This is a genomic window from Arenibacter antarcticus (assembly GCF_041320605.1).
GTDB classification, from domain to species: domain Bacteria; phylum Bacteroidota; class Bacteroidia; order Flavobacteriales; family Flavobacteriaceae; genus Arenibacter; species Arenibacter antarcticus.
In genome coordinates this window covers 2741372-2972057 of the sequence record NZ_CP166679.1, presented here as the reverse complement: position 1 = coordinate 2972057, position 230686 = coordinate 2741372, and the positions used below count along the sequence as shown (strand labels likewise).

198 protein-coding genes, 1 tRNA gene and 1 pseudogene (2 of these 200 cut by a window edge) are annotated in these 230686 nt (G+C 39.1%); 96 read left to right on the top strand and 104 right to left on the bottom strand.

Annotation, left to right across the window (positions count from 1 at the left end; all coding sequences use genetic code 11):
- On the top strand, positions 1–59 hold the 3' end of the coding sequence (locus tag KCTC52924_RS12295; protein WP_251808421.1) for a pyridoxamine 5'-phosphate oxidase family protein. The gene continues 487 nt to the left of window position 1, outside the view; 59 of the gene's 546 nt are visible here — the last part of the coding sequence; its start codon lies beyond the left edge, outside the window; its stop codon occupies positions 57–59.
- Positions 60–87: 28 nt separating this feature from the next.
- Here the strand turns inward: KCTC52924_RS12295 and KCTC52924_RS12290 are convergent, their stop codons facing one another.
- Entirely contained in the window at positions 88–1458 is a 1371-nt protein-coding gene (locus tag KCTC52924_RS12290; protein WP_251808541.1) for a pyridoxal-dependent decarboxylase, read from the bottom strand.
- A gap of 79 nt (positions 1459–1537) precedes the next feature.
- On the bottom strand, positions 1538–3139 hold the full coding sequence (gene bshC / locus KCTC52924_RS12285) for a bacillithiol biosynthesis cysteine-adding enzyme BshC (protein ID WP_251808420.1): 1602 nt from the start codon (positions 3137–3139) through the stop codon (positions 1538–1540).
- Positions 3140–3349: 210 nt separating this feature from the next.
- Here bshC and KCTC52924_RS12280 point away from each other — a divergent pair, with 210 nt between their 5' ends.
- The 10 genes from KCTC52924_RS12280 (at position 3350) to KCTC52924_RS12235 (ending at position 16546) form a co-directional block, all read left to right on the top strand.
- Positions 3350–5806 carry a M14 family zinc carboxypeptidase gene (locus tag KCTC52924_RS12280; protein ID WP_251808419.1) on the top strand — a complete coding sequence of 819 codons (2457 nt, stop codon included), beginning with the start codon at positions 3350–3352 and terminating at the stop codon, positions 5804–5806.
- Between the two features lie 30 nt (positions 5807–5836).
- Positions 5837–7204 carry an aldehyde dehydrogenase gene (locus KCTC52924_RS12275; protein WP_251808418.1) on the top strand — a complete coding sequence of 456 codons (1368 nt, stop codon included), beginning with the start codon at positions 5837–5839 and terminating at the stop codon, positions 7202–7204.
- A complete protein-coding gene (locus tag KCTC52924_RS12270; RefSeq protein WP_251808417.1) occupies positions 7180–8328 on the top strand; it encodes a Gfo/Idh/MocA family protein in 1149 nt (382 codons plus the stop codon). The genes KCTC52924_RS12275 and KCTC52924_RS12270 overlap by 25 nt, the downstream gene beginning before the upstream one ends.
- Positions 8329–8420: 92 nt before the next feature.
- Positions 8421–8873 (top strand): DUF1569 domain-containing protein, encoded by a 453-nt coding sequence (locus tag KCTC52924_RS12265; RefSeq protein WP_251808416.1) that lies wholly within the window; start codon positions 8421–8423, stop codon positions 8871–8873.
- Positions 8874–9041: 168 nt separating this feature from the next.
- The gene (locus KCTC52924_RS12260) at positions 9042–11147 is read left to right on the top strand and encodes a family 20 glycosylhydrolase (RefSeq protein WP_251808415.1); all 2106 of its coding nucleotides are present in this window, start codon (positions 9042–9044) and stop codon (positions 11145–11147) included.
- 131 nt (positions 11148–11278) lie between these two features.
- Entirely contained in the window at positions 11279–12013 is a 735-nt protein-coding gene (gene rluF, locus KCTC52924_RS12255) for a 23S rRNA pseudouridine(2604) synthase RluF (RefSeq protein ID WP_251808414.1), read from the top strand.
- A gap of 28 nt (positions 12014–12041) precedes the next feature.
- Entirely contained in the window at positions 12042–13586 is a 1545-nt protein-coding gene (locus KCTC52924_RS12250; RefSeq protein ID WP_251808413.1) for a bifunctional GNAT family N-acetyltransferase/carbon-nitrogen hydrolase family protein, read from the top strand.
- A 426-nt stretch (positions 13587–14012) separates the two neighbouring features.
- Positions 14013–15011 (top strand): carboxypeptidase-like regulatory domain-containing protein, encoded by a 999-nt coding sequence (locus KCTC52924_RS12245; RefSeq protein ID WP_370671467.1) that lies wholly within the window; start codon positions 14013–14015, stop codon positions 15009–15011.
- Positions 14989–15390: a hypothetical protein gene (locus tag KCTC52924_RS12240; protein WP_370671466.1), complete on the top strand. Its 402-nt coding sequence runs from the start codon at positions 14989–14991 to the stop codon at positions 15388–15390. Before KCTC52924_RS12245 ends, KCTC52924_RS12240 begins: the two co-directional genes overlap by 23 nt.
- A 100-nt stretch (positions 15391–15490) precedes the next feature.
- Positions 15491–16546, top strand: a complete 1056-nt coding sequence (locus KCTC52924_RS12235) for an LD-carboxypeptidase (RefSeq protein ID WP_251808411.1) — start codon at positions 15491–15493, stop codon at positions 16544–16546.
- Positions 16547–16703: 157 nt separating this feature from the next.
- Here KCTC52924_RS12235 and recQ read toward each other — a convergent pair whose 3' ends face one another.
- Positions 16704–18905, bottom strand: a complete 2202-nt coding sequence (recQ, locus tag KCTC52924_RS12230; protein ID WP_251808540.1) for a DNA helicase RecQ — start codon at positions 18903–18905, stop codon at positions 16704–16706.
- Positions 18906–19113: 208 nt separating this feature from the next.
- Here recQ and KCTC52924_RS12225 point away from each other — a divergent pair, with 208 nt between their 5' ends.
- The 4 genes from KCTC52924_RS12225 (at position 19114) to lptB (ending at position 22062) form a co-directional block, all read left to right on the top strand.
- Positions 19114–20079 (top strand): SIS domain-containing protein, encoded by a 966-nt coding sequence (locus KCTC52924_RS12225; protein ID WP_251808410.1) that lies wholly within the window; start codon positions 19114–19116, stop codon positions 20077–20079.
- Entirely contained in the window at positions 20079–20921 is an 843-nt protein-coding gene (gene tatC / locus KCTC52924_RS12220; RefSeq protein ID WP_251808409.1) for a twin-arginine translocase subunit TatC, read from the top strand. Before KCTC52924_RS12225 ends, tatC begins: the two co-directional genes overlap by 1 nt.
- Positions 20905–21255: a carboxymuconolactone decarboxylase family protein gene (locus tag KCTC52924_RS12215; RefSeq protein ID WP_251808408.1), complete on the top strand. Its 351-nt coding sequence runs from the start codon at positions 20905–20907 to the stop codon at positions 21253–21255. The genes tatC and KCTC52924_RS12215 overlap by 17 nt, the downstream gene beginning before the upstream one ends.
- 66 nt (positions 21256–21321) lie before the next feature.
- A complete protein-coding gene (gene lptB, locus KCTC52924_RS12210; protein ID WP_251808407.1) occupies positions 21322–22062 on the top strand; it encodes an LPS export ABC transporter ATP-binding protein in 741 nt (246 codons plus the stop codon).
- Positions 22063–22173: 111 nt separating this feature from the next.
- Here the strand turns inward: lptB and KCTC52924_RS12205 are convergent, their stop codons facing one another.
- Complete coding sequence (locus KCTC52924_RS12205; RefSeq protein WP_251808406.1) at positions 22174–22938, bottom strand: phosphatidylcholine/phosphatidylserine synthase; 765 nt, start codon at positions 22936–22938, stop codon at positions 22174–22176.
- 313 nt (positions 22939–23251) lie between these two features.
- Between KCTC52924_RS12205 and KCTC52924_RS12200 the strand changes: the two genes are divergently transcribed.
- The 8 genes from KCTC52924_RS12200 to KCTC52924_RS12165 all read left to right on the top strand — a co-directional run bounded on the left by KCTC52924_RS12200 (position 23252) and on the right by KCTC52924_RS12165 (position 33281).
- Positions 23252–24460, top strand: coding sequence for a DUF4105 domain-containing protein (locus KCTC52924_RS12200; RefSeq protein ID WP_251808405.1), 1209 nt, complete (start codon positions 23252–23254; stop codon positions 24458–24460).
- Positions 24461–24468: 8 nt separating this feature from the next.
- Positions 24469–26349 (top strand): ABC-F family ATP-binding cassette domain-containing protein, encoded by a 1881-nt coding sequence (locus tag KCTC52924_RS12195; RefSeq protein WP_251808404.1) that lies wholly within the window; start codon positions 24469–24471, stop codon positions 26347–26349.
- A 42-nt stretch (positions 26350–26391) separates the two neighbouring features.
- On the top strand, positions 26392–26898 hold the full coding sequence (locus KCTC52924_RS12190; RefSeq protein WP_251808403.1) for a hypothetical protein: 507 nt from the start codon (positions 26392–26394) through the stop codon (positions 26896–26898).
- Positions 26899–26943: 45 nt separating this feature from the next.
- Positions 26944–27096 (top strand): hypothetical protein, encoded by a 153-nt coding sequence (locus KCTC52924_RS12185; protein WP_251808402.1) that lies wholly within the window; start codon positions 26944–26946, stop codon positions 27094–27096.
- 158 nt (positions 27097–27254) lie between these two features.
- Positions 27255–27833, top strand: a complete 579-nt coding sequence (locus KCTC52924_RS12180) for a cob(I)yrinic acid a,c-diamide adenosyltransferase (RefSeq protein WP_251808401.1) — start codon at positions 27255–27257, stop codon at positions 27831–27833.
- A gap of 131 nt (positions 27834–27964) precedes the next feature.
- Positions 27965–28189: a DUF2795 domain-containing protein gene (locus tag KCTC52924_RS12175; protein ID WP_013994285.1), complete on the top strand. Its 225-nt coding sequence runs from the start codon at positions 27965–27967 to the stop codon at positions 28187–28189.
- A 172-nt stretch (positions 28190–28361) separates the two neighbouring features.
- Entirely contained in the window at positions 28362–31721 is a 3360-nt protein-coding gene (gene secA / locus KCTC52924_RS12170; protein ID WP_251808400.1) for a preprotein translocase subunit SecA, read from the top strand.
- A gap of 345 nt (positions 31722–32066) precedes the next feature.
- A complete protein-coding gene (locus KCTC52924_RS12165) occupies positions 32067–33281 on the top strand; it encodes a sensor histidine kinase (protein ID WP_251808399.1) in 1215 nt (404 codons plus the stop codon).
- A 68-nt stretch (positions 33282–33349) separates the two neighbouring features.
- Here KCTC52924_RS12165 and KCTC52924_RS12160 read toward each other — a convergent pair whose 3' ends face one another.
- Positions 33350–33586, bottom strand: a complete 237-nt coding sequence (locus KCTC52924_RS12160) for a hypothetical protein (protein WP_251808398.1) — start codon at positions 33584–33586, stop codon at positions 33350–33352.
- A gap of 549 nt (positions 33587–34135) precedes the next feature.
- Here KCTC52924_RS12160 and msrA point away from each other — a divergent pair.
- From msrA to KCTC52924_RS12145, 3 genes are all read left to right on the top strand, one after another.
- Entirely contained in the window at positions 34136–34822 is a 687-nt protein-coding gene (msrA, locus tag KCTC52924_RS12155) for a peptide-methionine (S)-S-oxide reductase MsrA (protein ID WP_251808397.1), read from the top strand.
- 121 nt (positions 34823–34943) lie between these two features.
- On the top strand, positions 34944–36335 hold the full coding sequence (locus tag KCTC52924_RS12150) for a DUF1080 domain-containing protein (RefSeq protein WP_251808396.1): 1392 nt from the start codon (positions 34944–34946) through the stop codon (positions 36333–36335).
- A complete protein-coding gene (locus KCTC52924_RS12145) occupies positions 36336–37664 on the top strand; it encodes a Gfo/Idh/MocA family oxidoreductase (protein WP_251808395.1) in 1329 nt (442 codons plus the stop codon).
- 41 nt (positions 37665–37705) lie between these two features.
- Here KCTC52924_RS12145 and KCTC52924_RS12140 read toward each other — a convergent pair whose 3' ends face one another.
- Genes KCTC52924_RS12140 through KCTC52924_RS12130 form a run of 3 tightly spaced genes read right to left on the bottom strand, consistent with a single transcriptional unit; the run spans position 37706 to position 40357 of the window.
- Positions 37706–39211, bottom strand: coding sequence for a trichohyalin-plectin-homology domain domain-containing protein (locus KCTC52924_RS12140; protein WP_251808394.1), 1506 nt, complete (start codon positions 39209–39211; stop codon positions 37706–37708).
- 23 nt (positions 39212–39234) lie between these two features.
- Positions 39235–39831: a hypothetical protein gene (locus tag KCTC52924_RS12135; RefSeq protein WP_251808393.1), complete on the bottom strand. Its 597-nt coding sequence runs from the start codon at positions 39829–39831 to the stop codon at positions 39235–39237.
- Between the two features lie 10 nt (positions 39832–39841).
- Positions 39842–40357: an RNA polymerase sigma factor gene (locus tag KCTC52924_RS12130; protein WP_251808392.1), complete on the bottom strand. Its 516-nt coding sequence runs from the start codon at positions 40355–40357 to the stop codon at positions 39842–39844.
- Positions 40358–40509: 152 nt separating this feature from the next.
- Between KCTC52924_RS12130 and KCTC52924_RS12125 the strand changes: the two genes are divergently transcribed.
- From KCTC52924_RS12125 to KCTC52924_RS12095, 7 genes are all read left to right on the top strand, one after another.
- Complete coding sequence (locus KCTC52924_RS12125; protein ID WP_251808391.1) at positions 40510–41418, top strand: aldose epimerase family protein; 909 nt, start codon at positions 40510–40512, stop codon at positions 41416–41418.
- Positions 41419–41447: 29 nt separating this feature from the next.
- A complete protein-coding gene (locus KCTC52924_RS12120) occupies positions 41448–42008 on the top strand; it encodes a DUF2911 domain-containing protein (RefSeq protein WP_251808390.1) in 561 nt (186 codons plus the stop codon).
- On the top strand, positions 41998–43050 hold the full coding sequence (gene meaB, locus KCTC52924_RS12115) for a methylmalonyl Co-A mutase-associated GTPase MeaB (protein WP_251808389.1): 1053 nt from the start codon (positions 41998–42000) through the stop codon (positions 43048–43050). The genes KCTC52924_RS12120 and meaB overlap by 11 nt, the downstream gene beginning before the upstream one ends.
- Before the next feature lie 112 nt (positions 43051–43162).
- On the top strand, positions 43163–43876 hold the full coding sequence (locus KCTC52924_RS12110; protein WP_251808388.1) for a glycosyltransferase family 2 protein: 714 nt from the start codon (positions 43163–43165) through the stop codon (positions 43874–43876).
- Positions 43877–44515 (top strand): lipid-A-disaccharide synthase N-terminal domain-containing protein, encoded by a 639-nt coding sequence (locus tag KCTC52924_RS12105; protein ID WP_251808387.1) that lies wholly within the window; start codon positions 43877–43879, stop codon positions 44513–44515.
- A complete protein-coding gene (locus KCTC52924_RS12100) occupies positions 44487–46139 on the top strand; it encodes a glycosyltransferase family 39 protein (protein WP_251808386.1) in 1653 nt (550 codons plus the stop codon). Before KCTC52924_RS12105 ends, KCTC52924_RS12100 begins: the two co-directional genes overlap by 29 nt.
- A complete protein-coding gene (locus tag KCTC52924_RS12095) occupies positions 46136–46825 on the top strand; it encodes a hypothetical protein (protein WP_251808385.1) in 690 nt (229 codons plus the stop codon). Before KCTC52924_RS12100 ends, KCTC52924_RS12095 begins: the two co-directional genes overlap by 4 nt.
- 105 nt (positions 46826–46930) lie before the next feature.
- Here the strand turns inward: KCTC52924_RS12095 and KCTC52924_RS12090 are convergent, their stop codons facing one another.
- The 4 genes from KCTC52924_RS12090 to mazG all read right to left on the bottom strand — a co-directional run bounded on the left by KCTC52924_RS12090 (position 46931) and on the right by mazG (position 50152).
- Positions 46931–47500 carry a phosphatase PAP2 family protein gene (locus KCTC52924_RS12090; RefSeq protein ID WP_251808384.1) on the bottom strand — a complete coding sequence of 190 codons (570 nt, stop codon included), beginning with the start codon at positions 47498–47500 and terminating at the stop codon, positions 46931–46933.
- Between the two features lie 6 nt (positions 47501–47506).
- Positions 47507–47734 (bottom strand): hypothetical protein, encoded by a 228-nt coding sequence (locus tag KCTC52924_RS12085; RefSeq protein ID WP_251808383.1) that lies wholly within the window; start codon positions 47732–47734, stop codon positions 47507–47509.
- Between the two features lie 82 nt (positions 47735–47816).
- The gene (locus KCTC52924_RS12080) at positions 47817–49199 is read right to left on the bottom strand and encodes an MATE family efflux transporter (protein ID WP_251808382.1); all 1383 of its coding nucleotides are present in this window, start codon (positions 49197–49199) and stop codon (positions 47817–47819) included.
- A gap of 179 nt (positions 49200–49378) precedes the next feature.
- Positions 49379–50152, bottom strand: coding sequence for a nucleoside triphosphate pyrophosphohydrolase (gene mazG, locus KCTC52924_RS12075; protein WP_251808381.1), 774 nt, complete (start codon positions 50150–50152; stop codon positions 49379–49381).
- 285 nt (positions 50153–50437) lie between these two features.
- Between mazG and KCTC52924_RS12070 the strand changes: the two genes are divergently transcribed.
- Positions 50438–51358 carry an SMP-30/gluconolactonase/LRE family protein gene (locus KCTC52924_RS12070; protein WP_251808380.1) on the top strand — a complete coding sequence of 307 codons (921 nt, stop codon included), beginning with the start codon at positions 50438–50440 and terminating at the stop codon, positions 51356–51358.
- A 64-nt stretch (positions 51359–51422) separates the two neighbouring features.
- Here KCTC52924_RS12070 and KCTC52924_RS12065 read toward each other — a convergent pair whose 3' ends face one another.
- The gene (locus KCTC52924_RS12065; RefSeq protein ID WP_251808379.1) at positions 51423–53648 is read right to left on the bottom strand and encodes a DUF5916 domain-containing protein; all 2226 of its coding nucleotides are present in this window, start codon (positions 53646–53648) and stop codon (positions 51423–51425) included.
- Positions 53649–53747: 99 nt separating this feature from the next.
- Between KCTC52924_RS12065 and KCTC52924_RS12060 the strand changes: the two genes are divergently transcribed.
- The 3 genes from KCTC52924_RS12060 (at position 53748) to KCTC52924_RS12050 (ending at position 57568) form a co-directional block, all read left to right on the top strand.
- Complete coding sequence (locus KCTC52924_RS12060; protein ID WP_251808378.1) at positions 53748–54995, top strand: serine hydrolase; 1248 nt, start codon at positions 53748–53750, stop codon at positions 54993–54995.
- Between the two features lie 256 nt (positions 54996–55251).
- Positions 55252–55920 (top strand): GDSL-type esterase/lipase family protein, encoded by a 669-nt coding sequence (locus tag KCTC52924_RS12055; protein WP_251808377.1) that lies wholly within the window; start codon positions 55252–55254, stop codon positions 55918–55920.
- A 25-nt stretch (positions 55921–55945) separates the two neighbouring features.
- A complete protein-coding gene (locus KCTC52924_RS12050; RefSeq protein WP_251808376.1) occupies positions 55946–57568 on the top strand; it encodes a family 20 glycosylhydrolase in 1623 nt (540 codons plus the stop codon).
- Between the two features lie 117 nt (positions 57569–57685).
- Here KCTC52924_RS12050 and KCTC52924_RS12045 read toward each other — a convergent pair whose 3' ends face one another.
- Genes KCTC52924_RS12045 through ruvX form a run of 3 tightly spaced genes read right to left on the bottom strand, consistent with a single transcriptional unit; the run spans position 57686 to position 59178 of the window.
- Complete coding sequence (locus KCTC52924_RS12045; protein ID WP_251808375.1) at positions 57686–58114, bottom strand: DUF5606 domain-containing protein; 429 nt, start codon at positions 58112–58114, stop codon at positions 57686–57688.
- A 58-nt stretch (positions 58115–58172) separates the two neighbouring features.
- Positions 58173–58763, bottom strand: coding sequence for a peptide deformylase (gene def / locus KCTC52924_RS12040; protein ID WP_251808374.1), 591 nt, complete (start codon positions 58761–58763; stop codon positions 58173–58175).
- Between the two features lie 4 nt (positions 58764–58767).
- A complete protein-coding gene (gene ruvX / locus KCTC52924_RS12035) occupies positions 58768–59178 on the bottom strand; it encodes a Holliday junction resolvase RuvX (RefSeq protein WP_251808373.1) in 411 nt (136 codons plus the stop codon).
- Positions 59179–59282: 104 nt separating this feature from the next.
- On the opposite strand from ruvX, the gene KCTC52924_RS12030 reads away from it, so the two are divergent.
- Together KCTC52924_RS12030 and KCTC52924_RS12025 are read left to right on the top strand one after the other, a co-directional pair.
- Positions 59283–60098 carry a 2,3,4,5-tetrahydropyridine-2,6-dicarboxylate N-succinyltransferase gene (locus KCTC52924_RS12030; RefSeq protein ID WP_251808372.1) on the top strand — a complete coding sequence of 272 codons (816 nt, stop codon included), beginning with the start codon at positions 59283–59285 and terminating at the stop codon, positions 60096–60098.
- A gap of 15 nt (positions 60099–60113) precedes the next feature.
- Complete coding sequence (locus tag KCTC52924_RS12025) at positions 60114–61190, top strand: glycosyltransferase family 9 protein (RefSeq protein ID WP_251808371.1); 1077 nt, start codon at positions 60114–60116, stop codon at positions 61188–61190.
- On the opposite strand, the gene KCTC52924_RS12020 is transcribed toward KCTC52924_RS12025, so the two are convergent.
- Positions 61161–61823: a class I SAM-dependent methyltransferase gene (locus tag KCTC52924_RS12020; RefSeq protein ID WP_251808370.1), complete on the bottom strand. Its 663-nt coding sequence runs from the start codon at positions 61821–61823 to the stop codon at positions 61161–61163. The genes KCTC52924_RS12025 and KCTC52924_RS12020 overlap by 30 nt on opposite strands.
- Positions 61824–62046: 223 nt before the next feature.
- Between KCTC52924_RS12020 and KCTC52924_RS12015 the strand changes: the two genes are divergently transcribed.
- From KCTC52924_RS12015 to KCTC52924_RS11985, 7 genes are all read left to right on the top strand, one after another.
- On the top strand, positions 62047–62733 hold the full coding sequence (locus KCTC52924_RS12015; RefSeq protein WP_251808369.1) for an NTP transferase domain-containing protein: 687 nt from the start codon (positions 62047–62049) through the stop codon (positions 62731–62733).
- Positions 62730–64550, top strand: coding sequence for a CDP-glycerol glycerophosphotransferase family protein (locus KCTC52924_RS12010; protein WP_353057507.1), 1821 nt, complete (start codon positions 62730–62732; stop codon positions 64548–64550). The genes KCTC52924_RS12015 and KCTC52924_RS12010 overlap by 4 nt, the downstream gene beginning before the upstream one ends.
- A gap of 9 nt (positions 64551–64559) precedes the next feature.
- Positions 64560–65129 carry an L-threonylcarbamoyladenylate synthase gene (locus tag KCTC52924_RS12005; RefSeq protein WP_251808368.1) on the top strand — a complete coding sequence of 190 codons (570 nt, stop codon included), beginning with the start codon at positions 64560–64562 and terminating at the stop codon, positions 65127–65129.
- 2 nt (positions 65130–65131) lie between these two features.
- Positions 65132–66556 (top strand): CCA tRNA nucleotidyltransferase, encoded by a 1425-nt coding sequence (locus KCTC52924_RS12000; protein WP_251808367.1) that lies wholly within the window; start codon positions 65132–65134, stop codon positions 66554–66556.
- Between the two features lie 118 nt (positions 66557–66674).
- Positions 66675–67709 carry a heme A synthase gene (locus KCTC52924_RS11995; protein WP_251808366.1) on the top strand — a complete coding sequence of 345 codons (1035 nt, stop codon included), beginning with the start codon at positions 66675–66677 and terminating at the stop codon, positions 67707–67709.
- Between the two features lie 27 nt (positions 67710–67736).
- Positions 67737–68234 carry a plasmid pRiA4b ORF-3 family protein gene (locus KCTC52924_RS11990; protein ID WP_251808365.1) on the top strand — a complete coding sequence of 166 codons (498 nt, stop codon included), beginning with the start codon at positions 67737–67739 and terminating at the stop codon, positions 68232–68234.
- Between the two features lie 115 nt (positions 68235–68349).
- Entirely contained in the window at positions 68350–69408 is a 1059-nt protein-coding gene (locus KCTC52924_RS11985; protein ID WP_251808364.1) for a nucleoid-associated protein, read from the top strand.
- Between the two features lie 86 nt (positions 69409–69494).
- On the opposite strand, the gene KCTC52924_RS11980 is transcribed toward KCTC52924_RS11985, so the two are convergent.
- Positions 69495–70574 (bottom strand): hypothetical protein, encoded by a 1080-nt coding sequence (locus tag KCTC52924_RS11980; protein ID WP_251808363.1) that lies wholly within the window; start codon positions 70572–70574, stop codon positions 69495–69497.
- Between the two features lie 511 nt (positions 70575–71085).
- On the opposite strand from KCTC52924_RS11980, the gene KCTC52924_RS11975 reads away from it, so the two are divergent.
- From KCTC52924_RS11975 to uvrB, 3 genes are all read left to right on the top strand, one after another.
- On the top strand, positions 71086–71994 hold the full coding sequence (locus KCTC52924_RS11975) for an ABC transporter ATP-binding protein (RefSeq protein WP_251808362.1): 909 nt from the start codon (positions 71086–71088) through the stop codon (positions 71992–71994).
- A gap of 21 nt (positions 71995–72015) precedes the next feature.
- Positions 72016–72849: an ABC transporter permease gene (locus KCTC52924_RS11970; protein ID WP_251808361.1), complete on the top strand. Its 834-nt coding sequence runs from the start codon at positions 72016–72018 to the stop codon at positions 72847–72849.
- A 162-nt stretch (positions 72850–73011) separates the two neighbouring features.
- Positions 73012–75000, top strand: coding sequence for an excinuclease ABC subunit UvrB (gene uvrB, locus KCTC52924_RS11965; RefSeq protein WP_251808360.1), 1989 nt, complete (start codon positions 73012–73014; stop codon positions 74998–75000).
- Between the two features lie 324 nt (positions 75001–75324).
- Here uvrB and KCTC52924_RS11960 read toward each other — a convergent pair whose 3' ends face one another.
- Together KCTC52924_RS11960 and KCTC52924_RS11955 are read right to left on the bottom strand one after the other, a co-directional pair.
- Complete coding sequence (locus KCTC52924_RS11960) at positions 75325–75750, bottom strand: Hsp20/alpha crystallin family protein (protein ID WP_251808359.1); 426 nt, start codon at positions 75748–75750, stop codon at positions 75325–75327.
- Positions 75751–75929: 179 nt separating this feature from the next.
- On the bottom strand, positions 75930–76331 hold the full coding sequence (locus KCTC52924_RS11955; RefSeq protein ID WP_251808358.1) for a TerB family tellurite resistance protein: 402 nt from the start codon (positions 76329–76331) through the stop codon (positions 75930–75932).
- Between the two features lie 124 nt (positions 76332–76455).
- Here KCTC52924_RS11955 and KCTC52924_RS11950 point away from each other — a divergent pair, with 124 nt between their 5' ends.
- Positions 76456–76824 (top strand): DUF1456 family protein, encoded by a 369-nt coding sequence (locus tag KCTC52924_RS11950; protein WP_251808357.1) that lies wholly within the window; start codon positions 76456–76458, stop codon positions 76822–76824.
- 35 nt (positions 76825–76859) lie between these two features.
- On the opposite strand, the gene KCTC52924_RS11945 is transcribed toward KCTC52924_RS11950, so the two are convergent.
- Positions 76860–77198 carry a hypothetical protein gene (locus KCTC52924_RS11945; protein WP_251808356.1) on the bottom strand — a complete coding sequence of 113 codons (339 nt, stop codon included), beginning with the start codon at positions 77196–77198 and terminating at the stop codon, positions 76860–76862.
- A gap of 187 nt (positions 77199–77385) precedes the next feature.
- Positions 77386–78579 (bottom strand): ADP-forming succinate--CoA ligase subunit beta, encoded by a 1194-nt coding sequence (gene sucC / locus KCTC52924_RS11940; RefSeq protein WP_251808355.1) that lies wholly within the window; start codon positions 78577–78579, stop codon positions 77386–77388.
- Between the two features lie 389 nt (positions 78580–78968).
- Here sucC and lysA point away from each other — a divergent pair, with 389 nt between their 5' ends.
- Together lysA and KCTC52924_RS11930 are read left to right on the top strand one after the other, a co-directional pair.
- A complete protein-coding gene (gene lysA, locus KCTC52924_RS11935; RefSeq protein ID WP_251808354.1) occupies positions 78969–80210 on the top strand; it encodes a diaminopimelate decarboxylase in 1242 nt (413 codons plus the stop codon).
- A 66-nt stretch (positions 80211–80276) separates the two neighbouring features.
- A complete protein-coding gene (locus KCTC52924_RS11930; protein ID WP_370671465.1) occupies positions 80277–80804 on the top strand; it encodes a thioredoxin family protein in 528 nt (175 codons plus the stop codon).
- A gap of 87 nt (positions 80805–80891) precedes the next feature.
- Here KCTC52924_RS11930 and guaB read toward each other — a convergent pair whose 3' ends face one another.
- From guaB to KCTC52924_RS11900, 6 genes are all read right to left on the bottom strand, one after another.
- Entirely contained in the window at positions 80892–82364 is a 1473-nt protein-coding gene (guaB, locus tag KCTC52924_RS11925) for an IMP dehydrogenase (protein ID WP_251808352.1), read from the bottom strand.
- 62 nt (positions 82365–82426) lie between these two features.
- Positions 82427–82930, bottom strand: a complete 504-nt coding sequence (locus KCTC52924_RS11920) for a hypothetical protein (RefSeq protein WP_251808351.1) — start codon at positions 82928–82930, stop codon at positions 82427–82429.
- A complete protein-coding gene (locus KCTC52924_RS11915) occupies positions 82930–83439 on the bottom strand; it encodes an FMN-binding protein (RefSeq protein WP_251808350.1) in 510 nt (169 codons plus the stop codon). The genes KCTC52924_RS11920 and KCTC52924_RS11915 overlap by 1 nt, the downstream gene beginning before the upstream one ends.
- Before the next feature lie 227 nt (positions 83440–83666).
- Entirely contained in the window at positions 83667–84845 is a 1179-nt protein-coding gene (locus KCTC52924_RS11910) for an OprO/OprP family phosphate-selective porin (RefSeq protein ID WP_251808349.1), read from the bottom strand.
- Positions 84846–84995: 150 nt separating this feature from the next.
- Entirely contained in the window at positions 84996–85862 is an 867-nt protein-coding gene (locus tag KCTC52924_RS11905; RefSeq protein ID WP_251808348.1) for a hydroxymethylglutaryl-CoA lyase, read from the bottom strand.
- Positions 85863–85893: 31 nt separating this feature from the next.
- The gene (locus KCTC52924_RS11900; RefSeq protein WP_251808347.1) at positions 85894–86520 is read right to left on the bottom strand and encodes a LysE family translocator; all 627 of its coding nucleotides are present in this window, start codon (positions 86518–86520) and stop codon (positions 85894–85896) included.
- Between the two features lie 118 nt (positions 86521–86638).
- On the opposite strand from KCTC52924_RS11900, the gene KCTC52924_RS11895 reads away from it, so the two are divergent.
- Positions 86639–87061, top strand: a complete 423-nt coding sequence (locus KCTC52924_RS11895; RefSeq protein ID WP_251808346.1) for a Dabb family protein — start codon at positions 86639–86641, stop codon at positions 87059–87061.
- 88 nt (positions 87062–87149) lie between these two features.
- Here the strand turns inward: KCTC52924_RS11895 and KCTC52924_RS11890 are convergent, their stop codons facing one another.
- Together KCTC52924_RS11890 and KCTC52924_RS11885 are read right to left on the bottom strand one after the other, a co-directional pair.
- The gene (locus KCTC52924_RS11890; protein ID WP_251808345.1) at positions 87150–88199 is read right to left on the bottom strand and encodes a quinone-dependent dihydroorotate dehydrogenase; all 1050 of its coding nucleotides are present in this window, start codon (positions 88197–88199) and stop codon (positions 87150–87152) included.
- A gap of 83 nt (positions 88200–88282) precedes the next feature.
- On the bottom strand, positions 88283–88675 hold the full coding sequence (locus KCTC52924_RS11885) for a hypothetical protein (RefSeq protein WP_251808344.1): 393 nt from the start codon (positions 88673–88675) through the stop codon (positions 88283–88285).
- 260 nt (positions 88676–88935) lie between these two features.
- On the opposite strand from KCTC52924_RS11885, the gene pepT reads away from it, so the two are divergent.
- Positions 88936–90183, top strand: a complete 1248-nt coding sequence (gene pepT / locus KCTC52924_RS11880; protein ID WP_251808343.1) for a peptidase T — start codon at positions 88936–88938, stop codon at positions 90181–90183.
- A 36-nt stretch (positions 90184–90219) separates the two neighbouring features.
- On the top strand, positions 90220–90816 hold the full coding sequence (locus KCTC52924_RS11875) for a YdeI family protein (RefSeq protein WP_251808342.1): 597 nt from the start codon (positions 90220–90222) through the stop codon (positions 90814–90816).
- 88 nt (positions 90817–90904) lie between these two features.
- Here KCTC52924_RS11875 and KCTC52924_RS11870 read toward each other — a convergent pair whose 3' ends face one another.
- The 4 genes from KCTC52924_RS11870 to nusB all read right to left on the bottom strand — a co-directional run bounded on the left by KCTC52924_RS11870 (position 90905) and on the right by nusB (position 94083).
- Positions 90905–92248, bottom strand: a complete 1344-nt coding sequence (locus tag KCTC52924_RS11870) for a Gfo/Idh/MocA family protein (RefSeq protein WP_251808341.1) — start codon at positions 92246–92248, stop codon at positions 90905–90907.
- A gap of 71 nt (positions 92249–92319) precedes the next feature.
- Positions 92320–92607, bottom strand: coding sequence for a preprotein translocase subunit YajC (gene yajC / locus KCTC52924_RS11865; protein WP_251808340.1), 288 nt, complete (start codon positions 92605–92607; stop codon positions 92320–92322).
- A gap of 13 nt (positions 92608–92620) precedes the next feature.
- On the bottom strand, positions 92621–93094 hold the full coding sequence (locus KCTC52924_RS11860; RefSeq protein WP_251808339.1) for a DUF1573 domain-containing protein: 474 nt from the start codon (positions 93092–93094) through the stop codon (positions 92621–92623).
- A gap of 41 nt (positions 93095–93135) precedes the next feature.
- The gene (nusB, locus tag KCTC52924_RS11855; RefSeq protein WP_251808338.1) at positions 93136–94083 is read right to left on the bottom strand and encodes a transcription antitermination factor NusB; all 948 of its coding nucleotides are present in this window, start codon (positions 94081–94083) and stop codon (positions 93136–93138) included.
- A gap of 178 nt (positions 94084–94261) precedes the next feature.
- Between nusB and KCTC52924_RS11850 the strand changes: the two genes are divergently transcribed.
- Together KCTC52924_RS11850 and KCTC52924_RS11845 are read left to right on the top strand one after the other, a co-directional pair.
- Positions 94262–96016, top strand: a complete 1755-nt coding sequence (locus KCTC52924_RS11850) for an ABC transporter ATP-binding protein (RefSeq protein ID WP_251808337.1) — start codon at positions 94262–94264, stop codon at positions 96014–96016.
- A gap of 77 nt (positions 96017–96093) precedes the next feature.
- Positions 96094–96465 (top strand): PUR family DNA/RNA-binding protein, encoded by a 372-nt coding sequence (locus KCTC52924_RS11845; RefSeq protein WP_251808336.1) that lies wholly within the window; start codon positions 96094–96096, stop codon positions 96463–96465.
- A 370-nt stretch (positions 96466–96835) separates the two neighbouring features.
- On the opposite strand, the gene KCTC52924_RS11840 is transcribed toward KCTC52924_RS11845, so the two are convergent.
- From KCTC52924_RS11840 to KCTC52924_RS11825, 4 genes are read right to left on the bottom strand one after another with little or no spacing between them, the layout of a single operon-like run.
- Complete coding sequence (locus KCTC52924_RS11840; RefSeq protein WP_251808335.1) at positions 96836–97903, bottom strand: lysophospholipid acyltransferase family protein; 1068 nt, start codon at positions 97901–97903, stop codon at positions 96836–96838.
- Positions 97900–98820 (bottom strand): bile acid:sodium symporter family protein, encoded by a 921-nt coding sequence (locus KCTC52924_RS11835; RefSeq protein ID WP_251808334.1) that lies wholly within the window; start codon positions 98818–98820, stop codon positions 97900–97902. The genes KCTC52924_RS11840 and KCTC52924_RS11835 overlap by 4 nt, the downstream gene beginning before the upstream one ends.
- A 3-nt stretch (positions 98821–98823) precedes the next feature.
- Positions 98824–99162 (bottom strand): tRNA-binding protein, encoded by a 339-nt coding sequence (locus KCTC52924_RS11830; protein ID WP_251808333.1) that lies wholly within the window; start codon positions 99160–99162, stop codon positions 98824–98826.
- A complete protein-coding gene (locus KCTC52924_RS11825; protein ID WP_251808332.1) occupies positions 99159–99464 on the bottom strand; it encodes a phosphoribosylpyrophosphate synthetase in 306 nt (101 codons plus the stop codon). Before KCTC52924_RS11825 ends, KCTC52924_RS11830 begins: the two co-directional genes overlap by 4 nt.
- 116 nt (positions 99465–99580) lie before the next feature.
- Here KCTC52924_RS11825 and KCTC52924_RS11820 point away from each other — a divergent pair, with 116 nt between their 5' ends.
- Entirely contained in the window at positions 99581–100141 is a 561-nt protein-coding gene (locus KCTC52924_RS11820) for a thioredoxin family protein (RefSeq protein ID WP_251808331.1), read from the top strand.
- A gap of 166 nt (positions 100142–100307) precedes the next feature.
- Here KCTC52924_RS11820 and KCTC52924_RS11815 read toward each other — a convergent pair whose 3' ends face one another.
- Positions 100308–100850, bottom strand: coding sequence for a YfiT family bacillithiol transferase (locus KCTC52924_RS11815; protein WP_251808330.1), 543 nt, complete (start codon positions 100848–100850; stop codon positions 100308–100310).
- A 245-nt stretch (positions 100851–101095) separates the two neighbouring features.
- Here KCTC52924_RS11815 and KCTC52924_RS11810 point away from each other — a divergent pair, with 245 nt between their 5' ends.
- Complete coding sequence (locus KCTC52924_RS11810; protein WP_251808329.1) at positions 101096–101734, top strand: peroxiredoxin; 639 nt, start codon at positions 101096–101098, stop codon at positions 101732–101734.
- A gap of 298 nt (positions 101735–102032) precedes the next feature.
- Complete coding sequence (locus KCTC52924_RS11805) at positions 102033–102224, top strand: cold-shock protein (protein WP_103442091.1); 192 nt, start codon at positions 102033–102035, stop codon at positions 102222–102224.
- Between the two features lie 568 nt (positions 102225–102792).
- Here the strand turns inward: KCTC52924_RS11805 and KCTC52924_RS11800 are convergent.
- The 4 genes from KCTC52924_RS11800 to KCTC52924_RS11785 form a co-directional block, all read right to left on the bottom strand.
- On the bottom strand, positions 102793–103725 hold the full coding sequence (locus KCTC52924_RS11800; protein WP_251808328.1) for a peptidylprolyl isomerase: 933 nt from the start codon (positions 103723–103725) through the stop codon (positions 102793–102795).
- 139 nt (positions 103726–103864) lie between these two features.
- Positions 103865–105913 carry a M13 family metallopeptidase gene (locus tag KCTC52924_RS11795; RefSeq protein WP_251808327.1) on the bottom strand — a complete coding sequence of 683 codons (2049 nt, stop codon included), beginning with the start codon at positions 105911–105913 and terminating at the stop codon, positions 103865–103867.
- 59 nt (positions 105914–105972) lie between these two features.
- The gene (locus KCTC52924_RS11790; protein ID WP_251808326.1) at positions 105973–107358 is read right to left on the bottom strand and encodes a M28 family peptidase; all 1386 of its coding nucleotides are present in this window, start codon (positions 107356–107358) and stop codon (positions 105973–105975) included.
- Positions 107355–108233 carry a PPK2 family polyphosphate kinase gene (locus KCTC52924_RS11785; protein ID WP_251808325.1) on the bottom strand — a complete coding sequence of 293 codons (879 nt, stop codon included), beginning with the start codon at positions 108231–108233 and terminating at the stop codon, positions 107355–107357. The genes KCTC52924_RS11790 and KCTC52924_RS11785 overlap by 4 nt, the downstream gene beginning before the upstream one ends.
- Positions 108234–108548: 315 nt before the next feature.
- On the opposite strand from KCTC52924_RS11785, the gene KCTC52924_RS11780 reads away from it, so the two are divergent.
- Complete coding sequence (locus KCTC52924_RS11780) at positions 108549–109238, top strand: hypothetical protein (protein ID WP_251808324.1); 690 nt, start codon at positions 108549–108551, stop codon at positions 109236–109238.
- Between the two features lie 78 nt (positions 109239–109316).
- On the opposite strand, the gene KCTC52924_RS11775 is transcribed toward KCTC52924_RS11780, so the two are convergent.
- The 10 genes from KCTC52924_RS11775 to KCTC52924_RS11730 all read right to left on the bottom strand — a co-directional run bounded on the left by KCTC52924_RS11775 (position 109317) and on the right by KCTC52924_RS11730 (position 118688).
- Complete coding sequence (locus KCTC52924_RS11775) at positions 109317–110480, bottom strand: sigma-54 dependent transcriptional regulator (protein ID WP_251808323.1); 1164 nt, start codon at positions 110478–110480, stop codon at positions 109317–109319.
- A gap of 9 nt (positions 110481–110489) precedes the next feature.
- Entirely contained in the window at positions 110490–111377 is an 888-nt protein-coding gene (locus tag KCTC52924_RS11770; RefSeq protein ID WP_251808322.1) for a DUF6268 family outer membrane beta-barrel protein, read from the bottom strand.
- 13 nt (positions 111378–111390) lie between these two features.
- A complete protein-coding gene (locus KCTC52924_RS11765) occupies positions 111391–111651 on the bottom strand; it encodes a hypothetical protein (protein ID WP_251808321.1) in 261 nt (86 codons plus the stop codon).
- A 1-nt stretch (position 111652) separates the two neighbouring features.
- Positions 111653–112990, bottom strand: coding sequence for an ABC transporter permease (locus tag KCTC52924_RS11760; RefSeq protein ID WP_251808320.1), 1338 nt, complete (start codon positions 112988–112990; stop codon positions 111653–111655).
- Positions 112987–113919, bottom strand: a complete 933-nt coding sequence (locus KCTC52924_RS11755) for an ABC transporter ATP-binding protein (RefSeq protein WP_251808319.1) — start codon at positions 113917–113919, stop codon at positions 112987–112989. The genes KCTC52924_RS11760 and KCTC52924_RS11755 overlap by 4 nt, the downstream gene beginning before the upstream one ends.
- A 659-nt stretch (positions 113920–114578) precedes the next feature.
- The gene (gene dnaJ / locus KCTC52924_RS11750; protein ID WP_251808318.1) at positions 114579–115700 is read right to left on the bottom strand and encodes a molecular chaperone DnaJ; all 1122 of its coding nucleotides are present in this window, start codon (positions 115698–115700) and stop codon (positions 114579–114581) included.
- Positions 115701–115709: 9 nt separating this feature from the next.
- Complete coding sequence (locus tag KCTC52924_RS11745; RefSeq protein ID WP_251808317.1) at positions 115710–116282, bottom strand: nucleotide exchange factor GrpE; 573 nt, start codon at positions 116280–116282, stop codon at positions 115710–115712.
- Positions 116283–116437: 155 nt separating this feature from the next.
- Positions 116438–117397 carry a TIGR01777 family oxidoreductase gene (locus KCTC52924_RS11740; protein ID WP_251808316.1) on the bottom strand — a complete coding sequence of 320 codons (960 nt, stop codon included), beginning with the start codon at positions 117395–117397 and terminating at the stop codon, positions 116438–116440.
- Between the two features lie 120 nt (positions 117398–117517).
- A complete protein-coding gene (mnmD, locus tag KCTC52924_RS11735; protein WP_251808315.1) occupies positions 117518–118183 on the bottom strand; it encodes a tRNA (5-methylaminomethyl-2-thiouridine)(34)-methyltransferase MnmD in 666 nt (221 codons plus the stop codon).
- A gap of 1 nt (position 118184) precedes the next feature.
- Entirely contained in the window at positions 118185–118688 is a 504-nt protein-coding gene (locus tag KCTC52924_RS11730) for a DUF4920 domain-containing protein (RefSeq protein WP_251808314.1), read from the bottom strand.
- Positions 118689–118794: 106 nt separating this feature from the next.
- On the opposite strand from KCTC52924_RS11730, the gene KCTC52924_RS11725 reads away from it, so the two are divergent.
- Positions 118795–119865: a branched-chain amino acid aminotransferase gene (locus tag KCTC52924_RS11725; RefSeq protein ID WP_251808313.1), complete on the top strand. Its 1071-nt coding sequence runs from the start codon at positions 118795–118797 to the stop codon at positions 119863–119865.
- Positions 119866–120018: 153 nt separating this feature from the next.
- Here the strand turns inward: KCTC52924_RS11725 and KCTC52924_RS11720 are convergent, their stop codons facing one another.
- Positions 120019–120405: a nucleoside triphosphate pyrophosphohydrolase family protein gene (locus KCTC52924_RS11720; RefSeq protein WP_251808312.1), complete on the bottom strand. Its 387-nt coding sequence runs from the start codon at positions 120403–120405 to the stop codon at positions 120019–120021.
- Between the two features lie 556 nt (positions 120406–120961).
- Between KCTC52924_RS11720 and KCTC52924_RS11715 the strand changes: the two genes are divergently transcribed.
- The 5 genes from KCTC52924_RS11715 (at position 120962) to KCTC52924_RS11695 (ending at position 124838) form a co-directional block, all read left to right on the top strand.
- Entirely contained in the window at positions 120962–121126 is a 165-nt protein-coding gene (locus KCTC52924_RS11715) for a hypothetical protein (protein WP_251808310.1), read from the top strand.
- Complete coding sequence (gene crcB, locus KCTC52924_RS11710; protein ID WP_251808309.1) at positions 121123–121494, top strand: fluoride efflux transporter CrcB; 372 nt, start codon at positions 121123–121125, stop codon at positions 121492–121494. Before KCTC52924_RS11715 ends, crcB begins: the two co-directional genes overlap by 4 nt.
- A gap of 541 nt (positions 121495–122035) precedes the next feature.
- Entirely contained in the window at positions 122036–122374 is a 339-nt protein-coding gene (locus KCTC52924_RS11705) for a P-II family nitrogen regulator (RefSeq protein ID WP_251808308.1), read from the top strand.
- Positions 122375–122404: 30 nt separating this feature from the next.
- The gene (locus tag KCTC52924_RS11700; RefSeq protein ID WP_251808307.1) at positions 122405–123655 is read left to right on the top strand and encodes an ammonium transporter; all 1251 of its coding nucleotides are present in this window, start codon (positions 122405–122407) and stop codon (positions 123653–123655) included.
- Positions 123656–123770: 115 nt separating this feature from the next.
- Entirely contained in the window at positions 123771–124838 is a 1068-nt protein-coding gene (locus KCTC52924_RS11695; RefSeq protein WP_251808306.1) for an outer membrane beta-barrel protein, read from the top strand.
- A 62-nt stretch (positions 124839–124900) separates the two neighbouring features.
- On the opposite strand, the gene KCTC52924_RS11690 is transcribed toward KCTC52924_RS11695, so the two are convergent.
- From KCTC52924_RS11690 to KCTC52924_RS11665, 6 genes are all read right to left on the bottom strand, one after another.
- Positions 124901–125542 (bottom strand): DUF1684 domain-containing protein, encoded by a 642-nt coding sequence (locus KCTC52924_RS11690; protein ID WP_251808305.1) that lies wholly within the window; start codon positions 125540–125542, stop codon positions 124901–124903.
- Positions 125543–125770: 228 nt separating this feature from the next.
- Entirely contained in the window at positions 125771–127183 is a 1413-nt protein-coding gene (locus KCTC52924_RS11685) for an alpha/beta hydrolase (protein ID WP_251808304.1), read from the bottom strand.
- Between the two features lie 454 nt (positions 127184–127637).
- Complete coding sequence (locus KCTC52924_RS11680) at positions 127638–128495, bottom strand: universal stress protein (RefSeq protein ID WP_251808303.1); 858 nt, start codon at positions 128493–128495, stop codon at positions 127638–127640.
- Between the two features lie 8 nt (positions 128496–128503).
- A complete protein-coding gene (locus tag KCTC52924_RS11675) occupies positions 128504–130129 on the bottom strand; it encodes a BCCT family transporter (RefSeq protein WP_251808302.1) in 1626 nt (541 codons plus the stop codon).
- A 69-nt stretch (positions 130130–130198) separates the two neighbouring features.
- On the bottom strand, positions 130199–131350 hold the full coding sequence (locus tag KCTC52924_RS11670) for a hypothetical protein (protein ID WP_251808301.1): 1152 nt from the start codon (positions 131348–131350) through the stop codon (positions 130199–130201).
- A 272-nt stretch (positions 131351–131622) separates the two neighbouring features.
- The gene (locus tag KCTC52924_RS11665; protein WP_251808300.1) at positions 131623–132075 is read right to left on the bottom strand and encodes an Lrp/AsnC family transcriptional regulator; all 453 of its coding nucleotides are present in this window, start codon (positions 132073–132075) and stop codon (positions 131623–131625) included.
- A 179-nt stretch (positions 132076–132254) separates the two neighbouring features.
- Between KCTC52924_RS11665 and KCTC52924_RS11660 the strand changes: the two genes are divergently transcribed.
- Positions 132255–132587, top strand: a complete 333-nt coding sequence (locus KCTC52924_RS11660) for a hypothetical protein (RefSeq protein WP_251808299.1) — start codon at positions 132255–132257, stop codon at positions 132585–132587.
- 242 nt (positions 132588–132829) lie between these two features.
- Here the strand turns inward: KCTC52924_RS11660 and KCTC52924_RS11655 are convergent, their stop codons facing one another.
- Positions 132830–136288 (bottom strand): methylmalonyl-CoA mutase family protein, encoded by a 3459-nt coding sequence (locus KCTC52924_RS11655; protein WP_251808298.1) that lies wholly within the window; start codon positions 136286–136288, stop codon positions 132830–132832.
- A gap of 345 nt (positions 136289–136633) precedes the next feature.
- Here KCTC52924_RS11655 and purU point away from each other — a divergent pair, with 345 nt between their 5' ends.
- The 5 genes from purU (at position 136634) to KCTC52924_RS11630 (ending at position 146414) form a co-directional block, all read left to right on the top strand.
- Positions 136634–137485 (top strand): formyltetrahydrofolate deformylase, encoded by an 852-nt coding sequence (gene purU, locus KCTC52924_RS11650; protein WP_251808297.1) that lies wholly within the window; start codon positions 136634–136636, stop codon positions 137483–137485.
- Between the two features lie 121 nt (positions 137486–137606).
- Positions 137607–138311, top strand: a complete 705-nt coding sequence (locus tag KCTC52924_RS11645; protein ID WP_251808296.1) for a DUF4197 domain-containing protein — start codon at positions 137607–137609, stop codon at positions 138309–138311.
- A gap of 1222 nt (positions 138312–139533) precedes the next feature.
- Positions 139534–141039 (top strand): AraC family transcriptional regulator, encoded by a 1506-nt coding sequence (locus KCTC52924_RS11640; protein WP_251808295.1) that lies wholly within the window; start codon positions 139534–139536, stop codon positions 141037–141039.
- 614 nt (positions 141040–141653) lie between these two features.
- On the top strand, positions 141654–144860 hold the full coding sequence (locus tag KCTC52924_RS11635; protein ID WP_251808294.1) for a SusC/RagA family TonB-linked outer membrane protein: 3207 nt from the start codon (positions 141654–141656) through the stop codon (positions 144858–144860).
- A gap of 21 nt (positions 144861–144881) precedes the next feature.
- Positions 144882–146414 (top strand): RagB/SusD family nutrient uptake outer membrane protein, encoded by a 1533-nt coding sequence (locus tag KCTC52924_RS11630; protein WP_251808293.1) that lies wholly within the window; start codon positions 144882–144884, stop codon positions 146412–146414.
- 403 nt (positions 146415–146817) lie between these two features.
- Here the strand turns inward: KCTC52924_RS11630 and KCTC52924_RS11625 are convergent, their stop codons facing one another.
- Positions 146818–147600, bottom strand: coding sequence for an alpha/beta fold hydrolase (locus tag KCTC52924_RS11625; RefSeq protein ID WP_251808292.1), 783 nt, complete (start codon positions 147598–147600; stop codon positions 146818–146820).
- 203 nt (positions 147601–147803) lie between these two features.
- Between KCTC52924_RS11625 and KCTC52924_RS11620 the strand changes: the two genes are divergently transcribed.
- The gene (locus KCTC52924_RS11620) at positions 147804–148001 is read left to right on the top strand and encodes a hypothetical protein (RefSeq protein ID WP_251808291.1); all 198 of its coding nucleotides are present in this window, start codon (positions 147804–147806) and stop codon (positions 147999–148001) included.
- 5 nt (positions 148002–148006) lie between these two features.
- Here the strand turns inward: KCTC52924_RS11620 and pyrF are convergent, their stop codons facing one another.
- From pyrF to KCTC52924_RS11590, 6 genes are all read right to left on the bottom strand, one after another.
- Complete coding sequence (gene pyrF, locus KCTC52924_RS11615) at positions 148007–148825, bottom strand: orotidine-5'-phosphate decarboxylase (protein ID WP_251808290.1); 819 nt, start codon at positions 148823–148825, stop codon at positions 148007–148009.
- 5 nt (positions 148826–148830) lie between these two features.
- A complete protein-coding gene (prfA, locus tag KCTC52924_RS11610) occupies positions 148831–149907 on the bottom strand; it encodes a peptide chain release factor 1 (protein WP_251808289.1) in 1077 nt (358 codons plus the stop codon).
- 316 nt (positions 149908–150223) lie between these two features.
- Positions 150224–151210, bottom strand: coding sequence for an FAD:protein FMN transferase (locus KCTC52924_RS11605; RefSeq protein WP_251808288.1), 987 nt, complete (start codon positions 151208–151210; stop codon positions 150224–150226).
- 155 nt (positions 151211–151365) lie between these two features.
- On the bottom strand, positions 151366–151824 hold the full coding sequence (locus tag KCTC52924_RS11600; RefSeq protein ID WP_251808287.1) for a ubiquinol-cytochrome c reductase iron-sulfur subunit: 459 nt from the start codon (positions 151822–151824) through the stop codon (positions 151366–151368).
- 49 nt (positions 151825–151873) lie between these two features.
- Positions 151874–153052: an AIR synthase related protein gene (locus tag KCTC52924_RS11595; RefSeq protein WP_251808286.1), complete on the bottom strand. Its 1179-nt coding sequence runs from the start codon at positions 153050–153052 to the stop codon at positions 151874–151876.
- 88 nt (positions 153053–153140) lie between these two features.
- The gene (locus KCTC52924_RS11590) at positions 153141–155327 is read right to left on the bottom strand and encodes a glutamine synthetase III (protein ID WP_251808285.1); all 2187 of its coding nucleotides are present in this window, start codon (positions 155325–155327) and stop codon (positions 153141–153143) included.
- Between the two features lie 192 nt (positions 155328–155519).
- On the opposite strand from KCTC52924_RS11590, the gene KCTC52924_RS11585 reads away from it, so the two are divergent.
- Complete coding sequence (locus KCTC52924_RS11585; RefSeq protein WP_251808284.1) at positions 155520–156548, top strand: glutamine synthetase beta-grasp domain-containing protein; 1029 nt, start codon at positions 155520–155522, stop codon at positions 156546–156548.
- Positions 156549–156672: 124 nt separating this feature from the next.
- Here the strand turns inward: KCTC52924_RS11585 and KCTC52924_RS11580 are convergent, their stop codons facing one another.
- Positions 156673–157611, bottom strand: coding sequence for a calcium/sodium antiporter (locus KCTC52924_RS11580; protein ID WP_251808283.1), 939 nt, complete (start codon positions 157609–157611; stop codon positions 156673–156675).
- Between the two features lie 318 nt (positions 157612–157929).
- Between KCTC52924_RS11580 and KCTC52924_RS11575 the strand changes: the two genes are divergently transcribed.
- Positions 157930–158082, top strand: a complete 153-nt coding sequence (locus KCTC52924_RS11575) for an SsrA-binding protein (protein WP_251808282.1) — start codon at positions 157930–157932, stop codon at positions 158080–158082.
- An 18-nt stretch (positions 158083–158100) separates the two neighbouring features.
- On the opposite strand, the gene KCTC52924_RS11570 is transcribed toward KCTC52924_RS11575, so the two are convergent.
- Positions 158101–158613, bottom strand: a complete 513-nt coding sequence (locus KCTC52924_RS11570) for an adenine phosphoribosyltransferase (RefSeq protein WP_251808281.1) — start codon at positions 158611–158613, stop codon at positions 158101–158103.
- An 85-nt stretch (positions 158614–158698) separates the two neighbouring features.
- Here KCTC52924_RS11570 and KCTC52924_RS11565 point away from each other — a divergent pair.
- The 5 genes from KCTC52924_RS11565 (at position 158699) to KCTC52924_RS11545 (ending at position 163239) form a co-directional block, all read left to right on the top strand.
- Positions 158699–158772: transfer RNA gene (locus KCTC52924_RS11565), tRNA-Arg, on the top strand.
- Between the two features lie 763 nt (positions 158773–159535).
- On the top strand, positions 159536–160447 hold the full coding sequence (locus KCTC52924_RS11560) for a MerR family transcriptional regulator (protein WP_251808280.1): 912 nt from the start codon (positions 159536–159538) through the stop codon (positions 160445–160447).
- Positions 160448–160472: 25 nt separating this feature from the next.
- Positions 160473–161939 carry an NAD(P)/FAD-dependent oxidoreductase gene (locus tag KCTC52924_RS11555; protein ID WP_251808279.1) on the top strand — a complete coding sequence of 489 codons (1467 nt, stop codon included), beginning with the start codon at positions 160473–160475 and terminating at the stop codon, positions 161937–161939.
- A 3-nt stretch (positions 161940–161942) separates the two neighbouring features.
- Positions 161943–162782: a phytoene/squalene synthase family protein gene (locus KCTC52924_RS11550; RefSeq protein WP_251808278.1), complete on the top strand. Its 840-nt coding sequence runs from the start codon at positions 161943–161945 to the stop codon at positions 162780–162782.
- Between the two features lies 1 nt (position 162783).
- Positions 162784–163239, top strand: a complete 456-nt coding sequence (locus tag KCTC52924_RS11545) for a sterol desaturase family protein (RefSeq protein WP_251808277.1) — start codon at positions 162784–162786, stop codon at positions 163237–163239.
- Positions 163240–163329: 90 nt separating this feature from the next.
- On the opposite strand, the gene KCTC52924_RS11540 is transcribed toward KCTC52924_RS11545, so the two are convergent.
- The 6 genes from KCTC52924_RS11540 to KCTC52924_RS11515 form a co-directional block, all read right to left on the bottom strand.
- On the bottom strand, positions 163330–163899 hold the full coding sequence (locus tag KCTC52924_RS11540; RefSeq protein ID WP_251808276.1) for a TlpA disulfide reductase family protein: 570 nt from the start codon (positions 163897–163899) through the stop codon (positions 163330–163332).
- Positions 163896–164450 (bottom strand): TlpA disulfide reductase family protein, encoded by a 555-nt coding sequence (locus KCTC52924_RS11535; RefSeq protein ID WP_353057506.1) that lies wholly within the window; start codon positions 164448–164450, stop codon positions 163896–163898. The genes KCTC52924_RS11540 and KCTC52924_RS11535 overlap by 4 nt, the downstream gene beginning before the upstream one ends.
- Positions 164451–164533: 83 nt before the next feature.
- Positions 164534–166801 (bottom strand): aconitate hydratase, encoded by a 2268-nt coding sequence (locus KCTC52924_RS11530; RefSeq protein ID WP_251808274.1) that lies wholly within the window; start codon positions 166799–166801, stop codon positions 164534–164536.
- Positions 166802–166984: 183 nt separating this feature from the next.
- Positions 166985–167938, bottom strand: a complete 954-nt coding sequence (locus KCTC52924_RS11525) for a MoxR family ATPase (protein WP_251808273.1) — start codon at positions 167936–167938, stop codon at positions 166985–166987.
- 4 nt (positions 167939–167942) lie between these two features.
- On the bottom strand, positions 167943–169394 hold the full coding sequence (locus tag KCTC52924_RS11520) for a peptidylprolyl isomerase (RefSeq protein WP_251808272.1): 1452 nt from the start codon (positions 169392–169394) through the stop codon (positions 167943–167945).
- Positions 169378–170271 carry a peptidyl-prolyl cis-trans isomerase gene (locus KCTC52924_RS11515; protein WP_251808271.1) on the bottom strand — a complete coding sequence of 298 codons (894 nt, stop codon included), beginning with the start codon at positions 170269–170271 and terminating at the stop codon, positions 169378–169380. The genes KCTC52924_RS11520 and KCTC52924_RS11515 overlap by 17 nt, the downstream gene beginning before the upstream one ends.
- Before the next feature lie 139 nt (positions 170272–170410).
- Here KCTC52924_RS11515 and KCTC52924_RS11510 point away from each other — a divergent pair, with 139 nt between their 5' ends.
- Together KCTC52924_RS11510 and KCTC52924_RS11505 are read left to right on the top strand one after the other, a co-directional pair.
- A complete protein-coding gene (locus tag KCTC52924_RS11510) occupies positions 170411–170659 on the top strand; it encodes a hypothetical protein (RefSeq protein ID WP_251808538.1) in 249 nt (82 codons plus the stop codon).
- Positions 170660–170818: 159 nt separating this feature from the next.
- Positions 170819–171829, top strand: coding sequence for a serine hydrolase (locus KCTC52924_RS11505; RefSeq protein ID WP_251808270.1), 1011 nt, complete (start codon positions 170819–170821; stop codon positions 171827–171829).
- 304 nt (positions 171830–172133) lie between these two features.
- On the opposite strand, the gene rimO is transcribed toward KCTC52924_RS11505, so the two are convergent.
- The 11 genes from rimO to recR all read right to left on the bottom strand — a co-directional run bounded on the left by rimO (position 172134) and on the right by recR (position 180823).
- Entirely contained in the window at positions 172134–173435 is a 1302-nt protein-coding gene (gene rimO / locus KCTC52924_RS11500; RefSeq protein WP_251808269.1) for a 30S ribosomal protein S12 methylthiotransferase RimO, read from the bottom strand.
- A gap of 215 nt (positions 173436–173650) precedes the next feature.
- Positions 173651–174613 carry a signal recognition particle-docking protein FtsY gene (gene ftsY, locus KCTC52924_RS11495; RefSeq protein ID WP_251808268.1) on the bottom strand — a complete coding sequence of 321 codons (963 nt, stop codon included), beginning with the start codon at positions 174611–174613 and terminating at the stop codon, positions 173651–173653.
- Between the two features lie 89 nt (positions 174614–174702).
- Positions 174703–174855, bottom strand: a complete 153-nt coding sequence (locus KCTC52924_RS11490; RefSeq protein ID WP_251808267.1) for a DUF4295 domain-containing protein — start codon at positions 174853–174855, stop codon at positions 174703–174705.
- A 6-nt stretch (positions 174856–174861) separates the two neighbouring features.
- Positions 174862–175044 carry a 50S ribosomal protein L33 gene (gene rpmG, locus KCTC52924_RS11485; protein WP_251808266.1) on the bottom strand — a complete coding sequence of 61 codons (183 nt, stop codon included), beginning with the start codon at positions 175042–175044 and terminating at the stop codon, positions 174862–174864.
- A 20-nt stretch (positions 175045–175064) separates the two neighbouring features.
- Entirely contained in the window at positions 175065–175301 is a 237-nt protein-coding gene (gene rpmB / locus KCTC52924_RS11480; protein ID WP_251808265.1) for a 50S ribosomal protein L28, read from the bottom strand.
- Positions 175302–175374: 73 nt separating this feature from the next.
- Complete coding sequence (locus KCTC52924_RS11475; RefSeq protein ID WP_251808264.1) at positions 175375–176622, bottom strand: competence/damage-inducible protein A; 1248 nt, start codon at positions 176620–176622, stop codon at positions 175375–175377.
- Positions 176622–176960: an Hpt domain-containing protein gene (locus KCTC52924_RS11470; protein ID WP_251808263.1), complete on the bottom strand. Its 339-nt coding sequence runs from the start codon at positions 176958–176960 to the stop codon at positions 176622–176624. Before KCTC52924_RS11470 ends, KCTC52924_RS11475 begins: the two co-directional genes overlap by 1 nt.
- Positions 176961–177572 (bottom strand): fumarylacetoacetate hydrolase family protein, encoded by a 612-nt coding sequence (locus KCTC52924_RS11465; RefSeq protein ID WP_251808262.1) that lies wholly within the window; start codon positions 177570–177572, stop codon positions 176961–176963. It abuts the gene before it with no gap.
- 195 nt (positions 177573–177767) lie between these two features.
- On the bottom strand, positions 177768–178544 hold the full coding sequence (locus tag KCTC52924_RS11460) for a 3'-5' exonuclease (protein WP_251808261.1): 777 nt from the start codon (positions 178542–178544) through the stop codon (positions 177768–177770).
- Between the two features lie 192 nt (positions 178545–178736).
- Positions 178737–180107, bottom strand: a complete 1371-nt coding sequence (locus KCTC52924_RS11455; RefSeq protein WP_251808260.1) for a dihydrolipoamide acetyltransferase family protein — start codon at positions 180105–180107, stop codon at positions 178737–178739.
- A gap of 98 nt (positions 180108–180205) precedes the next feature.
- Entirely contained in the window at positions 180206–180823 is a 618-nt protein-coding gene (gene recR / locus KCTC52924_RS11450) for a recombination mediator RecR (RefSeq protein WP_251808259.1), read from the bottom strand.
- Between the two features lie 149 nt (positions 180824–180972).
- Between recR and KCTC52924_RS11445 the strand changes: the two genes are divergently transcribed.
- Positions 180973–182433, top strand: coding sequence for a sodium:solute symporter (locus KCTC52924_RS11445; protein WP_251808258.1), 1461 nt, complete (start codon positions 180973–180975; stop codon positions 182431–182433).
- A 418-nt stretch (positions 182434–182851) separates the two neighbouring features.
- On the opposite strand, the gene KCTC52924_RS11440 is transcribed toward KCTC52924_RS11445, so the two are convergent.
- A complete protein-coding gene (locus KCTC52924_RS11440) occupies positions 182852–183862 on the bottom strand; it encodes a 3-oxoacyl-ACP synthase III family protein (protein ID WP_251808257.1) in 1011 nt (336 codons plus the stop codon).
- A gap of 267 nt (positions 183863–184129) precedes the next feature.
- Between KCTC52924_RS11440 and htpG the strand changes: the two genes are divergently transcribed.
- The 4 genes from htpG (at position 184130) to KCTC52924_RS11420 (ending at position 188137) form a co-directional block, all read left to right on the top strand.
- A complete protein-coding gene (htpG, locus tag KCTC52924_RS11435) occupies positions 184130–186019 on the top strand; it encodes a molecular chaperone HtpG (RefSeq protein ID WP_251808256.1) in 1890 nt (629 codons plus the stop codon).
- Positions 186020–186163: 144 nt separating this feature from the next.
- Positions 186164–186526 (top strand): MauE/DoxX family redox-associated membrane protein, encoded by a 363-nt coding sequence (locus KCTC52924_RS11430; RefSeq protein ID WP_251808255.1) that lies wholly within the window; start codon positions 186164–186166, stop codon positions 186524–186526.
- 46 nt (positions 186527–186572) lie between these two features.
- A complete protein-coding gene (locus KCTC52924_RS11425; RefSeq protein WP_251808254.1) occupies positions 186573–187205 on the top strand; it encodes an MOSC domain-containing protein in 633 nt (210 codons plus the stop codon).
- A gap of 329 nt (positions 187206–187534) precedes the next feature.
- Positions 187535–188137 (top strand): alpha-ketoglutarate-dependent dioxygenase AlkB, encoded by a 603-nt coding sequence (locus KCTC52924_RS11420; protein ID WP_251808253.1) that lies wholly within the window; start codon positions 187535–187537, stop codon positions 188135–188137.
- 24 nt (positions 188138–188161) lie between these two features.
- Here KCTC52924_RS11420 and KCTC52924_RS11415 read toward each other — a convergent pair whose 3' ends face one another.
- The gene (locus tag KCTC52924_RS11415; protein ID WP_251808252.1) at positions 188162–188938 is read right to left on the bottom strand and encodes a S1/P1 nuclease; all 777 of its coding nucleotides are present in this window, start codon (positions 188936–188938) and stop codon (positions 188162–188164) included.
- 196 nt (positions 188939–189134) lie between these two features.
- On the opposite strand from KCTC52924_RS11415, the gene KCTC52924_RS11410 reads away from it, so the two are divergent.
- From KCTC52924_RS11410 to KCTC52924_RS11385, 6 genes are all read left to right on the top strand, one after another.
- Positions 189135–191390, top strand: coding sequence for a transglycosylase domain-containing protein (locus KCTC52924_RS11410; protein WP_251808251.1), 2256 nt, complete (start codon positions 189135–189137; stop codon positions 191388–191390).
- Between the two features lie 95 nt (positions 191391–191485).
- The gene (locus tag KCTC52924_RS11405) at positions 191486–192346 is read left to right on the top strand and encodes an SPFH domain-containing protein (protein WP_251808250.1); all 861 of its coding nucleotides are present in this window, start codon (positions 191486–191488) and stop codon (positions 192344–192346) included.
- A gap of 514 nt (positions 192347–192860) precedes the next feature.
- Positions 192861–193025 carry an Arc family DNA-binding protein gene (locus KCTC52924_RS11400; RefSeq protein WP_251808249.1) on the top strand — a complete coding sequence of 55 codons (165 nt, stop codon included), beginning with the start codon at positions 192861–192863 and terminating at the stop codon, positions 193023–193025.
- Positions 193026–193152: 127 nt separating this feature from the next.
- Complete coding sequence (locus KCTC52924_RS11395) at positions 193153–193956, top strand: Cof-type HAD-IIB family hydrolase (RefSeq protein ID WP_251808248.1); 804 nt, start codon at positions 193153–193155, stop codon at positions 193954–193956.
- A 32-nt stretch (positions 193957–193988) separates the two neighbouring features.
- Entirely contained in the window at positions 193989–195248 is a 1260-nt protein-coding gene (locus tag KCTC52924_RS11390; RefSeq protein ID WP_251808247.1) for a DUF819 domain-containing protein, read from the top strand.
- Between the two features lie 44 nt (positions 195249–195292).
- Complete coding sequence (locus tag KCTC52924_RS11385) at positions 195293–196006, top strand: DUF4369 domain-containing protein (RefSeq protein ID WP_251808246.1); 714 nt, start codon at positions 195293–195295, stop codon at positions 196004–196006.
- An 81-nt stretch (positions 196007–196087) separates the two neighbouring features.
- Here the strand turns inward: KCTC52924_RS11385 and KCTC52924_RS11380 are convergent, their stop codons facing one another.
- From KCTC52924_RS11380 to KCTC52924_RS11340, 9 genes are all read right to left on the bottom strand, one after another.
- A complete protein-coding gene (locus tag KCTC52924_RS11380) occupies positions 196088–196357 on the bottom strand; it encodes a hypothetical protein (protein ID WP_251808245.1) in 270 nt (89 codons plus the stop codon).
- A gap of 32 nt (positions 196358–196389) precedes the next feature.
- Positions 196390–197358, bottom strand: coding sequence for a type I phosphomannose isomerase catalytic subunit (locus KCTC52924_RS11375; protein WP_251808244.1), 969 nt, complete (start codon positions 197356–197358; stop codon positions 196390–196392).
- A 108-nt stretch (positions 197359–197466) separates the two neighbouring features.
- A complete protein-coding gene (locus tag KCTC52924_RS11370; protein ID WP_251808243.1) occupies positions 197467–197874 on the bottom strand; it encodes a 6-carboxytetrahydropterin synthase in 408 nt (135 codons plus the stop codon).
- On the bottom strand, positions 197871–198404 hold the full coding sequence (gene idi / locus KCTC52924_RS11365; RefSeq protein WP_251808242.1) for an isopentenyl-diphosphate Delta-isomerase: 534 nt from the start codon (positions 198402–198404) through the stop codon (positions 197871–197873). The genes KCTC52924_RS11370 and idi overlap by 4 nt, the downstream gene beginning before the upstream one ends.
- A 97-nt stretch (positions 198405–198501) precedes the next feature.
- Complete coding sequence (locus KCTC52924_RS11360) at positions 198502–199416, bottom strand: type IX secretion system membrane protein PorP/SprF (protein WP_251808537.1); 915 nt, start codon at positions 199414–199416, stop codon at positions 198502–198504.
- 58 nt (positions 199417–199474) lie between these two features.
- Positions 199475–201499 (bottom strand): gliding motility-associated C-terminal domain-containing protein, encoded by a 2025-nt coding sequence (locus KCTC52924_RS11355; RefSeq protein WP_370671464.1) that lies wholly within the window; start codon positions 201497–201499, stop codon positions 199475–199477.
- A 35-nt stretch (positions 201500–201534) separates the two neighbouring features.
- A complete protein-coding gene (locus tag KCTC52924_RS11350) occupies positions 201535–208323 on the bottom strand; it encodes a hypothetical protein (RefSeq protein ID WP_370671463.1) in 6789 nt (2262 codons plus the stop codon).
- Between the two features lie 501 nt (positions 208324–208824).
- The gene (locus KCTC52924_RS11345) at positions 208825–212727 is read right to left on the bottom strand and encodes an Ig-like domain-containing protein (protein ID WP_251809420.1); all 3903 of its coding nucleotides are present in this window, start codon (positions 212725–212727) and stop codon (positions 208825–208827) included.
- A gap of 416 nt (positions 212728–213143) precedes the next feature.
- Entirely contained in the window at positions 213144–214760 is a 1617-nt protein-coding gene (locus KCTC52924_RS11340) for a hypothetical protein (protein ID WP_251809421.1), read from the bottom strand.
- Positions 214761–215456: 696 nt separating this feature from the next.
- Between KCTC52924_RS11340 and KCTC52924_RS11335 the strand changes: the two are divergent.
- Positions 215457–215725: pseudogene (locus tag KCTC52924_RS11335) on the top strand (transposase); the annotation flags it as partial.
- 289 nt (positions 215726–216014) lie between these two features.
- On the opposite strand, the gene KCTC52924_RS11330 reads toward KCTC52924_RS11335, so the two are convergent.
- Genes KCTC52924_RS11330 through KCTC52924_RS11320 form a run of 3 tightly spaced genes read right to left on the bottom strand, consistent with a single transcriptional unit; the run spans position 216015 to position 222768 of the window.
- Positions 216015–217952, bottom strand: coding sequence for an OmpA family protein (locus KCTC52924_RS11330; RefSeq protein ID WP_251809422.1), 1938 nt, complete (start codon positions 217950–217952; stop codon positions 216015–216017).
- A gap of 10 nt (positions 217953–217962) precedes the next feature.
- Positions 217963–218916 carry a type IX secretion system membrane protein PorP/SprF gene (locus KCTC52924_RS11325; protein WP_285903428.1) on the bottom strand — a complete coding sequence of 318 codons (954 nt, stop codon included), beginning with the start codon at positions 218914–218916 and terminating at the stop codon, positions 217963–217965.
- Positions 218917–218931: 15 nt separating this feature from the next.
- Positions 218932–222768 carry a gliding motility-associated C-terminal domain-containing protein gene (locus KCTC52924_RS11320; protein ID WP_370671462.1) on the bottom strand — a complete coding sequence of 1279 codons (3837 nt, stop codon included), beginning with the start codon at positions 222766–222768 and terminating at the stop codon, positions 218932–218934.
- Positions 222769–223152: 384 nt separating this feature from the next.
- Here KCTC52924_RS11320 and KCTC52924_RS11315 point away from each other — a divergent pair, with 384 nt between their 5' ends.
- Positions 223153–224742 (top strand): peptide chain release factor 3, encoded by a 1590-nt coding sequence (locus KCTC52924_RS11315; RefSeq protein ID WP_251809309.1) that lies wholly within the window; start codon positions 223153–223155, stop codon positions 224740–224742.
- Positions 224743–224909: 167 nt separating this feature from the next.
- Here KCTC52924_RS11315 and KCTC52924_RS11310 read toward each other — a convergent pair whose 3' ends face one another.
- From KCTC52924_RS11310 to rpoB, 3 genes are all read right to left on the bottom strand, one after another.
- Positions 224910–225221, bottom strand: a complete 312-nt coding sequence (locus KCTC52924_RS11310) for a DUF3467 domain-containing protein (protein WP_251809308.1) — start codon at positions 225219–225221, stop codon at positions 224910–224912.
- Between the two features lie 100 nt (positions 225222–225321).
- Positions 225322–229620: a DNA-directed RNA polymerase subunit beta' gene (gene rpoC / locus KCTC52924_RS11305; protein ID WP_251809307.1), complete on the bottom strand. Its 4299-nt coding sequence runs from the start codon at positions 229618–229620 to the stop codon at positions 225322–225324.
- Between the two features lie 62 nt (positions 229621–229682).
- Positions 229683–230686 carry the final stretch of a DNA-directed RNA polymerase subunit beta gene (gene rpoB, locus KCTC52924_RS11300; protein ID WP_251809306.1) on the bottom strand. Its footprint extends 2806 nt past the window's final position, so 1004 of the gene's 3810 nt are visible here — the last part of the coding sequence; its start codon lies beyond the right edge, outside the window — the gene reads right to left on this strand; it ends in the stop codon at positions 229683–229685.

The window sequence follows — 230686 nt, the reverse complement described above, 5'->3', positions numbered from 1 at the left end:
TTCGTGTCCGCTTTTCCAAGTTGGATGACCAATGGGATACCGAATTTTTGGTTCCATGATTCCTATTAATATAAACTGTGGAGCACCCTATTCCATAGTTTCCAAAATCATGGTAATGTCTTTTTCGGTGGTATCTGGATTGATAAAACAAAATCGTGCCACGGTTTCATATTCGCCTAGAACTTTAAACTTGGTGGGAGTTACCAAAGCAAATCCCTCCCTGTGATTTTTATAGGTCCAATTGGTATAATCCTGTGCAGACCATCCTATTCGTCTAAAGAGAACACAAGAAAGACTGGGGTCTCGCACCAATTCTACCAATGGGTCTTTTGTAATTAATTCTCCGGCCAATTTAGCCAATTCTATCCCCCTGTCCACCGCCCAGGAATACTTATCTGTACCGTGCATGGCCAGGGAAAACCAAAGCGGCAACCCCCTTACCCTCCGAGTGAGTTGTATTTGGTAATCCGAAGGATTAAATCCATTCGCACCTTCATCTTTAAATATATCCAAATAGGAACCTTCTTGGGAGTGTGCTTCCTTAGCGAGTTCTGGTTCTTTATACAAAATGGCGCCACAATCATAAGGTGAGAAAAGCCATTTATGGGGATCAATGGTAATACTATCTGCTTTTTCCAATCCTTTGAATAAGGGTCTGGCCGATTTTGATGCAAGGGCACCTCCCCCATAAGCAGCATCTACATGGAACCACAGTTTTTCTTCTTCGCAAAGCTCCCCTATTCCCCATAGGTCATCTATAATCCCTGCATTGGTTGTGCCACCAGTTGCCACAACTGCAAACAACCTTTGTCTTTGTTGACCGTCCAACGACCCTATTTTTTCCTTTAGAGCCTCTGCCTTCATTTCTTCCTCCGTTTCTACCAAAAGCACATCACAATCTATAACCTTGGCCATCGCCTTTACAGAGGAATGCGCACCACTGGAAGTAATTATCAAGCCTTTCTTTCCCCTATTATTAATATCTTTCCGCCAATATTCCCGCGCTGTTACCATAGCAGAAAGATTGGCGGCAGTTCCGCCACTGGTAAAGACCCCAAAGGATCCCTTAGGTAATCCGGTGAGGGACACCAACCATCTGATAGCCTCATTCTCACAAAAAATTCCGCCTGCCCCTTCCATCCAATAGGCACCATGAATGCTAGATGCCGAAGTAACCAAATCAAACATAACCGCCGCCCTGGTAGGGGCCGCGGGCACAAAAGCCAAATGCCTAGGATGGTCAATCGGGACCGTAGCCTTGAGCAATACATCTTTGAACAGATTAAACGCTTTCTCCCCCCCAATTCCCAATGGGGTAATGGTTTCTCCTACCAAAGCCTTAAGTTCTTCCTCCTTTTTTGGCTTCCCCAATTCTGGCGCTGGATGGGTAAGACGACCAATGGCGTATTTCATGACATCCAAAGTCATTTCTACCATTTCAAAATCTACTTTATGCATGGACATAGTCAGCTGTTTTTTTAAAAAATATTATTAAAACAATGTGTAGTTTAGAAGGAGAGGGTATAATAATTGAATATTAATCCATTTTTACAATTGTAAAATCTCCTACCAAAGGATTAAGAGCCTCTATTAGATAGGGAATCAATCGGTCTCCATATTCCAAATAAAGTTCCGAAAAATTAAGATTACGCTCCTGTAGGGACTTATTTGGAAAAAGTTGATTCTGAATCTCTGTCATTCGCACCACCTGATCCTCGAGCTTCCGCTTTTGCGCCTTCAACAAGCGTTTTTCTAGCTGATTTAATCCTTTTAACTGCTTGACTTCCTGCGCCTTTACTGCTCCTAAAAAAGAGGCGTCGGTAGTTTCAGCCAAGTCGTACATGCCTTTAAACTGTTGTATTAAATGATTCTTTTGCGGGGTAAAATCGATGTCTATATTAGAAATTTCTCGAATTTTCTTATTGATAAAACTACTTTGCTTTAAAAACAGATCTGCAATGGAAATATCCATATTATCTAATTTTTCAACTTGCTTTTGGGTGATAACCAAGGCAGAGTTTCGAAGTAAGAGAATGGGAAAGGGCACTTCCATCTCATTGAACATGGCTTTTAATTGTAACCAATAGGCCAGTTCTCCCCCACCGCCAACATAACATAAGTTGGGTAAAATAACCTCTTGGTATAGCGGTCTGGTAATTACATTTGGTGAAAATCTTTCAGGATAATCCTCTAGTTCCTTTAGAATCTCTTCTTTGGAAAATTGAATCTTAGTTTCATTAATATAATATTTCCCTTCCTGTTCCACTATCCGTTCGCGAACCCCATCAACCAAATAAAAGTAGTTGATTTCTCTAGGATTAACCTGAATCCCGTAATTTTCTGTCAACTCCCCTAAGCCAGATATAGTCTTTTCGACCATTTTATAGGATTTTTGCTCCAATAAATCTCTTTTGATATAGGGAATAAAAAGGTTTTTCAATTGAACATCGTTCCCATCCAATATCACTAATCCGTGTTCACCAAACAGCTCATTGGCCAAAAAACGGGTAGCCTCATCCAAGGTATCGTGTTCCAAATAGGCTCTTTTAAACCATTCTTTAAGTTTATTGGCATTTATACTGCTTCCTATTTCATTGGAAAAGGCTTCGCTTATAGCTTGTAGCCCATCTGTATCCAAAGGCCCTACTGCCCCAGAGACACTTTTGTTCCATCGCAATTTTTTCCCCCGGAAATTAAAGTAATTGATCTCTTCAAAATCATGATCCTCGGTCGCCATCCAATAAATGGGCACAAAGTCATTTTCTGGATACTCCCGTTTAAGGGTTTTAGTAAGATTAATCGTGGTAATTATCTTGTATAAAAAGTACAGAGGACCGGTAAACAAATTTAATTGATGCCCCGTCACCACGGTATAGGTCGATTTCTCTTTTAGCAACAGAATATTGGTCTCGGAAGCACTGGAAATCTTGGTGTTTATATATTGTCCCTTTAAGACCCTGGACAATACCTGCCTATGTTCGGGAGAAAAACTAGCCTTCTCCTTAATTTGATCCTTAAATTCCCCCAGCTCGGGTTTTCTATTGTAGAAGGGATCCAAAGCTGGCTTCCCATCCAAATAATCACATATTAAATTAGAAAAATAACCTGTTTTTTTAAAGGGTATGCCTTTGACTTCCATATACTATCGGTAATTGCTGGGTAAAGATAGGGGTAACCCCATTTTTCAAGTCCTAAAAATACGTTAAGAAGTTTAATTAACCATTTTATTAAGGCAATTAGAGTGTTGAGCCATCCCTGATTTTCTATAAAATTGGGTTATCCCTATACCATCCCAATAATATCATCATTATTCCTTAGATTTGATACTAGACAAACTGATCAATTTAACATGAAAAAACTACTATTCTCACTTCTAATATTAGTGGCCACTCTGGGAATTTCTCAAGAAATAAAATCGCCAGCTCAATTTTTGGGATATGAATTGGGAACAGCATTTACAAGGCACCATCGGGTAGTGGATTACTACGAACACCTTGCTACCAACGCCGCGGACCGAGTGCAACTAATAGAATACGGACAAACCAACGAAAAAAGACCCTTGATTCTTGCCTATGTTTCAAATGCAGAAAACATTAAAAACTTGAAACCAATCCGTGAAGCGCATATAAACAATAGCAAGGGAGGGGATACACCTTCAAAGGCAATTGTTTGGTTGAGTTATAATGTACACGGTAATGAAAGTGTAAGCACCGAGGCCTCCATGCAGACCATATATGATTTATTGACCAAAAAATCGGATTATTTGGACGATACCGTTGTTATTATAGATCCATGTTTAAACCCCGATGGACGTGAAAGGTATGTTAACTGGTACTATCAATATAAAAATTCTCCGAACAATGTTGACCCAAATAGCAAGGAACACCACGAAGGATGGTGGAGCGGAAGGTCCAATCACTACATGTTCGATCTTAATCGGGATTGGGCATGGCTTACCCAAGTAGAAAGTCGGCACCGCTTAAAAGTATTTAACCAATGGCTACCACATATACATGTGGATTTCCATGAGCAGGGTGTGGATAATCCCTATTTTTTTGCTCCTGCGGCAGAACCTTTTCATGAAGTAGTCACCGATTTTCAACGCGAATTTCAGGTTATCATCGGAAAAAATAATGCGAAATATTTTGACGCCAACGGATGGTTTTATTTTACCAAAGAAATTTTTGATCTGTTATATCCAAGTTATGGCGACACCTACCCTACCTATAATGGTGGTATAGGCATGACCTATGAACAAGGTGGCAGTGGCCGTGCGGGACTGGGAATAAAGACCAGTATTGGAGACACCCTAACCCTAAAAGATAGGATTGCCCATCATTTAACTACAGGTCTTTCCACAGTAGAGGTGGCTTCCCAAAATACAACCCGATTAAATGAGGAATTTCAAAAGTTTTATCAAAATAAAAATTTCAAATTCAAAAGCTATGTCCTTAGCGGAAATCCCGATAAACTGGAGGCCTTGGGCAACTTACTGCAATCCCACGAAATAACTTATGGCTGGGCAACAAATAGTTCGGTTAAAGGGTATGATTACAATTCAGGAAAAGTAAAAACGATAAAAACAACCTCTGAAAATATGGTGGTCTCTACGGACCAAACCAAGGGAACCTTGGTAAAAGTACTTTTGGAGCCCCATACTAAATTAAGTGATTCCCTTACCTATGATATCACGGCCTGGTCCCTACCCTTTGCCTATGGCTTGGATGCAACTGCGACAGAAACATTGGTAAACATAGCGCCCGAGGAAAGCACGAGTGTTGCAAAAAATACTCCAACAAACTTGTCCAAGGATGCCTACGCCTACATTGCGGATTGGAATAGCATGAAAGATGCCCGATTTTTATCGGAACTATTAAAGAAAAATATTAGGGTTCGTTACGCCAACCAACCGTTTACGGTAGCGGGTAAGGTATTTGATCGCGGCAGTTTGATCATTACCAAGGGCGACAATAGAAACCATAAAAACTTTATTGATTCCTTGGAAAATATTGCTCAAAATCACCAGGTTTTACTGACCGCCTCTCAATCGGGATTTGTGGAAAAAGGCAAGGATTTTGGATCAAGCAATGTACCAATGATCACCGACTCCAAAATAGCTATCTTATCTGGAGAACCTACCAGTACCCTGCAATTTGGGGAGGTTTGGCATTTTTTTGAACAACAACTTCACTATCCGGTTACGATATTGGATGCCAGCTACTACAGCAGGGTAGACTTATCGGAATATGACGTTCTAATCCTCCCCAACGGTTGGTATAGCGATTTTTTTGACAAAAAGAAATTGACCGATTTAAAGCAATTTGTTCACAATGGAGGAAAATTAATAGCCATGGATGGTGCTATTAAGGGTATAAATGGAAAGGAAGGTTTTGCAATCAAAGAAAAGGAAATTAAGAAGGATAGTTTGGCAACACTTCACCCTTATGACGATTCTGAACGCGAATACATAAAAAACAGCATTACTGGAGCCATTTTTAAGGCAAAAGTAGACCCTACACATCCCTTAGCATATGGATATCCTGATCAATATTTCACCTTAAAGCTAGGGGAGGAAGCTTATAGAAAGCTCGAAAACGGTAACGTAGTCTACCTAGAAAAGAATAGTGCTCCAGTTTCCGGCTTCGCAGGAAGCGAGGCACGAAAAAAAATTGACGAAACCCTCATTTTTGGAGTGGAGAATCACGGTAAAGGCCAAGTAATCTATATGGTGGACAATCCTTTGTTCCGCGGATTTTGGGAAAATGGAAAACTATTTTTTGTGAACGCCTTATTTATGGTGCAATAGAAATAACAAAAATAAACCAGCAAAATAATTATGGATAAAATGCAAGAAATAGTAGCACTACAAAAAAAATTCTTCCAAACCAATGCTACAAAAGAGGTGAATTTTAGGATTGCCCAATTAAAAAAATTGGAGTCCTTACTAAGGGAAAATGAAGATTTCCTGCATGAAGCTATTTATAAGGATTTTAAAAAATCGGCCTTTGAAAATTACACCACGGAGATAAGTCTACTTTACCACGACATAAAGGAAGCGGTTAAAAAGATTTCAAAATGGTCAAAGAAAAAACGAGTTCGAACAAATTTGGTCAATTTGCCTGCAAAATCGTACATTATTCCAGAGCCTCTAGGAGTAAGTTTAATTATTGGCGCATGGAATTACCCGTATCAATTGTCGATTGCCCCTGCCATTGCAGCTATTGCTGCCGGAAACACCGTTATCCTTAAACCCAGTGAGCTCCCCATCAATACCAGTAAGGCCATGGCTAAACTGATCAATGAAAACTTTGATCCCAATTTCTTTAGGGTAGTAGAAGGAGGCGTTCCCGAAACCACGGCACTTCTAAATCAAGATTTCGATAAAATATTTTTCACCGGCAGTGTATCCGTGGGGAAAATTGTCTACCAAGCAGCAGCCAAAAATCTAATCCCCGTAACCTTGGAATTGGGAGGTAAGAGTCCCGCTATAATTACAGAAAATTGTGATCTTAAGATTACGGTCAAAAGATTAATTTGGGGCAAATTTTTAAATGCTGGTCAGACTTGTATTGCCCCCGATTATGTAGTGGTACATAAATCCGTAAAAAATAAGTTTTTAGAACTGGCAAAAAAAGAAATAGAAGAATCCAAGTTTTTAGTGGAAGAGGACAATTACGTCCAAATTATAAACGATGCTAATGTAGCGCGACTAATTGCGTTGATCGATGCCGATAAAGTATACACCGGTGGGAAATACAATACGGATACCCGAATTATTGAACCTACTATTTTAACGGATGTCACTTTTGAGGACAACGTAATGAAAGACGAAATATTTGGACCCATCCTTCCTGTAATCGAATATGAGGATCTAGATGCCATAATTGCCAAGATAAAGGAAATGCCCAAACCATTGTCCTGTTATGTTTTCACCAAGGATAAAGAGTACAAGCAAAAAGTACTTAACCAAATTTCTTTCGGCGGGGGTGCAGTTAACGATACTGTTATGCATATTTCCAACAGCAATATGGGGTTTGGTGGTGTTGGAGATAGTGGCATAGGTGCGTATCATGGGGAATACGGTTTTAAGGCATTTTCTCATTATAAGGGAATATTAGACAAACCCACCTGGATAGAACCTAATTTAAAATATTATCCGCACACTAAAAGTAAATTAAAATGGATAAAACGATTGATAGGATGAAGAAGCAGATAAAGAACTCCTCAAAAATTCTAAGTTTTCCTTCGCTAATACTGATGCTTTTACTAACTCCCTTAAACCTAAGTAGCCAGCTAAACAACGAGCCCATTAGACTTGGTGTAGCCGGACTTTCCCATGACCATGTGCATTGGATTTTGGGACGACAGGACCAAACCGATCTGAAAATTGTGGGGATTGTGGAACCCAATAAGGAATTAGTGGCAAGACATGCAAAACACTATGGGTTTTCTATGGATCTGGTATTTGACACCTTAGAGGAAATGATCGCAGAAACCCAGCCTCAAGCGGTGGCTGCTTTTGGAAGTATATACGAGCATTTGGCGGTAGTAGAAGCTTGTGCCCCAAAAGGCGTACATGTAATGGTAGAAAAGCCATTGGCGGTGAGCATGGATCATGCCTTTAAAATGAAGTCCCTTGCCGAAAAATACAATATCCATCTACTGACTAACTATGAGACCAGCTGGTACGCAACCAATCACAAGGCCAATGAGATAGTGCAAGCCGGAAAAATAGGGGATTTACGAAAAATTGTGGTCCATGACGGACATAAAGGCCCCAAAGAAATTGGGGTCAGTAAGGAATTTTTAGAATGGTTGACCGATCCAAAATTGAACGGCGCAGGCGCTTTGACAGATTTTGGCTGCTACGGTGCCAATTTAATTACATGGCTTACAAAGGGTCAAAAACCGGAAGCTGTTATGGCCTTGGCCCAGACTTTTAAACCTGATACCTATCCCAACGTAGATGATGAGGCAACTATAATATTGCAATTTCCAAAAATGCAGGGAATTATCCAAGCTTCCTGGAATTGGCCATTTTCCAGAAAAGATATGGAGGTTTACGGCAGCACAGGATACGTCATTAGTGAAAATGCGACCGAAATGACATCGAAATTTAAGGCTGACAAAAACAAACAAAAAGATACGCTAAACCCTCTTACAAACCCCTATAGAGATCCTTTTGCTTTATTAGCGGCGGTTATCAATAATGAAATCACCCTACAAGACTATGATTTGCCAGCACTTGCAAACAATATGATTGTTGTGGAAATCTTGGAAGCCGCAAAAGAAAGTGTACGAACAGGGAAATGGATTAGTTTGAAATAATATATTAATCGATATTTTATTTCAAGTAATATAAGGACATTAGTATGAATAAACATTACATCCAACATACCAACATTTAACACTCCTATAAAATGAAAAATATATTTGACCTTAAAGTAACTGAGGAAGTCATTGCCAGAATTAATAAGCTAACCCCAACTACTGTCCCTCATTGGGGGAAAATGAATGTAGCACAAATGCTGGCCCATTGCAACGTGCCTTATGAAATGGTATATACTAACAAACATCCCAAACCGAACAGTTTAATGAAGTTTATGCTAAAGCTAATTGTAAAGCAAGCTGTAGTTAACGAAAAACCTTATAAGAAAAATAGCAGGACTGCCCCAGCATTTTTAATAGTGGATGAAAGGAATTTTGACGTTGAAAAAGACCGTTTAATTGAACATCTTTTAAAAACCCAAAAGCTAGGAGAGGAATATTTTCATGAAAAAGAGTCACATTCCTTTGGAAAGCTGACCAAAACAGAATGGAATAACCTTTTTTACAAGCACTTAAACCATCATTTAGAGCAATTTGGTGTTTAACGATCCTAGAGTACAAATTTGTTATACCTATAACATCTGCCCATTTTATTCCTCGATACCACAAAACCACTAGAAAAACACCTTACATTTAAGGTTTCTAATATTGTATCACTTTCTAAAATTGGATAATACGATTAAATCATACAACTATTATCTCCCTAAAAACTTATGAAAAAAATTTCTATTATCTATTTTTTAGTTTGCACCATACTATTAGCCTCCTGTTCCCCCAAAGAGCAAAAAATGGGCGATTTTAAATTATTACCACAAGCACAGGAATTCAACATAACAGGAGTAAGCTCATTTTCATATGATACCCCTATAGGTTACAAGGCTAACGGTCAGGAAAAACTACCTATCCTTACCAGAGAGTTAATTGGATTAAAAGAAGTTACCGATAAGAGCATATCGCAACTTGTATATCAAATAGATACTGAAATGGATATTCCTTCAGAAGGTTATACACTAACTATTGAAGATAACATCATCAACATAAAGGCTAAGGATGAAGCCGGACTTTTTTATGCCTTTACTACGTTAGAGCAATTATATGAAGATGCCAAGGATCAAAAAGTAAACCTGCCTTTGTGCCATATTACAGATTTCCCTGAACTCTCGTACAGGGCAATACACTTGGATGTAAAACATCATTTGGAAAAACCAGAATACTACTACGGCTTAATGAATAAACTGGCAAGTTTTAAGGTTAATGGGATAATCTTGGAAATAGAAGATAAATTAAAGTTTAAACGACAGCCAACCATAGCCTCCGAAGATGCATTGAGTATTGAGGAATGGAGAAAAATAAGTGATTACGCCAAGGAACGACACATAGAGATCAGTCCGTTGGTACAAGGTCTTGGCCATGCATCCTTTATATTAAAACATCCAGAGTATTTTGATCTAAGGGACGATGTTAGTCGGGATTGGGCATTTAATCCCCTAGACCCTAAAACCTACGAAGTACAGTTTGATTTATATTTGGATGCCATGGAAGCCTTTCCCCACGGAAAATACCTTCATGTAGGGGGAGACGAGGTACATACCACCGGAAGGGGAAGTAAAGAACCCGCCCTAAAATTACAATTAATGTGGCTAGACAAGGTATCAAAGTTTGCGGAAGAACACGGCAGAACACCTATTTTCTGGGATGATATGCCATTGCAACAGGCAGATGTCTACGCACCGATGTTTAAGCCGGAAATGACCGAGGAGGAAGTAAATAAGATCTGGGAAGAAAACGAACATAAATTGCTGGCATTTTTGGATGATTTTCCGAAAAACTGTATATATATGCGTTGGAATTATGAAACCCCTCAGGCTTATGGAAACATAAAGGCTATGCAATGGTTTACGGACCATGGCATGGAGGTTATGGGCGCTACCGCCGGACAGACACGATGGGTATTAATGCCCCAAAACGACAGTAACATGGATAATATAAGGGCGTTTGCTGTCAATTCCATAGAAAGTGGATCAAAGGGATTACTACTAACCCTATGGGATGATGACTCTCCGCATTTTGAATTGTACATGCGTGGCATTTTGGCCTTTGCTGAATATTCATGGGTGGGAGACAAACGCACTAACGAAGAGCTGAAAATGGCTTTTAGACAACGGGAATACGGTTACCCCATGGCGACCGCAGAAAATGCGTTTATAACGAATTTGGAAGGACCAGTAGCATTTTGGAAAAATGCGTTGTTAAAAGGAAACAAGCGCAATTATCTGAGTACCATGAAACAGCCTTTGGAAGATGGAGTGATGGACTTTCCCGATATAAACGACAAAGGCACTTGGAGTATTACCCATAAGGAGCGTCTAGAAAAGGCGGCACAAATTCTGGAACTTACGGACAGCATTGCCCTAAAAATTAAGTCGGCCCGATCCACTGCCCTTAGAAACGACTACAACCTTCAGGTGTATGAGCAGGTGAATAAATTGGCACAATACAGTCCCAAGATTTTATTGGCACTCAAGGAATATGATACCGCTAAAGATCAGAACGCTATAAAAGCTTCGGCAACAAAATTAAAGGAGTTGGAATTGGGCTTCAATTCCCTCAGAAAAGAATTGGAAGAGGTGTACAGCAAAACGCGGATCCTTACAAAACCAGAGAATTATATCTTGGATCAGGATCACCATGTACATTTGGCCAACCAATCCATAAACTTCGATTGGCAATTTTATGCCGAAATGATGTTCTTTCAAAAACTAGATCGAGAACTGGAGAAAGAAATCTATATGGAAACTACAGACCCTTTAAAAAAATAAGGCCTTTAGCACCTTGGGATCAGTAAAGATTCCTCATAAATATCTTGCACTTAACGTACTGCATATAAAAGTTTATTTCTGTATATTTCCGCTCTAAAACCCGATACTAAAATTGGGCTTAAAGAGCAGTTATGAAAGAGAGGGAAGGCACTCGGATAAACAAGTTTTTAAGCGAAATGGGATACTGCTCCAGAAGGGCAGCAGATAAGCTTATAGACCAAGGTAGGGTCACCATTAATGGTACGGTTCCAGAAATGGGGACCAAAATCACGGAAAAGGACGAAATACGCGTAGACGGAACACTTATTTCGGAACCACAGGATAAACCTGTTTACATTGCGTTTAACAAGCCTATTGGCATTGTCTGTACAACAGACACAAAACGGGAAAAAGATAATATAATAGACTACATCAACTATCCCAGTAGAATATTCCCAATAGGTAGGTTGGACAAACCCAGTGAAGGACTTATACTTCTTACCAATGACGGAGATATTGTAAACAAAATATTACGTGCCCGGAATAATCACGAGAAAGATTATATAGTTACCGTAGACCGTCCTATTACCCAAGAATTCTTGGAGAGAATGAGCAATGGGGTACCTATTCTGGACCGCGTAACCCGAAAATGTTACTTGGAACAACTAGATAAGTTTGTGTTTAAAATAACCTTAACGCAAGGTTTAAATAGACAAATCCGACGGATGTGTGAGTATTTAGATTACAATGTAACCGCATTGAAACGGATACGGATCATGAATATCGAATTGGACGTACCTGTGGGAAAATGGCGGAATTTAACCGAAAAAGAACTACAAGACATCAACGAATCGGTTTCCGACTCCTCCAAAACACCAAAATCTTAATACTAATAGTGTTGAAAATCAATGTACAATGGACGATAAAATAAACATGGAGGACATAGAGAATATTGAACTGACTTATTTAAGTCTGGACGACTATCAGGAGCTAAAGACGGCCATGATAGCTTCTTACACCACCATGCCCAATGCGTACTGGAAGGAGCACCAAATAGAAACGCTTATTCAGCAATTCCAGGAGGGACAGGTGGTGATCAAGGTAAACAATCACATTGCAGGATGTGCCTTGTCCATTATCATTAATTACGATGATTTTGATGACCAACACACTTACCAACAGATTACCGGAGAATATACTTTTAACACCCATGCCAAAAATGGGGATGTGCTTTACGGCATAGACGTATTTATAAAACCAGAATTTAGGGGAATGCGTTTGGGACGTCGACTTTACGATTACAGGAAAGATCTTTGCGAACGTCTAAATCTTAAAGGAGTCGCTTTTGGGGGGAGAATCCCCAATTACCACAAATATATGGATACCCTTACCCCTAAGGCCTATATTGATAAGGTAAAACGTAAGGAAATTCACGACCCAGTACTCAATTTTCAAATTTCAAATGATTTTCATCCCACTAGGATCTTAAAGAATTATTTGGAGGGCGACGCGGCCTCCAACGATTATGCAGTGCTATTGGAATGGGACAATATATATTACGAAAAAGTAAATAAAAAACCCAGCACTTCCAAAAGAGTTGTCCGATTAGGCTTGATACAATGGCAAATGAGGTCCTATAAAAATCTGGATGATGTATTGCAACAAGCAGAATTTTTTATTGATTCTGTTTCTGGCTATCGTTCGGATTTCGCCCTTTTTCCTGAGTTTTTCAATGCCCCATTAATGGCTGAGGACAATCACTTATCGGAGCCCGAGGCCATACGTAAATTGGCCATGCATACGGCAACCATAGTAAAGAAATTCTCTGAACTTGCAATCTCCTATAATATTAATATTATTACAGGCAGCATGCCCGAAATGCAGGATGGCAAATTATACAATGTAGGTTATTTATGCAAGCGAGACGGAACCAAGGAAAGGTATGAAAAATTGCACATCACTCCGGATGAAGCTAGGGTGTGGGGCATGCAGGGCGGTAATCAATTAAAAACCTTTGATACGGATTGCGGTAAAATTGGTGTCTTAATCTGCTACGACTCCGAATTTCCGGAACTTAGTAGACTTCTGGCCGATGAAGGAATGGATATTTTATTTATCCCTTTCCTTACCGATACCCAGAACGGATATTCTAGGGTAAGGTACTGCGCACAGGCTAGAGCCATAGAAAATGAATGTTATGTGGCTATTGCAGGTAGTGTTGGTAATTTGCCTAAAGTTCATAATATGGACATTCAATATGCACAATCAATGGTTTTTACACCTTGCGATTTTGCATTTCCTGCCAACGGAATAAAAGCAGAAGCCACTCCCAATACCGAGATGATCTTGATCGTGGACTTAGATTTAGACCTCCTAACAGAATTGAATCAATTTGGTAGTGTTAGAAACCTCAAGGACCGAAGAAAAGATCTCTTCGATTTAAAAAAATTAAATCCATAGCGATCTATACGATCGTCTTCACTTTAAAATTTCAATCTCCCTTCCAGATTTAGGTTGTTTAATGGCCTAAAACCTGGGAGGAGATATTAACATGTCCAATACCCTGGTAATATAATAAAAAATAATCTACAATTTCTCTCCACTGCCCTCTCAAGTTTCGCACTAATTACGTAGGATATCTCACTTAAAATCACTACCTTAGAAATAGGGCTTTTCCACATTAGGGTTATCTAATAGGGGAATGATGTCATCACTACTGAAAAAGGATTTTGATGAATTGCATTAGTCCATCTTCTAAGGCTAACAAGGCAATTTCGATCACCAACCCTACACTACCTTTTCAGTATTGATATACTATATTGATGAAAATGGATTTATAAGGAATCAATATAGCGGAAAAGGCGTAATTGATTTAAAAAATAGAGCATGGACCTTGATATTAATATTCAACCATCATTAAAGCGACATCCCATGAGCAGAAAAAATATACTTTTAAAGAAGAGAATCTTGACAGCAGTACTCCAGGTGTTGTTGTTGATCGGGACTTCGGGACCACTTTGGGCCTCAACATTGTTTCAGGACATGCAGGACCAAGAGGCAACTTTTAATCTGTATCAAGGAAAAATAATAGATGAAGAATCCAAAAAATCTTTGGTATTTGCCAATATTTCCCTAGAAAACACCAACATAAGCACCGTGAGCAATGCTGAGGGCGACTTTTCACTTAAAATACCGAAAACTATTAGAGAGGGCAATGTAGTAGTTTCATTCCTTGGATACCACACTACAAAAATACCGCTTGCCCAGTTGAAAGATAACAAAAATATTATCGCTTTGCGAACATCGGTCATTGAGTTAACAGAAGTTAGCTTGGAAGTTCCCAAAAATGCTGAGGCTTTGGTGCGAGAAACGCTTAAAAGAAGAGGTGAAAATTACTTTGACCATCCTACCATTATGACCGCCTTTTACAGAGAGACCATAAAAAAGAGAAGAAGAAATGTATCGCTGTCCGAAGCGGTAGTAAACATTTTTAAATCCCCCTATAACACAGACCGAAAAGACGCTGTAGAGCTCTACAAATCTAGAAAAAGTACAGATTACAATAAGCTAGACACCTTAGTATTAAAATTACAGGGTGGCCCCTTTAACACCTTGTTTGTGGATGTGATTAAATATCCCCAGTATATTTTCACCGAGGAGTCCATGGAGGAATATAACTTTAGTTTTGAAAATTCCACCAGAATTAATAACAGGCTGATCTATGTTGTAAATTTTAAACAAAAAGATTTTATAACTGCTCCCCTTTACCAAGGGAAGCTTTATATAGATGGTGAAAATAAAATTTTAACCAGTGCCATTTTTTCACTAAATATTACTGACAAGGAGGAAGCTGCTAGATTGTTTGTCCGAAAAAAAACCCGCTAAGGCCAACGTATGGCCTACAGATATTGCCTATAGGGTAGATTATAGAGAAAAGAACGGAAGATGGTATTACGGATATAGCAATGTACTATTGGAATTCAAAATTAATTGGGACGACAGGCTCTTCAATTCCGTCTATAGTATGACCTGTGAAATGGCGGTCACGGATTGGGAAAAGAACATAACGGGAGAGATCCCCAAGTTTAAAAACCGGTTAAAGTCTACGGTAATCTTAAGTGATGAGGCCATGGGATTTTCAGACCCAGATTTTTGGGGAGAATACAACATCATAGAACCAGAAAAATCGATAGAATCCGCTATCAAAAAAATTCAACGACAATTGAGAAAGTCAAAGTCCAACAATGGGCAAGCCGCAAGATAATCACACAATTTACATCTACTAATTAGGGAGGGGCATTAGCCAGTATGGCCCCTCCCTTTTTCTATGGATTTTTGTTATTTTAGCCCATATACCTAATTTCATGAAAAAGAGAAGACAATTCTTAAAAAATGCCGCAGGAATGGGAGCTATTTGTATAGCTCCCTCCCTGTTAATAGGGCAGACACCCCCTTATATACCAGCAATTTCCCCAGTAAAAGCAAAAGCACTAAAAATGGGGGACACCATTGGATTAATTGCTCCTGGTTTTGCCATAACAGATGAGGTTTTAGAAAAAGCAAAGGAAACGTTGCGATCCATGGGCTTTATCCCATACCATACCGATAGAATTCATGGAAATCACGGGTATTTTAGTAATACAGACGAGGAAAGGGCCGCAGATCTAAATGACATATTTGCAAATCCAAAGGTAGATGGCATCCTGTGTGCTAGGGGAGGCTATGGGTGTACCCGTATTATGCACATGATCGATTATGACCTTATTAGAAATAATCCCAAAGTACTGGTGGGCTTTAGCGATATAACAGCACTTCTAAATGGAATCTATCAAAAAACTGGGCTAATCACCTTCCATGGCCCAGTAGGGAGTACTATTACAGACGATTATAGCATTGCCCAATTGAAAAAAGTGGTAATGCATACCAAGACCAAACAATTGTTGGAAAATAAAGAATTTACGGCTAGCGAAGAATATAGTAAGCCTGAATATCGCAGATACAATATTTGCCCTGGAAAAGCGACTGGGAAACTGGTTGGAGGTAGCCTCACCTTGGTTACCGCTATGTTAGGTACTCCCGATGAAATAGATTTCACAGACACCATAGTTTGTCTAGAGGAAATTGAGGAAGCTCCATACCGGATTGATAGAATGCTGACCCAATTGATTCACAGTAAAACCTTCCATAAGGCGGCAGGAATCGCATTAGGTGTTTTTAAAGGTTGTGATCGTATTCCTGATCCAAATACCTTTACCCTCAAACAAGTTATTCAAGATAGGATAGCTGCTTTGAATATCCCTGCTGTTTACGGACTTTCATTTGGGCATATAGACCATAATTTCACCTTCCCCATCGGCGTAAAAGGCTCTCTAGACGCCGATAAAATGCAACTTTCAATACTGGAAAGTGCAGTGCACTAGACTTAAATTTTCACCTAAATCCTAGTGATTGCTATGGAACTAGGGTTCAAAAGTTAAGAAAGCTGAATAGAATAATCTAAAAGTCAAAAAAAAGATAAAAAAATAATCCCCATGTTAGAAAAACATGGGGATTATTTAATACATTAATCATCAAAGCCTAATTGGCCACCTCACTAATAAATTTAAGTCGATACAACCTAAGCTCCTCATCTTCATAGTCTCCTTCAAACTCTTTTAAAGCTACCTCAAGGTCATCGGTATCTGCCTCCAAAAAATATTCGTGTATTTCCTCCTGCTGATCTTCATCCAAAATTTCATCGATCCAATATCCTAGGTTCAATTTTGTTCCACTATAGACAATCTGCTCCATTTCCTTTATCAACTCCACCAACTCCAATCCTTTGGCAGAGGCAATATCATCTAGCGGTAATTTTCGGTCTACATTCTGTATAATATATAATTTTAAGGCCGAATTGGCTCCCGTACTCTTCACTACCAGATCATCTGGTCTTAAAATATCGTTTTCCTCTACATAAGAAGCGATTAGTTCCAAAAATGGTTTTCCATATTTCTTAGCCTTCCCTTCACCTACTCCATTAATATTAATAAGTTCTTCTAAGTTAATTGGATATTTTAAAGCCATATCCTCTAAAGAGGGATCTTGAAATACCACAAATGGAGGCACTCCTAGTTTTTGGGCCTGCCTCTTTCTAAGGTCCTTTAACATTTTTAATAACCTATCATCAGCCACTCCCCCTGCTGTTTTTGCTGCACTTACAATGGCATCATCGGACTCCTTGTTATACACATGGTCCATGGTCATCAGAAATGAGGTAGGCTTTATTAAAAACTCCTTTCCCAAAGGGGTTACATGAAGAATTCCATATTGTTCTATCTCCTTTTTCATCAAGCCTGCAACCAGCATTTGACGGATCAATGCCATCCAATATCCCTTATCCCTATCCTTTCCGATTCCAAAGAAATTCTTTTCCTCTGTTCTGTGAGAAGAAATCAAGGCATTAATCTTACCTGTCAAGGCCTTTACGACCTCCTTAGACTTAAATTTTTCACTGGTTCCTACAACCACCTGAATAACTTTGAGAACATCGTCCATGGCTTCCTGTTTCTCCTTGGGATTACGGATATTATCATCCATTTCCGCACCATCTCCGTTTACCTCGTCAAATTCCTCTCCAAAATAATGGAGTATAAATTTTCTTCGGGACATGGAAGTTTCTGCATAGGCTACAATTTCTTGAAGCAAGGCGTTTCCTATCTCCTGTTCAGCAACGGGTTTCCCGGACATGAATTTCTCCAATTTTTCTATATCCTTATAGGAGTAAAAAGCTAGGCAATGCCCTTCCCCTCCATCTCTACCGGCCCTTCCAGTTTCCTGATAATAACTTTCTATACTTTTAGGGATATCGTGGTGGATAACAAAACGTACATCTGGCTTATCTATTCCCATCCCAAAGGCAATTGTAGCCACTACAACATCTACATCCTCCATTAAAAACATATCCTGATGCTTGGACCTAGTCTTCCCATCGAACCCCGCGTGATAGGGTACCGCACTTACCCCATTTACCTGTAATACCTGAGCTAGCTCTTCAACTCTTTTGCGACTTAAGCAATATATAATACCGGATTTGCCCGAATTCTGTTTTACAAAACGGATGATATCCGCGTCCACATTTTGAGTTTTTGGGCGTACCTCGTAATAAAGATTAGGACGGTTAAAACTTGCCTTAAACACTTTAGCATCCCCGATACCCAAGTTTTTAATGATATCTTCCTGTACCTTTGGTGTAGCGGTAGCAGTAAGTGCTATTAAGGGAATACCATCACCAAGTCTTTGGACAATAGATTTTAGATTGCGGTATTCGGGTCTGAAATCGTGTCCCCATTCAGAAATACAATGCGCCTCATCTACGGCAACAAAGGATATTTTTTCACCCTGTAAGAAATCTACATACTCCTCTTTGGTCAAGGATTCTGGGGCAACGTACAGCAGTTTTGTTACGCCGTCGCTCACATCCTTCTTAACCTGTTTAATTTCCGTTTTGGTCAAGGAAGAGTTAAGAACGTGGGCTATACCTATTTCTGAAGAAATCCCCCTTATGGCATCTACCTGATTTTTCATCAGGGCGATCAAGGGGGAGACTACAATAGCAGTTCCCTCTTGCATCAACGCTGGAAGCTGATAGCATAGGGATTTACCACCACCTGTAGGCATAATAACAAAGGAATTTTTCCCTTGAACTATATTTTCAATAACACCTTCTTGTAGTCCTTTAAATTGGGAGAATCCAAAATACTTCTTTAGAGAGGCTCCTAAATCGATCTCATCCAAATTCATACCGTACTTTACCATTTTGTTCATATTTTTTGGGGGCAACATCAAAAGTAAGTTGATTAAGTTAAGTAATTTTCTGTTTAAAAATACCTATTTTGCAGAAATAAATTTCTTGAAATATAAAATATCCTATATACTTTAGTTTATGTAATTTTGCAGAATAAATATAAGACTTTCTTTTAGGAAATTCATCACATAATTTAATATTACTTTGAGCAACCATAAAGCTATACTGGCCATAGCAAAGAAAACTATTGAAATTGAGGCCGAGGCAATATATCACTTATCCTCTCTCTTAAACGATGATTTCTCCAAAGCCGTAGAATGTATTCGAACTTGCAAAGGTAGGGTTATTATTTCTGGTATCGGAAAAAGTGCCCTGATAGCCTCAAAAATCGTCGCAACCTTAAATTCAACTGGCACTCCTTCCATATTTATGCATGCGGGAGATGCCATACACGGTGATCTTGGTACAGTACAAGAAGATGATGTGGTAATCTGTATTTCTAAAAGCGGCAATACCCCTGAAATTAAAATGTTGGTCCCCCTAATTAAAAGCGGCAACAACAAATTGATCGGAATGACAGGGAATATTGACTCCTTTTTGGCTACCCAAGCAGATTATATATTGAACACCTATGTAGAAAAAGAAGCCTGCCCCAATAATTTGGCCCCAACTACCAGTACTACGGCACAATTGGTTATAGGGGATGCCCTGGCAATATGCCTATTGGAACTCAAGGGATTTAGCAGTAAGGATTTTGCAAAATATCACCCAGGTGGTGCCTTGGGCAAAAAACTCTATCTAAGAGTTGGCGATATTGCGAGTAAAAACCAAGTTCCAAAGGTTGACATAAAGAGTGATGTGAAATCAGTAATTGTGGAAATTTCCGAAAAAATGCTGGGCGCTACCGCTGTTATGGAAAACAACAAAATAGTGGGCATTGTGACCGATGGAGATATTAGACGGATGCTGAACAAATTTGATAATATTTACGGTTTAACGGCCAAAGATATAATGAGTAGCACTCCTAAAACAATAGCCGTAGACCATCTTGCCGTAAAGGCCCTTGAGCTGATGCAGGCTAAAGGAATTTCGCAATTATTAGCCGTAGATGGCGACAACTATAAAGGAATAGTACACTTACATAATTTAATTAACGAAGGAATAATATAATGGCGAAAAACAAAAAGACCCCAAATGAAATGTCGTTCTTGGACCACTTGGAAGAGTTAAGGTGGCATTTAATCCGCTCTACATTAGCCATTGTAAGTATTGGTAGTATCGCCTTTTTGATGAAGGACTTTGTTTTCGGTACTGTGATTTTTGGGCCTATGATGCCCAGTTTCCCGACCTATGAAGTTTTTTGCAATATGTCGAAATTGCTGGGTTTTAGTGAAGCATTTTGCAGCGCCGAACCACTATTTACTGTTCAGAGTAGGCAAATGTCCGAGCAGTTTTCCGCTCATATCTGGACCTCTATCTGGGCAGGTTTCATAGTAGGCTTCCCTTACCTATTATATGAATTGTGGAAATTTATCGCCCCTGGACTTTATGATAACGAAAGGCAAAATGCCAGAGGATTTATCTTTATTGCCTCTTCTCTTTTTTTTACGGGTGTCCTGTTCGGATATTATGTAGTAGCACCATTGTCCATTAACTTTTTAGGAGGTTATTCTATTAGCGATACCGTTATACGAGAAATAGATTTAAGCTCTTATATCTCTACGGTTAGAGCAGCGGTAATTGCATGTGGATTAATTTTCGAATTGCCGATAATTATTTATTTCTTAACCAAAATTGGTTTAGTTACTCCAGAAATACTAAGGAAATATCGAAAAATAGCCCTTGTAGCCGTATTGATCGTTTCTGCTGTAATTACCCCCCCAGATGTGGCAAGTCAAATTATTGTAGCTGTTCCCATTTTGATCTTATACCAAGTAAGTATTTATATTTCAAAAGTTGTTTTAAGAAGACAAGCCAAAAAAGAGAAAAAACGCAATGTCAAATCAAGTTAAGGAGTTTAACGAGTACCGAACCAAAATGAACGAAAAGATTTTGGGCGACAACAATAAACTAATAAAACGGATATTCAACCTAGACACCAATGCGTATGCCGCAGGTGCCTTGGATGTTAAAACCAAGGAACTTTTGGGTTTGGTGGCCTCTGCTGTGCTACGTTGTGACGACTGCGTTAAATACCACTTGGAAAACTCCCATAAAGAAGGAGTAAGCAAGGAAGAAGTTATGGAAACCCTAGGAATAGCCACCCTGGTTGGCGGTACAATTGTTGTACCCCATCTAAGAAGAGCCTATGAATATTGGGAGGAACTGGAAGATCAGCAAGGTTAAAAAAACAACAATTTCTTTTCCCTGAACAAGATAAGGGTTAGTTTTGGGGAATTGCACCAAAAAAATATGAAGCTAAGAGCAGAGAATATAATGAAGTCCTATCGGGGGCGACAAGTAGTTAAAGGAATTTCTTTGGAGGTAAACCAAGGCGAAATTGTAGGTCTACTGGGCCCAAATGGTGCCGGAAAAACCACTTCTTTCTATATGATAGTCGGCTTGATAAAACCCAACGGCGGAAAAATTTTTCTGGACAAAATGGAAATTACCAACTATCCAATGTACAAAAGAGCACAAAACGGTATTGGGTATCTGGCTCAGGAAGCTTCGGTCTTTAGAAAACTGAGTATTGAAAACAATATCTTAAGCGTGCTACAACTCACCAAATTGAGCAAAAAAGAGCAATTGATGAAGATGGAGTCGCTTCTCGAGGAATTTGGACTTGGACATATACGGAAAAGTAGGGGCGATCTATTATCGGGAGGCGAAAGAAGACGTACCGAAATTGCTAGGGCTCTTGCAACCGACCCGAAATTCATCTTATTGGACGAACCCTTTGCAGGCGTTGACCCTGTGGCTGTAGAAGATATTCAAAGGATTGTAGCCCAACTCAAGGATAAGAATATTGGCATCCTAATAACCGACCACAACGTACAAGAAACCTTGGCCATTACAGAGCGTTCTTATTTAATGTTTGAAGGAGGTATTTTAAAATCGGGAATCCCCGAAGATTTGGCTGCAGACGAAATGGTACGTAAAGTATACCTTGGACAAAACTTTGAACTTCGGAAAAAGAAATTAGATTTTTAGATCGGACTACACTTCCTATCAAATTCCTATTGAACCTACCCTACTATAATCACCCACTATTTTAAAGGGGGCCTTTGTATTCAATTTCCACATAAAATCCCTACCCACTATCTATTCGGGAAGTTTCTTGTTTGCCGTATTAGCAATAATCGAGCTAATGATATAAAAGGCAATTATTGCCGGGATGGCTATAAACCTCATAGTTAAAATAAGTACTAGACTTATTACGATAAATATATAACGCAAGGAGTTGTCCCTAAAACTCCAGTTTTTAAACTTTAACGCGAATAATTCTATAGGCGCATTCAATAAAAAGGTACTAAGTAGTGTGGTAACAATTAAAAAGCCTTCGCTCAAGATAATATCATTTAGCAGATCATTATTGTGATATATAAGAATTAAGGGAAAAGACAAGATTAACAAGGCATTAGCAGGTGTGGGTAGGCCTACAAAAGAAGACTCCTGATTCTCATCTACATTGAATTTTGCCAAGCGATATGCAGAACCTAAGGTGATTAAGAATCCAAGAAAGGGCAACCATGGCATATCCCAAGCACTTTCACCATTAGCCACAGAGACTTCTGAAGTTAATCCAATATTCCATCCCCCATGATGCGACATGTTTAACAATTGATACATTACAATTCCTGGCACCAATCCACTAGTAATCATATCCGCTAGGGAATCCAATTGCAGCCCCAGTTCGCTTTTTACATCTAAAACACGTGCGGCCAAACCATCAAAAAAATCGAAAAAAATACCTAAAAACACAAAGGCAGCTGCGATTTCCAATTGATTTTTTACCGCGAATACTGTAGCTATACAACCACACAATACGTTTAACAAAGTAATACTATTTGGAATATGCCTTTTCATATGTAGCTATTTATTGATTATTACCGGTCATATGCAAACTTGCCTGACGGCAGTCAGGTTCGCATACCTTCATTCATATTTGCGACCAATTTCCGGTTTTGCTCATTTCATAAGTTTAATTTTCAATATCTAATTTATTATGCCTGTCACACTAAATAGACCTTCATCGTCCGTCAGGACCAAGATAGAAAAACCGCTGTAAAAATACCATTTATTAAAAAATGCTGTTAAAATACATCCTCTTTTTTATAATACGATCGCCCAGTGTTCTTTAATCCCTTTATTTATTCGATATTTGTCCTAATTATTACCAATGACAGTGGTCTCGCTTTACAATATGCGGTTAAAAAATCAAATATTTTTATTCTTTTTCAGTATTTCCATATTTTGCTGGGCACAACAGGGTCATCTTTCCCCCAATGCCCAAATAAGCGTGCTTACTTGCGGATCTGGTGATGACCTATATACCACTTTTGGCCATAGTGCCTTTAGAGTACAGGATCCAGTCCAAGGTTTAGATGTGGTATACAATTATGGCACCTTTGATTTTGATCCCCCGATGTTCTACGTAGATTTTGCCATGGGGGATATGTATTACTCCTTGAGCAAACAAGATATGCCCTATTTCTTATACGCCTATGAACTAGAAAACCGATGGGTAAAAGAGCAACTATTAAAGCTTGGGGAATCTGAAAAAGACATCTTGTACCAGTTTTTAGAAACCAATCATCTGCCACAGAATCGGGATTATAAATACGACTTTTTTTACAATAATTGCGCGACAAAAATTGGAGATGTCCTTAAAGAAACTTTGGGCGACCAATTGTTATTTCATGAAGAACACCTTCAAGAAAAATACACTTTTAGGGAACTAATCCACCAAAACTTGACACTTAATTCTTGGTCCAGCTTTGGAATAGATTTGGCATTGGGCTCTGTAATCGACAAATCAGCGAATGCTAGAGAACATATGTTCCTTCCCCTTTATGTAATGAATCAGCTAAGCAACACCACCTTAGATGGGGCTGATCTAGTGAGTAGGGAACGGACTATTTTAAGCAGTAAGGAAAAAAAATCAGAGCAAACCTTCTTTACCACTCCCCTATTTTGGATTTTGGCGCTTATGTTATTTGTGTTGGCCATTACCTATTTGGACTATAAAAATAATGTACGTAGCCGGATCTTGGATTTTGGTTTGTTTAGTATTACTGGGCTAGCGGGTATATTGTTACTCTTTTTATGGTTTTTCACCGACCATACAGCTACTGCCAATAATTTTAATGTCTTATGGGTATTTCCGTTAAATACTATTGTAGCCTTTATTATCCTTAAAAAAAATATAAAGAATTCATGGTTGCCAAACTATCTATTACTACTCTTGGTAATGGTACTATTGACCGCAATTTTATGGATCTTTAATATTCAGTCTTTTTCCCCACTAATTATTCCCTTACTGTTAATGTTTGGAATAAGATATTTTTTTCTGTGGAACTATTTTCAGCAACAAATCCGTTTAAAATAAAATTACAAATGAATCTTCTCACTGTAGAAAACCTATCCAAATCTTTTGGCGAACTGACTCTTTTTTCCAATCTTTCCTTTGGAATCAACAAGGATCAAAAAATTGCCTTTATCGCTAAAAATGGGAGTGGAAAAACCTCCATATTAAATATATTATCGGGTAAGGATTCCTCGGATACCGGCCAAGTGAACATACGCAAGGGCATTCGGATTTCATTTTTGGAACAAGAACCAGACCTAAATCCCGACCTGACTATTGAAGAGACTATTTTTGCTTCGGACAACGAGGTCTTAAGGGTCATTCAAAGATATGAGCACGCTTTAATTAACCCCGAGGATGCAGATGCGTACCAAAAGGCATTCGAGGCAATGGAACGCTATGACGCATGGGATTTTGAAACCCAATACAAACAAATTCTATTTAAATTAAAATTAGAGGATCTCTCCATAAAGGTCAGCCTATTGTCTGGGGGACAAAAGAAGCGTTTAGCATTGGCAAATGCATTGATCAACCGTCCAGACCTACTTATCTTGGACGAACCTACCAACCATTTGGACCTAGAGATGATCGAATGGCTAGAGCAGTATTTTGCCAAGGAAAACCTAACCTTATTTATGGTGACCCACGACAGGTATTTTCTAGAACGGGTATGTACCGAAATCATAGAACTAGACAACGGGCAATTATACTCTTACAAGGGGAATTACTCCTATTATCTAGAAAAAAAAGAGGCCAGAGTAGAACAAGAGGTGGTGGAACAGCATAAATCAAAACTCCTATTTAAGAAGGAGTTGGACTGGATGCGTAGACAGCCAAAGGCCCGTACTACCAAATCTAAATCTAGGATCGATGATTTTAAGGATATAAAAGAGAAGGCCAATATGCGCAGAAACGATCATGAGATCCAATTGGAAATCAGTATGGAGCGTATGGGTAGCAAAATTGTTGAGCTCCACAAGATCTCAAAATCATATCCCAATAAACCTATTTTAGATAATTTTGAATACAATTTCCTAAAGGGCGAACGTATAGGGATCATCGGAAAAAATGGTACTGGAAAATCGACTTTCCTAAATATATTGACTGGCAGGGATCAACCCGATCATGGGAAGGTCATTATTGGGGAGACCATTAAATTTGGGTATTACACCCAAAATGGTATTACTATAAAAGAGGGACAGAAAGTAATTGATGTCATCAGGGAATACGGGGACTACATCCCACTTTTAAAGGGAAGGCAAATATCTGCCCAACAATTGTTGGAGCGCTTTCTGTTTGATCGAAAAAAACAATACGATTTTGTTGATAAACTAAGCGGTGGAGAACGAAAACGCCTCTACCTATGTACGGTTCTTATCCAAAATCCTAATTTCCTGATTTTGGATGAACCTACCAACGATCTGGATATTGTGACTCTAAATGTGTTGGAAAGTTTCCTATTGGATTTCCCTGGTTGTCTCTTGGTGGTCTCCCACGACCGTTATTTCATGGATAAGATTGTAGACCATTTATTTGTATTCAGAGGCGATGCAGAAATAGAAGATTTCCCAGGAAACTATTCCGATTTCAGGGCCTACGAGGATAGTAATGAACAAGACAATAGGGCGGCCAAACAAAAGGAAAATGAATTAAAAAACTCCAAAAGCAGCTGGAAGGAGCCAGATAACGCCAAGAAACTCACCTTTTTAGAACAGAAGGAATACAAGCAATTAGAAAAAGATATTAAAAAGCTGGAAGCTGAAAAAGTAGCTCTCCAGAATAAATTTACGGATGGTAGCCTTTCCGGTGATAAAATTGCGGAACTATCCATCCAACTAAAGGAAATGACAGAAAACATAAACAAAAAAACAGAACGATGGTTCGAGCTTTCAATGTTCGATAACGCTTAAGAATCCAAACCAAAGGATACATTTTAGATCAAAACGGGGATAATGGGAATGTTCTACAGTCTTTTATCACATATAAAATTTTGGCTCACTGCCACCAATCAACACGGTGTGCATTCCCCGTTTGTCTATAGATTTGTAACCAAATGTTTATATCATCCACGTCATTACAAGACGTCAAAATCCATTGGAATTCCACTTAGGACCCTAGCCTACTTCACTGTCAAGAAAGTGCAATTGATTACTGATAACAGGGAAATTGAAAATCAATTATCCATAAATGGAATTTCTATATCAGATACCCCCACAACCTTCATTTATCTAGATTCCCTAAACGAAACCACTATTGAAAAATACGTGACAGGAAATTTAAGGGCCACTAACGATACCATCATTTATATACCGCAAATTTATAGGGATGTAAAAAGGAACAAATTGTGGCAAACTCTAGTGGAATTGGAAGTTGTACAAGTAAGTCTGGATATGTATTACGGTGGGTTACTCTTTTTTAAAAGGGAGCAAGCAAAGGAGCACTTTAAAATTAGAGTTTAATCCCGTAAATTTATTGCGCGATAAGAAATTGCTAAATTTGGTTTTATGGACTACACTATATATATTGTCTTGGCCGTACTTGGATTGGTTTTCTTTATGTCCCAAGGGTTGACCAGAAAAAAAAAGAAGAATCGAAAATCTAAAAGCTTTATGGAAGGCTATTCCAAAGAGGACCGTAAGAATGACAAGGAATCCTGAGCGCTGTGTTTAAATATGAGCAACTAGCATCCATTGCTTTACACACCAACGGCTCCATCATGATAGATGCAATCCTTATTTTAGACATGCATCAATAGTTAACATTGCCTTTGCTTTTTAAGGACATTTTCAATCTACTCAATATCAAAAATGAAAAAATGAAAATATACACCAAAACTGGGGACGATGGTACTACAGGACTATTTGGGGGTACCCGTGTTCCCAAGCATCATATCCGAATAGAGAGCTACGGTACCATTGACGAATTAAATTCATGGATAGGCTTAATCAAGGACCAAAAGATAGATCCCTTCTCCGAGAAAGTCTTGGAGACTATTCAAGATAAACTCTTTACCATAGGCGCTTTGTTGGCTGTAGATCCAAAAAAAGAAAAACTAAAAAACGGAAAAGACCGCTTAAACATTCCTAAAATAGACCCCAGCGATCTGGAATTATTAGAAAAAGAAATTGATCGAATGGAGCAAAACTTGGCACCCATGACCAATTTTATACTTCCAGGTGGACATCCAACCGTGTCTTATTGTCACATTTCTAGGACTATTTGCCGAAGGGCAGAACGTCTGGTGTCTCAACTCAACCAATCATCCTCCGTAGACCCAAATATATTGGCCTATATTAACCGACTTTCAGATTATTTATTTGTATTGGCACGAAATTTATCACAATTCCTTAAGGTAGAGGAGGTTAAGTGGATTCCCAACAAAAATGATCGTTAAAACGCATCAAATTTTTAAAAAAAAAGAGTGAAAATAACTTAATGTTAATAAAATAATTATATTTTACGGAAAATCATTTGGCTATTACATTTTAAAAATTACTTTTGCAAAAATTATAACACACAATTGCGATGTATTGGACATTAGAATTAGCATCCTATTTGAGCGATGCGCCTTGGCCAGCGACCAAAGACGAATTGATAGATTACTCTATTAGAACCGGCGCTCCTTTGGAGGTTGTAGAAAATCTACAATCCATGGAAGAAGAGGGTGGGGAGATATATGAGTCAATTGAAGAAATTTGGCCAGACTACCCTACAGAAGAAGATTATCTTTGGAACGAGGACGAGTATTAAAATATTAACGGAATTACAACACAAAAGTCTCATCAGAGGCTTTTTTTTTACGTAATTTTGAAATTATTTATTCTTACATCCAAACCTAGTAATAAAAACATATTGTGCTTGGTGAATCCAGTGCAAATTCGAAAACCTTCTACAGGGTTTTTCATTAATAACAGTATATATTATGAATTTTTTAAATTCCATTATAAAGGCATTTGTAGGCGATAAGTCCCAGAAAGACGTAAAAAATCTTCAACCTATAGTAGATCAAGTAAAGTCCTTTGAATCAGAATTGGAAAAACTATCGCATGATGAGCTTCGCGAAAAGACCAATTATTTTAGAATCAAAATAAAGGAGGCATCTAAAGTAAACCAAGAGCAGGTAAACAAGCTTATGGACGAGGTTAAAATTTCCACGGACATTGATAAGAACGAGGATCTGTATGGGGAAATCGACAAATTAAAAGAGGAAATATACACCACTTCTGAGGCAATACTCAGTGACATTCTTCCCGAAGCATTTGCCGTAGTCAAAGAAACCGCAAAACGATTTGCAAACAATGAGACCATAACGGTAACTGCATCCGAATATGACAGACAATTGTCAGGTTCCAAGGATTATGTCACCCTAAGCGAGGATCAGGCCATTTGGAGAAACTCTTGGGATGCAGCGGGAAAGGAAGTTACTTGGGACATGGTCCATTATGACGTTCAATTAATTGGAGGGATAGCGCTACATCAGGGCAAGATTGCAGAAATGCATACTGGGGAAGGTAAAACCTTAGTGGCTACTCTACCCCTTTATCTCAACGCCCTTAGTGGGAATGGTGCTCATTTAGTTACCGTAAACGACTATTTAGCAAAAAGGGATAGCGCCTGGATGGCCCCTATATTTGAATTTCATGGGCTTTCCGTAGACTGTATCGATAAGCATCAGCCCAATTCCGACGGTAGAAGATCGGCCTATAATGCGGATATTACCTATGGCACTAACAACGAATTTGGTTTTGATTATTTAAGGGACAATATGGCCCATACTCCATCGGACCTAGTTCAAAGACCGCATAATTATGCCATTGTGGATGAGGTGGATTCCGTTCTTGTGGATGATGCACGTACCCCTTTGATCATTTCTGGTCCTGTTCCCGAGGGAGATCGTCATGAATTTAATGAACTTAAGCCGAAAGTTGGCGATATCGTAAATAAACAAAAGGCATATCTGACCGGAGTTTTGGCAGAAGCCAAGAAATTAATTTTAGAGGGAAATACCAAAGAAGGCGGATTCCTACTGTTAAGAGTATTCAGAGGCTTACCAAAAACCAAGGCCTTGATCAAATTCCTAAGTGAAGAAGGTGTTAAACAGTTACTGCAAAAGACAGAGAACTTTTATATGCAGGACAACAACAGGGAAATGCCTAAGGTAGACGAGGAACTTTGGTTTGTAATCGATGAAAAAAACAATCAGATAGAACTTACTGAAAAAGGAGTTGAATACCTCTCCGGAGACGGTGAAAAAGATTTCTTTGTGATGCCGGACATAGGTAGTGAAATCGCCAAAATAGAAAATCAGGAGCTTGAGATCAATAAGGAAGCGGAACTAAAAGAAGAGTTGTTTAAAGATTTCGCCATTAAGAGCGAAAGGATTCATACAATGAACCAGTTGCTAAAAGCATATACCCTTTTTGAAAAGGATGTGGAATATGTGGTAATGGAAAACAAGGTAATGATCGTAGACGAGCAAACCGGGCGTATCATGGATGGCCGTAGGTATTCAGATGGACTGCACCAAGCTATTGAGGCCAAGGAAAACGTAAAGATCGAGGCAATGACCCAGACCTTTGCTACGGTAACTCTTCAGAACTATTTCAGAATGTACAGTAAACTTTCTGGGATGACGGGAACCGCCATTACCGAAGCAGGTGAATTCTGGGAAATATACAAGTTGGATGTAATGGAAATTCCGACCAACAGACCTATTGCCCGTGATGACAGACAGGATTTAATCTACAAGACCAAACGGGAAAAGTACAACGCCATAATAGACGAGGTTACCAAAATATCACAATCGGGTAGACCGGTATTAATCGGGACCACCTCGGTAGAAATATCGGAATTACTTTCACGAATGTTGACCATAAGAAAGGTGCACCATAATGTCCTTAACGCAAAATTGCACAAGAAAGAGGCAGATATTGTTGCGGAAGCAGGTCATGCAGGAATAGTCACCATTGCCACCAACATGGCAGGACGAGGTACGGATATCAAATTAAGTTCCGAGGTTAAGAAAGCGGGCGGCTTGGCTATCGTAGGTACAGAGCGCCATGATTCCCGTAGGGTAGATAGGCAGTTAAGAGGTAGATCTGGACGACAAGGTGATCCAGGAAGTTCGCAATTTTATGTGTCCTTGGAAGACAACCTAATGCGTTTGTTCGGTTCAGACAGGGTCGCAAAGATGATGGATAAAATGGGATTGGAAGAAGGTGAAGTAATTCAGCACTCCATGATGACCAAGTCTATTGAGCGGGCACAGAAAAAAGTAGAAGAAAACAACTTTGGCGTACGTAAAAGACTGTTGGAGTATGATGATGTAATGAACGCGCAAAGGGAGGTAGTCTATAAGAGAAGGCGACATGCACTACAAGGAGAGCGTTTAAAGGTAGATATTGCCAATATGATCTACGATACTTGTGAGGTAATCGTTGATACCAATAAAGGAGCTAGCGACTACAAAAATTTTGAGTTTGAGCTCATTAAATATTTTTCCATTACCTCCCCTATTAGTGAAGACGACTTCGCAAAGATGGGCGTGATGGATATTGCAAACGTAATATACAAGTCGGCCTACGAGTACTACCAAAACAAAATGGAGCGCAACGCAGCCATTGCATTTCCCGTTATAAAAAACGTATATGAGGACAATGCCAATAAATTTGAAAGAATTGTAGTTCCCTTCACAGATGGAATAAAATCCTTGAACGTGGTTACCAACCTTCAGGAGGCCTATGATTCTAACGGAAAACAATTGGTAACCGATTTTGAGAAGAACATTTCCTTGGCCATCATTGATGATTCCTGGAAGACCCACCTCAGAAAAATGGACGAATTGAAACAATCTGTTCAATTAGCTGTTCACGAACAAAAAGACCCCTTACTAATCTATAAGTTTGAAGCTTTTGAACTCTTTAAAGCAATGATCGAAAAGGTGAACAAGGAAATAGTTTCCTTTTTGTTTAAAGGGGAATTGCCCAATCAAAGTAATGAAATTCAGGAAGCTAAAAACGTTAGCAGACCTAAGGAGAACTTAAAGACCTTAAAGGAAGAAATCCCCAATAGTGATGAAATGGCAGCTCAAAGCAGAGCTGTGGGACAAAATCAGGGTCGTAGAGCACAAGTAACGGAAACAATTATCCGGGAAAAGGCTAAAATTGGAAGAAATGAAAAGATTACTATAAAAAATGTGATGTCTGGTGAAAGTAAAACCGTAAAATACAAGCAGGCTGAACCCCTATTAAACAAGGGAGAATGGGTCATTATAGAGGACTAACCCAATAAGCATTACTGAATTAAACAGTTATAAGCGCGACAATTATAAGATTGTCGCGCTTTTTTTATGGATTTTTAATATATTTATAGATAATAGGTGTTTACTTATGCTACAGGTGGTTTAATGGACAAAGACCAGTCTTAGCATCCGTAGGGCTAGAAATCTCATTTTATAAAGTGCTCAGCACATATACATTGCTTATTTAGTTACAAATTCATACCCAACAGAATTTGACCAAAGTTTAAAATTAGCAAAATTGGATATGAAATATACCATACTCTAATTCAAACGTTTACAATTACTAATATTAACCACCAATAACCATATATAGAGATGCGTCTACCCATGAGCGATCTTTACCGTTTAAAGGATAAAATCCAACTAACCTTACGAGTAAATTATATCTCATCCGTTCTCTGTATTCTTTTTGGGTTGGTATGCTTTTTCATCCTAAAGATTACCGAAGTAATTCCACATGTTTTTTTGGGTTATGGTGTTCTTAACTTACTAAACACTACTCTTTTCTATAGGCATAAATCCCTTACACTTACCTATAATATTACCTCAATAATGGCCTTAGCAACCTCCATAACTGTTACCTTGTATAGTGGAGGAATAAACAGTCCCTTCATTTTTGTATTGGCGTTGATCGTATTTGCGGGGTATATCACTACCCAGACTTATGGTAGGGTTTATTTAAATCTAAACCTCCTAATCATTATATTGATTTACTCCCAGAGTGTGGTGCAATTTAATTTTACCGACAATGTGATTCCAGTTGGGAGCAGAAATCTCTTCAGTCTATTTAGCATCCTTTTTTCGGTTTATATGCTGGGAAGTGTTTTGGGTAAAAACCTGCTTAAGGCCCATCATGAACTTCACAAAATTAAAAAAGAAAATGAAATAAGTATCATAGAAAAAGACACCCTGCTTAAGGAAATCCACCATAGGGTAAAGAATAATCTTCAAACTGTATCGAGCTTACTTAGTCTCCAATCTAGAAGCACTGAAGACATGAAAGTTAAAAGTCTCATAAAAAGTAGCCAAAATCGGGTGATTTCAATGGCCATGGTTCATGAAATGTTGTATATGAGAAAAGACCTTTCTAAAATTGAATACAAGTCCTATGTAAAAGAATTGGGAGATTATTTGGTAAGGTCGTTTAAGGGGACTAATAATAATATCACTTTAAATATTAATATCCCAGAGGTAAAATTAGGAATTGATACGGCCATACCCTTGGGACTACTCATCAATGAGGTGGTCACCAATGCCCTGAAATACGGAATTAAGGATGAAACTCCAGGTGAAATTTATATTGAAATAAAAAAAACAAACCCCAATGATTATCTATTGTACATAGGGGATAACGGTTGCGGTTTTCCCGAGGACACCGACTTCAAGGATTTGCAGTCCCTTGGACTTAAGCTTATCCATAATTTAGCCAGACAACTTAGGGGAAGCATAACTAGAGACACTTCCAAACAAGGGGCCAACTATATTATAGGCTTCTCTGAGGTAAATCATCAATTCGACCCAAATCAAAGCACATCAGTCTAAACCAACCTACTAATAACTACAGCAAACAGATATATTTAAGAATTATAATTTGGCGAAATAATTTTTGACTAAGCCAATCTTGCCTTGTTTAATTTTGTAGAGAAAGACAATGCTCTTTTTATTGTAGAATTCTTGAACTTATACAAACGGGTAACACTATTGTAACTACTCACTACAACCTCTTGGGAGTTGTACTTTTCAATGCCCTCAGTTAAGATTAAAACCTTAACTTCCTCATTTACCTTTTGGCCCTGTGCAGACATTCCAATAAAAAGAACAAAAATTAAGGTTGCGATGGTTTTCATTATATTCGGTTTATTTCATAAATATAACGTCCAACACAGGCAACTACTGGTCAAAAAACGTTTAACCTCCTTATTTTTCGGTGTGTGACAAATAGAACGATAAGGTGTAAAAAAAAGCAGGTAACGGTTAATGGGAGCAAATCCTGTTATCGGATTAAAATCACTTTAATCGATGATTTTTATTGGTTTTAATTGGCACAATTTCAGTCTTTATATAGAGGTGCAAGGAATTTCAGCATTTCTAGTTTTGTGATATGGTATTGAGCCAAATCAAAGACAAGCCTATATTTACACTACTTTAAAACTATTAAAAATAATTTCGTAAGTATTTATGTTCCTTACATACTAATAGGAAAGTCTGCTCGGAATGACTAAAGTTAATTACCTCAGGGTAAACCCATGAGGCATCGGAAGGAAACTACCGATAACATTTAGACGCCCGCATGAACAGAACGGGCAGGCAAGCGTTGAAGCATTCAAATCTCACTCAGTAGGTAAAAGTTACTGTAATTTAATACTATGGTTTCAAAAAATTGAAAATATAAAAACATGAAAAAAAAGATTGAGAAATTTAAATTAGCACGTTTTCTCCTATTATTGGTCGTGGGCTTTGTCACTTTGGGATGTTTGTCTAACACCAAATCGAATAAAAAGTCCACAAACCTGTCCTCTACCCAATCTAAAAACCTACAAGACCTAGAAACCGCCTATTTTGCGAGCGGATGCTTTTGGTGCGTAGAGGCTATTTTTGAGAGTATAAAAGGCGTGCATGAGGTAGTGTCTGGCTACGCTGGCGGTAAGGAGCCTAACCCTACCTATGAAGAAGTAGCCTATGGCAGAACCACCCATGCGGAAGCCGTAGCAGTGTATTACGACCCAAAAGTAATCTCGTATAAAACCTTAGTAAAAGTTTTTTTTGGCTCCCACGATCCCACTACACTAAATAGACAAGGCCCAGACAGGGGTGCCCAATATCGATCTATTGCCTTTTATAAAACCGATTTGGAAAAGAAAATCATAACCGACTATATTTCTAAATTGAAGCACGAAAACGTATATACTTCTCCTATTGCAACAGAGGTAAAACCTTTTACCATTTTTCACGACGCCGAGGACTACCATCAGGATTATGAGAAAAAACACCCCGATAATGCCTATATCAGAAATGTTTCTGTTCCTAGACTAAAAAGATTTCAGCAAAAGTTTCCAGAATTATTGAAAGAAGAAAACCACTGATCACTACATTTAATATAATCATAAGGCGACTTCAACAAGTCGCCTTTTTTATTGGCAAACGGGAATTATTAATCATTTTTATTTATCTTCAGAAATTAAAAGATCAAATAAGCCAACTACAATGAAATCAAAATCAAAAAATTACACCCCCATTTTTGCTATTCTTTTACTTTCCTTACTCATTACTTCCTGTTCAGAATCGAAGAAAGACAACACGCCTTGGACAAGTTTGTTTGATGGTACCACTTTAAACGGTTGGAACCAAAAAGGCGGTGAAGCCAATTACACTGTGAAAGACGGGGCCATAATTGGAACCACAGTCCATGGAACTCCCAATTCCTTTATGGCAACCGATAAGATGTATGACGATTTTATTCTGGAACTGGAGTATAAAGTAGATTCTACTATGAATTCTGGTATTCAGATCAGAAGCAATAGCATTCCCTACTACCAAAACGGGAGGGTACATGGGTATCAAATAGAAATTGACCCATCTAAAAGAGCATGGAGCGCAGGCATCTATGATGAGGGAAGGCGAGGTTGGTTAAATCCGTTAGACAACAACCCAGAAGCACAAAAAGCGTTTAAACAGAACGACTGGAACCATTATAGGATAGAGGCTATTGGCGACACCATTAAGACTTGGATTAACGGAGTAGCTGCTGCTTATTTGATAGATGATAAGACTGCAAGTGGATTTATAGCCCTTCAGGTACACAGTATCGGAAAAAATAAAACCGAAGGCACTCCCATAATATGGAAGAATATTAAAATTCTAACAGAAGACCTAGGAACCTATTCCAGAAAATCACCCTTGAACCCAATAACCACCAAGAATACGCTTAGCGTAGATGAAAAAAAGAACCATTGGAAACTATTATGGGACGGGGAAACCACCCAAGGTTGGCGAGGAGCGCGTTTGGATGCTTTTCCTGAAAAAGGTTGGGAAATTAAGGACGGGGTACTCACCGTATTACCATCGGGAGGAGAAGAGTCTGCTGCAGGTGGCGATATTGTCACTACCGACCTCTACGGTGATTTTGAGTTAAAGGTCGATTTTAAACTTACCGAAGGCGCCAACAGTGGTATAAAATATTATGTAGATACCGACATCAACAAGGGACCGGGTTCCTCTATTGGACTGGAGTATCAAATCTTAGATGATGAACGCCATCCAGATGCCAAAAAAGGCAACCATGAGGGCAGCAGAACCGTTGCCTCCCTCTACGATCTTATTCAGGCAGATCCAAATAAGCCTATTCATCCAATCGGGGAATGGAACACCGCCCACATAAAATCTATCAACAACCATGTAGAACATTGGTTAAATGGCACAAAAGTGTTGGAGTATGAACGCAAAAGCCCTGATTACCGAAAATTGGTAGCCGAAAGCAAGTATGTAAAATGGCCTGTATTTGGGGAAAGCGACGAAGGACATATCCTTCTACAAGATCATGGAGATAAGGTATCCTTCAAAAACATTAAGATCAAACCTATCAATAATCAGGAATAAATGGGCAGTAGAAGAAACTTTATCAAAAAAACTGCGGCAGGGAGTGCAGCGGTTACCATGGGGGGATTAATCCTACCCAATATGAGTTACGCAAATATTTTGGGAGCAAACGACCGATTAAATGTAGCGGTAATTGGGGTTAGAAGTAGGGCCAAGGCCCATATTGTGGCCATACACCAAGATCCCAATGCTAAAATCATATACAATTGTGATGTAGATGACGTTATAATTGCCGAACACAATGAGTGGTGCCAAAAAAATATTGGGTATATCCCAAAGGTAGAAAAGGATTTTCGAAAAATATTGGACGATAAAAAGGTCGATGCTGTCTTTATTGCCACTCCCGAACATTGGCACGCTCCTATGGCCATTATGGCATTACAAGCCGGAAAACATGTATATGTAGAGAAGCCTTGTAGCCACAACCCACATGAAAATGAATTGCTTTTGGCCGCACAAAAAAAATATGGCAAAAAAGTGCAAATGGGCAACCAGCAGCGATCTGCACACAGTTCCATATTGGCTGTAAAAGAAATTAAGGAAGGAATAATTGGAGAAGTCTATAAAGGGGAAGCCTATTATTCCAACAACCGAGGATCTATTGGCACTGGAAATACGATAGACGTCCCCAAAACTTTGGATTGGGATCTCTGGCAGGGACCTGCTCCTAGGGAAAAATACCGGGACAATATTCACCCTTACAATTGGCACTGGTTCCGCAGCTGGGGAACAGGTGAAATACACAACAACGGAACGCATGAGATAGATGTGTGTCGGTGGGCTCTTGGAGTGGACTTACCTGATAGTGTTACTTCCTATGGCGGCAAATACACTTATGAGGACGATTGGGAGTTTGTGGACAACCAACAGGTAACCTTTAAATATGGCGCTGATAAATTCATCAGCTGGACAGGTCATAGTCGCGGCCTAATAAAACCAGATCAACCAGGAAGAGGAGCTACCATATACGGAAGCAAAGGAATGATAACCCTTTCTAGAAACGCCTATGAATTGTACAACTTGGACGGAAGTCTGATCAAAAAAGTGGAAGAGGGTGTTGAAAGCGCCACAACCAATACACAAGGGATGGGAGGATTAGACGTTAACCACGTTCATAACTTCTTTGACGCCATTAGAGAAGACAAGATTCAGAACTCCCCTATTTCTGATGCAAGTATCTCTACCATGCTCTGCCACCTTGGTAATATAGCACAGGACGTTGGCAGGACTATTAATATAGATACGGCGACTGGAAGAATCAATAATGACGCTGAAGCCATGTCCCATTGGAAAAGGGAATATGAACAAGGATGGGAACCTAAAATATAATAAGACTATACAGACTTGCAATACGGGCAGCTTATTTGCCCTTATTGCAATTTAATATCGCTGTATTTAGAATTTATAACAATAGATTTTCCACTATCCTTTTTCCCGTTATACCCCTTGTATGAGGTGCTATAACCATTTTTATTTTTTTGCAGGCCTAGATCCTTGGGGAATTCAACCTTTGAATTGGAGCTGTTAACCACAATATTATAAGCCGTTGTAGGTAAATTACAACGCAGTTCGGCATTTTGGAGCTGAATTTCCAGATCTTCAAAGTCTTTGGAAACGGCGTTGATGCTCAACGGACCAAAATCATTTTTAATAACAGCTTTAGACAATAATGACTCGATCGTAACATCGGAAAAAGTAGCGTTCAACCTTAGGTTGCCCACCTCCTTGATATGAACCCTCTCAGAATAATCGGTCTTCAACTCGCCATAGTTCCATTTCTGAACGCTAACCGGGGAATAAGAGGCGTTAATAGATGTTTTATCGCCGTCTATAGTAGATGCCAATAAGGTTGCATAGGATAAAGTAGCGCTTATATTATTGGTGTTTTCGGCCAACTTAACCTCCCCATGTCTTACATTCATTATTATTTTGGTGGATTTTGGTAATTTTATCTTAATCGTCTTCTTGATCTTATAGTTCCTGTGATCTCCTTTATCCGAGAAGTAAAAAATATTAGGTCCCTGCCGGTGTTTATCGCCCATTTCAAACAATTCTTCTCGCTTCAACTTAAGCGAATCCCGTTCTAAAACCATTTTTTTGTGTTGATTCCTATCTCTTTGCTCACGCCTTTTTAATTCCATTTCCTCCCCGCGTTGACTGCGAGCCTCTTCCATTACTTCTTTTCGTTTTTCCTGTGCCTCCTGCATTTTCCCAATGCGTTCCTGTATTGCTTCTTGCCTTTCTTCAACTCTTTCCTGACGTTTTTCCCTTATTTCCTCCCGCTTGACTTCCATTCGCTTACCCCATTCTTCCAACTTATCTTGATACTCCTTGCTAAAGCTTTTATCAAATTCCTTTTTCCATTCTTTCATATAAGCTTCCCCATCCTTTTTGTAAGCCTCATAATCAAAATGTTGAATATTCATCGGCGGCATTGGAGGTATTTCCATAATTTCCGGAATCATGGGCAAGGCTGAAATCTCTATCTCATGTTCATTCCAATCGAGGTCGTCCAAAATATCGATATCAAGATTCCTAAAACTATCCGCATCAAAAGCAAGTAGTTGGCGATGCTTGGACCCAGTACTTATCTCTATTTTCTTACTGTTTCCAATAATTTTAATGGGAATATTAGTGAAATTAGCCTCCACTTCCTCAGGGGTTGCACCTTCTATTTCTATGACTGCCACAATATCTATTTCATTCCTGTTCCATGTTTCAAATTCTATATCGGCATAACTGGTAATAATTTCCAAAACCGCATCATTGCCAATATTAAAATTCTCATGGATTGTTTTTGTTCTTTTCTGGGCATATGCTCCGCTACTTCCAACTAAGATGTACATGGCCGCAACAGCCATAATTATATTTTTCATTTCGTTTTATTTATGGTATTTCTTTAAATACTAGTCATAGCGTTATCGTTGTCCGACCCGCTATTCTGGGCTTTCAATTCGATTAATTTATCTTTCAATTTGCGCAATAACTGTAACCGCAATTGTAAATTTTTTATAAGTGCCGATATGGTCTGATCATTGGGACCTATTTCATTTAATTCTCCATTTAAAACTTTATATTCATTATTCAGTTCTTCCATGCGCTCCATAAAGCTATCGATCAAAATTTTATTGCGATCGGAGATTTCCAAATGGGACAGCTCCATATTGATATTGGCCATATAATAGTTCTCTAACTTTTTTAGATCTGGGGAGAGGTCTCCTAAAGAAATAGCTGACCCTACCGGCAACACCTTTTCACTATCCACCACCCTTGTATTAAGTGTTCCATTTTGTTGGACATTTAGTAAAAAATAAGTTCCCAAACCCATTAGGAGCACTAATGCCGCCGCAATTTTAACCCATGGAAAAACAGATCTTTTGGCGCTCGGCAATTCCTTTTCCAAGCGTTCCAAGAAACGCTTCTCATGGCCAGCCTTCATGATATATTCCCCTGACTGGTCCAAATCTGTAAACATTTTTCTAAGATCCTGTGACATACTTGTTCGCTTATATTAGTTGCTTTAATTGTCCTTTGCCTCGCAATAATCTAGTCCTACAGGCAGTAGTACTAATGCTCAAAATTTCAGAAATCTCACTGTGATCATACCCCTCTAACAAAAACAATTGCACTACGTTTCTATATTTATCCGGTAATTTAGTTATCGCAATCATTACCTCCTTATATTGTACGCCATCGCTAACCGTCCAATCCTCATCTAGGGTTACTCCCATATACCCTTCCTTCAACTCCACTACTTTTAATTGCTTGGTTTTTAGAAAATCGAGGCTTTTGTTGATTACAATTTTTTTTAACCAGGCACCAAAAGTAACTTCCCCCTTGTATTGATCCATTTTTTGGAATGCCTTTATAAAGGACTCCTGCAAAACATCCTCGGCGTCGTCCGCATTTTTCACATATCTCATGGCAACACAAAACATCCCCTGGCAATATTGCCGGTATAATTTTAATTGCGCTTTACGATCATTGCGCTTGCATTGTTCTACAATATCGATTTGTAACATTAGGCCAGTTTCGTTACTTGGTTAAGGTTGCCGGATAACATTCTTGAAAATTTATAAACTCCAAAACTGTTCTTCTTTTGCTTAAAGGACGAAGGAATAATTCCTGTGTTGCAAAAAAGTGTATTTTTATGTTTAATTAAAAAGGGAACACATTGAATCAAGTTACGATAAAAAACAATTTCATTACCCTTACGGTACTAGATTACGGGGCTATCATACAAAAACTCATCCTTAAGAATAAAGACGGGAATGATATTAATGTAGTAGTTGGTTTTGAGGAACCAGAGCGCTACCTAACAGACAATAAATCCCTTGGCGCCTGTATTGGACGTTATGCTGGGAGAATTTCCAATAGTAGCTTTACCATTGATGGAACCGACTATCCTTTATTTGCCCACAATGGGGTGCATTTACACGGTGGAAAAGAGGGATTTGGAAAAAAAATATGGAAGATTGATAAAGTTCATGACGGAGAAAATCCGTTTGTCACCCTAACTTATAATAGTATGGATATGGAAGAAGGGTATCCTGGCAATCTTGCTGTTACCCTAACCTATAAATTAATGGATTCGTCCTTACATATAATCCACCAAGCAACAACAGACAAGGCAACTCCAGTAAACCTTACCAATCACTCCTATTTTAATTTGGATGGGGAGGTTAAATTGGATCATTACGACTTAAGAATGCCCTGTTCTGAATTTTTAGAACTCGATCCACAACTGATGCCAACGGGGGAAGTAGTCTCCGTTAAAGGTACGAACTATGATTTCCTGGAACGGAAAAAAATTGACCAGACTCGTTTTGACACACCCTTTGTTCTAGATTCCAGTTTACGGTTCAACACCAAATTGTCTTCCAATAAATCGGGCATTTCCATGGAAGTGATTACCGATCAACCTGCGATGGTGGTATATACCCCCCCTGAATTTGCCGCAATTTGTTTTGAAACACAGAATTTCCCAGATGCACCCAATCAACCTAGCTTCCCTAACAGCATTTTAAATCCGGGAGAAACTTATCACAATGGAACGGAATATAGATTTGGTTTCGTAAATTAGGAACACGTATAACCAATAACCCACTTGTTATGAAATTCCTAAAATGGCTCTTAATTTTAATTGTGGTGCTTGTATTAGGCTTTTTCCTTGGGGGAAAATCCTATTTAATTGAACAGACCAAAAAGAACAGTCCAGAGAAAACAGCCACCTATAATAAAAATGGAATGGACCTTATTGTAAATTATTCCAGTCCCTTTAAAAATGACCGTGTAATTTTCGGAGAATTGGTCCCCTATGGTATTGTTTGGAGGACTGGGGCCAATGAGCCCACTACCTTCACTACTGGGACAAAAATCCATATAGAGGGAAAGTCCTTGGCCGCAGGAACCTATTCCCTTTGGACAAGACCAAACAAAACTAGCTGGGATATCCTATTCAATAGTGAAATCCCCGAGTGGGGAGTAACTATTTTAAGCGGAGGCAAAGAAACTACTAGGGATTCGGAATGGGATGTTTTGCAGGTTTCGGTCCCTGTTAAAGAGCTGACAGATCCCATTGAAAGTTTTACGATCCAATTTGATCAGAGTGAAAAAGTATTTCTTAGTCTATTATGGGATACAACTAAAGTAAGCATACCAATTGACCATTAAATTGAATACTGACGAGCACTCCAAACAAAGCAATATTTCTAAAATTAAATCCTTTAGAAAACAAAATAGGCCTACATCAGAATTGGTAGATGGTGTTTTAAAAGGCGATATTTCCGCTTTGGCAATGGCCATAACGATAATTGAAAGCAGAATTGACAAACACCGAGTACCATCTCAGGAAATTATCGCAAAATGTTTGCCTCATAGCGGTAAAAGCATACGTATTGGGATTACCGGAGTCCCCGGAGTAGGCAAAAGCACTTTTATAGAATCGTTCGGGAGCACCCTTACTAGTATGGGGAAAAAGGTTGCTGTTCTCGCAGTAGATCCAACTAGCTCCATTAGCAAAGGAAGTATTTTGGGTGATAAAACCCGTATGCAAGAACTGGTAAGGGATCCAAATGCTTTTATCCGCCCCTCCCCTGCCGGTAGTTCTTTAGGCGGGGTAGCCAGAAAAACCAGGGAAACCATATTATTATGTGAGGCGGCCGGATACAATATCATATTAATCGAAACCGTAGGAGTTGGGCAAAGTGAAACCGCAGTACATGGAATGGTAGACTTTTTTCTATTGCTAAAACTTGCGGGTGCGGGAGATGAACTCCAAGGTATAAAACGCGGTATTGTAGAAATGGCAGATATTATTGTTATCAATAAAGCGGATGGAGAGAACCTAAAACAAGCAAAATTGGCGAAAGTAGAATTTTCAAGGGCGCTTCACCTCTATCCTCCCAAAAAAAATGGGTGGATCCCAAAAGTGTTGAGCTGTTCTGCTTCTGAAAATACCGGTATAGTGGAAATATGGGAAGTTATCCAAGCCTTTGTAGAAGAGAGTAAAAATAATGATCACTTTTTCTCCGCTAGAAAAGAACAGAACAAATATTGGTTGCTTCAAAGTATTGATGACCTCCTAAAACAGGAATTCTATCAGAATGAAAAGGTTAAATCGCTTTTGGTTAGGATGACAAAAGAAGTGGTGGAAGGCAAAATTTCCCCATTTACTGCTGCAGAAGAACTTTTAAAGCTTTCCAAAACACCATAGATCTCTTTAAATTATATTAAATTAGGAATGCGATTAATACCCTATAGGTTTCCAAAGTTATTATCTTTGACCCTTAACATTTTGGACCTTGATAAACCTATCCCAGTAAAAAATGACTTATGAATTCACTATAATCGTACCCGTTTACAACGAAGAGGACAATTTGGAACGTGTAGAAAAAGAGCTTGGCCATTATTTGGCTATCTGCACAAAAAAGGCCAAAGTACTTTTTGTGAACGATGGATCCAAGGACAAAAGTCAGGAAATTATCGAAGCCATATGCCAACGTAATGTCGACTTTCATTTTATAAAATTTGCCCAAAACAGAGGATTAAGTGCGGCTATTAAAGCAGGTTTTGACCACGTGGATACCCCTTTGTTAGGGTATATAGATTCTGATCTACAAACCTCTCCTGAAGATTTCAACCTACTTTTACAACATATAGGTCCCTACGACCTAGTTACCGGATTTCGGGAAAACAGAAAGGATTCCCCAATAAAGAATGCATCGTCCCTTATTGCCAATGGCATTAGACGTGCTTTTACAGATGATGGCATGGATGACACCGGATGCCCCTTAAAGGTAATTAAAACCGACTACGCCAAAAGAATCCCGATGTTTAAAGGCTTACATAGATTTTTACCTGCCATGATTCTTCTACAAAAAGGCACTATCATTCAAATCCCCATTCGTCATTTTCCACGGATGGCTGGAACAGCAAAATTTGGATTGTGGAATCGACTATTAGGTCCACTTATGGATTGTTTTGCTTATTTATGGATGAAGAAAAAATATATTAACTACCAGATAGAGAGAATTGGTTAAATGGCAGACTGGACAGTGTATGCAATTGGCTTTTTAGCCCAGATTCTTTTTTCCAGCAGAATGTTGGTGCAGTGGATCATCTCTGAAAAAAATAAAAAAGTAGTTACGCCTAGGCTTTTTTGGCAACTTAGCCTTCTAGCCTCTTTTTTATTGTTTGTGTACGGATGGCTTCGTGAAGATTTCGCCATAATGCTTGGTCAGGCCATTACCTATTTTGTCTATATCAGAAATATTCAAATGCAAGGCGAGTGGCAAAAATTGCCCAAGTTCCTTCGGATTTTCCTTTATATATTTCCCGTTATCATCATTGTTTATGGTTACAATAACAATACATACGATATAGACAGTTTCTTTAACAACGAAAATATTCCCCTTTGGTTGTTACTCTTGGGAAGTGTTGCCCAACTAATTTTCACCTTTAGGTTTGTGTACCAATGGGTGTACTCGGAAAAAAAGAAAGCCTCTAGCCTTCCTTTTGGATTTTGGCTACTTAGCTTAATTGGAGCTTCGCTGATCCTAACTTATGCGATATTTAGAAGAGATCCCGTTCTCTTTGCTGGACATAGCTTGGGGTTGATTGTCTATTTAAGAAATTTATTTATCCTAAAAAATGAAACCAATGGATTGGATGAAAAATAATCCCGTCATGGTCCTACTCTTAACGGGCTCGGCGATTTTTCTTTTTCATTTAGAAGTTATCCCCGTGAGTATCATGGAGGCAAGGAATTTTATCACAGCAAGGGAAATGGTTATTGATGGCAATTGGCTTTTGACCACTATGAATGAACTTCCCCGGTACGAGAAACCGCCCTTACCCAGTTGGATCACTGCTATTTTTGGATGGCTTTTAGGTGTAGATAATGTTGCCGCACTTCGCTTCCCTACTATGTTAATGGCCATAGTCTTGGGATATACAGCCTATAAACTATCGGTTAAATTATTGAACAATAAACTGGATGCTCTTATTAGTGCTTTGGTACTCCTATCCTCCTTCTATATAATTGGAATAACCATAGAAGCACCTTGGGACATATACACCCACGGTTTTATGTTGATAGGGATCTATTTTCTTTACCTCTTTTTAAATAATACAAATAACCAATGGAGGAATAGTGTCTTAGTGGGAATTTTTATAGGTCTTTCCCTAATGAGTAAAGGGCCCATTTCTTTCTATGGCCTTCTATTGCCGTTCCTTTTAGCTTATGGAATTGTCTATAGATACAAGGGTTTTTCCCAAGACAAAAAGCTACTTCCAACACTTTCTTTGTCCGTAATTGCTATTGTGATAGGAATGTGGTGGTTTTTATATGTACGGCTTGCAGATCCCGAGGCCTTTTTGGCCATCACCAAAAAAGAAACCGCCAACTGGTCTAGTTATAACGTTAGACCCTTTTATTATTATTGGAGCTTTTTTGTGCAAAGTGGATTGTGGACAATTCCTGCCTTTGTTAGTTTGCTTTATCCCTACTTAAAAAATCGGGTGAAATACAAGCAAGTTTATAAGCTAACTTTTTTCTGGACCATTATCTCTGTCATCTTACTTTCTATCATTCCCGAAAAGAAGTCGCGTTACCTAGTTCCTGTTTTAATTCCGCTTGCCCTTAATATAGGGATATACCTAAGCTATCTTTTCGAGAATTTTAAAACCAAATTAAGTACTTTGGAAAAATTTCCAGTTTACCTACATTTTGGGATAGTGGGACTTATTGGTATTGCTTTTCCCATAGTTGCCTATTTTATTTTGGAGGGTAACCTTGAGCACCTTTGGGGATACTATATCGCCTCCTCCATAGCCCTTACATCCATTGGAATATTAGTTGGCATTTACCTTAAAAGACAACAACTATTCCTTTGTTTTCTGTTGTCTATTTCTTTGATTGCCGCTATTAAACTATTTGCCATGCCTTTGGCCGGTGCAATGGAAAAGAATACCGAATATAATTCTATAGCGAATTTAAGGGCCTTTATGTTAGAACAGGGAACAACAACTTATAGTTTTGGGGAAATTGCTCCAGAAATGATCTGGGACTACGGTAGCAGCCTTCCCGACCTAAAAGGAGAAAACACCATAAATATCCCTAAACATGAAAGCTTTGCTGTACTAGTTGCGCAGGTGGAAGAAGTTGAATTTAAGCGTATCTTTGGTCGCGAACATACTTACACGGTAATATCGACCTTCGACTTAAATAGGAATGCAGTTCCAGGTAACAAGAGCCATAAAAACAGAATGGTAAACAATTTATATATAGTTAAAAAACAATGATGAACCTTTTGACAAAATTTGAAAAAGTAGCTTATGTAATCTTACTCTTGGCCATATTATCAGGACTTTACCTAGGCCTTACCGATGAAGTTTATTTCAACAATAAGTTTGCCCAGGAAGACGGTCCCGTGGAATGGGGAACCGCAGTAATGTTATTTGGAATATCTGCACTTTCCCTATACCACCTATTTTCACTTTGGAAGTATAAAAAATCACTTTGGAAAATTGGCACTTTTATTTTTACAATTCTCTTCCTTTTTGGGGCTGGTGAGGAAATTTCTTGGGGACAGCGTATCTTTGAAGTAGCTTCTAGTGATTTTTTCCTAGAGAACAATGCACAAGGTGAAACCAACTTACATAATTTAGTAGTGGGTGAAAAGAAGATCAATAAGCTGATTTTTAGTCAATTGCTCTTCGCTGTTATGTTCCTCTACCTAATTGTATCCCCCATACTCTATCGCAAACAGACCTGGTTTAAAAATTTAGCGGATAGTTTTGCTGTTCCGATAGTAAAATGGCATCATACTATCGCTTTTTTGATAACTACGGTTTTTGTAGCCCTAAACCCTGCCAATAGAACTTGGGAAGTATACGAATTTGCCTTCGGTTTACTGTTTTTAATGATCTTTCTTAACCCCTTAAACCAGTGGATATTTAGGAAAGAGAAAACTGGTAACAAGGTATAGCAGCATTTTTCAGGAAAATTCTGGTGCGACTTTAATTAGGAATGGAACCCTAGTTACACAAACTAAATAACCCACCTTGTACCTTCAATAATCCAGATTTTTGGATTATAGATTGAATCTGGCCCTGACCCTTAAAAACAGGTTAAAGAACAAGCTGGACATGAAAATTCCAACCATGGCCCCTGTGAGAATATCCAAAGGGAAATGCACCCCTATATAGATTCTGCTATAGGCAACCACAGCGGCCCACACTATTAAAAATACGCTTAGAAATTTATATTTTGTTCCGAATAGAAAGGAAAAGAATACGGCTACCGCAAAGGAATTACCGGCATGGGCAGAAAAATAGCCATATTTCCCACCACAAGAATCCTTAACCAAACGCACCAAACCACCAATCTCTAGATCATGGCATGGACGTAGGCGTTGCACCCCATATTTAAAAAAATTAGCCAGTTGATCGGTAGCCAAGATCATAATCGCAATGCTAACCATTACCACTACCAATTGTTTCACACCAAATGTCCTATAAGTGAGGTAGGCAAGAAATACATAGAGTGGAATAGCGCTCCATTTATTGGTTATAAAGAGCCAAAACCCATCCCAATGGGAATTCCCTAAATGATTAAGGAAAAGAAATAATTCCTCGTCATAATGCACCAATTCTTCCATCATTTTTCCCTAATCTTCGTACCTAGAAATTTCCCTATCGTAAAAAGCCGTTGCAGCTTCAATTAAGCTTTCTGCCTCTTCTTCCAGATCCTTTTCATCTGCCGGACTAAAGTCTTCCAACCATTCTACCTCATCATTTTCCAGATTGATAATAAATCGTGGATATTCGGTGTGCACTACAAAAATAGCGGTGGGATAATCAGTATTATCGCCCAATAAAAATTTAGGAAATTCCATAAATAGCCTTTTATTTTATTAAAAGTATTTCTCTTACCTACCGGTCGTGAAATACAATATTATATTTTTATGATACACTTTTTTAGGACAAAGCCTCCTTTGTTCGTATCAATTTTTTTGTTAAATAATTAAATCGAATATACAACATTATAGCCGATGCCGTGAGTCCGGCCAACAATCCGACCCATATCCCCGTGCTGCCCAAAGAGGTATAAATTCCCAGATAAAAACTAATTGGAAAACCAATAAGCCAATAGGCCACAAAGGTAATCATTGTTGGTATCTTTACATCCTGCAGTCCCCGTAATGCCCCTAATACAACCACTTGTACCCCATCCGAAATCTGGAAAAATGCCGCAACAAACAGCAATTGGGCGGCTAGGACAATTACCTCTGTATTATCCTGTAAATTAGCCATATCCCCAACGTCCAAATATATGGTGGGTAACCAATCTTTTAGTAGTATAAATGATATGGCAAAAACGACCTCCAATAAAAAGGTAAGCAGAAATAAGGAGAGGGCGATACGCCTTAACTCCCTAAACGACCCCAGTCCTTTTTGGTTCCCAATCCTTACCATAGCAGCAACTCCGAGCCCCATTCCTACCATAAAGGTCATACTGCTTAAGTTAAGCGCAATTTGGTTGGCCGCTTGTGCATTTTTACCCAAAACGCCACTGATCCATACTGCTGCGGTAAAAATAGCTACTTCAAAAAACATTTGTAGGGCCGAGGGAAAGCCAAGATCTATTATCTTTTTCATCACCGTTTTCTCAATTTTCCTAAAATTGATACCCGTTACATACTCTTGAAATTTCTTTTTACGCTTAATAAGTTCCCATAAAAATAGTACCATGACCACTCGCGAGATCAAGGTACCTATAGCGGCCCCCACAATCCCCCACTTCGGGAATCCTAAAGAACCAAATATAAGCAAGTAATTAAGTACAATATTCACCACATTGGCAATTACGGTGGCATACATGGGGTAGGTAGTTTGTGACAATCCCTCGGAAAATTGTTTTAATGCCTGGAATATAATGAGAGGTACTAGGGAAAAAGCCACCAGATTAAGATAAGGCATTGCCAATTCCACTACCTCTATAGGCTGCTTCATCATATACATTAGTGGTTTGGCCAATAAAATGAGCCCAAACAAACTGAAACCAAGTATGGTACATAGGACGAGCCCATGTTTTAAGGCACTCTTCCCATCCGCTGTATTTCCGGCCCCATCGGCTTCGGCCACTAAAGGGGTAATCGCAGTAGAAAATCCTATACCCAAAGACATGGCTATAAAAATAAAGCTATTGCCTAAAGAAACTGCGGCAAGTTCTGCCGTCCCCAATTGCCCCACCATAATATTGTCGGCAAACTGAACAAAAGTATGCCCCAACATTCCCAAAATAACAGGGAAGGATAGAGTTAAGTTATAACGGAACTCCTTTGTATATTTTCGTAACAAGATATAATTATTAAAAGGGGACAAAGATAAAGTTTCTCCTGCAGATTTCAAGTACTTATTAAGCGCAATACGCTACACAGATCAAATTTTATAGCCCCCCTCGGTTCCAACTCCAAATCGGCATGGAGGTAGTGCTACAAACGAGATAACAGAAAATTCTTTAAAGTATGGTTCCTTTCTTAGATCGTCTTGGCTTCTTCCCAAAAAACATCCATTTCACTTAGGGTCATATCCTTTAAGGACTTCCCTTGCTCCTTGGCCTTACCTTCTAGATATTGAAAGCGCTTTATAAACTTTTTATTTGTGCGTTCCAACGCATTCTCAGGGCTTATGTTCAAAAAACGGGCGTAATTGACCATAGAAAACAGAACATCGCCAAATTCAGCTTCCATGGCATCGGTATTGTCATTCTCTACCTCCACCTTAAATTCCTTCAACTCCTCTTCCACCTTCTCCCATACTTGTTCTGGTTTTTCCCAGTCAAAACCTACCCCGGCCACCTTATCTTGAATACGACTTGCTTTCACCAGTGCTGGAAGTCCTTTTGGCACCCCTTCCAATACACTCTTTTTTCCTTCTTTTAATTTAATATTTTCCCAATTCCGCTTAACCTCTTCCTCGTCTTGCACTACCACATCTCCATAAATATGAGGATGCCTATTAATCAATTTTTCACAAATTTCATTGGCGACATCGGCAATATCAAAATGGTTGGTCTCACTCCCTATTTTAGCATAGAAAACAATATGCAACAGTACATCACCCAACTCTTTTTTAATTTCCTCCAAATCATTATCAAGTATAGCATCTCCCAATTCATAGGTTTCCTCAATGGTCAAATGCCTAAGGCTTTCCATGGTCTGCTTTTTATCCCATGGACATTGCGAGCGTAATTCGTCCATGATAGTCAATAATCGATCAAATGCTTGTAACTGGGATTCCCTAGAATTCATAAAAGTAACTTTTGTACAAAAATACAAAGTCCGCCCATTTCACACTTCCATAATCCCGAGTTTTTAGCTAACTTTAGTCTATTAACAATTAACTGTAATCATTTATGCGCTAGATGAAGTTAGGATACGCCTACAGCTTTCATAAACACCCCTCTTTTTTAATATTAACGAAGAGATAGGCCAATTTATTAATTTCTTTAGTATTGTTAATTTACCCAATTGCGGTTAAGGTGACAATTTAATTCCGAGCCTAAAAAACAGTAAAACAGATAACCACTATAAATCATGATTTCATCTATAAAACCTACCTTCAATCCATTCTTAAAAATTGTTTTAGGGACATCCCTGTTCTTATGGTTTTCCTGTAGCGCACAAGATGCTCCCTTAATAGCGGAAGGAGCCGAGCTACAACAGCTGTCTGCCGAGTATTCGTTTACGGAGGGGCCTGCCATGGCACCCAATGGCGATGTGTTCTTTACCGATCAACCCAACGACCGCATTCTAAAATGGTCGGCGTTGAATAATACGGTTTCCGTTTTCATGGAACCCTCTGGGAGGTCCAATGGTCTATATTTTGACAACGATGGTAATCTTCTGGCATGCGCCGATGAAAAAAACCAGTTATGGCGAATAGACGCCGATAAAGAGGTAACCGTTTTAATCGATGAATACGAGGGTAAAAAACTAAATGGCCCCAATGATCTTTGGGTAGACACTAAAGGGGGAATCTACTTTACAGACCCCTTTTACAAAAGACCCTATTGGACAAGAACCGAAATGGAATTGGAAAGTCAGCAAGTCTACTACTTTTCTCCTGACAAAAATAACATATCAGTGGTTGCCGATGACCTTGTTCAACCAAACGGCATCATAGGTAGTCCAGATGGTAAGACCTTATACGTTGCCGATATCGGTGACAAAAAAACCTATTCCTATAGTGTAAATACAGATGGAAGTTTAAGCAATAAGACTTTATTTACAAATTTGGGATCAGACGGTATGACATTAGATAACAAGGGGAACGTCTATCTCACAGGGAATGGCGTTATCGTATTCAACAAAGAAGGAGAGAAAATTTTACATATTCCAATTGAACAAAAATGGACCGCTAATGTCACTTTTGGAGGAAAGGAGCAAAAAACTCTCTTTATTACAGCGATGAATTCCGTTTACACCCTGGAAATGAATGTAAAAGGAGTTAGATAGCTTTTATTTAACAAGAAGTTATTTTTGTTAAATCGATATTAGGGTGACCAAGAATACTACTGACCTACTTCACCAAATCGAACATACGGCTATATTTAAGAATGAAACTATTATTTAGAGGATCGCCTTCACGTACATTATAATTATAGACTACAAATAGTCCGGTATTAGCACGTTGCAACCATCCCAACCGTAAATTAATTGCCCATAATTCGCGGGCAGAATTGTGTTGCACCAAACTTTGAACATATAGGTTTGGCTTAAAGGAATAGGACATTTGACTTCTAAAAATATTTGCGGTAAAATCCCCCACAGGCAATTGATAGTTGTTGTAGAGATAAGCGAAATCAGAATTAAATTTATCTCCTAGTCGTACACTTAATGTAGCACTTTGTTGATACCGACTTCCCCCAAAAGAACCTCCCATCACCGACCGAAGGTTTACTGAAACCGGTTTACTTTTATTAGTAAAGAAAACAAGCTGGGATTCTACGTGTTTATAGGTGTCGGGGAGTACCGTTACACCATCCGAGATCTCGAATGGCTCCAATACCCCTTCGGTGGTAAGATTCATCCCGGTATGTACTTCCATTCCGCTCTTAAACTCCCAATGATTGTCTATGTGCAAATAACTAGTTTCCTGGAAACCGTCAAAATTCCAAAAACTATTATAAGAAATATGCGGTCGCAATTCCATGATGATTGAGTTTTCATTTTTAGGTCTATAATGATATAGCACCCGGGCTTCCGACTTTCTAAAGGCCGCACGTTGCAGGAATCCAACTTCCGGATTAAAACCTTCCCCTACTTCGGTATATCCACCACTAACTTCCCAACTATTCCATACATAATCTGTCTTTAGTTGAAAGGAATGTTCATTTATAGTATCGTTAGGACCATTAGTACGGGCATAAAATCCGCTCATTCTTGCTTTTCGCCCCAGCCCTAGCTTGCCATCTACGGCTAAGGTGCTGTTAAAATCATCGTCGACGCCAATACCTGCTCTATTAATAAATGTAGCACCCAAAGCAGAACGCCCTTTAAATTCATGATTTACTCGGGCCACAGTATAATTGTTCTTGTGGATACCGGCAGTTTCAACCTCATCGGTAAACATAGTCAGCAAACCAACATTGGTACGGCGTATCTTACCAGACAATCTAGCCCCACCTATGATGGGAACAATATTACCATCATCCCCAATGCCAATACGCCTACTAAAAAATAGATCCACTTCCCCTGGGCTGCCAACACTGAACAAGCCAGCATTTTCTAAAAAAAAGGGTCGCTTTTCTGGGAAAAACAGATTAAATCGGTCTAAATTCACCTGTTGCTCATCTACCTCAACTTGGGCAAAATCAGTATTATAGGTAAGATCCAAAGTAAGACTAGGCGTAATACTGAATTTTATATCGCCACCAATTTCGCCGGTAAACTTTGTTTTTGAATCTATAATCTCAAAATCCTTCGCCATTTTTCCTAGTACATAGGGAATTACCTTTAGATTATTAGGACTTTTTAAGTCCAATCCCATAAGGCTTCCGGCAAGGGAAAGCCTATTTAGATTAAATCCGATAGGCATGGGTGACCAATAGACTATTTCGTTAGATTTCCTAATATTACGTCTGAAATTAATGCCCCAATCCTTTCCTGGCTGAAAGCGTAAAGTTCGTAAAGGAATGGCGAATTCAGCACTCCAACCAATAGCGCTAACGGTAGTTTTAACCTTCCAAGATCCATCCCAATTTAAATTAAATCCGCCTATAGTGCCTCCTTGTTGCCTATTGGCATTAAAGTTTCCCTGTCCCTCGTTATCTACCTGCGCATCATATTCCACACCCAACGAATTGGTGCCAAAAATAAATCCGTTCTGATTGTCCTTATAGGTATCCACTATAAAAATAAAGGCATCCGTATTATCCAAGGAAGCATCCCGTCTGGCATCAGAGACTACCAGCTTATCTGGCTCTGAATCATAACAAATTACAGACAAATAAAAAATATGTTCCGTATAAGCAATTCTTATTTCCGTACGCTCACTAGCAGGCTGACCAAAATTAGGTTGACTCTGAACCAGTCCCCCTAAAGGTGCAATCTTTTGCCAAACTTCATCGTTAAGCACATCTCCATCCATAGTGGGATGGCTTACAATAGGAATTGCTGTAGCTGTAGGTCTTCCATCTGTATTAATTGTTGGCTCGGTTATTTGAGAATACCCATTTCCAAATAAAAAGAATATAAATAAGGTGACAAGCACGCATCTCGGTGAGAACAAATTAAGTGGGTTCATTGGTTTTGGTTTGGTGGTAATTACTAAGATAATAACTTTAAAGCAGTTATAATTTTATTTTTTTAGCCTTATCTTTAAAAACACCTTATATCCAAAACTATGAAAACCACCAAACACCTATTTTCTATCCTAAGTTTTTTATTGATTTTCAGCACTTTGGTTTATGGGCAATCTAACATAGAACTTATTCCAAATACTACCATAGCCGGTGTTGACAAGGAACGATTACACAGATATGACACTTTCTTACAGCAAGAAATAGACAATGGAAAAATTCCGGGAGCCGTATCCTATATTGTTAGAAAAAGGCAGGTAGTTCATAAAGCCACCTATGGTTATAGTAGTATAGCGGATAGATCATCCATCAAACAAGATCAACTCTTCCACATCATGTCCATGACCAAGCCCATAGTAACGGCTGCTTTTATGATGTTGTATGAAGAAGGGTATTTTTCATTAACCGATCCCGTTTCCAAATACTTGCCACAATTTAAAAATATAAGAGTAGCAAAGAATGTAGATGAGGGCGCAAAAGGAGAAACAATTCCGGCAAATAAGGAAATTACCATTACCCACCTATTAACACATACCGCTGGATTTTCACATGGTTTAGGAGGAACAACTTTGGATAACGATTATGCAAAAGCTTTGTACTCAGAGCCGCATAAGAACATTGAAAGCAGGGTAAATACCATGCTTCAATTACCCTTAATAGGGCAACCTGGAGAACAATGGTATTATAGTGCCTCCCCAGATGTACTTTCACTATTAATTGAACATTTCAGCGGTTTAAACACCGCCGAATTTCTGAAAAAACGCCTTTTTGAACCTTTGGAAATGGAAGATACCGGATACAATATATCCAAAGATAAAAGTGAAAGATGGATGCCCGTTCACAATATTGATAAAGGTGGGAAACTTATAAATTCACCCAACCAGTTGCCCATAGAAGGCAATACTATTTATGGTGGTACGCATGGCCTATTTTCAACCGCCGAAGACTATATGAAATTCTGCCAGATGTTGCTCAATAAAGGGGAGTATAATGGCAAACATTTACTAAGTCCTAAAACAGTGGAAATCATGACCATGAATCAAGTAGGCGACCTTTATCAGGCTCCGGGCCAAGGTTTTGGACTTGGCTTTGGAATAACTAACAATCTAGCGGACAGTAAAAGTTTGGGGTCTGTTGGACAGTATTATTGGAGTGGCGCCTATTGCACTTATTTCTTTATCGACCCTAAAGAAGATTTGGTGGTTATTTTAATGAGCCAATTACAACCGTACAATAATTATTATGGTGAAAAAATGAGACAGATGGTATATCAGGCAATTATTCAGGAGTAATCTTAAATTTTTCCTCGGTGATCAATTCTAGACTTTAAATTTAATTCAATAGAAATTGGGCATTGGAAATAAAAATTTGTCTCAAATCACCTAAATTAATCTAGATTTTATTTGGCCACAGCTATTCAGTTCTATTCATCAGTTTAAAAAATTGATCAAGAATAGTGATACCAATGGCGTACTCACTATGTTCCCTGTCGAAATATATTGGCAGATTAGAACAATTATTATAATTTAACCTTTAATTTTTATAAATTTGAAACCACTATTATACCTGCTTTTTTTGTTTTCTACCATTGTCATTGGTCAGCAGAATTCGGCTTTTCAAAATGAAGTCCTAGCACTTCAAATGAAATACGATACTATTTGGGATGTCAAAAAAGAAACCATTGTTTTCACCGGCAGCTCCAGTATTCGTATGTGGAAAAATTTGGAGGCAATGTTTCCCGATCATCAAATTGTAAACACAGGTTTTGGGGGATCCCAGGCATCCGACCTCCTAAAGTATGAGCAGGAGCTGATTTTGAAATTCAAACCTAAAATGGTTTTTATCTATGAAGGAGATAACGACATCGTTTCACATAAAAAACCAAGAGAAATTATAGGGACGACAAAACAAATAATATCCAATATTAAAAAAAGTGGCAATGACGTCCAGATCATCCTAATTGCTGCAAAACCAAGTATATCCCGCTGGGGCTATAAAAGAACGTATAAGAAGCTAAACCGCAAGTTCAAAAAACTTGCCCGCAAGGAATCTGGCGTGGAATATGCGGATGTGTGGAGCGCCATGCTAGACGGGAAAAACGTAAAGCAGGATATTTTTCTTGCAGACAAACTGCATATGAATCAAAAAGGATATGACCTTTGGTTCTCTGTGATAGCCCCATTTATGAATACCAAGAACACTTATAGTTTAAAATAATAACCCCTATCGAAAAATTATTTCAATGAAAAAATGCAATCTTATTAAATCCATTCTGATTTTCACAGCAGTGCTGGCAATTACGGCATGTGAAGAACAAGAAAAAAAGAAGCTCATCAACTTTCCCGAAACCAATTTAGCCATGGAAAACATGATTCCCAAGCCGTTAAAGATAATGGCTTCGAACAGCGCTTTTGGCTTGGATCAAAATACGGTAATACACACTTCATCCAACGCAACCGGATTTAATGAAGTGGGACAATACCTGTCGGAAAAAATAAAATGGCAGACGCAATTGGATATTGCGGTAAACAATACAACAAATACTTCTTCTGGGAGGGTCATTTTCATCCATCAGTTAAATGACAGTACTAATTCTAAAAAGGAGGCGTACGAGCTAACTATCACCCAAGATTCCGTAATTCTAAGTGCAGCCACTGCCGAGGGCGCCTTTAGAGGCGTACAGACCCTTAGACAGCTTATCCCCGAAAGCAGTAACGACACCCTTTCCGAAACTAAAATGTGGTTAATCTCTTCTGGGAAAATAACGGACAACCCCAATTTTGAATACAGGGGGGCTATGTTAGACGTAGCCCGACACTTCTTTAGTGTGGAAGATGTTAAAAAATACATTGATCTGTTAGCCTATTACAAAATTAATGCCCTGCATTTACACCTTACAGATGATCAGGGATGGCGAATAGAAATAAAATCCTGGCCAAAGCTTACTGAAATTGGTGGAAGTTCTGAAGTGGGAGGTGGTCCTGGTGGTTTCTATACTCAAGAAGACTACAAGGATCTGGTAGCTTATGCCGCCAAACAATATATTACCATCATCCCGGAAGTGGATATGCCCGGACATACCAATGCGGCATCCTTGGCCTACCCTTTCCTTAATGGGAACGGTAAGAAGGTAGAACCCTATACTGGGATCGATGTAGGGTTTAGCACCTTTGATACCAGAAAGGATACAGTCTACGCCTTTATAGACGATGTCGTTAGGGAGATTTCCGAAATGACACCTGGTCCCTACTTCCACGCTGGAGGGGACGAGAGCCACGTAACCAAGAAAAAGGACTTTAATTATTTTATTTCCAGAGTAGATAAAATTGTCAAAAAATACGGCAAGCGCATGATAGGGTGGGATGAAATTGTTCATGCGGATATTGATACTACTGCAATAGCTCAATTCTGGAGCAACGAGGAAAATGCCAAAATTGCGGTTGAGAAAGGAATGAAAGTAATCTTGTCGCCTGGCAAGAAAGCCTATCTAGATATGCAATACGACACTCTTTCCAAATATGGGCTGCATTGGGCTGCATATATCCCGGTTGATACAGCTTATGTGTGGACACCAGAACGCTATATAAACGGAATTAACAAAGAACATATATTGGGTGTAGAAGCGCCACTTTGGTCAGAAACCATTTCCACTATGGAAGAATTAGAATATTTGGCCTTCCCAAGAATGATCGGTTATTCAGAACTTAGTTGGAGTACCGAAGAAAACAGAAATTGGGAAGATTACAAGATAAGATTAGGAAATCAGACCCCGTTTTTAGATAGAATGAATGTAAAATACTATCCTTCCAAATTAATAGATTGGAAAAAAGCAACACTTCCTATTAAACCAAGGCTTAAGGATTGATAGCCTCTATGGAACAGCGATGTTCAAATATAGTAGATCCCTAAAAATACCATAATCCAAAGCACAAAAAAGCCTTCGATGTTGAAGGCTTTTTTGTGCTTAATAAGAATATAAAATTTATTCCTTCTCCTCGGAGTTAACTTCCTCCTCCTCTTCATTGGCATATTCTGTTATGCCGTGTTCGTGCAGCAGATTATACCACTGGATAATTTTTTTAATGTCGCTGGGATACACACGGTCTTCATCGTAATTGGGCAACACTTCAAAAAGGTATTCCTCCAATTTTATCTTGTCGTCCTTGTGGCTAACCGCAGTTCTCCCCCCGTTTTCCTTTTCCTTTATTTTTTCAAAAACATCTTTTAAAGGCACTTCTTCCTCCAAGGTGTAGATCGCTATTTCAGACAGGACACTGACGTTGCTCTTAAAACTAACGTTCAATTTCTTACCGTCCAATAAAGATTCTGCTACAAAGCCAGAACGAGTTTGGGTCAATAATTTATAAAGTCCCGGTTTTCCTGCAATAGATAATATTTTATTTAAACTCATTTGATATTTTAAATTTCAAGCGCAAATATTACACTTTTTGTTTATATAAGAAATAGTTTTAACGTGCTTTTTTCTCTAGTGGAAATCGCATGCGGTAATCTACTTTCACTTTTCCTTTGGAAATATTGACCAACCTACTTTTCAACAGTCGCTTTTTTAAGGTCGATAATTTGTCCGTAAACAAGACCCCCTCGATATGGTCGTATTCGTGTTGAATCACCCGTGCCAATAGGCCATCATAGGTTTCGGTACATGGCTTAAAATCGGCATCCAAATAAGAAATGGTTAGCGTATCTTTTCGAGAAACATCCTCCCTAATGTCAGGGATACTTAAACACCCTTCGTTAAAGGCCCATTCTTCTCCAGTTTCCTCCACAATATGGGCGTTAATAAACACTCTTTTAAAGTCTTTCAACGCTTTCTGTTCCTTTTCCTCCAACTCTTCGTCATCTGAAAAAGGAGTTGTATCTACCATAAACAATCTTATGGGAAGACCAATTTGGGGGGCCGCCAAGCCAACGCCATTGGCATTGTACATAGTATCCCACATATTGGAAATTAATCCCTCCAAATTTGGATAATCTTGCGCTATATCTTCTGCTACTTTCCTTAATACGGGATCTCCGTATGCTATTATAGGTAATATCATGCTACTATTTTCTATTTAAATAAGCCTGAAGGATAATGGTTGCACTAATTTCATCTATCAAGGCCTTATTTTTTCTTTTTTGTTTCCCCATTCCACTATCAATCATAGACTGTACGGCCATTTTTGAGGTAAACCGCTCATCTTGACGAACTACCGGGATTTTAGGAAAAACCCCTTCCAAAGTCCGCAGGAAAGGTATGATAAGGGCTTCTGATTCGGAAGGTTGGTTATTCATTTGCTTAGGTTCCCCCACTACAAATTTCTCCACATTTTCCTGTTCCACATAGGTCCTTAGAAAATTCAAAAGTTCCTTGGTATTGATCGTAGTAAGGCCCGAAGCTATTAGCTGCATTTCGTCCGTTACAGCAATTCCCGTTCTCACTTTTCCAAAATCCAAGGCTACTATTCTTCCCAAACTTATTTTTTTTGCAAAAATAAACCATAAATTGTTATAAGTGTAAAAACAAAAGGTTAATTACAAAGTAGCCCTTATATTTGCCTAAATTTGAATATACGACGATGACAGAATTAAGAAAAATAATAGAAAATGCATGGGATAATCGAGAACTTTTAAAAGAGACCTCCACCCAAGATGCCATTAGAAAAGTAATAGACTTATTGGACAGCGGAAAATTGCGATGTGCAGAACCTACCAATGAGGGTTGGCAAATAAATGAATGGGTAAAAAAGGGGGTAGTACTATATTTTCCGATCCAAAAAATGGAAACCTTGGAAGCTGGAATTTTTGAATATCACGATAAAATTCCATTAAAAAGAGGCTATGCGGAAAAAGGAATCAGAGTAGTCCCTGGTGCCATAGCCAGACATGGAGCATATATTTCAGCAGGCACTATATTAATGCCCAGCTATGTTAATATTGGCGCTTATGTAGACGAAGGCACCATGGTTGATACTTGGGCCACTGTAGGAAGTTGTGCACAAATCGGAAAAAATGTACACTTAAGTGGTGGTGTAGGTATTGGAGGAGTTTTGGAGCCATTACAAGCCGCTCCAGTAATTATTGAGGACAATGCTTTTATAGGATCTAGATGTATTGTAGTGGAAGGGGTCCGCGTAGAGAAAGAGGCTGTACTTGGTGCCAATGTAGTACTTACCGCCTCTACAAAGATTATAGATGTTACTGGGGATACCCCTGTGGAACGCAAAGGATTGGTTCCGGCCAGATCCGTAGTTATTCCGGGAAGTTATACCAAAAAATTCCCTGCAGGCGATTTTCAGGTTCCATGTGCATTGATTATCGGTACTAGAAAAGAGAGTACAGATAAGAAAACTTCATTAAATGATGCATTACGCGAATACGATGTTGCCGTATAATGCTAACTTAGCGGCATGAAAATACTGGTTGTACAGCAAAAAATGATCGGGGATGTTCTTACTAGCACTATACTGTGCGAGCAAATTAAAAAGAATATCCCCAACAGCCAGATACATTATTTGATCAATACCAACACCGATGCAGTTGTAGCCAACAACCCCTATATTGATGAAATTGTATACTTTAAGCCAGAATACAAAAAAAACAAACTGGCATTTTATCATTTTTTAAGATCCATTTCCAAGGAACGTTATGAGGTAGTCATAGATGTCTACAGCAAATTGGAAAGCATGCTTATTACATTGTTTTCCGGCGCAGGAATTAGAGTTTCTTACGAAAAATGGTATTCCAAATTCATCTATACCCATACCCATAATTACGTTAGAAAGGGAGATACATCCGTTGGTCTGGCCATAGAAAATAGGCTAGCGCTATTAAAACCGATTATCCCTGAAATACAATTTGAGGTACAGCCACCTAAAATTTATCTCACTCAACAAGAAAAAGACGAAGCAAAAGACTTTTTAGAGGAGAATTCGGTCAACTTTTCAATTCCGATCCTAATGATCAACGTACTTGGAAGCAGTGCTAATAAAACATATCCCCTCTCCTACATGGCTCAAATTTTGGATAGTATTGCGCAGCAAGGGGAGGTTAACATATTGTTTAACTACATCCCTTCCCAATTAAAGGAGGTGAAAAAAGTATACAACCTTTGCGCCAAAGAAACACGGTCTATGATCCTATTGGATGTATTTGCCCCATCTTTACGTTCTTTTTTGGGATTGTTATCGCATTGTGATGCCCTATTGGGAAATGAGGGCGGCGCGGTAAATATGGCTAAAGCATTAAACATCCCCGCCTTTAGCATATTCTCACCATGGATTACAAAAGTTGCTTGGGAAACCTTCCCTAATAACAAGCAAAACGAGGCGGTACACTTAGCTGATTTTCTACCGACTCACCTAGAGGGAAAATCCGTAAAACAACGAAAAGAGGAGGCAGAGCACTTATATTCCTTTTTTGTGCCAAATCTTTTTACTGATCGATTAACGCAATTCCTAGACGCTAAAACTTTTACGCACCAATAATATTTGATACTCGTTCATCACCACTTTCCAATCCTTTTGAAGCATATATGCTACCACCAGTTTACCTTTTCCACCATTGGGTAGGTCACAATCGTCTATTAGAACTATGGAATTATCGTGCAACTTATCTTCAATTGCCATAAATTCCTGCAAATGATGATGCTGACTTTTTATCTGCACCTCCCTATCATCACTATAGTCATAACTGTCCAAATACAAAAAATCTACGGGTTCTGTAAAGTTGCGCAAGAATTCCACAGAGTCTGAAAGATGAATTTGCACTATCTTCCCTAAATCCTGATTTGTAACTTCCTTTTGGGAATTAGCAACCGATTTTTCACTGATGTCTACAGAATGTAGAAATGCATTGTTCTGTTTTGCCCATTTTCCAAAAACAATCGTGGCGGCCCCATTACTCTTAGCTCCGTGCAATCCTTCCCTAGAGGTTCCGGTCTCAATAATTAACCTAGCCTTGGTCTTGTCCAAAAATTCCAATGTTTTTCTAAAGGTATCCCTACGTTTTCTAAAATCATATCGAAAAGGCATAAAAGGATATAGGGACTTATGTTTTATAAACTTTCCTAACAAAAAACCAAAGAGCCCAATAGTGACAACAACTAGAATAACCTTCATATACCTTAATTATAGATAGGTCTAAATATAGGTAAATATTATAAACTCCTTAAAATTTGCCTAAAGGGAACTATTTAATATTCGCTAAAATGGCCTACAATTTCATAAATCAATGAATTAAAATTAACTTTGGCGCGCTAACCAAGGGCTTCTTTTGAAGTTATTGCAGTTACACCTTAAACCCAGGCTACACTTCCAGTATAGACCACTAAAAATAACCGAAATGAAAATTATAATCCTTGCCGCAGGTATTGGTTCCAGACTTGGAAATCCCTTTCCAAAACCTCTTACAACCCTCAATAACGGCAAAAGCATTATGGAAATGCAGGTAAGCAACCTAGCACAAGTCTATAATGTAGATGATATATGTGTAGTGGTCGGATTTAAAAAAAATCTAATCATGGAAAGCTTTCCCGAGCTGACCTTCGTTTATAATCCATTCTTTGATCAGACCAACACTTCAAAAAGCCTTTTAAAAGCCCTTAAAAAAAACAGAGACAAATCTGTGCTATGGCTTAATGGTGATGTGGTTTTCGACGTTAAACTATTGTCGGTTTTAAAGCCATATATTGACGAAAATCAATCATTTGTAGCCGTAAACACCAGTAAAGTAGCAGATGAAGAAGTGAAATATAGTTTAAGGGACAACTATATTCACCAATTGTCTAAGACCGTAAAAAATGGCCTTGGAGAAGCAGTAGGCATTAATTTCATTGCAGCCAAAGATATAAATAAGTTCATAGACAGGCTTGAAGAATGTGACGACAATGATTATTTTGAAAGGGGCCTTGAACTTTCCATTGCAAAAGACGGATTAAAAATCGCCGCGGTTGATATTTCCCAATACAACTGTATGGAGGTAGATTTTAAGGAAGATTTGGAAAATGCCAATAACCTATTCCAAAAATGAAGCTAATCCTATTTTGTCAAAATGCATATGCCTTTGGGATTTTAGCGCCAATCCGCGATGTTTTACGGGAACTGAACCATACTTATCTTTGGTATATCTCCGATAAACTTTTGGACGATTTCCCCTTTAAAGATGAAAATTATACGGTTAGCATAATGGACTTACAATGCTTTAGGAGCGATGTGATTTTTGTCCCAGGCAACGAGGTACCCTACTATTTAAGAGGCCTGAAAGTCCAAATATTTCACGGATTGGCAGGAGAAAAGAAAGGACATTTTAGAATCCGACATTATTTTGACCTGTACTTGACGCAAGGTCCCTATTTTACCAAAAAGTTTAATCAATTAAAAGAAATACACCGAAACTTTGATGTCATCGAAACCGGATGGCCAAAATTAGATGTATACAATACTGAGAAGACCAAATACAATTTTGAAAAAAACGCGATACTGGAACAATACGGAACAGACAAAATAATATTATATGCCCCAACCTTTTCCCCTAGCCTAACTTCAGCACCTTTCTTAATTAAAGAAATAAAAAAATTGGCGGAAGAGACAGGATATGTACTATTTATAAAATTTCACGACCTTATGGACTCCAAATGGATCCAAGAATACACAAAGCTAGCAAACGATATTCCCAATATAGTATTCAAAACGGATAAGAATATCATCAAATTTCTAATTCAGGCCGATATTCTTATAAGCGACACCTCATCGGTAATCTATGAGTTCATTCTCTTAGATAAGCCAGTAATTTCCTACAAAAATATTGCTGATAAGGTGTTATGGGACAATTCTATCACCTACACTAAACTTACCGAAAAAGTTTTAGAAAATTTACAGCAAGATCCATTTGCACCCGAAAGAGGATATATCAATATGCAGTTCCACCCCTATCAAGATGGAGCATCGGCCCAGCGAATGGTAGACACTGTTCAAAATTACATTCAAACCAAAGGTATCCCTGAGAAACGTAGGTTATCGCTCATAAGAAAGTTGAAAATAAACATGAAATTTGGACGTCCCTTTAAAAACATTTTCGAGGGTAAAAAGATTAATAAAATTTCAGCTGTTTTAATTACCTATAACGAGGATATACATATCGACGCAGTTTTAGAAAATTTAAAATTTACAGATGAAATAATTATAGTGGATTCCAATAGCACCGATGGGACCATTGAAAAAATAAAGAAACACCCCAATGTAAAATTAATCATTCGCCCCTTTGTTAATTATACGGATCAAAAGACATTTGCCCTAGAGCAGGCATCAAATGATTGGGTGTTGTTTTTGGATGCGGACGAACGCTTAACCGATGTCCTAAGGAATGAAATATTACATACGGTCAACTCAGACCAACCAACCGCAGACGCTTATTATTTTTATAGAACTTTTATGTTCAAGGATCAGGTACTGAGATTTAGTGGCTGGCAACGCGATAAGAACTATAGACTGTTTAAGAAAAGTAAGGTACACTTTACCCAGGATAGAATAGTACACGAAACATTAGTGGTCGATGGTAAATCTGATGTCCTTAAAAACAAACTGATCCATTACTCTTACAAAGATTATGAGGATTATAAAGGCAAAATGATTAAATACGGGCAAATGAAGGCGATAGAGGAATTGGAAAAGAATTACGACCCCAACATCTATCATTTTGTATTCCGCCCCCTATATAAATTTATAAACCATTATATTTTTAAACTAGGCATCCTTGATGGGAAGAAAGGAATAACAATTTGCTACCTAAATGCTTTAGGGGTATATGCTAGATATAAAGAATTAAGGCAATTGAGAAATAACAAATAGTACTGATTTATGGATGACATTCGCACCGAAGTACACCAATGTTTGGATATCCTGTCCAACGGCGGTCTAATTTTATATCCTACCGATACCGTTTGGGGTATAGGCTGCGACGCCACTAATGAGGCGGCAGTTGCCAAAATATACGCCTTAAAAAAAAGGACCAATACCAAAACCATGATCTGCTTGGTGGGAAACGACTTTATGTTGGAACAACACGTAACCAAAGTTCCCGATCTTGCCTATGACATTATGGACCTGGCCTCCAAACCTACAACCATCGTCTATGAATCCCCAAAGGGAATAGCCAAAAACTTAGTTACCAATGACAATACCCTGGCCATTAGGGTAGCAACGGATACCTTTTGCCAGAACCTTATTAAAAGGTTTAAGAAACCAATCGTCTCTACTTCTGCCAATATTGCAGGAGAGGCTACACCAACTTGTTTTAAAGAAATCTCGAAGGAGATTTTAAAAGGTGTGGACTATATAGTAAATTTGGAGCGTGATAAAATAAAGACCACTCCATCTTCTATTATCCTACTCGGTAATGATGGTACGGTTAAAGTGATCAGAGAATAATAATGACGAAGACAAACCACGAAGTAGCCTTAAACAATCCTATATTCTCCACCATTTCCAGTGCCGCTAAGGAACTTTCCATAGATGCCTATGTTATTGGGGGCTATGTCCGGGATTACCTTTTAAAAAGAGGGACTCCAAAAGACATAGACATCGTTGCAATAGGCAGCGGAATTGAACTTGCCCACAAGGTAGCCTCAAAACTACCAGGAAGTTCAGAGGTTTCCGTATTCAAAAATTTTGGCACTGCCATGGTCAAATATAAAGATATTGAGATCGAATTTGTTGGCGCAAGAAAGGAAAGCTATCACCGAGATAGCAGAAAGCCAGTAGTAGAAAATGGTAGTTTGGATGACGATCAAAAACGCAGGGACTTTACTATAAATGCCTTGGCAATCTCTTTAAACCCGAAAGATTATGGGAATCTATTAGATCCTTTTGATGGAATAGGGGATTTAAAAAGAGAACTAATCAGGACACCCTTGGACCCGAATATCACCTACTCGGACGATCCTTTGCGAATGATGAGGGCCATTAGATTTGCCACGCAATTAAACTTCACCATCCACCCAGATTCCCTAAAAGCGATAGCCGATAATAAAGATCGGATAAAAATTATTTCCAATGAACGTATCGTAGATGAGCTGAATAAAATTCTGGCGAGCAAAAAGCCTTCAATTGGATTTTCACTTCTCCATAAATCGGGGCTCCTGAGCTACATTCTACCAGAATTATTGGCTTTAGAAGGAATAGAGGAGATTGAGGGACAACGACATAAAGACAACTTTTGGCACACCTTGGAGGTAGTGGACAATATCGCTGAAAATACCGAAAATCTTTGGTTGCGATGGGCTGCATTGCTACATGATATTGGTAAGGCTCCTACTAAAAAATTTGATAAAAAAATAGGTTGGACCTTCCACGGACACGAGTTTTTAGGATCCAAAATGGTCTATAAATTATTTAAACGCCTAAGAATGCCCTTGAACGATAAAATGAAATTTGTTCAAAAAATGGTACTTATGAGTTCTAGGCCTATTGTACTTTCCGAAGATTTTGTGACCGATTCTGCAGTAAGGCGACTTATTTTTGATGCAGGGGAAAATGTGGAGGCCCTTATGATCTTGTGTGAAGCGGATATCACTACCAAAAATTCCAAAAAACAGCGGAAATACAGAAACAATTTTAAAATTGTCCGTCAAAAAATTGAAGAAGTAGAGGCTCGCGATCATGTTAGGAATTTTCAACCCCCGGTAAGTGGCGAGGAAATTATGGCCACCTTTAATCTAAAGCCGTCCAAGGAAATCGGAATTATAAAAGAAGTAATTAAAGAGGCTATCTTAGAAGGGGAAATCCCAAATGAATACCATGCGGCCCACGCCCTAATGCTAAAAAAGGGAAAGGAAATGGGATTAATTGCCAAGTAGTAGGCAAACAGATAAACGACCCAGATTAAAATAAATTTCCGTCTACGGAATTGTTTGTAGTCAGAAGAAAAGCTTTTATAAAAGAATAGTATTTCTCACAACGCTATTAATCTTTCAAATGCAAAATAAATTTACAAAAATCACCAAAATCGCTTTAGTCTTGGTCTATTTGGTCATTATAGCGGGGGCAGTAGTACGGATGACAGGAAGTGGCATGGGCTGCCCTGATTGGCCCAAATGTTTCGGTTATTATATTCCTCCAACGGAAATTTCTGAATTGGAATGGCAACCACAAAGGGAGTTTAAAAAAGGTCAGGTAATAATTGTTGAAGAAACCCTGCGCGTAGCTAAGTCAGATTTCATCACTGCCAACACTTATAAGGATGACAATTGGGAACTGTACACCAAACATGACTATGCGGTTTTTAATCCAACGCACACTTGGGTAGAATTTATCAACCGCCTTTTTGGCGCCCTTGCGGGGCTAGGAACCCTAATAATGGGGATAGCATCATTTTGGCTCTGGAAAAAACAAAAAAAGATTACCATACTCTCATGGGTCGTAGTGTTTGCCATGGGCTTCCAAGCGTGGCTAGGTGCTACCGTGGTATACTCCGTACTAGCACCTGCAAAAATCACCATACATATGGTTATGGCATTGATTATAGTGGGCATGATACTGTATATCTTAAATGCAGCAAATGAAAAACCAAGGTCGCACAAAGCGGATAAACCTGTCAAATATTTAATTTTCATCACCCTATTTGCCACTTTAATACAGGTGGTACTAGGAACTCAAGTACGGCAATTTGTAGACGAACAGATAATGGTTTACGGGGACTATGCTCCAGAGTTTTGGTTAAACGCTCCAGATGTCTATTTCTACCTACATCGCTCCTTTTCTATAATAGTAGTGCTTTTAAATCTGTATCTTGCTTATAGGATCACCAAATTGAATTTGGGATATTCGAAGATCAATTGGGTACTTTTAATGTTACTGATAGAAGTGATTACCGGTATGGCCATGTATTATTTAGATTTCCCCTTTTCGACACAAGCCTTACATCTCGTTATAGCTTCCCTCCTATTTGGATTTCAATCCTATTTAGCTTTGGAAGTTATAAATGCATTTAAAACGAGGAAAACTTTGTAACTTTGCCACCACAAAAAAATGGACGAGATGATATACAAAATACGGATAATTCTAGACGCAGAGGAGGATATTTTTAGGGATATGGAAATAGAGGGATCCAATACAATGGAAGAACTTCACGACGCCATAACCCAAGCTTTCGGTTTTTTGGGAAATGAAATGGCCTCCTTCTACACCTGCGACGATGAATGGATCCAGGATGAAGAAATAGCCTTGTTCGACATGAACGAAAATGGTTCTGATCTGCGATTGATGAATCAAGTCATCCTAACCGATATCATAACGGAAGTCTCTCCCAAACTTATCTATGTATATGATTTCTTAAGTATGTGGACCTTTTTTGTGGAGCTAGCGGATATTACTGAAAAAATTGATGGACAATCTTACCCCAATATACTTTTTAGTTTTGGCGAAGTACCGGATTCTCCACCAGAAAAAAAGTTTGAAGCCGACGAAAGCGAATTCGACTTTGACAATACCCTTGACAATTACGAAGACTTGGATTTTGATGAAAATTGGAATTAACCTTCCTAATATCCTTTCACTTGTCACGTTAAACTTATGCCTTATTTAATAGGTAGGGCAACCTAAACCTGACAATACAACTAGTACATTAACCGTTAAATTTCTGAAAAGTCTTATGATCAACTTATATACTACTCAAATTGAAACCATCTCCATTCACCGAGTGGGCAACAAAAACAAGAGTGAAGGCATTTTTTTATCAGAGGAGCCCTTCGCCTTAAATGATGAGACCACAGGTCTCTTAAAGGAATATTTTTTCAAGCCATTTCGAGAGAAGGAAGAAAACTATTTCCATTTTTCCAATGAGGTAGATCTAGAGTTCAATGAACTCTATAAGATTGTGGATAATATTTTCACGGATCCAGACAGCCTTCATGAAAATTCAAAAAAAATTGCCAATCATCTCTTCGAGCAATCTAACCACCCCCATATAAAAAGCGGAGAGGTATATATTGCCTATCTAACTGATCTGATGCTGGACAATGTTAAGGTAAACGCCGTTGGAATTTTTAAGAGTGAACTAAAGCACGATTTTCTCCAATTTCAAGAAAACGGAGGGAATTTAGACATCTTGGTACAACAAGGGATTAACATTAATAAACTGGACAAAGGTTGCTTAATCTTCAATACCGATAAGGAAGAGGGCTACAAAGTATTATCTGTAGATAGCAATCGCTATGATACCAAATATTGGTTAGAAAATTTCCTGGATGTAGAGGCCCTATCCGACGATAATTTTAAAACTAAAAATTATCTTAAATTTTGTCAGAGTTTTGCAAAGGACGTAGTCTTGCCTGCCGAGGACAAACAACAAGAAGTCCTATTTATGAACAGGGCCGTGAACCATTTTGCCAAAAACGATACCTTTGAGGAAACCAACTTCTTGAACGAGGTAATGGAAAATCCAGAGCTTATCCCAGAATTTAAGCACTATAAAGAAGAAAAAGGACCCAAATATAGCATTGAGGACGTTGCTTCCTTTGACATTGCGAACAAAGCAGTATCCGATGCAAGGAAAAAAATAAAAAACGTTATTAATCTAGACACCAATATCCAAATAAAACTGGATTTTATCAATCCGGATTCAGCGCAAAAATTTGTGGAAAAAGGCTGGGACGAAGACCGTCAGATGTATTACTACCTTATTTATTTCAACAAGGAACAGAAGAATTAACAATAATAACTAAAAGGGGAAGCCATAAAGCTTCCCCTTTTAGTTATTATATAAATACGAAACCGCGCTTACCTCCGAGATTATATCTATTGTCTATATTTATTCTCTAAAATTTGTTTCATACTGACATCCTCATAATTTCTTCTTACAAAATCCAGTGCCAATGATAACACCTCTCCCATGGAGGTACAGTTTTTAAAGGAAATATCCCCAGTAAGTTCATGTATATGTTGTGACAGGGCTGCAATATTTTCTGGGTTGGAAATATGGTCTACTCTACTAATAGCCATCAACCTCTTAATCCTGTTCCCGGAACTTAAAATCCGCTTTGCCACTATGGATCGCTCCTCAATCTTATATTGATCAACTGAATTACGTTGTAATTTCTCCTTTACCAACATCACCATGAGGTAATTTTCCTTAAAAAATTGAGGGCGGTATACCTTCAATTTTCCTTCGTAGCACTGTTGATCAAAATCGATTGCCCGTATTTTATAGACCACATGATCAAAATCGTGGGTAGGAACAATCACGTAATTGTAGGACCGCATATCTCCTAAAAGTCGGATCATACAACGTTCATTGAACTTTACAAATTCCTTTGCCAATTGCGATTTTTCAGATTCCGTGCAGTTGGGTAAAATATCCTTAATAAAAACATCTCCGGGAATTCCGGCTATATGCTCCTCGATCAAGGTATCCTTATACACTAAAAAGTTTAGATTATAGGGCGACAACATATGCTCTAGTTCCAAGCCATAGATTCGGGAAGCATCGGTCTTTTTTACATAAAAATAAGTGAAGTTATCATTCAGGATATTCCTAACCTTGATTCTAAAGGGCTGGGAATTCCCAAAGGTACAAAAGTCCACCGCATCTACATTTAAGAACGGGAAGATGCTATCACTCCCATCCGAATGTAGAATAGAATACACCTTTTTTAGACTGATGTCTATTTCGATTCTATCATACTCACTGTAATAGACCCTTACCCAAAGCGTATCCTTATCATCGGAATCATAGACCACAACAGAGCCTGAAAATCTAAGCAGATCTTCATAGAAAATTGGAATTTCAATTTTCCGACTATAATGCTCCAAATAGTCGTCCAATTTTTTGCTGACTGGATAGGCAGGCTTTTTCTTGGACATTAATTTTTCGGACATAGGGTATTATTTTTTTTACACCAATAAAAATTTTAAATGCGGGGTTTTCATAGAAAAGCCGTTTTTTTACAAGATACGCATCCTATAAAATCAATTAAAATCTGAAACCATAAAAAAGGGATATCCAACAACTGATTTTTGCCCCTTCCACAGTTTGATAAGATAGCAATTTTGTAGACCAATCCTAGCCCTATAAATCATAAATTTACCGCGATGACAAAAGTCTGGAGTTTTATCGAAGCTATTGGACTCCAATAAAATTATAAAGATAAACAGATATTTAGAAATGGACCAGTCGACCTCAGCAATTTAGACGCCAACAGCGATGGCGAACCGGACAATTCTACGAGAATCAATTTTCAACACATTAAAAAATAGTATTGCCAAGAGAAGAATCAACTATCGGGTGGAACCATAAAAAGTGGTAAAAGCTATATTATTTCCGTAAAATTGTAACAAAACAACCCGTTGTTCGTCAAGTAGATACAAACAACTGAAAAACGAACCCAATTTGGAATCGATATTAACTGTTACCAATCTAACCAAAAAATTTGGTTACCTCACTGCCGTAAAGAACCTCTCGTTTAACATTGAAAAAGGAAATGTTTACGGAATCTTAGGCCCAAACGGAAGCGGGAAGTCCACCACCCTTGGCATTGTACTGAATGTAGTAAATCGTAGCTCAGGAAGCTTCTCTTGGTTCAATGGAACCACTTCTACCCATCAGGCTTTAAAGAAGGTGGGCGCTATTATAGAGCGCCCCAACTTCTATCCGTATATGACCGCGATTCAAAACCTAAAATTAGTTTGCAAAATCAAGGAAGTTTCTACAGACAAAATTGAGGAGAAACTGGAATTAGTAGGACTATTGGATCGAAAAAATAGTAAGTTTCAGACCTATTCTTTAGGAATGAAGCAGCGGTTGGCGATAGCCTCTGCCTTACTCAATGATCCGGAAATACTTATTCTAGATGAACCCACCAATGGGTTGGACCCCCAAGGCATTCATCAAATTAGGGAAATCATAAAAAAAATTGCTTCCCAGGGCACCACCATTTTATTGGCTTCGCATTTATTGGACGAAGTTGAAAAGGTATGCAGCCATGTCGTAATTCTAAGAAAAGGAGAAAAATTGTATTCAGGGCGTGTAGAGGACATGCTTGCCAGCCACGGCTTTTTCGAATTAAAATCCACGCAATCGGACGCTTTGATCGATTTTCTGGGGAATCATGCCAGTTTTGGCACTGTAAAACAAGAGAATGGGATGATTACCGCCATTCTAAAAGAAGAGATGGATGCTATGACCTTGAACAGGGATTTGTTTGAAAAAGGAATAGTGCTTTCCCATTTGGTTAAACGCAAAGAGAGCCTAGAAGAGCAGTTCTTGACCCTTACCAACAACACTCAAACACCAAATTAACAAGCCTAACCACTCCAGAATATGTTGCGATTATTACAAATAGAATTTATAAAATTATGGAATAATAGGGCTAGTAAAGTTCTAATCATCTCTTATTTCACCCTCATTTTATGTATGGCGCTTATAGCGACTATAAAATTTGATATAGGTCCCATTCAGTTCCATGTAGCCGATCAGGGAATTTTTAATTTCCCTTATATATGGCACTTGAACACATGGATTGCAGCGGGATTAAAACTTTTTTTCGCCATAATAATCGTTTCTATGATGGCCAATGAATACAGCAACAAAACTATAAAGCAGAATTTAATAGACGGCCTTAGCAAGAAAGAATTTATTGCCTCAAAATTTCTTACGGTTATTGCGTTCTCTCTGGTTTCTACCCTATTTGTATTTTTGGTCTCTCTGGTCTTGGGTTTAGTGTACTCCGATTTTACAGAATTTTCTATTGTATTTTCAGATTTACAATACGTATTGGCCTATTTTATAAAGCTTGTAGGGTTCTTTTCTTTCTGTCTTTTCCTGGGAATATTTGTAAAACGTTCGGCGTTTGCATTGGGCTTCTTAATTATTTGGTTTGCCATAGAAAATTTGGCCATTCGATTTTTCGTATGGTGGATTGCTGGAAAAGAAGCTTCCGCAGCCGTAATGAAATTCCTTCCGTTGGAATCCATGTCCAATCTAATTAAAGAACCGGTATCCCGGTTCAAGGCTGTTCAGAGTATGGTAGCACAAATTGGAGAGGAATTTAATAAAGATTACAATGTTCATTTTTATGAAATTTTGATTGTGGGATGCTGGACGGCAATTTTCATTTACCTGTCCTATGCCCTATTGAAAAAACGAGATCTTTAGGTAGCCTGGCATTTTGTGATCACCACCATCTATCCAGAAGAAACATCAGTTTCTTCTAAAGGGTATTATTTCCATTGTAGAAATCGACGCTCAAATCGATTACAGTCTTAAATTCTAGCTAAAGGGCAAAGGGTATTGGGTAGGTTTTAGTATTTTTAAAAAATGAAATTTAAAGTTGTTTCGGAATTTAAACCTACTGGAGACCAACCCTCGGCAATCAAGCAATTACGGGAAGGTCTGGAGACCGACGAACGTTACCAAACCCTTTTGGGGGTAACAGGATCGGGAAAGACATTTACCGTGGCCAATGTTATAGAAGAGGTACAACGGCCCACTTTGGTACTTGCCCACAATAAAACCTTGGCTGCCCAATTATACTCGGAATTCAAGCAGTTTTTTCCTGAGAATGCCGTGGAATATTTTGTATCCTACTACGATTATTATCAGCCAGAAGCCTACATACCTTCCTCGGGCACCTATATAGAAAAAGATCTTTCCATAAATGAAGATATAGAAAAACTGCGATTGAGCACTACCTCATCCCTATTATCGGGCAGAAGGGATGTCTTGGTGGTAGCCTCTGTATCTTGTTTATACGGTATTGGAAATCCCGTGGAATTTAAAAAGAACGTGATCAACATCCATAAGGATCAAGTAATTTCCAGAACAAAATTCTTACATCAATTAGTGCAGAGCCTGTATTCTAGGACTACTGCCGATTTTAAGAACGGTAATTTCAGGGTAAAGGGCGATGTCGTTGACGTTTTCCCTAGTTATGCCGACCACGCATTTAGAATTCATTTCTTTGGTGATGAGATAGAGGAGATAGAGGCTTTTGACCCTTTTAAGAACAAGATTCTTGAAAAATACGAACAGTTGAATATTTATCCCGCCAATATGTTTGTTACCTCCCCAGATATTTTGCAGAACGCCATTCACCTTATTCAGGAGGATATGGTGAAACAGGTAGCCTATTTTAAGGAGATAGGAAAGCATTTGGAAGCGAAACGCTTGGAAGAGCGCACCAATTTTGATCTGGAAATGATACGTGAATTGGGGTATTGTTCCGGAATAGAAAATTACTCCAGATATTTGGACGGCAGACAGCCGGGTACCCGTCCCTTCTGCTTATTGGATTATTTTCCAGACGATTACTTAATGGTGGTTGATGAGAGTCACGTTACCATTCCACAGGTACACGCCATGTATGGAGGTGACCGCTCTAGAAAAGAAAATTTAGTGGAATACGGCTTTAGGCTCCCCGCAGCTATGGATAACCGCCCCTTAAAATTTGAAGAGTTTGAAGCCCTCCAAAATCAGGTTATCTATGTAAGTGCTACTCCTGCGGATTATGAATTACAATTAAGTCAAGGAGTATTTGTGGAGCAGGTGATACGACCCACTGGATTGTTGGACCCCATAATAGAGGTACGCCCCAGTTTGAACCAGATTGACGATCTAATTGAAGAGATCCAACTACGTGTAGAAAAGGACGAACGGACTTTAGTAACGACCTTGACCAAACGGATGGCCGAGGAATTGGCCAAATACCTGACCAGAATAAATATAAGGTGCCGATACATACACAGTGATGTGGATACTTTGGAGCGAGTAGAAATTATGCAAGATTTGCGTAAAGGGGTGTTCGATGTCCTTATTGGTGTTAATTTGCTCAGGGAAGGCTTGGATCTACCCGAGGTTTCGTTAGTAGCCATTTTAGATGCCGACAAGGAAGGATTTTTAAGAAGCTCCCGATCCTTGACCCAAACGGTGGGAAGGGCTGCAAGAAACCTCAATGGCAAGGCGATCATGTATGCGGACAAGGTTACCAATAGCATGCAAAAAACTATTGAGGAGACCAACTACCGAAGGGAAAGGCAGACCGCTTACAATATTGCCAACAACATAACTCCAACTGCCCTGAATAAAAGCTTGGATAATGTTCTCTCGAAAAATTCAGTTTCTACCTATCATTTTGAAAAGGAGGAAATGAGGGCAGCGGAACCCGATCTTCTGTATTTGACGCAGCCACAAAAAGAAAACATGATCCGCAATAAACGTAAGGCCATGGAGAAAGCCGCCAAAGAATTGGATTTTATGCAAGCCGCCAAACTGCGGGATGAGATTAAAGCATTGCAAGAACAGGAGTAAATGGTATTGGCTTTATTAGCAGTTGATTGCATCTACCCCTACAGGCTTGCGTAATGGTTACTTTTGTCAGCCACCGGCGTTTATGCAAATGGTATATCTAATGGCTGTTATTGTTAGTCTTAACCAAGTCCAATTGCCAATTTCTAATCGGCTTTTAACTCAACAGGTATTTATCGACCATGGGATTGAATAAATTTTATAGACTACCTTAAAAATCAATCTTATAAAAAAAAGGAAGGCGCTTTAATTGCTTAAAGCGCCTTCCCCATCTAACCAACCAAACTATCAAATAATTCCCTTTAGACAAGGAAATTCAATCCAAACTTATGCTACTGTAATGGCCCTTTTAGGTTTTGGCAAAGCTTCTTCTTTCTTGGGCAATACAAACTTTAAGATTCCATCCGTATAAGAGGCATCAATCTTATCAATATCCACGGTTTCAGGCAAAGTAAACACACGTTTAAAGGAGCTAAAAGAAAATTCTCTCCTAGTGTAATTATCCTCGCTTTTATTTTCATCTTTTTGTATTTCGGAGGAAATGGTGAGCACTTCTTTATCGATCTCGACCTTAAAATCTTCTTTTTTTCTTCCAGGAATAGCCATTTCCAACTCAAAATCACTATCGGATTCCTTTACGTTTACCGCAGGTACGTTGTGTTTAAAAGTATCCATTCCGCCAAACCAATCTGGTCTTAGGATCTCATTCATTAAAGATGGAAAAACAACATTGTTTCTTTTAACTATACTCATGATTTTTTATTTTAAATTAAACTTATGATTGCATTGTTCATGAGGATAGAGGCAAAACCTGTACCATTGCACAACTAGCGACATTATGTCGCTTAATTCGATTTAAATCATGACGTAATGGCGTGTATTTAAAATAAGCGTGAAGTTTATTAGAAATATCGGAGCAATAGAACCTAGATTTAGTTGTAATGCGCCTTAAAAATATTAATCAGCACTTTAGGCGGAACCACCTTATTGGGATAGTTGTGCATCACTTTCAAGACTTGCTCAATTGCTGCTGGGGGCAATCCAAATCGCAGTCCTATATTATGGAGCCGCACCACTTCCGAGGAAGTTTGCTGTTGATCTATGTTCATCAACAAAACCAACCGATGAAACTGCAGAATACGTTCCCCCTCTGTGTTGGGCAGCAGTTTTTCTACTTTTCTATGAAAGAGGGAATCAAAGGTCTCCTTATCCACCCCTAGCTGCGCAGCTATCTGTATCAAAAAATCATATTCGGAATCTTTAATGGCCCGATTCGCCTTGACAAAGGTGATCATTTCTGATAACAGACTAAATTTCTCCTCTCGACTATTCATTCTTGGGCGTTTTAACCTAAATTACATTAAATATTTTAGTATAAACGTTTAAAGCAATTGGAAAATTAGAAACCTATAGCCATTGGGTTTAATTTTTGTAATATCTTGCCAAAAAAATTACAACATGACCAATAACGATATTCTTAAGAAGTTGCGGGTAGCCTTAAAGCTTAGGAACGACGAAATAGTGGATATTTTAGAACTGGTAGATTTTAAAATAACCAAGAGCGAGTTGGGGGCTTTATTCAGAAAAGAAGACCATCCGAATTACACAGAATGTGGAGATCAAATTTTAAGAAATTTCTTGAACGGAATGGTTATTCACTACAGAGGGACCAAGGAAAATCCTAAAGATCCGGAGAACAGCCTGCCTAAACCTGCAAAAAGCAAACCCTCCTCGACAGGGTCAAGACCTTCATTTAAAGAGTCGCAACAAAAACGAGTTGATCAGGACATCTCACCCGTAAAATACAAGAACAAAAAAAAGTCCTGAAAACAATTCAGGACTTTTTTCAACAACATTTTGTCTTAACCCTTGATCATTACTGGAATCTTATAAGTTACCCCTGTCTCAACATTAGCGTCTTTTACCTTAATGTAATTTAATCTGCTCTTTACATAGGTATCCAAAACTTCTTCATTGGTCATTACAGAAAGGACCACAATTTCATTTTCGGTATTTACCGTAAAATACACTACTGCACTCATTTCTTCACCTTCTGATACTTTAAACACATCGTGAGACAACAATGTGCTTATTTGCTTAGACAAGGTTTTGGAAGGATTATCTTCTATTGCATTAGTAGCAAAGACACTTCCTACACATAATAGCATTGCAGCTACAAGAATTAAATTTAACTTTCTCATGATGATTGTTTTTAGATTGATGAATTATTATTTAACTGTATGGATGAGATACACTTAAAAGACGGGTAACTAAAAAAAATGTTACGCGTATTTTTATTTTTAACATATGTTTAACAAGACGGATCCGCCACAAAAAAAAGCAGCTCCTTATGGAACTGCTCTTTAATTTATGGTGAATTCTATCTCCTTACGCCAAGACCTCCTTAACCTTATCGGCAGCTTCTTGGAATTGGACGGCAGAATGTACAGCCAATCCTGAATTATCTATAATTTCTTTTGCCAACTCGGCATTGGTACCCTGTAATCTAACAATAATAGGAACCTTAATGGCATCCCCCATATTCTTATAGGCATCCACAATTCCTTGCGCCACTCTATCACAACGCACTATTCCTCCAAAAATATTGATGAGGATACATTTTACAGCTGGATCTTTAAGAATAATCCTAAACGCCTCTTCAACTCTTTTGGCATCTGCAGTACCACCTACATCCAAAAAGTTTGCAGGCTCCCCTCCAGCCATTTTAATCAGATCCATAGTAGCCATGGCCAGACCAGCCCCGTTTACCATACATCCAACATTACCATCGAGATCCACATAGTTAAGACCGACTGCTCTTGCCTCTACCTCGATCGCATTTTCCTCTCGTAAATCCCTCATTTCAGCATATTGCTTTCTTCTGTACAAAGCATTATCATCTATGGAGACTTTAGCATCTACTGCCATGATCAGATCGTCTGAAGTCTTAAGAACTGGGTTTATCTCGAACATACTTGCATCACTTTCTATATATGCTTTATACAGGTTGGATACAAATTTGGTCATTTCCTTGAATGCCGTTCCCGATAATCCTAGGTTAAAGGCAATTTTCCTTGCTTGAAAAGGAAGCAAACCTGTTGCCGGGTCTATTTCCTCCGTAAAAATTAGATCCGGGGTATTTTCCGCCACTTCCTCTATATCCATTCCACCTTCGGTAGAATACATAATCATATTTCTTCCACTTGCTCTATTAAGCAAGACAGACATATAAAATTCTTTGGTTTCGCTATCGCCTGGATAATAAACATCTTCCGCCACCAAAACCTTATGAACCCTTTTTCCTTCAGCTGAAGTTTGTGGAGTCACTAGGTTCATTCCAATAATATTTCCTGCGATTTCCTCTACCTCCCGCAAGTTCTTGGCAAGTTTAACACCGCCACCTTTACCACGTCCTCCAGCATGAACCTGAGCCTTTATAACATGCCAGCCGGTTCCTGTTTCCTGTGTCAATTGTTTAGCGGCCTCTACCGCTTCCTTAGCATTATGTGCAACCACTCCGCGTTGGATACGCACGCCAAAGCTTGCTAAAATCTCTTTTCCCTGATATTCGTGAAGGTTCATAAATTATAGGTATCTATTTGTTACGCTACAAAAATAGGAAACCCGTGGGATTTACCCTAATTAAATAAATTTCCTTTTAGCCATGCATAAAACATCCCTTTCTCCATCGGGATATGTTTTGATTATTTTCCACAACGGCATTTTGTCCCAAACTCAATTTTGTATTACACAGCGACTAATATACCCAGGTTTCCAATCCTAACACCACCTCTCTATCCTTATAAATAGTACTTTATAGTGGTATAAGCGAACAGTTTCACTCAGATAAAAATAGGAAGACTTATTTTTATTGTTATAAATACAACATAATGTTACATTATTCAATTATTGCGAACTATTTTTTGCTCAGCGTCAATAAGAAGTCTAAATTTGCATAAAATTAAAATGTAATGCAACGAACTGATCTATTAAAGATAGCTAAAACATATGGTGACCCTGTATATGTTTATGATTCGGAAAAAATTATTTCCCAATTCCATCGATTGACAAATGCATTTAAGGGTGTCAAGAAGTTGAAGTTAAATTATGCCGCCAAAGCCCTTTCAAACATTACCATTTTAAGGTTAATGAACAGTTTAGGCAGTGGTTTGGACACCGTTTCCATTCAGGAAGTCCAACTGGGATTATTAGCTGGATTTGCACCCGATGATATCATTTTCACGCCTAACGGCGTATCCTTGGAAGAGATTGAAGAAGCGTCCAAATTAGGGGTTCGCATCAATATAGACAACCTATCCATTTTGGAGCAGTTTGGCAGCAAGCATCCAGATGTGCCTATCTGTATCAGAATAAACCCCCATGTTATGGCCGGAGGCAACTCTAATATATCTGTGGGTCATATAGATTCTAAATTTGGGATTAGCATTCATCAAATTCCACATTTGCTCCGTATTGTAAAGTTGACCAATATGAACGTTAATGGGATACACATGCATACTGGTAGCGATATACTGGATATAGATGTATTTCTATACGCATCGGAGATTTTATTTGAAACAGCCAAAAATTTTGACAACCTAGAGTTCATCGATTTTGGAAGTGGTTTTAAAGTACCGTACAAAGAGGGTGACATAGAAACCAATATTGAAGAATTGGGGAGTAAATTGTCTAACCGTTTCAATACATTCTGCAAGGAATACGGTAGGGAACTTACGCTTGCCTTTGAACCTGGCAAGTTTTTAGTGAGTGAGGCCGGTGTTTTCTTGGCGAAGGTAAACGTTGTAAAACAGACGACCTCTACGGTGTTTGCCAGTGTAGATTCCGGATTCAATCATTTGATTCGTCCAATGCTTTACGGTGCCACCCATTTCATAGAGAACATTTCCAATCCAAACGGACGTGAGCGCTACTACTCCGTAGTCGGTTATATTTGTGAGACCGATACCTTTGCTAGCAATAAAAGGATCAATCAAATTACTGAGGGGGATATACTTTGCTTTAAAAATGCTGGTGCCTATTGCTTTACCATGGCCAGTAATTACAATTCCAGATACAGGCCAGCAGAAGTGCTTTGGCACGAAGGGAAAGCTATATTGATAAGGGAGCGCGAGACCTTTGAGGACCTAATCAAAAACCAAATAGACGCCAAAAATCTTTTTGCCCCAGCCGTTGAAAAAGCAGTAGCAAAATAAATCATTCTTTTTTACGTTAGGAGTTCAGTACTATTTCGACGAAAGGAAACAAAAAAAAGGATGACTATGGTAAATAAATCCGTTTACACCCTAATAGCAATGTTTGGTCTAGCATTAATACCTTTTAGCGGTATGGCTCAGGCCGTGAAATGGTTGAGTTGGGAAGAAGCTGTACAACTGGCAGAAACCGATAAAAATCCTAAGAAAATTTTTGTGGACGTCTACACCGATTGGTGTGGATGGTGCAAAAAAATGGACAAGGACACTTTTCAGGATCCTAAGGTTGCGGAGTATATGTCCAAAACCTATTATATGGTAAAGTTGGACGGAGAAGGTAAGGACCCTATTGAATTTAAAGGTCGGACTTTTAAATTTGTTCCCTCGGGAAGAAACGGGTACCACGAATTTGCTGCCGCATTAATGCAAGGCAAAATGAGCTATCCTACCACTATTTTTTTAGATGAAAAAGTTAATATGCTTTCCCCCGTTCCTGGGTATCAAAAGCCAGAACCATTTTTAAAAATCGCCAAATATTTTGGTGATGACATTCATAAAGAAAAGGATTGGCAGGCCTACGATAGTGAAAGCAAATAAGAATTTATACAATACCATTTTAATCCATTACGAAACAAAAAAAAAGACCCAATTGGGTCTTTTTTTTTGTTTTATAAATATCAATACCTACCTACTATAGTTAGGGGATTCTTTTGTGATGGTTACATCGTGCGGATGACTTTCGTTAATACCGCTCGCTGTAATCTTAACAAATCTTCCAGTTTCCTGTAGTGTTGCGACATCTTTTGCTCCACAATACCCCATTCCGGCACGTAATCCCCCTATAAACTGATGAATACTTTCATATAAATCTCCTTTATAAGGTACACGTCCCACGATTCCTTCTGGCACCAACTTTTTAATATCGTCTTCCACATCTTGGAAATATCGATCCTTACTTCCTTGCCTCATAGCCTCAACGGAGCCCATTCCCCTATAGGTCTTGTACTTTCGTCCTTCGTAGATTATGGTCTCTCCTGGCGATTCTTTGGTCCCTGCTAATAGTGATCCCAGCATTACAGAGTCGGCACCTGCCGCAATCGCTTTAGGGATATCTCCAGTATATCGGATCCCTCCATCGGCAATAACAGGAACTCCACTACCTTTAATGGCGGCAGCAACTTCCAGAACTGCAGAAAACTGTGGAAAACCAACACCTGCAACCACTCTGGTCGTACAGATAGACCCAGGGCCTATCCCTACTTTAACCGCATCTGCACCGGCTTCCACCAAATATTTGGCAGCCTCAGCAGTAGCAATATTACCTACAATGACTTCTAAATCAGGAAATCTGGCTTTTACTTGTTTCAATACCTCAACTACCCCTTTGGTATGGCCATGGGCCGTATCTATTATAACTGCATCCACACCAGCATTTACAAGCGCCTCTGCCCTATCAACCGCATCGGAAGTAACTCCCAAGGCCGCAGCGACCCGTAATCTTCCATACTGGTCTTTATTTGCAATTGGTTTTTGGGTAAGTTTGGTAATATCCCTAAAGGTAATGAGTCCAACTAAGACATTATTTTTATCCACTACCGGAAGCTTTTCGATCTTATTAACCTGTAAAATATCTTCCGCCTGCTCCAAGGACGTTCCCTCGGCCACGGTAACCAGATTTTTAAAGGTCATTACTTCGCCAATTGGACGTTCGTTATTTTTCTCGAAACGAAGATCTCTATTGGTCACAATTCCGATCAATTTTCCTTTATCATCAACAATTGGTATTCCTCCAATACTGTATTCCTTCATATTGGCCTTGGCATCGCCTACGGTTGAATTTAAGGGAAGGGTAACCGGATCCAAGATCATACCACTTTCCGCCCGTTTTACCCGGCGTACCTTTTGGGCCTGATCCTCTATGGACATGTTCTTGTGCAATACGCCTATTCCACCTTCACGGGCCATAGCAATAGCCATACGCGATTCCGTAACGGTATCCATAGCTGCGGAAACAATAGGCACATTAATAGTAATGTTTCTTGTGAATTTCGTTTGAATGTTGACTTCCCTTGGCAGGACCTCGGAAAAAGCAGGAACTAAAAGTACGTCATCGTAAGTTAGACCTTCTCCAATAATTTTATGTAGGTGAGCTTTCATAGCAATTAAAGATTAATTGCGTGCAAATATACTACATAATGAAATAAAATTAATCAGTTATTTCATTTAATGACAGTTGAGGGCTTCAGAAATAATTGATAAAGCACCAGAATTGCCGAAACACTGAAGGTTAAGGTCATAAAAAAACCTGATAGGATAACCACATATTTCATCCATAGTAGCCCAGACCACATAAGGTAAATACCTCCAAAAGTAAGTACAACCGACAGTAAAGGTTCTATAGTGAGGAACATTTTTAATTTATGTGGGAGTTTAGTAATCCAGACCAAAATACCCAGAAGAAAGAAAATAAAGGACATGGATAAAATATGGGTATGTATAATGGTCAACATCTCCCTATCCCCTTTTTTAAATTTCATTACCTCGGCCTCCACATCATCCTCATTTCCCATGTAGTTCTCTACAAGTCCATTACTGGAAGTGGAACTGGTTTGGGAAACAAACAGCAGTCCTGTATAAAAACCAATGCTAAGCACCAATACAAAAGCCCCTATAAACCATTTAATCCCCGTTGGTAAATTGATCAGCAAACCGTTATAGTTCATTACAACAGATTTTTATTTTTAAGAATTGCAATAGTTTGTAGTAAATTATCCATAGCCATGGTCATAGAGCGAACAGAAATAGTGGCTCCAGAAATGCCATCAATATTGCTATTGTGATCTACCCTATCACTACTGGTTTTCCCAATAAATTGCTGTAACCATCGTTTACTGCCAATTTCACCTCCATATTCCTCCCGATAAATTAAAATTTTGGAATGTATTACGGTCAAATCAGTGTCGAAAACCACCAAATAATCAAAAGTAGCCGTTTTGCTAGGTGCATTTCCAACATAAATGTAACCCAGAAATTCCGTGCCTTTTTCGAGTTTAAAAAAATTATCAGTAGTTATTTTGGTTGGAAGTTCAGCGTTGTCTACAACTGACACCTTAATGGCATTCATAACAATAGTACTGGATCCGAAGACTTTTTCTATTTCCTTCCCTACTTTCTTTTGTAGATGTTCGGGCAGTCCATATCCAAATAACGCCAATGCGATAAATAGTAACAAGCTTATTATTTTAATTCGGTGCATCATAGGGCAAAAATACTAATTTAGAATCATTTTTAATTATAATCTGAACATTGAACGAAATTTTATTCCATGGAAAGCTCGATTGCGAATCCTCATATAAAATGGACAACAAAAAATTCCGATAACCGCCGTTTTAAGGGGAGTGTATCGGAACTTAATGTGCTATTGATTATAGGGTACAAATATCCGTCTGGATGGGCTATTTAAAACCAAACCCCTATACCCAGGTTTAAACGATTCTTAACATCATCTCCGGATAATGCATTATCTCTAAATTGATAGTCGGCCTTCAGAACTACACCTGGAGCAATATGATAGCTTAATCCAGTAGTCAAATCCGTTCTATCATAAGCTTTGTTTTTGGTTAGATTGCCAGCAGTATCGGCATGGGTATTATAGTTTTCATACCGGGCAAAAGCGTATAATTTTTGTTCCTTAGTGGTCGGCAACAGATTAAAGGCTCCTTCTACATAATATCCTTGCAAGGCACTACCTAAATCCCTATTGGCCAACGTATTGTATTTGTCCGTATCCGATAAGGAGGCGTAGACAAACTGTCCTCTTGCTGTAAAGCGCTCGTAGGCATATCGCGCATCCAAACCATACATGGCTATGCCAATGTTGGCCCCCTCCAGAGTCTCAATATCATCTGCCGCCTGGGTCTTGCCGAAATACGTGGCAAATCCAATTTTTAATCCAGGAATACCATAATAATCCAATTTAGTGGATAAGGTTGGACTGTCTACAGTAGATTTTATTCCTTTCTGCCTTCCCCCTCGCAAGCCATTCTCTCCCTTAAGAAATCCTGACACACCACCATCGCCATTAAATTCGGTAGACTTAAATCCGTTAAAAATATAAGCTTGATAACCTAAAGATATAGTATTCAACTTTCCACTGACCCCAACACCAAGTTCCCTCCAAGTGGTAGGAACAATTACATTGTCCATTTCTGGCCGCTCTACCCCATTAAAGGTGGTTGGCTCATGATGCTCATTAATAATCCCCATAGGGACCAACATTAACCCGCCCCTTAGGTATACGTTATTGGCTACATTATAGTTAACAAATGCCTGCTCCACATATATTTCCTCTACATGCTCCAATTCAATTTCAGTAAAGAATTGGGTTTTATCATTAAATCGATATCCCAACAAAAGCACTAATCGCTGTACGTCTAGCTCCCCATTATCACCTTCTGGCTGATTGTACAGCATCTCCCCATAAGCCCCTAAGGTTACCGCAGAACCATTGATGCCAGAAGGTAAGTTATGTGTAGAATTTATTCGGTTCTGTGAATCTAGATCCGATGAATCGGTATGGACCTGCCCTAACATGGTTGCTGTGAAAAATAAAGCTAGAAGATAAATGGACTTTTTCATGAAATATTATGTTTATTTAGACTAGTTGTAAATAATAAAAAACGAGTGCAAATATAAACTCAGAAATCATTCTCACAAATTTTTATTTAAATTAATTCTAAATAAATAGTGATATTTAACATTTATAGATCGAAATAAAGGCGCTAACTACTAGTGATACTCAGTAAAAAGGTCGGTGGCCTTATTAAAAGCCGCCTCAAAAGTCATCCAATTTACATTGGTATCCATTTTCGCTTTAGTGAAATAAGAGAGTAATTTCTCCGTGGGCATATTCCCAGTAAGTTCGTCTTTAGCCATAGGGCAACCCCCAAACCCCTGTACCGCTCCATCAAATCTTCTACAACCTGCATTAAAGGCTGCATCAACCTTTTCGTGCCATTTAGTAGGAATGGTATGTAAATGCGCTCCAAATTCAATTTCGGGGAATTGCGGAATTAAATGCGAAAACAGATAATCGATTACCTCCGGGGTAGAAGACCCCACGGTATCGGAAAGAGACAGTATTTTCACCCCCATTCCTGCTAATTTTTCGGTCCACTCACCAACGACTTCTACACTCCACGGATCCCCGTAAGGGTTGCCAAAACCCATGGAGATATACGTAACCACCTCTTTTCCATTAGCATCAGCTATGGCTAGGATCTCCCTTAAGGTCTCCACAGATTGTGCAATTGTCTTATGGGTATTCCGCATTTGAAAGTTTTCCGAGATGGAAAAAGGATACCCTAAATAGTCAATACTTGCATGTAGGGCAGCATCCTGAGCCCCTCTTATATTGGCAACAATGGCTAATAATTTTGTATTGGTACGCGATAGATCTAGCTGTTGTAAAACATCAGCGGTATCCACCATTTGAGGTATCGCTTTTGGAGAAACAAAACTCCCAAAATCGATCGTATCAAAACCGCAGTTCAGCAAGGCTTGGATATATTTCACCTTGTTTTTGGTAGGAATGAATGTCTTTATACCCTGCATGGCATCCCTTGGACATTCAATTATTTTAACGGTTTTGGACATTCCTAATAAAATAGCTTGCTCAAAATTACTATTATTTATCAGATAATAACAGATAAATACCAATACCGGTAAAAACTAGGATTTGGAGCCATTTTAAGATCTTCCCCAGGTTTCCATTATCTTTAATATAATCTGATATAGCACCAGATAATATAGCAATCCCACTAAAAATAACAAAGGACACCAACATAAAGATAAATGCTAACACATAAAACTGTACCACAACATTTATAAAGTGACTGAATAAAAACCCAGGAAAAAATGCCAGGAAAAAAATCCCGACTTTTGGATTTAGTACGTTCATTATAAAGCCCTGCTTATACAAAGCTCCTAAGCTTTTCTTATCCGAAGATTCTCCAGAAATCTTCAATGCACTGGGACTTCTAAAGACCTTGTAGGCTAAATAAAACATATATAAAGCCCCAAACAATTTGATGGTGAAAAATAAATTGGGATTCTGTTTAATAATTGCCGAAACCCCAAAGGCCAACAAGGTGGCATGCACCAAACAACCAGTCATTAATCCTGCTACGGTGGCAATACCATATTTTTTACCATTGGTAATGCTTTGCACCAAAACAAAGATGTTATCGGGACCGGGTGAAATTGCCAATATCGCGGTAGCAAAAACAAAAGTAACTAATACATCGTAATACAATGGCGATCAATTTTTGGAGTTAAAAAGCTCTTAAGTTATTGTATATTTGATGTTAAAAATAGAGATAATTTTTCATTTATTCTTAACATCAAAGTACATCCTATAACAAAACATCCCTATGAAAGCATTTATAACCCTTAGCACTTTAATCATCTCCATCACTTTAATGAGCTTTAACAGCTCAAAACTTATAAACCAATCAGATATTCCACTTATGAAGACCTTAGTGCATAAAGACAGCTTGTTAAGGCATGTAGTCTTGTTTAAATTTAAGGAAGGCACCTCCAAGAAGGACATCGCCAAGGTTGAAGCCGCATTCTCCGCCTTACCTACCAAAATACCTCAAATTGTGGGTTATGAATGGGGACTAAATAACAGTCCAGAAGGGCTCGACAAGGGCTTTACCCACTGTTTTTTCCTGACTTTCAACAGTGAAAAGGACCGCGCTATATACTTACCCCATCCAGATCACAAAGCGTTTGGCGCTATCCTTTCTCCCCATCTTGATGATGTTACCGTTGTGGATTATTGGACCAAATAACAATGGATTCCCGATTTGAGTGGGTATTATCTAAGCGAATTACACTAAGCTAAATTGCTTTAAAAGTAGCTTCAAAATAAGCAAAACATTATTCAGTAGTGTTTGACTTATTTAAAAGTGCCTTATTGATTTGTTTGATTAACACGGGCCCTTCATAGACAAAACCTGTCCATAATTGTATCAAATCTGCACCAGCCTCTAATTTTTCGAGTGCATCTTCTGGAGAATGAATTCCTCCTACCCCAATAATAGGGAATGCTTTATTGCTCTTTTCCGATAAAAACCGGATCACCTCTGTACTGCGTTTCGATAACGGCTTACCACTAACACCACCATTCTCTTTTTGAAGATTTGTTGCCGACTTAAGATTGTCTCTAGAAATGGTAGTATTGGTGGCAATTACCCCATCTATTGCAGTATCCTTAACTATATCTATAATATCTAACAATTGATCATCCGTTAAATCGGGGGCTATTTTTAATAAGATAGGGCGCTCTTTAGCACTTTTGGCCTTAGCCAATATACTATTCTCTTTCTTTAAGGCTTTTAGCAATGCCGTTAAGGGTTCTTTATCCTGAAGCTCTCTTAATCCAGGAGTATTGGGAGAACTTACATTCACCACAAAATAATCAACATCGTCAAACAATGCCTCCAAGCAAATTAAATAATCCTTAGCCGCTAAATTATTGGGGGTAAGTTTATTTTTCCCAATATTCCCGCCTATTAAAACGCGATGTGGCTTTTTTAAATTCTTTACCGCATTTTCAACACCTCTATTATTAAAGCCCATTCTATTGATAATGGCCTGATCCTTCTTTAGACGGAACAGTCTTTTTTTAGGATTTCCCTCTTGTGGTTTAGGCGTTAGGGTTCCAATTTCTATAAATCCAAATCCAAAATCTGATAATTCGTTGTACAATTTGGCATCTTTATCAAAACCCGCGGCAAGCCCAACTGGATTTTTAAAGGTGAGGCCAAATAATTGGCGTTCCAATCTAGGATCGTTTATGGTATAAATACTTCTAAATAAACCGGAGAGACCGATCTTGGAACAGAAACGTACCATATTAAAGGTTAAATGGTGTACTTTCTCTGGGTCTAATTGAAATAGAAGTGGCCTAATGATCTGCTTGTACATAAAAACGAATTTGCGCAAAAATACAAACTACCATCACCAAAAGTTCCTCTTTAGCCGTAAATTATTAACATAATATGAAGCAGTTATTCCTGCGGCACCCTTAGTGGCTGTCGGGATACTTCCCGGCAAAGGGAAAGGTATCTTTGGTACTGCTTTTCATTAAACAACCCTAATAACTTAAGGTCATACTTTTTAAAAACAGCTTTCATTTTATCCTCCAAAACCTTGTATTTAGATGCCAAGGTCATTAAATCATCGGGCGTACTTTGCGGGTGAGTTTCAAAAAGCTCCTTTCTTTCGTCTTCCAACAATTGCGTCTCCACTCCTACTGCGGCCTGGTACTCTTCGAGTTTTACCTTTTGTTCCGCCCTGAGCTGAAAAACTTGAATGAGGGTATCCATATTGGAAGCTCCAATCCCCAAACTACAGTCCTGTTGCGCATTTATGGTACACAAAAAACCGAAACCTACAAACATCGAAAAAAATATATTTTTAAACATAGACCCAAAATACTGTTCTAGCTAATATACAACACAAATAATCCTAACTATTTAAACTTTCCCCTTTTTTATTTTTCGCGCCTATCCTCTGTAAAATACAATTCTATATTCCTATGCCCCATAACATCATAATACCCTAAAACAGTACACTAAAGTAATAACATTCCAATTTTAACTACTCCACAATGGTGCTTCCAAAAACTAAATAAACCGTATTTTTGGCAAAACTTAAAATTATGCAACACATTATAGACCGATTTATCAGCTATATTACTATTGATACCCAAAGCGACCCCAACTCCAATACTACACCAAGCACAAAAAAACAATGGACTTTGGCCAATATGTTGGTAAAGGAATTAAAGCAGATTGGAATGCAGGATGTGGTGATAGATGAAAATTCCTATATCATGGCCACCCTTCCTAGCAATATAGATAAAGAAGTTCCTACCATTGGGTTTATATCACATTTTGATACTTCCCCAGATTTTTCAGGTACCAATGTGAATCCACAAATCATTAAAAATTACGATGGCGGTGATATTATACTTAACGAGACAGAGAACATAGTGCTTTCTCCCAGTTATTTTGATGATCTGTTACAATATAAAAGCAACACGCTAATTACTACTGATGGCACTACCTTGCTTGGTGCTGACGATAAGGCTGGAATTACAGAGATTGTCACCGCCATGGAATATTTAATTCAACATCCAGAGATAAAACACGGAACTATTAGGGTTGGGTTCACACCAGATGAAGAAATTGGTAGGGGGGCTCATAAATTTGATGTTGCCGCTTTTGGAGCGGCTTGGGCTTACACGATGGACGGCAGCCAAATTGGGGAATTGGAATATGAAAATTTCAATGCTGCTGGGGCCAAAATAACCATAACTGGAAAAAGCGTACACCCCGGTTATGCAAAAGGAAAAATGGTAAATGCAGTGCTTATAGCCAACGAATTTATCGCTATGTTACCCAAAGACGAAGTGCCTCAAAAAACTACTGGTAGGGAAGGATTTTTTCATGTACATCATTTAACTGGGGAAATTGAACTTGCTGAAATTGAGTTGATCGTAAGGGATCATGACATAACAAAATTCAACCAGCGTAAAGTTTTTTTACAAGAGATTACCGACAAACTAAATGCCACCTACGGCCCCTATGTCACTATAGATATAAAGGACCAATACTTTAATATGCGGGAGAAAATAGAACCTGTAATGCATATTGTGGATATCGCCAAAAAGGCCATGGAAACATTGGGAATCACCCCAATTATAAAACCGATAAGAGGCGGTACGGATGGATCGCAATTAAGTTATATGGGCCTACCCTGCCCTAATATATTTGCAGGTGGACATAATTTTCATGGCAAATATGAATATGTACCCGTAGAAAGCATGCAAAAAGCAGTTGACGTTATCGTGAAAATTTGCGAACTTACCAGTGACATGAATCTAAACACCGATCCAAAAAGTTAAAAAGCCTAAATAGTAGTTAGCAATACATCCGTGAAAATGGAGAAATCAGAAAAAATAGAAGCCTATTATTCAAAAGAACAGACATTTAAACCTGGAATTGCCATTTTAAGGAAATTGGCACTAAAAACAGCGTTGGTCGAAGATTTTAAATGGGGATGTCCGGTCTATACCATAGAGCACAAAAATGTCTTAGGTATTTTAGCCTTTAAATCTTATTTTGGTCTATGGTTTTATAACGGAGTGTTTTTATCCGACCCCAAGAAGGTATTAGAGAATGCCCAAGAAGGAAAAACCAAGGCAATGAGGCACTGGAAATTTACTTCCGACAAGGACATGGATGAAGTTGCCATTTTTAGCTATTTTGAAGAAGCTATTGCCAACCAGAAAAAAGGGAAAGTTTTGATTCCAGAAAAAAACAAGGATGTTAAAATACCCTCCCAGTTGGGTGATGCCTTAAACAACGACCCTTTGTTAAAGGCCAATTTTAATAAACTCACACCGTATAAGCAAAAAGAATACAGCGAATATATTAGGGAAGCGAAGCAGGAAAAAACAAAGCAGTCCCGTTTGCAAAAATGCATTCCTTTAATATTGAAGGAAATTGGACTACATGATGGGTATCGCAAGAAATAACTTGCGGCATACAGTGCAGCCTATCCTCAATACCACTACAAGCCAATAATTTAGATTTCTAATAAGCCTATCCCAAATTACATCCGTATTACAATTTTGGTAATTCCCAGCCATTGTGGTAGTGGGCATTGATCAAGGCATTTGCCTTGTCATTGGAAAATTGGCCAGCATTCTGGTCCCAATAAATTCTGTCCCCAGTTTTAAAGGCAACATTTCCCATGTGGCATACCATAGCCGCATCATAACCAATTTTTAGGGGAGCTTTTAATAGGGAGGCATCCCTAGACTTAACCGCATCGATGAAGTTTAGCGTATGTTTATCCAAACCACTTCCTTGATTTTGTTGTAAAGGAAGGCTTTCCATTCTATCTTTTTCCGCAATTACCTCCCAGCCATTCCTGTCAAGCACTAGGGTTCCATTATTCCCAATAAAAGATATACCATGATTGCGACCATAATTTCCGCCATCAATACCAGTGGCGTGTTCCCATAAAATAGAAAAATCATCGTATTCATAAACCGTTTGCAGGGTGTCTGGTGTTTCCGCAGCATCGTCTGGGTACGCAAATTTACCTCCTAGTGCCATAACGGATTTAGGGGTGCTAGCTTTCATCCCATACAGGGCATAATCCATAAGATGTACTCCCCAATCTGTCATTAAACCCCCAGCATAATCCCAATACCATCTAAAGTTAAAATGAAATCTGTTGGCATTAAATGGCCTTTTGGGAGCAGGTCCCAACCACATATTGTAATCTACCGCATCAGGAGCAAGGGTATCCGGTAAAACGGGAATAGATTTCATCCAACCTTGGTAGGCCCATGCCTTTGCCAAACGTATTTGCCCCAATTTCCCGGAATGTACGAATTCTATGGCATCCACAAAATGGGGCTGACTCCGCTGCCATTGTCCAATTTGCACCATACGGTCGCTGGTTTGTGCGGAATGGAGCATTAAATTGCATTCTTCTATAGAATTGGCCAGTGGTTTTTCACAATAGACATCCTTCCCTGCATTTAGGGAGTCTGAAAGCTGTAAGCAATGCCAATGGTCCGGGGTACCGATGATGACCACATCAATATCCTTGTTCTCCAACATTTTCCTATAGTCTTTGTAAAGTGTTGGCTTTTTGAACCCGGCTTTCTGCAGATCGGCTGTTCTTTTATTCAGCACTTCCGTATCCACATCACAAAGTCCCACAATCTGGACTTCGTTTATTTTAAGCATGGAAGTCAGGTCACTAAACCCCATCCCATTACACCCAATTAAACCTACCCCTATTTGATCATTAGGACTTACTTTTTTTCTCATAGCCCCTAACAAGTCCAAAGGAAAAAGGAAGGATGCACCGGCACCCATAGCCATGAGGGAACTGTTTTTTATGAATTTTCTTCTGTTATGAATCATGGTCAATTGGTATTTAGTTACCATGAATATACAAATTAAGAACAAAAAAAGCACCAACTTAAGGTTGGTGCTTATAAAATAGGTATGAAAATGTATTATTTCTTCTCCGGTTCGTTTAATCTTTTGCTCATTTCCATGGAAATAGCAGAACGATCAAATTTAATTTTCCCGGCCATGGTCTCGATTATACATGAAAAATCATTATCGTTCAAGTCGGCTATTTTACCATGCATGCCACTTTTGGTAATTACTCTATCGCCTCTTTTTAATTCGGCGGCAAATTTCTTCTCCTGCTTGTTTTTCTTTCTCTGCGGGGCGATCATAAAAAAATACACCACCACAAACATTAACAAAAGCGGAAGATATGGATATTGTTCTAACATAGGTACTATTTACTTATTTTACTGGGCCTACTGGACCAGCTCCTTTTGGGGTTATAAATGCTTTTATTCTAAGAGTCTCCACACCTGTACCAGTATTGGTTGAAACGGTTATGGTTTTAGTGATCTGATTTTGACCGGCTCCGTTAAACTTAACCAACATCTCACCAGTTTCACCCGGTGCTATTGGTGTATTTTGTGGGTATTCTGGTATAGTACAACCACAACTACTTTTTGCATCGGTAATTATTAATGGGCCATCACCAGTGTTTTTAAATGTAAAAATAGTTTCTTGAGGTGCATTTTGTTCAATTGTCCCAAAATCGTGCTCTACCTTGTCGAATTCCATAACTGGAACTTTTTTGGCAGCCGCATCTCTTTCCGCAGCTACTTCTACATTTGCAACATTGATTTTGCTTGATGCGTTTTCCTTACAAGAGGTAAACACAAGAACAGAAGCAAAACTAAGGGTAAAGAAAAGTCTTTTCATGTTTATTGATTTTAATTTCTTCAAAATTAAGGATTATTTATTTATAAGAGACCTCTGCCCAGTTTATTTAGCTTTCCTTCCTCCTTATATTCCTTCACTAATTTATCTAAGACTCCATTTATAAAAATACTACTCTTTGGAGTGGAGTATTCCTTTGCAATCTCCAAAAACTCATTAATGGTAACCTTTTCAGGGATTGACGGAAAGTTTAGAAGCTCGCAAATTGCCATTTTCAATAATATTGCATCAATATCGGCAATTCGATCTTTATCCCAATTGGGTGTTTTACCCTCAATCTCCTTTTCCCATTGTGCGTTGTTCAACAGGGTCTTTGTCAATAGACGTTTGGCATAGACCATATCTTCTTGATCCTTCAAAAGTTCGGGCAAGAAATAGGACGGGGAACTTTCTATCTTAACCTTTTTAAATAGTTTAAGGAGAAAAGTGTTCACAATTGGAATGTCATCCACCCAAGTTAATTTATCATCCTCAAAATAATCATAGATTTTATCATTGGGGGCTATAATGTCGTTGAAAATAGCTAGAATCAACTTTTTATCCTCCTCATAGGTGTTCTTTGGATTGGACATATATTGGTCATATAGGTCACTTTCCACCACTTCCTTATAAATTATCCTAACATATTCCTCGTTTAGATACCAATTGTTCAATTTCCTCCTATCCAACTCATCCCGCAAGGATAAATTTTCGGAAATCTGTAAAAGAAGCCTATTGTTAAGGAATTTTTCTTTGTTGGGATATTTATCAGACGCGTTTGCCAGATATTTTTTAGAAGATAATTGTACTTGATCCTTCGCCTTCTCATGTACCTCTATAAATAGACTTAACATTAAAAGATAAAGCGTATACATGTTATCTATGCTTACTTTTAAAAATTTTTCTTGTTTATCAAGGGAGTCATCCTTTGACTGGGTCAAAGCATAAATACACTGCATAACTTTAACCCTAATGTGCCTTCTTGTAAGCATTTCTAAAGAACTTTAATGAAATAAATAATTTTTCGGGTACAAAAATAGGATTATATTTTTTAATCATAACTACCTTTTCAAGTATTATCTTATGCCTTTTATAACATTTGGTTTAGATACAAACAACTATCTTTGGCAAATTACAAACACTAAACTTGATATTCCTGTTTCTGGTCGGATGAAAGAACTTAAACATCTAAACAAATATTTTAAAAAATACGGGTCAAAACTACTTGTCGGTATTTTCATCACTGTAATAGCACGGGTATTTCAATTGATTATGCCTTCCTATGTGAAAAAATCCATAGAAGTGGTTGAAGGTTTCATAAAGGAGGACCTCCTAAAGTCGGAAGCCAAGGAAATGCTAATGGAGTATATTCTCATTATTGTGGGGGCGGCATTGTTATCGGGATTCTTCACCTTTCTAATGCGGCAGACCATCATAAATATATCGCGTTATATTGAATACGACCTTAAAAATGAAGTGTTCGACCATTATCAATTGTTAAGTCTCAATTTCTATAAAAAAAACAGGACTGGAGATCTGATGAATAGGATAAGTGAAGACGTTAACCAAGTGCGACTTTATGGTGGGCCTGCAATAATGTATGGTATTCAGACCTTGACCTTATTTGTTTGTTTGGTGCCACTTATGTTTATAAAAGCACCTACCTTGGCCATGTACGCCCTACTGCCACTACCCATTTTATCTATTTTAATCTATCAGATCAGCAAGGTAATCCATAGGCGCAGCACCAAAGTACAGGAGTTCCTATCCACCTTATCTACTTTTTCCCAAGAATCGTTTTCGGGAATTTCCGTTATTAAAGCCTATGCTTTAGAACCTAAAATAAATCTGGAAATGGAGGCCCTTGCCTTAGAAGGAAAGAAAAAAAGCATGGCCCTAGCCAAGGTAAATGCTTGGTTTTTTCCGTTGATGATCTTATTGATAGGGATCAGTAATATTTTTGTGATTTATGTTGGTGGACAACAGTACATTAATGGGGAAATAGAGTCGATCGGAATTATTGCAGAATTTATCCTCTACGTAAATATGCTGACTTGGCCAGTGGCAGTTGTCGGTTGGGTTACCTCTATAGTACAAAGAGCCGAGGCCTCCCAAAAGAGGATCAACCAGTTTCTTCAAGAACGCCCTAGCATTATCAATACGGCAACAGAAGAAAGTGAAATTGGCGGGAAAATAGAATTCAAAAATGTAACCTTCACTTACGAAGACACCAATATTGTAGCATTAAATGATATTTCCTTTACCATTAACAAGGGAGAAACAGTGGCCATAATCGGAAAAACAGGCTCTGGCAAGTCTACCATTCTTGATTTGATCGCTCGGTTATATGACATTGATTCTGGTCAAATCCTAATTGACGATGTTCCGATCAAGGAATTGAACTTAAACAGCCTACGTAAATCAATTGGTGCCGTTCCCCAAGATGCCTTTCTCTTTTCAGATTCCATTAAGAACAATATAAAATTCGGAAAACAGGATTCCACTGATGAAGAAATCATTGCTGTTGCCAAAAAGGCAGTGGTACATCAAAATATTATGGGTTTCACTCATCAATATGAAACCGTGTTAGGCGAAAGAGGCATCACCCTGAGTGGCGGACAGAAACAACGAGTCTCTATTGCCCGCGCTCTATTAAAGGATCCGCAAATTTATTTATTTGACGATTGCTTATCGGCCATAGATACAGAAACAGAGGAGAAAATTTTAAATCAACTTAAAAATGAATCCAAAAATAAAACTACCCTAATCGTTAGCCATCGGGTGTCTTCTGCGAAAAATGCGGATCGAATTCTAGTGATTGAAGATGGTAAATTAATACAGCAAGGTACGCATGAGGAATTGAATTCTACAGATGGTTACTACAAGGCGCTGTATACTAACCAACTTTCTGAGAAAGAAAAATAGAAAAATGTTGTCCAATTAGGTTTTTTTTTTCACATTTGACATATATATGTATGTAAATTAACAATAGACTAGACGAAATGAGCGAAAAAGATTTAATGGATCAAGAAGAGATTTACTCGAAGGTATTGCGAGCTGGAAGAAGAACTTATTTTTTCGATGTTAGGAGCACTAAGGCAGGAGATTATTATTTAACCGTTACAGAAAGTAAAAAATTCACCCATGATGATGGTTCCTTTCATTACAAAAAACACAAGATATACTTATACAAAGAAGATTTTACCGCCTTTAAAGAGAACTTGGACGAAATGATGGATTATATTATCGATGCCAAAGGAGAAGAAGTAATTTCTGAACGTCACCAAAAAGACTTTAAAAAGGAAGAATTTGGGGAAGATTCCTCTACTACCTCCACGGATAGCTTTACTGACGTAAGTTTTGATGATATTTAATTTTAAGTTTCTTAAACAAACTCAAACGGTCCTTACATATAGGGACCGTTTTTAGTCGTATACCCTTCGAAATCCACAATACCATCTTGCCTAATTGCGCTAGCAGTTACAATAATCCTTATCAATATCCCGAATACCAACTTTTTAGTAGCCCTATTTCCAAGAAAATCTAAGGTTTATCAAAAAGAACCCTTACACTCCCCGTACAGCGTTGTGTTATAGGTCCTATAATTGCATTTATGCCAACCTTATTTTAAAGCGATTAGATTTAGCACCCTCTAGCTGCTCTTAAATGCCATATATTTCGGCAAATCCAATAGATACTTCTCAAGAAATTGAAACGGAAGCCTTATGGTGCCTTTCTTAAAACCTAAGGGCGACCGGAAATGCTAGCTCCAAGCAACTTTATCAATAATAAATTAAGTAAAAGATGAATACCTCCTATTGAAAGAGCCAATGCAATACCGGTAAAATACCATAATATTAAGGTTAATAAAAGATAATATCCCGGGAAAAATAATAGAAAAACCATAAATCTCACCGTACTCAAAAATTCTAATTCCTTTACTTTTGGACGTATAACCATAGACCATATTAAGATAATCGGGAAGTTAACAAGGGCAATTAATGCCTTTAAGACCCCATAACCCATAGAGATTTCCCCTTGGGGATAAAGGGTATCACTTAATTGACATTCATGTTTTAAAAACTGGTTTGCTGTCTCGGGACAGGAAAAATCTATCCCTTGCCCCTTCAATTTGGCTACAATTTCATCATGGTCCTTTACATTTTCAATATGCGTGGTAAGTTTGGACAATTTTTGGTGAACTTCCTTTTTTAAACCATTAACCGAATGAACTAGTGCCTCTCTGTCATAGAAATCCAACACCCGGATATCCTTACCATAACATACCGACACTAGATCCGGGAATGCTGCTGCGTCCACATAATTCATTCCTACTGGAACCAAGCGAATATCTAAGAGTGGATTATCTTCCAAGGCAGCGAACAAAAAACGGGTAAACCCTTTACTTAGTGGTCGCACTCTCCGTTTTAAGGAATGGTTTCCTTCTGGAAAGATAAGAATAGCCTCCCCTTTTTGCAACAGCTTACTGCATCGGTCAAAAACAGCGGCGTTTTCTTTTAAAGACTCCTTGCCATCCCTGATCCTATAAATCGGAATCATTTGCAAGAATTCAAAAATCCTCTTAAGTATCGGGTTTTTAAAGACATCAGATCTAGTGAGAAAATATATCTTTCTTGGACCATGTGCAGCCACCAACAACGCATCAAGCAGTGCATTCTGATGATTGGCCAAAAAAAGGAGCGGTTTATCCTTGGGAATATTCCCCAAACCGTTTATAGAAATCTTGGAAAAATAAATCCATAACGACGATCTAATCCATAACCGGATCAAAAAATATCCTAATTTTCTCAAACCAATTCCTTTTTATCAATAGGTTTAACCCCCCAAAAACTAGCCAAAGCCAATCCCGAAATTAAGTGCCATATTCCCCAAAACGCAGCTAAAAGCGCCATACCTCCCATCCCATCAAAGAAAGTGAAGATCAACAGCAATCCAAGACCAGAGTTTTGAATCCCAGTTTCAATAGCTATAGTCCGTTTGTTTATTTGGGAAAGCCCCATAATACTGGCAAAGGAATACCCGGTTACAAATGCTAGGAAATTATGGATGATCACTATCCAAAATACATAAAACACATAATCCATAAAAATATCCCTGTTGTTGTACAATGCCACAAATATTAGGGCAACAAAGAACAGTAGGGATACAACTTTTAAGACTTTGGCCATTTTAGAAGCCCATACGGGCCTTAGCTGATTAAAGTACATTCCAAGAACGAGGGGCAACCCCAACAACAAGCCTACCAATTTCACCATTTCCCAGGGTGATATGGCCACTTCCTTTAAAATAGTCGCAGTAGGGCCATAAAGCGAACCCCAGAATTGAAGGTTAAGCGGGGTCATCACCACTGCCAACATAGTAGCCACTGCCGTTAAACTTACGGATAAGGCGGAATTTCCTTTTGCCGTATGGGTGACAAAATTAGAAATATTACCGCCGGGACATGCCGCCACCATAAACATACCAAGAGCAATACTTGGTATAGGTGTCACAAGCAACACCAAAATATAACTAACAGCTGGCAATAGTACAAACTGACTTAGCATTCCCACAAAAAGCGGTTTCGGTTTGCGCAACAAGCGCCTAAAATCGTTGAGGGAAATATCTAGCGCTATCCCGAACATTACCAATGCAAGGGCTATATTCATTACCCAAAGTGATTCTTCGGTAAAATCTATGTGTAAATTATCTAAAGTATTAATGGTCAAATATTAAGAAATTTTAAGTCCGTTGACGACCTTGATCTCAGGTTGTAACAAAATCACATCGGCCCCATCAACAGCCCCCAATATAAGACATTCACTCATGAAATTTGCAATTTGTTTCTTGGGAAAATTAATGACAGCAATTACCTGTTTCCCCACAAGGTGATCCTTGGAATATCTTGTGGTTATTTGTGCCGACGATTTTCTAACTCCCAGATCGGGGCCAAAATCGACCAGAATCTGATAGGATGGATTTTTGGCTTTTGGAAAATCAGAAACTTCAATAATGGTACCTACCCGCATTTCTATTTTGGTAAAATCTGTCCAGCTAATGGTTTCGCTCATCTAATTATTCTAAGTTTATCAATAATTTCTTTGGATACATTCCCCGAATAGGCTCCATAGGCATCTACCAAAAGGCCCTTATCCCCTGCTTTGGTCTCTATGACATACAACACCACATTGTCATCCGGATTGCTCATTCCTTCGAAGCGGTAATATTTAACCACATTAAACTCTTGTGCCCGGTGCATACGCTTCAGCCTTTTGTCCTCCACTCCTTTTTCACATAGGTTTAAATCTTGAGTATACCCTGCTCCTTTTAGATCTGTAATAGCCTCCGATAATGTTGTATATGAATTTTTCATTTTCCCCTAATTTAATTCGCATATTTAAGATAGTTATTGTCATTTTCAAATACAAATAAATTTAACTACTTTTAGCCTTAATCACAATATTACAGCACAAAGTAAAAACACATCCCATGGCCAATACTCCCAGCAATATGTTGCCTTTAGGTACTATTGCACCAGATTTTAATTTATTAGATACCTCCCTAGAAAAAAATAGTACGCTACACGAGTTAAAGGGATCTGTAGGTACGGTAATTATGTTTATCTGCAACCATTGTCCATTTGTTAAACATATTAATCCCGAACTGTCAAAAACAGCAATTGAATTTCAGGCCTTAGGAATTTCATTTATAGGAATTTCTAGCAACGACGTGGAAAACTATCCGCAGGATGCCCCCCACTTGATGAAGTTGATCAGCAAGGAGAAAAATTACACTTTCCCTTATTTATATGACGAAACACAGGAAGTTGCCAAGGCCTACGATGCCGCATGCACCCCAGATATTTATTTATTTGATGCAGATTTAAAATTGGTATACCGTGGTCAGTTTGATTCTTCCCGGCCAGGAAATGGTTTAGCGGTAACTGGTGCTGATTTAAAAGCAGCGATGAACGATCTGCTCAATGGTTCAAAAATTAATCCCGATCAAAAACCGAGTATCGGCTGTAATATAAAGTGGAAAACTGCTTGATAGGTCACCACATCGCAATCGCCCTTTATTAACCCACCGTTTTTTTTTGGAGGCGTAATAAAAGCCAAGCGTATTTTGTATCTATTAGGATGCACTGATCTAGTTAATATCTACGTTTCAAAAATCCACCTCCTAAAACCGGCTGTTTGTTTTACACGGTATACATTTACCAACCGTTTCGTTCCTTTAGTCCACTGATATGCGCCAAATGATGGTTTCCATGCCATGCATACCGGCCAATATTTTCCATGAGGCTTACCTCAACATTACCCTTTGGATGAATGTACACTCTGGCTAGATCCTCTTTGGTTAAACCTCGTAATAGAAACACCAATTTTACATGAAGTGCTTTTATATAATCCAATGACATATCTATGGGTCCCAATCGGGCGTCAAACAGGTTGCTCCAATCTTTTTCTTGATACGCCTTAATCACCGGTTTGTCCTCGGTAAGCATCCATTTAAATCGAGTATAGCTATTATGGTGGCTGTCTCCTATATGATGGACTACCTGCCTAACTGTCCACCCTCCTGAACGATAGGGGGTGTTTAATTGCGACTCCGTTAATGGGCGTACCAAATCTTCTAAACGAGAGGGTAATGCCTCCAATTCAGAAATCCAGTCCGACACAATAATATCATCTACCGTATGCGTATAAACAAAATGCCCTATCGGGTATCTTAGTTGTTCTAATAATTTTTCTTCCATTCTTTATAATTAATAAAAACGATTCTATTTTAATTTTAAAATTGTAAAACCATACACCAAGAAATGTCAACTTCCGAAAATTGGCATCAACGCAATCAATTTATTTTTACACATTTTCCCTACCCTATCAAAATTAGCATTAAAATACAATACTTTTTAATACTTTTTTAACCTTTTATAAAAGTCAGATCAATTATAATCTACTAATTTTATAGGATATTAATTTTAACTAAAATCACTAGAAAATGGCAACAATACGATTGGGCGATTTGGCCCCTGATTTTACGGCGGACAGCTCCGTTGGAATGATTAATTTTTATGATTATTTAGGTGACGGATGGGGAATCTTATTTTCACATCCTGCAGATTTCACACCTGTATGTACTACAGAATTGGGGGCAGCTGCAAAGTTTAAGGGCGAGTTTGATAAGCGAAATGTAAAAATGATGGCACTTAGCGTAGATGGTGCCGTATCGCATGCAGAATGGATCAAGGATATTAACGAGACACAAAACACAACCGTAAATTTCCCGATTATAGCGGATGAGGATAAAAAAGTATCGACTTTGTACGATATGATACACCCCAACGCGGATAACAATTTAACCGTTCGTTCTGTATATATTGTTGCACCAGACAAAACCGTTAAATTAATCATCACTTATCCTGCCTCTACCGGCCGTAATTTCCACGAGCTTTTAAGAGTTATAGATTCGCTTCAATTAACCGCTTACCATAAGGTGGCCACCCCTGCAGATTGGAAGCAAGGTGAAAAGGTAGTAGTGAGTCCAGCTATCAGTACCGAGGATGCTAAAAAACTATTCCCAAAAGGTGTAGAGGAGATAAAGCCTTATTTACGACTTACTCCACAGCCAAATATTTAATTGTCTTGCGCATAGCGCACCGATTACATAAAGCAAAACCTTCCAATATGGAAGGTTTTGTTTATTTACAACCATTCTTTCTATTATTCAATTTTGTTTAAGATCTCATTATACAAACGAAATGTCACAAAACATATGACAGCCAACTAAGACTAGGTAAAACCCTTATAAAACAGCTATTTAGCAATAAAGTAATGGACGATAATATGAGAAAATTAAATATAACTATCAAAAAATCATGTTGTTAAACAATTATGTCCTATATTTGCATCTAATATAATTTTTTTAATTTTTTATAATGAATAAAGGAACAGTAAAATTCTTCAATGATTCTAAAGGTTTTGGATTTATCACTGAAGATGGCTCAAGCGAAGATCACTTTGTACACATTTCTGGTTTAATCGATGAAATTCGTGAAGGTGATGTTGTAGAATTTGAACTACAACAAGGTAAAAAAGGATTGAACGCGGTAAACGTGAAAGTGATTTAATAATTACGATACAACTTTTTTTTAAAGATAGAAGCCCGTCCAATTGGATGGGCTTTTTTATTTGCCATTGGCTACTTACTGGTGTGCATCTATACATATGTACACCATTTATGCAGGAAACATCTTAATTATAATATTTAATTAATTTTCACGCAACCAATCAGCAAATTTCACATCTACACTAGTATATATATAAATACCCCCTTTTAAATTTTAAAAGAACATATACTATGACTACCTTTTTCACTATCTTATTATCCCTATTGGTAATTAACGTTGCGTTATTGGTACTAAGCCTCAACAGACCTAAACGACAATAAACTAATGTCCATTTTTTATTCCCTAACCTCTTTCTACAATAAGGAACTTTTCCTTTTATTTTTAAGATAGGGTGATGGGCGAAACAGTATTTTACTAAAGACACTTTCGGCAAGCAACCGCTATAGCCAACTATTGGGAGTCCCTCACCAACCTAGGTAAGAACTGCCCCATTCCCACAAAACTATTGAATGCAAAAAGGCCCTAATTTCTTAAGACCTTTTACTTATATTAAAACATTCTTATTGTATTAACTAACTCCCATAAGTTCTACATCAAAGATAAGGGTAGCATCAGGAGGAATAACCCCACCTGCACCAGCACTACCATATGCCAAAGGTGATGGAATCACAAATCTCGCCTTATCACCAACCTTTAAAAGCAGAATGCCTTCATCCCACCCTGGAATTACCTGTCCAACTCCTAATTCAAATTGAATAGGCTCTTTCCTCTTATAGGAAGAATCAAAAACCTGGCCGTTTAACAAGGATCCCTCGTAGTGTACAGATACATTCTCGCCACTTTTAGGAGTAGCACCATTCCCTTTTTGAATAATTTTGTACCTAAGTCCGCTTTTGGTTTCTTCAAATCCGGCTGCCACCTTATCCAATTCCTTAGCCAATTTTTGTTTTTCTTCTACCAATCTTTTTTCCCTAGACCCTTCAAAAGTTCTAAAGGCTTCGATTGCATTCCAATTCTCGGCATCGGCACCTATCCGCGCTATGGTTAAACTTTCAATCTTATCCCCTTGTGCAATACTATCCACTATATCCTGACCTTCCACAACATGTCCAAAAACAGTATGTTTATTATCTAACCACGGAGTAGCAATATGGGTTATAAAGAATTGTGTCCCGTTAGTACCGGGTCCGGCATTTGCCATGGAAAGTACTCCAGGGGCATTATGGGTAAGTTCTGGATGAAATTCATCATCAAATTTGTAACCACCGTCCCCTGTACCTGTTCCTAGTGGACATCCACCTTGGATCATAAAATCTGGAATGACCCTGTGGAATTTTAATCCATCATAATAAGGTTTTCCTTGAGCTTTAACGCTATTTTCCAATGTACCTTCCGCCAAAGCAACAAAGTTACCTACCGTACCAGGTGTTTTATCATGGGTAAGTTTTACCAATATATCTCCTTTCGAAGTATTGAATTTTGCATAAATTCCGTCTTGCATATCGCTGTTTTTTTGTGAGGAACAAAGGTACTATTTTGTTTTGGAGTATAAAATAGTTAACGTTTTCAATAGAAATTATTCTTTAACAAAGAAAAGGGAGCCTTTAGAGCTCCCCTTTACATTCCAATATCCTACAAAATTACCAGATTCGGATCCTATTTTTAGGCTCCAAATACATATCATCTTCGGCTTGTATATCAAAGGCTTCATAAAAAGCATCTATATTCTGTAGCGGCTGTGTAGCTCTGTATCTTCCAGGAGAATGCGGATCTGTCTTTACTTGGGTACGAAGGGCCTCATCTCTGGATAGGGTGCGCCATATGGTTGCCCACGACATAAAAAATCGCTGTTCTGGAGTAAATCCATCAATTTTATCTGGTCTTCCATTTTTTTCAAAATACTGTTGCAGACCATCATAGGCGCCCAACACACCTCCGAGATCTCCAATATTCTCACCCAAGGTAAATTTACCATTTACAAATACGCTATCTAACACCTCAATTTTATCATATTGGTCAGCAAGTGCAGTACTACGGTCCGTAAACCTAGACAAATCTCCTTCGGTCCACCAGTTTACTAGATTTCCATTAGCGTCAAATCTAGAGCCACTATCGTCAAATGCATGTGAAATCTCATGCCCTATGACGGCACCGATTCCACCGTAATTTACCGCATCATCTGCCAGATAATCATAAAATGGAGGCTGTAGAATAGCTGCCGGAAAAACAATCTCGTTATTCATAGGATTAAAATAGGCATTCACCGTTTGTGGAGACATTCCCCATTCCGATTTGTCAACAGGCTCTCCTATTTCGGAAATATTTTTAGCATTCTCCCACTTTTGCACGGCCATCATATTGCTAAAATAACTGTTGTCCTTTGTAACCTCCATGGTAGAATAATCTTCCCACTTATCAGGGTAGCCAATTTTAACGGTGAATTTGTCCAACTTCTCTATCGCTTTTAGCTTAGTAGAATCGCTCATCCAATCCAATTTTTTTATACGGGTCTGAAAAGCAGATATAATATTGGCAATCATGGTTTCAGCTTTTTCCTTGGCTTCAGGAGGAAACATTTCATCCACATATAATTGACCTAAAGCTTCGCCAACCGAACTGTTTACCGCCGCCAATGCTCTTTCATCCGCGGGTCTCTGTTCCTTATCTCCCCTTAAATATTTGCTGTAAAACTCCCAATTGGCATTTTCTATAGGGGTACTAAGTTTTGAGGCGGCACTATTAAACGTATCCCATCGCACCAACGTTTTAATATCTTCCAAAGAGTTACTTTTCAAGAACTTATTTAATGCCTCTAAATATTTAGGCTGAGTCACCAGAAGTGTATCCATTTGCTTTTTTATCTCCATATCGGACATCAATTTTTTAATGTCCCATGCGGGTAAAAGCGCTTGCGTCTCGGCAATTGTTTTTGGATTGTTAAAGTTTCTGGCATCCCTGCTTTCCACCTTATCTAATCTTGGTTCTGCCAACGCAGTTTCCATGGCCAAAATTTTTATAGCCGAAGTCTTTGCTACAGTTTCATTATCTCCCAAGAACTGAAGCATTTTGGTTATGTAGTTTACATATTCTTCCCGGATTTCCTTAGATTTGGAATCCTGGTCTAAATAAAAATCACGATCAGGCAAACCTAATCCGTTAGGAAAAATATAGGCCGCATTCATCTCGCTATTGTTAAGATCCGGAGAAGCACCAAGACTTATAAATGGAGAATTGGCAGCTGGATCCTTGACCAGCAAGGTTTGTAATTCCGTCAAGGATTTAAGATTTGCTATAGCATCCAAGGTTGGTTGTAAGGGAGTAAGCCCCATTACATTGCGAGAAGTGGTATCTAATTTAGAATCGAATACAAAAAGTGCCTTTGCTTGGTCCGTATCATCGGCATATGTACCACTTTCTTTTGCCTTGGCTATAATTTTAAGCACATTGTCATCCGTAGACTTCCTAAGCACACTAAATCCGCCCCAACTGGAACGGTCATCTGGAATTTGGGTATTCTTCATCCAAGTTCCGTTTACATAATCGTAAAAATTTGTTTTTGGACTTACCGTAGTATCCATATTTGCCAAGATGATGCCTCTTGGAGCTTCCTTTTCTGTGTTGGTAGCTCCCTCTTTACAAGAGTTCATCACCGCAATACCAAGTACTGCAATTAATAACTTATTTTTCATTTGAGTTGTTTTTTCTGTCCCCAAAATTAACCAAAATGATTAGATTGGGAATTAGTTATTTAATTACTTGAAGCGACCGTTCCATAGGTATCAAAAAGATAAACCAAACTGGCCATCGCAGCTGCACCAAGTTCCAATTCTCGTTTATTAATGTGCTGAAAGGTATCGTTTTCCGAGTGATGGTGATCAAAATAGCGTTGGGAATCTGGTCGTAAACCAGCGAGTACAATATTGTCATTTTTTAACGGGCCAATATCAGCGCCACTTAAGCCCTGTTCAAAAAGGTGTACCATATAGGGTTCAAACAATTTTTTCCAACCCAGTAACTGTTCAAAATTCCCCTGATTACTTTCAAAAGTAAAACCCCTTGGTGTAAATCCTCCGGAATCACTTTCTAGGGCAAAAATATGATTCTCATTACCCTTTCTCGATTCGGATGCGTAGGTGGCACCACCTCGCAGTCCATTTTCCTCGTTCATAAACAAAACAACACGAATAGTTCGTTTTGGTGTGTAACCAGTAGCTTTCAGCAAACGCAACACCTCCATACTTTGGACGCTCCCAGCGCCATTGTCATGAGAACCATCTCCCAAGTCCCAGGAATCTAAATGCGCACCAACCACTAAAATTTCATCGGGATAAGTGCTCCCCTTAATCTCCCCAATTACATTAAAGGAATCCACATCGGGCAAGGTTTTACAATGTTGCCTAAAAAAGAACTTTATATCGGGGTTCAGTTTTAGGGATGTACTTAGCAATTCTGCTCCATTGGTGCTAATGGCAGCGGCAGGAATCCTTTTTTCAAACGGAGTATCCCCGTAACTCATGGCACCGGTATGAGGAAAGTCATCCAAACGTAAATTCAACGATCGCACGATTACCCCTATAGCGCCATATTTGGACGCCTCCGTTGCCCCCGAATACCTTTGGTCAACTGCAGCTGCATATGCGTCCATAGTATTTAAAATAGTAGGATCCATGGGCTTGTTAAAAAAAACAATCTTCCCTTGAATTTTAGTTGTCCCCAATGCTTTTAGCTCTTCAATGCCCCTTACCTCTATGACATTTGCCTTTATACCACCCATTGGGGTAGCTACAGAGCCTCCAAGGGCACGGACCGGAACATTATTGGTAAATCCAGCGCTACTTTCCAGATAAGCAAATTCGGGAATTCCCCTCACCCATTTAGGCACTTTCACTGGCTGCAACCAAACCTTGTCTAATCCTAAGGAGTCTAAAATAGATTTGGTATAACTCACCGCTTTTTCCGCTTGAATAGACCCAGAGAGTCGGGCTCCTATTTGATTGGAAAGGTAGTTTAGCCAGGTATATCCCTTACCATTGGATAGTGCTTCCTCGTAGATTTCCTGTATTTGTTTTTGGTCTTGTTGTTGCGCCTGGATCGGCATGGCTAAAAATAATGCTACTACCAAAAAATATTTCATTCGCTTTCCAATTGTTTTTTATATGCATCTAAATTAGCCTTTATTTTTTCATCCAGTTCCGGTTCCTTTATATCTTGGTATTTTTTTAACTCTTCCAATAATACGGAAGCTACAATTACCCGGGCCGCCTTTTTATTATCCGCTGGAACCACATACCACGGGGCATGGGATTTTGATGTTTTATTGATAGCTTCTTCATAACAGACCTGATATTTATCCCAGAGAAGACGCTCTTTTAAATCCCCTGGAGAGAATTTCCAATTCTTTTTCTTTAATGCCAATCGACGCAATAATCGCTTACGCTGTTCCTCTTTGGACAAATGGAGGAAGAATTTAAAAATAATGGTCCCATTTTCAGCAATATGACGTTCAAAATTATTGATCTGCTCAAAACGTTTGTCCCAAAATGCTTGATCAATGTCTGGCACCGCGTGTATTTCAGGGATATTTTCACCCAATATATATTCTGGATGCACTCTTGTCACCAATACATTCTCATAGTGGGTACGATTAAAAACACCGAATTTACCTTTGGCAGGCAATGCTATATAGTGCCTCCAAAGATAATCGTGCTTGAGTTCCAAATCCGTGGGTACCTTAAAACTGTGTACTACCACCCCTCTTGCATTAAAGTCTTTGAATACTTCACGTATCAGGCTGTCCTTTCCAGCAGTATCCATCCCCTGTATACAAATGAGAACACTGTATTTGGCATGAGCATAGAGGGTATCCTGAAACTCACCAAGCTCTACCCTAACATTTTTTAATTCCTTTCTCAACTTTTTATTGGATGCTTCGAAATCGTCCCTAGTAGGAATTGAATCCAATTGAACATCCTTGGTAACCAAATAATTCTCTGATGCAATTTTTTTCATGATTTTTGATTAGGGCCCAAAAATTGAGCGATTAGAATCATGAAATATATGAAAATAATAACTTGATAAAAGATACATTGTCAAACTACAGATGATGAATCCCTACTATTAACCTGGTAAAAAACCTTCAACCGCTTAAAAATTATCTCCCAAAATCAAGAAATCCCATATACCACCGACTCCTGAAACGACATTTTATGCAGTATAAACCCTAAAAAACAGGTCTTGGTCGAAAAAACAAGGTCCATCCCAATCTGTAAGAGTATCTTTACAATGTTGATTACCCAAGTCGAACAGATTACAAAAACCTACGTTATGAGAACTACCTTTCTCCTTCTTTGTGGATTGATCCCTTTAGTTTTTGCATCTTTTAAATCCAGCAAAGCATGTCTCTATGCTGGTTCCAATATCGAGTTTATCCAAACACAAACCAAAAAAGCAATTACTACAGAAGATTTAAACCTCGCTAAATATTTTGCGTATAAGGCTATAAATGCCATTGAAAAATCCAGATCCCAATTAGCGGATTGTGGCTGCGAACAAGCTACGGGTCTTATAGATGAAGGGGCTGATAATTTAAAGCTCGCTACAAAAGCAACCACTATAACAAGCTCAAGAATCTTGTTAAAAAAGGCGTTGGACTATACTATTGGGGGTTCAGAAGCATTAGAACAACACGACTCACACAACAGCAGATATAGTAATGACCTCTTGGCATTGAATACCACAGAATCCATTGCAGAGAAAAAGGCTATAAAAAAAATTAACACCAAGGAATTGGAAAAAACGATAGATAAATCCCTAAAACGGTTTAAAGAATCTATGGACCAGGTGGTAATCTCTGTAGATTGCAAGGAAGCGTACAACTATGCCAAAAAGGTTTTCACACTTTGTGAAAAGCAGTTATTACTACCCAATCTAAGCGAGGGGAAAAAATACTATAACTTAAAAACCAAGGAAATTGCGGCCCAAGCCTTACGGGATATTGGCGATTGTGACGAATAACAACCTTTGGTATTTCCCAAAATCACCAGGTATAGTCTTTAAATAGCCTATTTCTCCTCACTATTTAGTAGGGATACCCTATTTACTGGCAAACATTTTCACATCCTCCTCGGTAACCTCATTGTTGCCCAATATAATTAATCGTTCCACTACATTCCTTAATTCACGGATATTCCCGGTCCAATCATACCCCTGCAGAAGCACAATTGCCTTTTTAGAAAATGCTTTTACAGCGCTCCCATGCTCTTCCGCAATTTTTTTCGCGAAATACTCAATAAGCAAAGGAATGTCTTCCCGTCTTTCATTTAAGGCCGGAACCTTTATTATTATAACCGCTAACCTATGGTAAAGATCTTCCCTAAACCTCCCCTCGGAAATTTCTTTTTTAAGGTCCTTGTTTGTTGCTGCCACAACCCTTACATCGACCTTTATATCCTTGTCCGACCCCACACGGGTAATTTTATTTTCTTGCAACGCTCTAAGTACTTTTGCCTGTGCGGATAAACTCATATCGCCAATTTCATCCAAAAATATGGTACCGTTTTGGGCGGCCTCGAACTTACCGGCTCTATCTTTTATAGCTGAAGTAAATGCACCTTTTACATGCCCAAATAATTCGCTTTCGATCAGTTCTGATGGAATGGCTGCGCAATTGACCTCAATCATCGGGAAGGCATTACGGTCACTTTTTTCATGGATCCAATGGGCAACTAATTCCTTTCCAGTACCGTTAGATCCTGTAATAAGTACCCGAGCGTCTGTTGGGGCTACTTTTTCTATAATTTCCTTCACCATAGAAATTTCTGTGCTATCCCCAATCATTTCGTAGTTTTTACTAACTTTCTTCTTAAGGATCTTATTCTCTACAACAAGCTCCTTTCGATCAAGCGCGTTGCGTACTGTAGTCAAAAGTCGATTTAAATCTGGTGGTTTGGAGATATAATCGAAAGCGCCCATACGCATGGTATTCACTGCCGTATCCAGGTCTCCATGTCCAGAAATCATGATAAACGGTATTTCAGGTTTTATTTTTCGAACCGTTTCCAATACTTCCACCCCGTCCATTTTCGGCATTTTGATATCGCATAGCACGAGGTCATAATCGTCCTTTTTAATAGCTTCTAGCCCCTTTTGTCCGTCTTCCGCTTCTTCTACGATATAGCTATCATTTTCCTCAGATAGGATTTTCATCAACACCCTCCTAATCGCAGATTCATCTTCAATTACCAATATTCTAGCCATAGTTCTAATTTAAATTCCTATTCTAAAGCCAGTTCTAAAATAAAAACTGGGTTCGTCATTCAATGTAAAAATATCATTTCTTTCCTGATCTCTTAACACACCATCCTGAAACAAAGTATGTCCAATATATCCATAAAGGAACATATTTTTGGCCAAGGTATGTTGATATCCGAAGGTTACCAAAGCTGCAGAAGTGGATATGGAGGAAGCCAAACCAGAATCTGAACTAATGACGGAGCTTTGAAGGTTTACATAATAACCATCCAAAATAAACTCTGTCTGTAACATATGTTTCTCGTTAAAGTGATACTTAACGCCACTTTTAGGTGCACCTACCACATAGGACCAATTGGGATGGAACCGTTTTTCATAGTAAATTATAGGCAACGGTATTCTTAAGGCCACCGTAGAATTATAGGCAATCCCCAATACCAACCGCGTTGGTTTATCGGCCAGTGGCCGGTCTAAAATGGCCCCCACGGTAGCATTAATAGATACATCCCCTTTTTCTAAGGGATTGTTAAGGGTGGAGGATAAACGGGGAGTAAGCACTCCTACCAAACGCCAATCCGCATTGTATTGGTACACATAAGCCATATTTAGATCCAATACGTGAAAATAATCTTTAATCTCATCATTGAATGGTTCGCCCCTTAATAAATCGAAGGCAATCCTATTGTACTCTGCCCCTATAATGATATTATCCTTTTCCCGAACCTTAATCGGGACATTGACCACCAATTTTACACGGGACAGCTTGGCGTCGGCACTATTCCTAGGCATTAACATATACTCTAACCTAAAAATATCGGGCGTTTGTGCGGATACAAAGCTAAAGGACATAATAAATACTATGGCAATAGCCAGCCTCATCAATTTAATTCTTAGTATCATCATTAATTTCATAGGGTTAGGAAAGATTTTGTGAAAATAAAAAAACATAGCGCTGTGGAAATGGGATGCCGCTATTGTGTTTCCCAAAATCGGCATCTATCTTATGCCGTATTGCACTCTTTAACAGGGGATCCCCATAGTTGTCATTTATAAGTAAATTGAAGGAAACTACAATGGCATTGAGGGTGTCAGCAGCTATGTCTACCGTATCCGTATGCCAAATTTTAAAGGATAGAAATTCCCTGATCTGCATAATTATAGAGGACAATTGATCCATATCAATATTTAAGCCATTTAAACAAATCCTTATAGGAAGGCTTTTTACCGTACATTAATATTCCCACTCTATAAATTTTGGCGGCTAACCATACAATTCCAATAAACGTAATTATCAGAAGGAAAATAGAGGTCGCCACTTCCCAAATAGGCACTCCCCCTTCTCCTATACCACCTGGCAATCGCATAAGCATTACAATTGGTGAGGTTAAGGGAAACAATGAAAATCCTACTGCAATGGGTCCGTGAGGGTTATTAAAGACAGAAAAGAATCCCACATAGATAGCCAGCATCAACGGGAAAATTATAGGTAAGATAAATTGCTGAGTATCAGTCTCATTATCTACTGCAGCACCTATTGCTGCATATATGGAACTATAGATCAAATAGCCCAAAATAAAATAGATGATAAAAAAAGAAATCAGCATTACCCAAGGTATCTTAAATAGCTCATTGGCATACATTTGCATAGTAGTATCTGCGCTGGTCATATACGAAGCCCCTCCAATGAGTCCTGGTGTATTTTCGGAACCTGCGGTAAGCGCAGATGGGTCTATCCCAAAGATTAAAATCAACACTCCGAACAAGATGCTGGCAGAAATAATCCAAATTACAAACTGGGTGATTCCAGCCAGAGAGGTACCTATAATTTTCCCCAGCATCAACTGAAATGGTTTTACCGAGGATATAATAACCTCTATTATCCTGCTTGTTTTTTCCTCAATTACACTTCGCATTACAAACCCACCGTAAATAATGATAAACATCATAATAAGGTATCCAAATCCTCCGCCAATAAAGGCTTTTATTTCATTGATCCCTTTTAGGTTCTGTTCCCCTGAGAATGTGGAAGTATTAATATCAAAACTAACGTCTAACCGTTCAAAATCTGATGCCGAAACGCCTAAGTCTTGCAGTCTTTGCATTCGCAACCTATTTTCAAAAACAGATTCCAGATCAACAACAATGGTAGATCCTGGCGAATCTTTGGTATAGAATGTAGCACCGCCAGCTACCGATTCCAAATCTGATTTATTTGGGATGTACAACAACCCATAAAATCCCATATTAAGGATAGAGTCCTTGGCAGATTGCAACTCTAAATCCTTAAATTTAACAAAGGAGGTGTTATCCGTGGACTGAAAATCCGTTGAAAAATAATTACTTTCGTTCAACACTCCAATGGCCCTAATTTCATTGTCATTCATTTTGGTCAAATAGACAATTAAAGCCACCATTCCTACCATAAGAACAGGACTCAGGAATGTCATTACCACAAACGACTTATTGCGGACCTTGGCTAAATATTCACGTTTAATAATGAGTCCTAGCTTACTCATGAGTGTTGTTTGTTTTGAACTGTTTTAATAAAAATATCATTTGCAGAAGGAATCGTTTCGGTGAAATTATTAACATTGGCTTTTCCTGAAACATGGGACAGAAAAGCCCCTGTGTCACTTGAAGGTAATTTAACTGTAAAATTTAATTGACGACCGTTTTCTGCATACTCCGATGACAATATCTGAAATTTATCTCCTAGATCTTCCAATAATCCATTTTCACTTTGGATACCCAATCCCACTTTAAATATATTGTTTTTGTAAGCATTTTTTATGTCGGCAAGCTTACCGTCCAACAATTTCTCAGATTCGTGGATTAGAGCAATATATTCACAAAGTTCTTCCACGGATTCCATTCTATGGGTAGAGAATATTATGGAAGTACCATTTTCTTTAAGTCGAAGTATTTCGTCTTTGATAAGGCTTGCATTAATAGGATCAAATCCACTAAAAGGCTCATCAAAAATCAAAAGTTTTGGCTCATGTAGCACAGTCACTATGAACTGAATCTTTTGCGCCATTCCTTTGGATAATTCCTGAATTTTTTTATTCCACCAATCCCCTATTTCCAATCTTTCAAACCAATATTTTAGTTTTATTTTCGCCTCAGACTTGGACATCCCCTTAAGCTGTGCAAGATATAGGACCTGTTCCCCGACCTTCATGCTCTTATAGAGACCTCTCTCCTCCGGCAAGTAGCCTATCATAGAAATATGTTTGGGTTCCAGAGGTTTCCCATCAAACAAAATGCTGCCTTGGTCCGGATATATAATTTGATTGATTATACGGATCAGGGTGGTCTTTCCTGCTCCGTTGGGACCAAGTAGACCGTAGATACTGTTTTTGGGAATTTCCAGCGATATTTTTTTGAGAGCTATATGGTTACCATATTGTTTGGTAATCCCGTTAGCGACCAATATATTGTTCATTTCAGCAATTTCCCCAAAGATATATAATTGAAGTAGAAGAGGGAGGTAGGAAAATTATAAAATATTCTTTCCTCTCATTTTTTTACATGTTATAATATCAACTAATCATACGAAACCTAATATGCTTAGAGAAAAAAAACAAGTTCTAGAATATTCTATTAAAAGTTGCACAATAAGAGGATAGCGCATTTTAGCTGGAGCCTTATGGGTTTCACATCATCACAAAACCCACCCGAAAAAACGTTGAGATCCCGCCAAAGGGCGGGATTAGTTAAACCAGCACTACTTCACGCGCTTCTGCGAAGCTTTGAACTATTGGGTTTCACATCATCACAAAACCCACCCGAAAAAACGTTGAGATCCCGCCAAAGGGCGGGATTAGTTAAACCAGCACTACTTCACGCGCTTCTGCGAAGCTTTGAACTATTGGGTTTAACATCAACACAAAACTCACCCGAAAAAACGTTGAGATCCCGCCAAAGGGCGGGATTAGTTAAACCAGCACTACTTCACGCGCTTCTGCGAAGCTTTGAACTATTGGGTTTAACTAAAAAAACCCACCCTTAAAGAATCAAGGATGGGAAAAAAATTGCTATGAAAAAGAAAATATCGGTTTCCCAATATTATCTCAAATATAAGGTTTTAATTTTAAACATATTTTAAGAAAACATATCCTTTACTTTTTCAAAAAAGGACTTATCGGACTTTTCAGGCCTAGGTTCAAAGTTTTCATTATTTTCCATACGCTCAAAGAAATCTCTTTGTTCTTTACTTAATTCTTTAGGAGTCCATACATTTATATGTACCAATAAATCCCCGCTTCCATATCCATTAAGACTTGAAATACCTTTCCCTCTTAATCTAAGAATTTTACCGGACTGAATTCCAGCCTCCAACTTGATCCTTACTTTACCACCAACAGCATCTACCTCCTTGGAGGTTCCCAATACAGCTTCCGAAATACTGATATACAAATCGTAGTGCAAATTGTCTCCTTCCCTCTTCAGGGTTGCATGATCTTCTGTTTCTATGGCTACCAAAAGATCACCAGGCACACCATTTCCTGGGGCATCGTTTCCTTTATTGGGGACCTTTAGCTGCATTCCATCCTCTACTCCGGCCGGAATATTGATACTCACTGTTTCATCAGAAACTTTTAAACCATGTGCATCCGCATCACTTGGCCTAGCATCTATAATCTGTCCACTACCACTACAAGCTGTACACGTTGCAGCAGTCTGCATCCTTCCCAGAATAGTATTGGTAATTTTAGTGACCTGTCCCCTACCTCCACAGGTACCACAGGTTTTATAGGTTACCCCTTCTGCTTGGATTTTTCGTTTTACTTTTATCGTTTTTTCAACACCATTGGCAATTTCTTCTAAAGTAAGCTTAACCCTTATCCTTAAATTACTGCCTTTCACCCTTCTTTGGCCACCTCCGCTAAAACCGGAGAATCCACTAAAGCCTCCTCCGCCAAAGGCACCACCGAAAATATCTCCGAACTGACTAAATATGTCGTCCATATTCATTCCGCCGCCGCCAAATCCGCTGCCACCTTCAAAAGCAGCATGACCGTATTGATCATAGCGTGCCTTCTTATTAGGGTCACTTAGCACCTCATAAGCTTCGGCTGCCTTTTTAAACATTTCCTCAGCCTTGGAATCCCCTGGATTTTTATCCGGATGGTACTCAATAGCTTTTTTACGATATGCCTTTTTTACTTCTGGTGCAGTGGCATTTTTTCCAATGCCTAAAATGTCATAATAATCCTCCTTCATACTCTATATTTAGTTGCCTACGACCACTTTTGGATGACGAATAATTTTATCGCCCAGTTTATAACCTCTCTCAATTACGTCCACAATTTTTCCCTTTAATTTTTTATTGGGAGCGGGAATTTGGGTAATAGCATCATGGATTTCAGCATCAAAATCGTCGCCTTCCTTGACTTCTACATCCAAAAGCCCTTTGCTTTTAAGAGTTTCCTTTAATTTATTGCTTATTAGCGCTATGCCTTGGTACATAGCTTCATCATCAGATTTGGCAATTTCCTTCAAAGCCCTGTCAAAATCATCTATAACCGGCAATAATGACAAAATCACTTCCTGACCAGCCGTTTTAAACAAGTCCATTCTTTCTTTGGAAGTGCGTTTTTTATAGTTTTCGAACTCTGCAAAGAGGCGTAAAAACTTATCTTTTTCCTTGCCTAAATCTTCCTGCAATTTTTCTTCCACACTAAATTCCTCTTCCAATTCCATTTGCTCCTCTACTTCTATTGGAGATGCTGGATCCATTTCCTGTTGATCCTTATTGTTCAAAATCGCATCCTCCATCCCTTCTGTTTTATTTTCCTTGCTCATTTAAAATACATTTATATATATACTTCCGATTTGAAGTGGCAAAAGTACTGCCATTTCTTCTAAAATGTCATAATGTCATTAAAGTTTATAAAAAAAACATCCGCTTGTGGCGGATGAAGTCTTGTGACATATTTTTTGTAAGTTATTTTCACAGGCTAAGACACAAATTTTTCCTGATAGGCTGAGTCTGGGCCACAGTTTTGTTTTTCATTGTAAATTTCCCCCAAGGCCCTACATATATTTGAGTGGATAAAACTATACCCAGTTGCCTCAATTTTCTTACTGCTAACACGCTGACTAGCAAATAACAAATAAGACATTTCCCCTAAAATGAGTTGCATTGCCACTCGTGGAATGTTCGGTAAGAACAAGGGTTTATCCAAAACTTTCGCAATCTCTTTTGTCAACTTGTCATTACTCACTGGGTTGGGGCCAACACCATTGTAGACTCCAGTTAGTCCGGATTCTATTATATGTAAAAATATGTTGGCAAGATCTTGCACATGAATCCAAGATTGCCATTGCTTTCCTGAACCAATAGCTGCTCCAAGATAATATTGTATTGGCTTCGCCATCTTCGGCAAGGCTCCTCCTTCACTGGACATCACCAATCCTATTCTGACTTTGGCCACTCCTATATTCAATTTTTCAAATTTATCCACTTCTTCTTCCCATAGACGGGTGACCTCTCCTAAAAAGCTGTCATCTACCCTCTGCTCATCTTCCCTAAAATAATTGGATGGAGAATCTGGGTAAATACCAATAGCCGAGGCCGATACTATGACATCTATATCATGATCATCCAAATTACCCAAAGCAGTCGCCAACGTCCTCAATGAGTCCAGTCTACTGCTGAGTATTTTCTTTTTGTTATTCTTGGTCCAACGCTGGGCAATACTTGCGCCCGCAAGATTTATGATCGCGCTAACCCCTTTAAAACAATCGGAATCTATTTCGTTTTTAGCTGGATTCCAGTAATACCCTGTATATCCTTCTTTAGATATGATTTTATCTCTTTGGGTGGTTAGATAGTTTACGGAGATCTCTTGGTCCCTGCACAATTTCGCAATTTCTGTCCCCACCAAACCCGTAGCACCTGTAATTAAAATCTTCATAGCCTATTTCTAAACTTTTGATAAAGGTATGGGTTTTAAATCTTGATAGAGTTCTATTTAGTGTAGGTTTAACAATACAACTCCTGTATTTGTTAAGGTTTCCTTAACACGAAACCGACATTACACCTCCTTTACTGCTCGCAGCATCTCTCTTTTTCCAGGAGGACCGGGCAGACGTTCCACTGTAAAACCTACTGTTTGCATGGCTCGTCTTACAGCACCCTTTGCTGCATAGGTAACTAAAACACCCTTTACTTTCAAGGCACGATACATCATGAGAAAGACTTCCTCTGTCCACAGTTCTGGCTGAACTCTGGAACCAAAAGCATCAAAATAGATCAAGTTAAACTTCTCGGAATCAGAGATATCCCTAAAATCCATTTTCCGCTTCAATAAGCTAAAGTTATCCGATATTTTATATGGTGAATTCCAAAGACTTTTGTGCATTTGAAGAAAAATGGATTCAAATTTTTCTACCTTCAATGCTGTACTATAATCTAGTTGAGAATACTCCATCTCGTTAACGGGATATGCCTCTACGCCATCATAATTGACTTCTAAGCCATATTTCTCAGCTTCCAAAAAGGTAATAAAAGCATTAAGACCTGTTCCAAAACCAATTTCCATGATAGCTACCTTCTGATCTTGAAAAAGGGAGAGTCCATTTTTAATAAATACATGATAGGCCTCCTGAATGGCGCCGTGGGTGGAATGATACTGTTCATTCCAGTCCTCTATTTGAATGGTTTTAGAGCCATCCGCAGTTGTTATAATTTTCCTTTTCACCTTAATTTTTTAACAATACCCCATTCGCTACAAATGAATAAGTTTTCTTAGCATCGGTAATTTTGGCAATTTCCTCCTTGGATTTGCCGCCATCCTCCGCGAAGTGAATTTGATCTTCCACACTCACCTTCTCCACAAAAGCCAAACCATGCACCACTACCTCCCTACCCACAATATCCTTAGGCATAAAGAACCCATAATCTTTAAACTTCACCATCACTTCCTGGTCTTCCCCCAATTGTAGTTTCATCCAACACCCTTTAGCTTTACAAACATCAGTGACTTTAGTAGTGAATTTAGTGGAAATGGAATCATTCCCATCAATTTTTTGATATTCCTCAAACATAAATGCGGCGTCCAAAGCACCAGCACTCTCTATCTGGGCACCCAACTGTACAAAATTAACTGTAGTTAGTGTTTCCGATAGTGGCACCATGGATCTTTCTCCTTGCTTACACCCAACAAAGGCCACAATAAATACGATTAAAATGTTAAAATATTTCATTATTATTAGTATTTACAGACACTTCACAAAATTGGTCAATTTTAGTTAAAAAACGAAGTACCACTGCTGTTTATTGCTTAATTTTATTCCGTTAAATTTAATCGCTATGGAAACCATTTCAAATACAATAAAAGTGGAGAAAGTAAAAACCTCCAAAATTGATAAAGTAGATTTTAATAATTTAGCGTTCGGAAAAGTTTTAACGGACCATATGATGGTGTGTGACTTTAAGAATGGGGCCTGGGAAACTCCTAAAATTGTTCCCTATCAACCTATTACCTTAGACCCATCCGCTAAAATTTTTCATTATGGGCAATCTGTATTTGAAGGAATGAAAGCTTATAAGGATGCTGACAAGAATGTTTGGTTGTTCCGTCCACTGGAAAATCAAAAAAGAATTAATATTTCCTCCAAACGCCTTGCCATACCCGAAATTCCAGAAGAACATTTTATGGAGGGATTAAAAGCGCTTTTAAAAGTAGACCATGAGTGGATTCCCACCACGGAAGGAAGCTCCTTATATATAAGGCCTTTTGTTTTTGCTTCTGGCAATGGTTTTCACGCATCTCCAGCAGATGAATACAAATTCATTATCGCTTGCGCCCCTTCTGGATCTTATTTCGCCGGAAAGGTAAAAGTGCTGATTGAAGAAAAATATTCGAGATCCGCCAACGGAGGAGTCGGTTATGCCAAAGCTGGTGGTAATTATGCTGGACAATTTTATCCCACCCAATTGGCAGTGGAAAAAGGATACAATCAAGTAGTTTGGACCGATGATAATACCCATGAATATATAGAGGAGGCTGGTGCCATGAATATTTTCATTCGAATTAACGACACCTTGATTACAAGCCCCACTAGCGATCGAATTTTAGATGGAATTACCAGAAAAAGTCTCCTGGAAATCGCCAAAGACGAAAATATCGCAGTAGCGGTTAGAAAAATAACAGTGAAAGAAGTCGTAGAGGCTTCCAAAAATGGAAGTTTAAAGGAAATGTTTGGTGCAGGTACCGCCGCAGTTATATCTCCTATCTCCACTTTTGGACACCAAGGTCAAGATTACGACCTACCGGAATTGGAAAATAGTTATGCCTCAATCCTCAAGAAAAGAATTACCGACATACAATATAACAAGGCCGAGGATAAATTTGGATGGCGATACCGAGTAAAGGTTTAACACACAGCTTTGCTTTGCCAAGAATTTCTCCTTAAAATAGGAATTTAGTCGAAAAACAAAACCTCAATTTATAAAGTTGATAATGCCACCTCTAATTGAATTAGAAGTGGCTTATTTTTTATTTAAGATTCACACAATACAGGTCATAGTCAATTATTTCTTTAGGATTTCGGAAATTTCTGGCTTAAAGTAATTAGGACCTTTTAGCACTTTTCCATCTTCTCTTAAAATGGGTCTGCCATCCTCCCCTAATTTACTCATATTACTCCTTTGTATCTCTTCAAAAACCTCTTCTATCTTATATTGCATTCCATGCTCCAAAATGGTACCGCATAAAATATAGAGCATATCACCTAGAGCATCTGCCACTTCCACAATATCATTACCATTAGCAGCTTCTAGGTATTCCTTATTCTCTTCATCCATAAGATTGTACCGAAGCTTATTCTTTGCAAGCCCAAGATTTGCCCTAATTTTATCGGAGACACCCAACCCAAATGAGTTATGGAACAATTTTACCGCATCGAGTTTACGTTTCATTTTGTAAATATTTTAGGTTAGATTTGCATAAAAATATAAATATGTTCAGTACGGGACAATTAATTTTTGCCGCTCTTTTTTTTATAACTTTTGTTATTATCACCATATATGCCTATCAAAAAGATAAAAAACTTCACCAAAAGAACTATAAGGGTGTTAAATGGATAGGTCTTTTCTTTATAATCTTCATCCTAATCCTATTTGTCATTAAGTTTAATATAAAAAATTAACAGCTATTCCCCGACCGTGATAAAAATGCAAAATAACACTACAATCTTATCTTTTGTGATACGAGGCATAAGAAAAGTGGTAATTTTGCGTTGTATATCTAAATAGCATGTTTAATGGTCACTTTTTTTAGTATATTTTCGGTTTTGGTTGTAATTAACACGCTTTTATTTTTAGTTAGTTTTAACCACAATTCCAAAAAGAAAGAAAAGTCAGCAAAGCGTATTTCAGAATCCACAACAGTAATCTTCCCCCTAGCATCAATTGAATCGAAATACAAAAAAGCAGTCTAATTCTCTTTTAGAGGAAGCAAACCCTATCTCCATTTATGGACACCTTATATAAGGCATGGTTATTATTGCCTAAAAGTAAAGAATTAATGAGACCAGTTCCTTCCAACATAAACTTCAGAAGAATTTTAGATTTAATGAACAGCCCAGGTACGGCATTTTTTATTTACTTTGACGAGCAAATAAAACAAATGACCGAATGAAACAACTTATTCTTGTGTTTTTAGGTGGCGGTACCGGTAGCATTTTACGTTATTTAATCAGTAAAACCTTCAATAGTTCTATTCACAATTTTTATCTAGGCACTTTTCTAGTTAACGTTATTGGTTGCTTTCTAATCGGTTTTATCATTGGTCTTTCCGCAAAGAACGATCTGCTTACTCAAAATCAGGCATTGTTGTTGACAACAGGGTTTTGTGGGGGCTTCACTACCTTTTCCTCCTTTGCATTGGAACAACAAACCTTTTTAAAAAATGGTGATTTTCTAAATTTCACCGTCTATACCACTACAAGCATCCTTCTAGGTATTATGGCTGTAGTTTTTGGCTTTTGGCTTTCTAAAAGCTTTTAAGACAAAACAACCAGAACTTATCATTAGCCTTATTTAGAAACAGACATTTAAAAATACTCTTTCTACCTCCCAAAGTTTCTCCATTTTATATCCTAGAAACGGCTACCAGCATTATGGTATAATTCTGTCATGTGGACCGTTGACTTTTACACCCTGCACTACAGATGCATGGACTACCATAGCATGTCCTATTCTACGTAAAAGCAAAAGGAAGGCCTCTCTACCTAATGGCAATCAAACTATATTAAATTATCGAAAACCCTATTAATCCCCTACAAACTCTATTTTACATTAAATAAAACCACGCATTGATACAGAATACCTAACAAAACCGAATTAATACTACTATTTCATCAATTTACGAAATAAAACATCTTAATAAACAGATCAACATCTGCAAAATCAGGCTTATTTTTAATCACACCCACATTTAAATAGGGTGTATTTTGATTAAATAACAAAAATATCACAATACACCCCATATTTTCTAGGGGGTGTATTGTTTTAAATTACATTTATCAAAACAAACAACAACTGTTTTATGAAAAAAATAGAAGCAATCATTCGGAAATCAAAATTTGATGATGTGAAAAAAGCCTTGCATCAAATTGAAGTCAATTTTTTTAGTTACTGGGATGTAACTGGAGTGGGAAATGAAAAACAGGGCCATGTTTATCGGGGCATATCTTATAGCACCACGGACATTCAGCGCCGGTATTTATCCATAGTAGTATCGGACGAATTTCTACAAAGAACAATCAATACCATCTTAGAGACCGCATATTCTGGGAATGTAGGCGACGGGAAAATATTCGTTTCTGAAATCCAAGAAGCCTATCGCATCAGAACAAAAGAACGTGGACCAGCAGGTATCAACTAAAAAAATTAGCAACTAATAAACAAACACAATATGGACATAGGACTATTTACAGCAAACAATGTATGGATGATGATCTGTACGGCTCTCGTATTTTTCATGCATTTAGGATTTTCATTATTAGAAATTGGTCTAACAAGACAAAAAAACACTATCAATATACTATTCAAGAACATATTTATCATCTGTACTGGACTAATACTTTACTATTTCATAGGTTTTAACCTCATGTACCCAGGTAGTTTTAACGGGTTTTTTGGTTTTGCAGGATTTGGCCTAGAAGCCCCCTTATTAGCTAACGGCAGTTTAGACCTCAGCTATAATGAAGGGTATACTTATTGGACAGATTTCTTGTTCCAAGGAATGTTTGCTGCCACGGCAGCAACGATTGTCTCCGGGGCGGTTGCAGAAAGAATAAAATTGGGACAGTTTATGTTGTTCACCGTTTTATATATCGCTTTTATATATCCTATAGTAGGATCTTGGCAATGGGGTGGAGGATTTTTATCCACACTTGGCGGTGAGAATGCCGGATTTCACGATTTCGCAGGGTCAACCTTAGTACATTCCGTTGGGGGATGGGCCGCATTAATGGCAATTTATATTTTAGGACCAAGAATAGGTAAATTTGGCGAAGACGGAAAGCCCAATGCCATTCCAGGCCATAATATTCCTTTGGCTACCGCTGGGGTACTTATTCTATGGTTAGGCTGGTTTGGCTTTAATGGAGGTTCTGTATTATCGGCAGATCCAGCCAGTACTTCCATCGTCTTGGTCACCACCTGTCTCGCTGGTGCTGCAGGTGGAATAGGGGCGTTTATACTTTACTATATACGCTACAAAAATTACGACCTTACCATGATGCTAAATGGAATTTTGGGCGGATTGGTAGGTATCACCGCAGGGGCAGATTTAATGTCGCCCTCAGAAGCCATTCTTATTGGGGCAATAGCTGGATGTGTAATTATTCTCGGAGTTGCATTGATCGATCGCCTAAGATTAGATGATCCTGTAGGAGCCGTTGCCGTACACCTTATATGTGGCATATGGGGCACTCTAGCCGTGGGTATTTTTGGCGCCAAGGCCGGAATCACACAGTTTCTATATCAACTTTCAGGAGTTGCCATTGTTGGACTGTTCTGTTCTGTTATGGCGTTTATAATTCTAACGACCATTAAAAAAGCATCGGGAATTAGGGTGTCTACAGAAGAGGAAATGGAAGGCTTGGATATTCACGAACACGGTATGGATGCCTACGCCGATTTTAGAATGAACCAACATTAATAAACCTATACTAAAAAGATAACGGAGCGTTTTGTAGAACGCTCCGTTAATAACCCTTTCCAACAAAAACATCAATTTATTTTAACATCCATACCAGGATACAAACTATTGAATTATGAAAAAGATCATTCACACAAATTACGTAAAATATTTCCTAGTATCCGTATTAACCCTCCTATCTGCCCACATTTTTTCGCAGGATAAGGAGCAAAAAGATACCAAATTCTCCCTAACAGGAAGCGTAGACGCTTATTATCGGGTTAACCTGAACAGGGATAATGGTTTTGACGATTCCTCCAAATTACCCAACGCCGCTCCCGGCAGCTCTTTTGCCAATTTACCTGGATTTGCTTTGGGAATGGCCAATGCCATAATAAGTTACGAAGGAGAGAAAGTAGGTTTTGTCAGCGATTTGGTATTTGGCCCTAGGGGCACCGATGCTATTTTTGCTTCTCCAATTTATTCCGCAACCGGAAATATAGTGAACCAACTATATGTGTATTGGAAGGTACATGAATCGGTGAAATTGACTTTCGGAAATTTTAATACGTTTTTTGGGTACGAGGTAATTTCCCCAATGGGAAATTTCAATTATAGCACCTCCTATTTATTTTCTTATGGACCGTTTTCACATACTGGCCTAAAAGTAGATATCGCCTTGTCCGACACATTTAGTCTTATGTTAGCAGCAATGAACCCCACCGATCAAACGGAATTAAATTCCACAGGAAAATACGCCTTTGGCGCACAATTAGGCTATAACGGGCAGTATTTGAATGTATTGACCGATGATGGAGCTTATGAGATTGACTTTACTGGTGGATTGGATGTATCCGATCAGTTTTATCTGGGAATAAACGCTGCTCTTTATGATCATGACGGCCTAGGGTTTGCTGGAGTTGCGCTTTATCCACAATACGCTACTTCAGATAATTTCTCCCTTGGATTAAGGGGGGAATATTTCACTGAAATGGGCGATTATGGTGCCATTGGCACCGGTGAAGCGGACTCCGATGTTTTCGCCATAACACTAACAGGAAGCGCTAAAATAGGAGATTTGACCATAAAACCGGAAATTAGACTGGACAGTTCATCGGATGAATCCTTTAATTTTTTGGATAAAAATCTACAACCCCAAAAAAGCATGTCCTCCCTGGTAATTGCAGCTATATATGCTTTTTAGCAGAAAGACAAATCTTATAAATAAAAGGTCTGATCAACATGATGATCAGACCTTTTATTTTGTTAGTTGGAAAACGTCTTTACCCCAGCACTAATGTGGGTGTCCAACCTGTTTTGTTTAGGAACAACGGGACAGGAATATTTTGCGTTATAAGCACAATAAGGGTTGTAGGCCTTGTTGAAATCTAACACAATAGTATTCCCTTCGGGAATTCGCAAGTCCAAATATCTTCCGCCCCCATAAGTTTCCTCCCCATTGGTAAGATCGGAAAATGGCAAGAAAAGATAGTCTTTATATTGCGCCTGTTGTATTAATTCGGTGTTTTGATATACTTCCAATTCATGTTCCTTTCCATTCAGTTGAAAATTGATTATTGCATAAACCAGTTCCTCTGTTTTTCCACCAGTGGTTGTAGGCATAAAAAAAGGCAAGGCCTCTGGAGTTCTAGTAAATTTTGCTGTAATCCGATACGTACTATCTGGAACAAAAAAATCTAAACTTGTAAAGTTCTTTCGATATCGATCTGGTAATGGCGAAGTTTCTGGGTTCTTGAATTCCCTGTTCAATTTATCCTGAAATTGAAAAACATCGGTCAACTCACCAGCATTCGCTACCAATTCACTAGTATGCTGGGTATCGTGATACTTCTTGCTCTCCTTACAACCTAATAAACAAATAATTGAAATCAACGTCAATCTCCACATAGCTCCCTTTTTATAGCAAAAATACACATCTTTTTTGCTTAAATAAATCTATTTGGGACATATACCCCACCTCAACTATAAACCCTATACCAAGGGTCAATAACAATATGAAGGCCAAAAAAGTCTTGAAACTAGAATTCCCTGGACAAGTAATAGGAAAATTCTTATCCAAAGCGTTGTTATAAATTACCGGAAAAACCCCTTAAACAGAAAACTGCCTATATCTAACTAATCTTCAATAGGTTCATAGCGCGCTTCCTTAAGGTACTTTTCCACAATTTGATTAAACTCTGGGGTAATTCTCAGGAGGGCAGTATTTTCAAGTTGGTACAATTTTGCCTTATCGGTATATCCGTTCTTCAATAATTCCTCCAAATAGAATAGAGAGGTGCCAAAGTCCTCTACTTCCGCACTCTTGGCAATAATTTTCAAATAATAATCATATTCCTTTGGCTGGGTGATAGTTTTCAGCATCCAAACTAGGCTTAAAGCATCATAATCGATCTCTTTTTCGGCCTCCAACACATCAATATTATCTTCTATCAGGGCATTAATAAATCCTAGGAGTCGCTTCCCCATTTGCCGCTCAGCAAGAATTTTGCTCTTTTCATATTTCTTAAGTTCCTCCATCTGGTAGGTCCACCAACCGAGATTTTTATAGTTATAGGTTGCGATATCCTCCTCCAAATAATAAATATAATCTTCCTTAATAAAAGCTTCTTTTAGCATCGCATTGCTCTCATTACGCTTCATGATTTTAAATACCTTATCCCTTTTTAATTGTCGTTTTATAATTTTTAAAGTATCCACGTCCTTATGTAGTCGAAAAATAGATTGCATTCCCTCTAAAAACTCGAAGGCCTCCAACGATTTATTTGAATTCATCAATCTTGTAAGCTCTGCCAAATTTTGATTATAGGTTTTATCGACATACAGATCATCCGTCTCCAAATGTCCTTTAGCCATTGCCGACAAAGTCAATATTTCCATTGCATTTTTCAGATACTTATTTTCCGGCCATTCATGACCTCCATCAAACACCAATAGATCGTTAGGAATTTTCAATTTATCGAACGCACTCATGGTAACCAACAGATCCGGATATGCAAAATCTTCTTTTCCTATAATTCCGATAAAATAAGACGCATGATTTGCATCCAAAACTTCAAGATTCGGATAAGCAGCTCCAGTAGAGATTACTCCGGTAATTCCCCTTACGAAAAGGGGTAACACACTTGCAAATTGTCCCCCTTCGCCAAATCCAGCAGTATAGGTTCTATTTTTATGAATTGGCAAAAGTTTGATCACCGTATTTAACATTCTCCCGGTGATCATAATATTTTGCGAAGTAGAGAGGGAATCACTTACATTATTGGATGCAGCCAAAATAAAACCTTGATCTTCCGCTGCTTCCCTATACATTCTTAAGGCCTGCCTACCCTTCCCCTCCATATCAAAAATAAATAAGATGGGCCAATTTTTATCCAACTCAAAGGCAGTTGGAAGAAATAGGGAAAAACTCTCGGAAATTGAATCTTTTACCGCGATTGAATCGGTAACCACCCCTTTTTTAAAGGTAAACTGTTGAGCGTTGACGCAAAAGACCGTTCCTAGGAACAGTAGTATAATAAATTTCCTCATAGATCTCATGGCATCAAATATCTAGCCAAATTATTAATTTCCATCAATCAAGGCAAATTAGTTATGTTGTACTTGACGGATATATTCATTAAAAAAAAAGTCGCACCTAAATTAATTGCTTTAATAAAGAAAACAATAATTACTATAGCATCAAAACAATATAGGTCCTTCTTAAAAAAATTATAGAGATCGATACATCGATGAAATTTTATTCCTTTTGATTCACTTATTACGTATCGATCATTTTTATTAGTAGGGTCCTGAATATCGACCTTTTCAATAAAAACGATTCAATATAAAAAAGGAATGGCTGTCATACCTGTTGAACCTGCAATCACCTACCCCCTGTATAAATCGATTTTATCTTGGATTCTGTCTAGGAGATGAAAGTGTGGAAGGCGTGGAATTATCAGTAAAATCCTCAAAGATCCTAAATACCATATTTTTCAGATATTTACTTAACGATCCATAAGGGTACTTCAAGATCCTGATTAAAAAGCTCCTCGGTAACGCTTCCTACGAGCAAGGAAGAGAAGGTGTTTCTGCCTTTGTCACCAACAATGATAAGATCTACCTTGGAAGTATTAGCTTTGGTTCGCAGTTTTTCTGCAACCCCGTTCTCCCTTCCTGGAATAATTTCTGAAGTTAGTTCTCCCTTGTATCCAATCTTTTTTATTAATTTCTCATATTTCACCTTTAAATGATTTTCTATCCTCTTATCGAGATGTTCTTTTGGAATATATGGAGAGAACTGAAGCGGCACGTTGTATACATGCACCGCATTTACTTTAGCCGCTGTGGCGCTCTGTAAGTTTTCAGCCAAATCAAAAACCTTTTTGGAAGCGCTTGAAAAATCTGTTCCCACCCAGATATTGGCAATATCGGGTTTCGAATTATTTGGAATAGACAAAATATGACATTTAAGCAGACGCAATAATTTCCCACTAACGACTCCGGTACCTTTTGATCTGTTCTTATTCCCAATTAAAGCGAGTTGAACCTCATATTTATTGACAATATAATTGATAAGGGACTCGGAATAAGGATCTTCTGAAATAAGAACTTCCCATGCTGTTGAAGAGGTGAATTTTTCCTCTACCTTTTCATTTAACTCATCCCCAATTACTTCGTCAAGGTTAATATCCTTTAACTGTTCCTCAAATAATTCTGAGATCTCATATTTTTTAATATTATGCACAAAGTACACCTTATCAACCTTGAGAGTGTCAGCAAGAAATGATGCATACTCAATTAGGGTGCTATCTATATCTGAAAGGTCTAAGGCGACCAAGATGTTTTTTATTTCAGTCATTAGTAGAATTATTTAATGTTAGTTTGCTGATTAGTATTTCGTTTTTTAACGATTGTAGAAACTATTTCCTCGTAATTTTCGAGTTCTTTTTGAGATTCCCGCTTTTTTAGTTTCCGAAGGTCTTCATTTAAACCTTTGTATAGTGAAAAACACATAATTATTAAAATCACCGCAAAGGGCAATCCCGTAACTATGGTAGCTGTTTGAAGCGCCTGTAATCCCCCCCCGATTAGAAGAACTGCTGCAACACTACCTTCCGCAAGGGCCCAAAAGATTCTTTGCCCTACAGGAGCATCTAATTTGCCTCCGGACGTTAAGTTATCTACCACCAAAGATCCAGAATCTGAAGAAGTGATAAAGAATCCTGCAATTAAAATTACGGCAATAATGTTAAGAATAAATGAAAATGGATAATCTTCCAAAAATACAAATAGGGCGGTGGCAACATTATCATTCACAGCATTTACAATCGTATCATCTCCAAGAAGTGCCTCATGTATCGCTGTACTTCCGAATGCTGAGATCCAAAAAAAAGTAACGATCGAAGGCACTATTAAAACTCCCAGAATAAACTCACGCACGGTACGCCCTTTGGAAATACGGGCAATAAACATCCCTACAAAAGGAGACCAGGCAATCCACCATCCCCAGTAAAAAAGGGTCCATGCATTTTGCCAATTGGAGCCAGTGAAACTTTCTGTCCAGGTTGCAATTTCAAGAAAATTGGATAAATAATTCCCTGTATTTTGCAAGAAGGATTTAAAAATAAAGATTGTTGGTCCTAATATCACTACTACCAGAAGGAATAGCACCGCTATTCTCATATTCCATTCACTCAAAATTCTCACTCCTTTATCTACGCCCAAAACAACTGAGACGGTAGCCACTAACGTGATTCCGACAATTAATATAATTTGAGTCTGCACTCCACTATCTACATCAAAAAGGTGATTTAATCCTGCAGCAATTTGTTGCACCCCCATCCCTAAAGAAGTGGCAAGACCAAATACAGTGGCGAGAACAGCGAAGATATCTATGGCATCTCCAATTCTTCCGTAAATTTTATCCCCTAAAAAAGGATAAAAAACCGACCTAATGGTAAGCGGGAGTCCGCGGGAATAAGTAAAATACGCTAGGGATAATCCTACCAATGCATACACTGCCCAGGCGTGAAAACCCCAGTGCAAAAAGGTGAATTTCATGGCTTCCTTGGCTGCTTCAGCAGTTCCCCCTTCTGCCATTGGTGGACTCAAAAAATGATAAATTGGTTCTGAAATACTCCAAAACAACAATCCAATTCCCATTCCCGCACTAAAAAGCATCGCGAACCATGAAAGGGTTTTAAATTCGGGTTTCGCACTTTGCCCTCCAATTCTTAACTGCCCAAATTTACTGAAGGCCAGATAAATCATAAATATTAGAAAGACATTTATGCTCAATATAAAAAACCAACCGGCCTGCTTTGCAACAAAATCTTGGATAGCGGTAAAATATTCTTCTGCCCCGACTTTAAACATCAGGGTTAATGTTATGATAATGATGATGATAATAGCCGATGTAAAAAATACTGGACCATTCACTTGCAATCCAAAAATGGATTTTTTCTCATCACTTCTTATAATCTTCTTAGCCATAAAGCATGTTGTTTGTTAATGTAATTAATTGCACCAAGGGTTTAAAACCCTTGGTTTTATATATAAACCCTAAAAATAGTAACCAATATTAATATTAAACCGTGCTTCCCATTTGGCATCTGGATCCCCTTTGGAGAAATCGTCCACAAAATTTCCACCTAACCAAGAATGATTGTAGCCCGCGGCATAATCAATATACATATATAAGCTTCCCGCAGAGACTAATACTCCAGTTACATTCATATAAGAATCGGTAAATCCAGAGGCTTTTTTCTGCATAAAACCAAAATCATTGTAAAACTGTAAATTCGAAACAGGCCCCAAATTTACGGGAACATTTCTGGAGATCGCCATAGAGTACATATTAAAATCGGAGGCAACTTCATAAGACGCCCCATAGGCTCCCATTTTAACAACCTCAGTAGCTTCTCCTTCGGCATTGGCTGGGTTATGTGAAGCAGTAATAAATTGTGCTTTTCCACTCCATTTCCCTTTGGTTATTTCGTAATGTGCTGCAAAAGCTTTGTGATCTCCCATTTCTTCGGTATCAAGATTATAGAGGCCACCATATTCCATGGAAATACCCAATCTACTTGCCGAATCTATTCCAAATTTGTAGATAAATTTTCCGTTGAATTGATTTACCTCTTTGTTTCTACCTGTGATATCATAAGAATATCGATTTGGGGAAGTTTCGGAATTATTGCCAAATCTCAATTCTTCCGCATTTTTGAAGAATGCAAGTTGATATTCAAATTTCTCTCCTGCATGTATGTATTTCACACCCATATCATGGTCATCTTCCAATCCCATATAATAGGACAGGTTGAAAAACCAGTTGTGAGAATTGTACTGTTGAATTCCAAAAGGCACCTGGGTTAAACCAATATGAATTTGATCTAATTCATTAAAATAGTAACCTACCCATCCCTGCTTTAAGAATCCGCCTCCAAAATCATTAGAATACAATCTGTATTCGGCGTTCAAAAATATCCCTTTATAGGCAGCTTCGACATTTATCCTGAACATATCATAGCCAAAATCTCCTCCACGTTTTTTCTGACCCTCTTTCCAAGAGGACAAGTTATAATTGAAACGCAATGCCCCGCCAATTTTAAGTTCAGGTTTTTCTTGCGCCATAATAGGGAATGCCAGCAACAAGGCCAAAAGTGCAAAGCACAAAGACTTTCTGAATTGTATATGGGTAACTTTATCTAACATAATGCGATTTAAAAAAATAGAGGCAGTAGTTAACTGCTTATTCCCCCTTTAGATCAACTTTATCCTAGTTGACTATTTTTTAGCTATTGAATATTAGCCTTATGCCCTGGCATCGATTTAATCCATATCAGAATTCGCCGAAACAGCTGTGAAGCAGGTTAGGATTGGATCCACTGACCCATGAATAGGTCGTCCCAATACTCATACTCTCTAAAGATAAGTATTTATTTAGCGGTCTCTAAGTTTTTAATTGCAGTTATCTGGAAATTTCTCTAAATATCCCTTTTTTTGATAGGGGCATTGGAAACTACATCCGAAAGGACAATATGGGTTCTTGTTTCCCCATATTGAATAAGTTTATCAATAAATTTCTCTAGGTGAAATTGATCCTTTAATACGACCATCATTATGATATTCTCATTCCCTGTGATCCGATAGCAATTTATCACCTCCTCAAAAGAATTGACCGCCTCCAAAAACGGCTTTAATTTCCCCATAAAGGCACGCAATGTAATGATTGCCTTAAGTTGATATCCCGTATGAGAATGGGACACGACCGCCTTATATCCAGAGATAATCCCGATGTCTTCCATCTTCTTCACACGCTCACCAACAGCCGGGGCCGTTAAGCCTACTTTCCTTCCGATATTTGCGAAAGATTCACGGGCATTTTCTTGAAGAAATTTTAAAATCTTCCAATTAAGGACGTCTATCTTTGTTTTCAAAGTAAAATTGATTAATAATATTTGTTTCCGATAGCTAAATTACACTTTTACCATACAATCCAAATCCATTTTCGTAAAATTCAATGTAATTTTATATAATTAATGCTGTTATACTAAAAATGCCCTATAAAAACCTTAGTTCGATTCCTATTTATCGCAAATCACTGGACCTCTTACATATGAGTAGGGAGATTGCGTCCTATGTTTCCTATAACAAAGATTTGTTGAAATTATATCAATCCAACAGCTTGCGCGATAATATTGCCGATTCTTTATTGACAGACTCCATTTTAATACCCCAACAAATTGCAGCGGCAGAACAATCAGAATCTTACGATGTAAGAATGAGAAGTGCCACTTTTATCAATATTATTATTAAGAACATCAACTCTTATTGTATTGGATTGGAAAAAGACGGGGTAAAGGAAAAAGAATATTTAAATCTTCTGCGTAGCGAAATCAAAAGTTTTAGGCGGATGTACAAGGTTTGGAGACGATCAATGAGGCGTTAAATTTTTAATTTCAAGACTATCCCAGATTTCAATTTCTGAAAACTTAAATAAACAAAGGGCCATAAAGCGGATCAGGACTAATTGTTGTGTTTAAGCAAAAATTATCGTCAATCCGCAAAAGAAGAAACCCCCGCGAGCACAACTGTAAATTACAATTGTGTCACCCGTTTTTAGCTGCTTTTAGGAAACCGCCACAGATAGGTCTTGAACCAAGCTGAATTCCAATATCCAAGCATTCCATCCTACATATTTCTCCTATATTGTCCGCCCACCTCATACAGGGCTTTGGTAATTTGCCCTAAGGAACAATACTTGGTCACCTCCATTAGGTATTCAAATATATTTTCATTTTTAATGGCCGCATGTTGAAGGGCTTCTAATTTAGTTTGGGAAACCTCTTTGTTCATACTATGTAAATTTTCAAGGGTCTGGATTTGATCTTGTTTCTCCTCCTCGGTGGCCCTTATCACTTCTACAGGTAAAATGGTTGGAGAGCCTTTAGCACTTAGGTAGGTATTCACCCCAATTATAGGATATTTGCCATTGTGTTTCAGAGTTTCGTAATAGAGACTTTCCTCTTGAATTTTGGAGCGTTGGTACATGGTCTCCATTGCCCCCAGAACTCCCCCGCGTTCCGTGATCCGATCAAATTCCATCAACACCGCAGATTCTACCAGATCCGTCAATTCCTCAATTATAAATGACCCTTGTAGAGGATTTTCGTTCTTTGCAAGCCCCAATTCCTTGTTTATGATCAATTGTATAGCCATGGCCCTACGAACAGATTCCTCCGTAGGAGTAGTTATTGCTTCATCATAAGCATTGGTATGCAAGGAGTTACAGTTGTCGTATATTGCATACAGTGCTTGTAATGTTGTTCTAATATCGTTAAAATCTATCTCCTGGGCATGCAGGCTCCTCCCAGAAGTCTGGATATGATATTTTAACATCTGCGCCCTAGCATCTGCCCCGTATTTTAAACGCATTGCCTTAGACCATATCCTTCTGGCCACCCTTCCGATAACCGCATACTCGGGATCTATCCCGTTAGAGAAGAAAAAAGAAAGATTGGGACCAAATTTATTAATGTCCATTCCCCGACTTAAGTAATATTCCACATAGGTAAATCCGTTTGCAAGGGTAAATGCCAATTGGGTAATAGGGTTGGCACCTGCCTCAGCAATATGATATCCAGAAATAGATACCGAATAAAAATTACGCACTTGGTTATCTATAAAATATTCCTGCACATCTCCCATTAACCTTAGGGCAAATTCGGTAGAAAATATACAGGTATTCTGTGCTTGGTCTTCCTTGAGAATATCGGCCTGTACCGTACCCCTCACCTGTTGGATTGTCTTATTTTTTATATCTTGATATACCTTCTCGGGCAAGACCTGATTTCCAGTAACCCCTAATAGCATTAATCCCAGGCCATTGTTCCCTTTCGGCAAGGATCCGTGATAAATGGGCCTCAACTTTTCTCTTCCTTTATAAAACGCCTTTATTTTCTTATCAACTTCTTGTTCCAGTCCATTTTCCTTAATGTACTTCTCACAATTTTGATCAATAGCGGCATTCATAAAATACCCTAGTAGCATTGGAGCCGGACCATTGATTGTCATGCTTACCGAGGTCATAGCATCACTTAAATCGAAACCAGAGTACAGTTTTTTAGCATCATCCAAGCAACAAACCGAAACACCTGCATTTCCGATTTTACCATAGATATCGGGTCTTTTATCCGGATTACTTCCATAAAGGGTAACAGAATCGAAGGCGGTAGACAATCGTTTAGCCGGAAGGCCGAAGCTCACATAATGGAACCTTCTATTGGTACGCTCGGGACTACCTTCCCCTGCAAACATCCTTGTGGGATCTTCCCCTGTACGCTTAAAGGGATATAACCCTGCCGTATAAGGGAATTTGCCAGGCACATTCTCTTGGAGCATCCAAAGAAGGAGGTCTCCCCATGCTTTGTATTTGGGAAGTGCAATTTTTGGAATATCGGATTGGGACAAGGATTTGGTATGGGTAGCCATTTTAATCTCCTTTCCCCTCACCTTAAAGCTATATTCTGGATTTTTATACAATTCAACCGTAGACCCCCAATTTAGAATCATCTTATAATGGTGCGGGTCCAAATTCATCTTCAAACTTTCAAATTCTGCACATAACAAGGTAATTAGCTGCATTTTATCCTTAGGCTCTGTCAATTGCAGTACTTTTTCTGTATTGATTCCGCTATCGGAAAGGATCTCGGAGGAGTCCTCAGGTGCATTGGCTCCTAAAACAGAAATTATTGTTTTAAAAATGCCGTATAATTGTTGGGCCACTTCGGATTGGGCACTGGCATTGAGATCATATTGCCTATTGTTTTCAGCGATTTCCGACAAATATCTAGTCCTGGCAGGGGGAATTACAAAATTCATTTCCTCGTTCCCTTTCGTTATCACAAATTTAGATCGCAACTTCGTTTTCGTTTTCTCCTCTAGGGCAATCATTACAGCACGATACAATCTATTCATTCCTGGATCGTTAAATTGCGAAGCGATGGTTCCAAAAATGGGCAGTTCATCATGCGACACTTCCCACAGTCCATGGTTACGCACGTATTGTTTCTTTACATCCCTGACCGCATCTAAGGCCCCCCTTTTGTCGAACTTATTTATGGCCACCAAATCGGCAAAATCCAACATATCTATTTTTTCCAATTGGGTGGCCGCACCAAACTCCGGTGTCATTACGTAAAGGGACACATCGCTATGTTCTGTTATTTCGGTGTCGGATTGTCCAATTCCCGAAGTTTCCAAGATAACCAGATCAAAGCCCGCCCCCTTTAGAACCCGTACGGCTTCATCTACATGTTTGGACAAGGCAAGGTTAGACTGTCTTGTTGCCAAAGACCGCATATACACCCTTGGATCATTGATAGAATTCATACGGATTCGATCTCCTAATAAGGCCCCGCCTGTCTTCCTTTTAGAGGGATCTACAGATATTATTCCGATGGTTCCCTTTGGAAAATCTATTAAAAAACGCCTTACAAGCTCATCTACCAAACTAGATTTCCCAGCTCCGCCCGTCCCAGTAATACCTAATACAGGAACCATCTTGTCATTAGTATTTAAAATAGTGGAATGCTTCTCAAAGTCTGCATACCTATTCTCCGCAAGGCTAATCAATCTCGCAATGGTCGAGGCATCCTTTTCCAATAGCAATTGCTCTAATTTTTCGTTATCTTGGGTTTTAAGGCAGGGTATTGGAAAATCACTTTGTTTTACCAAATCATTAATCATTCCTTGAAGGCCCATGGTCCGTCCGTCATCAGGAGCATAAATCCTTGTAATGCCATAATCCATTAGCTCCTTGATTTCTTGAGGCAGGATAACACCGCCACCGCCGCCAAAAATCTTAATATGCCCTGCCCCTCTCTCCACTAAAAGATCGCGCATATATTTAAAATATTCATTGTGCCCTCCTTGATAAGAAGTTATCGCAATAGCGTTCACATCCTCCTGGATGGCACAGTCTACCACCTCTAAAACACTTCGATCATGGCCTAAATGGATAACCTCAACCCCTGTAGATTGGATTATTCTTCGCATTATATTTATTGCTGCGTCATGGCCGTCATATAGTGAAGCTGCCGTAACGATACGGACATTATTGATAGGCTTATAGGTAGACTCTTTTTTCATTTGTAGCTATTTATTGTTTTTTAACGGTCATATGTACTTCGCATATCTTCATTCGTATTTTGCGACCAGTTTTCGGTCCTTCCCATTTCATCTTTAATAAACTATTTTACATACTAAGTTCCGACTAATTTTCAATTTTGACCAATCTGTACAGAGAATAAACTTTGACTGGTACACGAAAGCGCTGCTGATTAGTCTATTCGTAAAAAAATCGTTATTATGACGGTGCAATTTAGTGAAAACGCAAAAACAAAGGTGTTAATGTTGGAATATTATAAAAAATTCAGCGTTTGGAATCTTTTCCTTTCCAAATCCCTAATTTTACTATTTTAAAACCGATAATACTTGAAGACAACCATTCTTATTCACTGCCCCGATCAATCGGGAATTATTAGTTACGTAACGGGATTTATCCATAAAAAGGGAGGAAATATTATCTACATTGATCAGCATGTAGATAAAGAAGCCGGTGTATTTTTCATGCGATTGGAAAGCGATTTCGAAAATAACATTCCGGTCGTCAAAAACTTAAAGCAACAATTTGAGGAAGAATTGGCCATACCTTACCAAATGGAATGGAGCTTACATTTGGGATCCACCAAACCAAGGATGGCCCTTTTTGTCTCCAAATACAATCACTGTATCTATGATCTTTTAAGCCGATTTCATTCTGGTGAACTAGCCGTTGAAATTCCCTTTATTTTGAGCAATCATGCCGATTTGGAATATATTGCCACACAATTTGACATTCCTTTTCACCATGTCCCTAATTCAAAGCAAAACAAACTGAATGCTGAAAGTCGACAAATAGCACTATTGGAGGAATATAAGATCGATTTTATAGTTCTTGCACGCTATATGCAAATTATCACCCCAAAAATAATTGAGCTTTTTCCGAATAAAATAATCAATATCCACCATTCGTTTCTCCCTGCCTTTGCAGGTGCCAAACCTTATCATGCTGCATTCCAAAGAGGGGTGAAAATTATTGGGGCTACTAGTCATTATGTTACAGAGGAATTAGATGCTGGGCCAATAATAGAGCAAGATGTAACTAGGGTGACTCATGCACACAGTATAAAAGACTTCATCACCAAAGGGCGCGATTTAGAAAAAATTGTACTTTCGCGTGCGGTAAAGCTTCATATAGATCGGAAAACGATGGTATACAACAATAAAACCGTAATTTTCTCCTAGGGGAAATCACTATGGGGCCTATTATTTTTCCGAAAAAAGAATTATAAATAAAGTAGTTACACCTTTACTTTGGAGCGTAAACGGGAAACCTATAAAGAAAGAATAACTCTTAAACCTAAAAATGAAAAAAATATTAGTATCCGTAATCCTATTTCAACTTCTCGGATGTTCGGAATTACAGCAAGTAGTAAATCAATTGCCACAGGGAGGTGGCGCTCTTAGCAATAGTGAAATTGCTTATGGGCTCCGGGAAGCTTTGGATATGGGAATCCAAAAACAGGTAAGCAAACTCACCCAAACCGACGGTTTTTATAAGAACGAATTGGTAAAGATTATGTTGCCCCAAGAACTACAGAAAGTAGACAAGACCCTTAGGGATATTGGACTTTCCAGTTTAGCGGATGAAGGCCTTAGGATACTTAACAGAGCTGCAGAGGATGCAGTTAGTCAAGCTACACCAATATTTGTAGATGCGGTAAAGGGCATTACTTTTTCCGATGCCAAGAACATATTATTAGGCTCGGACAATGCGGCCACCCAATACCTTACGCAGGCAACTCAAGCCCAACTTTACGACAAATTTAATCCCGTGATAAAGCAATCCTTTGAAAAAGTAGGTGCGGACCAAATTTGGCGTAATCTAATCAACAGATACAATGCGATTCCCCTGACCAGTAATGTAAATCCAGATTTAACGGATTATGTTACTCAAGAAGCACTTCAAGGGGTATATACCATGATCGCGGTAGAGGAAAAAGAAATTAGGACCAAAGTTTCCTCGAGAACCTCTGCAGTACTTAAACGTGTTTTTGCCTTACAGGACTAAAAAATCACATGCCTACCTGATCTTCTAGATTTGGGTATAAACACAAAAGACTATAGCTTTTTTTCAGTGCCAATGGATAGGATCCGATTTTTAGATCGACCTATCCATTGGCATTGGCTTTCATGGACCATGACTACTAGTTGTGTTTATGCAAAAAAAATGCAATTTATTAGTAAGAACAAATTTTACATCTCAAATTCCTTTAACAGTGTTTTTCATTTAGTCGGAAAACCGTATAACTGCATCTAATCTTAGCAGAATTAATTGGAATACAATATTGAATAAAGCAGGGTGAAACCAAAACAATCTAGACGATGGAGTACTTTATAACGAACAACTTATAGAAGTAAAACCAACGGGGAAAAACACTGGGAAAATTGTTTGGGCAACATCATGTGCAGTGGGTTCCTCCCCACAACCCTGATGGTGGAAAATTATTTACTTCAATAATGGCAGTGGTAGACCGGGAGATTATTCATCGGTAGAAATAATAGATCCTCCCAAGTTTTATTCAAAAATACTATCGGGCACACAAAGACTACCGAATGGAAACACGTTGATCTGTGAAGGATTCAACGGAAACATTATTGAAATTGACACGGAAAATAATATCATATAGAACTATATAAGCCCCGAAACTACATTCGTAAAATCTTAAAACAAAACGAAGCCCCTGAAAACAATAGCCTATTCCGAGCTACAAAATACTCCGCCAATTATCCTGCTTTTAAGGGAAGGGACCTTACACCACAGCATCCATTGGAAATTAATTTCAATCTTGGCAATTGTAATAATAAAGATTAAAATAGGATCAGCCCCAGGAGTATGGGTCAGCGCAAAGTAATGGTTAAGCTTTATCGGCATAGTAAATGTTGATAAGCATTTACCCATTTCACACATAAACTCGGTTGTTTTGTAGAACGGTAAGAAAAGTTGTAAGGCAGCTCTGCATTGAACTTCAAAAAAAGATGCTTTAGTCTCATTTTTTAAGTAATTATTTGAATTAGCGTTAAAATAATAACTCAGAGCTGCAACTTACAGCACTCACCGTCTGTTTTAACTAAAGCTTTATTGTCTTCCCCTTTTCAATCAGCTACTTTTTAACTCTTATTTAGGAGAGTTCCATGATCGATGGCATCTTAAATATGTAGTTTTGCGCCCTATTTGCATATTCATTATGGGCCTAAAGAAATCCTTACTGAGTTTTTATGTTTGCACGTGTTTGATATTCGCTCAATTCACATGGGCCAATAGCGCAACCGTATTCCAAAACATAAATTGCAACCCCATTGAAATTGATAAAATATCATTGGAAAGTATAGCATATTTAAGCGCTAAGGAATGCTTTGAGCTTGGCAAATGCGAGTACGACCATAACAATTTCAGCACTGCCTATACTTTTTTTCTTTCTGCCCACTTAAAGGGCCATGAGAACACGGTCATTTTCAATAAATATTTTGCTGCAAGTAAAACCTCCTTAGACTCCTTGCAACAAATTAATGAACAGGGCTTTAATTTTTTAAATAAACTAAATTCCTCTAGCTTTCTCTCCCTTTCCGAACCTTTAAACGCGAATGAAAGAAATGTTTTGGAAACTTCCCACAGGTGGATCCAAAATTACGTAAGGAACTATTTATTCCTTTTAATAGCGATATGCGGCTTTTATCTGGCCATTAAATTATTGATCGAGCATAGAAAGGCAGAAACCCACAATATATATTTGGCAGTATTCTTATTCGGGGTTTCGGTGATGTTGATGGAGCTCGCCATTAACTGGCTGAGCATTTTTAATTACAACCCTAGGGTTTATTTTTTTAAGATTCATTTCTTTCTATGGGCCCCTTCCCTCTATTTGTATATTCGTAAAAAGTTACATATAGGCTCAAAGACCTCTATAAATGAATTCTTGAAGCACTACGGTGTATTTATCCTATTCAGTATGCTTCTGTTAATTGGCGTCAATACAGAAACGCCTGTTGATGGAACAACATTCTTCAACCATACTATCACCATAATTCTAACCAGTTTATTTATCAAAGCGGTTCACATCACTTTGTACGTATTACTATTGATTGTACTTTACAAGAAACACAAGGACACCCTTAACCAATCTAATAAAAAATGGTTGATATTGTCTATTTCATTTCTAGGATTATTAATGTTGATAGTGTTTTCCCGTGCCCTATTTAGTCATTTGGATAGCTTTAATTATATCTCTATTTATTTTACCGCAATAGCACTATCACTATTTATTAGTCTTTATGCCACTATGCATTTCATTCAGCCAGATATCATCACCAAAACTGAGGCCCTGAAAGAAACTGGAAATGATGTAAAGTACAAAAACTCTGGCCTAACAGAGGCAATGACAGATACCCTAAAATCACAATTGGTACGGTTGGTAGAAACCAAAAAGGTATATCTGGACAATGCAATCACTTTAGAAAAATTAGCAAAGGATTTAAACACGGACCGCTATAGCTTATCACAAGTAATAAACCAGGAGTTTGGCAAGAATTTTTATGAATTTATAAACGATTATAGAGTTCAAGAGGTGGTGAACATGATTAAAAATAACGAGGGCAATATTAAGTTGGTTACGGATCTTATATACGAATCTGGCTTTAACAACAAGGTATCTTTTTATAAAGCATTTAAAAAGAGACACAAAATGACACCTACCCAGTTTATCAAATTGCAGAGCAACCATTTATTGATAAAAAATTAATATTACAATAGACCGTTAAACACTTGGTACGAAAATCTAAAAAAACTCCTATATCCAAGTATTTTTGACACCCTAAATACCCTCCAAAATCGTCTTTAAATTAACACTAGGTCTGCTTAGCATATATACAGATATTTCGCACCAATACCCTATTCAAAATGTCTAGGTTAAGCACACACTTAACCGTTAACATCCAATTATCACTCCCCGTACCTTCAACAACACCCCAATCTACCACTCCTTAAGGAAGGGAAGAATAACCATAACTGGAACTATATTCATGACCAAAATCATACAATAGACCAAAACAGTTAATTTTATCCTAATTTTTCATCATTTCACATAAGATTATACAATCATCTTATTTACAGGATCTTACCAAATAGGTAAACGTTAACCCAAATCGGATTACAATTGCTTTAGGTCGGGATTGATGTATAACACTTTCTACTAGCCTTAATTTGTAGCTTGGTTTTAAAATCTGGGCCCTAACAAATTCAATTTTCCACCGGGTTTGTTGCATTTTTTTATTTGGATTAGCTGCCTTAAAAAATTGCCCAGTTTTTTAAAACCATTACTCATTTATAATGTTTAACTATCTCAAATTAATTTCTATGAAAATTAAGTATTTCTTATTCTTAAAACTCTTCATGGTATCATTGGTAATGATGGCCCAAGAGAAAACAATTACAGGTACTGTAATGGACCAAGACGGCCTTCCTTTACCCGGTGTAAACATTCTTGTTGTTGGAACAACAAATGGTACACAAACGGATTTTGACGGTAACTATATTATCCAAGGAACTACTGGAGAAACTTTGTCCTTTAGTTATATTGGCCAAAAAACTTTGAAAATTGTTATTGGGTCTAGCACTACCATCAACGCTACAATGGAGGTTGATGCACAGGCGTTGGAAGAAGTAATCGTTGTTGGTTACGGAACAACAACCAAACAATCTTTCACCGGTTCTATAAAGCAGATCGATTCAGAATTATTGGAGCGCAAAAGTGTTTCCAACATTTCACAAGCCCTAACAGGTGAATCTGCAGGAGTTAGAGTAATAAACACTTCTGGGCAACCAGGTGAGGCAGCTACCATCCGAATTAGAGGTTTTGGATCGGTTAACGGTAATAGAGATCCTTTATACGTTGTAGATGGTGTTCCCTTCTCTGGAAATATTAATGCCTTAAACCCAAGTGACATTGCTTCCACAACCATTTTGAAAGATGCTTCGGCAACTGCTATTTTCGGTGCCCGTGGTGCCAACGGAGTTGTGGTTATCAACACCAAGAAAGGGAGAAACGGAAGCGACTATATAGAAGTAGAGACCAAAACGGGACAAAACTTTAGTTTACTACCACGATATAACAATATCAAATCCCCAGAGCAGTACATAGGATTAAGTTGGGAAGGACTTAGAAATAGAGGCGTAGCTTTTGGCCGCGATGCAGCCAATGCTGCAATTTATGCGAACGACAGGCTTTTTACTAGTTCAGGGGTCGGTGATAATTATAATATGTGGAATGTTGCTAATGGCGCTGAATTAATTGACCCAGCAACCGGATTAGTAAGAGAAGGGGTTACCCGTAAATACAATCCAGAAAATTGGGAAGACCACGCCTTTCAACCCTCCAATAGAATAGAGGCTAACTTAAAAATAAGCGGTGGAAATGAAAGGACCAATTACTTCAGTTCTATTGGTTATTTAGGTGATAAAGGATACTCCATCAATTCAGATTTTGAGCGTTATACGGCTCGTTTAAATGTAAATCATAAAGTTAAAGATTGGTTGGATGGCTCCATGAATTTGGGCTACACTGCTTCAGAAACCAATAATGGAGGACAATCTGAGGACTCTGGTAGTGTTTTCTGGTTTGTAGACAATATCCCATCTATCTATCCATTGTACTTAAGAGATGCCAGCGGTAGCACCATTCCAGATCCCTATTATGGTGGCAATGTTTATGATTATGGTAGAGGCAGAGGTTTTGGTGCATTGACAAACGCAGTCGCCGATGCTCACAACAGTGTTCAGAATAAATTTAATCATGAAATCAACTTTAATACATCTCTAAACATAAAGTTTACGGATTACCTTACGTTAGAGAATAGATTTGGATCACAGTATTATAACAGTTCTTACGATGAACAAAACGGCCCATTCTATGGCCCAAGTGCTAGCAGTGGCGGTTCCATTTACAAAACAAAAACTGAAGTTCTATCTTACAACATGTTAAACTTATTGCGTTTTAAAAAGCAATTTGATAACCATAGTATAGAAGCATTGGTTGCACATGAAAACAATTCATGGGAGAGAAAGTATCTTTCTGCCTACAAAACCAACCTTGTAGATCCCTTTGGCACCGAGCTGAACAATGCGGTTGTATCTTCCCCAGCAAATTCTTACACTAGGAACTACACCTTGGAAAGCTATTTTGGGCAAGTAAATTATGACTATGACAATAAATATTTTGTTTCAGGAACTGTTAGAAGAGACGGTTCATCGAGATTCTTGAACAATAAATGGGGCACCTTTGGATCTGTTGGTCTTGCTTGGGCACTGATCAACGAAGGCTTTATGCAAAACCAAGATGTTTTCAGCAATTTAAAGCTTAAAACAAGTTACGGTCTTATTGGAGAGCAAGGTGGTGTTGGTTATTACCCTGGTTACGATCTTTTTGAAGTTCAAAACCTAAATGATGACATTTCCTTGATTTTCAACACTAAGGGAAATCCAGATTTAACCTGGGAAACTTCCAAAATGTTCCAAACGGGAATTGAGTTCGGAATTGGTAATGTATTGGATGTAGCTGTGGATTATTATATTAAAAATACGGAAGATTTAATCTTTGACAGAAGAAATGGTCCTTCTCTAGGGTATGCGCTAATCAAAGTAAACGATGGTGCTTTACGAAATCAAGGTCTAGAATTTGATGTAGCAGCCCACTTGGTTAAAACAGATGATTTTTATTTGGATTTTACGGTTAACGGAGAATTCTTAGACAATGAATTAACCGAAATGCCACTTGAACCCGCAACTGGTGAGGAAAAGATAATTGACATTGACGTCCTATTTGGAAGATCAAAGGGCCATTCACTTTATGATTTCTATACCCGTGAATATGCAGGAGTTGATGTGAACACTGGAGTAAGCACTTGGAATGTGTACTATTTTGACGAGAACAATGACGGCGCTTTCCAATCTAGTGAAAGGGTAGCCTCCATGGCAGATTATACATCTCAATTTCCGGACAGAGCTAATTCATTGGCAATGACTACCACGGAAACCTATTCCGAAGCAACTCAAAAATATGTAGGCAAGTCAGCAATACCTACTGTAAGGGGAGCCTTTAACCTAAGCACAGGTTACAAAGGTTTCGATCTTAGCACTCAGTTCCTATATAGCGTAGGTGGTTATGCATATGACGCTGCATACGCAAGACTAATGGGCAATGACCAAGTAGGAGGCAACAATTGGCACACAGATATCTTAAATAGATGGCAACAACCTGGCGATGTCACCAATGTACCACGTATTTCCAGTGATTACGATAAAAACGTAACATCCTCTTCTACAAGATTCATCACTAAATCAGATTTCTTGAACTTGAACAATATCAGATTGGGTTATACAATCCCCAAAATGTATGTTGAGAAGATCGGCATGTCCAACTTAAATTTATGGGTATCTGGAGACAACCTTTGGTTATTATCTAAAAGGGATGGTTTTAACCCATCTACAGATGAAGCCGGTACTTCTGATATGTACCGTTATTCTCCTTTATCAACGTTCACATTTGGAATAAGAGCTAAATTTTAATTTTAAAAATTGCAACAACTTATGAAATCTAAATTATATATTTCAATACTTGCTACAGGCCTATTAACTTTGGGCTGTAGCAAAGATTACCTAGAAACAAAACCTACGGAATTTATTTCTTCTGGACAAATTATAGATGCATCTGATCTCAATCCTGATATCTTGGAGGCAAGTTTAAGAGGGATATATGCTACTATGTATCAAACAGGATCTGGTGGAACCGATTTAGACCATGACGATTTTGGGCAGAAAGGGTACGATATCTACGGAGATATGTTGTCTTCGGATATGGCTTTAACCGGAACTACCTACGGCTGGTATAGCGACTTGTCTGACATGACCTCTACAGTAGATTACACCAACATTAATAACTACAAGGTTTGGAGATTCTACTATAGAATTATTCTTTCTGCAAATCTTGTGATTGATGGTATAGGCGGAAATGATGCATCACTTGAAACCGTTGCTGAACAACAGACCATGGGGCAGGCCAAAGCCGCAAGAGCCTATGCCTATTTTTATTTGGCCAACTATTTCTCTGAAGGGTATGAGCCTTCAACACCAATATTGCCAATTCACTTGGATACAGAAGCTCCGAACCAACCACTGAGCACGGCAGAAGAGGTTTATAATGTAATCATAACAGATTTAATCGATGCCGTTGAATTACTTGAAGGATTCTCAAGATCTGCCAAACATGAGATCAACCAAGATGTTGCCAGGGGACTTTTGGCATATGCCTATGCTGCTACAGGAAAAGACCAAGAAGCTGCAGTAGTCGCTAATAAAGTAATTACCAATGGGAAATTCACTCTAATGGATAAAGCTGAGGTAACTGGTGGTTTTAATGATGTAAACACAAACGGATGGATGTGGGGCGTAGACATTACCTTAGACAACAACCTAGACCTAGTATCCTGGTGGGGACAAATTGACCTCTTTACCTATAGCTATTCTTGGGCTGGAGATCCTAAAGTAATTGATGTTGATCTTTATGCAGCAATTGACAGCACTGATATTAGAAAGTTTCAATTTCAGGGCTACTTTGAGGCATTACCAGAAAACAGAGATAAAACAGAAGATGGTACTTTTATAGACGTGCCAGTAGATATCAATGAATTGTATCCTACTGGAAAATTCTATGCTCCAGAACGCGAAGATGGTGGACAAAGAAGCGTTATTACAGACTATGTATATATGAGGGTGGCAGAAATGTACTTATTACACGCTGAGACTGCAGCAAAATCTGGTGACGAGCCTGGAGCTAGAGCTTCGCTTAAGACCTTGCTTAAGGAACGTTTGGACAGTGACTTGGAAACGGCTTATGTAGACCTACTAAGCGGACAAGCGTTGTTGGACGAAATCTACCTTCAAACAAGAATTGAATTTTGGGGTGAAGGGAAAAGCTATTTGGCAATGAAAAGGAACAAGGCCACTATTACCCGTGGCGCCAATCACCTTTCATCTGCAGGAGCATCCATTCCTTATAACGATGACCGTTTAAGCTTTAAAATTCCACAGAGTGAAATTCAAAACAACCCAAACATCAACTAATAAATAGTTAAAGTTTGGTTTACGTATACAAACGCCTGTCAAACTCAGTTTTGACAGGCGTTTTTTATTGGCTTCAATAAAAATTGAACTTGAAATGGCATCATAAGCCTTACCCAACTCTTATCACTTTACCACTTTAGACACCTTAAAACACTATAAGACGCGTTATACATGGCTAAGCAATCTACCCCTACCCTCTCCCAACCCATTTAAAAGGGTTTTAATACCCAGTTAGACCAGAGAGAACATTTTCCCTTAACTACAATTTACGGCGGCTTAACAAGGTTTAAAAAGAACGGTAATTGAATTTCGCAAAGCGTGAACTCCAAAAGCGAAAGCTTTTATTTGTCCATGTTAATTCTCAAAGAAAGATGGGTCTACGGTTTTAAAATAAAAGGAATAACTACTTTTTAGAAAGAAGATACTTAATAACGGTTTCATTAAAGAACAAAGGTTGTTCTACATTAACCACATGCCCGCAATCTTTAACCACTACCAATGAGGAAGAGCGGTGATTCTGCACCATTTGCCTTACCGAGGGCAAAAACAAATAATCTTCTTCCCCCATTAAATAAAGGGTAGGTATTTTTATATCCGCGGATCTAAAAAATCGCAATAAGGGATTTATCTCCGAAGTAAGCCTAAACCATCGGATAAACTCCTTTTGATACAGTTTTTTGGCCTCCCTCACAAATAATAAGCGGGACTCCTTATGATTCTTATTGGGCATGATCACAAATGCGAAGAATTTATACAACCACAGGTAGGGCACTATGGATTTAAAAATGACTCCCAAGCGAATTAGTACTTGTGATCTGAGGTTTAATTTCATAATAGCTCCGCCCATTATCATACTCTCCACTCGCGAAGGATGTTTCTCTGCCAAATTTCGGATTAGGATGGTTCCTAAGGAGATTCCTATAAAATGAGATTTCTCTATCTTCTCGTGATCGATAACCTCAACAATATCGTCTGTTATCGTATCAAAGGTATATTTATCCATAAAGGCATCCTTAAGGTGCAACTTGGAATTTCCGTGTCCCCTAAGATCCAATAGGAGCACATTAAAGTACTTTTTAAATTCCCTTAACTGCTTAAACCATATAGTAGAACTACCTCCAGCTCCATGCACAAAAGTGACCCACTTATCGGAGGTTTTATGAATATGTGTATTATAACTGATCAAATCTTATTATATTATTTAAGGTGTATTATGGGAATTCCCAACCAAAATCTATCAAAAGTAACCAAACCCGACACAACACTTTAATTTAAGGTTAACAAAAGGTCAAATTAACTGATTTTTAACCAAATACATCAAAAAATGTTCGTTTCCAATATTGATTTATACGTATATTTGAGAAGATAACATTAGCATTTTATATAGATATGGAAAATCAAAATTGCAGGATAGGATCTGTGACCCAAATGGACACCGGAACACAAGCCATTAATCTTTTGGAACAACAATATAAAAACTTTATGGAAAAGGCATCGACCATAAAATATACGGATTCCAAACTTGCGGAATTCTTTGAATCAAAAGCGACAAAAATTAATAAAATACTTAAAGATCTAACCGACTAGGGTCTTTATTCTTTATTTAGTTCCATACGCATCTGCAATTGCAATTCTTTTGCTTTTACAGCGGCTGCTTGTGCGAAATCCACGCCATTTGATGCATAGATGATTCCTCTGGAAGAATTCACCAATAGCCCAATATCTTTGGTCATCCCGTATTTGCATACTTCTTTCAGGCTGCCTCCCTGCGCCCCTACTCCAGGTACCAGAAGAAAACTATCTGGAATGATGTTTCGGATCTCTTTTAAGAATTCTGCTTTTGTTGCTCCCACAACGTACATGAGATTTTCTGAATTCTCATAGGTCTGTGAGGTTTCTAACACCTGTTTATACAACTCTTTACCATCGACCATTTTGGTTTGAAAATCGAAGGCTCCCAAATTAGAGGTCAAAGCCAATAAAATGGTATGCTTTTCCTTAAATGCCAAAAAGGGCTCTACAGAATCTTTACCCATATACGGCGCTATAGTAACGGAGTCGAAACCAAGATCCTCAAAAAATGCCTTGGCATATCTTGTAGAGGTATTCCCAATATCGCCTCGTTTGGCATCGGCAATAGTAAATTGTTCCGGATAGTGAGAGTTTAAGTATGTAATGGTCTTCTCCAAGGCTTTCCAGCCTTTAATTCCATATGCCTCATAAAAGGCCATATTAGGTTTGTAAGCTACGCACAAATGATGAGTAGCATCTATAATTGCCTTATTGAAGGCGAAAATGGGATCTTCCTCCTCTAAAAGATGTTCGGGAACCTTATCAAGGTCCGTGTCCAATCCAATACAAAGAAAGGATTCCTTTTTGCGTATTTGTTCAACTAAAAACTGGGTGGTCATAGGTATTAGAATATCTCGGAGGCTTCTCTTAATTTTTCAGTATTTTCCACCATGCTCAGCTCGTCTATGATACGTTGAATATCGCCATTCACTATATTCTGCAAGTCGTACAAGGTTAAACCAATCCTATGGTCGGTAACTCGACCTTGAGAATAGTTATAGGTTCTGATCTTTGCGGATCGGTCTCCACTACTCACCTGAGAACTCCTTTTGGCAGAATCCTCTTCCTGTTTTTTGGCCAGTTCCTGATCGTACAAACGGGAACGCAATACCTTAAACGCTTTTTCCTTGTTTTTATGTTGGGATTTTTGATCTTGACACTGTGCCACTAATCCGGATGGAAGGTGAGTTAAGCGCACTGCAGAATAGGTGGTATTCACCGATTGTCCACCAGGACCTGAGGAACAGAAAAAATCGATTCGTACGTCTTTGGGGTCTATCTGAACATCAAAATCTTCGGCTTCAGGAAGCACCATTACCGTAGCTGCACTGGTATGTACTCTTCCCTGGGTCTCCGTCTGCGGAACCCGTTGCACCCTATGTACTCCTGCCTCAAACTTTAAAGTACCGTATACGTCCTCTCCAGTAACTTCAAACTGTATTTCCTTGTAGCCTCCACTGGTGCCCTCGCTAAGGTCAATAACGTTGGTTTTCCATCCTTTAGATTCACAGTATTTGGTGTACATTCTAAAAAGATCACCAGCAAATATACTGGCCTCGTCCCCACCAGTACCAGCACGAACCTCCACCACAACATTTTTGGAATCCTCAGGATCTTTAGGTATCAATAGCAACTTAATTTCTTCCTCCAATGCGGGGAATTTACCCTTAGCTTCCTCGAGTTGCATTTTTGCCATTTCCGACATCTCCGGATCGCTACCATCTGCCAATATCTCCTCAGCTTCCGCTATATTATCGGTGATTTCAAGATAAAGCGTCCTTTTATCTACTAATTTCTTGAGATCCTTATATTCTTTATTCAACGCAACATACCGCTTCTGATCCGAAATAATTCCCGGTTGAATAATAAGGTCCGAAACCTCATCGAAACGCTGTTTTACTATATTTAATTTATCAATCATACACAATCTTGAATTGTTATGCGAATTTACGACAAATTTGCACATTTCATCATATCCCATTCCAATAGATCACATCATTTTTATGGATTTACTTCAGAATTTTCGATTTTATTAACGTAAAATCCTCTTAACCGATAATCCTTTTAAATCTCGCGAACCTCAATTTAACCCTCCTCCTGATGACCATATCATAGCGAAAACCAATACGTTCCCATTTATAATACAATCGATTTTTATCCACGACAGTTCATAACAGCAACGGAAAAAAATTATGTAGACAAGGTTCTTGTAAAATTACTGTAAAAGAAGCATGACATTAGTCGAATAAAATTCCCGGCGTCTTATGCATTATATTATTACTATCTAAAATAATGACTTCTGTTCCGTTCAATTGGTTTATTAAGGCCATACCACGGCCCACTCCAAGCACAAAAACAGCAGTGGACAAGGCATCACATAGTTCAGCACTCTTGGAAAAGACAGATACACTATTGATCCCGATGGCCGGAATACCTGTTCTTGGATCCATAATATGGGAGTATTTTTTACCGTCAATCATTACAAATCGATCAAAACTCTCCGTAGTTGCTACAGATGATTCCAGAACCGGAAGCCATGAGAATATTTTCCCTTTACTTAAAGGATTGGCTATCCCGATCAACCATTTTTCACCCGTAACCTTAGTTCCCCATGTCGTAAAATCACCAGCCGCATTGATTACTCCAGCACGAACCTGCTTTTCTACCAAATGTTCTTTGGCCTTATCCGCAGCATATCCCTTGCCAATGGCACCAAAACCAATTTTCATTCCTTTAATTTTCAAAAACACGGTGAGCTCCTTGGCATTCAGCTCTATATTTTGATACCCCACTTTAGTCAAAGATGACTTAATTTCCGCTTCCGTAGGTTTATAGTTCATGGCCCCATCAAAAGTCCAAACGCTTCCTAAACCTGCCTGGGTAATATCAAACGCCCCATTGGTGAGCTCCGAAATTTGAATGGCCCTTTCTATTAGCTGAAATAACTCAAAGCTTACCGCTACTGCCTTTATTCCCGCATTAGCATTAATGAGAGAGGTTTCAGAATTCTCATCCCAGGAAGAAATTAGTTTCTCAATTCGCTTTATTTCGGACACCGCTTCCTCTATATTGATATAACCTATCTCTTCATTATCGGCTACAACGGTAATATCAAATTTAGAACCCATCAATTTAATGGTTCGATGCACGGTAATAAAGTTCCTTTCCTGTGAAAATCCCACAAGAAAACAGAAACAAAGCATTAAGAAAATTACATTTCTCACCTAGCAAATTATTAGTTAGCGCTGCATAATTTAACCGAGTTGGCGATGTACTGGACGTAAATTTCTACCGTAATAGCTACAGAAATACAAGTCAACAGGAAACAATTTAGAGTTATAGGCAAATTCATAAGCGGGGGCAAGCTATAGGGTAGCAACTATTCAAAAATGCGCAATATATTTTCGCTGAGTTTGGTCTTAAATATTTTTAAGGGATTATTGGTGATGTCATTAATAGGAATACCGGTTTGATCGAATTCCGATCCATGGACGGAACAAGAAAAAATTCCGCCTTTATCCGCTACAAACCTCACCTGATCATTTTGTTCATGGCTACATATTTGGCTTGCAGCCACATAATTCCCCTCAAGGTTTTTTGCCACCACAATATCGGTATACTTAAGCGCCTGTTTGGATTTAACTAGGATGAAACCGCCTATTTTGACTAGCTTGGATGCTTCATCTGAATTCAAATTTATAGTAAAATCTACCTCCGAAGGCACAGGGTTTTTATCTAAATCATCTGCACTATCGGAAGAACACCCATGCAAACAAGAAAATGTTAACGCAAAGGCAGCCCCTGTCCCCAAGGTCCGTAAAAACTCCTTTCTTTCCATAACAGCCTTCGTTTATAAGAAAACGTTTGAAAAGTAAGATTCGTATACCTTAATATACAAAGGTGCCAAACTCACTCTGAATAGTGAGTTTTTTAACGGAACTAGCTTCTACCCTACCCACAATTTTAGCCTCTACTCCAAAACTCTCGGAAATTGCGATAAGATCCTCAGCAAACTCAGGTTTTACATAGACCTCCAAACGATGACCACAGTTAAAAACTTGATACATCTCTTTCCAATCCGTACCCGATTGCTCCTGAATTAGCTTAAACAATGGAGGAATAGGGAATAAATTATCCTTTATTACATGCAGGCTATCTATAAAATGAAGTATTTTGGTCTGTGCCCCTCCGCTACAATGTACCATTCCATGAATATCTTGGGCGCTGTACTTGCTTAATATCTTTTTTACTATTGGCGCATAGGTACGGGTAGGCGACAATACCAACTTCCCGGCATCCAAAGGTGCATTGGGCACGGAATCTGTAAGTTTTACGTTTCCAGAATACACCAAATCTTCAGGAACGGAAGCATCATAACTTTCGGGATACTTTTCAGCCAAGTACTTTGAAAAAACATCATGCCTTGCAGAGGTGAGTCCATTACTACCCATTCCCCCATTGTATTCATTTTCATAAGTTGCCTGTCCAAAGGAAGCCAAACCTACGATCACATCTCCCGCCTCTATATTGGCGTTATTGATCACCTCACTTCTTTTTATCCTAGCAGTTACAGTAGAATCTACGATTATAGTGCGCACCAAATCCCCTACATCGGCGGTTTCACCTCCTGTAGAACGGATGGTTATACCGTGACTCTCTAGGTCGGCGATCAATTCTTCCGTACCGTTGATAATCGCAGATAGCACTTCGCCGGGAATTAGGTTTTTATTCCTTCCAATAGTGGATGACAACATAATATTGTCTGTGGCTCCCACACAGATAAGATCGTCTATATTCATTATCAAGGCATCCTGGGCAATTCCTTTCCATACAGAAAGGTCACCAGTTTCCTTCCAATACATATAGGCCAAGGAAGATTTTGTTCCGGCGCCATCGGCATGCATCACCAAACAATAGTCATCATCATTGGTGAGATAGTCGGGAACAATTTTACAGAAAGCCTGTGGAAACAGCCCCTTATCAATATTTTTTATCGCATTGTGCACGTCCTCTTTGGAGGCGGAGACCCCTCTTTGACTGTATCGTTTACTATTGGATGAACCCATGATCAAAAGTTTGCGACAAAAATAGTAGAATCCACAAAAAAAGCCCACTAAATGTGGGCTTTTAATTCAATAAGTTACAAACGTCTTTTTATTTTATAAATAGGAGCTCCCTATATTTAGTCAAAGGCCAATATTCATCTCCAACTAAACGCTCCAATTTATCACAATGGTAACGAATCTCTTCAAAGTGAGACCTCACATTATCACAGTAAGCGAATGCTTTTTCATTAACATCAACCATATTATTGGCTTTCTTACGTTCCCCTACCATAGCATCAGTCCTTACTTTTATAACTCCAATATGTTCGGATATACGCGAAACAATATCTAGCTGACTCTCCGCCATTTTCTTATAATCATCGCCATAAAGCGATTTAAGACCGGTAATATTAGTTAATAATTTATTTTGATATTCTACTGCCGCGGGAATGATATAGCTGTATATCAGCTCATTAAATACTCTTCCCTCTATTTGAATATGCATAATATACTCTTCCAGCTCTACCTCCTGACGGACTTTTACTTCGATCTCGCTCATTACGTTCATAGATTTGAACAATGCCAGACTTTCCTTAGAGGTCAACACCTGAAGCGCTTGGGGAGTATTCTTATTATTGCTAAGTCCCCTAGTTTTAGCCTCCTTTTCCCAAGCTTCGCTATACCCATCCCCTTCGAACCTAATTCGTTTGGAAGTTTTAATGTATTCTCGTAATACGTTAAAAATAGCCTCATCCTTCTTAAGACCTTTCTTATCTATTAGAACATCAACTTCTTTTTTAAAGATCTGCAATTGCTTGGCAACGATGGTATTTAGAACCATCATAGGTTTGGCGCAATTGGCCTTAGAACCTACACCTCTCATTTCAAATTTATTGCCGGTAAAGGCGAAGGGCGAAGTACGATTACGATCGGTATTGTCTAACAATATTTCTGGGATCTTCCCTACGACGTTCAGTTTTAGATCCGTTTTCTCCTCGGGCGATAATTTTCCTTTAGTAACCCCTTCCAATTCGTTGAGCACTTCATTCAACTGCTGCCCTATAAAAATGGATAAAATTGCAGGAGGCGCTTCATTAGCCCCTAACCTATGATCATTACTAGCAGAGGCGATAGAAGAACGCAACAATTCCTCATAGGTATCTACAGCCTTAATGGTATTCACGAAAAAGGTTAAAAACTGAAGATTCTTCATTGGAGTAGAACCAGGGCTTAGAAGGTTTACTCCGGTATTGGTAGCCAAGGACCAATTGTTATGTTTCCCCGAACCGTTTACCCCAGCAAATGGCTTTTCGTGAAAAAGTATCTTAAAGTTATGCTTGTCCGATACCTTTTCCATGATATCCATTAGCAACAGGTTGTGATCTACCGCCAAATTGGTCTCTTCAAATATTGGGGCAAGTTCAAACTGATTTGGTGCCACTTCATTATGACGAGTCTTGACCGGAATCCCCAATTTGGTACATTCCTTCTCCAATTCTTTCATAAAGCTTAGGACCCTTTTAGGGATCACCCCAAAATAATGATCGTCCAACTGCTGCCCTTTGGCTGCAGATTGCCCAACCAACGTTCTTCCCGTAAGAGCAATATCTGGTCGGGAATACGCCAAGGCTTTATCTACCAAAAAATATTCTTGCTCCCAGCCTAAGGTGGCATTCACCTTAGTAACATTTTTATCGAAATATTTCGCTACGGCCGTTGCTGCCTCATCAACAGCATTCAAAGCCCTTAACAAAGGTGCCTTATTATCTAATGCCTCTCCAGTATAAGCTACAAAAACGGTAGGAATACAAAGGGTAGCACCGTAAAGGAATGCAGGAGAAGTAGGATCCCATGCCGTATAGCCCCTTGCTTCAAAGGTATTTCTAATACCTCCATTAGGAAAGCTAGATGCATCCGACTCCTGCTGCACCAATTGTCCGCCTCCAAATTTTTCCATCCCTCTACCTTCGGGGGTCAGGTCAAAAAAAGCATCATGTTTTTCAGCTGTCGCATTCGTTAACGGTTGAAACCAGTGCGTATAGTGTGTAGCTCCCATAGAGATGGCCCAAGATTTCATTCCTTCGGCAACCTGATCGGCCACCTTACGATCTATTTTGGTCCCTGAAATAACAGCCCCCTTAATTCGGTCATAGGCTTCCTTAGTTAAGAATTGCAACATTCTTTCCTCATTAAAAACGTTGGCTCCAAAATACTCGGAACGCCTTCCCTTCTCCTTAACTTCTATCCTACTCCGATTATTACTACGCTCAAGGGCACTAAATCTCTGCTTTGACATGTATATTTTTTTTTACAAAAATAACAATTCTTTAAAATAATACAGCAAAAATAAAAAATATAATAAAATACCCTACCAAAATAGGGGGTGTCAAAAAAAATAATGATTTTTAGAACATTAACCCCCATGATTTTAAGGGTGCTTTTATAAAAACACTAAATTTGTTAATCTAATATTAAAATCAACAACATTATGAGCAAGTCTAAATTAGAATACATTTGGTTGGACGGGTACCAACCCACTCAAAACATGAGGAGTAAAACCAAGGTTGTGGATAATTTCAGCGGAAAATTGGAAGATTGTCCAATTTGGTCCTTTGATGGAAGCTCTACCCGGCAGGCAGAAGGAGGTGCATCTGATTGCGTATTAAAACCCGTAGCAATCTATCCTGATCCTGACCGTACCAATGCATGGTTGGTAATGAACGAAGTTATGAATGCAGATGGCACGCCCCATCCTTCAAATGCAAGATTCACAATTGACGACGACAATGATGATTTCTGGTTTGGATTTGAACAAGAGTACTTTATAATGGATGTTAAGACCGAACTTCCATTAGGCTTCCCAAGGGGAGGATATCCAAAACCACAAGGAATGTATTATTGTTCTGTAGGCGGATTAAATACCCACGGTCGTGAGTTGGTGGAAGAACATGCCGATGTATGTATTAAAGCCGGTCTAAATTTCGAAGGCATTAATCAAGAAGTTGCATGTGGACAATGGGAGTTTCAATTGTTCGCCAAAGGGGCCAAGAAAGCAGGTGATGAGATTTGGGTGGCCAGGTATTTATTGGATCGCCTGACTGAAAAACATGATTATTATATTGAATACCACCCCAAACCACTTGGTGACACCGATTGGAACGGCTCTGGAATGCATGCCAACTTTTCCAACACCACCTTAAGAACGTGTGGGTCAAAAGAAGTCTACGAAAAAATATGCGAAGCTTTCCGTCCGCTAGTGAAGGAACATATGGCCGTTTACGGTGCCTATAACGATCAGCGTTTGACCGGGAAACACGAAACCGCTTCCATCCACGATTTCACTTACGGTATTTCTGATCGCGGTGCTTCCCTTAGGATTCCGATCTATACTGTATCAAACGGATGGAAAGGCTATTTGGAAGACCGGAGGCCAGCCTCCAATGGTGACCCGTACAAAATTGCGGGTAGAATCATCAAGACGGTCAAATCTGCTGTCCTAGAGCCTCAGCACTCCTAATCAATAATCATTTATTTTTAGGGCCGCTAACCTAAAAAGGTAGCGGCTTTTTTTATGCCACTAATCGATTTACAACCCGATAAATCACCAGACAATATATTCTCACAAGCTACGAAACCCGATATTAGGTAACGGTTAAATACACAAATGTTATATATCCGCTCAGTAGGATCAAACCGTCTCTCCATCCCAATCGCAAACCTTTTGGAATGAATACCAAAGGCAATATCACAAACGATATTCCCAGCATCCAAAAAATATCATTGGTCAACAATCCTTGATCCATCACTTTAATAGGCTGTATCATAGCTGTTATTCCCAATACTGCCAAAAGATTGAAAATATTGGACCCAATAAGGTTTCCTAATGAAATAGCTTTTTCCTTTTTTAGAACCGCAATTACCGAAGCAGCCAATTCAGGGATACTTGTCCCCACCGAAACTACGGTAACGGCTATAATACGCTCACTTACCCCATAAAGGGTAGCCAAACCAACTGCACCTTGGATCAATAACTCCGATCCTCCCCATAAGGCAGCTCCTCCCAGTCCTAAAAATAATACCGTTTTATAAAGTGGAAGTGGCATATCATCTTCGGGCAATTCATCTACAACAGCCGTTTTTTGAAATCGCAATAGGTATACTAAAAAAATGAAAAGACAGATCAACATCGCGAGGCCTTCGTACCGTTGTATCTCTCCATCAAAATAAATAAATCCGAAGAACAGGAGGGAAGCCAACATCATAACGGGCCAATCTGTCGTATAGAAACTTTTTTTTACGTCTATATTTGAAAGTATTACAGTTATCCCCAGCACCAATCCAAGGTTTGCTATATTGGAACCAACCACGTTACCAAGGGCCAGATCCGGAAATCCATCCATTGCAGCTTTCACACTTACTATTAATTCTGGCGCCGATGTGGCAAATGACACCACTGTCATCCCAATCACTATTTTTGGAATATTTAGCTGCAAGGACATTGCCACTGCCGCTTTTAATAGCCAATTCCCACCAAAAATCAACAATACTAAACCAAAGCCTATAAATAGAATATCCTGCATTAAAAATTTTTTTGGCAAATATAATCAACTCACTATATAAAGGCTCTTTTTATTAGGCGTGAAAATTAAAAACCACCTAAAACCAACCATCCTCTACTTTAATGTCAAACAATATGATTCAATTCGTAAAAATACCACTACTCTAGACAATCTTATTTTTCATCCTTCGGCATGCGTAGAAACATAAAGTCTCGAATATAGCAAAATGGGGTTTCCGTGGATAGCCCATTTTGTTCCCTACTTTGTCATTATATTTGTATTTCAAGATTTCCATGCAATAAAGCAAATGGAACAATAGTATCAAAAAAGCAAGTATAGATGAAAAAATCTCTCTTCAGGTTTCTGGCCAAAATCAATAAAAGTATATTGCCCTCTTTTACAAAAAGGCGCTTGGATCTTTCTAGGGCTAGTAAATTTCAACTGGCAATCATCGGATGGCGCTATTATGTTACCATAAATGCGTTGGATTAAGGTTGATTTACAAATCACCTAAAATTTCATCAACGAGGCAATAGTGTACCCTTTCAACTTTTCATGTCCCTTTAAAAATTGCAGTTCCAACAAAAAGTTACATTGCACTACCTCTCCACCCAAACGCTCTATTAATTTACAAACTGCACTTGCGGTACCACCCGTAGCCAACACATCATCATGCACGAGTACCTTATCTCCTTTGGATATGGCATCTGAATGAATTTCTAGAACGTCTTCCCCATATTCCAAGGTATAAGTTTCACGTATTTTGTCAAAAGGTAATTTTCCCGGTTTCCTTACCGGAACAAATCCGGCACCCAAATCTACCGCAAGCATAGGAGCAAAAAAGAAGCCCCTACTCTCCATTCCCACCACTTTATCAATTTTTTGGTTGCCCAACATCTTCAAGAGCGCCTCTTTTGCTGCAGATAATGCATGAGCATCCTGCAATAATGGAGTTATATCCTTAAAATAAACCCCTTTCTCGGGGAAATCCGGTATGTTTCTTACGTATTCTTTAAAATCCATTTATTTTGCCTCAGTTATTTTGTGGTAAATGTAAAAAGAAATATATTTGCAGCCCGAAACAAAACCATCTTGTTTCGTTTCAAATGGCCTCGTGGCGCAACTGAATAGCGCATCTGATTACGGCTCAGAAGGTTACTGGTTTGAATCCAGTCGAGGTCACGAATAAATCAACAAAAGGGAATAACGAAGCAAGCTAAAAAACATAGCTTGCTTTTGTTTTTTAGAATGTGTAGTTATTTTTTGTTGATTTTCAAAGCGGAGCTTTCTCTGGTTCACGAGCAAAGCGAGTAATCCAGGATATTGACTACTAGTTGTGATTATTCAAAAATTGTCACCAATCAATAAAAGTAGAAGTCTACATTTTTACAGCTCTTAAAACAGGAGCTTTCTCTGGTTCACGAGCAAAGCGAGTAATCCAGGATATTGACTACTAGTTGTGATTATTCAAAAATTGTCACCAATCAATAAAAGTAGAAGTCTACATTTTTACAGCTCTTAAAACAGGAGCTTTCTCTGGTTCACGAGCAAAGCGAGTAATCCGGAATATTGACTACTTGTTGTGATTATGAAAAAATTATCACCAATCTATAAAGGTAGAAGTCTACAGAACTAAAAGAACACCCAAAAACATAGCTTGCTTTTGTTTTTTAGAATGTGAAGTTATTTTTGTTGATTTTCAAAGCGGAGCTTTCTCTGGTTCACGAGCAAAGTGAGTAATCCTGACAACATTCTACAGAACTAAAAGAACACCCAAAACATAGCTTGCTTTTGTTTTTTAGAATGTGTAGTTATTTTTTGTTGATTTTAGTACAAGATATTCATTTCCTCAGCACCTTCCAGTCACAAAATCTAATAATTCCTGCAGCAATTGTCCGACCAATCATTATAAGTCGTATTTTTGTTTAATCTTTTTACTTAAAGAATGAACAACGTTAAGAAAGAATTCAGCATACGCGATTTAGAGAACTTGTCAGGAATAAAAGCCCATACGATCCGTATTTGGGAGAAAAGATACAATTTGCTGGCCCCCGAAAGAACTACCACCAACATTAGGACCTACAGTTTAATCAGTTTGCAGAAACTATTAAATATTACCATGCTGTACAATGCGGGCAATAAGATATCCAAAATAGCAAAACTTTCCGATGAAGAAGTCCCAAAACTAGTAAAAGAACTAGCTGCCAGCAATAATAAAAACAATCATGCAATTGCAAGTCTAAAGTTGGCTATGATTAATTTTGATAAGGAACAGTTCTTTACCATTTATGATCGCATTTCAGAAGAAATGAGCTTTAGGGAAGTTTGGCTAGAGGTATTTCTTCCTTTCCTAGACGAAATTGGCCTACTATGGCAGACCGATACGATCTGCCCATCCCATGAACATTTTATTTCCCATCTTATCAAGCAACTCATTTTTGTAAACACCCAAGGTTTAAAAAACAAAGAGAGTCTTGATGCCAAAAAGACCTTTGTACTTTTTTTACCAGATAATGAAATTCATGAACTAGGATTACTGTACTTAAACTACGAATTGCTTCTAAAAGGACATAAAACAATCTATCTGGGACAGACCATGCCACTGGAGGGCTTGGAAAGTATTAGGCCGTATTTTGACAACCTAATTTTTGTATCCTATTTCACGGTTGCGCCCTCCCCCGACAAGATAATTAAATACATTGCTGATTTCCAGCAAATAGTAAATTCCAAAAACAAGTACCAATTGTGGCTTTTAGGACAACAGGTCCACCAATTAAAGAATACTTCAATACCGGATTGGATCAAAACATTTACAACAATTAACGCAGCTATTAAAGCTTCGTCTACCAATCATTAATTATTATATAAAGACGCTTATACCCATGAAACCCAAAGTAGTTATTATTGGATCCGGATTTTCATCCTTATCAGCCTCCTGTTATTTGGCGAAATATGGGTATGAGGTAGCTATTTATGAAAAAAACAAATCTGTTGGCGGCAGGGCCAGACAGTTTATAAGGGACGGCTTCACCTTCGACATGGGACCTAGCTGGTATTGGATGCCCGATGTTTTTGATAGATTTTTTAAAGATTTCAACAAAACCACCGCCGATTATTATGTTTTGGATAAACTGAATCCAGCGTATAACATTTTCTTCAAGGACGATGTAATAACTATTGGGGACAGCATGGATCTTATCTGTTCGGAATTTGAACGAATAGAAACCGGCAGCTCCAAACCCCTAAGGGATTTTATTGCCAGAGCCCAAAAGAACTATAAAATTGCTATTCACAAAATTGTTTTGCGCCCTGGCATTTCGCCTTTAGAACTGATAAGCAAGGAGACGATAGGGAACTTGAATCAATTTTTCACTTCCATCAGCAAAGAAGTCCGAAAACGCTTTAAGAATCCGAAATTAATTGCCACACTCGAATTTCCAGCACTGTTTTTAGGAGCAAAGCCAAGCAATACCCCCTCCTTCTATAGTTTTATGAATTTTGCAGACTTTGGCTTAGGCACCTGGCATCCGAAGGGAGGAATGCACCAAGTGATTAGAGCTATGGAAACCTTGGCAATAGACTTAGGGGTTAAAATCTATACAGACCAGTCGGTTACTAGAATAAATGTAAACAACAACGGCAAGGCTACTGGAATTCAGCTAAACGGCAATACCATAGCCACAGACATCGTCTTAAGCGGAGCCGATTATCACCATTCAGAGACCCTGTTGGCCCCAAAATTTAGACAGTTTTCCGAAGCCTATTGGAATAAAAAAACTTTCGCTCCTTCCTCCTTATTGTTCTATATGGCGTTTAATACCAAATTAAAGAACGTATCACATCACAATCTATTTTTCGATACCGATTTTGAACAGCATGCCAAAGAGATTTACGACAACCCCAAATGGCCGAAGGCTCCTCTATTTTATGCTAATTTCCCATCCATAACAGACCCGACTATGGCACCAGAAGGATGCGAAAGCGCCTTTTTCCTTATCCCTATTGCGCCCGATCTGGAAGACAGTCCCGAACTCAGAGAAAGGTACTATAACATTATTATGGAACGATTTAAAGAGCTTACAGGCCAAGAAGTGAGCAACAACATACTCTTTAGGGAAGATTTTTGTGTAAACGATTTTAAGGAGCAATACAACTCCTACAAGGGAAATGCTTATGGATTGGCCAATACCCTTACCCAGACTGCCTTTTTAAGACCTAAGCTAAAGAGCAAAAAAGTGGATAACCTCTTTTTTACGGGTCAGCTTACCGTTCCAGGACCAGGGGTTCCTCCTGCGCTAATATCAGGTAAACTGGTATCTGAACTCATCTATAACCAACTAAAACCTTAAAGAATGAAAGCTTTATTCGATACCGTTTCCTATAATTGCAGCAAGTTGGTTACAGAGCATTACAGCACTTCTTTTTCCTTAGCCACAAAAATGCTGGGAAAATCTATAAGGGCTGACATCCACAACATCTATGGCTTTGTGCGCCTTGCAGATGAAATAGTAGATAGCTTTCACGGGTATGATAAGTTATATTTATTCAATAAATTTGAAAAAGATCTTTGGGATGCCCTAGCACACAAAATAAGCCTAAATCCAATCCTAAATTCATTTCAACATACCTTTTTCAAATACGATATACCCTTTCATTTGGTAGAATCGTTTTTAAAAAGCATGCGGATGGATATGGGCGATAAAGTTCAGTTAAACGAAAGGGAGTATAGGGAATACATTTACGGATCAGCGGATGTAGTAGGGTTAATGTGTTTAAAAGTCTTTGTCAATGGAAATCAGCAAGAATACCAAAAATTGCAGCAATCGGCCATGGCCTTGGGCTCTGCTTTTCAAAAAGTAAATTTCTTAAGGGACTTAAAAGTAGATTATGAAACGCTTAACCGGAGTTATTTTCCCAATGTAGATTTAAACGCCTTGGATCAGGGTAATAAAAATAGAATCATTGCGGAAATAGAAGCCGATTTTAGAACGGGATACTCAGGAATAGTACAATTGCCTCCACAAGCCAAATTCGGCGTTTATATGGCCTATAAATACTATTCCAAGTTGCTTCAAAAATTACAAAAGACACCTCCCTTGGAAATTAAAAAGCGAAGGATACGGGTTTCCAACTATCAGAAATTTGGTTTGCTGGCCACTTCCTATGTCAATTATAGATTAAAAATGGTATAATATGAATATGTTTTATTGGGTATTGATTTTCATTTCCACCTTTTGCTTTATGGAATTTATGGCATGGTTTACTCATAAATTCATTATGCACGGTTTTCTATGGAGCCTCCATAAAGACCACCACCAAAAAGACCACGACTCCAAGTTTGAAAGGAACGATACTTTTTTTATATTCTATGCCATGATTAGCATGACTTTCTTTTATTTGGGGTCCCAGACTACTTTTTGGGCCGGATGGGCCATAGGATTTGGGATAATGGCCTATGGGGCTGCCTATTTCGTAGTTCACGACATTTTTATCCACCAGCGCTTTAAGTTATTGAGAAACGTCAATAACTGGTATGCCAAGGGAGTAAGAAGAGCACATAAAATGCACCATAAACATCTTGGGAGAGAGAAAGGGGAATGTTTTGGAATGTTAGTAGTCCCTTTTAAATTTTTTCAAAAAAACAAATAGAATATTCCTCGAAACCGACCATCTCTGAGGCAAGTTCGCGATCAGGGATCTTCCTAGAAATTTTAGATAAAATTCCTTCCTAGGAAAGGATTACTGCATTAATAAGTCGTCCAAAAGCTTTCTAGTCTGAGCACTGTTCCAATCTGCAGCTCCGGTTTCGGCTACTACAATCTTCCCTTCCTTGTTAATGATATAAGTGGTGGGAAGTAGCTTGGAACTAAGCACTTTGGGTTCTGGAGAATTGGAATAATAAACGGGAAGGTATAAATTACGTTTTTCGAGAAAGGCATCAACTTTTTTTCGATCATCATCGGTAACAAACATAAAGGTTACTTTATCCCCATAATCGTCATAAAGCTTTTGAAGGGTAGGCATTTCGGCCACACAAGGCGGGCACCAAGTAGCCCAATAATTAAGAAGTACCACATTTTTCTTTTGTGATTCAAACTGAAGTGTTTCGCCCTTCAAATCTGTCAATTCCCACTCATAGGTATCCAAAGGGGTTTGCATTCCTTCTTTTACCATGGCGGCACTTGTAGCCATTAACTTACTGGCCATTACTTTTACTTTAAAACCAATTGGTGTAAACAACAGGATCAGTATCCCTGCCAAAAAAATAAGGTTAACAACCCAATTCTTCTTTAATTTAACACCTTTCATCTCAATAAGAGCTTATCTATGATCAACTTCACCTTATCATTGTCCCAATCTGCGACTCCCTCCTTTTGGATCACTATCCTTCCGTTCCTATCTAGCAAGTAGGATTGTGGCGGCTTACTGCCATCTACAGGCATGGGATCGCCAACTATGGAATACGTAACCGGGAAGGTAAATCCCTTTTCTTTCATAAATTCCTCAACAGGCTCCCTTTCCTCATTGGTAATGAGATAAAAATCTACCCTCCCTTCATAGTTATCGTACAGCTTTTGGATACTTTCCAACTCTGCTTCACTGGGCAAGATCCAAGACCTCCAGAAATTAATAAAGACCACCTTTCCTTTAGATTGCTTAAAATTGAAAAAATCCCAATTGGCATCCTTTAGTTTCCAGTTGTAGTCGGTTACCTGCTCCCTGTTGTTCTCCTTGGTTACTTGTGGAGAAAATGAAAATATCTTGTTCAACAACACCTTGCTATAATCGCCAAGGGGCGTAACAAAAAAAGATAATACCAATGCCATGATGGCAATATTCAAAACCGTTTTCTTGCGCATTTTCATTTATTTTATAAGGTTGTCAAAACTAAAAAACTCCTGATGATTATCAGGAGTTTTTTGAAAGTATTTACTGTAATGTATTATACGGCATTTTCTCTTTTGATCACGTTAAGAGCTGAGCCTTCATTAAACCATTCAATTTGTTGCTGGTTATAAGTATGATTCAATTTTATAGTATCCTTACTGCCATCTGCATGAACCAGCTCCATAGTAATCTGCTTCTCTGGAGCAAATTCATTTATGTCTACAAAATTGAAGGTATCATCCTCCTGAATAAGATCATAGTCGTTTTCATTGGCAAAAGTAAGGCCTAACATTCCTTGCTTTTTAAGATTGGTTTCGTGGATACGGGCAAAGGATTTTACCAAAACTGCGGCCACCCCTAAATGTCTTGGCTGCATTGCAGCATGCTCCCTAGAAGAGCCTTCCCCGTAATTGTGATCACCAACCACTATGGTCTTGATACCGGCGGCTTTATAGGCCCGCTGTGCATCAGGTACTCCAACATATTCCCCAGTTAATTGATTCTTGACAAAATTGGATTTCTTGTTATAGCTATTAATTGCGCCAATTAAGGTATTGTTTGCTATATTATCTAGATGTCCACGGTATCGCAACCAAGGTCCTGCCATAGAGATATGGTCGGTAGTACATTTTCCATGAACTTTAATGAGGAGCTTTACTCCTTGCAACTCCGATACCTTAAGCGGCTCAAAAGGCTCGAGCAACTGAAGTCTTTCACTATCTAGAGCGACAATTACCTCGACCGAACTTCCATCTTCATTGGGAGCCAAGTATCCATTATCATCCACTTCAAAGCCCAATGGCGGCAGTTCGATCCCTCTTGGAATATCCAATTTAACTTCCTCTCCATCCTCATTGATCAAAGTATCATTCATTGGATCAAAATCTAACCTCCCAGAGATTGCTATTGCAGCGACCATCTCCGGAGAACCAACAAAAGCGTGGGTGTTAGGGTTTCCATCAGCACGTTTAGAAAAATTACGATTAAAAGAGTGCACAATAGTATTTTTTTGATCCCCCAACATATCACTACGGTCCCACTGTCCGATACAAGGACCACAGGCATTGGTGAAGATGGTTGCACCAATACTCTCAAAGGTCTTAAAAAGTCCATCGCGCTCTGCAGTAAATCGTATCTGTTCCGATCCAGGGTTGATCCCCAAATCACTTTTGGGTTTTAATTTCTTATCAATAGCTTGTTGAGCGATAGAGGCGGCACGGGTCAAATCTTCATAAGAAGAGTTTGTACAAGAACCGATCAACCCCCACTCTACTTTTAACGGCCAATCGTTTGCACGGGCCTTTTCTCCTAACTCACCAACTGGAGTAGCAAGATCTGGTGTAAAGGGACCGTTCAAGAGCGGTCTTAAGGTTGAAAGATCAATTTCAATCACTTGGTCGAAATACTGCTCTGGATTTTCATATACCTCATCATCTCCAGTCAAATATTCTTTAATTTTATTTGCTTCGTCTGCAACCTCTTCCCTATCTGTTGCACGTAAAAATCGCTCCATAGAATCATCGTACCCAAAGGTTGATGTAGTAGCTCCGATTTCGGCACCCATATTACATATAGTACCTTTTCCAGTACAGGAGAGGTTTTTGGCACCTGGACCAAAATACTCAACAATAGCCCCAGTTCCTCCTTTAACGGTTAGGATCTCGGCTACTTTTAAAATTACGTCTTTAGAGGCGGTCCAACCATTTAGCTCACCAGTCAATTTTACACCTATAAGCTTTGGAAAACGAAGTTCCCACGCCATACCAGCCATAACATCAACAGCATCTGCACCACCTACTCCAATGGCCACCATTCCCAATCCGCCAGCATTTACAGTATGCGAATCAGTACCGATCATCATTCCACCAGGAAATGCGTAATTCTCCAATACCACTTGATGTATAATTCCCGCTCCCGGTTTCCAAAATCCGATCCCATATTTATTGGAAACAGACTCAAGGAAATTAAAAACTTCATAACTAACCTCATTTGCTCTAAGTAAATCTGGCACAGCACCTTGTTTTGCTTGAATCAAATGGTCACAATGGGTTGTAGTAGGAACAGCAACTTTAGATTTTCCAGCTTGCATGAACTGTAACAATGCCATCTGTGCGGTAGCATCTTGAAGTGCAACTCTATCCGGTGCAAAATCTACATAGTCCTTACCTCTTCCGAAAGCCTTAGTCGGGTTCCCTCCCCATAAATGGGAGTATAAAATTTTCTCTGAAAGGGTCAAAGGTTTGCCAACAATCTCACGAGCTTTATCTACGCGCTCTGCCATGCTAGCATACACCTTTTTAATCATATCGATATCGAATGCCATTATATATAATATTACGAGTTAAATTAATTTTTCAAAATTAAGAAAATACCACAGTTTAATAAAACTTTTAAACCAAGAATAGTCCAATTTTACACGATTGCAAAAAAGATGGCCCTAAACCCATCTTAAACGCAATTATACACGGTGTTTAATACCGACTAATTCTCAATATTTCCTTGCAAACTACAAAAGCTTTTGAATAATATCAGCTTCTGTAATCCCTTCGGCCTCAGCCTTGTAATTTTTTATGATCCTATGTCTTAATATTCCCATTGCTACCGCTTTAACGTCCTCTATATCTGGAGAAAATTTTCCATGGACAGCTGCATTGGCCTTAGCAGCCAAAATTAAATTCTGGGAAGCCCTGGGACCTGCGCCCCAATCTATATACTGCTTCACAAATTCTGATGCTCCTTCTGTATTTGGTCTGGTACTATTCACCAATTTAACAGCGTATTCCACCACCAGATCCGGTACGGGGATCCTCCTTACCAAATGTTGTATTTCCAGAATTTCCGCTGCAGAAAAAAGAGGATTGATCGTAGGTGTAAAATCAGAGGTAGTCGCCTTTACCACCCGTATTTCTTCCTCTATGGTTGGGTATTTCAGCTCTATGGCAAACATAAACCGGTCCAATTGAGCTTCCGGCAAAGGATAGGTCCCTTCTTGTTCAATTGGATTTTGAGTAGCCAACACGAAGTACGGTAAATCCAATTTATAGGAATTACCAGCTATAGTCACCGCCCGTTCCTGCATAGCCTCCAGTAGGGCGGCTTGTGTTTTTGGAGGGGTACGGTTAATCTCATCCGCAAGGATGATATTGGCAAATATAGGTCCTTTAATAAATTTAAAATTTCGATCTTGGTCCAGCACCTCGCTCCCAAGAATATCACTTGGCATTAAATCTGGGGTAAACTGAATTCTCTTGAAATTGAGTCCAAGTGCCAAGGATATAGTATTGACCATTAAGGTTTTTGCCAGTCCAGGAACCCCTATTAACAAGGAATGGCCACCTGTATAAATGGAGAGGAGTACCTGATCTACTACCTCTTCTTGACCTATGATAACCTTGGCTATTTCCTTCTTAAGTTCCTGATTTTTAACTACTAAGTTCTTAATTGCCGTTACATCTGACATGCCATTAATTCTTTATCCAATTATTGGCAAAGTCGCAATCCTTATTCGCTGCGTTAACACTAACGTAGGTATCTTTAATATGATTCTCCATCCATTTCCTAATGGCATTGAATTGTTTTTCCCTTAAGGCCAATTCTTGTATTTTAATGTAATCCTGGGAAAAATTAGCCACATGCTCATCAAAACGATTGGTGATTTTCATGATCTTATATTTTGGACCACCTCCCCTTGGATCGTTTTCCATAATAGGCCTAGAGATTTCATTGTCTTTAATATCCCTTACCTGGTTATACAGGGAAGGTTCCATTTTCGTCAATTCAAAACGGGAACTGAAATCCGACGGATTTCGCAACAGACCACCATCAAATTTTGTTTCTTTCTCATCTGAGAAATTTAGAGCAGCTTGGGCAAATGTAAATTTCTCATCTATTACGCCCTGTCTTATACTGTCCAATTCCTTTCTTGCATTGTTCAATTCCGATTGGGAAATTTCTGGACTTATTAGAATGTGCCTTAAATCTAATTCCCTTCCTCTAATTTTCTCTACAAAAATGATATGGTAGCCAAAATCGGTTTCAAAAGGCTCGGATATCTCACCTTCTCGCATACTAAATGCTACATCCTTAAATTCCTTAACAAAGGGAGTTTCTCGGGTCATACTATAAAACCCTCCCTTAGATTTAGAACCTGGATCTTGGGAATACAAAATAGCCTTTACACTAAAGCTGGCATCGTTTTCTATGATATCTGCCCTAATTTCATTTAATTTATCAATCACCTTTTGCTTTTCCTCTTCGGATGCCTTAGGTTCTTTTACGATTTGGGCAATTTCCAGTTCCGCACCAAATACCGGTCTTTCGTCCTCAGGTATCTTGTTAAAGAATTGCCTAACCTCCTCAGGTGTAATCTCTATTTCGGAAATAATTTTGTTCTGCATTTTTTCGGAGAGCATTCTCAACTTATTAATTTCATACAGGTCCTCACGAAAACTTACCTCATCGTCTTTCTTGTAATAGTTGAGCACCTTTTCCATAGAACCGATCTGAGCGACCAATTGCTGTAATTGGCGATCTCCGGTAGCATTTACCTCGTCATCAGAGACCAAAATACTATCCTGTACCGCTTGATGAGCATACAGCCTATCTTCCATCAGTTTGCCTAAAAGTCCACATCGAGTGATATCGGCAGTGGAAGCACCCTGATTTTTTAGATCGATCAAGGTTTTTTCGATGTCCGATTCCAAAATCACATAATCCCCAACCACAGCAGCAATTCCATCCAATTTTATCTTGGTGAAATTATTGACCGTATCCTTCTTAGAGATTGCAGATTCTTCAACTGTAATTTCTTGGGGCTCTACTTGTGTATCGGGCAACTTTTCAGTTTCTTGAGCACCCATTACTCCCGTAAACAATAAAATAGAAAGGGAAAGACTTGTTTTAATTACCTTGTTCATATACTTCAAATTCTTTATCTTTAATAGCTTCATCTATAATTTCTATCTCCAATTTTTTCATATAACTCAACTTTCTTCTATTTAAAAGGAGTTGTTTTATTGTCGGTTCAACAAATGGAAGTGGAGCAATATCGTTGATATCCAAGACATCATTAATTTTTGCCAAATATACCCCTAAAGAGTCCTGCAATTCAAAAAATTGTGATTTTTTTAAGTACCTCCCCTGATTATCAGTAGTTAAGGGTCTAATCTCTTCCATAACCCTATTTACACCCACCCAAATGGAATCGTTAAAATTCATCTTTTTAAATTGGATACTAATGGAGTCCAGATACACACGATCTGCTTCCTTAAAACTCTTCAACTTACTGGAAATAACTTCTTTATCCATATATTGTATTGGCAACTCAACAAACCTCAACTGCACTATCTGCTCCTTTAGTTTAAAATTTTCCTTCTCACGCTCGTAAAATTCAGCTAGTTGAAAATCGCTAATGATAGTATCTTGGGATTTTAACACCAAAGCTTCCTTATAGGCACCTGTATAAAGGTCCGTTCTGTAATCGGACACCAAGTCCTCGAAAATTTTTAATTTGTCTTGTGTTAAGTTAATTTTGGCCTTTGAAAGCAATAATTGCTTGTAGGCCCAATTATTAATAAAATTAGTGACTACCGAAGCACTGTCCTCCTTAGACATATTTCCGAATTTTAGCGATTTCAGATCTTCCTTATAGAGATAAGCTTCCCCTACCCTGGCGAGTGCCACACCGTCCGATTGCTTCTTAAAATAAGAATCACAAGAAATAAAGGTGCATAACAAAACTGCCCACAATACAATCTCCCGTAATACTTTTAGTTTTGTTCTATAAAAGTGCATGTAGCAAATTTAGCAATTACACATCGTTATGCAAGTTCTCATACCTTTAGATGTAGTACTTTTAAGTAAATAAAACAATCAAAAGTCCAACATTGACTTTACTACAACCATTATTATGTTTTTTTACTAATTTTACATGATGAAGGAAAGAAAAATTAAATTGATTTGGGACTTTAGGGGACAAGCGGCACACAAGACTGCCTTGCATCATAAAGTTCATTTGGAAGAATATAAAATATTAAACAAGCTCGAAAATAGCATCACGGGAAATCTGGACATCAATGAAATGTACGCCATTGCATTCCTCGTGGTCAAGGAATCGGAAATGATTTCGGTCAGGGACGCCTTAAGACCTCACAGAGGGGAGGTTTATACTGCAGAACAATAAATCAGGACTTAAACAAACATCTACATGCAGCTAAAGCCCACTTTTTTAATAACTCCCCTCCTCATTTTAATCTGCTCTTGTATATCTCCCCAAAAAACACACCAAAAAAATATATTGACAACCGCCTTGTCCTCTACCCACCCCAAAATTAAAATGGTAATGGACAGCGTTAAAAAATTCGAGTTACAGATAATCTACACCCAGATTGATCGCGATAAGGATAGCGTAATCCTGACCGAATTCCCGTATCAGGTAAACGATAGTAATTATTTTTATCCTGCAAGTACGGTGAAAATAATTACCGCAGTATTGACCTTGGAAAAATTACAGCAGATGAAATCCATAGACCTCTACTCCCGCTTTTACGTGGAGGGCGATTCTATCGAAACCACCTTTGCCAATGAAATATCCAAGATCTTTACTGTAAGCGATAACGAGGCAAATAACCGATTATTAGAATTTTTGGGACAGGACTACATAAATACCCAATTAAAGAATAAGCACATTAGCCCAGTGCGCATCTCACATCGCCTATCTGCGCCCAATGCATTTGAAATAACCACAACCCCATTAATTGCATACCTAAACGATAGCACCACCACACCATTACGCCCAACTATCAACAAAACCGCCATTCCCCTAGCCCTCAATGGAATTTCAAAGGGAAGCGGTTACTATGACGAGAACCAGCTAATTGTGAAACCTTTCGATTTTAGTTTAAAAAATTACTATCCCCTTAATACTCAGTTCCAAGTGTTGAAGCGTATCATTTTCCCTGAACTCTATAAAAAGGAAGACCAATTTCAACTTGGAGAAGCAGAACGGGATTTTCTAATAAAGGCAATGTGCACCCTTCCCAAGGAAATGGGGTATGACACAAACGAATATTACGATGGGTATGGTAAATTTTTCATGTACGGGGATCATCGGGAAGCGATTCCCACCAATATAAAGATATACAACAAGGCAGGCAGTGCTTATGGCACTTTAACGGATTGCGCGTATATTATTGATAAAGAGAATAATATAGAGTTTATGCTTGCAGCCACGATTCTCGTTAACAAGAATGGTACTTATAATGACAATGAATACGAATATGAAACTATCGGACTTCCGTTTTTAGCACAGTTGGGCAGGGAAATCTATAAGTTGGAACTGCTCAGGAAGTAAGAATTCTGTCGAAAGTCAAAAGCTCGCGCTACCGGACACGTCCGAGTGAGATTAGCTCACCTGATTACCGACTACTGTCTAACCGTCAACTGACTCCATCTAATACTCACATCTACCCTCTAACCAATCACTTAAAACTTTGATTTACAGTAAAATATAATTTTGTGCTTATAATTTTATTTCACTGATCTCCATAAATTTACCCAAACTTATGTTAGACATAGTTCATATCCATGGGCCCGTCCGTGTCTGGGACTCAATACTAAATACGTTGTACCAACTACTTTATACTTAATACTCAACCTTAAACCGGTTCACCGTATAGGTCAAAATCTGCCGCCTCAAAAATGGATAGGTCCACAAACTCACCCACCTTTACATAATGTTTTGATGCATCTACTAACACTTCATTATCCACATCAGGGGAATCGAACTCGGAACGACCAACAAAATATTTGCCTTCCTTCCTGTCAATAATACAACGCAAGGTCTGCCCTACTTTTTCCTGATTTAGTTCCCAAGAGATTTGGGATTGAAGTTCCATTATATCGGACGCCCGTTGTTGTTTCACTTCTTCTGGGACATCGTCTACCAACTTATACGCATGGGTATTCTCCTCATGGCTATAGGTAAAGCACCCCAGCCTCTCAAAACGCATATCCCTAACCCATTCCTTCAAGGTGTTAAAATCGGCCTCCGTTTCTCCTGGATACCCCACGATCAAGGTAGTCCTAATGGTCATACCAGGCACCATTTCCCTAAAATCCTGCAATAATTTTGTAGTTTTTTCTTGAGTGGTTCCCCGGCGCATACTTTTCAGAATAGAATCTGAAATATGCTGCAAAGGGATATCAAGATAGTTACATATTTTCGGTTCGCGCTTCATGACTTCCAGAACATCCATTGGAAATCCTGTTGGAAAAGCGTAATGTAACCTGATCCACTCAATTCCATCGACCTTCACTAATTCTTCTAACAATTCTGCCAAATTCCGCTTCTTATAGAGGTCTAAGCCGTAGTAAGTAAGGTCTTGTGCAATCAAAATTAATTCTTTCACATCTTTAGCAGCCAATTTATTGGCCTCTGTAACCAAGTCCTCTATAGGGGTACTCCTGTGTTTCCCTCGCATAATAGGAATAGCACAAAAGGAGCAAGGTCTATCGCAACCCTCGGCAATTTTCAGATAGGAGTAATTCTTCGGAGTAGTTGTTAAACGCTCCCCTATTAATTCGTGCTTATAATCAGCCCCTAAGGCCTTTAGCAAATTGGGCAATTCGCTGGTCCCAAAATACTCGTCCACATTCGGGATTTCTTTTTGAAGATCTGGTTTGTAGCGCTCACTTAAACAACCGGTAACAAAAACCTTGTCGACCTCACCAGATTCCTTCTTTTGAACGTATTCCAAGATGGTATTTATGCTCTCTTCCTTGGCATTGGCAATAAAGCCACAGGTATTTATAACTACCACATTGCCTTCCCCTTCATGCACTACCTCCTTATTATTGGCCTGCAACTGCCCCATTAATATTTCCGAGTCGTATACATTCTTGGAACACCCCAAGGTAACAACGTTGATCTTATTCTTTTTAAGTGACTTTGTACGCATATTTTCTTAATGAGGTGCAAAAGTACGATTTGCAAAAAGATTGGAGTTCGTTTATGTTTTTATTTAACGTTTGCGCCATAAACCATTAGCGCTTTTAAATTATAAAGCATGCCGTACACCTACTAAATAATTACTTTGGTGATAATTTTAAAATCTCTAAGAGGCTTGATAGAGGGCACTACTAGAACTATTGATAATCTACAAGCTATTCTACGCTATGTTTTGGTACTAAAAAAGGAGTCTACAAATTCTATTTTATTAAAAACCTGAAGATCGTCCAGACCTTCGCCAACACCTATATATTTTACGGGAATTTTAAATTGATCAGAAATACCGATCACCACTCCACCTTTTGCCGTACCATCTAATTTGGTTACTGCCAAAGCTGTCACTTCCGTGGCTTTTGTAAATTGTTTGGCCTGTTCAAATGCATTCTGCCCTGTAGAACCATCCAGCACCAAAAGCACCTCATGAGGCGTATCTGGAACCACCTTTTGCATAACCCGCTTCACCTTGGTTAGCTCATTCATAAGATTCACTTTATTGTGCAACCTACCTGCGGTATCAATGATCACCACATCAGCATTTTGATTAACTGCCGAACTTAGGGTATCAAAGGCAACAGAAGCGGGATCACTTCCCATATTTTGCCTTACTAAGGGGACATCTACCCTATCTGCCCATACTTGGAGTTGATCTATAGCAGCGGCCCTAAAGGTATCTGCAGCACCTAGCACCACCTTTAACCCTTGCTTTTTAAATTGGTATGCCAATTTCCCTATAGTGGTCGTTTTACCTACCCCATTAACTCCCACTACCATGATTACATATGGTTTCTTATCCTTCGGAACAGAATACTCTGTTTCAGTACCAAAATTGGTTTCTGATAACAGGCCAGCTATTTCCTCCCTCAAAATACGGTTGAGTTCATCTGTACCAACGTATTTATCCTTGGACACTCTAGCCTCTATTCTTTTTATTATCCTCAGGGTGGTATCAACACCTACATCTGAGGATACCAAGATTTCCTCTAGACTATCTAGAACATCATCATCTACCTTTGATTTCCCTACTACTGCCTTTCCTAGTTTAGATAGGAAGGTGGACTTAGTTTTTTCTAGACCCTTGTCTAAGGATTCTTTTTTTGGTGTTGAAAATAATTTCTTAAATAAACTCATAATCGCGGCGTATTCCTTTTAACCAAAGATATGAAAATAAAAAAGCCACTCTCATTAGAAAGCAGCTTATAAACCGTTAAAAGGGATTTTTATTTCTTGTTCAACCAGTCATTGACTAATTCTGGTGTCATTACTGACTCCACAAAAGTGTAAGCACCTGATTTTGGAGACTTAACCATTTTAATAGCCTTAGTCAATCTTTTTGAACTAGTCTGTAAACTTGCTACTGATTTCTTTGCCATGACGTATTATTTTATTTCTTTATGAACTGTCATTTTCTTCAAAATAGGATTGAATTTTTTGATTTCCAACCTATCTGGAGTATTCTTTTTATTTTTGGTCGTAATGTACCTAGAGGTTCCTGGCTGCCCAGACTCCTTATGCTCAGTACACTCCAAAATAACTTGAATTCTGTTACCTTTCTTTGCCATTTTTTCTTAGTATTTCAGGATTACTTAATCAATCCTTTCCCCTTTGCTTCTTTCAAAACAACGGAAATTCCTTTTTTGTTAATACTCTTTAAAGCCTTAGCAGAAACCCTTAAGGTTATCCAACGGTCTTCTTCTGGAATATAGAAACGTTTTTTGGAAAGATTAACATCAAATCTTCTTCTGGTTTTATTGATAGAGAAGGACACGTTATTTCCAAACATGGCCCTCTTTCCAGTAACATCACAAACTTTAGACATTTCGCTACTTTTAATTTTGTTATAAACAGGGTGCAAATTTAAGCTAATTTTATGGTACACACAAAATTCTTTGTCACAATTTTAAAATTTCTTTTTGCAAAAGCTCAAATGCTTTATTTACAGACTTTTGCACAACCCTATCTCTCTGGCTTCCCATAAGGTATTTTTCTACTATAACGCGTTTTGGGGAAGCAATGGCGATATATACCGTTCCCACCTCAACATCCGCATCCCCTTTTGTTGGTCCTGCATTACCTGTCGTTGCTATGGCAAAATCTGTTTTAAGCAACGCTCTGAGATTGCTAGCCATAGCCTCTGCCACTTGAGCGCTTACCACGGAATACTGCTCTATTAAGGCCTGAGGCACTTTAAGCACCTCTATTTTGGTCTGCGTAGCATAACTCACCACACTTCCTTTAAAGTAAGCAGATGCTCCAGGAATGCTTGTAATCTTCTGAGCAATTCTTCCCCCAGTAAAACTTTCCGCCGTTCCTAAGGTCATATTCTTCTGAATCAATAAATTAGCCACCAGCTCCTCAATGGGCTCTCCACCGTCTTCTCCATAGATCAGATTACCAAGCAAAGCCTTAATCTTATTAGCTTCGGACTGCACCAAGGCATTCAACTGATCCTTATCGGGTCCCTTACCCGTAAGTCGTAATCTTACAGATCCCAAACTAGGAAGGTAGGCCAACTTTACTTCAGAGGGCAGCCTCACCTCTACAGGCTCAAGAATCTCGGCAATAGCACTTTCTCCCATGCCATAGGTAATCATGGTCTTATGGACAATAAAAGGTCTCTTGAACCCCTCTATGATTCTCGGAACCACTTTGGTCGTGATCAGGTGCTTCATTTCAAAAGGCACTCCCGGCAACGAGACTACCACCTTTCCATTTCTTTGAATCCACATTCCAGGGGCCGTGCCGTATTCATTGTGGAGTACCTCTGCCCTACTGAGCACCCAAGCCTGCTGTCTATTCAACTCCGATATAGGGCTGGAGATGTATTTTTTGAATATTTCTTCCACGTGCAAAAGCACCTCATGATTCTCTACCAAGGTATCACCAAAGTATTCACATAAAGTATGTTTGGTAATATCATCTTTTGTAGGACCCAAACCGCCTGTAACAATGACAATATCAGATCTAGATTCGGCTTCACGAAGCGCTTTTAAAATATGCGCTCTATCGTCCTGCACAGAACTTATCTGATAAACAGAAACCCCAATTTTATTTAATTCTTGGGCAATAAAGGCAGAATTGGTATCTATGATCTGGCCTATTAGAATTTCATCACCTATAGTAATTATCTCTGCAAACATTAAAGGCTGAAATCGTTTTTAAGTTCTGCAATTACTTGATCAACATCCTTTTTAAGCATAGGTACCAGTCGATCTATTTCTGATGTATTTTCCACTTTTTTACCAAGCGTTTCTATTTGCAAGGCAATTGCACGGGACTGCTCCATTCCCAACAAATCCACATTTGGCTTAATCTTATGCGCCAATTTGTAAACGCTATCGTAATTTTTAAGTCCCAATTCCTTTTCGAGCTCCGCCAAATCCTGCGGCACTTCCTCTAAAAAAACAGTAATAACAGATTTGATAAATTCCTCATCCCCATCTGCCATTTCATTTATTTTATCCAGATTATAGATCATTTATTTAATATTTATGGAAAACAACTCCGTAGTTTCAAGTGTACCAGTAAGATAGTCATTTGCACGTACTCTACCAACACCGGCAGGAGTACCTGTAAATATGATATCCCCTTTTTTTAGCATAAAAAAACGTGAAACATATGAGATTAACTCATCTATCTTCCAAATCATCAGGCCAGTATTCCCCTCCTGCACCACTTCATTGTTTTTTTTTAGCTGAAAATTAAGGTTATTTAAATCATTAAAGTCGGACTTAGGCAGCCAATTTCCCACTACAGCAGCACCGTCAAAACCTTTTGCCTTTTCCCAAGGCAGGCCTTTCTCCTTTAGCTGGGATTGCAAGTCCCTTGCTGTAAAATCTATTCCCAACCCTATTTCGTCATAATAATTATGGGCGAAATCAGTTTCAATATGTTTTCCCACTTTTTTAATTTTCACCAATACTTCCACTTCATAATGGACATCTTGAGAAAATTCGGGGATATAAAAATCCTGTTCTTTTGGTAATACCGCTGAGTCTGGCTTAATAAACACCACTGGATCACTTGGCCTTTCGTTATTTAATTCCTTTATATGATCCACATAATTACGGCCAATGCATATAATCTTCATAATTATTATAGGTTGATTTAGGTTTAAGTGTTAAGTTAAAGCCAGTAAAATATGATTTTAGTTGCACTATTAAAGCTGAAAATTTAGTTTGGAAGTTCCTTCTAAAATCTGAAATCGTTTCCCCCCATGCTTCAATAATCCCCTGCATCGACAATGGATCTAGTAAGTTTAACCTACCACCAAGGCATTAATGATTTAGCCCAGCTTATTGTTTAATTTGCTCAATTTAATTTGGGTCAATACTTTTTTAGTATACAATGGGAAATCGGCATTTAAGATCCACCCAAAATATCCAGGCTCCTTCTCCAGTACTTCATGGACTTTTTTGCCCTTGTGTTTTCCGAAAGAAAAAACCTCTTCCCCTTCCTTGTCTAACACAATGAATCCAGCAAAATCGACTGATTGCTTTCTTGTGGTAAATTCAGATAATTTCTTGACATTATTCTCAAGTTCGGAATACCGGTCCAATTGTGACAAAAGCACTTCATAAGTCGCCAAAGTATCTGCTTCCGCACTGTGAGCATCCTTCAGGTCCTTATCACAATAAAACTTATACGCCGCTTCTAAGGTACGTTTCTCCATTTTATGGAAAATAGTCTGCACATCTACGGAAACCGTACTTTTCATATCAAAATCTATATCTGCCCTCAGCAATTCCTCGGCCAGAAGTGGGATATCGAAACGGTCGGAGTTATACCCACCAAGATCGCATTCCTTAATCATTTTATAGATCTCTTTGGAAAGTTCTTTAAAAGTTGGTTCTTGAGCTACTTTTTCATTGGTAATGCCATGAATGGCCACTACTTCGTCTGGAATGTGCATTTCTGGATTTACCAACCATGTTTTACTCTCCTTGTTCCCGTTGGGAAACACTTTTAAAATGGCTATTTCTACGATCCTGTCCTTGGCTACATTGGTGCCAGTAGTTTCTAGGTCAAAAAAACAAATAGGTCTTGTAAGCTTTAATTGCATGTTGAAAGTTGTTTTTGCAAATATAATTTATTACAAATGTACGGTCTAAAATGCAGTTTGATGAATTATGGGGTATAACATTCCTCAATAGCCCATTAAGGCGCTGAAACACTAGTTTCCTAACTACCCAATTATCGCCACACTGATTATTAGATATGAATAAGCAACTTTTCTATGCCAATGTCACTTGGATTAAACCTCTCGATTCACGTCCCAAGCTTCCAGATAGTCAGCCACCGCCTTTACGAACATTCCGCCCAAAGCACCGTTTACGACCCTATGATCATAACTATGCGACAGGTACATCTTGCTCCTAATGGCAATAAAATCGCCCTCTTTAGTCTCAACGACAGCAGGTATTTTTCTAATGGCTCCCAAGGCAAGGATCCCTACTTGTGGTTGATTGATTATAGGTGTTCCAAAAACACTTCCAAAAGTCCCCACATTGGTTACTGTATAGGTGCCCTCTTTTACCTCATCGGGTTTTAAGGCGTTGGTCCTAGCTCTTCTAGCCAAATCGTTCACCGCCTTTGCCATGCCTACCAAATTTAATTGATCTGCATTTTTTATGACTGGAACAATTAAATTTCCATCAGGCAAAGCTGCTGCCATCCCAATATTTATATTTTTTTTCTTGATTATTGTTTCTCCCTCCAAGGAGATATTGACCATAGGGTATTTCTTTAAAGCAAGGGCCACTGCCTCCATAAAAATTGGGGTAAACGTTAGTTTCTCCCCTTCCCTTTTCTCAAAGCTTTCTTTTACCTTATTCCTCCAATTCACTACATTGGTCACATCCACCTCTACAAAGCTTTGTACGTGGGCAGAAGTAGCCAGACTGGCATTCATATGATGGGCTATTAACTTCCCCATCCTGGATAAAGGAATATGTTCGTCCCCGTTATCCGGCTGAGTCAAGGTCGTATTGGACTTAACCTCCTGCACCTTTGTTGGAACCAATTTTTGCGCAACATTTATGCGTTCCTCTACAACATTATCTGTTGCCTCAGTAACCCCCACAGAAGAATGCTCCCCACTTGGCTTCCCTTTGGCAATGTATTCCAATATGTCATTTTTGGTGACTCTTCCTTCACTTCCCGTTCCCGTTATAGCGTCTAGCTCGGCCACGCTAATCCCCTCCTGTTTGGCAATATTTTTCACCAATGGGGAATAGAATTTATCGGAGCCATTAAAGTCCATAACTGCGGGGGAAGTATGCTCTTTTGCCTCCTCCACGGTTTTCTCCACCGCTTTTATATTGACGTCAGGACTAGCGGCAGCATCCTCCGACATGTCGGATTCTGAGCTTTGGGCACCATTTCCATTAATCTCTATAATCGCTACGGTCTGCCCCACTTTTATTACATCGTCTATGGCATACAATTTCTCCACCAAAACACCATCTACCTCACTTGGAACTTCAGAATCTACTTTATCAGTGGCTATTTCAAAAACGGCTTCATCCATCTCTATAGTATCTCCAACTTCCTTGAGCCATGAGGTAAGGGTAGCTTCCGCAACGCTTTCCCCCATCTGCGGTAATTTTAGTTCAAACTTTGACATATCCCTATTTAATAGACTTATATTGATTAATATTTTGCAAAAATAATAAATAAAAGACCACATCATTGATCTTTATTTATTTCTTATTAGAATTTCAACTATGCTTTTAAGGAATTCTCAAATGGAATCCTATTTAAAATACTTCTTCCCAAGGTAACCTCATCGGCATACTCCAATTCGTCCCCAATGGCAATTCCCCTAGCAATAGTAGATGTTTTTATTTCCATTCCAACCAACTGCTTAAAGATATAAAAGTTAGTGGTATCTCCCTCCATAGTAGAGCTTAACGCGAAAATAAGCTCTTTTATTTCTCCTTGTTTAACTTTTGCTACCAAAGAAGCTATTGTCAAATCTTGTGGCCCTACACCTTCCATCGGTGATATTTTTCCGCCCAGCACATGGTAGAGTCCCTTAAACTGGTCGGTATTCTCTATGGCCATAACATCGCGAATATCTTCTACTACGCATACTATAGCCTGATCTCTTTTGGGGTTCGCACAAATCTCACAGAGCGCCACATCGGAAATGTTATGACAGTTTTTACAAAACTTTATATTGGTTTTTAAATTCACCAAGGAACTGCTCAATCTAGTGGTCTGTTCATTTGGCTGTTTTAATAGGTGTAGCACCAACCTCAATGCAGTTCGCTTACCAATACCTGGTAATTGAGACATCTCATAGACCGCATTTTCCAATAGTTTAGAAGAGAATTCCATAAATACAAAATTACAATTTTAAAGTATTTAATACCGATGATCCTAGGAAAAGAAATAATATTACCAGCTAAGGAAAATAGAATTACAGCCCTAGTTACAACCGTAATTATTTATTAGTTTTTTGTACTTTGCCGGCTTAATAAATAAATATGACCCCTACCCTTATTTTAGCATTGATAGGATGCTATTTCCTAATGCTATTATCCATTTCCTATTTCACTGGAAAAAATGACTCCAATGCAGATTTCTTTAAGGCGGGGAAACAATCGCCCTGGTATCTGGTTGCCTTTGGAATGGTAGGCGCATCTTTGTCCGGCGTCACTTTTATTTCCGTCCCAGGGTGGGTAGAAGGCTCGGATTTCAGCTATATGCAAGTGGTTTTCGGGTATCTCGCTGGGTATATGGTCATTGCATATGTATTGCTGCCCATATATTACAGATTAAACGTCACCTCCATCTACGAATATCTGGAGAGTAGGTTTGGGGTAGTCAGTTATAAAACGGGAGCTTTTTTCTTCTTTATATCCAGAGTATTGGGTGCCTCCTTCAGGCTATTCTTGGTAGCCATAGTCTTGCAACAGTTTGTTTTTGATGCTTGGAACGTTCCCTTTGAGGTCACCGTTACCCTCTCTATCCTTTTAATATGGATATATACCTTTAAAGGTGGAATAAAGACCATCGTTTGGACCGATACGCTACAGACCCTGTTTATGCTGGTTGCCGTTGGATTGTCCATATACCATATCAATCAAGAATTGGGGTGGAGCTTTAAAGAATTCTTGGTCTCTGAAGAATTAAAAAGGTATAGCACTATTTTCTTTACCGATGATTTCTTTAATAAGGTCCACTTTGTAAAATCCTTTATCGGGGGGATGTTCATTGCCATATGTATGACTGGTCTAGATCAGGATATGATGCAAAAAAATCTCACCTGTAAAAATCTAAAGGATGCTCAAAAGAATGTGGTCTCCTTTAGTTTGGTACTTATAGTGGTCAACTTTGCCTTTCTTTTATTGGGGGCACTATTATTTATTTATGCCAATAAGTTTAATATTAGCATTCCCATGATGGATGGGGTTGCCAAGCCAGACCTTTTGTTCCCTGAAATTGCCATTAACAGCGGTCTTGGAATTACGGTGGCCATCACCTTTATGCTTGGGCTAATCGCAGCGGCCTATAGTAGCGCGGATAGCGCACTTACAGCACTTACCACCTCTTTCTGTGTAGATTTCTTAAATATTGAAAAACAACCGGAAGCCAAACAAAAGTCCATCCGTAAAAGAACACATATAGGAATGAGTATCCTACTCATTATTGTAATCATAATCTTTAAACACATACTGGACAAAAACGTAATAGACGGACTCCTAACAGTAGCCACCTATACCTACGGGCCGCTACTAGGCCTTTTCAGTTTTGGAATCCTTACTAAATATCAAATTAAGGACAAATACGCAGCATTAGTTGCGGTGGTTTCCGTCGTATTAATTGTAATGATCGCCAATATCCCATCAGAATCTTTAGGAGGCTATCAGGTAGGGTATGAACTACTCCCAATAAACGGTTTAATTACTTTTGTAGGACTTTGGTTTATCAGAAAAAAAAGATAAAACTGACGTAATTGCCTAATTTTTGGAGGACCTAAAAATAGCTGTTAAAATACTATTGGAAGAGGCCGTAGTACCACCAACCTTTGCCCTATAATAAATACCAGAAGGCAAATTTCCATCGAAGTTAAATCTAGGGAAATTAACAGATATCGGGTATCAACAAAGAATGACTGCTGATTTGGAATAATCTACCCTTTGAGAGTCCGATTTGTTATGTTAAAAGGCGTGTTAAACAATGTTAAACAGCATAATAAAAAGCCGAAAAAATACGTCCTTTAAGTAGGAATAATAATTTCAGTCATTGATAGGGCTATATTTTTATAGTTAATGGTTAGTGTTTAGTATAGTTTATCAATGAAAGAAACCCGGAACATCTGTTTCGGGTTTCGATTTTGTTATTTACATTATTCTTATTAAGCTACCACCTTATAACGACACTTCCCCAGGTAAAGCCACTACCAAAGGCGGCTAGCACCACCAAATCTCCAGACTTTACCCTTCCTTGCTCCCAAGCTTCTGTCAATGCGATAGGAATAGAAGCCGCGGTGGTATTCCCATATTTCATAATATTATTGAATACCTGATCATCTTGCAATCCAAATTTCTTTTGAACGAACTGCGAAATTCTTAAATTGGCTTGATGCGGGACCAACATATCGATATCCTTGGCTTCCAAATTATTCGCCTTTAAGCCTTCCACAATAACTTCGCTAAAACGGACCACTGCATTTTTAAAGACAAACTGACCATTCATATAGGGGAAATAAGATTCATCATTAGGGTCGTTATCCTCCAAAATATCATTTACCCAACGTTTTCCCATTCCAGGCGCAATTAATGACAATTCTTCGGCATGCTGCCCTTCGGAATGCAAATGTGTGGATAGTATCCCTTTCTTAGAATCCTTCTCCCTAGTTAATACCGCTGCTCCGGCACCATCTCCAAAAATTACGGAAACTCCCCTCCCCCTAGTAGTCATATCTAGGCCATGGGAATGTAGTTCGGATCCAATGACCAATACATTTTTATACATACCACTTTTTATGTACTGATCCGCTACAGACAAGGCATAAACAAAACCTGAACACTGATTTCTTACATCCAGTGCCCCTACTGTTTTAATCCCTAGATCGCGTTGCACCAAAACCCCAGGCCCAGGAAAATAATAGTCGGGACTTAAGGTAGCGAACACAATAAAATCGATATCATCCTTATCTAGGCCGGCACGTTCAATGGCAATTTTAGCGGCTTTAACCCCCATAGTTGTGGTGGTATCCCCATCACCTTTAATAACATGCCTTCTTTCCTTAATTCCTGTACGTTCTTGGATCCATTCATCATTGGTATCCATCACTTTAGACAAATCGTCATTGGTAACCACATTATCTGGCACATAAAAGCCAAGACCTATTATTTTTGAGTTGAACATTTTTAGGTGTATTTAATGGTTTGAGCTTATGCGCTCCTTTTGATTATAAAATCTAAAGTATGGGAAATATTTTAAGATTGCCTAAGATAATCAAAAAAATATCTGAGCAACATATTTATAACCTCGAGGCCAAATATTACGCAAGGACATGCATAAATGACACAGGATTGAAACATGTTCACAAAGTGAGTGTCAGTTTGTCACCTTTATCGCTTCTGGTACTTTTTTTGACCTTAACATCCCGTAAAACATAAAAATTATAGAAGTATGGCCACAGGCAAGATTAATGTTTCCGTAGAGAACATATTTCCGCTCATAAAAAAATTCTTATACAGCGACCATGAAATTTTCCTTAGGGAGCTGGTTTCAAATGCAACAGATGCAACGCTAAAACTGAAACACCTAACTTCTATTGGAGAAGCCAAGGTTGAATTTCAGAATCCATTTATTGAGATCAAGATCGATAAGGAAGGAAAAAAAATCCACATTATAGATCAAGGTGTGGGGATGACCCAGGAAGAAGTTCAAAAGTATATTAACGAAATTGCTTTTTCAGGGGCCGAGGAATTCTTGGACAAATACAAAGATGCCGCAAAAGATTCCGGTATTATCGGTCATTTTGGACTAGGATTCTATTCCGCTTTCATGGTAGCCGAAAAAGTAGAGATCATCAGTAAGAGTTATACCGATGCACCTGCTGCCCATTGGACTTGTGATGGATCGCCAAACTTTACCTTGGTAGAAGGTGAAAAAGAAACAAGGGGAACAGAGATCATCCTTCATGTTGCGGAAGATTCTACCGAATTTTTGGAAGAAAGCAAGATTGGTGGGTTGCTAAGTAAATACAACAAGTTTATGCCTATTCCCATTAAGTTTGGGACAAAAACAGAAACCCTACCAAAACCAGAAGGTGCCAAGGAAGAAGATCCCGCACCTACACAGGAGGTAGATAACATTATAAACAATCCCAATCCTGCTTGGACCAAGCAGCCTACAGAACTTAAGGAAGAGGATTATAAAGGATTTTATAGGGAATTATATCCGATGCAGTTTGAGGAGCCCTTATTCCACATTCACCTAAACGTTGACTATCCTTTTAATTTGACAGGGATTTTGTATTTCCCAAAATTGACCAATGACATAAGTTCTCAAAAGGACAGGATACAGTTATATCAAAATCAGGTTTTTGTCACCGATAATGTAGAGGGAATCGTTCCAGAATTTCTTACCATGCTTCGAGGGGTGATAGATTCTCCGGACATCCCATTAAATGTTTCAAGATCCTATCTTCAGGCAGATGGGGCGGTAAAAAAGATATCGACCTATATTACCCGTAAGGTTGCCGATAAATTAACATCATTATTTAAAAATAATAGGGAAGATTTTGAGGCCAAATGGAACGATATAAAAATCGTTATCGAATACGGAATGCTTTCCGAAGACAAGTTTTTTGAAAAGGCAGATAAATTTGCGCTGTACCCTACAGTAGATGGGGCCTATTACACCTTTGAAGAACTTCAGGAAAAAGTAAAAGCGAATCAAACCGATAAGGACGATAAATTGGTACTTCTTTACACCTCTAATAAAGAGGAGCAACACAGTTATATAGAAGCTGCTAAGGCAAAAGGGTATGAAGTACTATTGTTGGATTCTCCAATAATATCGCACCTGATGCAAAAATTGGAAACCTCCAAGGAGAAAATTTCCTTTGCAAGGGTAGATGCCGATCATTTGGATAACCTGATCAAGAAAGAGGATACCCAGATTTCAAAACTTTCGGATGAGGAAAAAGAGGCCTTAAAAACTGATATCGAAAAAACTATTAACAATAAAGGCTATACCATTCAAATGGAAGCCATGGATAGCAGTGCCTCACCATTTATAATCACCGAGCCAGAGTTTTTGCGACGAATGAAAGAGATGCAACAAACTGGTGGTGGTGGTGGAATGTTCGGGATGGGAAATATGCCAGAAATGTACAATCTGGTAGTGAATACTAACCACGAGTTAGTTTCCGAAATCCTTAACACAAAGACTGCTAAGAAGAAAGAGCGACTTATAAATCAATCTTTAGATTTAGCCCGGTTGTCCAAGGGACTATTAAAAGGTGAAGAACTTACCAATTTTATTAAGCGTAGCTATGAAATGGTAAAATAAGGACTGAGTACAAAGTATTGAGTATTTTATGATAGGAGGCCGTATCAGAAAAAATGATACGGCTTTTTTTTTTGCTTCAAGAAAAATAATTTCCCCGTATCTTGTACGGCATAGCAGTAACTATTAACAGCAATAAAAAATAGAATGACCTATCCTTGGCATCTTTACCTCATGGCAATCCTCTACCTAGTTGCTGGAACCATGCACTTTATACAACCCAATGTATACCTTCGCATAATGCCTAGGTATCTGCCACATCCTAAACTCTTGGTTGCATTAAGTGGGCTTACAGAAATACTTTTGGGAGTGGGTTTGTGTTTCGGGGCTACAAAAGATATTTCCATCTATGGCATTATGGCTATGTTGACCGTATTTCTCTTGGTACATTTTTATATGCTTAAAGGCAAAAAAGAAGCGGCGGGAATTCCCAGGTGGATACTGATTCTTCGGATTCCATTACAATTAGCGTTGATTTATTGGGCCTATTATTACCTTGGAAATATTTAAAATTGAAAGACAACAGCATACCCATGGAAATAATAAGATTTTTAAAATGAAAGTCATCGCTACCAATACAGGTGCCGCAACTACTTTTCTATGGAACGGAAAAGAGGAACAGACCGGAATCTATAAATACCCCTCCCAACAATCGTTGTTCCTAGGAGAAACTGATGTAGAAAACGACATTGTAGTGGATCGGAAACATCATGGAGGGATCCATAAGGCCTGTTTTTTATTTGCTTCTGAACACTACCCGTATTGGAAGTCGATCTATCCAAGTCTAAGCTGGGATTGGGGCATGTTCGGGGAAAACCTGACAACTCAAGGAATGGAGGATTCCACCACCAGAATCGGGGATATTTATCGTATTGGTTCCGCCTTGGTGCAAATTTCCACTCCAAGGGAACCTTGTTATAAATTGGGAATACGGTTTAATGATCCTAATATCATTAATATGTATATAACCTACGGTCAGCCTGGCACCTACGTTAGAGTTTTGGAGAAAGGCCGTGTTACACAAGGCGATACCATTGAACTTGTTCAGCAATCCAAAAATACCTTAACAGTAAAGGAATGCTTCACTATTATCCTTTCCAAGCATAAGGATCCAATTCTGTTATTGAAGGCAATAAATAATCTAGCCATACCAGAATACAAACGGTTGCGACTTCAGCAGTATTTATAATTCAGGATCGCAACTATAAAATATTATATTTAGTTTAGAAGTCCATAGATTTTTAAAAGGCGAAAAGCCTCGCCTACTCAATTTCGCCCAGATTTATCATGTGCAAAGAAGAGCTATAGGAATGCATTAGTTGAAATCTAGAAACCGAAGAGTTTGGCTAAAGCCAAAATCGCTATAAAATTTTCACCACGGGTTAAAACCCGTGGCAATTGAAAATCATTAAAGACGAGTGGTTATTGAAAAACTTTTAACCCTGAGTGAATCGGAGTAAGCGAACAAATTAAAGTAACTAGTTTAAACATCTACAAGACCAATTAATCGGATTCTTAATGAATACTCCATTATTTTCAGACCCTATAAATCTTCAACTACCTGATAGCGATATTATCTATTACCCCAACTTCATTTCTGTTCCACAGGCCGATTTCTATTTTGATCAGCTTAAGAATAATACACCTTGGCAACAAGACACTATCACCCTATTTGGAAAAACACACCCGCAACCCAGACTTACAGCCCTTTATGGAGACAATGGGAAACCCTACAAATATTCCGGTATCACCATGCATCCCCATAAATTCTCTCAGGAATTATTGGAAATCAGAAATAGCATCCAACGTAAAACGGAAATTGAATTCAGCAGTTGTTTGTTAAATTTATATAGAGATGGAAGCGATAGTAACGGCTGGCATGCCGACGATGAAAAGGAATTGGGGAAAAACCCTATTATCGCATCCATCACCCTTGGCCAAGAACGCTATTTTCATTTAAAACACAAGAAGCTAAAAAATTTAAAACATAAAATACTGTTGCAACACGGCAGTTTATTGTTAATGAAGGGGGAAACGCAGCACCATTGGCTACATCAGATTCCCAAAACAGCAAGGTCCGTTAAGGAAAGAATGAACCTTACCTTTAGGGTAATCACATAAAAAACACTACACCTCTCAAACTCCTTAAAACAATTCGTTCAAGACCTTAGCCAAACGGAGTCCACCTCGCTGTAATTGTCGCTCCACAGTAGTCCAATATTTATAACCGTAGTCATATCCCAGCTTCTCCCCTACCTCAACGGAATCATATAGAATATTGGCCATATCATGGGATTCTTCAACCCAATCATATACATCACCCTTTTGAATGGACTTAATTTCATTTTTGGATAGCTTAGGCAGGTTCCCAGCAAGTTCGGAATAACTCATCCCGTAATCATCTATCATATTGGCATCCCACAAGCGATGTAAATTGGTTCCCCTACCGAACCACGTAAGTTGAATGTCATTACCTCCTTTATCCTCCAATCGTCCTACGTGCATAGGCTGATGAAGGTCTCCAATTAAATGAACCAACATTTTTAAATAAAAAACCTTGTCTTCATGAGCACTGTTTTCATCCCTTATTATGGCAATACATTTCTCTATCCCTACTACCACATCCCCAGCTTTACTAGGCTTTACCTCGGTATACTTTTTATCCATGGGATAGTTTACATAATGCCATGGGGCAAATTTGGAATAAGTTCTATCGGACTTTATATCATCGGCATAGGTGGAGATTAAAGCCAAACTTTGTCCATTTAACAGTTTTCTTAAGGCTCTTTTTGATTTACCCGACAAGTGATTCTGTGCCACTTCACCAATAGTTCTATGGCCTGTTTTGGACCATTCCATTTCATTGGCAAAGGAAGTTTGCATGAACAACGCAAAAAGACAACACAGAATAAATTTTTTCATTTTAAAGTATTAATTACGGTTAAGAGTGATGATAATTGCCATAGCTACCTTCATCTAAAAATGGGTTTTAAATCCTCAGATCAGTATCAGTGTGGATTAAAAGCTCAAAAATAATCAATTGCACTATAAGGTATTGTTAAGAATTAACCTTATTTAATTATTAAATTTGATATTGCACCCACAAAAAATAAACTTCATGTTTAAAAAGATAAAGCATCCAATCCTTAGAGTTGGAATTATTTCATTATCAATTTTAATTGGGTTGTTATTCTTATTTATCCTTAGCATATATATAGGTGCATGGGGCAAACTCCCAACCAAGAAATCACTTTCAGATTTTCATTACCAAAGAGCCTCCGAAGTATATTCTGCCGACAGTGTATTGATCGGCAAATATTATCTATACGACAGGCAGCCCATCACCTATGAAGACTTGTCTCCACAATTAATATCAGCTTTGGTAGCCATTGAGGACGAAAGATTTTATGAGCATTCGGGAATAGACTTTACCAGTCTTGCAAGGGTAGGGATTAAAACCATTTTAATGCAAGACAGATCTTCGGGTGGCGGTAGCACCATTACACAGCAGTTGGCAAAAAACCTGTACCCAAGGGAAAGAGCTGGGATACTACAACTTGTGGCTACAAAATTTAAGGAGATGATCATAGCGAAAAGACTGGAACGGATCTACTCTAAAGATGAAATTATAATGCTGTATCTAAATACAGTTTCATTTGGGGACAATACGTTTGGAATAGAAAGTGCTGCATTAAAATTCTTTAACAAAAGGGCAAAGACTCTAAAATTAGAAGAAAGTGCTGTCCTAGTAGGAATGTTAAAGGCCACCTACGGGTACAATCCACGGGTGTTTCCGAAAAATAGTGTAGAAAGACGAAATTTAGTAATCCGTGCCATGGAAAATAATAATTATTTAACCCCAAAGGTGGCGGACAGTATTGTATTGACCCCCTTAAAATTGGATTACCGGGATTATGATCACAATGATGGAATTGCACCCTATTTTAGGGAAGAGGTAAGGAAACAGCTCCTAAAATGGGCCAAGGAACAACATGAAGAAGGTCAGGAATACAATATTTATACCTCCGGATTAAAAATTTATACCACCTTGGATTATAAAATGCAACTTTTGGCCGAAGAAGCCATGCAAGAACATATGCAAAAACTTCAAGATAGCTTTGAAAAAAGCTATGGTCAAAAAGCGCCATGGAAAACGGATAAAAAGTTGATCGCTAAGATTATTCAACGTTCAGATGTCTACAGAAAATTAAAAACTGCTGGTCTAAGCGAGTCAGAAATTATGGATTCCCTGCAGATTAAAAAACAAATGATGTTGACAGATTGGAAACGAGACACCACTATAATGGCCAGTTCTATAGACAGTTTACTTCATTACGCTAAATTCCTAAATGTAGGATCACTTTCTGTAGACCCATCTAATGGTGCCGTAAAAACTTGGATAGGGGGAGTTAATTTTAAACATTTCAAATACGATCATATCTCACAGAGCAAACGGCAGGTAGGGTCCGCATTTAAGCCCATTGTATATACTGCCGCCCTGGAAAGCGGAATTGACCCCTGCACCTATTTTTCCGCACAAGAAGTGGAATACGAAAATATGGAAGGATGGTCGCCCAGCAATTCTGGAAAAAAGGATGAGGCTTACCTCAATTATTCCATGGAAGAGGCATTGAGCAATTCGGTTAACACCATAGCTGTAAAAGTGCTGGAGCAAACAGGTATTCCCAAGGTCTTGGCACAGGCTAAAAAAATGGGGATAGAAACTAAGTTACCTCAATTGCCTTCCTTGGCATTAGGTACGGCGGAGATTAAAATTAACGAACTGGCAAAAGCCTATTCCAGCTATTTAAACAATGGGAAACCAGTAGCCCCTTTTCTAATACAGCATATAAATAACGAAAAGGATTCTACCTTAACCGCTTTTAAGCCAATAATTTCCGAAGAACGCGCCTTTTCTGATGAAAATGGCCAGATCATGATACAAATGATGAAGGCTACAGTCAATAGCGGTACGGCCACACGGATTCGCTCTACCTATGGCCTAAAAAATGAGATTGCCGGAAAAACCGGGACCACACAAAACAATAAAGACGCTTGGTTTGTAGCACTTACGCCCAAATTATTGAATATTACCTGGGTAGGGTTGGACAATCATGAAATTGGTTTTAAAAGCACCAGTCTAGGTCAGGGTGCCAATGCTGCATTGCCCATTTTTGCACTTTGGACACAAAAATTAAATGCCGATAAAAGCTTTAATTATATCACCCAGGCTAAATTTAAATCCCCTAGCCCCAGCGTACTTGGAAAAATGGATTGCGATCCGGTAAAACGAGATGGATTTTTTAAACGCCTTTTTAAAAATCCGAACAAGAAAAAGACCAAAGATTTTAAAACCGATAACGCAAAGACCTAGGAAGCAATATTCCAATTTCTTGAAATGGCCTGGTATTATAATAAATTTTAATATCTTTATGATATCATTTTAATATCACACTAAATAACTAAGCCATGACACAAGAAAAAAACATTACTGCTGCCAACGGATATATAATACTAGCTGCACTACTCTTTCTTATAATTGGGGCATTTGTATTGCTTTCCAATGACATGGTACTCTATGGTTTACCTTTAGCGTTAATCATTATTATTTCACTTCTAGGATTTGTTTTGGTGAATCCCAATGGATCAAGGGTATTACTATTGTTTGGGAAATATATGGGCACCATTAAAACCAATGGCCTTTTTTGGGTAAATCCACTTTATACGAAAAAGAAAATTTCATTAAGGGCAAGTAATTTTGACAGTGAACGATTAAAAGTGAACGACAAGCTTGGAAATCCAATTATGATCAGCACCATTTTAGTCTGGAGGGTTACCAATACTTACAAAGCTGCCTTTGACGTAGACGATTACACAAATTTTGTACGCGTTCAGACCGATGCCGCGGTCCGTAAACTGGCCAGCATGTATCCATACGATAATTTTGCCGATGAGGGCGTAGATGAAGATATCACTCTGCGATCTAGTGTTAACGAAGTAAGCGAAGCCTTGGAAAAGGAAGTTCAGGAACGCCTTCCCATGGCAGGGATAGAAGTATTGGAAGCTAGGATCGGATATTTGGCCTATGCTCAGGAAATTGCCAATGCAATGCTAAAAAGACAACAGGCAACGGCAATTGTTGCGGCAAGACATAAGATTGTTGAAGGTGCAGTAAGCATGGTAGAAATGGCTTTGGATCATCTGAGCAAGAAAAATATTGTTGAACTGGACGATGAAAGAAGAGCGGCCATGGTAAGCAATCTTATGGTGGTTCTTTGTTCCGATAAGGATGTTACCCCAGTAGTGAACACTGGGACCTTAAATCACTAGGCCATGCTCGGTCTTAAGAAATCACAGCGTTTTGATCAATGTTGGGTGAAACATATACTATTATATCCCATAGGGTTTATGCCATATTTCATTGAGTTATTTTAGGAGAAAACATAGGCAATGTGGCCAGCACGGATAAGACTGTACAACTAATATTCATTTTACTCTGCTAATCACCATGGGATTGATATTCTCCATGAAACCGTATACAATAATCGATTTAGTCGGAATCCATTTTCGTTTTAAACCTTTTCACCGCAAGAAAAAAACCATACAATGGCCTGCAATCACCAATCGCAATGTTTGGCAATACCTATTAATATGGGGATGGGGAAATCGTATCTCCCCAAAAGAACGGAAAGACATGTAATGTAAGGGGAAATCAAGGTGTTCAGCTCGAGCTAAAATCCGGAAAGAACACTCTGATAGGTACACAAAAAGAAACTGAAGCCTCTATTGTGTTTTATAACATATATAGAAAGCAACTCTAAAGAGGGATAAATAAAGTTGAAAAATGAGTAAAAAGAAAGCTTTTGCACTACGATTAAATGAAGATATGCTGAAGGCCATTGAAAAATGGGCATCGGACGAATTTCGCAGTGTAAATGGACAGATAGAATGGTTGCTGATGAAAGGGCTCAAAGAAGCGAAAAGAGATCCCAAAGACAAGGACGAATAGCATTTTTATTATCAACAATCCCTTGGGAAATCTTAATCCACAAAGAAATCTACGCCATATATATCAGCATAAGTTTATATTTGACCCAAATTAATCCTTGGATACTACTCCAATAGAATTCTCATTAATGAATTATAAAATATTATGCTCTGATCTGGATGGCACCTTATTGACCTATAAAGACAACGTGTCCGACTATACCATCAACGAAATAAAAAGGATCAGGAGCTATATGCGGGTCATTCTAGTTTCGGCAAGAATGCCAAAATCTATGACCTATATACAAAAAGGCTTGGGAATTGAAAATCAGCCCATTATTTGTTATAACGGGGCATTGGTCCTGGACGGGGGAAATCAATTGAGCTCTACTTATATCCCTTTAAACTTAATTGAAGAAATATATAAAAAGGCGAGTAAAATGGATATTCAGCTAGGCCTCTATTCCGGAGATGAATGGTATGTGGAGTTATATTCTGAAAGAGTCCGAAAGGAGATAAAGTACACTAAGGCCCTCCCTGAGTACAGACGCACCAATGCAACTATTTCCGATTGGAGAACTAGAGGCATAGGGGGTCATAAAATTATGATGATGGGTAAGAAAGAAAGCATGGACACAATTTTCCCCATCCTTTTCAACACATTTTCAGACACATTGAACCTATATCGATCCAACGATACCCTAATTGAGATCGCTCCCAAATCCGTATCTAAACTAACAGCCATTTCCCTCCTATTGCGAGAAGGGGAAGGTTTAAAAGATGTGATTGCCTTTGGCGACAACTACAATGATATAGAAATGCTGCAAAATACAGGTCATGGTGTTGCCGTGGGCAATGCGAGGGAAGAAGTAAAGAAAATTTCCCACGCTGTAACCCTAAAAAATACAGAGGACGGAGTGGCTCATTATATAAAACAGCATCTATATATTTGATTATATTTGGCGCAAATTGAATTTTACACGTTATGACAGAACCTTTTATCACCAATGACACCGTTGTTTTTGGACTTTTAACCCTTTGTCTTGGATTTATTTTTTACACCTCCTCCCTAAAAACTGGTTTTTGGAGTAAATTCTACAACATTGTCCCAGCTGTTCTAATGTGTTATTTACTGCCTTCTATTCTAGCGAGCAGCGGACTTATTTCGGATAAAACCTCCAATCTTTATTTTGTAGCTAGTAGATATTTATTACCTGCTGCGTTGGTCCTAATGACTTTGAGTATAGATATGAAGGCCATTTCTAATTTAGGTTCTAAAGCCTTAATCATGTTTTTTACGGGATCTGTGGGCATAATTATTGGCGGGCCCTTGGCAATTCTGATTATTTCTATTTTTTCACCTGATACTGTAGGGGGAAACGATTTTGATGCCATCTGGAGGGGTTTGTCTACCCTTGCGGGTAGTTGGATTGGCGGTGGGGCAAATCAGGCTGCAATGTTAGAAATATATCAATACAATCCTGAAAAATATGGCGGAATGGTCCTTGTAGATATAGTGGTAGCCAATGTTTGGATGGCGCTTATCCTCCTTGGTGTTGGGAAGACCAAAAGAATAGACAAATGGCTTAAGGCAGATACTTCTGCCATAGAAAAGTTAAAGATAAAAGTTTCCGAGTTTTCGAAGCGGATCACTAGGGTCCCTACCCTAACCGATTATATGATGATGCTCTTTTTTGCATTTACCGCCGTAGGTTTATCCCATTTTTTTGGTGACTATATTAGTTCGTTTTTAGGTTCTTTTGAAAGCGTAAGTGATAAAAAGAGTTTTTTATCCTTCTTGGGCTCCAATTTTTTCTGGATGGTGGTAGTTGCCACAATTCTCGGAATTGCGCTTTCATTTACTAAGGCAAAGAGCTATGAAGGAGCCGGCGCAAGTAAAATAGGAAGTGTATTCATCTATATCCTGGTTGCTACTATTGGAATGAAGATGGATTTGACCAAGGTATTGGAAAATCCCGGTCTGATCGTAATTGGCTTTGTATGGATCAGTATTCACGCTGGTCTACTCATCCTAGTGGCAAAGTTAATCAAAGCGCCTTATTTCTTTCTCGCTGTGGGGAGTCAGGCAAACGTTGGCGGCGCAGCCTCGGCCCCAATAGTTGCGGCAGAATTCCATCCTTCCCTTACCTCCGTTGGGGTACTATTGGCTGTATTTGGTTATGTTGTAGGAACGGGTGGCGCTATTCTTTGTACTATTCTAATGGAAATTGCCTCAAAAGTTTAAAATCCCATAAACTTTAATGATATTTGCGAACGAATAAACAGACTATGAAAAAAATTTTTATTACTGGCCTAATAGCCGCTTTTATTGCCTCATGTGCAGGTACTACAGAAAACACCATGACCGTTTCGGGGAAGGTGAAAGGATTAAAAAAGGGCACCTTGTACCTTCAGCACATTGCGGATACCAGCTTGGTTAATATTGATTCTCTAACAATTAATGGGGATGGAAATTTCTCTTTTACTACAGATATTGAAAGTCCAGAAATCTTTTACCTATACCTAGACAAAAAGGACAACAACGCAATTAACGATCGAATTACTTTTTTTGGGGAGCCTGGTGAGATTACCATAAATACTTCTTGGAACACATTTGATTTCGATGCCATAATAAAAGGCTCGAAAACTCAAGATAAATTAAGTGAATATCAAAAAATGATGTCCAAATTCAATACCAAAAATTTAGAGTATATACGGACTAGCCTCGATCCCAAAACGCAAAAAGACCAGGCCGCTATGGATTCACTTATAAACCTTAGTGATAGGAATATAAAACGCAGCTATCTGTTCGCGTTAAATTATGCCATGAACAATACCGATTCCTATATTGCCCCATATATCGCCTTAAAAGAAGTATCGGATGCCAATATCAAATATTTGGATTCTATAAGCAACTCACTTAGCCCCGATGTAGCCAATTCTAAATACGGAAAGGAATTAAAAAAATACGTTGCAGATCAAAAGTCCAACAAAGACAGGTAAATCAACGATTAAAGATATTGTATTAACCAAAAAAAGCATCCTTAACGGGATGCTTTTTTTAGTTGATACGTATTTTTTGGATTAGCCTAATTTATTAAGCTGCTCTACCAAAGTTGCTGCTTTGATTTCCAATTCCTTACGAACTTCTTTTAAATGTGCCGGTCTGTTGTCCACATCTTTTTTGTTTACCTTTTCAATTAGGTCATCAAAAGTTCCGATTGCGCCATCTATGACCGCATTTCCCTCTTTAGAATTTTGACCATTTTCTGTAGCGTCTACTAGATATACCGCTTCAATAATATCGCCTAAAACGTAATTGATGTCTTTTTTTAAATCTCTTATACTTGCCATTGGTAAAATATTTTATGCAAAAGTAATCATTTTCAGATTGTAACCTCTAAAAGTTTTGCATTCGTTGTATTAATATGTAAATTATTAGATTTGGCAGGGATCAATACGGTCTGTCCTTTCTTCAAATTTGCTTTGCCAAAGTTGTTGGATATGGTAGCGGAACCATCCACACACATATAGATCGAAAAGGAATCGCGTTGGGCAATATCCAATTCCAAGGGCTGGGTCAGATTTAGAAAGTTCGTATTAAAATAGGGGCAGGAAACCATAGTGTTAACAGTATCCTCATTCTGGGCGTAGGTAACCTTAAAATCTTCCTTTCTCTCATAGTCTATGGCATCTAAGGCCAAATTGGTATGCAGTTCCCTAAGATTCCCGTTCTTATCTTTTCTATTAAAATCGAACACCCTATAGGTAACATCGGAGGTCTGCTGAATCTCGGCCAACATGACGCCCGCGCCAATAGCGTGTATCTTCCCCGTATTGATGAAAAATGTATCTCCTTCCTTTACCTTCTCGTAATTTAATAAATCTAACAATTTATCTTCCTCAATACTGTTGGAATACTGGGTCTTGCTAACGTTCTTGTTAAAACCGACAATAAGTTCTGCGTCTTGATCGGCGTCCATTATGTACCACATTTCGGTCTTCCCAAAAGAATTATGCCGTTTTTTCGCCAATTCATCATTGGGATGCAATTGAATAGACAGGTCTTGTTTGGCATCTATAAATTTGATGAGAATTGGAAATTCCCTTCCAAATCTATCAACAACGCTTTTTCCTAATAAGTCTTCTGGGTACTTTTCTATGAGTTCTTGCAATGAGATTCCTTGTAATTCGCCGTTGGCTACTAGGGAAACATCTCCTGCCACCCCGGACAGCTCCCAGCTTTCCCCTGTAATATCGCTAGTTATTTCCTTTCCCAGCACTTCCTTTAATTTTGTTCCTCCCCAAAGCCTTTCTTTTAGGATAGGATCAAACTTTAATGGGTATAGGTCCATGATCAGTTATATTTTATTGTTAATTTTATATTAGAATTTTTTACAGACCCAGCTTGCTACTAACCACTTTAGAGGATTTAGATTTTCAAGACTCCATAATTCCTTATTCTAACCAGAAAAGGTTACAAAGTTCCTAGGTGTTTCATAAAGTACCACTTCCAGATCGAGGCTTAATTTGATGGACGGTCTTAGTTCGTTCCAAATAAATACCGCGATATTCTCTGCCGTCGGATTTACGGTTTTAAACCATTCAATCTCTACATTTAGATTTTTATGGTCTAATACGTTCTCCACCTTATCTTTAATAAGGTCTTTTAGCAATTTCATATCCATAACGAACCCCGTTTCTTGGTCTATTTTCCCGGTTACACTAACTACAAGCTCGTAATTGTGACCGTGGAAATTTGGATTGTTGCACAAACCAAAGACGGCATCATTTTTTTCATTATCCCATTCCGGTCTATACAGTCGATGGGCGGCATTAAAATGCGCTTTTCTGCTTACTTTAACTTTCATACAACTTTTATATCTTGGGTAATATGATCGTAAAATTTATCAAAAATAATTTTGAACCAGGCCGAGTATTTATCGGGGTTTTCCGTGATATCTATTTTAATATCTTCTGGTTTCATCCATTTCCAAGCGGCTACTTCCTCTGGATTTATATTGGGTTCTCCATTGTATTCCCCTATCATAACATGATCATACTCGTGCTCTGTAAGTCCATTATCAAATGGGGCTTTATAGATAAAGGAAAACACTTCCTTTAAAGGGGTCTCAAATCCCATTTCCTCTATAAGTCTCCTTTTCCCTGCTTCAATATTGGATTCGCCAACCCTTTGGTGACTGCAGCAAGTATTTGCCCAAATTAAAGGGGAATGGTATTTATGGGCAGCTCTTTGCTGAATCATAGTCTCTCCCTTATCGTTCATGATAAAAACCGAAAAAGCTCTATGAAGCAATGCTTTTTCATGGGCCTCCATTTTAGGCATGGTCCCAATTTGCTCATCCAACTCATTTACCAGTATAACATTTTCTTCTTCCATAGCGTAAAAATAAGGCTTTCCCTTATTATAAGGGTTAAGTCTTTCTTAAAAAGAAACTTTGAAGAAGGAAGGAAAACTACTGCTTAATTGATGAATATTAGAAAAATCGGGGAGATTTTAAATTGGTCAATTGCTTTATAAAATCGTAGCGTAGAATAATCTCAAAAGAACCATCATTAAATACAGCTTGCCCTAATTCCGTGGTTTCCCTGTCATATGCGATACCAATTAAAAACTCACTTGATATTTGAAATCCGGCCATAGCACTTACTGCGGCATCCCATCTATACCCTGCCCCCAAAATAAATTTATCATTGAGTATAAAGTTGGCAGAAAAATCTAATTGCAAGGGTGCGCCTTGTACTACTTTCGACAATAGGGTAGGCTTAAATTTTAAATTGGCATTCAAATCAAAGACATAGCCTGTTATCAGATAAAAATTCATCTGCTCTTGAGCGGTTGAAAGTGATTGCCCGTCAAAATGTGTGGTCTGTAAAAATCTAGGGACTGAGAGTCCTACATAATATTTATTGGTGCGATAATACACACCTGCACCAATATTGGGGGAAAATTTATTGTCGATATCGTGTTCTAAGGTAGGATCGACCTTTCCGGGATTAGTATAATCCTGGTTTAATTCAGAGAACCGTATATCCAATAGATGTGCACTGGCTTTAAGACCAAAGCTCAATCTACCCTCACTAGAGGTATGGATGGTATATGAAAAATCGCCATCAAAATAGGTTTCTGAAGTAGGCCCAATCTTATCGTTCACAACAGAAACCCCCAAGCCTACTCCCCTATATCCAATCGGAGAATGTATATTTAAGGTCTGTGTAGTGGGTGCACCCTCCAAACCGACCCATTGCGACCTATGAAGGGCCGCAATACTTATATGGCCCCTAGACCCTGTATACCCAGGGTTTACGCTTACCGTATTATACATATACTGGGTATATTGGGCATCTTGTTGCGCCTTAACTTCTAACCCCAATAATAAAAGGATCAGCATGCACAAAAATGAAAATTGATGATGTGAAAATCGTCTTTTTATTGGGTATAGCATTCGTTTATCTATTTATATAAATATATCCCGTTAGGGTAGTAGGCTTACTTTGATCTGTTTGGGCATACTCCAATATATAGAAATAAGTACCTACCGGTAATTTATTGTCTTGGTCTACGGTTACCCTTCCCTTAGAGGTTCCGTCAAAATAATTAGAATTATTATTATAAGCCTTGGTAGCATATACCAGAACCCCCCAACGATTGTATATTTTGATCGTATTATTTGGATAGTTTTCAACTCCTTTAATGGTCAACACATCATGGATTCCGTCATTATTGGGAGTAATCACATTAAACACTTCCAATCCATCTTCCAAAACAACTATATCGGGGTCTAAATAATCCGGGATACCGTCGCCATTAAAATCGTCGTTGGCCCAATTCCCATCGCCATTGGTATCTTCATCTCTGGTAAGAATACCGTCCCCATCATCATCGGGATCCCTGAAGTCCACCTCATTGTCTCCATCCGTATTGGGAAGGTCATTTAATGGGTCGTCTATTTCATCGTTTACATCTATATCGATAAGTACAGCACCTTCAAATCCGTCGTCCAGACCATCGTTATCCTTATCGGATCCAATGAAAACTACATCTGGGATACCATCGTGATTATGGTCATGCCCTTCAATATAATCGGGCACCCCATCATCATCACTATCCTCATCCAGATAGTCGGGCATACCGTCCCCATCCGTGTCAACAGGGAACAGTCCAAGGTTGCCATTTTGTTCGTAAGCATCATCCAAACCATTATTATTGGCATCTATACCACTGGGTGGTATATAACCCAAAGTAGTCTGAGCTTCCACATTATCGGGGATACCGTCATTATCACTATCAATATCTAAATAATCAGGAATTCCATCGCCGTCGGAATCCGTTGGATCGGTAGATGGATCGTTATCGCCATCCAGATTTAGGTCTTCAAAACTATCTAGAATCCCATCGTTATCAGTATCTAGATTCACTATACCCACCGCATTTACTATAACTCTAACGCTTGCTGTACTACAATTTAACGAATCGTCACACAAGGTATAGGTAAACTGGTCAGTTCCCACATAATCGGTATTGGGAGTATAGGTTAGCGTATCATCGGTAAGATTGTTTGGTGTTCCGTTATCATTAACCACCACTGTTCCATTTGGTGGGATGGAGGTTATAAAAGTGCCGATAACTGGTATGTCATTATCGTTCCTCATAACATCGACCTCAATGGCTTCATTTTCTAAAGTAACTACAGCATCCTCAAAGGCGTCCACAATTGGTAGCACATTTACATTTACGATAGCAGTACTACAATCGCCCTTGGAATTACAAACAGTATAGGTAAAAGAAGTATTCCCATTAAAATTAGGGTTGGGAACAAAAGTAACTATGTCGTCCGATGGATCGTTGGGCGTACTATTATCCGCGATAAATACATTGCCATTAAACGGATTTGAGCTGGTCAGTATACCATCTGATGGGATATTGCTATCATTATCGAATATGGGTACAACTACAGAGTCGTCTTCATTCATCGTCACAAAATCGTCCTCCAAAATACTGGCCTGTTGTATACATACCACTGTAAAATTGGGGAGATCAAAAGAATTTCCCGCCTTTGTTACCGTAGCGGTATATCGAGCAACACTTTGGGTGGCTGTAACCATAGGCCGTAATTGATCGCCACTAACAGAGGGTGACCAACTTAAGGTGGCGGCTGGACCTACGTTATTGGAAATATCCAATACAACCTCGTTATCTGGATTGGAACAATCGGTCACAATAAAATAACCACTGGCATTGGATCCACAAAGAGTCCCATCATAGGTAGCAAAATAAATTCCAGGTTGGGATACCTCATAAAAGAAATCGGTCCCTAAGATCGTATTCCTATCTGATGCTTCATACCATTTATAGTTGTGTTCATCACTGCTGTTAGATGCCTGCAACAAAAACTGGGCATGTAAGGCCGTTATGTTCAGCAAAGCAAAGGCCAGCGTGATTAATAATAATCTATAAAGATTGTTCGGTCTCAAATTGTTGGTTGTAATTGGTTATTGGGTTTTTTAATTTATTTTACAACAAAAACTACATTGATCAAGGAATTGTAATCTGTTGGTGTTGCGATCACATCATAGGTCATTTCCCCAAATTCGTCAACACTTACATTGTCAAACACCGAATTATCATAATGTGTAACATAGTAATAAAGTTCTGTATTGGCATAGGTCGGAATTGCAGTAGGCGCTAAATTACTGGACACCATAGGCGATCCAAATTGAGTAATGTACTGATCATGTAAATCTATTTTTCTTCCTGTTCCAGTTGATGAAGCATCTACCGCAATAGAAGGAGGATAAAATATCCTTGCCGCTTTTGAAGTAATAGGTGCAATTGCTTGTATTACCTCCTGTATGGTTGTTTCATTCGTTACCACTGTTTTGCCAGCATCATCAACGTCAATAGGCACACGTAGTAGAACTTCGTCATCATATTGGTCATCTGTACTTGTTGCTGCCAATTCATCAATTGCTGCTTGAGTATTTGTTGCTGCTAATCCTGATGTTGTATTGGTATAACTTACTTGGGATGCATCTTGAATCTCGTTAGTAGGGTCGTTATCATTATCTGCTACTGATATACTTCCTCCACCATTTGACAAAGTAACATCGGTACCTGTCTGTGATAAGGTCTGCAGTTCATTGGTAGGATCAAAATCGGCATCATTAACATTTAAGCTAATAGTGTTTCCGCCTGAGATACTTATATCTCCTGGATCTCCATTTGTGGACAAGGTTTGATCATCTGTCGCTGGATCTCCTGCTGGACCTACTGCGCCCGTAGGACCTTGCGGACCCTGAGCACCATCGGCTCCTGTAGGACCAATTGGACCATCATTTCCTTGAATACCTTGTGGCCCCTGAGCTCCGTCAGCGCCATCAGCACCTGCTAAACCTTGTGGGCCAGCAGGACCGTCATTTCCTTGAATACCTTGTGGCCCCTGAGCTCCGTCAGCGCCATCAGCACCTGCTAAACCTTGTGGGCCAGCAGGACCGTCATTTCCTTGAATACCTTGTAGGCCTTGTGGACCCTGAGCGCCATCAGCACCATCAATACCTGCTAGACCTTGTGGACCAGCAGGACCGTCATTTCCTTGAATTCCTTGCGGACCCTGAACACCATCTGCACCATCATTGCCATCAGCTCCTGAAGGACCAGTAGGACCATCATTTCCTTGAATACCCTGAGCACCATCTGCACCATCGTTTCCATCAGCACCGGCTGGACCTTGCGCACCATCAGCACCTGTAGGACCTTGAGCTCCGTCAGCACCATCATTTCCATCAGCTCCTGCTAAACCTTGTGGACCGGCGGGACCGTCATTTCCTTGAATTCCTTGTGGACCCTGAGCACCATCGGCTCCAGTGGGACCTTGAGCTCCGTCAGCGCCATCAGCACCATCGTTACCATTAGCACCGGCTGGACCTTGAACACCGTCAGCGCCATCGTTACCATCAGCTCCTGCTAAACCTTGTGGGCCTTGTGGACCCTGAGCGCCATCAACGCCATCATTACCATCGGCTCCTGCTAAACCTTGTGGGCCAGCAGGACCGTCATTTCCTTGAATACCTTGTAGGCCTTGTGGACCCTGAGCGCCATCAACGCCATCGTTACCATCAGCACCTGCTAAACCTTGTGGGCCAGCAGGACCGTCATTTCCTTGAATACCTTGTGGACCCTGAGCGCCATCAGCACCATCAGCACCATCAATACCTGCTAGACCTTGTGGACCAGCAGGACCGTCATTTCCTTGAATTCCTTGTGGACCCTGAGCACCATCTGCACCATCATTGCCATCAGCACCGGCTGGACCTTGCGCACCATCAGCACCTGTAGGACCTTGAGCTCCGTCAGCACCATCATTTCCATCAGCTCCTGCTAAACCTTGTGGACCGGCGGGACCGTCATTTCCTTGAATTCCTTGTGGCCCCTGAGCGCCATCAGCACCATCGTTACCATCAGTACCTGCTAGACCTCGTGGACCAATAGGACCGTCATTTCCTTGAATTCCTTGCGGACCTTGAGCACCGTCAGCACCATCATTGCCATCAGCACCGGCTGGACCTTGCGCACCATCAGCACCTGTAGGACCTTGAGCTCCGTCAGCGCCATCATTTCCATCAGCTCCTGAAGGACCAGTAGGACCATCATTTCCTTGAATACCCTGAGCACCATCTGCACCATCGTTTCCATCAGCACCTGCTAAACCTTGTGGACCGGCGGGACCGTCATTTCCTTGAATTCCTTGTGGACCTTGAGCACCGTCAGCACCATCAGCTCCTGCTAAACCTTGTGGGCCAGCAGGACCGTCATTTCCTTGAATTCCTTGTAGACCTTGTGGACCCTGAGCACCATCGGCTCCAGTGGAACCTTGAGCTCCGTCAGCGCCATCAGCACCATCGTTACCATTAGCACCGGCTGGACCTTGAGCGCCGTCAGTACCATCGTTACCATCAGTACCTGCTAGACCTTGTGGACCAATAGGACCGTCATTTCCTTGAATTCCTTGCGGACCCTGAGCTCCGTCAGCACCATCAGCACCATCAGCACCATCGTTACCATCAATACCTGCTAAACCTTGTGGGCCAGCAGGACCGTCATTTCCTTGAATACCTTGTAGACCTTGTGGACCCTGAGCACCATCGGCTCCAGTGGGACCTTGAGCTCCGTCAGCGCCATCAGCACCATCGTTACCATTAGCACCGGCTGGACCTTGAGCGCCGTCAGTACCATCGTTACCATCAGTACCTGCTAGACCTTGTGGACCAATAGGACCGTCATTTCCTTGAATTCCTTGCGGACCCTGAGCGCCATCAGCGCCCGTGGGGCCAGTAGGACCATCATTTCCTTGAATTCCTTGTAAGCCTTGTGGACCTTGAGCTCCATCAGCGCCATCGTTGCCATCAGCACCGGCTGGACCCTGAGCACCATCCGCTCCAGTAGGACCGTCATTTCCTTGAATTCCTTGCGGACCCTGAACACCGTCAGCGCCATCGTTGCCATCAGCACCGGCTGGACCTTGCGCACCATCAGCACCTGTAGGACCTTGAGCTCCGTCAGCGCCATCATTTCCATCAGCTCCTGAAGGACCAGTAGGACCATCATTTCCTTGAATTCCTTGTGGACCTTGAGCACCATCTGCACCATCATTGCCATCAGCACCGGCTGGACCTTGCGCACCATCAGCACCTGTAGGACCTTGAGCTCCGTCAGCACCATCATTTCCATCAGCTCCTGCTAAACCTTGTGGACCGGCGGGACCGTCATTTCCTTGAATTCCTTGTGGACCCTGAGCACCATCGGCTCCAGTGGGACCTTGAGCTCCGTCAGCGCCATCAGCACCGGCTGGACCTTGAACACCGTCAGCGCCATCGTTACCATCAGCTCCTGCTAAACCTTGTGGGCCAGCAGGACCGTCATTTCCTTGAATTCCTTGTAGGCCTTGTGGACCCTGAGCACCATCCGCTCCAGTAGGACCTTGAGCGCCATCGTTACCATCAGCACCTGCTAAACCTTGTGGGCCAGCAGGACCGTCATTTCCTTGAATACCTTGTGGACCCTGAGCGCCATCAGCACCATCAGCACCATCAATACCTGCTAGACCTTGTGGACCAGCAGGACCGTCATTTCCTTGAATACCTTGCAGACCTTGAGCACCGTCAGCGCCATCAGCACCATCGTTACCATCAGTACCTGCTAAACCTTGTGGACCAGTAGGACCGTCATTACCTTGAATTCCTTGCGGACCCTGAGCACCATCAGCGCCATCAGCACCATCGTTACCATCAGTACCTGCTAAACCTTGTGGACCAGTAGGACCGTCATTACCTTGAATTCCTTGTAGACCTTGAGCACCATCTGCACCATCGGCTCCAGTGGGACCCTGAGCTCCATCAGCACCATCGTTACCATCGGCTCCTGCTAAACCTTGTGGGCCAGTAGGACCATCATTTCCTTGAATTCCTTGTGGACCTTGAGCACCATCTGCACCATCATTGCCATCAGCACCGGCTGGACCTTGCGCACCATCAGCACCTGTAGGACCTTGAGCTCCGTCAGCACCATCATTTCCATCAGCTCCTGCTAAACCTTGTGGACCGGCGGGACCGTCATTTCCTTGAATTCCTTGCAGACCCTGAGCGCCATCAGCACCGGCTGGACCTTGAGCACCGTCAGCTCCTGCTAGACCTTGTGGACCGGCGGGACCGTCATTTCCTTGAATTCCTTGCGGACCCTGAGCACCATCGGCTCCTGTAGGGCCAGTCGGGCCATCATTACCTTGAATACCTTGTGGCCCCTGAGCGCCATCGTTACCATCAATACCTGCTAGACCTTGTGGACCAGCGGGACCGTCATTTCCTTGAATTCCTTGTGGACCTTGAACACCGTCAGCGCCATCGTTACCATCAGTACCTGCTAAACCTTGTGGACCAGTAGGACCGTCATTACCTTGAATTCCTTGCGGACCCTGAGCACCATCAGCACCGGCCGGACCTTGAGCACCGTCAGCACCATCGTTACCATCAGCTCCTGCTAGACCTTGTGGACCGGCGGGACCGTCATTTCCTTGAATTCCTTGCGGACCCTGAGCACCATCGGCTCCTGTAGGGCCAGTCGGGCCATCATTACCTTGAATACCTTGTGGCCCCTGAGCGCCATCAGCACCATCGTTACCATCAATACCTGCTAGACCTTGTGGACCAGCAGGACCGTCATTTCCTTGAATTCCTTGCGGACCCTGAACACCATCTGCACCATCATTGCCATCAGCACCGGCTGGACCTTGCGTACCATCAGCACCTGTAGGACCTTGAGCTCCGTCAGCGCCATCGTTTCCATCAGCACCTGCTAAACCTTGTGGACCGGCGGGACCGTCATTTCCTTGAATTCCTTGTGGACCTTGAGCACCGTCAGCACCATCAGCTCCTGCTAAACCTTGTGGGCCAGCAGGACCGTCATTTCCTTGAATACCTTGTAGACCTTGTGGACCCTGAGCACCATCGGCTCCAGTGGGACCTTGAGCTCCGTCAGCGCCATCAGCACCATCGTTACCATTAGCACCGGCTGGACCTTGCGCACCATCGTTACCATCAGTACCTGCTAGACCTTGTGGACCAATAGGACCGTCATTTCCTTGAATACCTTGCAGACCTTGAGCACCGTCAGCGCCATCAGCACCATCGTTACCATCAGTACCTGCTAAACCTTGTGGACCAGTAGGACCGTCATTTCCTTGAATTCCTTGCGGACCCTGAGCTCCGTCAGCACCATCAGCACCGGCTGGACCTTGAGCACCGTCAGCACCATCGTTACCATCAGCTCCTGCTAGACCTTGTGGACCGGCGGGACCGTCATTTCCTTGAATTCCTTGCGGACCCTGAGCACCATCGGCTCCTGTAGGGCCAGTCGGGCCATCATTACCTTGAATACCTTGTGGCCCCTGAGCGCCATCAGCACCATCGTTACCATCAATACCTGCTAGACCTTGTGGACCAGCAGGACCGTCATTTCCTTGAATTCCTTGCGGACCCTGAACACCATCTGCACCATCATTGCCATCAGCACCGGCTGGACCTTGCGCACCATCAGCACCTGTAGGACCTTGAGCTCCGTCAGCACCATCATTTCCATCAGCTCCTGCTAAACCTTGTGGACCGGCGGGACCGTCATTTCCTTGAATTCCTTGTGGACCCTGAGCACCATCGGCTCCAGTGGGACCTTGAGCACCATCCGCTCCAGTAGGACCTTGAGCGCCATCGTTACCATCAGTACCTGCTAGCCCTTGTGGACCAGTAGGACCGTCATTTCCTTGAATTCCTTGCAGACCCTGAGCTCCATCAGCGCCATCGTTGCCATCAGCACCGGCTGAACCTTGCGCACCATCAGCACCGGCTGGACCTTGAGCGCCGTCAGCACCATCGTTACCATCAGTACCTGCTGGCCCTTGTGGACCAGTAGGACCGTCATTTCCTTGAATACCCTGAGCACCATCTGCACCATCGTTTCCATCAGCACCTGCTAAACCTTGCGGACCAGTAGGACCGTCATTACCTTGAATACCTTGTGGCCCCTGAGCGCCATCGTTACCATCAATACCTGCTAGACCTTGTGGACCGGCGGGACCGTCATTTCCTTGAATACCTTGTGGACCTTGAACACCGTCAGCGCCATCGTTACCATCAGCACCCGTGGGACCTGCTAAACCTTGTGGGCCAGTAGGACCATCGTTACCATCAGCTCCTGCTAAACCTTGTGGGCCAGTTAAATCCGCGGTAGTAAATGTCGTATTATCATCATAGGTCAAGGTAAACGTACCGTCCCCATTGTCCACTGTAGACTTTATACCGTTACCCTTGGCTGCTATATCTACAATTGGAACTGAAACTGTATTTCCTTCGCTGTCAGTGACCACTAAATCCGCACCCACTACCGCAAAATTGGCATTCGTTGTATTTGTATTCGTCGCCGCAGCAATATCCGCAAGGGCCAAGGTTACAGAATTGTTCTCACTGTCCGTCAATATAAGATCCGTACCATCTTGCGTCAAGCTCGTGTTGGTAGTATTCGTGTCCGTAGCCGTCAATTCCCAAGAATCGCCATCCCAAAAGTATATCGTCCCGGTATTTGTATTTACATAAATATCTCCAATATCTGCACCTGATGGAGTTGCCGCCGCAGCCGCTGTAACAAGTGTCCCGCTTAAAACCTCACAATTACATTGGTCTTCCAAGGTAACTGTGGTTTGGGCGAAAGCAAAACCGGATATCAGGAAAATAAGTAGTAGAATTTTTTTGGTCATGACGGTTGGTTTACTTTATGCTAACTTTTAATTATACTGTTGGTGTAGTATTTGTTCAATTATCCAATTTCCAGAAAGGAAATAACTTTACCCTACAAATATTGACTATCCCTGGCCTTGACGAAAATAAATGTTGTGTAAGTGGATTTTAATACTGTATAGAGCAATAAACTAGGGGTTTGGTCAATTAAAATGACGATATTTAACCGTGGTCATTGGTCGATATAGCCTTTAAACAAGGTGTTTTATCGACAAAAAGATTAGCTTTATATATATGATTTGTGTTGAACTACGGAAGTGAAATTTATTGCATTATGATAGTATATTTCAGCTGAAATAACCCTTCAGAGATTCCCTAATTATTGAGACATACCTAAATGAAAAAACAGTGAAGAAATCTACTTTCTGTTAGTTCAAAATTGGACAACGAAAATTTTTTACATACGAATAGGTGCCACTTAAAAAGAATGGAATTCAACTTGACTATACAATAACGCACTATTAGTTTTTCTTCACCCGATAGGTAATTCTTCGATTGGTAATTACGGTTTTCACTTTTATGGTTAAAGTGGCACTATCGGAGGTTGCTACCCCGCAAACATTGACAAAATTTGAAACCACTACTCTATAGCTGTTATTGGAGTCCGATGGTGTGGGATTGGTAATCGTAAGTTTATCTGTCGCAACGCCATTGTGGACCCCGTAATCTGTTATGTTAGTCCATTCTGTCCCCAATAAAATCTGCCATTGGTAAGTTACTGAAGGGCTTGCCTCTACAAAGATTGTCCCGATACAACCTGGGCAAATATTAAAATCGGTGGGTTGGGTAGTAATAGTTGGCGTTACGCCAAACTCCATAAAATCATAAATTCCGTTCGCATCTGCATCTTCAGGTATTTGGTACATTGCTCCCATTACGGTCCCATCAGGATATACCGAAGGCAGTCCTGAACCATACATTCCATTATTGTCAGCATCGGTATTGGGATCGTGATAGGCTTCATTGGCATCGTTACAATTGTCGCCATCACTGTCCTCATCCAAATAATCTGGCGTTGCGTCACTATCAGTATCTATTAAAGAATAATTAATAACACCACTATCCGGTGAAGTTTCCACAACATTGGCTAGACCATTGGGACCATACGGCCCATTTACCTTACCATTGGTGTGTGGTTGGTTATGTCCGGCTTCTACCGCATCATAAATGCCGTCATTATCAGAATCAAGATCAAGAACATCTGGGATTCCATCACCATCGGAATCGCAATTCGCTGCAGAGAAATTCCCAAAGAAAAACACTTTACCATCCGGACCATCTGAGGTAGCCCCCGGAAAAGATATTCTTAACGCCCTTATCTTACTCCCCAAGGGTGCGATGTCATCAATGGGGAACAATGCTAGATATGCAGTTCCGGTTGCCGAGGGATGTAATTGGTGGCCAGTATCCACATAATCCGTTACATTTACGGTTATGCTGCCCAATACATTGTTTCCTGCATCCAAGGCTTCCACAAAATAGGGGTTATTGCCATTTCTTTCTGTAAGGGCAAGGAAAACCTCTCCTGTTGTAGTAATGGGATTATTGTAGGTCAATGTGAAATTATCATTTGTAAAATTCTTCAAATTCAGGGTGTGATAGTAGTTTAGATCTCGACTTTGAAACGCAGGTAATATGTTTGTCATAAAGTTTGGATCTGTATTAAAATCATTGGAATCTGTGTAATGATCTATGAGGTACACACGCTTAGTATTATTGACATTACTGAAATTGGGCACATAAGAATCTGGGACGATAAAATCAGAGAAGGTATCACCGTTCAAGGTAATAGAGTTTAGAACATGGTTTTCAGTTACATTGCTGGGGTCTGCACTAGTGATGTTATATGAGAAACTAGAGGAAGGATAAGATCCGTCATGGCCACTATCGGTAATCACACATTCCATTACATCCGGAATTCCATCATTATCATCATCCAAATCATCCTCATCAAAAATACCGTCATTATCTGAGTCTCTATCAAGAGTTACTATGACCAATGCACTATCGCAATTGTTTAACCTTGGAGTTTCACAGATCTTATAGACAATATTATAGGTGCCTGCATTAAACCCAAAAGGCACCATCAAGTTTCCATTGGCGTCTATAGTTAGTCCTGTTAAACCGTCGTTATCAATTACACTTATGGAGACCTCGGGGTCATTAAATGGAGCGCCGTCAATTAAATCATTGGCCGTGACATCACCAGCCGTTCCCCCAAGGTTTGCGTTGATAACATTAGTACTAAAATCATCATCTATAGCGTTTATAATAGGATAAGGAATACAGGTCTCCTTCTCATAAGTAACCGACTCTAAACCAAAATTTTTCTGACCTTGCACCCTTAGAAATCGTGTGCCCATTTCTGTGACGGTATAGGAGATAATATCGACAGCTGGCTTTTTGGCACTTGTATTGACATTCATGGGATTCTTGGGAAAACCAGTTGAAGCCGCATTGGCATCTAGGGTCCCACTTGTAGGCGTATCATCATTACTATATACCCTAAATTTTATAGTGGTCCCTACAAGGACATTTCCACCTAAATCTATTACTACATAAGCATTATCTTTTTCTGCCCTTGAAAATTTATCATCTGGTGCTCCCTCAGCGTTTTTGGAATCCTTCCAATCTTTTTCATTACTAATAGATTGACCATAGGACGTGGTACCGGACACATATTCATTACTCGCACATCCACTGTCATAAATTTCCACATGAATAGTGGCAGTATCACACATAGGTCCACCGTCTATCGCAGGAGTATCATCACATATTTGATAGGTTAGAGTTGCACTACCTGTAAAAGTACTATTAGGAACAAAGGAAACACTACCATTGCCATTATTATAAAATTCTCCACCAAGAACATTTAATGAAGAGGTAGGGGAGAAAGTACTAAAATTGATATTTAAATTAACATCTGTATCATTATTTAAGACGTCAATTGTAATACTGTTAGAATTGTAAGTAACATAATTATCATCATTCGCTACAGGTGGTGCTGGTGGTGGGATTATTTTAATTCCATAGGACTTAAAGGATTGCCTTCCACAAAGGTCGGTCACTGTTAGGGTAATAATACACTCTTCATGGATAGTAGCTGGACTTGTAGTAAATGAAGTTTTTGTATTGTTGGAGCTATTTGTAGTTCCACTGAACGTTCCATTGGAACAAGTACTAGTCCATGTAAAAGTGTAAGAGTTTCCCGAAGTTGAGGAGGCATCTACATCGAAATTTATTGCATCCCCTCCCTCTACTATCTCTGGAACAATTAAGGTATTTGTTAATTGCGGTGCTTTCTTTGCTGGGGCATCAAATGAAAAATTCAAAAATGCACGAATAGCAGCAACTTGTTCTTGGGTAGACCCTTTAGCAAGGTCGTGTCCTCCCTCGTACATTACTTTACCTCGGTCAGCATCTCCGAAGGCGTGGCCATATGCAATTTTTGCTGCCATACCAGGTGAATTACCATTGCTAATATCAGTATGTGAAGGGTCCCATACGGAAACAATTGTGGAAGCGCGCCAAGAACCTGTAGGATAAGGCAGGTATATTTGTTCGGAGCCATTGTTGGTTGCTCCGTCTAAAACACCCATAAACTGCATATACGAATCTGTAGGATTGCTATAGTTATATGGCGGGGATCCATCATCATGGTCCCCAAAATCTATAAGGCCATAACCATCCAAATCAGAATGAGCTGGATCTGGATGAGGTAACGGATCATTGGATAAGAAATTCATTCTTCTGCTTGAATCTAATGGATCTACCAGTGATTCCAAAACACTGACTGCATGACACCCAGACCAAATCCATCCTTCACTTCCTCCATCCGCAAACGATTTGTTCCAATCGTAGAGATAACCATGATCTCCCCAATTTGGATCGGCATGTGGCAAAATAAAGAGGTCATCACATGCATCCAAACCAGAAGGTAAGGCTGTGGTATAAGCGGAAGATGGTATATCTGCAAGGTCTAAATAATTTTGGGCTATTTTTCCATTCTTTGTATCGAGTACCCATTGGGGCCATATATTTAGTTCCCGATATAATGGTACCTCAACATCGGTAAGTGTGGTATAAGTAATTACCCCCTTAGCCTGCCAGGTCGTAATAGTGGCTTGTACATTTGGGTCAGCTAGAAATAGTTTAGATATGATAAATGGCCCTCCACTAAAATTACGTCCATCGACTGTAAAATCGGTACCATCTTTGCTTTTTGTTAGGTTAATAGACCAGATTACAGGAACTTTCCTAATATTTATTAATTCATATACCAAACCATAGGGTTTTAAGCCATTATTTACGGTCTGGGGTACGATCCCCAAATCTACAATAATAGATCCCTTGGGTACAGTCATCGTCTGAGCTATAGCTCCCATCGAAATAATTAGGAAGAACACACCTAGTATATAAAATATAACTTGATGAATAAGTCTTTTATCTTTTTTCAAGGAATAACAAATTAATATGATCTTTAAACTTAGACCTCCATTCCCTCTTCACCTAAAATTTGTTGTGAAACCTGTCAATTGCTGTGTACAACCTATAAGTATTGATGATAAGGAAAAGGAATACATAAAATATATCAAAAAAAAATGCAGCTATTTTCTCATCTGCATCTAACTATAATGCCCTATCCTGAGCTGACAAATAGGAGTTATAAGTCTCCCTATCAACTCTGTAACGAATCCCGTCAAAGCGCGAATATATTCAACAAGACATGAGATATAAGCCAGCTATAACAAGTATAGATAAGAGGGTTCTTGCAAGAAAGTTATTGGTCAACTCTATAGGTTATCTTCCTATTGGTAATAACGGTTTTCACTTTTACCGTCAATAATGCGGAAGCAGAAATTGTTGTTGGACAACTTGATCCATATTTAGAAGCCAAAACACGGTATCTATAACCGTTTTTATTTACCCCAATCGCCTTTACCGTCAAGGCGGTTGACTGCGTTCCGTCGTACTCTGCTCCATTAACAATAGAATTAAATACCGATCCACCATCGGTACTTACCTGCCACTGATAGGTATCAGCATTAGTAATAGTTACCGTAAAAATGGCATTACCTCCAGTAAAAACGGATTGGTCTGGTCCAATAGAAGCCGTGGAAGGTGTTTCTTGGGTAACGATTATTGCGGTCCTTGCCCCACTTAGGCAGTTCGTTGTCCTGTTACGTGCCTCGGCATAAAAAGTACCAGGGCCAGCAGGGGTATAAGTTGTATTGCCAAGTAACAATAATACTCCTCCACTGGCCGAATCATACCAGTCCAAAGTCTCTCCAACACCTACCGATGCAGTCATACTTGGAACGGCTTCTCCCGAACAATATGCTTTATTACCGCCACTGGTTGGCGGACTTACCACCGGACATGAACAATTCGGTGCAGTTACCGGAAGTTGATTGGTACAGCCATTGGCATCGATAACCGTTACCACAATATTGGTTCCAGAAGACACATTGGTTATGGCCCACACATTACCAGATGTATTAGTCACAGTGCCCGCCGAACTCGTTACCGTTCCCGTACTAACCGTAACCTGTAATTTGTAAGTAGTAGGCGAAAAAAGCCTAAAAACACAATTGGGAGAACTAGTGACCGATATTGTAGGTCGTGGCTGAATGGTAAGTTGTACCGCAGTTCTGAAAAGGCTTCTTCGACTGGAATCCGAATTGTCCACACTTTCTCCGTAATAGGTAACATTTCCCACCGTATTAAGGGTTGGAGAAACAGGAGAACCACCACTAGTAGAGGTATACCACACAACATAGGCCCCTGAAGGAGGGGTTGCGGAAGCGGTTACGGTCTGTATAGGGTTTGCTTCACATTCCGTAATATCCCCATTACTTGTAGGGGGAGGTAAGGCCGATTCTATTTCATCGAAAGAGAACTCAAAACTACCATTTCCTTTACAGGAAGAAAATTCTCTACTTCCCAGAAAAATTCTTTGGGAACTAGTACAATTCTTATCTGTATCTATTTGTCCCCCATTATTATAAATCACAGCTTCAGAGGGTAAATGTAGATCTGCATTACCTTTCCATGTAAGAATTCCGTCACTTTGTATGGCGACGAGCATTATATTGACAGACCAATCCTGATTAGAGGGCAACGATAAGCTGTCATTGCTACCAGATTCATCTCCAATAACAAGTTTGCCTATGGTGTAGGTGGTAATATTCGTATTTAAGCTTACTGTATTGTCACTCCCAATGGTTACGGTGGCAACATTACTGTTTTGTCCAGGATAGGACGTGGCATTCAACCAAGTGGAACCATTGTATATTTGCCAGGTACCGGGGTTATTCCAGTTACCGCTAGCTTTGGATCTATAATCTCCGGTAACCTGTGCCAAAACTGGCAAGCCAATTACCAAAAAGAACGCCATTGAAACTAAGCGTTTAAATTTGTGGTTTAGATTTTTAAATTTGAGTGACATATAACTTTCCGATAACAGGAATTTCACATAAATACAATTTTTAAATTATATCCAGACTTCCCATAAATTGTTCGTGAAATTGATAGAAGACGAAAATATTAAATTAGAAAACCAATTAAAACATAATGTTGTGAACACGGATAATACCAATGTGAATGCTTAGATAAACTCTGAATAATAATATTAAAACGGTAGATTACGCTTATTATCTTTAAAGTAGGCCAAGCATATAAAAGTAAAGTCTAACCTTAAAATTTGACTTGAATAGAGATATTCAGGAGTAGGTGGATTTTTATTGATTTGTGGACAGGACGGATCTTGGGATTTCTATATTCTTGGAATTTTTATTATTTGTTAACATCATGAAGGTTTCTGGTAGTCTTTGGGTCGTTTCCGCATTGGTTTTTTGAGGATAGTGAATATCTTTCCCATTGTCCTTTCGGATCCTTGTCCCCTAAGCTGCTTTTTTTGTGCCATGGCCGCCGCCATCCGCCTGCCGATCTCCAATGCGTTGCCCGTATGGATGCCCAAGAATATCTAAAGGACCTCGGTTTCCTTGGTACAGGCCCTTATCCTTTTAAGGTGGTAGTGCTCCTTGTCCTTTCCGGTATCTCGAAAAAAATCGTGAAAATGCACTTCGACTAGGGCCTGCACCTGGTCACCGGTATCAGGAACAATATGAAGAATGTACTGATGAATATGAGGGACAAGGTCCTACTGCGAAAAAGATCCGTCATCGAAACGATAAACGACCAGCTAAAGAATTTATGCCAAGCCGAACATTCGCGCCACCGAAGCTTTGGAAACTTCATACCAACTTGGTGGCCAACCTTATATCCTACTCCTTTCAAGAAAAGAAACTAGGAATCAAATTTGAAATGGAGAACACCTCACAACTAACCTTAATTTATTAAAAACTTAGACCAACCTCAGGTTAAAAGGCATCGAACTGTTCGGTCTGGAAGAAAATGTATAGCTGTGCAGGAAATCGTCGATTCTTCGTAACTTGGACCTACAGAACAAGTTTAAAACCCCGTTTTTTGAGCTAAGGACTCTATTTCGGGGTTTTATTATGTCTTAATATGCGACTTATTAATCTGATATATAAGTGATTGTGTCACTAATAAATATGCCTGAATAATTGAAAAAAAAAAAAAAATGCAGCTACTTTCGTAACTGCATTTAATATAATATTATCAATAATTACTCTATAATTAGGAATTCCGACCTACGATTTGATTGGTGTTCTTCTTGAGTACATTTTACCCCATTGCTGCATCTATTTACTAGTCGGGTTTCTCCATACCCTTCCTCCTCTAACCTATCCCTAGAAATTCCATTAGATACCATATAGGCGGTAGTAGCTTCGGCCCGTTTTTGTGACAACCATAGGTTATAGGAATCCTTGCCCTGGCTATCGGTATGTGAAGTGACCTTCAATTTTAAACTAGAATACTTTTCCATGGCGGCAATTACCTTATGTATTTCAATTTCTGCATCGGGCCTTATATTATACCTATCAAAATCGAAATAGATTGTACTAAGTTGCAGTAATTTCGCCAAGTCGTCCCCAAATCCCGCAGTAACCAAGTCCCTTTCCAAATAGAAATCGATTATCATAGGTTTACTATCGGATATATTGAGATACTCTTCGGAGGGAACATAGCCGTTTATGGAAGCCCTTACAAAATTCCCTTTACTACAATCTACCATCAGCTTGTAAGTACCTTTAGAATCCGTAATTACCGATGTTAATTCCTCGTTGTTTTCATTTATCACCTTCACGGTGGCACCTGTCAATACCTCATTTGATATTTTATCCCTTACCGTACCCGATACTGGTTTCAGACAATTGAACTCCAAGGGTTTGGTTTCCACAAAACTATAAATATCGTCACTCCCCATTCCTCCTTTTCTATTTGAGGCAAAATATCCACTCTTGGTCCCCTCATCAATGATGAAGGTGAAATCATCCAAACTACTATTTATGGGCTCCCCTACATTTAACACATTGCCAATAAATTGATTCTTGGAAATCTTTGTTGCAAATACATCCAAACCACCTAAGCCTGGATGTCCATCGGAAGAAAAATATAAAATATTATCAGCAGAAAGGAACGGAAAACTCTCCCGGGCTTCCGTATTTATTATATTTCCCAAATTTACAGGAGTCCCATAGGTACCATCGTCATTAATGGCTGCCTTAAAAATATCGGACTCCCCATAAGTTCCTGGCATATCGGACGTAAAATATAGAACCTTTTCATCTGGACTCAGGGTCGGATGCGCAACGGAATAGGAATCACTATTAAATGGGAGCTCCTCAACCTGCGTCCATACCCCATCAATTTGAGTCGCTTTAAACAATTTTAAGCGGACCACTCCCCCTTTATCCTTTACCGTTTTTCCTTCAAAAGAATTATTTCTTGTAAAGTAAAGTGTGCTGCCATCTTTTGTGAAGGCCGAGGTAGATTCGTGCAATCGGGTGTTTATTCCTTTATCAAATTTAAGCACTTTATTTTCTGAGATACTATCGACATTTACCTTGTAGAGATCCAAAAAATCTTTGGAATTCCAGGTATGCCTATTTCTTGCCAAATTTCCGGTATCCCTATCCGAGGCAAATAGTAGTCCCTTCTTATAATAGGAAGGGGCAAAATCGGAATATTTTGAATTAAATTTAAATTCTCCTATTTGGTAGCGTCCAGAATTTTTCGCGATTTCTTCCAAATAATCCCTCTCCGTTTTATAGAGTGTGGCCCTAATATCTGTAGATTTTATTTCCGAGAATTTTGACATAATCTCTTTTGATTTATCATATTCCCCTAGGGACCTTAAGGTTTGAGCATACCTAAAGAAATAATCAGCACCCATAGCTTCAGGATATTCTTCCAGCAACTGTTGGTATGTTTCCGATGCTTCGGTATAGTCGGCATTAAAGTAATAGGAGTTCCCAAGCTTCATCAACAAATCTGCAGAAATATACCCTTTGTCCACTACTCTTTTATATATATCTATTGCCGGACTGAAAGAGTAATCCCCATACTTTTCATTTGCCTTATTTACCAATCTTTCCTGAGCATTGGTAACAAGTCCAAAACCAGAAAATAAAATCGTCAATAAGAATAATCTTTTTATCATTTTATCTTTTTTAGAAGAAACGGGGCGATACCATTCTGCTGAAGGACCTTATCAATTCAAATCTTAAAAACACCTCAAATGAGCCATCATTAAACTGTGTCCCCCCTAATTCCGTGGTCTCACGATCATAAGCCAAGCCAATCATTAACTGCTCGCTGATTTGAAAGCCTACCAGACCGCTTATAGCAGCATCCCATCTATAGGCTGCCCCAAAGCTAAATACATCATTGAATAAAAAACTTGCGGACACATCAACCTGTAATGGGGCCCCGCCAACCACTTTAGTTAACAAAGCCGGTTTAAATTTAAAATTGTTATTCAAATCAAAGATATAGCCCGTTATAAAATAGAAATTCATCCTTTCGGTTGAGAGAAACTGCACGGAATTAGCATCTCTTTGTGAATTGTCAAAATGCTGTGTTTCAATAAGATTTGGCGCAGACAATCCAGCATAAAATTGATCAGAGTGATAATACACTCCTACCCCAAAATTGGGTGAAAATTTATTATCTATATTATCCCCTTCTATATTCTCCGAATCAAAATTGTTCAATCCGTTAAAATCTAAATTCAATAAATTACCCCCTGCTTTTAATCCAAAGGATAATTTAGCATCCATGGACAAATCTATGGTATAGGACAATACGGCATCAAACTGGGTTTCCTGAACTACTCCATTCCCAATGTTGTCATTTATCACTGAGATTCCATAGCCCAATCTACTATTCCGTATAGGCGAATGTAGGTTTAAGGTTTGCGTTTTGGGGGCACCTTCCAGTCCAACCCATTGTGATCGGTATAATGCTGCAATACTCAATTGCCCCCTAGATCCTACATAGGCCGGATTTACACTCATGGTATTATACATATACTGAGTAAATTGGGCATCTTGTTGTGCATATAACCCAACAGATAGGGAAAACAACATTATAGCGGTGACGGAGAGACTTTTTTTGTAGTTCATCTAGTATTAAATATTTTATTGGCTCAAATAAATATAACCACTGTCAGTAATATTCCTTTGATTATTTTCGTACTGGAAAATGTAATAATAAACACCGGCAGGCAAATAATCACTACCTGTAACCGTCGATCTACCTTTAGATCTACCATCAAAAACATTATTTTGGTTATTATAACCACTCCCTTTATAAACAGCAACCCCCCATCTATTATAGATTTGTAAGGAATTGTTTTTGGCATTTCTAACCCCTCTAATAAAAAGGAAATCATTTTTGCCATCCGCATTGGGAGTTACCAATTGATTAACCTCAATTTTTTCGTCCTCATTTACTTTTACAACCTCCACTGTTACCGTTGCAGAATCGCAGTTGGACGGATTGGCTACTTCACAGATGGTATAGCCAATAGTGTAGGTCCCTTCGGCAGTACCTGGGCTGACACTTATGCTACCATCCTCATTAATCGTTAGCTCATCCGTAGGGGTCGATGTTATTGTTATCTCTTCTGGTAGTACCGTTACACCGTTTAAAGTATCGTTAGAAAGCACATTGCTATCGGGAATTGTTCCTCCAGAAGTACTTCCACTATAATTATCATCTACCGCATCAAGAGTATTGCCACTACCTGGGCCAACACTGATCGTTACTGTAGCAGAATCGCAGTTGGTGGGATTAACTACTTCGCAGATGGTATAGTCAATAGTGTAGGTCCCTTCGGCAGTACCTGGGCTGACACTTATACTTCCATCCTCATTGATTGTAAGCTGATCTGTAGAAGTCGAGGTTAAAGTCACCTCTTCGGGTAGTACCGTTACACCGTTTAAAGTATCGTTAGAAAGCACATTGCTATCGGGAATTGTTCCTCCAGTAGTACTTCCACTATAATCATCATCTACCGCATCAAGAGTATTGCCACTACCTGGGCCAACACTGATCGTTACTGTAGCAGAATCGCAGTTGGTGGGATTGGCTACTTCGCAGATGGTATAGCCAATAGCGTAGGTCCCTTCGGCAGTACCTAGGCTGATACTTATGCTTCCATCCTCATTGATCGTAAGCTCATTCGTAGGGGTCGATGTTATTGTTACCTCTTCGGGTAGTACCGTTACACCGTTTAAAGTATCGTTAGAAAGCACATTGCTATCGGGAATTGTTCCTCCAGTAGTATTTCCATTAAAATCATCGTCTACCGCATCAAGAGTATTTGCCTCAACTTGAATACTAACTATAGCCGATGCACAAACACTAGGGTCTGGATCAACATTACAAACCTCATAAATAATGGTGACAGTTGTATTGGATTCTAACACGGTTGGGATATAGGTCAACATACCAGTCAAAGCATCCAAGGTTACACTACCAATGGCGGTACCGCCAATTTGTGACAAACTAGTAGTACCTACATTATTAGGATCATTATTAGGCAGATAATCATCATTTTCTAAAATATTGATCGCTACCTCGGTCAAAGCTGGAGTTGAGTCAGAATCGTCTCTAGCAGTAGCTACCAGCGGATCTGGATCTGTTCCATTAGGGTTACCGTCATCATCACAGTCCAGCCCTTCCCATTCCTTAGAAGGAGATAATGTAATACTTGCAGGGTCATAACTACATGGGTCTAATGGATCTGTACCGTCTTCTTTTTCATCTTCGTTGGTCACCCCATCACCGTCGCAGTCAAGCGCGTTCCATTCGGATGTAGTAGGTACCGTTTGGTGTTCCAATACAAATTCACAAGGATCTAGGGGATCTGTCCCGTCCTCTTTTTCTTTTTCATTGGTCACTCCATCACCATCGCAATCCGCAGTTAGGTAAGCACCGCTCTGGGGCAAGCTAACACTTTCAGGATCATAACTACATGGGTCTAACGGATCTGTACCGTCTTCTTTTTCATCTTCGTTGGTCACCCCATCACCGTCGCAGTCAAGCGCGTTCCATTCGGATGTAGTAGGTACCGTTTGGTGTTCCAATACAAATTCACAAGGATCTAGAGGATCTGTTCCGTCTTCCTTTTCTTTTTCATTGATTACTCCATCACCATCGCAATCTGCAGTTAGGAAAGCACCGCTCTGGGGCAAGCTAACACTTTCAGGGTCATAACTACATGGGTCTAACGGATCTGTACCGTCTTCTTTTTCATCTTCGTTGGTCACCCCATCACCGTCGCAGTCAAGCGCGTTCCATTCGGATGTAGTAGGTACCGTTTGGTGTTCCAATACAAATTCACAAGGATCTAGAGGATCTGTTCCGTCTTCCTTTTCTTTTTCATTGATTACTCCATCACCATCGCAATCTGCAGTTAGGAAAGCACCGCTCTGGGGTAAGGTAACGCTTGTCACCAAATAATCGCACGGATCAGTTGGGTCCGTCTTATCTTGGACTTCTTGCCAATTGGTCACTCCGTCCCCATCACAATCGCTCTTTTTCCAAGAATAGGAGGGCAATATAGTTATACTGGTATATATAAGGTCGCAAGGATCCAAGGGGTCTGTCCCGTCTTCTTTTTCTTTTTCATTGATTACTCCATCACCATCGCAATCTGCAGTTAGGAAAGCACCGCTCTGGGGTAAGGTAACGCTTGTCACCAAATAATCGCACGGATCAGTTGGGTCCGTCTTATCTTGGACTTCTTGCCAATTAGTCACTCCGTCCCCATCACAATCGCCCTTTTTCCAAGAATAGGAGGGCAATATAGTTATACTGGTATATATAAGGTCGCAAGGATCCAAGGGGTCTGTCCCGTCTTCTTTTTCTTTTTCATTGATTACTCCATCACCATCGCAATCTGCAGTTAGGAAAGAACCGCTCTGGGGTAAGGTAACGCTTGTCACCAAATAATCGCACGGATCAGTTGGGTCCGTCTTATCTTGGACTTCTTGCCAATTGGTCACTCCGTCCCCATCACAATCGCCCTTTTTCCAAGAATAGGAGGGCAATATAGTTATACTGGTATATATAAGGTCGCAAGAATCATTGAGATCTGTACAATCTTCAATTTCCTTTTCATTGATTACTCCGTCACCATCGCAATCTGCAGTTAGGAAAGCACCGCTCTGGGGTAAGGTAACGCTTGTCACCAAATAATCGCACGGATCAGTTGGGTCCGTCTTATCTTGGACTTCTTGCCAATTGGTCACTCCGTCCCCATCACAATCCCCCTTTTTCCAGGCGTAGGAAGGATATTGTGTCATACTGGTATATATAAGATCACAAGAATCATTGAGATCTGTACAATCTTCAATTTCCTTTTCATTGATTACTCCGTCACGATCGCAATCCAATGCCTTCCATGCTGCTGATGGAGCACAGTCTTGATGAGCCAAAATAAAATCGCATGGATCTTGAGGGTCTGTACCATCTTCCTTTTCTTTTTTATTGGTTACACCATCCCCATCACTATCACTATCCTTATTTACATAATCAATAGGACTTATGCCAATATCATTTGAAAAATAAGGAGCCATTGTATAAAATTCCTTTTGGGTCACCACGGACTCTGAATGCCAAAAGAATCTTCCTCCCTTATCGACTTGATTCTCAAATTTCCCAATCAAGTCTTTATTTGTTACCGATAAACTACCGTTATTAGTCTCTTTAGGAAAACCAAAAGTAGATCCCTTAAGGGCTTTCGATTCAAGTGTTGTACATTCCACTTTACTAATAATGGCATTTTCACCTTTCCCACTGACATTTGAGTCATGAATTCTATTATTATCCAACAACGTAAGACTTTCGTCCAAATGGGCAGGTAATTCGCTAAACGAAGTTAATAGTCCAAAAAGCAAAAAGACCATAAACGGCATAATGCCTGTTTGTGCTTTTTCCTTACTATTGAATAAAGTAATTTTTCCCATAAAATGATAGTTTTTCTTAAACTAATCACCATGGCGAAATAGGGAGATACAAATGTAAGAAGATAGGGCTACTTCATAAGTAGGTGCAATATAAATGTAAAATATTTATTCCCGTATAATTTACCCTTATATAGATTATATAATCTATCAATAACCTTAATGTCCGACTAAGTACCCATTCTAAATACCATCATCCTAAAACAATTACAACTCATCGTAGCCAAAACAATAGGTCCTATTACCAGCTTTCCAAATACAACAGCTAAATAAAAATTCTAACGAAAAGTAAATATTGTCCTGAAGCTAAATACTTTGGGTTTTTTAGTTGATTTTGGAGGATGAAGAAAATTTATTTGGCCTATTTTTGCACAAATCAATTGATTAATGAGTTTTAAGAATCAGATTCAGCGAAGAAGGACTTTCGGGATCATATCACATCCCGATGCAGGCAAAACCACCCTTACAGAAAAACTACTTCTATTTGGTGGGGCCATACAAGAAGCAGGTGCCGTTAAGAACAATAAAATAAAGAAAGGCGCTACAAGCGACTTTATGGAGATTGAAAGGCAAAGAGGAATTTCCGTTGCCACTTCCGTCTTGGCATTCATTTATAAGGATAAGAAGATAAATATCTTGGATACTCCCGGACATAAAGATTTTGCTGAGGATACTTTTAGGACCCTAACAGCGGTAGACAGTGTAATTGTTGTTATAGATGTTGCCAAAGGTGTGGAAGAACAGACCGAAAAATTGGTTGAAGTTTGTAGAATGCGGAAAATACCCATGATTGTTTTTATAAATAAAATGGATAGGGAAGGGAGAGACGCTTTTGATCTACTGGACGAGGTGGAACAAAAACTTGGCCTAAAAGTAGTCCCTTTAAGTTTTCCTATTGGAATGGGGTACGATTTTAAGGGAATCTATAATATATATGAAAAGAACATTAATCTATTTAGAGGGGATAACAAAAAGAAAATAGAGGACACAATAGCTTTTAACGATATAGAGAGCCCAGAATTAGAGAAAATTATAGGGGAAAAAGCCGCCAATGAATTACGAGATGACCTAGAGTTGATTAGCGGGGTTTATCCAGATTTTGACAAAGAGCTTTATTTGAAGGCAGAGCAGCAGCCCGTGTTTTTTGGCTCTGCCCTTAATAATTTTGGTGTGAGGGAACTCTTAGACTGTTTTATTGCTATTGCTCCAACTCCTCAACCTAAAATGGCGGAAGAGCGTCTCGTGCAAGCCAATGAAACTGAACTCTCGGGATTTGTATTTAAAATACACGCCAATATGGATCCAAAACACCGAGATCGACTGGCTTTTGTCAAAATTGTATCCGGTACTTTTGAAAAAAACAAACCTTACTTACATGTACGACAAGGAAAAAAAATGAAATTTTCTAGTCCCAACGCCTTTTTTGCGGAAAAAAAGGAAATTGTGGACATCTCCTATCCTGGGGATATAGTAGGGTTACACGATACCGGTAACTTTAAAATTGGTGACACTTTGACCGAAGGTGAAATATTACACTACAAGGGAATTCCAAGTTTTTCACCTGAGCATTTTAGATACATAAACAATGCGGATCCGTTAAAATCCAAACAATTAAACAAGGGTATCGATCAGCTTATGGATGAAGGTGTGGCCCAATTGTTTACCTTGGAACTGAACAACAGAAAAATAATAGGAACCGTAGGGGCTTTACAATTTGAGGTTATACAATACCGTTTGGAGCATGAATATGGCGCCAAATGTTCTTATGAAAATTTCCCAGTATACAAGGCATGCTGGATAGAGGCCAAAGATCCTAAAAGTGAAGAGTTTAAGGAATTTAAAAGGGTGAAACAGAAGTTTTTAGCAAAAGACAAGCGCAAACAATTGGTATTTCTTGCAGACTCCCAATTTTCATTGCAGATGACCCAACAGAAATATCCAAACGTGAAATTGCACTTTACCTCAGAGTTTAATTAAGTACAACTTTACTTAACGCCTTAATAAATAGGACAAAGTGAATTAATGACTATTGGGCTCAACAGGAGCCTCATTCATATATAGCGGACTTATTTAACTAGCCCAGCCTTTTCTTAAATAGTTCTATAAAAAAGGCCCTAAGCATATGCTTAGGGCTTTTTTTTGTGTTATGCCTCACCAGTAGGTCCAAAATTAATTGGAATTGGAGGTTGATCATAATCCTTGATCGTACCATGGCTCTTTTCAAACCGACTTACATTATCGCTTAAGGCCTTTAAAAATTTTTTGGCGTGCTGGGGAGTAAGTACAATTCTACTTTTAACCTTAGCTTTTGGTGCCCCAGGCATCATACTTATAAAATCTACCACAAACTCGGAAACAGAATGGTTAATAATTGCGAGGTTGGAGTAAATCCCCTCTGCAATTTTTTCGTCCAATTCTATGTTGATCTGATTTTGATTTTCGTCTTTCTCGCTCATTCTTACAATGATTTATTATTCTAATTCGCAACCGTTAAATTAGGGAAATTAAAGGATAATCAAAAAAAAACCTCGATGTTGAACATCGAGGTTTTAATTTTTAGAATTTCAGTTCTTCTTTTCGAGCCATGATTTCATCGTATTCCTCTTTAGAGCCCACAATGATATTATCATAATCCCTCATTCCTGTTCCTGCTGGTATTTTATGCCCAACTATCACATTCTCCTTTAATCCTTCCAACGTATCCACTTTCCCGCTAACAGCAGCTTCGTTCAATACTTTGGTCGTTTCTTGGAAAGAAGCAGCCGATATAAATGACTTCGTTTGTAGCGATGCCCTTGTTATCCCTTGAAGAATTGGTGTGGCAGTTGCTGCAATCGCATCCCTGGCCGATACCAATTCCTTATCTGTACGCTTCAAGATAGAGTTTTCATCCCTAAGTTCTCGTAGACTAATAATCTGACCTGGTTTTAGATTCACCGAATCACCGGCTTCATCTACTACCTTTTGTCCGAATATATCATCATTCTCTTTGATGAAGTCGTCTTTGTGCACCAATTGATTTTCCAAGAAAATGGTATCTCCTGGATCTTGGATACGCACCTTACGCATCATTTGACGAACTACCACCTCAAAATGCTTGTCATTGATCTTCACACCTTGTAAACGATATACTTCTTGCACTTCGTTTACCAAGTACTGCTGAACTGCAGATGGTCCTTTGATCGCCAAAATATCTTCTGGGGTAATGGACCCATCGGACAATGGCATACCTGCACGTACATAATCATTTTCCTGAACTAGGATCTGATTAGATAATTTTACCAAGTATTTTTTAACCTCACCCAATTTGGATTCGATAATGATCTCTCGGTTACCTCTCTTAATTTTTCCGAATGAAACAACACCATCAATTTCAGAAACTACAGCAGGGTTAGACGGATTACGCGCTTCGAATAATTCGGTCACCCTTGGAAGACCTCCCGTAATATCACCGGATTTAGCCGATTTACGTGGAATCTTAACCAAAATTTTACCTTCTTTAATCTTATCACCATCATCTACCATGATATGTGAACCAACTGGAAGGTTATAAGAACGCAACACTTCATCCTTATTGTTCTTGATCAATAAAGTAGGAATTAGTTTTTTGTTTCTCGATTCCGAAATTACTTTCTCTTGGAAACCAGTCTGCTCATCAATTTCTACCTGGTAGGTTATTCCTTGTTCTATATTCTCATAGGCTATTTGACCTGGGAATTCCGATACGATCACCCCGTTATAGGGATCCCATGAACAAATTACCTGACCTTTTTCAACTTTATCACCATTTTTAATGAATAATTGAGACCCATAAGGTATGTTATTGGTACTTAGGGTAATACCCGATTTAGGATCTACGACCTTAATTTCAGATGTTCTGGAGATTACAATCTCAGACCCTTTACCTTCTGCTTCCTGATTCTTTACCGTTCTTAGATCCTCAATTTCGGCAATACCTCCAAATTTAGCTTCAAGCTTATTATCTTCGGAAATGTTACCAGCAATACCACCTACGTGGAAGGTTCTAAGGGTTAACTGTGTCCCTGGTTCACCAATCGATTGAGCGGCAACTACACCAACGGCTTCACCTCGTTGTACCATTTTATTGGTAGACAAGTTTCTTCCATAACATTTACCACAAATACCTTTCTGGGCTTCACATGTCAGTGCCGAACGAACCTCTACCTTTTCAACTGGAGAAGCCATAATCTTCTTAACATCTGATTCCATAATTTCTTGACCAGCTTTTAAAAGCAACTCCTCAGAAATAGGATCATAAACATCATGCAAAGAAACCCTTCCAAGGATACGTTCCCCTAAAGTTTCAACGATTTCTTCGTTTTTCTTAAGCGCTTCTACCTGTACACCTCTTAGCGTTTCACAATCTTCAATATTGATAATGACATCTTGTGAAACATCTACCAAACGACGTGTTAGATAACCCGCATCCGCCGTTTTTAACGCCGTATCCGCAAGACCTTTACGCGCACCGTGAGTAGATATAAAGTATTCCAAAATGGACAATCCCTCTTTAAAGTTGGATAGAATAGGGTTTTCAATAATTTCCCCTCCACCAGCAGTAGATTTTTTAGGTTTCGCCATTAATCCACGCATACCGGTCAACTGACGAATCTGCTCCTTAGAACCCCTTGCACCAGAATCTAACATCATATACACTGAGTTAAACCCTTGCTTGTCCTCACGAATTCGCTTCATAGCCAATTCGGTCAACATTGAGTTGGTGGAAGTCCAAACATCAATCACCTGATTATAACGTTCGTTATTGGTAATAAGACCCATGTTATAGTTGGCCATAATACCATCTACTTGGGTGTTAGCATCAGCAATCATTTCGTGTTTCTCGGGTGGAATAATAATATCCCCCAAACTAAAGGAAAGTCCACCTTTAAAGGCGAATTCGTACCCCATAGTCTTGATCTTATCCAAGAAATCCGCCGTTGTAGGTACATCGGTAACACTTAAAATATCACCAATAATATCCCTTAACGATTTTTTATTCAATACTTCGTTGATATATCCTGCTTCTTCTGGTACAACCATATTAAACAAGACCCTACCTACGGTTGTTGGTATAATTTGATTCACCAACTCCCCAGCTTCATTAAAATCTTTTGCGCGCACCTTAATGCCCGCGTTAAGATCTAAACGTCCCTCATTAAAGGCTATTACTACTTCCTCATAGGAATAGAAAATAAGTCCTTCCCCTTTAACTTTAACTTCGGGGGTAGATTTCTTTTCCTTGGTCATATAATATAGACCCAAGACCATATCCTGTGAAGGTACGGTAATTGGGGAACCATTTGCCGGGTTCAAAATATTATGGGAAGCCAACATTAACAGTTGTGCTTCTAGAATTGCTTCTGGTCCCAACGGAAGGTGAACCGCCATTTGATCACCATCAAAATCCGCGTTAAATGCCGTACAAACCAATGGATGCAGACGAATTGCCTTACCTTCTATTAGTTTTGGCTGAAACGCTTGAATACCCAAACGGTGCAAAGTAGGAGCTCTGTTCAATAATACAGGATGTCCTTTCAATACATTTTCCAGAATATCCCAAACTACAGGCTCTTTTCTGTCTATTATTTTTTTAGCGGATTTCACTGTTTTAACAATCCCTCTTTCAATCAACTTACGGATTACAAAAGGTTTGTACAGTTCTGCAGCCATATCTTTTGGCAGACCACATTCGGACAGTTTCATTTCAGGTCCAACAACAATAACCGAACGAGCAGAATAATCCACACGTTTACCCAAAAGGTTCTGACGGAAACGTCCTTGCTTACCTTTTAATGAATCCGAAAGTGACTTTAACGGTCTATTGGATTCAGTTTTAACAGCTGATGCCTTACGTGTATTATCAAATAAGGAATCCACCGCTTCCTGAAGCATACGTTTCTCATTTCTAAGAATTACTTCAGGTGCTTTTATCTCAACCAATCTTTTTAGACGGTTATTTCTAATAATAACTCTCCTATAAAGGTCGTTAAGATCCGAAGTCGCAAAACGACCACCATCTAACGGCACCAAAGGACGTAATTCTGGAGGAATAACAGGAATGACCTTCATGATCATCCAATCTGGTTTATTCTCTCTATTTTCTTGAGACTCTCTTAGGGCCTCAACAACTTGAAGTCTTTTTAAAGCTTCAGTTTTACGCTGTTTAGATGTTTCAGTATTGGCCTTATGTCTAAGTTCATACGACAATTCGCTCAAATCTATCCTAGACAATAGGTCTATAAGACATTCTGCACCCATCTTCGCGATAAACTTGTTGGGATCGGAATCTTCTAAATACTGATTTTCCTGAGGGATGGTTTCCAAAATATTTAGATATTCCTCCTCGCTCAAGAAATCCAATTTTTGAATTTCCTCTCCTTCCGGACCTTTGGCAATTCCCGGCTGAATTACTACATATCGTTCGTAGTAAATGATCATATCCAATTTCTTGGAGGGCAATCCCAAAAGGTATCCGATTTTATTTGGCAGGGAACGGAAATACCAGATATGGGCAACAGGAACAACCAAGTTAATGTGTCCTACCCTATCCCTACGTACTTTTTTCTCTGTCACTTCTACGCCACAACGATCACAAACAATACCGCGGTAACGAATTCTCTTGTATTTCCCACAAGCACACTCATAGTCCTTTACAGGCCCAAAAATACGCTCACAAAAAAGACCGTCACGCTCTGGTTTGTGCGTTCTATAGTTAATAGTTTCGGGTTTTAAAACCTCACCTCTGGACTCTGCCAAAATAGATTCTGGAGAGGCCAAACCGATTGAAATTTTATTAAACCTTTTAACGGTATTATTATCTTTTAGTCTAGCCATAACTATATTCTGATACTAATTTAATTCTAATTGTTAGGAATAGTGCTCAAACCCTATTCTTATTATTCTTCCAATCTAATGTCCAAACCTAATCCTTTAAGTTCGTGCATCAATACGTTGAAAGATTCTGGTAAACCAGGTTCTGGCATGGTTTCTCCCTTAACGATGGCCTCATATGTCTTGGCCCTACCAATAACATCATCTGATTTAACCGTTAATATTTCCCTAAGGGTTGCCGAGGCACCATAGGCTTCTAAGGCCCATACTTCCATCTCTCCAAATCGCTGACCCCCAAATTGCGCTTTACCACCTAATGGCTGTTGCGTAATAAGCGAGTAAGGTCCTATAGAACGTGCGTGCATCTTATCATCTACCATATGTCCTAATTTCAACATATAGATTACCCCTACCGTTGCAGCCTGGTCAAAACGCTGACCAGTACCCCCATCATATAGATACGTATGTCCATATCTCGGAATTCCAGCTTCATCCGTGTAGGCATTGATCTGATCCAAACTTGCACCATCAAAAATTGCAGTGGCATATTTCTTGCCCAATTTTAATCCGGCCCATCCTAAAACAGTCTCGTAAATCTGTCCAATGTTCATACGGGAAGGTACCCCAAGTGGATTTAAGACAATATCTACTGGTGTTCCATCTTCCAAGAACGGCATATCTTCATGACGTACAATTCTAGATACAATACCTTTGTTACCGTGGCGTCCTGCCATCTTATCCCCAACCTTTAATTTTCGCTTTTTAGCGATATAAACTTTGGCCAGTTTCATAATTCCAGCAGGCAATTCATCCCCAACTGAAATTGTAAACTTATCCCTTCTAAGGTTCCCCTGAAGGTCATTCAATTTAATCTTATAATTGTGCAATAGATCGGTTACCAATATATTACAGTCCTTATCCGTAGTCCAGACTCCGCCAACCAAATGGGCAAAATCATCCACTGCGTTCAACATTTTCATGGTGTATTTCTTTCCTTTTGGAAGTACTTCCTCCCCAAGGTCGTTCAATACACCTTGTGAAGTTTTACCATTGACCAATGTAAACAGCT

Excerpts from the sequence above, each read along its gene's own strand:
- KCTC52924_RS11720 (WP_251808312.1), bottom strand. The coding sequence starts at position 120,405 with ATGAAACGTAAACTCGATGCGGTAAAATTGTTCCATAACTCATTTGGG.
- idi (WP_251808242.1), bottom strand. The coding sequence starts at position 198,404 with ATGGAAGAAGAAAATGTTATACTGGTAAATGAGTTGGATGAGCAAATT.
- KCTC52924_RS12235 (WP_251808411.1), top strand. The coding sequence starts at position 15,491 with ATGAAAAAGAGAAGACAATTCTTAAAAAATGCCGCAGGAATGGGAGCT.
- KCTC52924_RS12090 (WP_251808384.1), bottom strand. The coding sequence starts at position 47,500 with ATGATGGAAGAATTGGTGCATTATGACGAGGAATTATTTCTTTTCCTT.
- KCTC52924_RS11685 (WP_251808304.1), bottom strand. The coding sequence starts at position 127,183 with ATGAGGAAATTTATTATACTACTGTTCCTAGGAACGGTCTTTTGCGTC.
- KCTC52924_RS12165 (WP_251808399.1), top strand. The coding sequence starts at position 32,067 with ATGAGCGATCTTTACCGTTTAAAGGATAAAATCCAACTAACCTTACGA.
- KCTC52924_RS12185 (WP_251808402.1), top strand. The coding sequence starts at position 26,944 with ATGGACTACACTATATATATTGTCTTGGCCGTACTTGGATTGGTTTTC.
- def (WP_251808374.1), bottom strand. The coding sequence starts at position 58,763 with ATGATATTACCTATAATAGCATACGGAGATCCCGTATTAAGGAAAGTA.
- KCTC52924_RS11580 (WP_251808283.1), bottom strand. The coding sequence starts at position 157,611 with ATGCAGGATATTCTATTTATAGGCTTTGGTTTAGTATTGTTGATTTTT.
- KCTC52924_RS12250 (WP_251808413.1), top strand. The coding sequence starts at position 12,042 with ATGGACGATAAAATAAACATGGAGGACATAGAGAATATTGAACTGACT.
- KCTC52924_RS11420 (WP_251808253.1), top strand. The coding sequence starts at position 187,535 with ATGAATACTCCATTATTTTCAGACCCTATAAATCTTCAACTACCTGAT.
- tatC (WP_251808409.1), top strand. The coding sequence starts at position 20,079 with ATGGCGAAAAACAAAAAGACCCCAAATGAAATGTCGTTCTTGGACCAC.
- KCTC52924_RS11510 (WP_251808538.1), top strand. The coding sequence starts at position 170,411 with ATGAAGGAAAGAAAAATTAAATTGATTTGGGACTTTAGGGGACAAGCG.
- KCTC52924_RS11490 (WP_251808267.1), bottom strand. The coding sequence starts at position 174,855 with ATGGCAAAGAAATCAGTAGCAAGTTTACAGACTAGTTCAAAAAGATTG.
- KCTC52924_RS11805 (WP_103442091.1), top strand. The coding sequence starts at position 102,033 with ATGAATAAAGGAACAGTAAAATTCTTCAATGATTCTAAAGGTTTTGGA.
- KCTC52924_RS11415 (WP_251808252.1), bottom strand. The coding sequence starts at position 188,938 with ATGAAAAAATTTATTCTGTGTTGTCTTTTTGCGTTGTTCATGCAAACT.
- KCTC52924_RS11555 (WP_251808279.1), top strand. The coding sequence starts at position 160,473 with ATGAAACCCAAAGTAGTTATTATTGGATCCGGATTTTCATCCTTATCA.
- KCTC52924_RS12105 (WP_251808387.1), top strand. The coding sequence starts at position 43,877 with ATGGCAGACTGGACAGTGTATGCAATTGGCTTTTTAGCCCAGATTCTT.
- KCTC52924_RS12215 (WP_251808408.1), top strand. The coding sequence starts at position 20,905 with ATGTCAAATCAAGTTAAGGAGTTTAACGAGTACCGAACCAAAATGAAC.
- KCTC52924_RS12265 (WP_251808416.1), top strand. The coding sequence starts at position 8,421 with ATGAAAAATATATTTGACCTTAAAGTAACTGAGGAAGTCATTGCCAGA.
- KCTC52924_RS11850 (WP_251808337.1), top strand. The coding sequence starts at position 94,262 with ATGAAAGAACTTAAACATCTAAACAAATATTTTAAAAAATACGGGTCA.
- KCTC52924_RS11970 (WP_251808361.1), top strand. The coding sequence starts at position 72,016 with ATGTTGCGATTATTACAAATAGAATTTATAAAATTATGGAATAATAGG.
- KCTC52924_RS12070 (WP_251808380.1), top strand. The coding sequence starts at position 50,438 with ATGATTTCATCTATAAAACCTACCTTCAATCCATTCTTAAAAATTGTT.
- KCTC52924_RS11595 (WP_251808286.1), bottom strand. The coding sequence starts at position 153,052 with ATGGGTTCATCCAATAGTAAACGATACAGTCAAAGAGGGGTCTCCGCC.
- KCTC52924_RS11455 (WP_251808260.1), bottom strand. The coding sequence starts at position 180,107 with ATGTCAAAGTTTGAACTAAAATTACCGCAGATGGGGGAAAGCGTTGCG.
- KCTC52924_RS11350 (WP_370671463.1), bottom strand. The coding sequence starts at position 208,323 with ATGACCAAAAAAATTCTACTACTTATTTTCCTGATATCCGGTTTTGCT.
- KCTC52924_RS11885 (WP_251808344.1), bottom strand. The coding sequence starts at position 88,675 with ATGTTTGTAGGTTTCGGTTTTTTGTGTACCATAAATGCGCAACAGGAC.
- yajC (WP_251808340.1), bottom strand. The coding sequence starts at position 92,607 with ATGTTAGAACAATATCCATATCTTCCGCTTTTGTTAATGTTTGTGGTG.
- KCTC52924_RS11385 (WP_251808246.1), top strand. The coding sequence starts at position 195,293 with ATGAAAAAAATTTTTATTACTGGCCTAATAGCCGCTTTTATTGCCTCA.
- KCTC52924_RS11990 (WP_251808365.1), top strand. The coding sequence starts at position 67,737 with ATGATATACAAAATACGGATAATTCTAGACGCAGAGGAGGATATTTTT.
- KCTC52924_RS11995 (WP_251808366.1), top strand. The coding sequence starts at position 66,675 with ATGCAAAATAAATTTACAAAAATCACCAAAATCGCTTTAGTCTTGGTC.
- KCTC52924_RS11755 (WP_251808319.1), bottom strand. The coding sequence starts at position 113,919 with ATGAACAATATATTGGTCGCTAACGGGATTACCAAACAATATGGTAAC.
- KCTC52924_RS11860 (WP_251808339.1), bottom strand. The coding sequence starts at position 93,094 with ATGAAAAGACTTTTCTTTACCCTTAGTTTTGCTTCTGTTCTTGTGTTT.
- KCTC52924_RS11765 (WP_251808321.1), bottom strand. The coding sequence starts at position 111,651 with ATGGATCAATTGTCCTCTATAATTATGCAGATCAGGGAATTTCTATCC.
- ftsY (WP_251808268.1), bottom strand. The coding sequence starts at position 174,613 with ATGAGTTTATTTAAGAAATTATTTTCAACACCAAAAAAAGAATCCTTA.
- KCTC52924_RS11550 (WP_251808278.1), top strand. The coding sequence starts at position 161,943 with ATGAAAGCTTTATTCGATACCGTTTCCTATAATTGCAGCAAGTTGGTT.
- KCTC52924_RS11790 (WP_251808326.1), bottom strand. The coding sequence starts at position 107,358 with ATGAAATATTTTTTGGTAGTAGCATTATTTTTAGCCATGCCGATCCAG.
- KCTC52924_RS11320 (WP_370671462.1), bottom strand. The coding sequence starts at position 222,768 with ATGGGAAAAATTACTTTATTCAATAGTAAGGAAAAAGCACAAACAGGC.
- KCTC52924_RS11670 (WP_251808301.1), bottom strand. The coding sequence starts at position 131,350 with ATGTTAGATAAAGTTACCCATATACAATTCAGAAAGTCTTTGTGCTTT.
- KCTC52924_RS11425 (WP_251808254.1), top strand. The coding sequence starts at position 186,573 with ATGAAAGTCATCGCTACCAATACAGGTGCCGCAACTACTTTTCTATGG.
- KCTC52924_RS11700 (WP_251808307.1), top strand. The coding sequence starts at position 122,405 with ATGGACATAGGACTATTTACAGCAAACAATGTATGGATGATGATCTGT.
- KCTC52924_RS11695 (WP_251808306.1), top strand. The coding sequence starts at position 123,771 with ATGAAAAAGATCATTCACACAAATTACGTAAAATATTTCCTAGTATCC.
- KCTC52924_RS12005 (WP_251808368.1), top strand. The coding sequence starts at position 64,560 with ATGGATGACATTCGCACCGAAGTACACCAATGTTTGGATATCCTGTCC.
- KCTC52924_RS11875 (WP_251808342.1), top strand. The coding sequence starts at position 90,220 with ATGGAGAAATCAGAAAAAATAGAAGCCTATTATTCAAAAGAACAGACA.
- uvrB (WP_251808360.1), top strand. The coding sequence starts at position 73,012 with ATGAAATTTAAAGTTGTTTCGGAATTTAAACCTACTGGAGACCAACCC.
- KCTC52924_RS11780 (WP_251808324.1), top strand. The coding sequence starts at position 108,549 with ATGAGAACTACCTTTCTCCTTCTTTGTGGATTGATCCCTTTAGTTTTT.
- KCTC52924_RS11445 (WP_251808258.1), top strand. The coding sequence starts at position 180,973 with ATGACCCCTACCCTTATTTTAGCATTGATAGGATGCTATTTCCTAATG.
- KCTC52924_RS11465 (WP_251808262.1), bottom strand. The coding sequence starts at position 177,572 with ATGAAGATTATATGCATTGGCCGTAATTATGTGGATCATATAAAGGAA.
- KCTC52924_RS11955 (WP_251808358.1), bottom strand. The coding sequence starts at position 76,331 with ATGAATAGTCGAGAGGAGAAATTTAGTCTGTTATCAGAAATGATCACC.
- KCTC52924_RS11725 (WP_251808313.1), top strand. The coding sequence starts at position 118,795 with ATGGAAACCATTTCAAATACAATAAAAGTGGAGAAAGTAAAAACCTCC.
- rpmG (WP_251808266.1), bottom strand. The coding sequence starts at position 175,044 with ATGGCAAAGAAAGGTAACAGAATTCAAGTTATTTTGGAGTGTACTGAG.
- KCTC52924_RS12145 (WP_251808395.1), top strand. The coding sequence starts at position 36,336 with ATGGGCAGTAGAAGAAACTTTATCAAAAAAACTGCGGCAGGGAGTGCA.
- KCTC52924_RS11375 (WP_251808244.1), bottom strand. The coding sequence starts at position 197,358 with ATGGACCTATACCCATTAAAGTTTGATCCTATCCTAAAAGAAAGGCTT.
- KCTC52924_RS12275 (WP_251808418.1), top strand. The coding sequence starts at position 5,837 with ATGGATAAAATGCAAGAAATAGTAGCACTACAAAAAAAATTCTTCCAA.
- KCTC52924_RS11910 (WP_251808349.1), bottom strand. The coding sequence starts at position 84,845 with ATGAAAAAGTCCATTTATCTTCTAGCTTTATTTTTCACAGCAACCATG.
- KCTC52924_RS11585 (WP_251808284.1), top strand. The coding sequence starts at position 155,520 with ATGAGCAAGTCTAAATTAGAATACATTTGGTTGGACGGGTACCAACCC.
- KCTC52924_RS11315 (WP_251809309.1), top strand. The coding sequence starts at position 223,153 with ATGAGTTTTAAGAATCAGATTCAGCGAAGAAGGACTTTCGGGATCATA.
- KCTC52924_RS11890 (WP_251808345.1), bottom strand. The coding sequence starts at position 88,199 with ATGTACAAGCAGATCATTAGGCCACTTCTATTTCAATTAGACCCAGAG.
- KCTC52924_RS11645 (WP_251808296.1), top strand. The coding sequence starts at position 137,607 with ATGAAAAAAATATTAGTATCCGTAATCCTATTTCAACTTCTCGGATGT.
- KCTC52924_RS11845 (WP_251808336.1), top strand. The coding sequence starts at position 96,094 with ATGAGCGAAAAAGATTTAATGGATCAAGAAGAGATTTACTCGAAGGTA.
- KCTC52924_RS11905 (WP_251808348.1), bottom strand. The coding sequence starts at position 85,862 with ATGTCCAAAACCGTTAAAATAATTGAATGTCCAAGGGATGCCATGCAG.
- KCTC52924_RS12195 (WP_251808404.1), top strand. The coding sequence starts at position 24,469 with ATGAATCTTCTCACTGTAGAAAACCTATCCAAATCTTTTGGCGAACTG.
- KCTC52924_RS11520 (WP_251808272.1), bottom strand. The coding sequence starts at position 169,394 with ATGAACAAGGTAATTAAAACAAGTCTTTCCCTTTCTATTTTATTGTTT.
- KCTC52924_RS11775 (WP_251808323.1), bottom strand. The coding sequence starts at position 110,480 with ATGGCTAGAATATTGGTAATTGAAGATGAATCTGCGATTAGGAGGGTG.
- KCTC52924_RS12140 (WP_251808394.1), bottom strand. The coding sequence starts at position 39,211 with ATGAAAAATATAATTATGGCTGTTGCGGCCATGTACATCTTAGTTGGA.
- KCTC52924_RS11345 (WP_251809420.1), bottom strand. The coding sequence starts at position 212,727 with ATGACTGTACCCAAGGGATCTATTATTGTAGATTTGGGGATCGTACCC.
- KCTC52924_RS12280 (WP_251808419.1), top strand. The coding sequence starts at position 3,350 with ATGAAAAAACTACTATTCTCACTTCTAATATTAGTGGCCACTCTGGGA.
- KCTC52924_RS11985 (WP_251808364.1), top strand. The coding sequence starts at position 68,350 with ATGATCAACTTATATACTACTCAAATTGAAACCATCTCCATTCACCGA.
- rpmB (WP_251808265.1), bottom strand. The coding sequence starts at position 175,301 with ATGTCTAAAGTTTGTGATGTTACTGGAAAGAGGGCCATGTTTGGAAAT.
- KCTC52924_RS11570 (WP_251808281.1), bottom strand. The coding sequence starts at position 158,613 with ATGGATTTTAAAGAATACGTAAGAAACATACCGGATTTCCCCGAGAAA.
- KCTC52924_RS12150 (WP_251808396.1), top strand. The coding sequence starts at position 34,944 with ATGAAATCAAAATCAAAAAATTACACCCCCATTTTTGCTATTCTTTTA.
- KCTC52924_RS11795 (WP_251808327.1), bottom strand. The coding sequence starts at position 105,913 with ATGAAAAATAAGTTATTAATTGCAGTACTTGGTATTGCGGTGATGAAC.
- KCTC52924_RS11590 (WP_251808285.1), bottom strand. The coding sequence starts at position 155,327 with ATGTCAAAGCAGAGATTTAGTGCCCTTGAGCGTAGTAATAATCGGAGT.
- KCTC52924_RS12085 (WP_251808383.1), bottom strand. The coding sequence starts at position 47,734 with ATGGAATTTCCTAAATTTTTATTGGGCGATAATACTGATTATCCCACC.
- KCTC52924_RS11800 (WP_251808328.1), bottom strand. The coding sequence starts at position 103,725 with ATGCAAGACGGAATTTATGCAAAATTCAATACTTCGAAAGGAGATATA.
- KCTC52924_RS12095 (WP_251808385.1), top strand. The coding sequence starts at position 46,136 with ATGATGAACCTTTTGACAAAATTTGAAAAAGTAGCTTATGTAATCTTA.
- KCTC52924_RS12175 (WP_013994285.1), top strand. The coding sequence starts at position 27,965 with ATGTATTGGACATTAGAATTAGCATCCTATTTGAGCGATGCGCCTTGG.
- KCTC52924_RS11330 (WP_251809422.1), bottom strand. The coding sequence starts at position 217,952 with ATGATAAAAAGATTATTCTTATTGACGATTTTATTTTCTGGTTTTGGA.
- KCTC52924_RS12290 (WP_251808541.1), bottom strand. The coding sequence starts at position 1,458 with ATGCATAAAGTAGATTTTGAAATGGTAGAAATGACTTTGGATGTCATG.
- KCTC52924_RS12160 (WP_251808398.1), bottom strand. The coding sequence starts at position 33,586 with ATGAAAACCATCGCAACCTTAATTTTTGTTCTTTTTATTGGAATGTCT.
- KCTC52924_RS11660 (WP_251808299.1), top strand. The coding sequence starts at position 132,255 with ATGAGTAGGGAGATTGCGTCCTATGTTTCCTATAACAAAGATTTGTTG.
- KCTC52924_RS11630 (WP_251808293.1), top strand. The coding sequence starts at position 144,882 with ATGAAATCTAAATTATATATTTCAATACTTGCTACAGGCCTATTAACT.
- recQ (WP_251808540.1), bottom strand. The coding sequence starts at position 18,905 with ATGAATTTGGATGAGATCGATTTAGGAGCCTCTCTAAAGAAGTATTTT.
- KCTC52924_RS11690 (WP_251808305.1), bottom strand. The coding sequence starts at position 125,542 with ATGTGGAGATTGACGTTGATTTCAATTATTTGTTTATTAGGTTGTAAG.
- KCTC52924_RS12130 (WP_251808392.1), bottom strand. The coding sequence starts at position 40,357 with ATGTTACAAATCGATATTGTAGAACAATGCAAGCGCAATGATCGTAAA.
- KCTC52924_RS11310 (WP_251809308.1), bottom strand. The coding sequence starts at position 225,221 with ATGAGCGAGAAAGACGAAAATCAAAATCAGATCAACATAGAATTGGAC.
- KCTC52924_RS12190 (WP_251808403.1), top strand. The coding sequence starts at position 26,392 with ATGGGAATGTTCTACAGTCTTTTATCACATATAAAATTTTGGCTCACT.
- KCTC52924_RS11815 (WP_251808330.1), bottom strand. The coding sequence starts at position 100,850 with ATGGAAGAAAAATTATTAGAACAACTAAGATACCCGATAGGGCATTTT.
- mazG (WP_251808381.1), bottom strand. The coding sequence starts at position 50,152 with ATGAATTCTAGGGAATCCCAGTTACAAGCATTTGATCGATTATTGACT.
- KCTC52924_RS11820 (WP_251808331.1), top strand. The coding sequence starts at position 99,581 with ATGGCCAATACTCCCAGCAATATGTTGCCTTTAGGTACTATTGCACCA.
- secA (WP_251808400.1), top strand. The coding sequence starts at position 28,362 with ATGAATTTTTTAAATTCCATTATAAAGGCATTTGTAGGCGATAAGTCC.
- recR (WP_251808259.1), bottom strand. The coding sequence starts at position 180,823 with ATGGAATTCTCTTCTAAACTATTGGAAAATGCGGTCTATGAGATGTCT.
- KCTC52924_RS12110 (WP_251808388.1), top strand. The coding sequence starts at position 43,163 with ATGACTTATGAATTCACTATAATCGTACCCGTTTACAACGAAGAGGAC.
- KCTC52924_RS11705 (WP_251808308.1), top strand. The coding sequence starts at position 122,036 with ATGAAAAAAATAGAAGCAATCATTCGGAAATCAAAATTTGATGATGTG.
- KCTC52924_RS11535 (WP_353057506.1), bottom strand. The coding sequence starts at position 164,450 with ATGCGCAAGAAAACGGTTTTGAATATTGCCATCATGGCATTGGTATTA.
- KCTC52924_RS11560 (WP_251808280.1), top strand. The coding sequence starts at position 159,536 with ATGAACAACGTTAAGAAAGAATTCAGCATACGCGATTTAGAGAACTTG.
- KCTC52924_RS11635 (WP_251808294.1), top strand. The coding sequence starts at position 141,654 with ATGAAAATTAAGTATTTCTTATTCTTAAAACTCTTCATGGTATCATTG.
- crcB (WP_251808309.1), top strand. The coding sequence starts at position 121,123 with ATGAAACAACTTATTCTTGTGTTTTTAGGTGGCGGTACCGGTAGCATT.
- KCTC52924_RS12120 (WP_251808390.1), top strand. The coding sequence starts at position 41,448 with ATGAAATTCCTAAAATGGCTCTTAATTTTAATTGTGGTGCTTGTATTA.
- KCTC52924_RS11655 (WP_251808298.1), bottom strand. The coding sequence starts at position 136,288 with ATGAAAAAAGAGTCTACCTATAAGCCTATCAATAATGTCCGTATCGTT.
- KCTC52924_RS12015 (WP_251808369.1), top strand. The coding sequence starts at position 62,047 with ATGAAAATTATAATCCTTGCCGCAGGTATTGGTTCCAGACTTGGAAAT.
- sucC (WP_251808355.1), bottom strand. The coding sequence starts at position 78,579 with ATGAACCTTCACGAATATCAGGGAAAAGAGATTTTAGCAAGCTTTGGC.
- KCTC52924_RS11460 (WP_251808261.1), bottom strand. The coding sequence starts at position 178,544 with ATGCAATTAAAGCTTACAAGACCTATTTGTTTTTTTGACCTAGAAACT.
- KCTC52924_RS11760 (WP_251808320.1), bottom strand. The coding sequence starts at position 112,990 with ATGAGTAAGCTAGGACTCATTATTAAACGTGAATATTTAGCCAAGGTC.
- KCTC52924_RS11600 (WP_251808287.1), bottom strand. The coding sequence starts at position 151,824 with ATGGAAAGAAAGGAGTTTTTACGGACCTTGGGGACAGGGGCTGCCTTT.
- KCTC52924_RS11360 (WP_251808537.1), bottom strand. The coding sequence starts at position 199,416 with ATGCTGATCCTTTTATTATTGGGGTTAGAAGTTAAGGCGCAACAAGAT.
- KCTC52924_RS11810 (WP_251808329.1), top strand. The coding sequence starts at position 101,096 with ATGGCAACAATACGATTGGGCGATTTGGCCCCTGATTTTACGGCGGAC.
- dnaJ (WP_251808318.1), bottom strand. The coding sequence starts at position 115,700 with ATGAAGGAGGATTATTATGACATTTTAGGCATTGGAAAAAATGCCACT.
- nusB (WP_251808338.1), bottom strand. The coding sequence starts at position 94,083 with ATGCTTACAAGAAGGCACATTAGGGTTAAAGTTATGCAGTGTATTTAT.
- KCTC52924_RS12020 (WP_251808370.1), bottom strand. The coding sequence starts at position 61,823 with ATGAAGGTTATTCTAGTTGTTGTCACTATTGGGCTCTTTGGTTTTTTG.
- KCTC52924_RS11340 (WP_251809421.1), bottom strand. The coding sequence starts at position 214,760 with ATGGCGTTCTTTTTGGTAATTGGCTTGCCAGTTTTGGCACAGGTTACC.
- KCTC52924_RS11895 (WP_251808346.1), top strand. The coding sequence starts at position 86,639 with ATGAAAGCATTTATAACCCTTAGCACTTTAATCATCTCCATCACTTTA.
- KCTC52924_RS12270 (WP_251808417.1), top strand. The coding sequence starts at position 7,180 with ATGGATAAAACGATTGATAGGATGAAGAAGCAGATAAAGAACTCCTCA.
- KCTC52924_RS11470 (WP_251808263.1), bottom strand. The coding sequence starts at position 176,960 with ATGATCTATAATCTGGATAAAATAAATGAAATGGCAGATGGGGATGAG.
- KCTC52924_RS12010 (WP_353057507.1), top strand. The coding sequence starts at position 62,730 with ATGAAGCTAATCCTATTTTGTCAAAATGCATATGCCTTTGGGATTTTA.
- KCTC52924_RS11515 (WP_251808271.1), bottom strand. The coding sequence starts at position 170,271 with ATGCACTTTTATAGAACAAAACTAAAAGTATTACGGGAGATTGTATTG.
- KCTC52924_RS11980 (WP_251808363.1), bottom strand. The coding sequence starts at position 70,574 with ATGTCCGAAAAATTAATGTCCAAGAAAAAGCCTGCCTATCCAGTCAGC.
- KCTC52924_RS11870 (WP_251808341.1), bottom strand. The coding sequence starts at position 92,248 with ATGGTAACTAAATACCAATTGACCATGATTCATAACAGAAGAAAATTC.
- KCTC52924_RS11730 (WP_251808314.1), bottom strand. The coding sequence starts at position 118,688 with ATGAAATATTTTAACATTTTAATCGTATTTATTGTGGCCTTTGTTGGG.
- KCTC52924_RS11770 (WP_251808322.1), bottom strand. The coding sequence starts at position 111,377 with ATGATGATACTAAGAATTAAATTGATGAGGCTGGCTATTGCCATAGTA.
- KCTC52924_RS11530 (WP_251808274.1), bottom strand. The coding sequence starts at position 166,801 with ATGGCATTCGATATCGATATGATTAAAAAGGTGTATGCTAGCATGGCA.
- prfA (WP_251808289.1), bottom strand. The coding sequence starts at position 149,907 with ATGATTGATAAATTAAATATAGTAAAACAGCGTTTCGATGAGGTTTCG.
- KCTC52924_RS11945 (WP_251808356.1), bottom strand. The coding sequence starts at position 77,198 with ATGAGAAAGTTAAATTTAATTCTTGTAGCTGCAATGCTATTATGTGTA.
- KCTC52924_RS11400 (WP_251808249.1), top strand. The coding sequence starts at position 192,861 with ATGAGTAAAAAGAAAGCTTTTGCACTACGATTAAATGAAGATATGCTG.
- msrA (WP_251808397.1), top strand. The coding sequence starts at position 34,136 with ATGAAAAAAAAGATTGAGAAATTTAAATTAGCACGTTTTCTCCTATTA.
- KCTC52924_RS11620 (WP_251808291.1), top strand. The coding sequence starts at position 147,804 with ATGGAAAATCAAAATTGCAGGATAGGATCTGTGACCCAAATGGACACC.
- KCTC52924_RS12030 (WP_251808372.1), top strand. The coding sequence starts at position 59,283 with ATGACAGAATTAAGAAAAATAATAGAAAATGCATGGGATAATCGAGAA.
- lptB (WP_251808407.1), top strand. The coding sequence starts at position 21,322 with ATGAAGCTAAGAGCAGAGAATATAATGAAGTCCTATCGGGGGCGACAA.
- KCTC52924_RS12065 (WP_251808379.1), bottom strand. The coding sequence starts at position 53,648 with ATGAACCCACTTAATTTGTTCTCACCGAGATGCGTGCTTGTCACCTTA.
- rluF (WP_251808414.1), top strand. The coding sequence starts at position 11,279 with ATGAAAGAGAGGGAAGGCACTCGGATAAACAAGTTTTTAAGCGAAATG.
- KCTC52924_RS12025 (WP_251808371.1), top strand. The coding sequence starts at position 60,114 with ATGAAAATACTGGTTGTACAGCAAAAAATGATCGGGGATGTTCTTACT.
- KCTC52924_RS11675 (WP_251808302.1), bottom strand. The coding sequence starts at position 130,129 with ATGGCTAAGAAGATTATAAGAAGTGATGAGAAAAAATCCATTTTTGGA.
- KCTC52924_RS12050 (WP_251808376.1), top strand. The coding sequence starts at position 55,946 with ATGAAAAAATGCAATCTTATTAAATCCATTCTGATTTTCACAGCAGTG.
- KCTC52924_RS11475 (WP_251808264.1), bottom strand. The coding sequence starts at position 176,622 with ATGTTTGCAGAGATAATTACTATAGGTGATGAAATTCTAATAGGCCAG.
- KCTC52924_RS11740 (WP_251808316.1), bottom strand. The coding sequence starts at position 117,397 with ATGAAGATTTTAATTACAGGTGCTACGGGTTTGGTGGGGACAGAAATT.
- KCTC52924_RS11930 (WP_370671465.1), top strand. The coding sequence starts at position 80,277 with ATGGTAAATAAATCCGTTTACACCCTAATAGCAATGTTTGGTCTAGCA.
- rpoC (WP_251809307.1), bottom strand. The coding sequence starts at position 229,620 with ATGGCTAGACTAAAAGATAATAATACCGTTAAAAGGTTTAATAAAATT.
- KCTC52924_RS12205 (WP_251808406.1), bottom strand. The coding sequence starts at position 22,938 with ATGAAAAGGCATATTCCAAATAGTATTACTTTGTTAAACGTATTGTGT.
- KCTC52924_RS11325 (WP_285903428.1), bottom strand. The coding sequence starts at position 218,916 with ATGAACTACAAAAAAAGTCTCTCCGTCACCGCTATAATGTTGTTTTCC.
- pepT (WP_251808343.1), top strand. The coding sequence starts at position 88,936 with ATGCAACACATTATAGACCGATTTATCAGCTATATTACTATTGATACC.
- KCTC52924_RS11380 (WP_251808245.1), bottom strand. The coding sequence starts at position 196,357 with ATGGCAAGTATAAGAGATTTAAAAAAAGACATCAATTACGTTTTAGGC.
- KCTC52924_RS11525 (WP_251808273.1), bottom strand. The coding sequence starts at position 167,938 with ATGTCAGATGTAACGGCAATTAAGAACTTAGTAGTTAAAAATCAGGAA.
- KCTC52924_RS12045 (WP_251808375.1), bottom strand. The coding sequence starts at position 58,114 with ATGAGTTTAAATAAAATATTATCTATTGCAGGAAAACCGGGACTTTAT.
- KCTC52924_RS11830 (WP_251808333.1), bottom strand. The coding sequence starts at position 99,162 with ATGAGCGAAACCATTAGCTGGACAGATTTTACCAAAATAGAAATGCGG.
- KCTC52924_RS11370 (WP_251808243.1), bottom strand. The coding sequence starts at position 197,874 with ATGAAAGTTAAAGTAAGCAGAAAAGCGCATTTTAATGCCGCCCATCGA.
- KCTC52924_RS11410 (WP_251808251.1), top strand. The coding sequence starts at position 189,135 with ATGTTTAAAAAGATAAAGCATCCAATCCTTAGAGTTGGAATTATTTCA.
- KCTC52924_RS11950 (WP_251808357.1), top strand. The coding sequence starts at position 76,456 with ATGACCAATAACGATATTCTTAAGAAGTTGCGGGTAGCCTTAAAGCTT.
- KCTC52924_RS11505 (WP_251808270.1), top strand. The coding sequence starts at position 170,819 with ATGGACAGCGTTAAAAAATTCGAGTTACAGATAATCTACACCCAGATT.
- KCTC52924_RS11545 (WP_251808277.1), top strand. The coding sequence starts at position 162,784 with ATGAATATGTTTTATTGGGTATTGATTTTCATTTCCACCTTTTGCTTT.
- KCTC52924_RS11575 (WP_251808282.1), top strand. The coding sequence starts at position 157,930 with ATGAAAAAATCTCTCTTCAGGTTTCTGGCCAAAATCAATAAAAGTATA.
- pyrF (WP_251808290.1), bottom strand. The coding sequence starts at position 148,825 with ATGACCACCCAGTTTTTAGTTGAACAAATACGCAAAAAGGAATCCTTT.
- KCTC52924_RS11390 (WP_251808247.1), top strand. The coding sequence starts at position 193,989 with ATGACAGAACCTTTTATCACCAATGACACCGTTGTTTTTGGACTTTTA.
- KCTC52924_RS12200 (WP_251808405.1), top strand. The coding sequence starts at position 23,252 with ATGACAGTGGTCTCGCTTTACAATATGCGGTTAAAAAATCAAATATTT.
- KCTC52924_RS12180 (WP_251808401.1), top strand. The coding sequence starts at position 27,255 with ATGAAAATATACACCAAAACTGGGGACGATGGTACTACAGGACTATTT.
- rimO (WP_251808269.1), bottom strand. The coding sequence starts at position 173,435 with ATGCGTACAAAGTCACTTAAAAAGAATAAGATCAACGTTGTTACCTTG.
- KCTC52924_RS11540 (WP_251808276.1), bottom strand. The coding sequence starts at position 163,899 with ATGAAAGGTGTTAAATTAAAGAAGAATTGGGTTGTTAACCTTATTTTT.
- KCTC52924_RS12260 (WP_251808415.1), top strand. The coding sequence starts at position 9,042 with ATGAAAAAAATTTCTATTATCTATTTTTTAGTTTGCACCATACTATTA.
- KCTC52924_RS11440 (WP_251808257.1), bottom strand. The coding sequence starts at position 183,862 with ATGTTCAACTCAAAAATAATAGGTCTTGGCTTTTATGTGCCAGATAAT.
- lysA (WP_251808354.1), top strand. The coding sequence starts at position 78,969 with ATGCAACGAACTGATCTATTAAAGATAGCTAAAACATATGGTGACCCT.
- KCTC52924_RS11405 (WP_251808250.1), top strand. The coding sequence starts at position 191,486 with ATGACACAAGAAAAAAACATTACTGCTGCCAACGGATATATAATACTA.
- KCTC52924_RS12060 (WP_251808378.1), top strand. The coding sequence starts at position 53,748 with ATGAAAACCACCAAACACCTATTTTCTATCCTAAGTTTTTTATTGATT.
- KCTC52924_RS12000 (WP_251808367.1), top strand. The coding sequence starts at position 65,132 with ATGACGAAGACAAACCACGAAGTAGCCTTAAACAATCCTATATTCTCC.
- KCTC52924_RS12100 (WP_251808386.1), top strand. The coding sequence starts at position 44,487 with ATGAAACCAATGGATTGGATGAAAAATAATCCCGTCATGGTCCTACTC.
- KCTC52924_RS12245 (WP_370671467.1), top strand. The coding sequence starts at position 14,013 with ATGGACCTTGATATTAATATTCAACCATCATTAAAGCGACATCCCATG.
- guaB (WP_251808352.1), bottom strand. The coding sequence starts at position 82,364 with ATGAAAGCTCACCTACATAAAATTATTGGAGAAGGTCTAACTTACGAT.
- KCTC52924_RS11960 (WP_251808359.1), bottom strand. The coding sequence starts at position 75,750 with ATGAGTATAGTTAAAAGAAACAATGTTGTTTTTCCATCTTTAATGAAT.
- KCTC52924_RS11825 (WP_251808332.1), bottom strand. The coding sequence starts at position 99,464 with ATGAAAAATTCATATACAACATTATCGGAGGCTATTACAGATCTAAAA.
- htpG (WP_251808256.1), top strand. The coding sequence starts at position 184,130 with ATGGCCACAGGCAAGATTAATGTTTCCGTAGAGAACATATTTCCGCTC.
- KCTC52924_RS11430 (WP_251808255.1), top strand. The coding sequence starts at position 186,164 with ATGACCTATCCTTGGCATCTTTACCTCATGGCAATCCTCTACCTAGTT.
- KCTC52924_RS11715 (WP_251808310.1), top strand. The coding sequence starts at position 120,962 with ATGGACACCTTATATAAGGCATGGTTATTATTGCCTAAAAGTAAAGAA.
- KCTC52924_RS11680 (WP_251808303.1), bottom strand. The coding sequence starts at position 128,495 with ATGACTGAAATAAAAAACATCTTGGTCGCCTTAGACCTTTCAGATATA.
- KCTC52924_RS11395 (WP_251808248.1), top strand. The coding sequence starts at position 193,153 with ATGAATTATAAAATATTATGCTCTGATCTGGATGGCACCTTATTGACC.
- KCTC52924_RS11745 (WP_251808317.1), bottom strand. The coding sequence starts at position 116,282 with ATGAGCAAGGAAAATAAAACAGAAGGGATGGAGGATGCGATTTTGAAC.
- KCTC52924_RS11785 (WP_251808325.1), bottom strand. The coding sequence starts at position 108,233 with ATGAAAAAAATTGCATCAGAGAATTATTTGGTTACCAAGGATGTTCAA.
- bshC (WP_251808420.1), bottom strand. The coding sequence starts at position 3,139 with ATGGAAGTCAAAGGCATACCCTTTAAAAAAACAGGTTATTTTTCTAAT.
- KCTC52924_RS12135 (WP_251808393.1), bottom strand. The coding sequence starts at position 39,831 with ATGTCACAGGATCTTAGAAAAATGTTTACAGATTTGGACCAGTCAGGG.
- KCTC52924_RS11920 (WP_251808351.1), bottom strand. The coding sequence starts at position 82,930 with ATGAACTATAACGGTTTGCTGATCAATTTACCAACGGGGATTAAATGG.